General features: G+C 37.4%; 228 protein-coding genes, 18 tRNA genes, 1 rRNA gene, 3 riboswitches and 1 other annotated feature (1 of these 251 cut by a window edge). Of the genes, 167 read left to right on the plus strand and 80 right to left on the minus strand.

The annotated features are described in order from the left end of the window. The first annotated feature begins 130 nt into the window (after positions 1-130). From rrf to SFC47_RS00130, 26 genes are all read left to right on the plus strand, one after another. Positions 131-247, plus strand: a 5S ribosomal RNA gene (gene rrf, locus SFC47_RS00005). Between the two features lie 18 nt (positions 248-265). Further along, positions 266-340: transfer RNA gene (locus tag SFC47_RS00010), tRNA-Asn, on the plus strand. 8 nt (positions 341-348) lie between these two features. Continuing rightward, positions 349-440: transfer RNA gene (locus SFC47_RS00015), tRNA-Ser, on the plus strand. Between the two features lie 24 nt (positions 441-464). After that, positions 465-539: transfer RNA gene (locus SFC47_RS00020), tRNA-Glu, on the plus strand. A 40-nt stretch (positions 540-579) separates the two neighbouring features. After that, positions 580-655 (plus strand) — tRNA-Val (locus tag SFC47_RS00025). A 49-nt stretch (positions 656-704) separates the two neighbouring features. Beyond that, positions 705-778 (plus strand) — tRNA-Met (locus SFC47_RS00030). A 2-nt stretch (positions 779-780) separates the two neighbouring features. Continuing rightward, positions 781-857: transfer RNA gene (locus SFC47_RS00035), tRNA-Asp, on the plus strand. A 29-nt stretch (positions 858-886) separates the two neighbouring features. Next, positions 887-962: transfer RNA gene (locus SFC47_RS00040), tRNA-Phe, on the plus strand. A gap of 25 nt (positions 963-987) precedes the next feature. Next, a tRNA-Thr gene (locus tag SFC47_RS00045) sits at positions 988-1,063 on the plus strand. A 25-nt stretch (positions 1,064-1,088) separates the two neighbouring features. Next, positions 1,089-1,173 (plus strand) — tRNA-Tyr (locus SFC47_RS00050). A 60-nt stretch (positions 1,174-1,233) separates the two neighbouring features. Continuing rightward, a tRNA-Trp gene (locus tag SFC47_RS00055) sits at positions 1,234-1,307 on the plus strand. Between the two features lie 15 nt (positions 1,308-1,322). Further along, positions 1,323-1,398: transfer RNA gene (locus SFC47_RS00060), tRNA-His, on the plus strand. A gap of 35 nt (positions 1,399-1,433) precedes the next feature. Further along, positions 1,434-1,508: transfer RNA gene (locus SFC47_RS00065), tRNA-Gln, on the plus strand. Positions 1,509-1,512: 4 nt separating this feature from the next. Then, positions 1,513-1,587 (plus strand) — tRNA-Gly (locus tag SFC47_RS00070). A gap of 6 nt (positions 1,588-1,593) precedes the next feature. After that, a tRNA-Cys gene (locus SFC47_RS00075) sits at positions 1,594-1,664 on the plus strand. A gap of 39 nt (positions 1,665-1,703) precedes the next feature. Next, positions 1,704-1,789: transfer RNA gene (locus SFC47_RS00080), tRNA-Leu, on the plus strand. 23 nt (positions 1,790-1,812) lie between these two features. Continuing rightward, positions 1,813-1,893: transfer RNA gene (locus tag SFC47_RS00085), tRNA-Leu, on the plus strand. 203 nt (positions 1,894-2,096) lie between these two features. Continuing rightward, positions 2,097-2,280: riboswitch (Lysine riboswitch) on the plus strand. A gap of 104 nt (positions 2,281-2,384) precedes the next feature. Beyond that, positions 2,385-3,221: a transporter substrate-binding domain-containing protein gene (locus SFC47_RS00090; RefSeq protein ID WP_411252201.1), complete on the plus strand. Its 837-nt coding sequence runs from the start codon at positions 2,385-2,387 to the stop codon at positions 3,219-3,221. A 60-nt stretch (positions 3,222-3,281) separates the two neighbouring features. Beyond that, positions 3,282-4,019 carry an amino acid ABC transporter permease gene (locus SFC47_RS00095; RefSeq protein ID WP_411252202.1) on the plus strand — a complete coding sequence of 246 codons (738 nt, stop codon included), beginning with the start codon at positions 3,282-3,284 and terminating at the stop codon, positions 4,017-4,019. A 22-nt stretch (positions 4,020-4,041) separates the two neighbouring features. Continuing rightward, positions 4,042-4,785, plus strand: a complete 744-nt coding sequence (locus SFC47_RS00100) for an amino acid ABC transporter ATP-binding protein (RefSeq protein ID WP_411252203.1) — start codon at positions 4,042-4,044, stop codon at positions 4,783-4,785. 198 nt (positions 4,786-4,983) lie between these two features. Beyond that, positions 4,984-6,759, plus strand: a complete 1,776-nt coding sequence (locus tag SFC47_RS00105; protein WP_411252204.1) for a GMC family oxidoreductase — start codon at positions 4,984-4,986, stop codon at positions 6,757-6,759. A gap of 227 nt (positions 6,760-6,986) precedes the next feature. After that, a complete protein-coding gene (locus SFC47_RS00110; protein ID WP_411252205.1) occupies positions 6,987-7,418 on the plus strand; it encodes a MarR family winged helix-turn-helix transcriptional regulator in 432 nt (143 codons plus the stop codon). After that, the gene (locus SFC47_RS00115; protein WP_411253586.1) at positions 7,399-8,601 is read left to right on the plus strand and encodes an MFS transporter; all 1,203 of its coding nucleotides are present in this window, start codon (positions 7,399-7,401) and stop codon (positions 8,599-8,601) included. The genes SFC47_RS00110 and SFC47_RS00115 overlap by 20 nt, the downstream gene beginning before the upstream one ends. A 128-nt stretch (positions 8,602-8,729) precedes the next feature. Then, positions 8,730-10,793: a DUF4179 domain-containing protein gene (locus SFC47_RS00120; RefSeq protein WP_411252206.1), complete on the plus strand. Its 2,064-nt coding sequence runs from the start codon at positions 8,730-8,732 to the stop codon at positions 10,791-10,793. 91 nt (positions 10,794-10,884) lie between these two features. Next, positions 10,885-11,220: a DUF1904 family protein gene (locus SFC47_RS00125; protein WP_411252207.1), complete on the plus strand. Its 336-nt coding sequence runs from the start codon at positions 10,885-10,887 to the stop codon at positions 11,218-11,220. A 271-nt stretch (positions 11,221-11,491) separates the two neighbouring features. After that, positions 11,492-11,565 (plus strand) — tRNA-Gly (locus SFC47_RS00130). A gap of 84 nt (positions 11,566-11,649) precedes the next feature. On the opposite strand, the gene SFC47_RS00135 is transcribed toward SFC47_RS00130, so the two are convergent. Beyond that, entirely contained in the window at positions 11,650-12,321 is a 672-nt protein-coding gene (locus SFC47_RS00135) for a B3/B4 domain-containing protein (RefSeq protein ID WP_411252208.1), read from the minus strand. Positions 12,322-12,425: 104 nt separating this feature from the next. Between SFC47_RS00135 and queG the strand changes: the two genes are divergently transcribed. From queG to SFC47_RS00190, 11 genes are all read left to right on the plus strand, one after another. After that, positions 12,426-13,559 (plus strand): tRNA epoxyqueuosine(34) reductase QueG, encoded by a 1,134-nt coding sequence (gene queG / locus SFC47_RS00140; RefSeq protein ID WP_411252209.1) that lies wholly within the window; start codon positions 12,426-12,428, stop codon positions 13,557-13,559. A gap of 88 nt (positions 13,560-13,647) precedes the next feature. Beyond that, positions 13,648-14,514 (plus strand): amidase domain-containing protein, encoded by an 867-nt coding sequence (locus tag SFC47_RS00145; RefSeq protein WP_411252210.1) that lies wholly within the window; start codon positions 13,648-13,650, stop codon positions 14,512-14,514. Between the two features lie 65 nt (positions 14,515-14,579). Further along, positions 14,580-15,053, plus strand: coding sequence for a tRNA (uridine(34)/cytosine(34)/5-carboxymethylaminomethyluridine(34)-2'-O)-methyltransferase TrmL (gene trmL / locus SFC47_RS00150; protein WP_411252211.1), 474 nt, complete (start codon positions 14,580-14,582; stop codon positions 15,051-15,053). Positions 15,054-15,110: 57 nt separating this feature from the next. Beyond that, positions 15,111-15,860 carry an oxygen-insensitive NADPH nitroreductase gene (gene nfsA, locus SFC47_RS00155; protein WP_411252212.1) on the plus strand — a complete coding sequence of 250 codons (750 nt, stop codon included), beginning with the start codon at positions 15,111-15,113 and terminating at the stop codon, positions 15,858-15,860. Beyond that, positions 15,857-16,084 (plus strand): hypothetical protein, encoded by a 228-nt coding sequence (locus SFC47_RS00160; protein WP_411252213.1) that lies wholly within the window; start codon positions 15,857-15,859, stop codon positions 16,082-16,084. Before nfsA ends, SFC47_RS00160 begins: the two co-directional genes overlap by 4 nt. Positions 16,085-16,401: 317 nt before the next feature. Beyond that, complete coding sequence (locus SFC47_RS00165; protein ID WP_179598083.1) at positions 16,402-18,297, plus strand: PrkA family serine protein kinase; 1,896 nt, start codon at positions 16,402-16,404, stop codon at positions 18,295-18,297. 265 nt (positions 18,298-18,562) lie between these two features. Continuing rightward, positions 18,563-19,729, plus strand: a complete 1,167-nt coding sequence (gene yhbH, locus SFC47_RS00170; RefSeq protein ID WP_411252214.1) for a sporulation protein YhbH — start codon at positions 18,563-18,565, stop codon at positions 19,727-19,729. A 155-nt stretch (positions 19,730-19,884) separates the two neighbouring features. Continuing rightward, on the plus strand, positions 19,885-21,375 hold the full coding sequence (locus tag SFC47_RS00175) for a sigma-54 interaction domain-containing protein (RefSeq protein WP_411252215.1): 1,491 nt from the start codon (positions 19,885-19,887) through the stop codon (positions 21,373-21,375). A 211-nt stretch (positions 21,376-21,586) separates the two neighbouring features. After that, positions 21,587-22,447 carry a beta-keto acid cleavage family enzyme gene (locus SFC47_RS00180; protein ID WP_411252216.1) on the plus strand — a complete coding sequence of 287 codons (861 nt, stop codon included), beginning with the start codon at positions 21,587-21,589 and terminating at the stop codon, positions 22,445-22,447. Between the two features lie 67 nt (positions 22,448-22,514). Continuing rightward, on the plus strand, positions 22,515-23,549 hold the full coding sequence (locus tag SFC47_RS00185) for a ketopantoate reductase family protein (RefSeq protein ID WP_411252217.1): 1,035 nt from the start codon (positions 22,515-22,517) through the stop codon (positions 23,547-23,549). A gap of 182 nt (positions 23,550-23,731) precedes the next feature. Beyond that, positions 23,732-25,315: a sodium:solute symporter family protein gene (locus SFC47_RS00190; protein ID WP_411252218.1), complete on the plus strand. Its 1,584-nt coding sequence runs from the start codon at positions 23,732-23,734 to the stop codon at positions 25,313-25,315. 65 nt (positions 25,316-25,380) lie between these two features. Here SFC47_RS00190 and SFC47_RS00195 read toward each other — a convergent pair whose 3' ends face one another. Both SFC47_RS00195 and SFC47_RS00200 read right to left on the minus strand, forming a co-directional pair. Next, the gene (locus tag SFC47_RS00195; RefSeq protein WP_411252219.1) at positions 25,381-26,643 is read right to left on the minus strand and encodes an ATP-binding protein; all 1,263 of its coding nucleotides are present in this window, start codon (positions 26,641-26,643) and stop codon (positions 25,381-25,383) included. A 154-nt stretch (positions 26,644-26,797) separates the two neighbouring features. Beyond that, positions 26,798-27,949, minus strand: coding sequence for a GGDEF domain-containing protein (locus SFC47_RS00200; protein WP_411252220.1), 1,152 nt, complete (start codon positions 27,947-27,949; stop codon positions 26,798-26,800). A 145-nt stretch (positions 27,950-28,094) separates the two neighbouring features. Between SFC47_RS00200 and SFC47_RS00205 the strand changes: the two genes are divergently transcribed. Further along, positions 28,095-29,096, plus strand: coding sequence for a DoxX family membrane protein (locus SFC47_RS00205; RefSeq protein ID WP_411252221.1), 1,002 nt, complete (start codon positions 28,095-28,097; stop codon positions 29,094-29,096). A gap of 40 nt (positions 29,097-29,136) precedes the next feature. Here SFC47_RS00205 and SFC47_RS00210 read toward each other — a convergent pair whose 3' ends face one another. Together SFC47_RS00210 and SFC47_RS00215 are read right to left on the minus strand one after the other, a co-directional pair. Further along, the gene (locus tag SFC47_RS00210; RefSeq protein WP_411252222.1) at positions 29,137-29,796 is read right to left on the minus strand and encodes an FMN-dependent NADH-azoreductase; all 660 of its coding nucleotides are present in this window, start codon (positions 29,794-29,796) and stop codon (positions 29,137-29,139) included. 191 nt (positions 29,797-29,987) lie between these two features. Beyond that, entirely contained in the window at positions 29,988-31,001 is a 1,014-nt protein-coding gene (locus tag SFC47_RS00215; protein ID WP_411252223.1) for a DUF1646 family protein, read from the minus strand. 173 nt (positions 31,002-31,174) lie between these two features. Here SFC47_RS00215 and SFC47_RS00220 point away from each other — a divergent pair, with 173 nt between their 5' ends. From SFC47_RS00220 to fabF (SFC47_RS00290), 15 genes are all read left to right on the plus strand, one after another. Beyond that, entirely contained in the window at positions 31,175-32,461 is a 1,287-nt protein-coding gene (locus SFC47_RS00220) for a Gfo/Idh/MocA family protein (RefSeq protein WP_411252224.1), read from the plus strand. 49 nt (positions 32,462-32,510) lie between these two features. Next, positions 32,511-33,830 carry an ABC transporter substrate-binding protein gene (locus tag SFC47_RS00225; RefSeq protein WP_411252225.1) on the plus strand — a complete coding sequence of 440 codons (1,320 nt, stop codon included), beginning with the start codon at positions 32,511-32,513 and terminating at the stop codon, positions 33,828-33,830. 168 nt (positions 33,831-33,998) lie between these two features. Next, positions 33,999-34,940: a carbohydrate ABC transporter permease gene (locus SFC47_RS00230; protein WP_411252226.1), complete on the plus strand. Its 942-nt coding sequence runs from the start codon at positions 33,999-34,001 to the stop codon at positions 34,938-34,940. 8 nt (positions 34,941-34,948) lie between these two features. Beyond that, positions 34,949-35,785: a carbohydrate ABC transporter permease gene (locus SFC47_RS00235; protein WP_192652044.1), complete on the plus strand. Its 837-nt coding sequence runs from the start codon at positions 34,949-34,951 to the stop codon at positions 35,783-35,785. 28 nt (positions 35,786-35,813) lie between these two features. Further along, positions 35,814-37,160, plus strand: a complete 1,347-nt coding sequence (locus tag SFC47_RS00240; protein ID WP_411252227.1) for an ABC transporter substrate-binding protein — start codon at positions 35,814-35,816, stop codon at positions 37,158-37,160. A gap of 88 nt (positions 37,161-37,248) precedes the next feature. Next, the gene (locus tag SFC47_RS00245) at positions 37,249-38,355 is read left to right on the plus strand and encodes a glycoside hydrolase family 88/105 protein (protein ID WP_411252228.1); all 1,107 of its coding nucleotides are present in this window, start codon (positions 37,249-37,251) and stop codon (positions 38,353-38,355) included. 183 nt (positions 38,356-38,538) lie between these two features. Next, positions 38,539-41,367, plus strand: coding sequence for a fibronectin type III domain-containing protein (locus SFC47_RS00250; protein WP_411252229.1), 2,829 nt, complete (start codon positions 38,539-38,541; stop codon positions 41,365-41,367). Between the two features lie 83 nt (positions 41,368-41,450). After that, positions 41,451-42,572 carry a type I phosphomannose isomerase catalytic subunit gene (locus SFC47_RS00255; RefSeq protein ID WP_411252230.1) on the plus strand — a complete coding sequence of 374 codons (1,122 nt, stop codon included), beginning with the start codon at positions 41,451-41,453 and terminating at the stop codon, positions 42,570-42,572. Positions 42,573-42,716: 144 nt separating this feature from the next. Then, entirely contained in the window at positions 42,717-44,522 is a 1,806-nt protein-coding gene (locus SFC47_RS00260) for a sensor histidine kinase (RefSeq protein WP_411252231.1), read from the plus strand. Continuing rightward, the gene (locus SFC47_RS00265; RefSeq protein WP_411252232.1) at positions 44,515-46,077 is read left to right on the plus strand and encodes a response regulator; all 1,563 of its coding nucleotides are present in this window, start codon (positions 44,515-44,517) and stop codon (positions 46,075-46,077) included. Before SFC47_RS00260 ends, SFC47_RS00265 begins: the two co-directional genes overlap by 8 nt. A gap of 173 nt (positions 46,078-46,250) precedes the next feature. Next, a complete protein-coding gene (locus tag SFC47_RS00270; protein ID WP_411252233.1) occupies positions 46,251-47,093 on the plus strand; it encodes a sugar phosphate isomerase/epimerase family protein in 843 nt (280 codons plus the stop codon). Positions 47,094-47,131: 38 nt separating this feature from the next. Further along, positions 47,132-48,532, plus strand: coding sequence for a glucuronate isomerase (gene uxaC / locus SFC47_RS00275; RefSeq protein ID WP_411252234.1), 1,401 nt, complete (start codon positions 47,132-47,134; stop codon positions 48,530-48,532). Between the two features lie 27 nt (positions 48,533-48,559). Beyond that, a complete protein-coding gene (locus SFC47_RS00280) occupies positions 48,560-50,029 on the plus strand; it encodes a tagaturonate reductase (RefSeq protein ID WP_411252235.1) in 1,470 nt (489 codons plus the stop codon). Between the two features lie 14 nt (positions 50,030-50,043). Next, on the plus strand, positions 50,044-51,531 hold the full coding sequence (locus tag SFC47_RS00285) for a UxaA family hydrolase (RefSeq protein WP_411252236.1): 1,488 nt from the start codon (positions 50,044-50,046) through the stop codon (positions 51,529-51,531). 151 nt (positions 51,532-51,682) lie between these two features. After that, complete coding sequence (gene fabF / locus SFC47_RS00290) at positions 51,683-52,924, plus strand: beta-ketoacyl-ACP synthase II (RefSeq protein WP_411252237.1); 1,242 nt, start codon at positions 51,683-51,685, stop codon at positions 52,922-52,924. 360 nt (positions 52,925-53,284) lie between these two features. Here fabF (SFC47_RS00290) and SFC47_RS00295 read toward each other — a convergent pair whose 3' ends face one another. Further along, on the minus strand, positions 53,285-54,388 hold the full coding sequence (locus tag SFC47_RS00295) for a metallophosphoesterase (RefSeq protein ID WP_411252238.1): 1,104 nt from the start codon (positions 54,386-54,388) through the stop codon (positions 53,285-53,287). A gap of 222 nt (positions 54,389-54,610) precedes the next feature. Here SFC47_RS00295 and SFC47_RS00300 point away from each other — a divergent pair, with 222 nt between their 5' ends. Beyond that, positions 54,611-54,952, plus strand: coding sequence for a cupin domain-containing protein (locus SFC47_RS00300; RefSeq protein WP_411252239.1), 342 nt, complete (start codon positions 54,611-54,613; stop codon positions 54,950-54,952). Positions 54,953-54,983: 31 nt separating this feature from the next. Here the strand turns inward: SFC47_RS00300 and SFC47_RS00305 are convergent, their stop codons facing one another. Beyond that, on the minus strand, positions 54,984-57,155 hold the full coding sequence (locus SFC47_RS00305) for an MMPL family transporter (RefSeq protein WP_411252240.1): 2,172 nt from the start codon (positions 57,153-57,155) through the stop codon (positions 54,984-54,986). Between the two features lie 263 nt (positions 57,156-57,418). Here SFC47_RS00305 and deoR point away from each other — a divergent pair, with 263 nt between their 5' ends. The 9 genes from deoR to proC all read left to right on the plus strand — a co-directional run bounded on the left by deoR (position 57,419) and on the right by proC (position 66,756). Further along, on the plus strand, positions 57,419-58,360 hold the full coding sequence (gene deoR, locus SFC47_RS00310; RefSeq protein WP_411252241.1) for a DNA-binding transcriptional repressor DeoR: 942 nt from the start codon (positions 57,419-57,421) through the stop codon (positions 58,358-58,360). Positions 58,361-58,490: 130 nt separating this feature from the next. Beyond that, positions 58,491-59,165, plus strand: a complete 675-nt coding sequence (deoC, locus tag SFC47_RS00315) for a deoxyribose-phosphate aldolase (RefSeq protein ID WP_411252242.1) — start codon at positions 58,491-58,493, stop codon at positions 59,163-59,165. 23 nt (positions 59,166-59,188) lie between these two features. After that, positions 59,189-59,359 (plus strand): XapX domain-containing protein, encoded by a 171-nt coding sequence (locus SFC47_RS00320; RefSeq protein WP_411253587.1) that lies wholly within the window; start codon positions 59,189-59,191, stop codon positions 59,357-59,359. Positions 59,360-59,385: 26 nt separating this feature from the next. After that, positions 59,386-59,781 (plus strand): cytidine deaminase, encoded by a 396-nt coding sequence (locus SFC47_RS00325; protein WP_411252243.1) that lies wholly within the window; start codon positions 59,386-59,388, stop codon positions 59,779-59,781. Between the two features lie 91 nt (positions 59,782-59,872). Further along, positions 59,873-60,271 (plus strand): response regulator transcription factor, encoded by a 399-nt coding sequence (locus tag SFC47_RS00330; protein WP_411252244.1) that lies wholly within the window; start codon positions 59,873-59,875, stop codon positions 60,269-60,271. Beyond that, positions 60,272-61,321, plus strand: a complete 1,050-nt coding sequence (locus SFC47_RS00335; RefSeq protein WP_411252245.1) for a HEAT repeat domain-containing protein — start codon at positions 60,272-60,274, stop codon at positions 61,319-61,321. Further along, entirely contained in the window at positions 61,311-62,723 is a 1,413-nt protein-coding gene (locus SFC47_RS00340; protein ID WP_411252246.1) for a glycosyltransferase family 2 protein, read from the plus strand. The genes SFC47_RS00335 and SFC47_RS00340 overlap by 11 nt, the downstream gene beginning before the upstream one ends. Continuing rightward, a complete protein-coding gene (locus SFC47_RS00345; protein ID WP_411252247.1) occupies positions 62,720-65,953 on the plus strand; it encodes a hypothetical protein in 3,234 nt (1,077 codons plus the stop codon). The genes SFC47_RS00340 and SFC47_RS00345 overlap by 4 nt, the downstream gene beginning before the upstream one ends. Next, positions 65,950-66,756, plus strand: a complete 807-nt coding sequence (proC, locus tag SFC47_RS00350; RefSeq protein ID WP_411252248.1) for a pyrroline-5-carboxylate reductase — start codon at positions 65,950-65,952, stop codon at positions 66,754-66,756. Before SFC47_RS00345 ends, proC begins: the two co-directional genes overlap by 4 nt. Before the next feature lie 37 nt (positions 66,757-66,793). Here proC and SFC47_RS00355 read toward each other — a convergent pair whose 3' ends face one another. The 3 genes from SFC47_RS00355 to SFC47_RS00365 all read right to left on the minus strand — a co-directional run bounded on the left by SFC47_RS00355 (position 66,794) and on the right by SFC47_RS00365 (position 69,100). Beyond that, positions 66,794-67,348: a YitT family protein gene (locus tag SFC47_RS00355; RefSeq protein ID WP_411253588.1), complete on the minus strand. Its 555-nt coding sequence runs from the start codon at positions 67,346-67,348 to the stop codon at positions 66,794-66,796. Between the two features lie 133 nt (positions 67,349-67,481). Then, positions 67,482-68,474, minus strand: coding sequence for an inorganic phosphate transporter (locus tag SFC47_RS00360; protein ID WP_411252249.1), 993 nt, complete (start codon positions 68,472-68,474; stop codon positions 67,482-67,484). 11 nt (positions 68,475-68,485) lie between these two features. Then, positions 68,486-69,100, minus strand: coding sequence for a DUF47 domain-containing protein (locus SFC47_RS00365; protein WP_411252250.1), 615 nt, complete (start codon positions 69,098-69,100; stop codon positions 68,486-68,488). A gap of 327 nt (positions 69,101-69,427) precedes the next feature. Between SFC47_RS00365 and SFC47_RS00370 the strand changes: the two genes are divergently transcribed. Next, positions 69,428-69,682, plus strand: coding sequence for a GlsB/YeaQ/YmgE family stress response membrane protein (locus SFC47_RS00370; protein WP_411252251.1), 255 nt, complete (start codon positions 69,428-69,430; stop codon positions 69,680-69,682). 44 nt (positions 69,683-69,726) lie between these two features. Here the strand turns inward: SFC47_RS00370 and SFC47_RS00375 are convergent, their stop codons facing one another. Beyond that, positions 69,727-70,644 carry an RluA family pseudouridine synthase gene (locus SFC47_RS00375; protein WP_411252252.1) on the minus strand — a complete coding sequence of 306 codons (918 nt, stop codon included), beginning with the start codon at positions 70,642-70,644 and terminating at the stop codon, positions 69,727-69,729. 135 nt (positions 70,645-70,779) lie between these two features. On the opposite strand from SFC47_RS00375, the gene SFC47_RS00380 reads away from it, so the two are divergent. The 3 genes from SFC47_RS00380 (at position 70,780) to SFC47_RS00390 (ending at position 73,822) form a co-directional block, all read left to right on the plus strand. Then, on the plus strand, positions 70,780-71,166 hold the full coding sequence (locus SFC47_RS00380; protein ID WP_411252253.1) for a YhcU family protein: 387 nt from the start codon (positions 70,780-70,782) through the stop codon (positions 71,164-71,166). Positions 71,167-71,311: 145 nt separating this feature from the next. After that, positions 71,312-73,054, plus strand: coding sequence for a phospho-sugar mutase (locus SFC47_RS00385; protein ID WP_411253589.1), 1,743 nt, complete (start codon positions 71,312-71,314; stop codon positions 73,052-73,054). A gap of 45 nt (positions 73,055-73,099) precedes the next feature. Then, positions 73,100-73,822, plus strand: coding sequence for an SDR family oxidoreductase (locus SFC47_RS00390; RefSeq protein ID WP_411252254.1), 723 nt, complete (start codon positions 73,100-73,102; stop codon positions 73,820-73,822). 109 nt (positions 73,823-73,931) lie between these two features. Here SFC47_RS00390 and SFC47_RS00395 read toward each other — a convergent pair whose 3' ends face one another. Further along, positions 73,932-74,183 (minus strand): YhdB family protein, encoded by a 252-nt coding sequence (locus SFC47_RS00395; RefSeq protein WP_411252255.1) that lies wholly within the window; start codon positions 74,181-74,183, stop codon positions 73,932-73,934. 150 nt (positions 74,184-74,333) lie between these two features. Here SFC47_RS00395 and SFC47_RS00400 point away from each other — a divergent pair, with 150 nt between their 5' ends. Then, complete coding sequence (locus tag SFC47_RS00400; RefSeq protein WP_411252256.1) at positions 74,334-75,320, plus strand: M14 family zinc carboxypeptidase; 987 nt, start codon at positions 74,334-74,336, stop codon at positions 75,318-75,320. An 87-nt stretch (positions 75,321-75,407) separates the two neighbouring features. Beyond that, positions 75,408-76,820, plus strand: coding sequence for a SpoVR family protein (locus tag SFC47_RS00405; protein ID WP_411252257.1), 1,413 nt, complete (start codon positions 75,408-75,410; stop codon positions 76,818-76,820). A 116-nt stretch (positions 76,821-76,936) separates the two neighbouring features. Here SFC47_RS00405 and SFC47_RS00410 read toward each other — a convergent pair whose 3' ends face one another. Genes SFC47_RS00410 through SFC47_RS00420 form a run of 3 tightly spaced genes read right to left on the minus strand, consistent with a single transcriptional unit; the run spans position 76,937 to position 79,349 of the window. Further along, positions 76,937-77,107 carry a twin-arginine translocase TatA/TatE family subunit gene (locus tag SFC47_RS00410; protein ID WP_411252258.1) on the minus strand — a complete coding sequence of 57 codons (171 nt, stop codon included), beginning with the start codon at positions 77,105-77,107 and terminating at the stop codon, positions 76,937-76,939. Positions 77,108-77,147: 40 nt separating this feature from the next. After that, complete coding sequence (locus SFC47_RS00415; protein WP_411253590.1) at positions 77,148-78,317, minus strand: ZIP family metal transporter; 1,170 nt, start codon at positions 78,315-78,317, stop codon at positions 77,148-77,150. A gap of 18 nt (positions 78,318-78,335) precedes the next feature. After that, entirely contained in the window at positions 78,336-79,349 is a 1,014-nt protein-coding gene (locus SFC47_RS00420) for a multicopper oxidase domain-containing protein (RefSeq protein ID WP_411252259.1), read from the minus strand. 240 nt (positions 79,350-79,589) lie between these two features. Here SFC47_RS00420 and SFC47_RS00425 point away from each other — a divergent pair, with 240 nt between their 5' ends. Further along, the gene (locus SFC47_RS00425; RefSeq protein WP_411252260.1) at positions 79,590-81,728 is read left to right on the plus strand and encodes a heavy metal translocating P-type ATPase; all 2,139 of its coding nucleotides are present in this window, start codon (positions 79,590-79,592) and stop codon (positions 81,726-81,728) included. 81 nt (positions 81,729-81,809) lie between these two features. On the opposite strand, the gene SFC47_RS00430 is transcribed toward SFC47_RS00425, so the two are convergent. The 7 genes from SFC47_RS00430 to SFC47_RS00460 form a co-directional block, all read right to left on the minus strand. Then, positions 81,810-82,013 (minus strand): hypothetical protein, encoded by a 204-nt coding sequence (locus SFC47_RS00430; RefSeq protein WP_411252261.1) that lies wholly within the window; start codon positions 82,011-82,013, stop codon positions 81,810-81,812. A 207-nt stretch (positions 82,014-82,220) separates the two neighbouring features. Continuing rightward, the gene (locus SFC47_RS00435) at positions 82,221-83,297 is read right to left on the minus strand and encodes a putative glycoside hydrolase (RefSeq protein ID WP_411252262.1); all 1,077 of its coding nucleotides are present in this window, start codon (positions 83,295-83,297) and stop codon (positions 82,221-82,223) included. Positions 83,298-83,391: 94 nt separating this feature from the next. Beyond that, positions 83,392-84,648: a DUF445 domain-containing protein gene (locus SFC47_RS00440; RefSeq protein ID WP_411252263.1), complete on the minus strand. Its 1,257-nt coding sequence runs from the start codon at positions 84,646-84,648 to the stop codon at positions 83,392-83,394. 87 nt (positions 84,649-84,735) lie between these two features. Further along, complete coding sequence (locus tag SFC47_RS00445) at positions 84,736-85,707, minus strand: AtpZ/AtpI family protein (protein WP_411252264.1); 972 nt, start codon at positions 85,705-85,707, stop codon at positions 84,736-84,738. 4 nt (positions 85,708-85,711) lie between these two features. After that, positions 85,712-86,098, minus strand: a complete 387-nt coding sequence (locus tag SFC47_RS00450) for a F0F1 ATP synthase subunit B (RefSeq protein ID WP_411252265.1) — start codon at positions 86,096-86,098, stop codon at positions 85,712-85,714. 205 nt (positions 86,099-86,303) lie between these two features. Continuing rightward, positions 86,304-87,017, minus strand: coding sequence for a F0F1 ATP synthase subunit A (atpB, locus tag SFC47_RS00455; RefSeq protein WP_411252266.1), 714 nt, complete (start codon positions 87,015-87,017; stop codon positions 86,304-86,306). A gap of 278 nt (positions 87,018-87,295) precedes the next feature. Continuing rightward, positions 87,296-87,592, minus strand: coding sequence for a HesB/YadR/YfhF family protein (locus SFC47_RS00460; RefSeq protein WP_411252267.1), 297 nt, complete (start codon positions 87,590-87,592; stop codon positions 87,296-87,298). Between the two features lie 306 nt (positions 87,593-87,898). Here SFC47_RS00460 and SFC47_RS00465 point away from each other — a divergent pair, with 306 nt between their 5' ends. Then, positions 87,899-88,234, plus strand: coding sequence for a hypothetical protein (locus tag SFC47_RS00465; RefSeq protein ID WP_411252268.1), 336 nt, complete (start codon positions 87,899-87,901; stop codon positions 88,232-88,234). 120 nt (positions 88,235-88,354) lie between these two features. Then, positions 88,355-88,642: a hypothetical protein gene (locus SFC47_RS00470; RefSeq protein ID WP_411252269.1), complete on the plus strand. Its 288-nt coding sequence runs from the start codon at positions 88,355-88,357 to the stop codon at positions 88,640-88,642. On the opposite strand, the gene SFC47_RS00475 is transcribed toward SFC47_RS00470, so the two are convergent. From SFC47_RS00475 to SFC47_RS00485, 3 genes are all read right to left on the minus strand, one after another. Beyond that, a complete protein-coding gene (locus SFC47_RS00475; protein ID WP_411252270.1) occupies positions 88,608-89,963 on the minus strand; it encodes a hemolysin family protein in 1,356 nt (451 codons plus the stop codon). The two genes, SFC47_RS00470 and SFC47_RS00475, sit on opposite strands and share 35 nt — an antisense overlap. 61 nt (positions 89,964-90,024) lie before the next feature. Then, positions 90,025-90,426: a MerR family transcriptional regulator gene (locus SFC47_RS00480; RefSeq protein ID WP_411253591.1), complete on the minus strand. Its 402-nt coding sequence runs from the start codon at positions 90,424-90,426 to the stop codon at positions 90,025-90,027. Between the two features lie 187 nt (positions 90,427-90,613). Next, positions 90,614-91,747: a histidine kinase N-terminal domain-containing protein gene (locus SFC47_RS00485; RefSeq protein ID WP_411252271.1), complete on the minus strand. Its 1,134-nt coding sequence runs from the start codon at positions 91,745-91,747 to the stop codon at positions 90,614-90,616. Between the two features lie 198 nt (positions 91,748-91,945). Beyond that, positions 91,946-92,054, plus strand: a riboswitch (TPP riboswitch). A gap of 128 nt (positions 92,055-92,182) precedes the next feature. On the opposite strand from SFC47_RS00485, the gene thiT reads away from it, so the two are divergent. From thiT to SFC47_RS00510, 5 genes are all read left to right on the plus strand, one after another. Further along, complete coding sequence (gene thiT / locus SFC47_RS00490; protein ID WP_411252272.1) at positions 92,183-92,755, plus strand: energy-coupled thiamine transporter ThiT; 573 nt, start codon at positions 92,183-92,185, stop codon at positions 92,753-92,755. 139 nt (positions 92,756-92,894) lie between these two features. Further along, positions 92,895-93,119 carry a FeoA family protein gene (locus SFC47_RS00495; protein ID WP_411252273.1) on the plus strand — a complete coding sequence of 75 codons (225 nt, stop codon included), beginning with the start codon at positions 92,895-92,897 and terminating at the stop codon, positions 93,117-93,119. Next, entirely contained in the window at positions 93,119-95,125 is a 2,007-nt protein-coding gene (feoB, locus tag SFC47_RS00500; RefSeq protein WP_411252274.1) for a ferrous iron transport protein B, read from the plus strand. The genes SFC47_RS00495 and feoB overlap by 1 nt, the downstream gene beginning before the upstream one ends. A 19-nt stretch (positions 95,126-95,144) precedes the next feature. Next, the gene (locus SFC47_RS00505; protein ID WP_411253592.1) at positions 95,145-95,300 is read left to right on the plus strand and encodes a FeoB-associated Cys-rich membrane protein; all 156 of its coding nucleotides are present in this window, start codon (positions 95,145-95,147) and stop codon (positions 95,298-95,300) included. A gap of 102 nt (positions 95,301-95,402) precedes the next feature. Next, a complete protein-coding gene (locus tag SFC47_RS00510; RefSeq protein WP_411252275.1) occupies positions 95,403-95,858 on the plus strand; it encodes a helix-turn-helix transcriptional regulator in 456 nt (151 codons plus the stop codon). Between the two features lie 448 nt (positions 95,859-96,306). On the opposite strand, the gene SFC47_RS00515 is transcribed toward SFC47_RS00510, so the two are convergent. Beyond that, positions 96,307-97,218: a nuclease-related domain-containing protein gene (locus SFC47_RS00515; protein WP_411252276.1), complete on the minus strand. Its 912-nt coding sequence runs from the start codon at positions 97,216-97,218 to the stop codon at positions 96,307-96,309. Positions 97,219-97,399: 181 nt separating this feature from the next. Between SFC47_RS00515 and SFC47_RS00520 the strand changes: the two genes are divergently transcribed. From SFC47_RS00520 to SFC47_RS00535, 4 genes are all read left to right on the plus strand, one after another. Continuing rightward, a complete protein-coding gene (locus SFC47_RS00520; RefSeq protein ID WP_411252277.1) occupies positions 97,400-99,427 on the plus strand; it encodes a transglycosylase domain-containing protein in 2,028 nt (675 codons plus the stop codon). A gap of 427 nt (positions 99,428-99,854) precedes the next feature. Then, entirely contained in the window at positions 99,855-100,412 is a 558-nt protein-coding gene (sigY, locus tag SFC47_RS00525; RefSeq protein ID WP_411252278.1) for an RNA polymerase sigma factor SigY, read from the plus strand. Continuing rightward, the gene (locus SFC47_RS00530) at positions 100,366-100,716 is read left to right on the plus strand and encodes a YxlC family protein (RefSeq protein ID WP_411252279.1); all 351 of its coding nucleotides are present in this window, start codon (positions 100,366-100,368) and stop codon (positions 100,714-100,716) included. Before sigY ends, SFC47_RS00530 begins: the two co-directional genes overlap by 47 nt. Then, entirely contained in the window at positions 100,709-100,906 is a 198-nt protein-coding gene (locus SFC47_RS00535) for a sigma-Y antisigma factor component (protein ID WP_411252280.1), read from the plus strand. Before SFC47_RS00530 ends, SFC47_RS00535 begins: the two co-directional genes overlap by 8 nt. A 93-nt stretch (positions 100,907-100,999) precedes the next feature. Here SFC47_RS00535 and SFC47_RS00540 read toward each other — a convergent pair whose 3' ends face one another. Continuing rightward, a complete protein-coding gene (locus SFC47_RS00540; protein ID WP_411252281.1) occupies positions 101,000-101,143 on the minus strand; it encodes a hypothetical protein in 144 nt (47 codons plus the stop codon). Between the two features lie 84 nt (positions 101,144-101,227). On the opposite strand from SFC47_RS00540, the gene SFC47_RS00545 reads away from it, so the two are divergent. From SFC47_RS00545 to fumC, 3 genes are all read left to right on the plus strand, one after another. Continuing rightward, positions 101,228-102,985 carry an ABC transporter ATP-binding protein gene (locus SFC47_RS00545; protein ID WP_411252282.1) on the plus strand — a complete coding sequence of 586 codons (1,758 nt, stop codon included), beginning with the start codon at positions 101,228-101,230 and terminating at the stop codon, positions 102,983-102,985. Beyond that, the gene (locus tag SFC47_RS00550; protein WP_411252283.1) at positions 102,982-104,997 is read left to right on the plus strand and encodes an ABC transporter ATP-binding protein; all 2,016 of its coding nucleotides are present in this window, start codon (positions 102,982-102,984) and stop codon (positions 104,995-104,997) included. The genes SFC47_RS00545 and SFC47_RS00550 overlap by 4 nt, the downstream gene beginning before the upstream one ends. Positions 104,998-105,266: 269 nt before the next feature. Next, positions 105,267-106,646 carry a class II fumarate hydratase gene (gene fumC, locus SFC47_RS00555; RefSeq protein ID WP_411252284.1) on the plus strand — a complete coding sequence of 460 codons (1,380 nt, stop codon included), beginning with the start codon at positions 105,267-105,269 and terminating at the stop codon, positions 106,644-106,646. A 76-nt stretch (positions 106,647-106,722) separates the two neighbouring features. Here the strand turns inward: fumC and SFC47_RS00560 are convergent, their stop codons facing one another. The 9 genes from SFC47_RS00560 to SFC47_RS00600 form a co-directional block, all read right to left on the minus strand. Continuing rightward, positions 106,723-106,926: an alpha/beta-type small acid-soluble spore protein gene (locus SFC47_RS00560; RefSeq protein ID WP_095248511.1), complete on the minus strand. Its 204-nt coding sequence runs from the start codon at positions 106,924-106,926 to the stop codon at positions 106,723-106,725. Between the two features lie 666 nt (positions 106,927-107,592). Next, positions 107,593-108,702, minus strand: coding sequence for an ABC transporter ATP-binding protein (locus tag SFC47_RS00565; RefSeq protein ID WP_411252285.1), 1,110 nt, complete (start codon positions 108,700-108,702; stop codon positions 107,593-107,595). 117 nt (positions 108,703-108,819) lie between these two features. Beyond that, the gene (locus SFC47_RS00570; protein WP_411252286.1) at positions 108,820-109,728 is read right to left on the minus strand and encodes a PucR family transcriptional regulator; all 909 of its coding nucleotides are present in this window, start codon (positions 109,726-109,728) and stop codon (positions 108,820-108,822) included. Between the two features lie 108 nt (positions 109,729-109,836). After that, positions 109,837-110,025 (minus strand): hypothetical protein, encoded by a 189-nt coding sequence (locus tag SFC47_RS00575; RefSeq protein ID WP_411252287.1) that lies wholly within the window; start codon positions 110,023-110,025, stop codon positions 109,837-109,839. A gap of 58 nt (positions 110,026-110,083) precedes the next feature. Next, positions 110,084-110,293, minus strand: a complete 210-nt coding sequence (locus SFC47_RS00580) for a YheE family protein (protein ID WP_411252288.1) — start codon at positions 110,291-110,293, stop codon at positions 110,084-110,086. Between the two features lie 79 nt (positions 110,294-110,372). Next, positions 110,373-111,434: a YheC/YheD family endospore coat-associated protein gene (locus SFC47_RS00585; protein ID WP_411252289.1), complete on the minus strand. Its 1,062-nt coding sequence runs from the start codon at positions 111,432-111,434 to the stop codon at positions 110,373-110,375. Then, the gene (locus SFC47_RS00590) at positions 111,428-112,795 is read right to left on the minus strand and encodes a YheC/YheD family endospore coat-associated protein (protein WP_411252290.1); all 1,368 of its coding nucleotides are present in this window, start codon (positions 112,793-112,795) and stop codon (positions 111,428-111,430) included. Before SFC47_RS00590 ends, SFC47_RS00585 begins: the two co-directional genes overlap by 7 nt. Then, positions 112,773-113,876: a YheC/YheD family endospore coat-associated protein gene (locus SFC47_RS00595; protein WP_411252291.1), complete on the minus strand. Its 1,104-nt coding sequence runs from the start codon at positions 113,874-113,876 to the stop codon at positions 112,773-112,775. Before SFC47_RS00595 ends, SFC47_RS00590 begins: the two co-directional genes overlap by 23 nt. Continuing rightward, positions 113,877-115,178 carry a YheC/YheD family endospore coat-associated protein gene (locus tag SFC47_RS00600; RefSeq protein ID WP_411252292.1) on the minus strand — a complete coding sequence of 434 codons (1,302 nt, stop codon included), beginning with the start codon at positions 115,176-115,178 and terminating at the stop codon, positions 113,877-113,879. A 235-nt stretch (positions 115,179-115,413) separates the two neighbouring features. On the opposite strand from SFC47_RS00600, the gene SFC47_RS00605 reads away from it, so the two are divergent. The 5 genes from SFC47_RS00605 to SFC47_RS00625 all read left to right on the plus strand — a co-directional run bounded on the left by SFC47_RS00605 (position 115,414) and on the right by SFC47_RS00625 (position 121,103). Then, a complete protein-coding gene (locus SFC47_RS00605) occupies positions 115,414-115,764 on the plus strand; it encodes a YlbF/YmcA family competence regulator (protein WP_411252293.1) in 351 nt (116 codons plus the stop codon). A gap of 122 nt (positions 115,765-115,886) precedes the next feature. Next, positions 115,887-116,756 carry a Cof-type HAD-IIB family hydrolase gene (locus tag SFC47_RS00610; RefSeq protein WP_411252294.1) on the plus strand — a complete coding sequence of 290 codons (870 nt, stop codon included), beginning with the start codon at positions 115,887-115,889 and terminating at the stop codon, positions 116,754-116,756. 122 nt (positions 116,757-116,878) lie between these two features. Continuing rightward, positions 116,879-118,393, plus strand: a complete 1,515-nt coding sequence (locus SFC47_RS00615) for a coproporphyrinogen III oxidase (RefSeq protein ID WP_411252295.1) — start codon at positions 116,879-116,881, stop codon at positions 118,391-118,393. Between the two features lie 137 nt (positions 118,394-118,530). Continuing rightward, positions 118,531-120,147: a long-chain fatty acid--CoA ligase gene (locus tag SFC47_RS00620; RefSeq protein WP_411252296.1), complete on the plus strand. Its 1,617-nt coding sequence runs from the start codon at positions 118,531-118,533 to the stop codon at positions 120,145-120,147. 164 nt (positions 120,148-120,311) lie between these two features. Beyond that, on the plus strand, positions 120,312-121,103 hold the full coding sequence (locus SFC47_RS00625) for an enoyl-CoA hydratase (RefSeq protein ID WP_411252297.1): 792 nt from the start codon (positions 120,312-120,314) through the stop codon (positions 121,101-121,103). 47 nt (positions 121,104-121,150) lie between these two features. Here SFC47_RS00625 and SFC47_RS00630 read toward each other — a convergent pair whose 3' ends face one another. After that, entirely contained in the window at positions 121,151-121,336 is a 186-nt protein-coding gene (locus SFC47_RS00630) for a YhzD family protein (protein WP_411252298.1), read from the minus strand. A gap of 115 nt (positions 121,337-121,451) precedes the next feature. Between SFC47_RS00630 and SFC47_RS00635 the strand changes: the two genes are divergently transcribed. The 6 genes from SFC47_RS00635 (at position 121,452) to SFC47_RS00660 (ending at position 129,235) form a co-directional block, all read left to right on the plus strand. Continuing rightward, positions 121,452-122,351, plus strand: coding sequence for an ABC transporter ATP-binding protein (locus SFC47_RS00635; protein WP_411252299.1), 900 nt, complete (start codon positions 121,452-121,454; stop codon positions 122,349-122,351). After that, positions 122,344-123,597, plus strand: a complete 1,254-nt coding sequence (locus SFC47_RS00640) for an ABC transporter permease (protein ID WP_411252300.1) — start codon at positions 122,344-122,346, stop codon at positions 123,595-123,597. The genes SFC47_RS00635 and SFC47_RS00640 overlap by 8 nt, the downstream gene beginning before the upstream one ends. 117 nt (positions 123,598-123,714) lie before the next feature. Then, positions 123,715-124,932, plus strand: coding sequence for a metallophosphoesterase family protein (locus SFC47_RS00645; protein WP_411252301.1), 1,218 nt, complete (start codon positions 123,715-123,717; stop codon positions 124,930-124,932). 18 nt (positions 124,933-124,950) lie between these two features. Further along, entirely contained in the window at positions 124,951-127,953 is a 3,003-nt protein-coding gene (locus SFC47_RS00650) for an ATP-binding protein (protein WP_411252302.1), read from the plus strand. A 43-nt stretch (positions 127,954-127,996) separates the two neighbouring features. Continuing rightward, positions 127,997-128,941, plus strand: coding sequence for a 3'-5' exoribonuclease YhaM (gene yhaM, locus SFC47_RS00655; protein ID WP_411252303.1), 945 nt, complete (start codon positions 127,997-127,999; stop codon positions 128,939-128,941). Positions 128,942-129,046: 105 nt separating this feature from the next. After that, a complete protein-coding gene (locus tag SFC47_RS00660) occupies positions 129,047-129,235 on the plus strand; it encodes a sporulation YhaL family protein (protein ID WP_411252304.1) in 189 nt (62 codons plus the stop codon). Positions 129,236-129,304: 69 nt separating this feature from the next. Here the strand turns inward: SFC47_RS00660 and SFC47_RS00665 are convergent, their stop codons facing one another. Beyond that, positions 129,305-130,165 (minus strand): peptidylprolyl isomerase, encoded by an 861-nt coding sequence (locus tag SFC47_RS00665; protein ID WP_411252305.1) that lies wholly within the window; start codon positions 130,163-130,165, stop codon positions 129,305-129,307. A 330-nt stretch (positions 130,166-130,495) separates the two neighbouring features. Here SFC47_RS00665 and SFC47_RS00670 point away from each other — a divergent pair, with 330 nt between their 5' ends. Both SFC47_RS00670 and SFC47_RS00675 read left to right on the plus strand, forming a co-directional pair. Next, positions 130,496-130,585, plus strand: a complete 90-nt coding sequence (locus SFC47_RS00670) for a YjcZ family sporulation protein (RefSeq protein WP_179158254.1) — start codon at positions 130,496-130,498, stop codon at positions 130,583-130,585. A gap of 57 nt (positions 130,586-130,642) precedes the next feature. Continuing rightward, complete coding sequence (locus SFC47_RS00675) at positions 130,643-130,732, plus strand: YjcZ family sporulation protein (protein WP_411252306.1); 90 nt, start codon at positions 130,643-130,645, stop codon at positions 130,730-130,732. A 79-nt stretch (positions 130,733-130,811) separates the two neighbouring features. On the opposite strand, the gene SFC47_RS00680 is transcribed toward SFC47_RS00675, so the two are convergent. Continuing rightward, positions 130,812-130,991, minus strand: coding sequence for a hypothetical protein (locus SFC47_RS00680; RefSeq protein ID WP_411252307.1), 180 nt, complete (start codon positions 130,989-130,991; stop codon positions 130,812-130,814). Between the two features lie 212 nt (positions 130,992-131,203). On the opposite strand from SFC47_RS00680, the gene SFC47_RS00685 reads away from it, so the two are divergent. After that, positions 131,204-131,542, plus strand: a complete 339-nt coding sequence (locus tag SFC47_RS00685; RefSeq protein ID WP_411252308.1) for a DUF1878 family protein — start codon at positions 131,204-131,206, stop codon at positions 131,540-131,542. Between the two features lie 2 nt (positions 131,543-131,544). Here the strand turns inward: SFC47_RS00685 and SFC47_RS00690 are convergent, their stop codons facing one another. Further along, positions 131,545-132,120 carry an HTH-type transcriptional regulator Hpr gene (locus SFC47_RS00690; RefSeq protein ID WP_411252309.1) on the minus strand — a complete coding sequence of 192 codons (576 nt, stop codon included), beginning with the start codon at positions 132,118-132,120 and terminating at the stop codon, positions 131,545-131,547. Between the two features lie 278 nt (positions 132,121-132,398). On the opposite strand from SFC47_RS00690, the gene yhzF reads away from it, so the two are divergent. Further along, the gene (gene yhzF, locus SFC47_RS00695; protein ID WP_411252310.1) at positions 132,399-132,587 is read left to right on the plus strand and encodes a membrane protein YhzF; all 189 of its coding nucleotides are present in this window, start codon (positions 132,399-132,401) and stop codon (positions 132,585-132,587) included. Positions 132,588-132,647: 60 nt separating this feature from the next. On the opposite strand, the gene SFC47_RS00700 is transcribed toward yhzF, so the two are convergent. Both SFC47_RS00700 and SFC47_RS00705 read right to left on the minus strand, forming a co-directional pair. After that, a complete protein-coding gene (locus tag SFC47_RS00700) occupies positions 132,648-133,175 on the minus strand; it encodes a tryptophan transporter (RefSeq protein ID WP_411252311.1) in 528 nt (175 codons plus the stop codon). Positions 133,176-133,341: 166 nt separating this feature from the next. Further along, a complete protein-coding gene (locus SFC47_RS00705; protein ID WP_411252312.1) occupies positions 133,342-133,761 on the minus strand; it encodes an HIT family protein in 420 nt (139 codons plus the stop codon). Between the two features lie 591 nt (positions 133,762-134,352). Here SFC47_RS00705 and SFC47_RS00710 point away from each other — a divergent pair. From SFC47_RS00710 to SFC47_RS00720, 3 genes are read left to right on the plus strand one after another with little or no spacing between them, the layout of a single operon-like run. Next, complete coding sequence (locus SFC47_RS00710; RefSeq protein WP_411252313.1) at positions 134,353-135,093, plus strand: ABC transporter ATP-binding protein; 741 nt, start codon at positions 134,353-134,355, stop codon at positions 135,091-135,093. Beyond that, positions 135,086-136,297, plus strand: a complete 1,212-nt coding sequence (locus SFC47_RS00715) for an ABC transporter permease (RefSeq protein ID WP_411252314.1) — start codon at positions 135,086-135,088, stop codon at positions 136,295-136,297. Before SFC47_RS00710 ends, SFC47_RS00715 begins: the two co-directional genes overlap by 8 nt. 48 nt (positions 136,298-136,345) lie before the next feature. Then, positions 136,346-137,068, plus strand: coding sequence for an EcsC family protein (locus SFC47_RS00720; protein WP_411252315.1), 723 nt, complete (start codon positions 136,346-136,348; stop codon positions 137,066-137,068). Between the two features lie 20 nt (positions 137,069-137,088). Here SFC47_RS00720 and SFC47_RS00725 read toward each other — a convergent pair whose 3' ends face one another. Beyond that, positions 137,089-138,267, minus strand: coding sequence for a M20 family metallopeptidase (locus SFC47_RS00725; RefSeq protein WP_411252316.1), 1,179 nt, complete (start codon positions 138,265-138,267; stop codon positions 137,089-137,091). 131 nt (positions 138,268-138,398) lie between these two features. Here SFC47_RS00725 and SFC47_RS00730 point away from each other — a divergent pair, with 131 nt between their 5' ends. Beyond that, a complete protein-coding gene (locus tag SFC47_RS00730; protein ID WP_411252317.1) occupies positions 138,399-139,046 on the plus strand; it encodes a phosphatase PAP2 family protein in 648 nt (215 codons plus the stop codon). A 177-nt stretch (positions 139,047-139,223) separates the two neighbouring features. Here the strand turns inward: SFC47_RS00730 and SFC47_RS00735 are convergent, their stop codons facing one another. After that, entirely contained in the window at positions 139,224-140,621 is a 1,398-nt protein-coding gene (locus SFC47_RS00735) for a hypothetical protein (RefSeq protein ID WP_411252318.1), read from the minus strand. Positions 140,622-140,891: 270 nt separating this feature from the next. Between SFC47_RS00735 and hemE the strand changes: the two genes are divergently transcribed. From hemE to SFC47_RS00785, 10 genes are all read left to right on the plus strand, one after another. After that, on the plus strand, positions 140,892-141,938 hold the full coding sequence (gene hemE / locus SFC47_RS00740) for a uroporphyrinogen decarboxylase (protein WP_411252319.1): 1,047 nt from the start codon (positions 140,892-140,894) through the stop codon (positions 141,936-141,938). A gap of 166 nt (positions 141,939-142,104) precedes the next feature. Next, entirely contained in the window at positions 142,105-143,040 is a 936-nt protein-coding gene (hemH, locus tag SFC47_RS00745) for a ferrochelatase (protein ID WP_411252320.1), read from the plus strand. A gap of 31 nt (positions 143,041-143,071) precedes the next feature. Continuing rightward, positions 143,072-144,496: a protoporphyrinogen oxidase gene (gene hemY, locus SFC47_RS00750; RefSeq protein WP_411252321.1), complete on the plus strand. Its 1,425-nt coding sequence runs from the start codon at positions 143,072-143,074 to the stop codon at positions 144,494-144,496. A gap of 51 nt (positions 144,497-144,547) precedes the next feature. After that, entirely contained in the window at positions 144,548-145,282 is a 735-nt protein-coding gene (locus SFC47_RS00755; RefSeq protein WP_411252322.1) for an MBL fold metallo-hydrolase, read from the plus strand. A 15-nt stretch (positions 145,283-145,297) separates the two neighbouring features. Then, positions 145,298-146,284 carry a lipoate--protein ligase gene (gene lplA / locus SFC47_RS00760; protein WP_411252323.1) on the plus strand — a complete coding sequence of 329 codons (987 nt, stop codon included), beginning with the start codon at positions 145,298-145,300 and terminating at the stop codon, positions 146,282-146,284. Positions 146,285-146,411: 127 nt separating this feature from the next. Next, the gene (locus tag SFC47_RS00765; RefSeq protein ID WP_411252324.1) at positions 146,412-147,632 is read left to right on the plus strand and encodes an ATP-grasp domain-containing protein; all 1,221 of its coding nucleotides are present in this window, start codon (positions 146,412-146,414) and stop codon (positions 147,630-147,632) included. Positions 147,633-147,852: 220 nt separating this feature from the next. Further along, on the plus strand, positions 147,853-149,409 hold the full coding sequence (locus SFC47_RS00770) for a fatty acid--CoA ligase family protein (protein WP_411252325.1): 1,557 nt from the start codon (positions 147,853-147,855) through the stop codon (positions 149,407-149,409). Between the two features lie 113 nt (positions 149,410-149,522). Continuing rightward, positions 149,523-150,254 (plus strand): AzlC family ABC transporter permease, encoded by a 732-nt coding sequence (locus SFC47_RS00775; RefSeq protein WP_411252326.1) that lies wholly within the window; start codon positions 149,523-149,525, stop codon positions 150,252-150,254. Beyond that, positions 150,244-150,552, plus strand: a complete 309-nt coding sequence (locus tag SFC47_RS00780) for an AzlD domain-containing protein (protein WP_411252327.1) — start codon at positions 150,244-150,246, stop codon at positions 150,550-150,552. Before SFC47_RS00775 ends, SFC47_RS00780 begins: the two co-directional genes overlap by 11 nt. 92 nt (positions 150,553-150,644) lie before the next feature. Further along, positions 150,645-151,916, plus strand: coding sequence for a M48 family metallopeptidase (locus SFC47_RS00785; protein ID WP_411252328.1), 1,272 nt, complete (start codon positions 150,645-150,647; stop codon positions 151,914-151,916). Positions 151,917-151,973: 57 nt separating this feature from the next. Here the strand turns inward: SFC47_RS00785 and SFC47_RS00790 are convergent, their stop codons facing one another. Next, entirely contained in the window at positions 151,974-152,207 is a 234-nt protein-coding gene (locus SFC47_RS00790) for an IDEAL domain-containing protein (protein WP_411252329.1), read from the minus strand. A 188-nt stretch (positions 152,208-152,395) separates the two neighbouring features. Here SFC47_RS00790 and SFC47_RS00795 point away from each other — a divergent pair, with 188 nt between their 5' ends. Further along, a complete protein-coding gene (locus SFC47_RS00795) occupies positions 152,396-152,977 on the plus strand; it encodes a competence protein ComK (RefSeq protein ID WP_411252330.1) in 582 nt (193 codons plus the stop codon). Between the two features lie 4 nt (positions 152,978-152,981). Here the strand turns inward: SFC47_RS00795 and SFC47_RS00800 are convergent, their stop codons facing one another. Beyond that, positions 152,982-153,347 carry a YhjD family protein gene (locus tag SFC47_RS00800; protein WP_411252331.1) on the minus strand — a complete coding sequence of 122 codons (366 nt, stop codon included), beginning with the start codon at positions 153,345-153,347 and terminating at the stop codon, positions 152,982-152,984. A 234-nt stretch (positions 153,348-153,581) separates the two neighbouring features. Here SFC47_RS00800 and SFC47_RS00805 point away from each other — a divergent pair, with 234 nt between their 5' ends. The 5 genes from SFC47_RS00805 (at position 153,582) to addA (ending at position 163,226) form a co-directional block, all read left to right on the plus strand. After that, on the plus strand, positions 153,582-154,529 hold the full coding sequence (locus SFC47_RS00805; protein WP_411252332.1) for an LCP family protein: 948 nt from the start codon (positions 153,582-153,584) through the stop codon (positions 154,527-154,529). Between the two features lie 43 nt (positions 154,530-154,572). After that, the gene (locus tag SFC47_RS00810) at positions 154,573-155,226 is read left to right on the plus strand and encodes a TVP38/TMEM64 family protein (protein WP_411252333.1); all 654 of its coding nucleotides are present in this window, start codon (positions 154,573-154,575) and stop codon (positions 155,224-155,226) included. A gap of 5 nt (positions 155,227-155,231) precedes the next feature. Further along, positions 155,232-155,786: a signal peptidase I gene (lepB, locus tag SFC47_RS00815; RefSeq protein WP_411252334.1), complete on the plus strand. Its 555-nt coding sequence runs from the start codon at positions 155,232-155,234 to the stop codon at positions 155,784-155,786. A 167-nt stretch (positions 155,787-155,953) separates the two neighbouring features. Next, on the plus strand, positions 155,954-159,448 hold the full coding sequence (gene addB, locus SFC47_RS00820) for a helicase-exonuclease AddAB subunit AddB (protein ID WP_411252335.1): 3,495 nt from the start codon (positions 155,954-155,956) through the stop codon (positions 159,446-159,448). After that, positions 159,441-163,226 carry a helicase-exonuclease AddAB subunit AddA gene (gene addA, locus SFC47_RS00825; RefSeq protein WP_411252336.1) on the plus strand — a complete coding sequence of 1,262 codons (3,786 nt, stop codon included), beginning with the start codon at positions 159,441-159,443 and terminating at the stop codon, positions 163,224-163,226. The genes addB and addA overlap by 8 nt, the downstream gene beginning before the upstream one ends. A 40-nt stretch (positions 163,227-163,266) precedes the next feature. Here addA and SFC47_RS00830 read toward each other — a convergent pair whose 3' ends face one another. The 6 genes from SFC47_RS00830 to SFC47_RS00855 all read right to left on the minus strand — a co-directional run bounded on the left by SFC47_RS00830 (position 163,267) and on the right by SFC47_RS00855 (position 165,209). After that, complete coding sequence (locus SFC47_RS00830) at positions 163,267-163,485, minus strand: spore germination protein (protein WP_411252337.1); 219 nt, start codon at positions 163,483-163,485, stop codon at positions 163,267-163,269. A 63-nt stretch (positions 163,486-163,548) separates the two neighbouring features. Continuing rightward, the gene (locus tag SFC47_RS00835; protein WP_411252338.1) at positions 163,549-163,929 is read right to left on the minus strand and encodes a spore germination protein GerPE; all 381 of its coding nucleotides are present in this window, start codon (positions 163,927-163,929) and stop codon (positions 163,549-163,551) included. Positions 163,930-163,944: 15 nt separating this feature from the next. Continuing rightward, the gene (locus SFC47_RS00840; RefSeq protein ID WP_411252339.1) at positions 163,945-164,115 is read right to left on the minus strand and encodes a spore gernimation protein GerPD; all 171 of its coding nucleotides are present in this window, start codon (positions 164,113-164,115) and stop codon (positions 163,945-163,947) included. Further along, positions 164,105-164,725: a spore germination protein GerPC gene (gene gerPC / locus SFC47_RS00845; protein WP_411252340.1), complete on the minus strand. Its 621-nt coding sequence runs from the start codon at positions 164,723-164,725 to the stop codon at positions 164,105-164,107. Before gerPC ends, SFC47_RS00840 begins: the two co-directional genes overlap by 11 nt. 6 nt (positions 164,726-164,731) lie before the next feature. Further along, on the minus strand, positions 164,732-164,968 hold the full coding sequence (locus tag SFC47_RS00850) for a spore germination protein GerPB (protein WP_411252341.1): 237 nt from the start codon (positions 164,966-164,968) through the stop codon (positions 164,732-164,734). 16 nt (positions 164,969-164,984) lie between these two features. Next, positions 164,985-165,209: a spore germination protein gene (locus SFC47_RS00855; RefSeq protein ID WP_411252342.1), complete on the minus strand. Its 225-nt coding sequence runs from the start codon at positions 165,207-165,209 to the stop codon at positions 164,985-164,987. Between the two features lie 246 nt (positions 165,210-165,455). Further along, positions 165,456-165,543: riboswitch (cyclic di-GMP riboswitch) on the plus strand. A 197-nt stretch (positions 165,544-165,740) separates the two neighbouring features. On the opposite strand from SFC47_RS00855, the gene SFC47_RS00860 reads away from it, so the two are divergent. From SFC47_RS00860 to SFC47_RS00875, 4 genes are all read left to right on the plus strand, one after another. Next, positions 165,741-166,343, plus strand: a complete 603-nt coding sequence (locus tag SFC47_RS00860) for an ATPase, T2SS/T4P/T4SS family (protein ID WP_411252343.1) — start codon at positions 165,741-165,743, stop codon at positions 166,341-166,343. 82 nt (positions 166,344-166,425) lie between these two features. After that, positions 166,426-166,785, plus strand: coding sequence for a YisL family protein (locus tag SFC47_RS00865; RefSeq protein WP_411252344.1), 360 nt, complete (start codon positions 166,426-166,428; stop codon positions 166,783-166,785). A gap of 115 nt (positions 166,786-166,900) precedes the next feature. Beyond that, positions 166,901-167,173 (plus strand): ubiquitin-like small modifier protein 1, encoded by a 273-nt coding sequence (locus SFC47_RS00870; RefSeq protein WP_411252345.1) that lies wholly within the window; start codon positions 166,901-166,903, stop codon positions 167,171-167,173. Between the two features lies 1 nt (position 167,174). Then, on the plus strand, positions 167,175-167,447 hold the full coding sequence (locus tag SFC47_RS00875) for a MoaD-like domain-containing protein (protein WP_411252346.1): 273 nt from the start codon (positions 167,175-167,177) through the stop codon (positions 167,445-167,447). Positions 167,448-167,504: 57 nt separating this feature from the next. Here the strand turns inward: SFC47_RS00875 and SFC47_RS00880 are convergent, their stop codons facing one another. Beyond that, positions 167,505-169,334: an aldehyde ferredoxin oxidoreductase family protein gene (locus SFC47_RS00880; protein ID WP_411252347.1), complete on the minus strand. Its 1,830-nt coding sequence runs from the start codon at positions 169,332-169,334 to the stop codon at positions 167,505-167,507. A gap of 218 nt (positions 169,335-169,552) precedes the next feature. Here SFC47_RS00880 and SFC47_RS00885 point away from each other — a divergent pair, with 218 nt between their 5' ends. Beyond that, entirely contained in the window at positions 169,553-170,581 is a 1,029-nt protein-coding gene (locus SFC47_RS00885) for a ThiF family adenylyltransferase (RefSeq protein ID WP_411252348.1), read from the plus strand. Positions 170,582-170,622: 41 nt separating this feature from the next. Here the strand turns inward: SFC47_RS00885 and SFC47_RS00890 are convergent, their stop codons facing one another. Then, a complete protein-coding gene (locus SFC47_RS00890) occupies positions 170,623-171,186 on the minus strand; it encodes a DUF2777 domain-containing protein (protein WP_411252349.1) in 564 nt (187 codons plus the stop codon). Positions 171,187-171,350: 164 nt separating this feature from the next. Between SFC47_RS00890 and asnB the strand changes: the two genes are divergently transcribed. Both asnB and SFC47_RS00900 read left to right on the plus strand, forming a co-directional pair. Then, the gene (asnB, locus tag SFC47_RS00895) at positions 171,351-173,201 is read left to right on the plus strand and encodes an asparagine synthase (glutamine-hydrolyzing) (protein WP_411252350.1); all 1,851 of its coding nucleotides are present in this window, start codon (positions 171,351-171,353) and stop codon (positions 173,199-173,201) included. Positions 173,202-173,263: 62 nt separating this feature from the next. Next, positions 173,264-174,757 (plus strand): alpha-amylase family glycosyl hydrolase, encoded by a 1,494-nt coding sequence (locus tag SFC47_RS00900; RefSeq protein WP_411252351.1) that lies wholly within the window; start codon positions 173,264-173,266, stop codon positions 174,755-174,757. Positions 174,758-174,807: 50 nt separating this feature from the next. On the opposite strand, the gene SFC47_RS00905 is transcribed toward SFC47_RS00900, so the two are convergent. Then, complete coding sequence (locus SFC47_RS00905; RefSeq protein WP_411252352.1) at positions 174,808-175,680, minus strand: SDR family oxidoreductase; 873 nt, start codon at positions 175,678-175,680, stop codon at positions 174,808-174,810. Between the two features lie 110 nt (positions 175,681-175,790). Then, complete coding sequence (locus tag SFC47_RS00910) at positions 175,791-176,282, minus strand: YajQ family cyclic di-GMP-binding protein (RefSeq protein ID WP_411252353.1); 492 nt, start codon at positions 176,280-176,282, stop codon at positions 175,791-175,793. Positions 176,283-176,416: 134 nt separating this feature from the next. On the opposite strand from SFC47_RS00910, the gene SFC47_RS00915 reads away from it, so the two are divergent. After that, positions 176,417-177,280: a CvfB family protein gene (locus tag SFC47_RS00915; RefSeq protein WP_411252354.1), complete on the plus strand. Its 864-nt coding sequence runs from the start codon at positions 176,417-176,419 to the stop codon at positions 177,278-177,280. A gap of 71 nt (positions 177,281-177,351) precedes the next feature. Beyond that, complete coding sequence (locus tag SFC47_RS00920; RefSeq protein ID WP_081810752.1) at positions 177,352-177,483, plus strand: DUF3941 domain-containing protein; 132 nt, start codon at positions 177,352-177,354, stop codon at positions 177,481-177,483. 33 nt (positions 177,484-177,516) lie between these two features. Here SFC47_RS00920 and SFC47_RS00925 read toward each other — a convergent pair whose 3' ends face one another. Then, positions 177,517-178,377, minus strand: a complete 861-nt coding sequence (locus SFC47_RS00925) for a DegV family protein (protein WP_411252355.1) — start codon at positions 178,375-178,377, stop codon at positions 177,517-177,519. Between the two features lie 101 nt (positions 178,378-178,478). On the opposite strand from SFC47_RS00925, the gene SFC47_RS00930 reads away from it, so the two are divergent. Further along, positions 178,479-179,330, plus strand: coding sequence for a YitT family protein (locus SFC47_RS00930; RefSeq protein WP_411252356.1), 852 nt, complete (start codon positions 178,479-178,481; stop codon positions 179,328-179,330). Between the two features lie 33 nt (positions 179,331-179,363). Continuing rightward, complete coding sequence (locus SFC47_RS00935) at positions 179,364-179,813, plus strand: BsuPI-related putative proteinase inhibitor (RefSeq protein WP_411252357.1); 450 nt, start codon at positions 179,364-179,366, stop codon at positions 179,811-179,813. A 53-nt stretch (positions 179,814-179,866) separates the two neighbouring features. Here SFC47_RS00935 and SFC47_RS00940 read toward each other — a convergent pair whose 3' ends face one another. The 3 genes from SFC47_RS00940 to SFC47_RS00950 form a co-directional block, all read right to left on the minus strand. Then, the gene (locus tag SFC47_RS00940) at positions 179,867-180,052 is read right to left on the minus strand and encodes a DUF3813 domain-containing protein (protein WP_411252358.1); all 186 of its coding nucleotides are present in this window, start codon (positions 180,050-180,052) and stop codon (positions 179,867-179,869) included. A 2-nt stretch (positions 180,053-180,054) separates the two neighbouring features. Then, on the minus strand, positions 180,055-180,207 hold the full coding sequence (locus SFC47_RS00945) for a hypothetical protein (protein ID WP_179597737.1): 153 nt from the start codon (positions 180,205-180,207) through the stop codon (positions 180,055-180,057). Positions 180,208-180,321: 114 nt separating this feature from the next. Continuing rightward, positions 180,322-181,134 (minus strand): Cof-type HAD-IIB family hydrolase, encoded by an 813-nt coding sequence (locus SFC47_RS00950; protein WP_411252359.1) that lies wholly within the window; start codon positions 181,132-181,134, stop codon positions 180,322-180,324. Positions 181,135-181,337: 203 nt separating this feature from the next. Between SFC47_RS00950 and SFC47_RS00955 the strand changes: the two genes are divergently transcribed. The 4 genes from SFC47_RS00955 to SFC47_RS00970 all read left to right on the plus strand — a co-directional run bounded on the left by SFC47_RS00955 (position 181,338) and on the right by SFC47_RS00970 (position 184,300). Then, positions 181,338-182,111, plus strand: coding sequence for a prolyl oligopeptidase family serine peptidase (locus SFC47_RS00955; RefSeq protein ID WP_411252360.1), 774 nt, complete (start codon positions 181,338-181,340; stop codon positions 182,109-182,111). Between the two features lie 16 nt (positions 182,112-182,127). Beyond that, the gene (locus SFC47_RS00960; protein WP_045519778.1) at positions 182,128-182,436 is read left to right on the plus strand and encodes a metal-sulfur cluster assembly factor; all 309 of its coding nucleotides are present in this window, start codon (positions 182,128-182,130) and stop codon (positions 182,434-182,436) included. Between the two features lies 1 nt (position 182,437). Further along, complete coding sequence (locus SFC47_RS00965) at positions 182,438-182,776, plus strand: DsrE family protein (RefSeq protein ID WP_411252361.1); 339 nt, start codon at positions 182,438-182,440, stop codon at positions 182,774-182,776. Between the two features lie 396 nt (positions 182,777-183,172). Further along, positions 183,173-184,300 (plus strand): TIGR04053 family radical SAM/SPASM domain-containing protein, encoded by a 1,128-nt coding sequence (locus tag SFC47_RS00970; protein WP_411252362.1) that lies wholly within the window; start codon positions 183,173-183,175, stop codon positions 184,298-184,300. A 37-nt stretch (positions 184,301-184,337) separates the two neighbouring features. Here SFC47_RS00970 and SFC47_RS00975 read toward each other — a convergent pair whose 3' ends face one another. After that, complete coding sequence (locus tag SFC47_RS00975) at positions 184,338-185,036, minus strand: Crp/Fnr family transcriptional regulator (RefSeq protein ID WP_411252363.1); 699 nt, start codon at positions 185,034-185,036, stop codon at positions 184,338-184,340. A gap of 272 nt (positions 185,037-185,308) precedes the next feature. Here SFC47_RS00975 and moaA point away from each other — a divergent pair, with 272 nt between their 5' ends. Beyond that, positions 185,309-186,325 (plus strand): GTP 3',8-cyclase MoaA, encoded by a 1,017-nt coding sequence (moaA, locus tag SFC47_RS00980; RefSeq protein ID WP_411252364.1) that lies wholly within the window; start codon positions 185,309-185,311, stop codon positions 186,323-186,325. A gap of 71 nt (positions 186,326-186,396) precedes the next feature. On the opposite strand, the gene ric is transcribed toward moaA, so the two are convergent. Further along, complete coding sequence (gene ric / locus SFC47_RS00985; RefSeq protein WP_411252365.1) at positions 186,397-187,098, minus strand: iron-sulfur cluster repair di-iron protein; 702 nt, start codon at positions 187,096-187,098, stop codon at positions 186,397-186,399. Between the two features lie 222 nt (positions 187,099-187,320). On the opposite strand from ric, the gene SFC47_RS00990 reads away from it, so the two are divergent. Together SFC47_RS00990 and mobB are read left to right on the plus strand one after the other, a co-directional pair. Then, complete coding sequence (locus SFC47_RS00990) at positions 187,321-188,586, plus strand: molybdopterin molybdotransferase MoeA (protein ID WP_411252366.1); 1,266 nt, start codon at positions 187,321-187,323, stop codon at positions 188,584-188,586. Further along, a complete protein-coding gene (mobB, locus tag SFC47_RS00995) occupies positions 188,574-189,122 on the plus strand; it encodes a molybdopterin-guanine dinucleotide biosynthesis protein B (protein WP_411252367.1) in 549 nt (182 codons plus the stop codon). Before SFC47_RS00990 ends, mobB begins: the two co-directional genes overlap by 13 nt. Positions 189,123-189,181: 59 nt before the next feature. Here mobB and SFC47_RS01000 read toward each other — a convergent pair whose 3' ends face one another. After that, positions 189,182-189,874 (minus strand): Crp/Fnr family transcriptional regulator, encoded by a 693-nt coding sequence (locus SFC47_RS01000; RefSeq protein WP_411252368.1) that lies wholly within the window; start codon positions 189,872-189,874, stop codon positions 189,182-189,184. 258 nt (positions 189,875-190,132) lie between these two features. On the opposite strand from SFC47_RS01000, the gene SFC47_RS01005 reads away from it, so the two are divergent. Continuing rightward, positions 190,133-190,312, plus strand: a complete 180-nt coding sequence (locus tag SFC47_RS01005; protein ID WP_411252369.1) for a YjzC family protein — start codon at positions 190,133-190,135, stop codon at positions 190,310-190,312. Positions 190,313-190,422: 110 nt separating this feature from the next. Next, entirely contained in the window at positions 190,423-193,017 is a 2,595-nt protein-coding gene (gene clpB, locus SFC47_RS01010; protein ID WP_411252370.1) for an ATP-dependent chaperone ClpB, read from the plus strand. Positions 193,018-193,065: 48 nt separating this feature from the next. Here the strand turns inward: clpB and SFC47_RS01015 are convergent, their stop codons facing one another. After that, entirely contained in the window at positions 193,066-193,251 is a 186-nt protein-coding gene (locus SFC47_RS01015) for a YjzD family protein (RefSeq protein WP_411252371.1), read from the minus strand. Between the two features lie 207 nt (positions 193,252-193,458). Here SFC47_RS01015 and SFC47_RS01020 point away from each other — a divergent pair, with 207 nt between their 5' ends. After that, positions 193,459-194,181 (plus strand): lipase family protein, encoded by a 723-nt coding sequence (locus SFC47_RS01020; protein ID WP_411252372.1) that lies wholly within the window; start codon positions 193,459-193,461, stop codon positions 194,179-194,181. Between the two features lie 81 nt (positions 194,182-194,262). Then, entirely contained in the window at positions 194,263-195,078 is an 816-nt protein-coding gene (locus tag SFC47_RS01025) for a Rossmann-fold NAD(P)-binding domain-containing protein (RefSeq protein ID WP_411252373.1), read from the plus strand. Positions 195,079-195,108: 30 nt separating this feature from the next. On the opposite strand, the gene SFC47_RS01030 is transcribed toward SFC47_RS01025, so the two are convergent. Beyond that, the gene (locus tag SFC47_RS01030; RefSeq protein WP_411252374.1) at positions 195,109-195,336 is read right to left on the minus strand and encodes a hypothetical protein; all 228 of its coding nucleotides are present in this window, start codon (positions 195,334-195,336) and stop codon (positions 195,109-195,111) included. Positions 195,337-195,521: 185 nt separating this feature from the next. Here SFC47_RS01030 and SFC47_RS01035 point away from each other — a divergent pair, with 185 nt between their 5' ends. From SFC47_RS01035 to SFC47_RS01050, 4 genes are all read left to right on the plus strand, one after another. After that, positions 195,522-196,454 (plus strand): beta-ketoacyl-ACP synthase III, encoded by a 933-nt coding sequence (locus tag SFC47_RS01035; protein WP_411252375.1) that lies wholly within the window; start codon positions 195,522-195,524, stop codon positions 196,452-196,454. 40 nt (positions 196,455-196,494) lie between these two features. Beyond that, a complete protein-coding gene (gene fabF, locus SFC47_RS01040) occupies positions 196,495-197,736 on the plus strand; it encodes a beta-ketoacyl-ACP synthase II (protein WP_411252376.1) in 1,242 nt (413 codons plus the stop codon). A 122-nt stretch (positions 197,737-197,858) separates the two neighbouring features. Next, positions 197,859-198,668 (plus strand): DUF2268 domain-containing putative Zn-dependent protease, encoded by an 810-nt coding sequence (locus SFC47_RS01045; protein ID WP_411252377.1) that lies wholly within the window; start codon positions 197,859-197,861, stop codon positions 198,666-198,668. A gap of 93 nt (positions 198,669-198,761) precedes the next feature. After that, complete coding sequence (locus tag SFC47_RS01050) at positions 198,762-199,508, plus strand: YjbA family protein (RefSeq protein WP_411252378.1); 747 nt, start codon at positions 198,762-198,764, stop codon at positions 199,506-199,508. A gap of 34 nt (positions 199,509-199,542) precedes the next feature. Here the strand turns inward: SFC47_RS01050 and trpS are convergent, their stop codons facing one another. After that, entirely contained in the window at positions 199,543-200,532 is a 990-nt protein-coding gene (gene trpS / locus SFC47_RS01055; RefSeq protein WP_411252379.1) for a tryptophan--tRNA ligase, read from the minus strand. Positions 200,533-200,591: 59 nt separating this feature from the next. After that, positions 200,592-200,828: a binding site (T-box leader), on the minus strand. A gap of 60 nt (positions 200,829-200,888) precedes the next feature. Continuing rightward, positions 200,889-201,074 carry a hypothetical protein gene (locus tag SFC47_RS01060; protein ID WP_411252380.1) on the minus strand — a complete coding sequence of 62 codons (186 nt, stop codon included), beginning with the start codon at positions 201,072-201,074 and terminating at the stop codon, positions 200,889-200,891. A gap of 511 nt (positions 201,075-201,585) precedes the next feature. Between SFC47_RS01060 and spxA the strand changes: the two genes are divergently transcribed. The 5 genes from spxA to pepF all read left to right on the plus strand — a co-directional run bounded on the left by spxA (position 201,586) and on the right by pepF (position 207,787). Further along, the gene (gene spxA / locus SFC47_RS01065) at positions 201,586-201,981 is read left to right on the plus strand and encodes a transcriptional regulator SpxA (protein ID WP_045519743.1); all 396 of its coding nucleotides are present in this window, start codon (positions 201,586-201,588) and stop codon (positions 201,979-201,981) included. Positions 201,982-202,286: 305 nt separating this feature from the next. Continuing rightward, the gene (mecA, locus tag SFC47_RS01070; protein WP_411252381.1) at positions 202,287-202,958 is read left to right on the plus strand and encodes an adaptor protein MecA; all 672 of its coding nucleotides are present in this window, start codon (positions 202,287-202,289) and stop codon (positions 202,956-202,958) included. Positions 202,959-203,027: 69 nt separating this feature from the next. After that, positions 203,028-204,539: a cardiolipin synthase gene (gene cls / locus SFC47_RS01075; protein ID WP_411253593.1), complete on the plus strand. Its 1,512-nt coding sequence runs from the start codon at positions 203,028-203,030 to the stop codon at positions 204,537-204,539. A gap of 100 nt (positions 204,540-204,639) precedes the next feature. After that, entirely contained in the window at positions 204,640-205,836 is a 1,197-nt protein-coding gene (locus SFC47_RS01080; RefSeq protein WP_411252382.1) for a competence protein CoiA, read from the plus strand. 133 nt (positions 205,837-205,969) lie between these two features. Continuing rightward, complete coding sequence (gene pepF, locus SFC47_RS01085) at positions 205,970-207,787, plus strand: oligoendopeptidase F (RefSeq protein WP_411252383.1); 1,818 nt, start codon at positions 205,970-205,972, stop codon at positions 207,785-207,787. Positions 207,788-208,502: 715 nt separating this feature from the next. On the opposite strand, the gene SFC47_RS01090 is transcribed toward pepF, so the two are convergent. From SFC47_RS01090 to SFC47_RS01100, 3 genes are all read right to left on the minus strand, one after another. Further along, positions 208,503-209,369 (minus strand): ClpXP adapter SpxH family protein, encoded by an 867-nt coding sequence (locus SFC47_RS01090; RefSeq protein WP_411252384.1) that lies wholly within the window; start codon positions 209,367-209,369, stop codon positions 208,503-208,505. Further along, positions 209,366-209,773 carry a globin domain-containing protein gene (locus SFC47_RS01095; protein ID WP_411252385.1) on the minus strand — a complete coding sequence of 136 codons (408 nt, stop codon included), beginning with the start codon at positions 209,771-209,773 and terminating at the stop codon, positions 209,366-209,368. The genes SFC47_RS01090 and SFC47_RS01095 overlap by 4 nt, the downstream gene beginning before the upstream one ends. A 71-nt stretch (positions 209,774-209,844) precedes the next feature. Next, on the minus strand, positions 209,845-210,417 hold the full coding sequence (locus SFC47_RS01100; RefSeq protein WP_411252386.1) for a CYTH domain-containing protein: 573 nt from the start codon (positions 210,415-210,417) through the stop codon (positions 209,845-209,847). 125 nt (positions 210,418-210,542) lie between these two features. On the opposite strand from SFC47_RS01100, the gene SFC47_RS01105 reads away from it, so the two are divergent. From SFC47_RS01105 to SFC47_RS01120, 4 genes are read left to right on the plus strand one after another with little or no spacing between them, the layout of a single operon-like run. Continuing rightward, positions 210,543-210,902, plus strand: a complete 360-nt coding sequence (locus tag SFC47_RS01105; protein ID WP_411252387.1) for a UPF0738 family protein — start codon at positions 210,543-210,545, stop codon at positions 210,900-210,902. Positions 210,903-210,932: 30 nt separating this feature from the next. Continuing rightward, positions 210,933-211,571 carry a GTP diphosphokinase gene (gene yjbM, locus SFC47_RS01110; RefSeq protein WP_411253594.1) on the plus strand — a complete coding sequence of 213 codons (639 nt, stop codon included), beginning with the start codon at positions 210,933-210,935 and terminating at the stop codon, positions 211,569-211,571. Between the two features lie 38 nt (positions 211,572-211,609). Beyond that, positions 211,610-212,410, plus strand: coding sequence for an NAD kinase (locus SFC47_RS01115; RefSeq protein ID WP_411253595.1), 801 nt, complete (start codon positions 211,610-211,612; stop codon positions 212,408-212,410). A 23-nt stretch (positions 212,411-212,433) separates the two neighbouring features. Then, on the plus strand, positions 212,434-213,330 hold the full coding sequence (locus tag SFC47_RS01120) for an RluA family pseudouridine synthase (protein WP_411252388.1): 897 nt from the start codon (positions 212,434-212,436) through the stop codon (positions 213,328-213,330). Positions 213,331-213,410: 80 nt separating this feature from the next. Here the strand turns inward: SFC47_RS01120 and prpE are convergent, their stop codons facing one another. Next, the gene (prpE, locus tag SFC47_RS01125; RefSeq protein WP_411252389.1) at positions 213,411-214,151 is read right to left on the minus strand and encodes a bis(5'-nucleosyl)-tetraphosphatase PrpE; all 741 of its coding nucleotides are present in this window, start codon (positions 214,149-214,151) and stop codon (positions 213,411-213,413) included. A gap of 75 nt (positions 214,152-214,226) precedes the next feature. Here prpE and SFC47_RS01130 point away from each other — a divergent pair, with 75 nt between their 5' ends. The 3 genes from SFC47_RS01130 to SFC47_RS01140 all read left to right on the plus strand — a co-directional run bounded on the left by SFC47_RS01130 (position 214,227) and on the right by SFC47_RS01140 (position 217,549). Beyond that, complete coding sequence (locus SFC47_RS01130; RefSeq protein WP_411252390.1) at positions 214,227-216,074, plus strand: monovalent cation:proton antiporter family protein; 1,848 nt, start codon at positions 214,227-214,229, stop codon at positions 216,072-216,074. Positions 216,075-216,176: 102 nt separating this feature from the next. Continuing rightward, complete coding sequence (gene fabI, locus SFC47_RS01135) at positions 216,177-216,947, plus strand: enoyl-ACP reductase FabI (protein WP_411252391.1); 771 nt, start codon at positions 216,177-216,179, stop codon at positions 216,945-216,947. 101 nt (positions 216,948-217,048) lie between these two features. After that, on the plus strand, positions 217,049-217,549 hold the full coding sequence (locus SFC47_RS01140; RefSeq protein ID WP_411252392.1) for a CotO family spore coat protein: 501 nt from the start codon (positions 217,049-217,051) through the stop codon (positions 217,547-217,549). Positions 217,550-217,598: 49 nt separating this feature from the next. On the opposite strand, the gene SFC47_RS01145 is transcribed toward SFC47_RS01140, so the two are convergent. Next, positions 217,599-218,111, minus strand: a complete 513-nt coding sequence (locus SFC47_RS01145) for a CotY/CotZ family spore coat protein (protein ID WP_411252393.1) — start codon at positions 218,109-218,111, stop codon at positions 217,599-217,601. Between the two features lie 126 nt (positions 218,112-218,237). On the opposite strand from SFC47_RS01145, the gene SFC47_RS01150 reads away from it, so the two are divergent. From SFC47_RS01150 to spoVIF, 7 genes are all read left to right on the plus strand, one after another. Continuing rightward, positions 218,238-218,588 (plus strand): DUF1360 domain-containing protein, encoded by a 351-nt coding sequence (locus tag SFC47_RS01150; RefSeq protein WP_411252394.1) that lies wholly within the window; start codon positions 218,238-218,240, stop codon positions 218,586-218,588. Between the two features lie 343 nt (positions 218,589-218,931). Beyond that, positions 218,932-219,399 carry a sporulation protein gene (locus tag SFC47_RS01155; protein ID WP_411252395.1) on the plus strand — a complete coding sequence of 156 codons (468 nt, stop codon included), beginning with the start codon at positions 218,932-218,934 and terminating at the stop codon, positions 219,397-219,399. Positions 219,400-219,417: 18 nt separating this feature from the next. Beyond that, positions 219,418-219,894: a stage V sporulation protein AC gene (gene spoVAC, locus SFC47_RS01160; protein WP_133371685.1), complete on the plus strand. Its 477-nt coding sequence runs from the start codon at positions 219,418-219,420 to the stop codon at positions 219,892-219,894. Continuing rightward, on the plus strand, positions 219,895-220,920 hold the full coding sequence (gene spoVAD, locus SFC47_RS01165; protein ID WP_411252396.1) for a stage V sporulation protein AD: 1,026 nt from the start codon (positions 219,895-219,897) through the stop codon (positions 220,918-220,920). Between the two features lie 5 nt (positions 220,921-220,925). Then, complete coding sequence (spoVAE, locus tag SFC47_RS01170; protein WP_251631621.1) at positions 220,926-221,282, plus strand: stage V sporulation protein AE; 357 nt, start codon at positions 220,926-220,928, stop codon at positions 221,280-221,282. A 94-nt stretch (positions 221,283-221,376) separates the two neighbouring features. Beyond that, positions 221,377-221,493, plus strand: coding sequence for a YjcZ family sporulation protein (locus tag SFC47_RS01175; RefSeq protein WP_179158343.1), 117 nt, complete (start codon positions 221,377-221,379; stop codon positions 221,491-221,493). A 127-nt stretch (positions 221,494-221,620) separates the two neighbouring features. Then, positions 221,621-221,875 (plus strand): sporulation-specific transcription regulator SpoVIF, encoded by a 255-nt coding sequence (gene spoVIF / locus SFC47_RS01180; RefSeq protein WP_411252397.1) that lies wholly within the window; start codon positions 221,621-221,623, stop codon positions 221,873-221,875. 43 nt (positions 221,876-221,918) lie between these two features. On the opposite strand, the gene SFC47_RS01185 is transcribed toward spoVIF, so the two are convergent. The 5 genes from SFC47_RS01185 to SFC47_RS01205 form a co-directional block, all read right to left on the minus strand. Continuing rightward, on the minus strand, positions 221,919-224,204 hold the full coding sequence (locus tag SFC47_RS01185) for a UvrD-helicase domain-containing protein (RefSeq protein ID WP_411252398.1): 2,286 nt from the start codon (positions 224,202-224,204) through the stop codon (positions 221,919-221,921). Between the two features lie 123 nt (positions 224,205-224,327). Continuing rightward, a complete protein-coding gene (locus SFC47_RS01190) occupies positions 224,328-224,750 on the minus strand; it encodes a GNAT family N-acetyltransferase (protein ID WP_411252399.1) in 423 nt (140 codons plus the stop codon). A 7-nt stretch (positions 224,751-224,757) separates the two neighbouring features. Next, entirely contained in the window at positions 224,758-225,270 is a 513-nt protein-coding gene (locus SFC47_RS01195; RefSeq protein WP_411252400.1) for a YjcG family protein, read from the minus strand. Between the two features lie 96 nt (positions 225,271-225,366). Then, on the minus strand, positions 225,367-226,089 hold the full coding sequence (locus SFC47_RS01200; protein ID WP_411252401.1) for an alpha/beta hydrolase: 723 nt from the start codon (positions 226,087-226,089) through the stop codon (positions 225,367-225,369). Between the two features lie 97 nt (positions 226,090-226,186). Further along, a complete protein-coding gene (locus SFC47_RS01205; RefSeq protein WP_411252402.1) occupies positions 226,187-226,411 on the minus strand; it encodes a hypothetical protein in 225 nt (74 codons plus the stop codon). A gap of 214 nt (positions 226,412-226,625) precedes the next feature. On the opposite strand from SFC47_RS01205, the gene SFC47_RS01210 reads away from it, so the two are divergent. After that, a tRNA-Val gene (locus tag SFC47_RS01210) sits at positions 226,626-226,697 on the plus strand. 99 nt (positions 226,698-226,796) lie between these two features. On the opposite strand, the gene SFC47_RS01215 is transcribed toward SFC47_RS01210, so the two are convergent. The 3 genes from SFC47_RS01215 to SFC47_RS01225 all read right to left on the minus strand — a co-directional run bounded on the left by SFC47_RS01215 (position 226,797) and on the right by SFC47_RS01225 (position 228,728). Next, the gene (locus SFC47_RS01215; RefSeq protein WP_411252403.1) at positions 226,797-227,909 is read right to left on the minus strand and encodes a site-specific integrase; all 1,113 of its coding nucleotides are present in this window, start codon (positions 227,907-227,909) and stop codon (positions 226,797-226,799) included. A gap of 63 nt (positions 227,910-227,972) precedes the next feature. Further along, the gene (locus SFC47_RS01220; RefSeq protein ID WP_411252404.1) at positions 227,973-228,143 is read right to left on the minus strand and encodes an Arm DNA-binding domain-containing protein; all 171 of its coding nucleotides are present in this window, start codon (positions 228,141-228,143) and stop codon (positions 227,973-227,975) included. After that, positions 228,144-228,728: a helix-turn-helix domain-containing protein gene (locus SFC47_RS01225; RefSeq protein ID WP_411252405.1), complete on the minus strand. Its 585-nt coding sequence runs from the start codon at positions 228,726-228,728 to the stop codon at positions 228,144-228,146. It lies immediately after the preceding gene. A gap of 142 nt (positions 228,729-228,870) precedes the next feature. On the opposite strand from SFC47_RS01225, the gene SFC47_RS01230 reads away from it, so the two are divergent. Then, the gene (locus SFC47_RS01230) at positions 228,871-229,104 is read left to right on the plus strand and encodes a helix-turn-helix domain-containing protein (protein ID WP_411252406.1); all 234 of its coding nucleotides are present in this window, start codon (positions 228,871-228,873) and stop codon (positions 229,102-229,104) included. Positions 229,105-229,310: 206 nt separating this feature from the next. Continuing rightward, positions 229,311-230,686, plus strand: partial view of a DUF927 domain-containing protein gene (locus tag SFC47_RS01235; RefSeq protein ID WP_411252407.1) — the 5' portion only. 343 nt of this gene lie beyond the right edge of the window; the window shows 1,376 of its 1,719 coding nt (coding positions 1-1,376); it begins with the start codon at positions 229,311-229,313; its stop codon lies beyond the right edge, outside the window.

Genomic DNA, 230,686 nt, shown 5'->3' on the forward strand with positions numbered 1-230,686 from the left:
TTTATATGCGAAACTCGTTTTTACAACTTCTTCTGAAATTATCTAGTTTTGAGGGAATGAATTTTTTTCAAAAACCTCTTGAAAAATATCGAAAAGACAGTATAATAAAGATTGTCTTTGAGAAAAGTAGTCTGGTAATAATGGCGAGAAGGTCACACCCGTTCCCATACCGAACACGGAAGTTAAGCTTCTCAGCGCCGATGGTAGTTGGAACGAAAGTTCCTGTGAGAGTAGGACGTTGCCAGGCTGCATTAAATAATATTATTCCGCAGTAGCTCAGTGGTAGAGCTATCGGCTGTTAACCGATCGGTCGTAGGTTCGAGTCCTACCTGCGGAGCCATTCTTTATGGAGAGCTGTCCGAGTGGCCGAAGGAGCACGATTGGAAATCGTGTAGGCGGGTAACCCTGTCTCAAGGGTTCAAATCCCTTGCTCTCCGCCATAAAAACACTATCAATTCTTATAAGGCCCCTTGGTCAAGTGGTTAAGACACCTCCCTTTCACGGAGGTAACACGGGTTCGAATCCCGTAGGGGTCACCAGTCTTATGCCGCAGCATTGAAAATAACATATCTTAATTATGGAGGATTAGCTCAGCTGGGAGAGCATCTGCCTTACAAGCAGAGGGTCGGCGGTTCGATCCCGTCATCCTCCACCAAAGTTTTTTCGTGATAGCGAAAATAACTTTCCATTAATATTCTTATTGTCGCGGGGTGGAGCAGTCCGGTAGCTCGTCGGGCTCATAACCCGAAGGTCGCAGGTTCAAATCCTGTCCCCGCAATTGGTCTGGTAGTTCAGTTGGTTAGAATGCCTGCCTGTCACGCAGGAGGTCGCGGGTTCGAGTCCCGTCCAGACCGCCATTTTCTTTTTGAAATAGGCTTTATAGTGTGGCTCAGTAGCTCAGTCGGTAGAGCAAAGGACTGAAAATCCTTGTGTCGGCGGTTCGATTCCGTCCTGAGCCACCATTTTTATTCTATTGATTATATGCTTGCCGGTTTAGCTCAATTGGTAGAGCAACTGACTTGTAATCAGTAGGTTGGGGGTTCAAGTCCTCTAGCCGGCACCATTTGGTTTTTGACATCATAATATGTGGAGGGGTAGCGAAGTGGCTAAACGCGGCGGACTGTAAATCCGCTCCCTCCGGGTTCGGCGGTTCGAATCCGTCCCCCTCCACCAAGTTATTTTCGGTAGAAAATAACCAATGACTTCACTTTAACATTAGTAAATTAACTTTATAGGGGTATAGTTTAAAGGTAGAACGAAGGTCTCCAAAACCTTTGGTGTGGGTTCAATTCCTACTACCCCTGCCAATTAATTCAATTGTGGCGATTGTGGCGAAGTGGTTAACGCACCTGATTGTGGTTCAGGCATTCGTGGGTTCGATTCCCATCAGTCGCCCCATAAGACCATTTTATTAGAAAATATATTTTTATCATTGGGCTATAGCCAAGCGGTAAGGCATCGCACTTTGACTGCGACATGCGTTGGTTCAAATCCAGCTAGCCCAGCCAATTTGCGGAAGTAGTTCAGTGGTAGAACACCACCTTGCCAAGGTGGGGGTCGCGGGTTCGAATCCCGTCTTCCGCTCCATCTTATGGCGGCATAGCCAAGTGGTAAGGCAGAGGTCTGCAAAACCTTTACCACCGGTTCGAATCCGGTTGCCGCCTTAATGTATTGTATTTATTTTTAATAGCGCATTTTATTGCGCCGGGGTGGCGGAACTGGCAGACGCACAGGACTTAAAATCCTGCGGTAGGTGACTACCGTACCGGTTCGATTCCGGTCCTCGGCATTACCTTTACAAAATTAAATTATGCCGGTGTGGCGGAATTGGCAGACGCGCACGACTCAAAATCGTGTTCCTCTGGAGTGTCGGTTCGACCCCGACCACCGGTATCTAAAAACTCACAAATGATCTTTATCATTTGTGAGTTTTTTTGTTATATATGGGATGGCAGTGCAGGGAAAAAGTATAATTTTTTAGTAAAATCTACTTGTATATTGTGGTCAGAAACAACTGGAATAAAAATACAAGTTGACAGGTTTCGACAAGATACTGTAGTATATTAGTATAATTTAATAAGACCTCACTTTTTTATCAGTGAGGTAGAGGCGCGATATTTAACAGTCTTTAGTGGAGCTTGAGAAGCAATGATGCTAAGGAGAAGGAAATGTCGCCGAAGTGTGTAATGTTCTCAAGTCATTACATGCTGGGTCTGCAGTTAAGAGCTGCAGGACTGTCTCAGTAAACTCTCCGGTTTATTGAGTTGTGCTATCTCATTTGGGATAAAAAGAGGGGACTTTAGGGAACTATGCATATTGCGACCTGAGTTGATCTCAGGTCGTTTTTTGTTTTAGTTAACAAAAAATCAAGGGGGAGAGTTATCATGAAAAACAAGTTTACCATTTTTATAGTTATGTTGATTTCAGCTGTACTTTTATTAGCAGGATGTGGTACCGATGGTGGTACTGCTAAAGGATCATCAGAAGATAATACATTTAAGGTTGGTTTAGAAGCCGGATATGCTCCATTTAACTGGACGCAAAATGATGATGCCAACGGTGCTGTTAAAATTGGCGGCTCTAAAGAAAATGCAGGCGGTTATGATGTGGAAATTGCAAAAAAAGTAGCTGAAGGTTTAGGAAAAGAATTAGTGATTGTCAAAACAGAGTGGGACGGCCTTGTTCCAGCTTTAACATCTGGAAAAATTGATGCCATTATCGCTGGTATGTCACCTACATCAGAACGTAAAAAAACAATCGACTTTACAGATAACTACTACACATCTAATTTAGTGATGGTTGTGAAAAAAGGCAGCAAGTATGAAGATGCTACATCTATTCAAGATTTTAAAGGTGCTAAAGTTACAGCTCAATTAAATACCTTCCACTATTCAGTAATCGATCAAATTGAAGGTGTTGACAAGAAAACAGCGATGGACAATTTCCCAGCAATGAGAGTTGCGCTTGAATCAGGGATGATTGACGGATATGTTTCTGAACGTCCAGAGGGAGTTAGTGCATCGGCTGCAAATGAAAACTATGTAATGGTTGAATTTGAAGAAGGGTTTAAAACATCAGCCGATGATACAGCAATCGCTGTCGGCCTTGAAAAGGGCAGTGGCTTAACGGATAAAATCAATGAAATTTTATCTGGTATTTCAGAGGAAGACCGCACCAATATTATGGATAATGCTATTAAGAATCAACCAGCAGCAAACTAATCAAAGAACCGGCTGTATTGTATTATACAGTCGGTTTTATACGGTAAAGGAGGGTAAATGATGAGTCTTGAGTGGGTTATTAATATAATTGCAGAAAACTGGCCAATGTTCCTTCGTGGAGCTGGTTTAACACTATTGATTTCTCTTATTGGGACGATTATTGGGGCAATCATTGGATTAGCTGCAGGGGTAATCCGAACGATCCCAATGCCTGAACGTGGGGCTAAAAAAGTTTTGTTAAATGTGATTAACGCAATTCTATCAATCTATATTGAATTCTTCCGTGGAACACCGATGATTGTACAAGCAATGGTAATTTATTATGGTTCTGCGCTAGCATTTGGTATCGATATGAATGTCTTCGCTGCAGCGATTATTGTTGTATCGATTAATACGGGAGCCTATATGGCTGAAATTGTCCGTGGTGGGATTGTTTCGGTCGATAAAGGACAGTTCGAAGCAGCTCATGCTATTGGAATGACTCATTTCCAAACGATGTGGAATGTAGTATTGCCACAGGTTATCCGAAATATTCTACCCGCAACAGGAAATCAATTCGTTATAAATATTAAAGATACGTCCGTACTGAATGTAATTTCCGTTACAGAGTTATATTTCGTTACGAAATCAATATCAGGTAATAATTTTAGATATTTTGAATCATTTTTCGTTGCCTGTATGATTTATTTTGTGATGACCTTTATTGTTACTAGAATATTGCTATACATTGAAAAGAGATTAGAAGGCGCTGACAATTATACGATGGTCGGAAATGATTCACAAGTGAACCAGAAATAAGTAGAGAAGGAGGAGAGAGAGAATGGAAAAGATTATTGATATTCAACATTTAAACAAATCCTTTGGAACGCATGAAGTATTAAAAGATATTAATTTTTCGGTGAACAAAGGAGAAGTAGTCTCCATTATCGGATCCTCAGGATCTGGTAAATCAACTCTTCTTCGTTGTATTAACTTGCTAGAAAAACCAAGCGGCGGGCAAATTATCTATCATGGTGAAAATATTTTGGATGACAAGCATGATATAGCCGAATATCGGAAGCATTTAGGCATGGTATTCCAACAATTTAACTTATTTAATAACCACAATGTTCTTAATAACTGTGTAGTAGGACAAGTGAAAGTATTAAAACGCTCTAAGGAAGAAGCCGAAAAAGTAGCAATGAAATACTTGAAGGTTGTTGGTATGGATAAATACATTAATGCAAAGCCAAAGCAGCTATCTGGCGGCCAAAAGCAGCGCGTAGCGATTGCAAGAGCACTTTCAATGGAACCAGATGTGATGTTATTTGATGAACCAACATCGGCACTTGATCCGGAAATGGTAGGTGAAGTTCTAAAAGTAATGAAGGAACTCGCTGAATCTGGCCTTACAATGTTGATCGTAACCCACGAAATGGAATTTGCAAAAGAAGTATCTGATCGGGTTGTATTTATGGACAAGGGAGTTATTGCAGAAGAAGGAAGTCCAGAGCAGATTTTCAACAATCCAACACATGAGCGCACTAGGGAATTTCTCAAACGTACTTTAAAAGAATCATATTGAGAAGTCAGTTAATAGTATTCCATCGTACCTGGTAGTTACCAGTAAATCTAACTAAGAAAGGGCTTATTAAGCCCTTTTTTTCGTGGGAATAAATTAATTTTTGTAAACTAGGAGCTCGTCCTATACAAAAATAACTTGTCCACATATCTTGATACCTAATGAAGAAATACTTTATTAGGAAAGTAGGTTGAAAGAATAGTGGGGAAAAAAAAGAAGAAACATAAAAAGCTTGTTTTTGATTATATTGTCATTGGTGCCGGAACAGCAGGCGGGGTTATCGCTAAGAAATTAACAGATGACAGTAATTCATCCGTACTTGTACTAGAGCCAGGAATCAATAGTACAGAACAGTTAAGCAGTGCGAGTGTTTTAACTGCCATTAATTTGCACAGTGATAATAAGTTTGCCTTCAACCTTGCATCGAAATTAGAGACCTCACTGCAAAGGCAGCTAATTACTGTCAATGGAAGGGTCATTGGCGGGAGTTCAGAAGTGAATGAAATGTATGCAGTTCGTGGGAGTGAGCAATTGTATAATGAATGGGCAGCTCAAACTGGTGAACCCCAATGGAGCTATGACCAAATCCGATCCCTGTTCATCGAAAACGAAACCTATACTGGACAGCCGCATGATTCGAATGAAAGGGGAACAGAGGGCCCGATATTTGTCAGACAGCAGCAGATTCCTCCCAATGGACTTATCCAGACGCTGGCAAATGCAACAGCTGATGTATTGGACATTGACATTGTTGAAGACTATAACACAGGAGTACGAGACTGTACTTTTTATCAATCCCAATTTACCCAGAAGGAGGAAGGTAACACAATTACCCGATCCTCAACCGCAACAGGATATCTAAATGAGAGTATTGTAACTCAGGGCAATGAGTTTAATCCTGATGAATTTGGGGTTGGTAAAAGAAGGTTGGCTATTTTTGCCAAAACAACGGTAAATAAAATCCTATTTAAGAAAAACAAAGGCAGCATGATTGCCATCGGTGCTGAATTTGTCAGGGACGGTGTTTCTCAAAAAGCGTTTGCTCGGAAAGGAGTAATCGTTTCGGCAGGATTTTTCTCCTCTGTCATCCTGCAACGGTCAGGGATTGGCAAATCCAGTGATTTGATTAATGCGGGAATTACACCATTAATTGAAAATCCAAATGTGGGATATAATTTGCAAACTCATTTGTTTGCAGGTCTTGGAGTCAAGGTAGATACATCCGAGATACTTCCAGTAATAGGAGCCGACATTAATCAACCGATTATCTTAGGTGCTTTTATTGCTGAACATAAGGATAGTATAATCGAGAGCCGCCGCCTTCAAATACTAGGAGCTCCTGCACCTCTGTTTATTCCTGCTTCAGATGTAGCAAGTAATGGGTGGGAATTAGATATAGAAAATAAAGACATTAATATTATGAGTTTTGGTCTGATCGACTTAAATCCAAAAAGCAGAGGCAGCATTATGGCCACCCATAGTGATCCTGAAGCACTTCCATCATTTTTCTTCAATCCATTGCAGATAGGTACGAATGATCTCGAATACATGGTCGATCAATATATTAATATGTACAAAATTATTGAAGAGGCTAGAAACAATAACAGTGCTATACATCAAGTGGTCTACCCTCCTGAGGAAATCTTTACGAATCCGGATGAGGAAGAAAAAAGAAGAAGACTTAGGGACTTCGTCCGAGGATCTTATTCGAATTTCTTCCATTATGGCGGACAATGTAAGATGGGATGCAGCATTCAAGATGGAGTGGTCAATGGACAGCTGGATGTTTTTGGTACAATCAATCTTAAAGTAGCTGATTTATCCATTGCGCCTGTTTTACCTGATGGCAACACATCCCAAGCTGCCCAAATGATTGGATTAAACGCAGTACGTTTTATTCAAAATAATCCTAATCTTGTCATGTGTAATGAAGATGATTTTTACGAAGATGATTTTGAGGACGAATCAGAAGATTGATAGTTTGCAATTTCTAAGGGGGCACATTTTAGTATGGCCCTTTTACCTATTAATGGCCAGTATTTTCATCATCTTTTGTAGTAATCAAGAATCTTGTACAGATGAGCCAGTGCAATCACTCCAATCATAATAGAGTGGTCTCCTTGACATCTTATTGAAAAAGGCATATGGTTAACTTCAATAATAGTTATCCATGGTAACTATTTTTTGAGGAGGAGGAGAAAGATGTGGAAGGTTTTTTTCAGCGTTATTTAAGTCTCTATCGACCACTTATATCGAGGTTGAACGATCTAATGAGTACGTATGAGCTTTCATATTCTCTATGGCAGGTTATTTTCTATATAAAAAACAATGGTCCTTCGACACTTATAGAGATTGCCAACCAATATAATGTAGAAAAACCAACCATTACTAGGAGAGTTCAACGGCTAGAAGATCTCCAAATCGTGAAGCAAATTCCTAGTACGAATAAGCGGGAAAAAGTCATTCAGTTAACTGAATTAGGAGATGAGATTTACCAAGTATGCAGAATAAAAATTACGGAATTAGAAAATAGTGTGATGGAAGGTATTGCTAAAGAAGATCAGATGATTACGTTTCATACGCTTCCTAAAATACAGGAAAATATTATGAAAGGTGATGGAAGCAAAAGTGAGTAAACCAAAATTATGGACAAAGGATTTTGTCATTGTGTCCGGCGTGAATTTTTTGTTAACGTTAGTCTTTTATTTATTAATCGTGATTATCGGTGTTTATGCAGTAGATGAATATCATGCTTCTACGAGCCAGGCTGGGCTTGCTACGGGTATTTTTATTGTAGGGGCATTAATTGGACGACTGTTTATTGGCCGCAGTATAGATGTAATTGGCCGAAAAAGAACATTGTTTATTGGATTAATTCTTTTTATATTTACAACAGCTTTATATTTTATCCATCTGGGTATCACCTTCTTGCTTATTACCCGTTTTTTACATGGGATAACATTGGGCATCGCAAGCACAGCAACTGGAACGATTGTAGCTCAGATTATCCCGAAAAGACGAAAAGGAGAAGGCATTGGTTATTATAGTATGAGTTCGACATTAGCTACCGCAATCGGACCTTTCATTGGTCTATATATGATCCAGCTAACCAGCATTCAAATTATTTTTAGTCTCTGTCTTGCTTTAGGTATTACCAGCTTGATTACGGCATTCTTTGTGAATGTACCAACAGTGGAAGGTTCCTTAAAGATAACGGATAGTAAAGGCGTTAAACTCTCGCAGCTCATTGAGCCAAGGGCAGTTCCCATTGCATTTATTACTTTAATTATAGGTTTCTGTTACTCTAGTGTTCTATCCTTTATTAATTTCTATGCGATTGAAGTTGACCTAGTCAGTGCAGCAAGTTTCTTCTTTCTTGTGTATTCGATAGCTGTATTGATTTCCCGCCCATTCACTGGCCGTTTAATGGATGTGAAAGGTGCAAACTATGTGATGTACCCTGCATTTGTTTTGTTTACAGCTGGAATGCTGCTTTTAGGTTCGGCACATAGCAGCACTACGTTGTTAGCATCGGGAATCTTGATTGGACTTGGATTTGGGAATATGCAGTCATGCACGCAGGCAATTGCTGTAAAACTTACGCCTTCTCATCGCATGGGACTGGCAACCTCGACTTTCTTTATATTTCTCGACGCAGGTCTTGGATTCGGTCCCTATTTACTTGGATTTTTCCTCCCATTTACGGACTATAGTACACTTTATATGATTCTAGGAGTTTTAGTGTTGGTTACTTCTGGCTTATACTTTTTACTGCATGGAAAGAAGGATAGGGCTGGCATTAATGCAATAACTTCATGATAAATTAGAAGGGACATCTTTTATTAGAGATGTTCCTTGTTTTTTAGAGGAAATAAAAGTAAATTGTCGAATAATGTATAAGGAAATATTTATAATAATGACATTTGAGTTAAGGGGGGAGTACATTTATGATCCCAAAAATAGATTCCGTTTCAAACACTGTGATAATTGAAAAAGACGTGGAATCTATCTTCGATTGGTTCGACCAGCATAAACAAACATTCTATACACTTGGCTGGTCCTATCTTAGAAATCGGCAGCAAATGGAAGAACTTTTTTACCAGTCTATTCTAAGGGTTCACAAGGAATTATCTCGATTTAAAAGCCAAACTTCATTTGAAACATGGGTGACATCCATTTTCATACATATCTGCAGGGAGCTAGCTGAAAGTGGAAATGTACAAGCTTCAGAGGAAAGTAACCCACAGCGGGAACTATTTGACGCACTTGACCAATTGAAAGATTATGAGAAAGATGCCATGGTCCTTAACCTTATAAAAGGAATTTCTCAGGAGGAAGGTGCACAGCTGCTCAAAGTTTCACTAGAAGAGATGAAAGAGCTTTTGTTTGCCGGTATCCAATCTCTTAAAACTAAAATGGGGTACGAATCACACTTTAATGGCTGTAAGGAGTATCATAAATATTATATTGACTATTTAGAAAGAACCCTAGAGCGGCCGAAAAAGATTGATTTCGAGAAACATATATACCATTGCCCTGATTGTCAGGAAGATTTGGCTGGATTTCAAAGTGTCATGTTAATGATGTTAACGCTTGTTGATAGAATGGAAGATTTAAAAGTACCATTTGATTTTATGGATAATATCAGAGAGAGAATAACAGAAAAGGAAAAGAATAGGCAGCAGAGGAATAAGAAACGTATTAGGAATGGACTTATCTTTGCGGGTATTTTCGCAATATTATTTGGATTAGAATACTTTAGTAAGGCTTTTTCAAACCCTTACTTTACGTGGACAGAAAAAGATCAGGAATTGCGTGCCTTTCTTCAGCAGGACCTAGGGGAAATCCTCAATTTGGAAGCAGAGAGCGGCGGAGTGAAGATTAGGATCAAGAGCGTAATTGCGGATGATGTTCAGACGCTTGTTTTTTACGAAATAGAAGATACAGAAGAAAACGATCAATATGTCTTGGATGCTTATGATGGGGTTTTTGTGGAGAATGATTATGAGATCATGAACACTACAGTCTATCGAATGTACTATCCTCCTGACCTTGAAGCTGCTGTAAATAACGAAGAAAAGAACGTATATCAAGGGAAGATAAGTCTGCAGCCACTTACAAATGAGAACGCGACAATCAAACTGAATATCACAAGACTTCATAAATTGATCCGTGAACCTTCTGACCAGAATGGTTTTGTGGCTTACGGCGGCATTGAAACTGAAACAGGGGAGTGGAAGTTTGAGATTCCTGTAACAAAACAGCCTTCCGTTAGTTACGCATTGGATGGAGAAACAAATGTCGAGGGAGTCCCAATTCGATTTGATAAACTAACACTTGCTCCAACTGCGACGATTTTCCAATATGGTATTAATATGGAACAGCGAGAGAAGCGATTAGACGGTATTAATTTTAATCATCTGGAAATAAATGACAAAAAAGTGAAAGCTGATCGCTTTAGCAGTTCTTATATTGAAACTACATATGATGAAAATTGGATTCCTATGCAGACACACTTTGAGCCACTTTACGGAGAAAAGCCAAAAGAGCTCAACGTCCAATTTGAATCGGTTCATTTTACTATTGATGAACCAAAAACTATTGTATTGGATACTGCCAAGGAATATCCTCAAACCTTTGAATATGCAGGCAATATAATCTCTATCGAAAAGGTGGAATTGGGACAGCCGTCAAAAATGGTTATAAGTAATCGTGAAAATCGATCATATGAGTCACTTAATTTCCAAGTTGTAGGTGAGAATGAAAAAAGGATTATGGCAATGGAGATGGATTCACAAGGAGTGATCGTAGATAAAAATGGGGCAGTATATAATATGAATGAGCCTATTTCATATGGAGAAATTGAGCAGCCTCGTCATTTCATTACAGTTATTAGCACAGAACTACACCCTGATACACCTGGAGAAAAAGTAATTCCTAAAAGGCTGGAGATTTATGGATATAATGCAATGAACTATTTGGATGATGTTGTGAAGATTTCGTTACAATAGCGGCAGCGTCGATACCAATTTATTTTGCAATTAGATATCATTGTGTCAATATGAAATTTGATCATTACTATCATTTACTCGGAGGATTTGTATGCCACTATTAATCATTAGAGGAGTTTCTGTAGACCAGGTAAAATTAATTAGTTCTACTTTAGTACAAGAATTGGCAGATTTATGTGAATGTGGGACAGACAATTTTACCTTAGAAATTGTCCAGTCAACGTATGTGTTTGCAGGCGAGGAAGTCCAAGGATACCCATTGATTGAAGTTAAATGGTTCGAACGAGGTCAAGAGATGCAAGACCAATTTGCCGCGATAATAACCAGACATATTCATTCACTTGGAATTCCAGATGTAGAAGTCGCCTTCAGCACATTCCTTGAGTCCGCTTATTATCTAAACGGGCATAGTTTTGCCTCTATGTGACGATAAAGCATATCTAAAAGCGCCTGGCACCATCCTTTATATTAGGAGGTGATAGGCGCATTTTTTTGGATAAATATCTGAACAGGGATGGAAAAATTAAATTACGGTACTTATTCTGTAACACTGACATATAATCTAACAAAAAGGCACAATTTTTGTTGAATGATTTTTTTCGACAAAAAATGCAAAATTCGCTTGACGAGAGCGAAAAAACTTTGTATTATAATAAACGTGTTTAAGTTCTTTATTTAATGTCTATAATTACTTTTGTGCGGGTGTAGTTTAATGGTAAAACCTCAGCCTTCCAAGCTGATGTCGTGAGTTCGATTCTCATCACCCGCTCCATACATATTACCAAACGCAGTGTATCGTTACTAGAGAACGATGCATTGCGTTTTTTATATTTTGCTCCATTTAAAGGAAGCGGTGTTAATCGTGTCCTGCTATGTAGTAATTAGCATCACCGCCATGAATTTGTGTGAACATCTTCATTAATGAATCTGTCAGCCTTTCAGCACTATTCATCGCTATAGAAGGCTGTAAATAGATGATCTGCATCGCATTTTTAGTTGTTTGCGTTACCGGCGCTCTATTGGAATCTACAAAAGGACTGCCAAATGGTCCATGCTGATCACATGAAACAATCAGGTTTTCTAAAGAATTCATCCGGCCATTCAGGCCAACGTATTCATCTCCTGTCTTCGCTTTTTCAATTGTGATAGGTCCCTCTAATTTGTCAGAATCATAAATACCAATCGGCACCTGATATTGAAGAGAGAAGAAGTTATTGATATCAATGGCACTTTGGACCGTGGTCAGATAATTCTGTTTCTGGACTCTGCGATATAGAGCCTCTGCAGAATGGCGATAGCGGTTAGGATCCTTGCTAAACATCTTAAAAATAGTGCGCCATTCTTTAATACCTGGCAGCTCTATTAGATTCTTATTTTCTAAGTCAAAGTAAATTGATTCTTGAAAAAGCTGCAGTCTTCCTTTTACCATTTGTGGGGAATCTCCGACAGTAATGTCTTGATATTCAATGACTCCAAGCTTAAAATTAGGAACCTTGCTGATTATTTCTTCGGAAACCTGAATTTCCAATGATTCCACCTCCAAAATTTAATAAAAATAGTTTATCATAATGAGATGTGTATCGTTAAATTAACGGCTTACTATAGATATTCTTTAAGAAGGGAGGTATCACCATGAATGTTGATCAATTGAAGGAGGAAATCATTGCATACAGTAGAAGTATTGGCATTGATAAAATCGGATTTACCACATCTGACCCATTTACAGAGTTGAAAAATAGATTGATCCGCCAGCAGGAGCTCAAGTTTCAATCAGGCTTTGAAGAGCCTGATATTGAGAAACGGGTGACACCAGCACTATTGCTGCCAGAACCGCGGTCAATTATATCCATCGCTCTCGCCTATCCTTCAAAAATGAAAGTTCGGGTTGAAGGGAAAAAAGGCGGGCGGCGAGGGTTCTTTTCCCGTGCATCATGGGGATTAGACTATCATCATATTTTGAGAGATCGTTTAAAAAAGCTAGAGGAATTTATTCTGGCGAAGGTTCCAGATGCTCGGTTAAAATCCATGGTTGATACCGGTGAGCTTTCAGATCGTGCTGTTGCAGTAAGAGCAGGAATTGGCTGGAGCGGTAAAAACTGTGCTGTCATGACGCCAGAGTATGGCTCCTACGTCTATCTAGGCGAAATGATTACCAGCATTCCTTTTCTTCCTGATACTCCGATGGAGGATCAATGCGGCACCTGTACAGCTTGTATTGAAGCATGTCCGACCGGTGCATTGGTTCAGGGCGGACAAATTAATGCTCAGCGCTGTATTGCCTATTTAACACAGACAAAAGCTGTGATCCCTGAAGAATTTAGAGATAAGATAGGCAACCGGGTCTATGGCTGTGATTCCTGCCAAACGTCCTGCCCAGTCAATAAAGGGAAGGACTTTCACTTCCATGAGGAAATGGAGGCAGACCCCGAAATAGCCAAACCATTATTAAGACCAATGTTGAAAATGAGCAATCGTGAATTTAAGAACAAATTTGGTTCTGTAGCGGGATCATGGAGAGGCAAAAAGCCGATTCAGCGCAATGCCATTATCGCTCTGGCCCATTTCAAGGACGAAAGTGCAGTCCCTGATTTACTAGCTGTGTTAGAAAATGAAACAAGCAGTGTTCTTAAGGAAACGGCAGCCTGGGCGCTAGGGAAAATTGGCAGCCTAGAAGCAATAGGAGCACTAGAAAAGGCAGCTGCAAAAGAAGATGACTTTGAAGTGAAGCGTGAAATTGAAAAAAGTCTGCTAAAACTAAAGAACTAACTTGAGCGGGGACATTCTGTCTTTGCTCATTTTTTTTGATTAAAATTCCCTTCTGTACATATGTATGAAACAGAAGGGGGAGATGAAGTTGAATCAATCACTCCAAGAATTGTTTGAAGAACGAACCGAACAATTTGTTTCAAAAAGTAGGAGGCACTCAGGCAACTATGAAAAGGCCGAAACGAAACTAGATTCACTTGCCAAGCGTTCCGCTGAAATCGTAAAGGTAAAGGCACGGGGGAACATCCTTAAGCAATCTTCTGATGGGGATTTTCAAACTACTATTTATCAGGTTCATTATCAATACTTGATCAAACAAAAAGGAGCGCTCTATCAAGAAGAAGAAGTCGAAGAAAGAATGTGTAAGTTTTTTAAAAATGATTTAATTTTGGATAAAGAAATTAATCCTTATGCGAAGCTGGCTGAATTGGAAATCACAGCAGGAGATGAGCAGGAGGAAAGGATTAGTTATCAGTATAATCGTTTAAAAGCTGTTCAATATGCAGAGCGTTGGTGGAATAGCTACAATCCTGCCTATAAAACCTTTGAGAACAACTGTACGAATTATATCTCGCAATGTCTTCATGCTGGCGGTGCACCGATGAGAGGGTATCCGAACAGGGGAACAGGCTGGTGGCTCCGAAATAATAATTGGAGTTACAGTTGGACAGTTGCCCATTCATTACGGCTGTATTTGGCAAATTCGAAGAGCGGCCTGCGGGCAAAAGAAGTCAAGAATCCCGATCAATTGTTATTGGGCGATGTGATCTGCTACGATTTCGAGGGGGACGGAAGATATAACCATAATACGATTGTCACTGCTAAGGATGCCTATGGAATGCCTCTTGTTAATGCGAATACCTATAACAGCAGAATGAGATACTGGGCCTACGAAGATTCATCCGCTTATACACCAAATATTAAATATAAGTTTTTCACGATTTTGGATGGGTAAGAAAATTTGTTTGGCTGGCAGAAAATGATATAATGTAAAAAGAGTTTTTTTATGAGGTGAGCTTATTGGCAATACATGTCGTACTATATCAGCCGCAAATACCATCAAACACAGGAAATATCGCTAGAACTTGTGCTGGAACCGATACATCCTTACATTTGATCCGCCCATTAGGATTTTCTACAGATGATAAAATGCTGAAGAGAGCTGGATTGGATTATTGGGAGTTTGTAAACATTGTTTATTATGATTCTCTTGATGATTTTTATAAAAAGAATGAAGGCGGGGAGTTTTTCTATATCACGAAGTTTGGGGAAAAGCCCTATAGTTCTTTCGATTATAGTAATCCTGATAAAGATTATTTTTTCATTTTTGGCCGCGAAACGACGGGTCTGCCTAAAGATGTGATTGAAAATAATAAGGATGTCAGCCTGAGAATTCCCATGAATGACAATATCCGTTCCTTGAATTTATCCAATACTGCGGCGATTCTCATTTATGAAGCCTTAAGGCAGCAAGACTATCGTCAACTAAAATAAGACTAGAAGAGGCCGGCATAGGCCTCTTTTTGTTAATAACAGAAAGGAAGTATCATTATGAATGAAGCTATTACTACAATATTAAATCATCGATCAATCCGTCATTTTGAGGACAAGCAGTTAAGTAATGAGCAAATAAAAACAATAGTTGCTTGTGCACAAGCCGCGTCTACCTCAAGTTTTATTCAAGCGTATTCCATTATAGGAATTAAGGATAAGGAAAAAAAACGGAAGCTTGCAGTGTTAGCAGGAAACCAAGAATATGTTGCGGAGAATGGACATCTCTTTGTGTTTTGTGCGGATTTAAATAGACATGACTATATAGGAAATTTAGAAGGGAAGGATGTCACCACTTCAATTGAAAGCACAGAGAAATTTATGGTGGCACTAATTGATGCATCATTGGCAGCTCAAAATGCAGCTATTGCTGCGGAATCAATGGGTCTCGGCATTTGTTACATAGGGGGAATTCGGAATAACCTTGAAGGAGTAAAAGAGTTATTAAAAACACCGGAGAGGGTTATCCCGCTTTTTGGCATGACGGTCGGTTATCCAAGTAAGATAAATGATAAAAAGCCAAGACTGCCATTTGAGCATATCTATCATGAAGAAGAATATGAACAGGATAAAGAAGTCTATTTGTGTCAGTTACAAGACTACAATCAAGTAATTTCCAATTATTATGAAGAGAGGACTAACGGGAAAAGAAAGGATACCTGGACTGAGCAAATGGCAAACATGCTGGAAAAACAAACACGAATGTATATGAAGGAATTTGTTCAAAAAAATAAAATGAATTTAAGATGAGATGTATAGGTTCTTTTACAAAGAAGTGTACAGGTTCTACACAAAAGCGTACAGGTTCTACAGAGAAGCGTACAGGTTCAACAGAGAAGTGTACAGGTTCTACACAAAAGCGTACAGGTTCTACACAAAAGTGTACAGTTCCTACAAAAAACCATACAGCTTCTACAAAAGACCATATTGTTCCTACAATTAATAAAGGCTGCCCTCATGGCAGCCTATTTTAATTTAAAACATTATTTACTGGATCCTGGCTTATCATTATAACCTGCAGTAAAGATAGCAGCTAGAAATGCAACCATAACTAAAATAACTAGGAATGTTCCCATGCTTATGTAAAGCCTCCTTATTTTTAAGATATTTCTTAGCTTAGACACATATACATTTATTATAGCCTATCTTAAAAAAATGAAAAGAGCAATATTCCAATCTTTTCTTAAAACAAAAAAGATAGGAAGGAATACTTCATCGTTACGCATGTTCAAGTTATTTGGTGCATAGAGTATATTAATCGTCTCTGATAACGCTACAGGGGGAGGGCCTTATGGATATCCTAAAAAAAATTGAGATGTTCCGAGAAGAAGAGGAAAAGCTACGTTGGGAAGGGTCATTTGGAGATTACTTACAGTTGTTAAAAGAGAAGCCATGGGTAGCACAATCTGCACATTCACGAGTATATAATATGATCAAAGACGCTGGTATTGAGGAAGTCAAAGGGACTAAGAATTACAATTTCTTTGGTAATCAATTATTTGGGTTAGAAGAGTCATTGGAAAGGCTGGTTGAGGAATACTTCCATCCTGCTGCTAAAAGGCTTGATGTAAGAAAACGGATTTTGTTGCTGATGGGTCCGGTAAGCGGCGGTAAGTCTACACTAGTAACCATGCTAAAGCGTGGATTAGAGGCCTATTCCCATACGGATAGAGGCTCTGTATTTGCTATTAAAGGCTGCCCAATGCATGAAGACCCGCTTCATTTAATTCCTCATCATTTACGCCGGGATTTTTATGAAGAATATGGTATTCGTATTGAAGGAAATCTTTCACCATTAAATATGATGCGCCTTGAGCAGGAATACGGTGGAAGAATCGAAGATGTGTTAGTAGAAAGAATCTTTTTCTCAGAGGATAAACGGACTGGAATCGGAACCTTTAGCCCATCTGATCCAAAATCACAGGATATTGCAGATTTAACAGGCAGTATTGACTTTTCTACTATTGCCGAATTTGGCTCAGAATCCGATCCGCGGGCCTACCGCTTTGATGGTGAACTGAACAAGGCGAATCGCGGAATGATGGAATTCCAGGAAATGTTGAAGTGTGATGAAAAGTTCTTATGGCACCTGCTTTCTTTAACACAAGAAGGAAACTTTAAGGCAGGAAGGTTTGCTTTAATCTCTGCAGATGAGCTTATTGTTGCTCATACAAACGAAACCGAATATCGTTCATTTATCTCAAACAAGAAAAATGAAGCCTTGCATTCCAGGATTATCGTTATGCCAATTCCATATAATTTAAAAGTTTCACAAGAAGAAAGAATCTATGAAAAGATGATTAGTGAAAGTGATGTTTCGGATGTGCATATCGCACCGCATACGTTACGGGTTGCTGCGATGTTTACGATATTAACCCGCCTGAAGGAACCGAAAAAGGGTGATATTGATTTAGTAAAGAAAATGCGTCTGTACGATGGAGAAAATGTGGAGGGCTTTAATGCGGTTGATGTAAGTGAACTAAAGAAAGAATATCCAGATGAAGGTATGAGCGGTATTGATCCGCGTTATGTCATTAACCGGATATCATCAACGATCATCCGTAAAGAAGTACCATCTATTAATGCTTTAGATGTATTAAGATCATTAAAAGACGGGCTGGATCAACATCCTTCTATCACAGCAGAACTCCGTGAGCGCTATATGAATTACATTTCTGTTGCACGGAAAGAGTATGATAATATTGCCAAGAATGAAGTTCAAAAAGCATTTGTCTATTCTTATGAAGAGTCTGCTAAGACATTAATGGATAATTACCTTGATAATGTCGAGGCTTACTGCAACAAAGCTAAGCTTCGTGATCCGTTAACAGGTGAAGAAATAAACCCGGATGAAAAATTAATGCGTTCCATTGAGGAACAAATAGGTATATCGGAGAACGCCAAAAAAGCATTTAGAGAAGAAATCCTCATTAGAATCTCTGCCTTTGCTAGAAAAGGTAAACGATTTGATTACAACTCACATGATAGACTTCGTGAAGCCATTCAAAAGAAATTATTTGCAGATCTTAAAGATGTTGTTAAGATCACGACTTCTTCCAAAACACCTGATGAGCAGCAGCTAAAGAAAATTAATGATGTTGTTGCTAGATTAATTGATGAACACGGCTATAATTCAACATCCGCAAATGAACTATTGCGATATGTAGGAAGTTTGTTAAACCGGTAATGAGTTAGGAGAGACTGGCGGAAGGAATCTGCCAGTCTGTTTTTTTCAAATGGGTTATTTCTCACCAATTTGGCAAATCGAAAAAGCTCGTCCATTTTTAATGGTGTGAGCCCAATTGTCAAAATAATTTGTAAATTATTTGCTGATTCTGCATAGGATAAAGTAATCAAGATTATCTGCATTTTTACACTCGGGTTATTTTATGATTTATTCCAAAAAAATGTGACTCTAGAAAACAATAAAAATTAACAAGGAGGGGTTTACATTGTCTGACAATAACCATCAATTTGTAATTTCAAGAGAAGATTGGTCCCTCCACCGTAAAGGCCACGATGATCAGCAGCGACATCAAGAAAAAGTCCAGGAGGCAATTAGAAATAATCTTCCCGACTTAATTACAGAAGAAAGCATTATTATGTCCAATGGACGCGATGTGGTAAAAATACCAATTCGTTCATTAGACGAATATAAAATCCGCTACAATTATGATAAAAACAAACACGTGGGCCAAGGTGACGGTGAAAGCCAAGTAGGTGACGTAGTTGCTCGTGACGGGTCAAGTCAGCAAAAAGGTCCTGGAAAAGGGCAAGGCGCTGGGGATCAAGCAGGTGAGGATTACTTTGAAGCAGAAGTTTCACTAATGGAATTAGAGGAAGCTTTGTTTAAGCAGTTAGAGCTGCCAAATCTGAAAAGAAAAGAAGAGCAGGAACATTTAGTAGAAAATATTGAATTCAATGATATTCGCAAAACAGGTCTAATGGGCAACATTGATAAGAAACGTACCATGATGTCAGCATTTAAGAGAAATGCGATGACAGGGAAACCGGCATTCCATCCAATTTATAAAGAGGACCTAAAATTTAAAACTTGGAATGAAGTGATTAAACCAGACTCCAAGGCAGTTGTTATTGCTATGATGGATACAAGCGGGTCGATGGGAATATGGGAGAAGTATATGGCAAGAAGTTTCTTCTTCTGGATGACTCGTTTCTTACGTACCAAATATGAAACAGTTGAAATAGAGTTCATTGCCCATCATACAGAAGCTAAGGTAGTTTCTGAGGAGGATTTCTTCTCAAAAGGGGAAAGCGGGGGAACCATTTGTTCTTCAGCTTACCGAAAGGCATTAGAAATCATTGATGCAAAATACAACCCGCGTAAGTTCAACATTTATCCATTCCACTTTTCTGATGGTGATAATCTAACATCTGATAATGCCCGCTGTGTCAAGCTTGTTGAAGAACTCATGAAGGTTTCCAACATGTTTGGTTATGGAGAAGTAAATCAGTATAATCGTCATTCCACTCTAATGTCAGCCTACAAGAATATAAAAGATGAGCAGTTCCGCTACTATATTCTCAAACAAAAAGCGGATGTATTCCATGCAATGAAAAGCTTTTTTCAAAAAGAAGAAAATAAAATGTATGCGTAATGTAAAAAGGCAGGCTGCCAAAAGCCTGCCTTTTTATGCATTTTTTTTTGGCACTCACGTTTCTTTAATAAAATCTCCAAAGAATTATCCCAATATAAAGGAAAAAATGATAATATTATTCTAATAGCCTGAAAATACAGATTAGTGAGGGAAATATGAACAAAGAAAAGTTATATTCATCAAAGATAATACTTAAAGAATTAATAGAATCTTTGGAAACCAAGATGCCTAATTCTTCAATTAGGACAGAGATGGAATCAGATTTACAAAGAGTTTGTAATGAGCTGGATGATTTAGACGAGGCTATTGATTATAAAAAAATATGTGATGAGATATATGATGGGATTTATATTTCCGATGGGGAAGGAAAAACATTATATGTTAATCAATCTTATAGCAAAATAACTGGCTTGAAAGCGGAACTTGTTTTAAATAAATATGTTAGTGATTTAATGGAAGAAGGCTTTTTTAAAAATGCCATTACCCCTGAAATCATTAGAACCAAAAAACCAATTAATGCCATGGCAGAGATCCGCACCGGGGTGAAAGTATTAATTTCTGGAACCCCTATATTTGATGAGGACGGAAATGTTAAAAAGGTTGTTGTTATCAATCGCGATATGTCCGATTTATTGGAAATGCAAGAAAAGCTTGTTTCCTCACAAAATGAAATTGAACACCTGAGAAATCTGCATATTTCTAATAATTTAATTGGTAATAGTGAAGAAATTCAATCCCTTATTCAAATGATCCATCAAGTAGCGAGTTTGGATGTAACTGTGCTCATAACGGGAGAGACGGGGACTGGGAAAGAAGTTGTTTCTAATGAAATATACATGAATAGCAACAGAAAAGGGAAACCATTTATAAAGGTCAATTGTGCTGCCATTCCAGCAAGTCTCCTAGAAGCAGAATTGTTCGGTTATGAAGCAGGGTCATTTACAGGGGCATCGAGTAAAGGGAAAATCGGGATGTTTGAACTGGCCGATAAAGGTACTTTGCTGCTGGATGAAATTGGAGAAATGCCGCTTGAATTACAATCGAAGCTTCTAAGGATTATACAGGAAAAAGAGGTAATACGTGTTGGTGGAACCAAATCGATTAAATTTGATGTTCGAATTCTCGCCGCTACCAATTGCAATCTATATGATCTTGTAAAAAAGGGGAAATTCAGGGAGGATCTTTATTATAGGTTAAATGTATTTCCAATTAGTATCCCGCCGCTAAGAGATCGTCCGACGGACATTGAAGTACTGACGAAACATTTCTTGAACATTTATAATATAAAGTATAAAAAACAAGTAGAGCTGGATCAAGATGTTTATGAAGTATTTAAACTTTACACTTGGAAAGGTAACATTCGAGAACTGCGAAATATAGTTGAACGAATGGTTATCGTTTCTGAAACAAACAGAAATATTCAAGTTGGTCTAGCAAAGAAACTATTAAATATTCACATTGAGAGCAAAGAAAAACCAAGCATTGAACTTGGCCTTAAAGAAATTGTGGCAAAAGTAGAAAAAGAGACGATTGAAAAAGCATTGGAAGACTATGGAAGTACAAGAAAAGCTGCGGCAGTCTTAAAAATCAGCCAATCATCAGTAGTTAAAAAAGCCCAAAAATTAGGGATTCAGATTAGTGATTAAAAAAGGAATCATAAGTGATTCTTTTTTTAATCACTTGTTATTTGCGCAAATTATCGGAAAATTTGGTTATTGTGGAAAATCCGATGAATAAATTCATCAACTTAATTTTAAGCAGTAGAAAAAAAGCTTTATTTCTGTACATATTAGACTTGGCACAGAAATTGCATATATAAAATCGAAACTTAAAATTATAGAATGTGAGGGAAAATTGATGGAAAAATTGATCATTACTGTAGCACCGACAGGAGCAGCAACAACTCGGGAACATACGCCATATGTACCATTATCGCCAAAAGAGATTGCAGATTCGGTCTATGAATCATGGAAAGCTGGAGCAGCGATTGCCCATATTCATGTTAGGGATCATAAAGGGGATAACACGCTCGAACTTGATACGTATAAAGAGGTCATTGACCGCGTTCAAGACAAATGTGACATCATATTAAACTTAACAACTGCCGGTGGAATAGGGATGGATGATGAAGCTAGATTAAGAGTTTGTGAATTAAATCCTGAGATGGCCACTTTTGATGCGGGAACCATGAACTTTGGTCAAGGTGTTTTTCATAATACTCCTGTGTTTTTGGAACGGTTGGCAGCGATTACAAAGGAACGACAAATTAAGCCGGAAATTGAAATTTTCGATGTAGGAATGATCCATAACACACTAAGAATTGCGAAGAAGGGATTAATTGAAACACCATTACACTTCCAATTTGTACTTGGTATTCATGGTGGAATGCCGGCCACCCCGAAAAACTTAATGTTTTTAATAGATAGTATTCCTGAGGGTTCAACATGGTCAGCTATTGGGGCGAGTAAGGATCAATTAACTATTAATACGATGAGTATTCTATTAGGCGGTCATGTTCGAGTTGGAATGGAAGATAGTGTTTATTACCGTAAAGGGGAATTAGCCACTTCAAACGCACAGTTTGTTAAGAGAATTACAGAATTGTCCGCTGTATTAGGAAGAGAAGTTGCTACGCCTAATGAGGCAAGAAAAATTTTAGGATTAGATAAATTAAAAAGAAATAATCTGCTGACTAGTGTCTCGAATATCCAAAGGTAAACCAAACTGCACACCTTATGTTAAATAACTAGGCTTAAATTACGGAAGAAGAATAGGGGGATTTTTAATGAATATTGCCATAATGGGGGCAGGCTCTTTAGGAACAATCATTGGAGCATTAATGACAGAGGGCGGGGAAAAGGTAGATTTAATTGATATCAATGAAGAACATGTTAATAGGTTGAATCAATCCGGTGCAAAACTGACGGGCTTTATCAATAAAACGATTCCTGTTAATGCAATAACACCAATGAATATAAATAATACATATGATTTGGTTTTTCTATTAACAAAACAGGTTTACAATTATGAATCTTTAAATCAATTAATTCCACATCTTCATGAAAATAGTATTGTTTGTACACTTCAAAATGGAGTCCCTGAAGAATACGTTGCTTCAATTATTGGTGCAAAAAGGACCGTTGGCGGTGTTGTAGGATTTGGAGCCACATGGAAAGGTCCAGGAGAATCTGAACTGACCACAGAATGGGAGACAGTTAAGAAATACGCATTCGATATTGGTGAGGTCGATGGAAGTATAACACCTCGTTTATCCAAAATAAAAGCAGTATTAGAACATGTTGGCTATTGTGAAATTTCTTCTAATATTCTAGGCATTAAATGGTCGAAGGTACTAATGAATGCAACTTTTAGCGGGATGTCAGCGGCACTAGGCTGTACTTTTGAAGAAGTTCTCGATAATCAAAGTGCTATGACTAGTTTGGCTCATATTGCCGATGAAACCATTAAAGTAGCCCGTGCACATGGTATTGAATTAGCCAAGATGCAAGGAAAAGATATGGAGTTTTTGGAACTAAAAGATGGACAAACTGTTGCAGAAAAAATGGATTTTTATGAGGAAGTTTGGGGACCGCATAGAAAGCTGAAAGCAAGTATGCTTCAGGACCTAGAAAAACAGAGAAAATCAGAAATTGATTATATCAATGGTTTTGTTAGTAAAAAGGGGAAAGAAGTTGGTGTGGAAACGCCATACAACAATTTGGTTGTTCAGTTAGTAAAAGAAGCGGAAAATACTAAAAAGGTTCCGGATTTTACAACGAACCTCGTACGATTTGAATCTTTTGCACCTGTATTAAAATAGCATTTTACCAATTTAATAGGAGTGATTACTGTGATCGTAGCATTTTCTATCTGGTTGTTTACAATATTATTTTCAATTGGATTTGGGACATTCCTTTGTTATCGCATTGAAAAATCAGGCGTAAAGCGCTGGGGTGCTTCGGGAAAAATATTTAAATTATAATAGTAAGAGGGGGAAGAACAATGAATTGGTATATAGCCGTTTTTGGCTTTTATATGGTATTTTTGATCTGGACCTGTTTGCAAAGTCTGAAAAATGTTGAATCAATGTCTGACTTTACAACAGGCGGGCATCGGATGGGGCTGTGGATAGGAGTTGGAACCTCTGTTGCAACCTGGGTGAGTGTAGCTTCGGTAATGGGTGTCCCAGGATATCTTTATAGTTCAGGAGTAGCGGCGGTTATCGGCTGGGTAGCAGGTTGGTTCTTCGGAACAGCATTAATTCCGTTAGTTGCCTATAAAGTCAGAAGACCAAAAACACCTGCAAGGACCTTTCCTGAATACGTTCAAATGAGATATGAGCCTTTTAAGAAAAGCAGTCATTTAAGGACACTGGTTGCAGCATTAATGCTGATTGGTTACTTCGTTTTTACACACTTACAAGTTGTAGGTTTCGGGATTGTATTCTCAACCATAACAGGAATAGATTATAAAATTGCTATTTTTGTATTTCTACTCTTTTTACTCTTTACTAGTATTGGTGGATTCTGGTCTGTTGCGGTTACAGATACTGTAAATACAATCTTAATCGTATTAGGGGTAGTTTTGGGAGCAGGTGCTGTGTTAGCAGCAACAGGAGGATTAGAGAATATCTATCACACCCTCTCTACTACTACAAGTCCGACGATTGAGGGTGGAGAAAGTCTAAGCTCAGGTGTTCTTTTATCTCCAGTTGGTACATTTGGTTTGGGTGCACTTTTCTCTATTTTTATCTCTAATTCAATGGGAGCAGCGGTGTCGCCGCACTGGGTAACAAGGATGTTAGCACCAAAAAGTGTCAAAGTAGCAATAATGCAAATGGTGTTATCAGTAGTTGTTTTAATCGCTATTTTCCTTCCATTAATTGTAATTGGATTAGGAGCTAAAACGCTTATTCCTAGTATTCCAGCAGGACAAACTACCGATTATATCATGCCAATCGTAATAATGGAGTATGCACACCCATTAGTTGGTGCTTTAACGTTGGTAGCATTATGTGCTGCGGCTGTTTCAACTGCGAATTCTATGCTTTTGCATTGCGGTACTTCTCTCTATAATGATATTTATAAAAACATCTTTCCTGATAAGAAGATCAGCGAAAATACAGAAAGAAAACAACTTAGATTTTGTATTTTTGCTCTAGGGATTCTAGCCGTGGTAAGTGCAATTAACCCTCCAGTTTTACTAGCAATGGGATTCACTTATGTGTATGGGGGGTTTGGTGCAGCATTCTTTTTTGTCGTATATTTAGGCTTGTATTGGAAGCGTATGAATCGCTTAGGCGCTTACGCAAACATTATCCTTGGTTCTTTCGTTTATGTCATTGCAAAAGTAATGGGTGCGACAAATCCCTTCATTATTGCTTTAGCCGTAGCGTTTGTTGGCGTATTAATTGCCGTTTATGCAACCAAGAAGCCGCCATTGGAAGCCTACGAACCATATTTTGAAAAGGACATTAGTCCTTCAACCCAAAAGGTAATTGCTGCGATTCAAAATAGTGGAATGGATCAGGAGGATTACTCAAAGCCAACAGCTGTTGGGGAATATCAAAATATAACAAAGATGTAAAGTCTAACATGAAAGATATATATAAAATCGACAGGTACAATACCTGTCGATTTTTTTCATACTTATCAATTTTCATTTTTCATAAATGAGGTGATAGTTGGAAATTTTATGTGAAATGTGGTGCCGGAATCTAATTCACTTTCGACTTGAATCAAACCATTCATAGCACGGACTATACTATAAACGACCATCATTCCGAGACCTGTGCCATTCTTCCCTTTAGTTGAATAATAAGGCTCACCAAGTCTTTCAAGCTGCTCGGAGGTCATTCCAATTCCTGTATCCCTGATGCAAATAGTTATATATTCCTTGCTATACTGAGTTTCAACATAAAGATGCCCGCCATTAGGCATTGCCTCTACTGAATTCTTAAGAATATTAATAAAACATTGACGAAATCTTTGTCGATCACCTTTAATAAAACCAATCACAGAAAAGTCAGTGATAATTTCTACCGAATTTTGATTTGCCATTGGAGTTAGGATGTTAATAATTTGCCTAAGTTCATTTTTTACATTTAGTTCCTCAATTGAAACTAAAGATGGTTTAGCAAACGTTAAGTAATCTTCGATGACTCTTTCTGCAGAAATAAGTTCGTCTTTGACGATTGAAAGGTATTCTTTACGTTTATGTCTAGGGAGGTAGTCATCATTGAGTAACTGAACAAACCCGCTGGCTGCAGTTAATGGATTTCTAATTTCATGAGATATGGCTGCACCCATTTGTTCGACAGCCTTTAACTTTTCCACTTTTATTAGTTGATGTTTAAGTTCGACACTTTTTTTGATATATTCAATCGAATAGGCGATAAGACTAATTCCAAGCGGGGGTAGTACCAAGTAGGCAAACAAAACATCATACCAAGCGCTGCCTGTATAGTTTATTAGTTCCCCAGCAGTACTAATAATTCCGAGTATGATTCCTAAACAAATTGCTGTGTAAATTCTTCGTTCGGAAGATTGCTTCCAAAACCAAGGTGATAATCGAAAAAAAATAATTGCGAGTGGAATATAAAGAAAGATCGTTCCAATCAAACCTGAGTCAAGTCCATATAGGCTCCTAATAATGATTAATCCTGCGACCATTATAAGACCGATACCGAGATATAAACCGCCAATGACGATAGGGATAATACGCAAATCATATCTCGCATAGGGAACAGGGCTATAGGCAAAATGGAGACAAATCCATAGCAATAGGACAGAAATAATGGTAATAGTAGTTTTAGAAAAAGGAAGTGCCTTGCTGCGGTCAAGCCAAATTAAGCATAACAGGAGTAATATTATTAAAATAGAAAGATTTAAGAAAAGGTGTTTTGTAATTTCCATCTATTTCACCGTCCATAAGCTTATAGGAAAATTTTACATTTAACTTTGTATGAATACAACAGAATTTACTAATTATTTTGAATAAAAGACTGAAATAAGAAGGAAAATGTAGAAAAATGTATAAAACGGAAGGATACATCCCTCCGTTTTATATTTAAAGTGTTGAAATTTTATTCCTTCCGCTGGCTTTGGAGTTATATAGAGCAGTATCCGCTGCTTGAATTAAATCTTTTGGTTCGGATTCTGAATGAGGAATGATGGAGGCAATTCCTATACTAAGTGTTACAATATCCGATATTTCCGAACTCCTATGTGAAATTTGAAGTAATTGTACCTTCTTTTGCACTAATTTTGCTATTTCAAAACCCCTATCTAACTTTGTTTTGGTTAAGATCAGAGCAAATTCCTCACCGCCATATCTACAAAATGAACTATAAGGGTTGTTTGCAACCAGTTCCTTTATGGCAGTGGTAATGTTTTGGAGGCACTGGTCACCAGCAAGGTGGCCATATGTATCGTTATACTTTTTAAAATAATCAATATCAAACATGAGTAGAGTTAATGGTGATTGCGTTGCAGCTAACCTAGACCATTCCTTGTTGAGAATTTCATCAAAATATCGGCGATTGCCAATGCCTGTCAGCCCGTCCATATATGAAAGTTGATTTAAAAGTTCATTTGCTTTGTGGAGCTTTTTTTCACTTTCCTGCAATTTCATTAAACTAAGATTTAATTCTCGCACCGCTGCATTGGAATTAACAATATATACCGATAAATGATAAGCAAAAAATCCACCAATTAAGGAAATAAGATAATGAAACATTAACACATTAAATAGGGTCCTTGTATTTTCTATATAGATGGCAAAGACAATTGAAATAAAAAACAAACCAATAAGGTTCATAATAAATGCTTTTATATTTGGATGAATCTTTAATTTAGAAAACCATCCACAAACCACTCCGGTTAGAATGGCACTAATAGCTGCTACAAAGGCAGTGTCCGTGAAACCAAAGAGAGTAATCCTCCCAAAGGCAATTAATATAGAAGCAATGATTGCCGGGACAACCCCGCCAAATGCAGCTGCAATGACAATGGCAAGATGGCGTAAATCAGCAATGGTTGTCAAATTAATTTGGAAGCTAAATAACATTAATATATTTCCAAGAATACCATACCCGATTCCCCAATAAAGTTTGGTACTCTGAGTGGAGGAAGGGTGTAATGGTTTGTTTTTAAACATTTGCCCCATTACGGTAAACGAAGCAATCAGAATGGCTGCATTTGAAAAAAAGTCTTTTAACATTCATGTTCTCCTAACATGGAATAACTCACCTTATTATAGAAGAAAAAAGTCCAACTGTGAAATAACCTTGTTATATTTTCTTTTAATAGAATATTTACGTTCGTAAGCGAAAACTATAAAGATGAATACTTTTTGGGAGGACCTAATGAAAAACAAAGGTATAGTCTTCATCTTGCTAGTAGTGGTTATGATTTGTTCCCCTCTTTTTGCAGATGCTCATGTTAAATGGTTTACAGAAGTTACACCAGAAAAAGAAAAAATTGAGCACATCTTATCACCGCTCTTCATGATCCTTAGCTTATTGGTTGCTGCGCTGCTTGCTGTACTGCCACAGGTATTGCCGATCCTTGATAAGATAGCTATCACAAAAAGGATTGATACAATACTTGACAGACAACGTAAATCTTCAAGGTATATCCTAAAATATGGTACTGCGCTTGCGTTAATTATACAGATTTTGGCTGGGACGATCTTTGCACCAGAATTCGCAGTCACAAATCAAATTGTTAGAATATTAATGTGGATTACGATTATTCTGCTATTGGTACCTAATCATTTTGCAACAAAAGCAGGGGCCCTTATATTATTGGGATTATTTATGTATCAGCTGGCACACTCCGGGCTGTTCCATATGCTTGATTATGGCTTTTATTTAGCCATTATAGGAGTATTGCTTGTAGGAAAGACAAAATTAGCTGATTGGGGATTCCCTTTTCTATATTTAGGGACTGGGTTGTCCCTATGCTGGGTAGCCGTTGAAAAATGGGTCTATCCGGCAATGAGTATGGATATTATTCATCAACATGCTGTTCCTACCTTTGGCTTTCCTCCGGAAACGTTTGTGATACTTGCTGCTTTTATTGAATTTGTCGTTGGATATCTATTGATCGTTGGAATCCTAAACCGGCTATTGGCCTTTGTGTTGACACTGATTTTTATTTCAACAACCATGCTATTTGGTGTCACGGAAATTATTGGACACCTGATGATTCATATTGTTTTAATTATTTTTATTATAGAAGGTGTATCATTTTATGATCCTCCAATTAAAATACATGCGACGAAGATTTCTCAGATGGTTTTTGTATTTTTGAACTTTGTGTTTACCTTGGCCACTTTCCTCCTAATATATTACCGGTTTGCTTAGAAGAAAAGCTTCCTGTTATAGGAAGCTTTTCTTTTTATTATTATTGAAAAATAGGTGCTTGTATCATTTGCTTAGCAGCTTCAATCGCTTCTTTCTTTGCTTTTTCAACAATTTCAGTTACCTTTTGAGGATAAAGGTCTAAAGCCTCGGCGATGATGGTGTCCATAACTTCAATGCCTAGGAAGTTAAGAGCAATTCTTAAATATCGATCTCCGCATTCTAATTCCTTCATGGGTGTACCTGTGTAAAGACCGCCTCGAGTATTAATATGAATAGCTCTTTTTCCGCTTAGTAGACCTTTCGGGCCATTTGCGGTGTGAGCAAATGTTTTACCGGCAATAAATAAGTTATCTAAGTATGCCTTTAATACCGCTGGGGAGCTTAAGTTCCAAATAGGAGAAACAAAAACATAATAGTCATATGAAAGAAATTCATCAGCAAGTGCGTGCATTTTAAGTATTTTCTCACGTTCACCGTCAGTTAACTGGTCAAGTGTATAACCATAACCCGCTAGTTTTCCTCGTGCAGACACTAACTCTGCATCCATATGTGCGATATCTAATGTAAATAAATCGATAGTTTTTATTTCCATATCTGGGCTCTCTTCTATTATTGCATTAATAAATGCCTCACCGATTTTAAGCCCTTTTGACTTCTCAAGTCCTTTTGGATTTGCAGTAATATATAATAATTTGCTCACTTTGACACATCCATTCCTTTAAATAAATCACATTAGTACTATTATAAGAAAAATAACCTGCTTAATTTTTGTACAAAAGGTGAAGTTCGTGAACATTAAGTGTCGATAGTTGCCGGCAATCTAAATAAAAGGACAAATAAAAAAGAATCGTATCACCTTTGAGTTAGATGCGATTCTTTCTTTACAATAGTTTAATAAATAACAAACAAAACGATAAAATAAATGGCCATGGTAATAAGTCCAACAGGAACTCCGAAGCTTGCCCATTCTTTACTCGTAATGTTGAGTTTTCCTGCTGCAATAATATTTGGAATATTACCAGGTATTAACATTCCCCCGCTAATAATAAGTCCCATTAGAACAGCCTGGATGGTTGCTTGGTCCATCGCTGGACTAATTTCGGCTGCTGCGAGAGTAGCATTATCTAGTATGGCGGAAATCATATTAATCCAATATAGCAGCATTGGATGCAGCCCTAAAATATATTCATTAATTAAAGGCTCAAAACCATGGCCTAGGAAGGTAAGTCCCATTACAAACAAGTAGATTTTGGCAGATCGAATGAATATCTCTTTATAGCTTTCTACTTTTTGTTTAGAAGCTAAACCCACAGAGCTCTCTTGGGGTTTAACTAAAAGGATGGTCAATAAACCAAAGATTACCACCGCAGGAATAACTTCTGGACCAATTAATTTCAAAAGATAAAAAAAGTCCTCATTTAATCTGCTAATGGTTATAGTTGCTAATGGTTCACCAATAGGGGTGAGGGCTGCGCCAAGGCCAATCGAAAAACAAGCTAACACGGTAAAACGAATTTCAGATTTACGGTCCAGTGGAAGGACATTGATAATAATGACTAACACAATTGCGGCAATAATTGCTGTAATGACACTTGATGCAAGTCCTAGAAGAATAACGGTTAATCCGAAGAATATCCTTGGGGTAAGCAGCCTGCTCGTCCATAGGATTGATTTTTCCAGCTGAACCTGTCCCCATTTACAAATTAATCCTGCAATTAGGACAGCCAGGGTAATTTTAATAGGATCAACCAGAGCCTTTTTGATTAGATGAAGATCCATCATGCCGCTTATTGAAGCAGCACAAATCCCCATTACAAATAAGAATATTTCTAAATTGTGTTCGACCTTTTTTACTGAAAAAGGTAAAAATAAAACCAAGATTAATATTATTACTAAACCAATCATTTCATACCAAATCCCTTTTCTTTTATTGTTTAATACAACTATAAATCTATTATAAGCGAATTTATCTTAAATTTTTGCACAAAAGTCTAAAGATTCTCTATTAGGGAAGAAACCGTTTTCATGTAAAATGAGGGCAAGTAATATGCCAATCTTCAAAATCGGAGGACATTTGTATGAAAAAGTACGTAATCACGGGTGTTAGTAATCGCGCATTAGAAATGTTTATTAAACCAATTTTAAATGAGTTCCAAAAAGAAAATGAAATTGTGGGAATACTAGATTCTGACCCGCTTAGGTTTACTATTTGTAAAGAAAAATATCCGCAATTAGAACATGTACCAACCTTCAATCCGGACCAATTTGAGGATATGATTGATCAAACTAAACCAGATTATGTTCTAGTTACCGGGAGAGATGATACACACGCAGACTATATAGTAAGAGCATTGCAAAAACAAGTGAATGTGATAACAGAAAAGCCGATGGTAACAACAGCAGATGATGCCTACAAAGTAATGCAGGCTGAAGCAGAAAGCAAAGCGAAAGTAATTGTTACCTTTAATTATCGATACAGTACATTTCACCGAAAGATTAAAGAAATGATTCTGGAAGGGAAAGTGGGAAGAATCACAAGCATCGATCTTAACTGGTATATAGATACCTACCATGGTTCGAGCTATTTTAAAAGATGGAATCGGAATCGTGAAATTTCTGGAGGACTGTCTATTCATAAATCTACCCATCACTTTGATTTAATTAATTGGTGGTTAGACCAAAAGCCTGAAGAAGTATTTGCATATGGCTCACTAAATTACTTTGGTCAAGATGGTGAAGCGAACCCAAGGAAGGAGTCTGGCCGTTATTGCGGCACATGTGATGTAAGGAATGACTGCAGTTATTTTAGACGCTGGAACCCGCGAATTGGGAACTCAGATGTTAGAGATGATCATCTTTTAGCAGGTGTGTATGAAAAGGAGGTACCTTATTCAAATTATCGGCCGGATGCCTGTATATTTGATGAAGAAATTTCAATTGAGGATACCTATGTGGCCGCGGTAAGATATGATGGCGGTAGTATGCTAAGCTACTCCATTAATTTTTCTGCCCCATATGAAGGATACCGATTGGCTATTAATGGAACGAAGGGAAGAATTGAAACGACTGAGTACCATGAACCTTCTCGTATTCCGTTTGAATACCCTGAACAAAAGATAGACTATTACCCTCTTTTTGGCGGAAAAGAAAGTATTGAACTTGTTCAAGAACCGGGAGGACATGGCGGTGGAGACCCTATTCTATTAGCCGATTTATTTCTCGGTCCGGACCCGGCACGTAATTATGAGATTTTGGCAGGATCGGAGGCAGGGGCTTATTCCGTCGCAGTTGGTGAAGCTGTATGGCGCTCAGTTGCTGAAAAGAAACCTATAAACATTAAAGAAATTCTTATTAAAAAAGTGTAGAATGATTTTATACTTTTAGTTTGGTGCTAATCAAAGAGGAGATTAAATCATGTTTCGGAAGAATCTAACAACTTTTGTAATGATCCTGATTGTAATCATTGGATTGGTGCTTACAGCGTGCAATAGTAATGGCTCTATGACCCAAAAGTCAAACTCAAAAGAAGATGAAGTAGTTAAAATCGTTTTTTGGGATGATAATACTGGGCCGCAAAGGACACCAATTTGGGAGGACTTAATTGCCAGGTTTGAAAAAGAAAACCCAGCCATTGATGTCGAATACATCGGATTGCCTAAGGATTCAGCAAAAGCGATGTTTGATGCAGCGATTGCTTCAGGGGAAACTCCTGATGTGGCTAGTGTTTATGCTAGTTGGCTGCCAGAGTTTTCGAGGCGTGATGCCTTACTGCCGCTAGATTCTTATTTTTCAAGTTGGAGTGAAAACAGCAAAATCAATAAAGGTGCGATAGAATTTAATAAGCGTATGGTGAGTAACCAAAAGTTATACGGGATTCCCTATACACAAAACCTAGATATTCTTTGGATTCGGTCTGATTGGTTTAAAGATGCTAATTTGACCCCTCCCAATACATGGGACGAGTTCTTTACTGCTGCTGAAATATTAACAGATAAGTCAAATAATCGTTATGGTTTTACAATCCGTGGAGGAGCAGGGGGCTCTTTCCAGTTACAACGAATGATGTATGCCTATTCAGGCATTGAGACATTCTTCAAAGACGGGAAGAGTACGATAAATGATCCAAAGCATGTGGAATTCTTAAAAAGATATTTTGCCTTGTACCAGCATTATACCCCTATAAGCGATATTACAAATGATTATAAGGCGATGATTGCTGGATTTGATTCAGGGAAGATAGCGATGGTGCATCATAATATAGGATCTTTTGCTGAACATGCCAAATCCTTGGATTCTGGCCAATTTGAAGCCATCTCATTACCAAAATCACTAAATGGCCATCATGTTGCGGAAGACGGCAATACGATTGGCATTAGTATTTTTAAAGGAACGAAGCATCCAAAGGAATCATGGAAATTTATTGAGTATATTACTTCGAAAAAAGCGCAAAGCTTTTGGAATCAAAGTGTCGGCCAAATTCCTACACATATAGATGTACTAAATGAGGACTGGTTCAAGACTCAATCGCATATTCAGACAGCCCAGAAAGTTTATAATGATCCAGAAACCATCCTTTTTGAGCCGCCATTCTATCTCTCTGAATATCGTACGATCTTAAATACAATTGTCGATACAGGGACCCAATCGGTGCTAAGTGGAAAAATGACTGTAGAAGTATTCCTAGAAAGATGGGCAAAAGCGATGGAAGAGGCCAAACGACAATACGATGAATGATATCTATAACGAAGGATAACTTAGCATTCGGTGCAAAAAAGCATCGGATGCTTTTTTATTTTAGCTATTATTAGAAATATCTTAAAATTTTAATCAATCATCTTAAAATCTTTAATTATTAAAGAAACCGTTTTCATTTATTATAAAAAACAGAGAGGAGGAAACTAGATGAGTTTATCACAAGGTGTTACTGAAACTGTTATTAACAGCAAAAAGGCGGTGAATCGGAAGAAAGTCAAGAAGGATAAATGGGTTCCCTACCTTTTTATACTGCCCTCTTTCCTTATTATCTTAGGTTTTCTTTTTTATCCGATAGCGACTGTATTCTATTACAGTGTTCAACACTATGATGTGTCTGCACCCTATTATAATGGCTTTGCCGGTTTAGAGAACTTTAAAGAAATATTTACGAATGACAAAATGTTCATCCCTAGTTTAATAAATAGTTTGAAATGGGTAGTAACAGAAGTAGGTCTTCAATTAGTGTTTGGTATGATACTTGCCTTACTTTTGAACCAAACGTTTAAGTTTAGGGGTATGGTACGTGCGGTGGCCTTTATTCCTTGGGCGATTTCAGGGGTGCTTGCATCAACTATGTGGTCATTAATGTTCAATGAACATATGGGTGTACTTAATGACTTACTAATGAAAATCGGGATTATTGATGAACCACAGGCATTCTTAGCAAGTACATCGACAGCTTTTACATCAGTTATTATTGCTGAATTGTGGAGAGGTATTCCGTTCTTTGCCATCACATTATTAGCCTCATTATCAAGTATTCCAAATGAATTATATGAAGCAGCAAAAGTAGATGGTGCGAGCAGATGGAAATCGTTTATTTATGTAACATTACCACAATTAAAAAATACGATTGTGCTCACTACATTACTAAGAGTAGTTTGGGAGTTTAATAACGTTGACCTATTATTTAACTTAACGGGTGGCGGCCCTGCTCATTCAACCACAACACTTACTATGTATATTGCAGATTTAGCCGTACATGGAAGCAACTTTGGATACGGGTCAGCATTAACGGTCGTTTCATTTGGGATCTTACTAGTTTTCGCCATCCTTTATCTGAAACTATCGCGTTATGAAAAGGAGTGATTTGAAAGATGTTTACAGCAAATAAAAAAGTCGACAAACTATTAACTTTATACCTTCCTTTAGCCATGTTGTTGAGTTTTACCATCTTTCCAATCTACTGGACCATTAATACAGCTTTTAAACCTGAAGGAGATATCGTAAAACGTCCTTTGCAGTACCTGCCGGTAAGTCCCACGGTTGAAAACTTTGTCACTGCTTGGACCAACGTAGGGTTTGCTACTTTCTTTAAAAATAGTTTAATTGTTGGGGTTTCTACGGTTTTGGTTGTGCTTGTCTGTTCGACTTTATCTGGTTATGCATTAAGCAGATACCAGTTCAAAGGAAAACGCAGTTTTATGATCATGCTATTGTGTACTCAATTTATTCCAAGAGCGATGATGATTATTCCATTGTTCGTCATCTTCAAAAATCTGGGGTTAATCAGTAATCCACTTTCACTAATCATTACTTATACAGCAATCGAAATTCCGTTTACGACAATCTTGATGAGCGGCTTTATTTCGAATGTTCCAAAAGAATTAGAAGAAGCAGCGATGATTGATGGATGTTCGAAGCTTCAATCACTGCGTCACGTAGTATTCCCATTGTTATTGCCTGGGATAGTAGCAACAGGAGTATTTACTTTCATTTACACTTGGAATGAATTCTTAATCGCACTGATGCTGACCAATCAACAATCTAAGTTCACGCTCCCTGTTGGATTAAGTACGATGCTGGGAGAATTTAGTATAAACTATGGTGCTTTGGCAGCTGGAAGTGTAATCGCTTTAATTCCTGCAGTTATATTATTTGCCTATGCACAGAAACACCTAGTAAACGGCATGGGTGGAGCTGTAAAAGGCTAATTATAAAAATATTTAAGGGGGCATTACCATGATTAAGAAAAAAATGACAACCTCTGTACTTGCACTAACAATGGCAACAGGAATGTTACTTGCAGGCTGCGGCGGTAAAGAAGAAGCTGCTACTAAACCAACTAAGAAAGAAGCGGCAAAATCGGATGAACCTGTAACACTTCAATTTTGGGATGAAAACGCAGGTCCAGCACGTACCCCTGTTTGGGAAGAAGTAATTAAACGCTTTGAAGAAAAGAATCCTAATATTGATATTGAGTATGTTGGTATTCCAAATAGTTCAGCTAAGTCAAAATACGATGCAGCGATTGCAGCAGATGATACTCCGGATATTGGCTCTATGCAAACAACTTGGCTGCCAGAATTCTCAATACGAGAAGCTTTGCTGCCGCTAGATTCCTACTTCAAGAAGTCTGAGGTCAGCAAGAAAATTAACCCAAGTGCTACTGGTGTAAATAAGAAAATAACTCAAGATGGAAAGCTATATGGTATTCCATATGCACAGAATTTAGATTCATTATGGATTCGTACAGACTGGTTTGAACAAGCTGGTGTACAAGAGCCTAAAACTTGGGACGAATTCTTTACCGTTATTGAAAAAATGAGAGATGAAGCTAATAACCGTTATGGTTTTACTATCCGTGGTGGTGCAGGTGCGTCCTTCACTATTCAAAGAGCGATGTTTGCTTATAGTGGATTAGACTTTTTTGATAAGAGCGGCAAGACCAATATTAATGATCCTAAACACGTAGAATTTGTTGAAAAGTATTTCTCTTACTATGATAAATTAACGCCAAAGAGTGATATCACAAATGGCTATAAAGAAATGATTGCCGGCTTTGATACTGGTGTTGTAGCAATGGTACACCACAATCCTGGCTCTTATGGAGAGCACAAAAAAGCATTACCAGATGGTTCTTACAAGTTAATTCCACTTCCAACAACTGAAAAAGATGGTAAATATGTTGCAGAAGGTGGTAATGCAGTAAACCTTGGTATCTTCAAATCTACTGAACATGCTGACGAAGCATGGAAATTCGTAGAGTTTGTTAACTCAGAAGAAGCGCAAAGCTATTGGAACCAACAAACTGGTCAAATCCCTACCAACTCAGATGTGTTAGATGATGAATGGGTTCAAGAAGCACAGCATATCAAAACAGCTTTTGAAGTATACAATGACCCTGACACAAAATTATATGAACCGCCATTCTATCTGCCAGATTATCGTGCGATTCTAGATGGTGTCGTAGATCCAGGGGTACAAGCGGTCATGAGTGGAAAAATGTCAGCAAAAGATTTCCTAGATGAGTGGGCAAAAGCTATTGAAGACTCAAAAGAAAAGTATGACAAAACATTTAAGAAGTAATTAAATATTTATTCTGGGTGTTGATTCTATTAACACCCAGTTTCCCTATATGGGCGACTAATTAGATCAATGAGAAGGAGATAGAATAATGGGAAAAACAACAGATAAAATCAGAACTGAAACGCCGCTAATGATGGCAGAAAAGGCATGCCAGGCATTAATGAACACTTTCCGTGCTGAGGATTTGCCTCCAGTAAATTGGTTCCACTATCACCAAGGTGTTTTCCTATATGGAATGTATAGAGTTTGGCAGGAAACAGGCAAGGAAGAGTACTTCAACTATATTCAAGCATATTTTGATCACCTAATTGACGAAGAAGGAAATGTTGTTTTCGAGAGAGATCAACTAGACTCTATCATGCCGGGGATCCTATTGTTTCCTTTATATGAAAAGACAAAGAATCCTAAATATATGATTGCGGCTAAGAAATTAAGAAGCGCACTAGACACCATTAACAGAACAACTGAAAATGGATTCTGGCATAAGGAAAAATACCCTTATCAAATGTGGTTAGATGGTCTCTTTATGGGTGGACCATTCATGCTTATGTACAGCAATCATTTTCAAGAAGAAGAATTGGTTCAGCATGTACTGCTTCAAGAAAAGCTGATGAGAAAACATATGACAGATCCAAAAACTGGGCTGCTCTTCCACGCTTGGGATGAGAAAAAAGTTCAGCCATGGGCTGACCCTATAACAGGCTGTTCTCCAGACTTCTGGGGGCGTTCAGTAGGCTGGTATGGCGCGGCATTGATTGATTTGTTAGAAGTATTGGGAGATAAGAAACGTGGTCAGGGAGAATGGATTCAATCCCTTCAAAGCTTTATTCCAGCTATCGTAAAATTCCAGGATGCAGAATCTGGCCTTTGGTACAATGTCGTTGATAAAGGAGACCGTCCAGATAACTGGTTAGAATCTTCCTGCTCTGCTCTCTTTTTATATTTTATTGCAAAGGCAGTTAAGCTTGGCATCGTGGATGATTCTTACCGTGAAGTTTGTGATAAAGCCTATGCAGGATTATTAGAGCATATGGTAGAAAGTGATGAATCCTCATTTACATTAAAAGGAATTGTAATTGGTACTTCCGCTGGAACATACGACTACTATGTATCCCGTCCAACATCTGAAAATGATTTGCATGGAATGGGTGCCTTCCTTTTAGCTAGTATGGCATACTACGACCTATTAAAGTAAAACTGGTATTCTACGAAAGAATTTTATATTGGTTGAACCTTATCCTATGCATATTTTTGCATAGGATAAGGTGCTTCACAAAAGACAGATAAAAGGTGGTAATAAGAGTTGAAAATATTTAAAACAAGTCTCTCTTTATTTTTTGCAATATTGCTAGTATTCAGTAACTTAGGAGCAGCATCTTTGGCAAAAACACAAACTACTGCACCGGAGGCACCTGTAAACTTACAGATACCGACTCTTGCTTTTGATGAAGACAGCATCACCCTTGTGTGGGAGAAACCTGAGAATTATAAGGATATCGTAGATTTTAATGTTTATATGGATGGGAAAAAAATCGGAAGTGCTTTAAAGGATAACGGCGGCCCGGCAAAGGAGTATATCGATAATTTCTACAAAAATATTGATAAAGAAGATTTTCATGTCGACATTCTCATTCATAATTTCACAGTGGAGAATTTAAAATCCAACACGTCTTATGAGTTTTATGTGACTTCTGTTAATAAAGATGGAGTTGAGTCAGCACCTTCAAATAAGATTGCCGGTAAAACAACACCAGTACCAGAGGTTTTCGACATTGTTGAATTTGGTGCCACTCCAGATGATGACTCAAAGGATACAGAAGCGATTCAAGCAGCTATTAATGCAGCAACAAAAGGTGCGAAAGTAGTAATTCCAGAAGGGAAATTTATTTCCGGCGAGTTATGGCTTAAATCTGATATGACATTACAAGTGGATGGATATTTAATAGGTTCAGATGATGCGACTGATTATAGCAGGAATTTCTGGGTATACGATTACTCAACGGATGAGCGTTCCTATTCCTTAATCAATGCACATACTTACGATTATGGCAGTCTAAAAAATATTAGAATTACAGGGAAGGGAACTATCGATGGCAATGGCTGGAAGGAGGACCCTTCAAAACACCCGACCATTGACGAAATAGGTAATGAACTGCCATTTTACTTTGCCGGCAATAACTCTAAAGTGACTGGGAATGTACGAGTAGAGAATGGAGAGATGAGTCCGCTAAATCTTTCTTCTCCAAATACACTTGGTATTTTAGGTGCAGCCCAATCGTATGCCTCTCAAGAGATGGGGATGAACGTGAAATCTGCTTATTCAACGCGTTCAAGCTTGATTACTGTGCGTGGTGTAGACGGCATGTATTATGAAGGATTTACACAGTTGAATCCTGCTTTCCACGGAATTGTAAACCTTCATAGCAAAAATATTGTTGTAAACGGTACGATTTCAAAAACTTACGATGCCAATAATGCGGATGGTTATGAGTTTGGTGATTCCCAGCATATTATGGTCTTCAATAACTTTGTTGATACCGGCGATGATGCGATTAACTTTGCAGCAGGTATGGGACAGGCTGCAGCAGACAAAGAGCCGACTGGAGATGCATGGATCTTTAACAACTATATTCGAGAAGGCCATGGAGGCGTGGTAACAGGAAGTCATACAGGCAGCTGGATTCAAGACTTTGTTGTCGAAGACAATATCATGTATAAAACCGATGTTGGTTTACGCAGCAAAACCAATACACCGATGGGTGGAGGAGCAAGAAACATCCTGTTCCGGGATAATGCATTAGAAGGCATTGATGGTGATGGACCATTTGTTTTTACTTCTTCCTATGAGGATGCCAATGCTGCAATTCTATATGAACCAGCTCAGAAAATATCGCAATTTAGAGATATGCAGATTGAAAATACGACTGTACGCAACCAAGGCGGCAGCAAGAAACAAGCAATCCTCGTCCAAGGTAATAATGATGTTGGAGAAGTATATCACGAAAATATCACGTTTAAAGATGTAAAGTTTGATAATGTGTATTCCGTGAAAATGGATTATGCAAAAGACTTTAAATTTATTAATGTGGATTTTACGAACGTTAAAGATAATAATGGCAATCCATGGAGAATTACAAACTCTACAGGTCTAGATTTTCAAAATACGACAGCGGCTCCAGAAGATGCCTTACAAAAACCAAAGTGGCCTAAAGGTGCTGCATTACAAACAGTCTCATCAGAGGATGGGAAGAGTGTGACCTTAACTTGGGATGCTGCAACCGACAATGCAGGCGTAGCGGGATATACTGTTTTTAAAGATGGCGAGAAGATTGGCTCTGACTATATGACGACGAGTGAAACAAGCTTTACGGTTTCTGGTTTATCACCTGCTGAAAAATACACCTTTAAGGTAGAAGCAACAGACGCATATGGAAATCGTACTTCTGATGGCCCAATAACCAAAGTTAGAACATCAGGGGCAGCCGATGTAACAGCTCCAATGCTTCCAGGAAATACTGAGATCAAAGAACCAACAACTACAATTCCAGCCAGTGATACATTCAGCGGCAAGGCAGTTGAGGTTGTATACCCAGGCTTTACTTGGGCTTCAGTTACATGGGAAGCAGCAAGTGACGAAACAGGCATTGCCGGTTATAACGTATATGCGAACGGGAAATTATCTGGATTTGCTAAAACAAACAACTATACATTATCCAATCTCAAACCAGGTACAAAATATGATGTTACAGTGGAAGCAGTTGATTTAGCAGGAAACAAGACACCTTACAACGCTTCCCTTGAAATTGCAACAGCTGCTCCTTATGCAATTGGAGCACCAACGTTTAATGGAGCATTAAGAACAAAAGTCGAAAAAGACAAAACAAGTGTGACTCTCTCATGGAACAAGGCAAAGGCTAACAACCAAGAAGTAATTGGATACCGTGTTTATGTGAATGGACAGCCAATTATGCCAGAGGGTGCTGAGTTTACACCAATTAACGCAAGTTTGACAACGGCGAATACTACTTATACGGTAGAAGGTCTTGAATCAGGCAAAGAGTATACGTTTAAAGTAGAAGCTGTCGGAAAAGGAATCAAATATTCAAAGAGAGAAAGACTTTCCGATTGTATTCCAAATGGTCTTGTTAAGGTAGAGGGCTATCGTTGGAGTGGTTTTGGGCCAAGCAAAACGCTTAAGTTAAAATAAACACTTTTAAGTAAATAGAAAGCTTCCGATTAAATGGGAGCTTTCTGTTCTTATATACATTTATTTTTAGGAGGTTAATTCCCTTGAATGCTGCTACTATTAAGATTGATGGATCCCAGCCAATAAAGTTATCACCAACCAGATCATGGCGGACTTACATAGGTGGAAAACTCTTAGATGAACTGCATGGTATCAGTGACCCGAAGGATAGCAGGTACCCAGAAGAATGGATGATGTCAATTATTTCTACCAACAGGAATGCCGACAGGCAACATATTCAGGATGAAGGATTAAGCAAATTAGACCTTCCTGACAGGGACATTTTCTTAAAAGACTTAGTTGACAAAAATCCTGTAGAGTTCTTAGGGAAAAAACATGTAGAAAAATTCGGAAAGCAAACAGGGGTATTGGTTAAATTAATCGATACTGCCGAGCGATTGATTATGCAGGCACATCCTGACAGGAATCAGGCACAGGAGTTATTTAATTCATTGTACGGTAAAACGGAATGCTGGCACTTTGTTGGCGGCAGGGAAATTGACGGCGAACCACCTTATGTATATATGGGGTTTAAACCAGGTGTAACGAGAGAACAATGGAAAGCATTGTTTGAAGAACAAGATGTAGAAGGGATGCTTGAGTGTTTACATAAATACTATGTTCAGCCAGGAGACACTTTCTTAGTCGAAGCTGGTATTCCCCATGCTATTGGCTCAGGTTGTTTATTGGTCGAAATTCAAGAGCCTTCAGACATTACCATCCGCTTAGAAAAAACATCACCTTCAGGGCTAGAAATTGATGATTTTCTAATCCATCAGGGACTTGGATTTGAAAAGATGTTTGATATTTTCAAGTACGATACTTTTACCAGAGAAGAAACGCTGGCAAACTGGCAGGTAGCCCCAGAAATTGTTACAGAATCAGCTGGCAGTAAGGAAGTTGAACTCATAGGTTATAATCGTACACCGTATTTTAGAATGACTCAAGTTGAAGTCCAAACTGAGAGTGAAATTCAGGGTGACGGAGTGTTTTCCGGTCTTTATATTCTATCTAGCAAGGCCGATGTCCTGACAGGTGAGGATCGTTTGTCTTTAAAGAAAGGTGACCAATTATTTATTCCGGCACAAGTTTCAAATTTTACATTAGTGAATACAGGTAATGAACACGTCATAGCATTAAGATTGTTCGGTCCAGAAGTAAAATAAACGACAGCAGCTAGATTTATCGTCTAGCTGCTCTTTCTGTTATCCAATTGACCGATAAATTATTATTATGATAAAATACGAAAACGGTTACAATTAAAAAATAGGGAATAGTAAGAATTTATATACTAACAGGGAGTTCCTTCTATGACAGCTGTAAAGATTAAAAATTTCGTTCGCAAATATTTTTTCTATTCTTTCAAGTCCACCATTAATACTCTCTATCTACCTATTATTATACTTTTTATATTAATTACAGGATGGGTGTCATCACTGCTTGCCACGGCACAGATAGAAGAAAATGCCTATAAAAATGTAAATGATACCATCTTTCAAACAAAGAATTATCTTGATAATACGCTGGCAGATGTTTTTCAGCAGCTCGTTTCCTTATCCAATGATCCTAGAATCTTATCATTAGTAGATAAAGAAGTATCTGAGATAAAGCCAGAATCTTATGTAGAAATTGATAATAATTTAAAGCTAATCTATTCAAGGTACAATGTTATCCTCGAGTCTGTTCTAGTTAATCATAAGGAAAATGGTTTTTTACTTTATCATACAAGCTATAATTCAAATCCAATTATCAATTATGATGAGTATTTTTCAAAATTCCGGGGAAACAAAGAAGGGTTTTATTGGAGAAATATTCATGAAGATCAGGAATTTAATAAAAATAATAAGGTAATGTCATTATTTAGATTGATTGAAAAAAATCGATCAACCTCAAAAGGTATTGTTTTGTTTAATTTGCGGGCAGAATTTTTTGAGCAGGTCCTGAATAAATCGTTAATCGGGGACAATGGGTACTTGACTCTTATCAGTCCAGATGGAATCTATGAATCTAAAAATGTAAAAAAGGATTACAAGCTGGATCAGCCTACTCTTAACTCTCTGCAAAATCTGAAAGATGATGCTGGTAAGTTTTCCTACGAAAATAACGCTGGCGAAGATATGATAGTCATTTACGATACATTAAACTCGAATAAATGGAAAATAGCAGCTGTTATACCACAAGATGAAATATTAAATAAAGTAAATTACATCAAAGATGTCACCATTCTATTAGTTGTATTAATGATTTTAAGTGCAATTATTATTACAAACAAAGTAGGAAAATATATTTCAGATCCGTTTAAAAAAATGGCCAAACAAATGGGGATGATTAATAAACAGAACCTTGACTTTGATATAGAAATGTCTGGTCCTGAAGAAATGAAAATCCTGCATACGGGTTTTAAAGAATTAATAATCCGAATTAATACACTGATGGACCAAATCCGATTAGAACAAGAAGAGAAACGACAATTAGAATTTGCCATCATGCATGCCCAAATTAATCCTCACTTTCTTTATAATACTATGTATTCGATTAAAGGATTGTGTGATATGGGTCTGAATAAAGATGCTAGTCAAATGATTAGTGCTCTTGCAAGTTTTTTCCGGATTGGTATTAGTAAAGGAAGAGAAATTATTCCCATTCATGAAGAAATGGAACATATTCAACATTATTTGTTTATACAGGAAATGCGCTATGGCGATGATTTTTCTTATGAAATTGAAATGGACAAAGAGATTCTTTCTTATAATATTATTAAACTTTCATTGCAGCCTCTTGTAGAAAATGCCATCTACCATGGGGTAAAGCAAAAACGAGGGCAAGGAAAAATAACGATTCGCGGATATCAAGTTGGGGATACCATCCATTTAGAGGTTAGAGATAATGGGAATGGAATACAACCGGAAAAATTAAAAGATATTTTGCTGGAAATAGAAGCATCATATCAGGAGAAAAAGAAGTATCTTGGTATCGGTCTGCAAAGTGTAAACGAACGAATAAAAATACACTTTGGAAACGAATACGGCTTAACCCTTGCAAGTGAACCTGGTTATGGGACAGTTGTGAGCATTACGATTCCCAAAACAAAAGGGGAGATTGATAAATATGCATAAAGTAATTGTTGTAGAAGATGATAGAATTATTCGAAAAGGCATATGCCAGGCAATCCCATGGGGAGAGCATGGTTTTGTTATAGCAGGAGAAGCAGGAGACGGTGAGTTGGCATTAGAGTTAATCGAAAAGGAACAGCCGCAAGTGGTTGTCTCTGATATTAATATGCCTTTTATGAGTGGGTTAGAAATGGCAAAACAGATTAAGAAAAAAAGCCCCGAGACAAGAATTATTTTTTTGACTGGGTATGAAGATTTTAAATATGCACAGGAAGCTGTTAAACTGAAAGCATTTGACTATCTGTTAAAGCCAGTTGATTCGGAATATTTGCTAAGTAAAGCCAAAGAAGCAGCAGCTGACTGGGAAAAAGAATCAGTGAAAGAAAAGAGAATAATAGAGTCCTTGCCATTACTGCAGCAGAAATTATTCCAAAAGTTGAGTAGAGAAGGCGATTACCGCATTGATGTCGAGACCGAGCTGCTAGGACTTGATGTTCAAATGGAGGGTCCTTATTATGCGGTTATTCTTGTTAAGAATACGATTGAGCGTGAACTTGAAGGACACTCTATAAAAGAAAAGATTACAAGTTTTACTTCTGCCTATTTTAATGAATTAAATTGTACAGTGATGAATGCGGATATCGGCGAGCATGTAATCCTTTTATCGCTTGAAAATGATCAAGATTCAAGAAAAGGTGAGCTGGCTCAAGCTTTATTCAATTATTTGTGTAAAGAAATAGATGATAGCATTACCATTACACATGGACGAGCTTATCCAAACCTGTTTGAAGTCGGCAAATCATTTTTAGAAGCTCGAGTAGCCTTGGATATGAGACATATAATGGGGACTGGCAGGGTAATTTCGTTGGATGAAACAGTTTCTAGGTGTGATCAAAAAGAAGATCTGGTCCTTGAATTAGAAATGAAATTAGAAAATCATATTAAGTCTGGTCTGCCTGAAAAGGCAAATGAAACACTCATAGAATTAGAGAAAGCCATTGTGGATAGAAAAAGTGTTGCTCTATCAGATCTAAAAGTCCTGGCATTAAAATTTAGTACCATGGTCTTTTTTGAAATTGAAAAATGGAAAAAGGAAGATACAACAAATAGCTTTAATTCATCTGAAGTATATAAAGACATTATGGAAATTCGAACCCTTAAGGAAATGATCGAAATCATGAACAATCTGATTGAAGAATGGTCCTCGGTTATGTATAAAAAGAAGGAAAATAATTATTATAGCCATGTTGACCAAGCAATCAAATATATCCAGGGGAATTTCCATGACAGCAGTTTAACCCTTCAAAAGGTGGCCGAGTTAATCCACGTTAGTACTCCCTATTTGAGTAATCTATTTAAAATGGAGAAAGGGTTTAACTTTGGAGATTACTTGTTAGAACTGCGAATGAAAAGGGCGATGGAACTTCTTAGTGAAGGCAATATAAAAACGTATGAAGTTTGTGAACAGGTCGGGTATAGTAATCCTCAATATTTTGGTATATGTTTTAAGAAATATACTGGATTTACACCAGCAGAATTTAAGAAAAAATTTAAATGAATAGACAAAAAAGTAATCCGATTGGAAATTTCAATCGGATTTTTAATATTATGAAATTTTTAAGAAGATTGTTTAAGATTTTAAGGGATTTGCAGGGTTTAATTGTAACCCCTTTCATTCATTAATATAATCTATCTGTAAGGAAATGAACGGAAGAATACTGGAGGATGGATATGGCAGCAAATATAGGAATCCGGGCACATGATATCAAAGACCCCTCAATTGAAAATGTAGTTAATATAATAGCCAAAAAAGGGCTCAGCTCTGTTCAGTTAGCATTAGGCAAATCCTTAAAGGATATCAATTCTGGGTTAGGAAGTTTAAGTCCTGGTTTTGCTCAAAAGATAAAACGTATTTTTGACAAGCAGGATATCCAAATAGCTGTTTTAGGGTGTTATTTTAACATGATTCATCCTAACCACGATGATAGAAGAAAAGGGATGGAGAGATTCAAGGAGCATCTTCGGTTTGCAAGAGATTTTGGCTGCAGTATTGTCGGAACGGAGACAGGAAATGTTCAGGCGGATATTGTCTATACAGAAGAGAATTTTGGAGAACAGCCTTTTCTGGAAGTAGTCGAGAGTGTCAGGGAGCTTGTGGAAGAAGCAGAAAGATTTGGCGTGATTGTAGGGATTGAGGGTGGAATCAACCATCCGATTCATACACCAAAGCGGATGAAGAGACTGCTTGATCTTGTTCCATCAAACAATCTTCAGGTGATTTATGACCCTGCAAATTTCATCTCCAAGGATAATTATCTAAATCAAGAAAGAGTTATACAAGAAGCCTTTGATCTGTTTTTTGACCGAATGGTAATTGTCCATGCAAAGGATTTTGTTATTGAGGATGAACAGGTAAAAATGGTTCCAGTAGGTCAAGGACTGTTAAATTATCATTTTCTATTTAACTTATTAAAACAGAAAAAGCCATATATAAATATTTTAATAGAAAGCACACAGGAACCATATATAGATGGAAGCATTGAATACTTACAGGATAAATTCGGAAATGCATAGATAGAGTTAAACTATTAAAAGAAAGATAGGTGCACAAAATGCGAAGCTTCATGGATGATAATTTCTTACTAAACAATGAAACAGCGGTAACGTTGTATCACGAATATGCAAAGGATATGCCAATCATTGACTATCATTGCCATTTAAGTCCAAAGGAAATATACGAAAATAAGAAGTTTAAAAATATTACTGATATCTGGTTAGCAGGAGACCACTACAAATGGCGGTTAATGCGCAGTAATGGGATACATGAAGAATTCATTACTGGCAGTGCGAGTGATTATGATAAATTCATGGCTTGGGCAAGGACGGTTCCAATGACAATTGGAAATCCATTGTTTAATTGGACTCATTTAGAGTTACAACGATATTTTGGGATTAATGAGCTGCTGAATGAAGAAAGTGCTCCGGCGATTTGGGAGAAGGTAAATGCCTTACTCAATAGTGAAGGTTTTGGAGCGCGGGATTTTATTAAAAAATCGAATGTACAAGTGGTTTGTACGACTGATGATCCTGTGGATAGTCTTGAATATCATCAACTTTTAAAAGAAGAGTCAGAATTTGATGTAAAAGTACTGCCTAGCTTTCGACCAGATAAAGGACTTGAAATTAATCGCGATGGTTATCTCGACTGGGTGAATAAGCTAAAAGAGGTTTCTGGTATCGCTTTTGATACGTATGATGGTTTTTTACAGGCACTTGAATCAAGAGTTCGTTTTTTTCACTCTATTGGAGGAAGAGTTTCGGACCATGCGATTGATGTGATGATGTACGCCGATACAACAAAAGAAGAAGCAGCACAGATTTTTGAAGAGGCACTGAAAGGTCAAAAGGTTTCAATTGAGGATGAAAAGAAATATAAAAGCTATACATTAACATTCCTTGGCAAACTCTATTCCGAATTAGACTGGGCGATGCAGCTCCATATTAATGCATTAAGAAATAATAATACGAGAATGTTCAACAAATTGGGACCTGATACTGGCTATGATTCTATTAATGATGAGGAAATTGCAAAGCCTTTGGCCAAATTATTAAATGCAATGGAAGGGGACAACGCCCTTCCTAAAACGATTATTTATTCTTTAAATCCTAATGATAATACCGTTATTGCAGCGATGATTGGTAATTTTCAAGGTGGAGGAATTCCAGGGAAAATCCAGTTTGGAACAGCATGGTGGTTTAATGATAATAAAACAGGAATGCTTGATCAAATGCAGGCATTAGCGAATGTTGGTCTATTCACTCGTTTTATCGGAATGCTGACGGATTCTAGGAGCTTCTTATCCTACACTAGGCATGAATATTTTAGAAGATTATTCTGCTATCTCATTGGTCAATGGGTGGAAAATGGTGAAGTCCCTAATGATACGGAATTTTTAGGGAAAATCGTGCAAGGGATTTCGTATGATAATGCAAAAGAGTATTTTAAATTTTAAATGCCCCAATGATGAGGAGGAGCATTCATGGAAGTTTTAACGAATAGCGTAGTAAAGGACCGCCCGAAATATCCTGAGAAAGTTCTGCAATTTGGCGAGGGGAACTTTTTAAGAGGATTTGTTGATTGGCAAATAGATGTAATGAATAAACAGGGAATTTTTAACGGCAGTGTTGTAGTTGTCCAGCCTCGCGGGCAAGAAAAGATTGCGAAGTTAAATGCACAGGATGGACTGTTTACACTCTACTTACAGGGGATGAAGGAAGGAAAAGCTGTTCAAGAGCATTCCATTATTACCAGTATTTCTAGAGGCATAAACCTCTTCAATGAATATGATCAATATCTTGAACTTGCTGGCAATCCAGACCTGAGGTTTATCTTTTCAAATACTACAGAAGCGGGAATTGTCTTTGATGAAAATGATTCTTTAGAGGATCGCCCGCAAAGAAGTTTTCCTGGAAAATTAACGGCTTTTTTATATGAGCGCTACAATGCATTTCAAGGTAATCACGAAAAGGGTTTTATTATTATTCCTTGTGAACTGATTGAGCGTAATGGTGAACATTTAAAGGAAATCGTCTTAAAATACGCAGAACTTTGGAATTTAGGGGAAGGTTTTACTGCTTGGATTCACGAGGCGAATACATTCTGTAATAGTCTTGTTGACCGAATTGTACCAGGCTATCCAAGGGAAAGTGTGGAAGAAATAACAGACGAACTTGGATATCAAGATCATCTGCTTGTCGTAGGTGAACAATACCATCAATGGATAATCGAAGGTCCACAATCGATTACTGAAGAATTTCCGGCACATTTGGCAGGATTAAATACATTGGTGGTTGATGACTTAACTCCTTATCGGACAATTAAGGTACGTATTTTAAATGGTACCCATACGGCGATGACACCTGTATCTTATTTATACGGAATCAATACAGTATCGCAAGCGGTTGAAGATAAAGTAACTGGGCAATTTGTTAAAGAGCTTATTAATGAAGAAATCATTCCAACTCTCGATTTGCCGATTGAAGAATTATGTTCATTTGCAGAGGCTGTGTTAGATCGATTTAGGAATCCGTTTATGCAGCATTTCCTATTAAGCATCTCACTCAACTCATTGTCTAAGTTTAAGACAAGAGATTTGCCTACTCTAATGGAATATTATGGCCGAAAGCATGAATTACCAAGGAAACTTGTCTTCTCTTTTGCTGCGCTTATCGCATTTTATAAAGGAAAAAGAGGTGACGAAGAGATTCAGTTAGCAGATGACCAGGACGTATTGGATTTATTTAGCGTTCAATGGAGTCAATACAATGGGACAATCGACAGTATTCAAGAGATCGTTTCTAATGTATTGGGATACGAGAAGCTTTGGGAAATGGATTTAAACCAAGTCCCGGGGTTAGCCGCTGCTATTACGAATGATCTTTTCAATATTGAGACAAAGGGAATGAAAGTGGCCATTCAATCACTTTTAGGACAAAAAGCAGCCAACTAGAGGGGGGAAATCTAATGTTGGATATTATCCAGATCCATAATCAAGACAATGTTGTGGTTGCCTTAAAAGATTTAAAAGCAGGTCAATCCTTTACTGTCGATGGAATCACAATCACGCTTATGGAAGATGTACCAAGAGGACATAAGGTTGCCATTACAAATATATCGCTAAATGAACATGTCGTTAAATATGGCTATCCAATTGGGCATGCGATAAAAGAGATTTCCGTCGGGGAACATATACACACTCATAATACGAAAACGAACTTAGACGGTATTCAGGAATATCAATATACTCAAAAATTAAATACCACTCAATATGAAAAAGAAAACCTGACATTTAATGGATTCAAAAGAAAAAATGGTAATGTAGGAATAAGGAATGAGCTGTGGATTGTTCCAACCGTAGGCTGTGTTAATGGTGTTGCCGAAAGAATGATTAAACTTTTTGAAAAAGAAGTCGGTGAAAATAATCCTTTCGAAAATGTCCTTGTTTTAAAGCATAATTACGGGTGCTCACAATTAGGTGATGACCATGAAAATACAAAGAAGATTCTAAAGGATGCTGTGCTGCATCCAAATGCCGGCGGAGTGTTAGTTTTAGGTCTTGGCTGCGAAAACAACAATTTATATGAATTCAAAGAAAGCTTGGGAGAGTATGACGAAGATCGAGTGAAATTTTTAGTCTCTCAAGAAGTTACAGATGAAATCGAAGCTGGTGTTGCCTTACTAAAGGAACTCTATGAAATTGCCAAAAATGATAAGCGGGAAGCTGTTCCGTTATCGGAACTTAAGGTAGGGTTGAAGTGCGGCGGTTCGGATGGATTTTCAGGGATTACGGCTAATCCTCTCTTGGGAAGATTCTCTGATTTCTTAGTTTCCCAAGGTGGAACGACAGTGTTAACTGAGGTACCTGAAATGTTTGGCGCGGAAACAATTTTGATGGAACGGGCGGCAGATGGTGAAGTATTTGAAAAAACTGTTGAATTGATTAATGAATTCAAGGAATATTTCATTCAAAATAATCAGCCAGTCTATGAAAATCCCTCACCAGGAAATAAAGCTGGCGGTATTACGACCCTCGAGGATAAATCACTAGGCTGTACACAAAAAGCAGGAACTTCTGTTGTATGTGATGTTCTTAAATATGGAGAAATGATTAAACAAAAAGGTCTAAACTTGCTAAGTGCACCTGGAAATGATCTCGTTGCCTCTTCTGCGTTAGCCGCAGCAGGCTGTCAATTAGTGTTATTTACGACCGGACGCGGAACACCTTTTGGAGCCTTTGTTCCAACTATGAAAATATCAACCAATACACCGATCTACGAGGCGAAACCGCATTGGATAGATTTTAATGCAGGTGTACTTTTGGAAAAGGAATCAGATATAGTCCTGCGGGAATTTATTCAGTACATTATTCAAGTTGCAAGTGGTGAACTTGTAAACAACGAAAAGAATGATTTTAGGGAGATTGCTATTTTTAAAACAGGAGTTACTTTATAACATCAGAGAAAACGATAGGGTGCCCTATCGTTTTTTTTCATTGCGCATGATCGTTGCGGAGTGAATTAATTTGCCCGGGCCGCTGTGAATTCGTTACACTATAGAAAGAGTAGAATATACATCCAAAAATATATTTGGGAGTGAGCATTTTATGAATAGAAGAGTAGTGATTACAGGTATCGGAGCAGTCACTCCTTTGGGAAATGATGCTCATACAACATGGAAACAAATTATTAATGGTGTTTCCGGTATTGGCCACGCAACCCTTTTTGATGTAGAAACAGTGGACGTCAAGATTGCAGCGGAAGTGAAAGGCTTTCGTCCAGAAGAGTTTATGGATAAAAAAGAGGCTAGAAGGATGGGGCGTTATAGCCAGTTTGCTATTGCAGCAAGCCAAATGGCGGTTAAGGATGCAGGAATTGAAATTGGTGAGGGAATTCAACCTGAACGGGTCGGTGTTTGGATTGGGTCAGGGATTGGCGGCTTGGCAGAATTCGAGGAACAACATCGAAAGTTTATTGAAAAAGGTCAAAGAAGGGTTAATCCATTTACAATACCGATGTTTATTCCTGATATGGCGGCTGGCCAAGTATCTATCTCACTTGGTGCCAAGGGAATCAATAATTGTTCCGTTACAGCATGTGCATCTGGTGCCAATTCCATAGGTGATGCATTCCGTGTGATTCAAAAAGGGGATGTGGATATGATGATTGCCGGCGGAACCGAAGCAACCATCACCGGTATGACAGTTGCAGGATTTTCAAATATGACCGCACTTTCAAAAAATCCAGACCCCGCTGCAGCAAGCAGGCCGTTTGATAAGAATCGTGATGGATTTGTTATAGGTGAAGGCGCTGGTATTGTGGTCTTAGAAGAATTAGAGCACGCATTAGCCCGCGGTGCTGCCATTTATGGAGAATTAGCGGGCTACGGTGCTACAGGTGATGCCCATCATATTACGACACCTGCGCCTGAAGGGGAAGGGGCAGCTAGAGCCATGAAACTAGCATTAGCGGATGCTGGAATTGCACCTGAACAAGTTGACTATATCAATGCTCATGGCACGTCCACCTATTATAATGATTTGTATGAAACGTTAGCGATCAAGGAAGTTTTCAAAGAACATGCCTATCATTTATCTGTTAGTTCCACGAAATCAATGACTGGCCACTTGTTGGGAGCAACAGGAGCACTAGAGGCGATTTTTTCACTATTAGCAATGAAGGATGGAATTCTTCCGCCAACGATTAATTATCATACACCTGATGAACAGCTGGATTTGGACTATGTTCCAAATGTGGCGAAGAAGAAGGATGTTGAAGTAGTATTATCCAACTCTTTAGGATTTGGCGGCCATAATGCTACTTTGATTTTTAGAAGATTTACTGAATAAAATTAGCAAAGTTATTTCCTATTAAAGCTCTGCTTATAAAATAGGTGGTTCGGTCAATTATAAGTACTCCATAGTTACCGAAATCCTAAACAAGAAGGGGTTAGGGTCACTATAAGGGCTCTATAGTGACCGAAAACCTTAACAAGAAGGGGCGAGGGTAACTATAAGAGCTCTATAGTGCCCGGAAACCTAAACAAGAAGGGGTTAGGGTAACTATAATAGCTCTATAGTGCCCGAACTCCCCCAAAAAGAAGGGGCGAGGGTAACTATAAGGGCTCTATAGTGCCCGAAATCCCAAAAAAGAAGGGGGTACGGTCGCTATAAAGCGGATTCAGGCTAATTTTTCAACGATTAAGATTGCTATAATCCAAGCTTTTTCAAGAAATCAACGGTTTCCTGATGTTCTTTCTTGATTAGTTTTAATAACTTTTTATCTGTCTTAACTAGAGAGTTTCCATTTTCATCAGCAATAGGTCTTGTAGTTGATGTGCTTTGTACTACTCTCCATTTTCCACCCTGAACCTCAAGCTTTAGATCAATAATTCCGAGTCTGCTGCCAAATGCGCCTGCCATGACTACTGGTTTACCTTTGACTTTTCCTTCGTCAATATTTGTATTAGGCAAATCCTTGTAGGCCCGTCCCGGAAATATGCCATGTGAATGTCCAGCTAGAATAGCATCAATCTCTTTAATATCACTGAGGTAATAGACTGCATTTTCCGTTTCAGCGTGGTAAGGTTCACTATCAATACCTGTATGGGCCAGTGCGATAATAACATCTGCTCCTTCAGCCTTCATTTTCGGCACGAATTCCTTTGCCGCTTCCACTATCGGACGGGCAATTACTTTCCCCTCTAAATTTGCTTTATCCCACCGCATAATTTGCGGCGGCATAAATCCTATGACGCCTATGTTTAATTCATGACTTTGTCCCTGATTGTCGATAACATTCCTTTTTAAAAGGACATAAGGGTTAAAGTAAGGTTTATTGTTTTTTGCTTTATATACAGTTGCATTCACAACAGGCATTTTTGGACCCTTTAGTGCATTTTTAAGAAATTTGAGCCCGTAGTTTAGCTCATGATTTCCAATAGCAATGGCATCATACTTCAGATAATTAAAGGCACTGTAAACAGGATGAATTTTCCTTTTTTGAATTCCTTTGATTCTAACCAGGTATTCACCAAGAGGGTTTCCTTTTAAATGGTCGCCGTTATCGAACAAAAGAGAATTCACGGCCTCACTTCTCGCTTGATGAATAAGACTTGAGGTTTTTACGAGCCCGATAGTATTGTCTGTTTTCGTTTGGTAATAATCATAATTCACTAAAGCAGCATGTAAATCCGTTGTCTCGAGGATTCGTAAATCGACAGTTCCATTATTTTCTGCATTCATGTAAGAAGGAAAAGAAGCTTGAGAAACGATAAACATGAAGAGCAAAAGGAATAACACTTTATTGTTCAAATATTTTCAGCCCCCTCTTAATGGTAATTATGTGTTATTATTTGGCAGTTTGTTTCTGTTCATACATAAGGAATAAACCGTTACAAGGCCGGGCAACCGATATCGCTGCTGATCTCGGTATGCCGGATTCTGTTAAGAAATAATAAATAGTGATTAGCTTCACTTAGTTGAAAATGATTATCAGTTAAGATAGATGTAAGATATCACTAGGAGGGAAATAGGATGGAGAAAAGTTCAGTTAAAGCATACCAAGAGTTCAACGAAGAAAGATTTACAAAACGGATTATTTATAAAAAAGGTGAGACAACAGCCTTTGTATTAAATTTCATGCCTGGACAGCAGCTTCCTGTTCATAAGCATCCTGGCACAGAAGTATATCTTTATGTCGTAACAGGGACTGGCACTTTCATCATCGATGGCCAGGAAACCATCGTATCAGAAGCAGATTTAGTTCATGTCGGCGGCGATGAAGAGCTTGCCTTCAACAATACTGGCAGTGAAAATGTAAGTTTATATGTAGTATTAAGTAAAGTTCCAAGCGAACAATATGCGAAAAACATTTAGCATACAAAAACAGAAAGGCCAGTCTTGGTAATTAGGCTGGCCTCTTGCTTTTTTGCGCTGGTACTTTATTGAGTCCAAAGAACCACCAGTTCAAATCCCCGAACAGCTTCATCAAAGCTGGAACCAGGACCATGCGTACAATGGTGGCATCAATGAAAATCGCGATTGCGATACCGACACCCAGCTGCTTAATCGGCATGACACCTGTAAAAGCAAAAGCACCTGTCACTACAATCATAATTGCTGCGGCAGAGGTAATAATTTTACTCGTGTAGGTTAACCCCGAAATGGTAGCCTCCGTATTATCTCCAGTCTTTAAATAAAACTCCTGAATCCTCGAAATTAAAAACACTTCGTAATCCATTGATAGTCCAAAAACGAGAGTAAAAACAAAGACAGGTAAGATCAGTGCTATATCTACGGGCTCGATCCCAAAATGCCCCTTCTGAAAAATCCAAACAACAATGCCAAACGTACAGCTAAGGCTCAAGATATTCATCAAGATAGCTTTCAGAGGAATGAGGATAGACCGAAAGGCGGCCATAAGGATAAAGAACGTCGAAACCACAATTAATAACAACCCATACGGTGCTTTCTCATATATCTCATCAAAGATTTCTTGTTCAAATTTGATTGAGCCTCCAAAATGAGCTGATAACTCACTGTCCTTATTTGACCACTCCCGAATCCACTCTCTGGCTTCTTGTGAATGATCCTGAGTTTTTAAATAAACCTCAATCAGCATTTTATTGTTTCTGACAAAGTAATCCAGAATGGGGCCAGTTTGTTCTCTTGGCCCAAAAGCCAGCATTTGAGACAAAGCCTTCTCATCCTTAATACCGGTCACTGAAAATGGAGATTCTACGGTATCAACTAGTTTTTCCTCTTCAAGATTCTTTATATATTCATTTACCTTCTGAAGGTTATCACTTTCTAAAATAGATCCTTTTGTTTCCAAAACAATGGTTACTTTGTTCTCGGTCCGTTTGTCTTTAGAAATAAAATGCTTTTCAAAGGTTTCAAAGGCAACTCTGGAAGGGTATTTCTCCGGAAGTGATTCCGTACCGGGTATAGACATCGTCATTTGTGCAACTGGGATGAGTCCAGCTAACAGAATGGCCAGGGATAATCCTGCCATTAAAACAGGATGCCTCATCACAAACTTAGCGAATACATGCCATAAACTTGTCTTTGAATCCTTTACCCGAAAAATTCCGAATTTGTTAATACTAGTTCCAATACACGCGAGCAGGGCGGGAAGAAAAGTCAAAGCACAAATGGCAGAAATAAAGACAACGACCATCCCGCCAATGGCAACATTTTGAAAGATATCTATTTGGATAAACCATAAAGCCGATAAGCCAATAAAGACACAAAGTCCTGAGAATATAATCGAGCGCCCGGCTGTAGCAACGCTAATTTCAACCGCTTCTCGAATGGATTTGGTCTGTAATTCTTCTTTGTAACGGTTTATTAGTAATAAGGCGAAGTCAATACTTAAAGCGAGTCCGATCATCGGGACAATATTTAAGATAAAAATGGTCAAATCGGTGCCATAACTAAAAAAGAATACAGTACCCATGGTGGTTACGATTGATACAACTCCGATTACAATCGGAATGGATGCAGCAATTAACCCTCCAAAAGCAAGGACTAAAACGAGTAAGGCAATCGGTAACCCAATCATTTCAGCTTTGGCTAAATCCTCTTGGCTTGCTATATTTAGGTCTTGTACAATAATAGGCTCACCTGTCATCGTAACCGTTAATCCTTGTTTATTTTTAAGAAGCTTCTTCAGTTGTTCAATCTCATCACCGAGATTTTCTGCTTTTTTTTCAAAAGCCAACAAACCATAGGCAACTTCTTCCTTTATCATTCCATCTCTATCAAAAGGGCTTGTTATGCTTTTGGCACCATCGAAGTTTTTTAAGCCTTCGAAGGTTCCCCTGATATATTGATGCCAGTCTGTATCGTTAATGGAACGCTCTCTTTCGAAGACAAGGATAATGGATGACTTGGCTTGTCCAAACTCCTCTTCAAGAAGTGTTCTTGTTTCATTATATTCACCTTTGTATTCAAAGCCATTACCGCTTAAGACAGAAGGTAATTTTAAGGCAAAAACCACTGACGTCGTAATGATAAAAAACCATAGTATGAGTACTTTTTTCCTGTGGCGGTATATGAGTCCTCCAAGTTTCCCCATTTCCTAATGACCTCCTTTTAATGGGGAATTCACCCCTGAACTCTAGAGTATAGCAGAATAAGCCAAACGCATTGGTTGACTTTTCTTCAACATAAATCGACATAGTAAATATGGTAAGAATCATTCCCACTTTTCAGTCTGAAAATGCAGCTTCGCAGATTAAAAAATGTTCAACGGTCGTTTTACAAATGTAAAATATAAGTGGATTTATCCCCGCTTCTTGCTATAATAGTGAAAAAAAACAGGATGGAAGGTGATGAACAGTGGACCTAGAGAAGTTAAGTAAAGTGATTGAAGCAGCAAAACTATATTATTTATTGGATTATAATCAAAGCGAAATTGCCAAGAAACTAGGTATTTCACGCCCCACAGTGTCGCGTTTATTACAACAGGCAAAAAGCGAGGGTATGGTCCAAATCAAGATTATGGACCCCACAGAAGATGTTGAAAGTTTAGCACTTCAATTAGAAAAAAAGTTCAATTTGAAGAAAGTAATCATTGCGTCTATCCCACAATTTGAAAATCATATCATAAAAAATTATCTTGGTGAAAAAGCAGCCTTATATCTGCATGAAATTGTAAAAGACCATGATATTATTGGGGTAACTTGGGGAACTACGTTATACCATATTGCTGTTGAGCTAAAAAGGAAATTTGTTAAAGACGTTAAGGTTGTTCAACTTAAAGGCGGTGTAAGCCATGCTGAAACGAATACTTATGCATCTGAAATTTTATACCTCTTTGGAAAAGCTTATAACACCACACCTCTTAATCTACCGCTGCCAGCGATTGTAGACCATGTTGTCGTAAAGCAGGCTATGGAGGCAGACCGTCATATTCATAAAATCCTAGAACTGGGCAAAGAGGCCAACATTGCAGTATTTACCCTGGGTTCGATTAAAAAAGACTCTTTATTATTTCAAATGGGGTATTTTACAGAAGATGACCAAAACGCACTAAATGAAAAAGCTGTTGGGGATATATGTTCACGATTCTTTGATAAAAATGGGGAAGTGTGCAATGAAAGTCTGAACGAGAGAACACTGGGTGTTAAATTAGAGGATTTACGGAACAAGGAATACTCGATATTGGTTGCCGGCGGTCCGAATAAAATTGAGGGAATTTACGGTGCTCTAAAGGGGAATTATGCCAATGTATTAATAACGGACCAATTCTCAGCAAAGTTTCTTCTCGATAAAGAATAAAATTATGTCTAAATAATTACATTTTACATTTGTTCATAATGATATTTACAAATGTTCAGTTGTTTTGTTATAGTTAGTTTGAGTAAAGTAATGAGAAACAATAGCTTTCAATCTTAGGAGGAACCACCTTATGACTCAAAATGTGACCAAAATGATTGACCATACATTACTAAAGGCTGATGCTGTAAAGGAAGATATCATAAAGTTAGTTGAAGAAGCTAAGAAATATTCCTTCGCTTCCGTATGTGTAAATCCAACTTGGGTAAAAATATCAGCAGATATGCTTAAAGATACACCAGAAGTAAAAGTATGTACGGTAATTGGATTTCCTTTAGGAGCATCTACACCAGAAACCAAAGCATTCGAAACTAAAAATGCCATTGATAATGGGGCTAATGAGATTGATATGGTAATCAATATCGGCGCACTTAAAGATAAACATGATGATTTGGTAGAAAAAGATATCAAGGCAGTTGTTGAAGCTGCAAAAGGTAAAGCAATAGTAAAAGTAATCATTGAAACATGTCTTTTAACGAAGGAAGAAAAAGTTAGAGCATGTGAAATCTCAGTTAAGGCTGGAGCAGATTTTGTAAAAACCTCTACTGGATTTTCAACCGGCGGAGCAACCGTTGAAGATATTCGATTAATGCGTGAAACCGTTGGACCTGAAATAGGTGTAAAAGCTTCTGGAGGTGTCAGAAGCCGCGAGGATGCACTTGCAATGATCGAAGCCGGGGCTACTCGTATTGGTGCAAGTTCAGGAGTGTCTATTAGTAAAGGTGAAATTTCTCAAAGCAATTATTAATATTTAGATTTGAGGGATAAATGATGAAGGAAACAATATTAGCATTAATTGCTGGATTAATTGTAGGAGTCGTATTTAAGTTTATGAAGCTGCCATTACCTGCACCCCCAGTGTTTTCGGCGGTAGTCGGCGTTTTCGGTGTTTATTTTGGCGGAGTACTTGCCAGTTGGGTAGTTAAATTTTTCCAAGGGTAAAATGAGGACGTTGGAGAGTGAACGCGATGGATGAAAAACAACTGTTGGAAGAAGCAGCCAAAGCAAGAGAATTTGCGTATGTCCCGTATTCAAACTTCCAGGTTGGTGCTGCTCTTGCAGCAAAAAATGGAAAAGTCTTTCACGGATGTAATATAGAAAATGCCTCATATGGAATGACGAACTGTGCGGAAAGAACAGCTTTATTTAATGCATATTCTGAGGGTGTAACTCAGTTTGATACTCTAGTAGTAGTGGCAGATACTGAAGGGCCAGTTTCACCTTGTGGTGCTTGCAGGCAGGTAATTTCAGAGCTTTGTGATTCTGAGATGGAAGTTGTCCTTACAAATCTAAAAGGAGATATCCAAAGGATTCTTGTGAAAGACCTTCTCCCGGGTGCCTTTTCACCAGAAGATTTAAAGTAAAAAAGTTGAGACAGGATGAATCCTGTCTCTTTTTTCATGCTTTTTTTATAAAAGGGCATAATAACGAAAATGTTTATGAGTGAGGAAAGTAATGAAAAAAAATTTGCTTGTTTCGATCATTGATAACGACACAATGATTCAATCATTGCTGGTGAAAGTTCTCAAATTGATGAATTTAGAAGAATTTCAATTAGATATTAAGACTTTCGAGGATGGTATGTCATTTTTTGAAGCTAATCGGTTAAATGAATCCGGAGAACATCTACTAATTCTTGATGGGATTATGCCGATTATGGATGGCATCGAAATCCTGAAAAAAGTTAAATCTGACAGCAGTAAACATGTGTATGTATTAATGCTGTCAGGAAGAAAGAGTCAGTCTGATATTGAAAAGGCTCTAACATTAGGGGCAGATGACTATGTTACAAAACCTTTTAGTATTAAGGAATTTCAAGTTAGAGTACAAAAAATTATTCAAAGGATACAATAGATGGTCAATGACGAGATTTTATTTCTTGCTAGAATAGCTGTAGCTCTTATAAGTTTACTGTTTTTGCTGTTGGTATACTTAATGATCCGGAAGATGTGGGAAATTAAAAAAAGAAAAGAGATTGATTCGTATAAAGATAAGATTAACCCTTTCTTTTTCTCGATTATTGTTGAAGGGGAATTTTCCCGGGCATTGGGATTCGGAACATCAATAAAACTAAAAGCAATTGAGGAGCTTTTAAGCAGGTATGTAAAAATTTTAGAAGGTGAGGAGGAAAGAAAAAGGTTATCAGATTTGGCATCACTATATTTGCAGGATTATTATCGAAAACTTCTTAAGAATAGGCGTTGGAGCCGCCGTATGAACGCACTTTATCATATAGAAGATTTTCATATGACTGTTCTCAAAGAAGATGTTATTCAGTTAATAACTAAGAAGACCCTTTCAAAACGAGAGAATGTTCAAGTTTTAAGAATTCTGGCTTCTTTCCAAACTAATGGTTTTCCCGACTTACTTAAAAACCATGAACATTATTTAAATGAGTATGATTATCGAAGTATATTAATGCGCTTAAATCAGGGGTTATTTGAACAATTTGTTTTACAATTTCATAAAAGCTCCAATTCACTGCAATTAGCTATTTTAGATGTTATCTCATTAAAAAAGGCAAACATCTATCGTGCTTTTACTGAAAGTGTTTTTACAGCCTATAAGGGTGAAGTGAGAATAAGAGCATTAAAGGCATTGGCGGAAATTGGTGATATGCAAGATGTAGAGCCATGTCTAGAAATGATGTACTCACCCGAATGGCAGGAAAGAATGGTGGCAGCCAAACTCATAGGGTCTATTAAGGAAGAAAGAGGGATACCGCGATTAATTGAACTATTGCATGATCACTCATGGTGGGTCCGTTCTCAGGCGGGACAATCCATTAGTCAGTTCCCCAATGGGAAGTCCATTTTACAATCGGTCTTAGCCAGATCCAAGGATGCTTTCGCAAGAGATATGGCTTGGGACTGGCTGCATAAGGGGGATAATTATGCTAAGTGAGTATTGGGTAGATATTGTAGCTGTTTTCGCATGGTTTATTGCTGTTTACATGATGATTGTTATTGTTTTTTATTCTGCTATTTTTTTTACCTCAATCATTCAACTGCGAAAGGAATACCAATTAGATCGAATTCAGGCTTACGAGGACTACATGGATGAATTTTATACAAGACCTGTATCAATTATTGTCCCAGCCTATAATGAGGAAGCAGGAATAATACAAAGTGTCCGGTCACTGTTGAGCGTAAATTATCCTACATATGAAATTATTGTCGTGAATGATGGATCTACCGATGCTACCCTAGAGAAGATGATTGAGCATTATGATATGAAAGAAATCAAGAGAGTAGTACGTAAACAAGTAAATACAAAGCCAATTAAGACCATGTATCAATCTTCCGTCCTATCAAATTTATTTTTAGTGGATAAAGAGAATGGAGGTAAAGCTGATGCTTTAAATGTGGGGCTTAACTTTTCAAGCTATCCCTATTTTTGTTCGTTAGATGGGGATTCCGTTTTAGAGCCAGATGCATTCTTAAAGGTAATGAAGCCAATAATTGATTCGAATGAAGAGGTCATTGCTTCGGGAGGCAGTGTGAGAATTGCTAATGGGTGTGAAATAAAAAATGGTCATATTTTAAAAATAGGTCTTTCGAAAAACCCCATAGTCATCATGCAAATCATTGAATATTTACGTGCCTTCCTTATGGGCAGAATTGGTTTAAGCAGACATAATCTTCTTTTAATCATATCAGGTGCGTTTGGGGTTTTTTCAAAACACTGGGCAATTGAAGCGGGGGGATATAAAACTGATACCGTTGGGGAGGATATGGAATTAGTAGTGCGAATCCATCGGTTGTTGAAAGAAAAGCGGATAAACAAAAAGATAGTTTATGTCCCCGATCCAGTTTGCTGGACAGAAGTGCCAGAAGATGTCACGATCCTAAGAAGGCAAAGACGGCGCTGGCATAGAGGGCTCTTTGAAAGCTTATGGACGCACCGCTCCCTTACCTGTAACCCTAAATATGGTTCTATTGGATTAATATCCTTTCCCTATTTTTGGATTGTTGAGTTTTTTGGACCTATTGTTGAATTTCTAGGTTATATATTTATGGTACTTTGTTTGTTTCTTGGCGGAGTATATATTGAATTTGCTATTCTATTATTTCTTCTATCCTGTTTATATGGATCGCTTTTTTCTATGAGTGCAGTCTTGTTAGAAGAATGGAGTCTAACGAAATATCCCAAAGTATCAGATATCGTAAAGCTCTTTTTATACTCGCTAACGGAAACAATATGGTATCGTCCGTTGACTGTTTTATGGAGATGTGAAGGGATTCTTCAGATGCTTTCAGGAGATACGAGCTGGGGAGAAATGAAAAGAAAAGGTGTTTCGAAATGACAAAACAAGCCTCTTTAATTGTTTATGCCATTCTTTTTCTAATTATTATCTTAAGTCCTTTTTGGACCTGGTTGATAAAGCCTGCTAAAGAATTAAATGTATTAATTTTAGATAAAACTGTTCCGAACCAAACTTATAGAGAACACAAGGGATTGGTTTGGGTTTTGAATCATGAAAAGTATACAAAAGAAAACCATCAGCCATATAACCTAAGTGAAGATTATAAAGGATTTATGCCGAAAAAGGGTGAAGTCCGAGCATTACCTAATGATTTAAAAAAGTATGATGTCTATTACCTAACCGATCAATATGGTGTTTACGAAGAAGAATTTAAAGGGGAGAATATTGCTGGTGAGAAGTCCTCCATCATATATGGAGGCTTAGAATCTTCGGATGTAAATAAAATAGCACGCGAATTATTATCTTCAAAAGGTAAAACATTAATTGCAGAATTTAATACATTTGCTAGTCCCACCCCAGATGATGTTAGGGAACAATTAGCCAATCTGCTAAACCTAGATTGGACCGGGTGGATTGGCAGGTATTTTCCCAAGCTAAATAATAATGAAGTGCCTAAATGGGTGAAAGAAAGATATGAGGAAGATAACAAAAAGTGGGGTTTTAAAGGAGAAGGATTTGTTTTTGTTAATCAGCAAAATGATGTTGTCGTTGTAGGGCAAAAAGATATTCAGAATAATGGTGTCCTGTTTCAGTTAACGAAAAAGGGGGAGAACTTTTTCGATGGGGATTTGCAAGGAAAATATCAATATTGGTTTGATATCAATAATGCCAGAAGTCAGGATGAAATTCTCGCTGAGTATGAGCTGCCTCTATCAGCCAAGAAGAAAAAAGAGCTTAATGGACTAGGGATACCTTCTAAGTTTCCGGCTATCATTCATCATCAAAATGCTAAATACAATTCTTATTATTTTGCAGGGGATTATGCAGATGAACTTGAAGTTCCAGCTCTCTATCAGACAAGGGGCTTAAGCCTTTGGAAGAAACACTTTGGGTCAAGAGGATCCTTTTTTTGGACCGTTTATGTTCCTATGATGAAAGAGTTATTAGACAGCGGGCTTAAACATACTGTTCAACAGGAATTAGTTGAAGTGATTGAAAATAATGAAATCAAAACGAATAGCACAACCGGTGATACATATATCCAAGTTCAAAAGAATGGAAAGTGGAGAGATCTACTAATAAAAGGAGTTAATATGGGGATTGCTAAGCCCGGCTATTTTCCAGGTGAAACGGCAATTTCGAAGGAAGAATATTTTCGCTGGTTTAAAGCCATCGGGGCAATGAACGCCAATGCCGTTAGGATCTACACACTCCATCCGCCACAGTTTTATGAAGCCTTTTATGAATATAATCAGATTTCAAAAAAGCCGTTATTCCTTTTTCATGGTTCTTGGATTAATGAGGAAAAGCTGCAAAAAAACCAGGATGCATTTTCACCTGAAAATACAGAGGATGCAAAGACTGAAATAAAAAACATGATTGATATCATTCATGGAAATGCTAAACTGCCTGAAAGGCCAGGACATGCCTCAGGAGTTTATACTTATGATATTTCGAAATATGTACTTGGAATTATCATTGGAACAGAGTGGGATCCTTATTTAGTTGCCGAAACGAATCTAAAGCATAAAGACATTGGGGAGTTTGAAGGGAAATATTTTAGAACAAAAGAAGCAAGTGCTTTTGAAAATTGGCTGGCAAAATTAATGGAGTATGCAGCAGACTATGAAACAACCCAATATAAATGGCAGCATTCCACGAGTTTTACTAATTGGGTAACTACTGACCTTCTCGAGCATCCTGCAGAGCCATCGGAAAATGAGGATATGGCGGTGATAAATCCAAATCATATCTTTGCAGCTGAACATTTTCAAGCAGGCCTATTTGCTTCCTATCATATCTATCCATACTATCCTGATTTTCTTAACTTTGAAAAAAAATATCTAGAGTATATCGATCATGAAGGTAAAAAAAATAATTATGCAGGGTATCTAAATGAATTAAAACAGGCTCATAATATGCCCGTGCTAGTGGCTGAGTTTGGAGTTCCATCTTCTAGGGGATTAACACATACTAATCCCTATGGAATGAATCAGGGATTTCATTCTGAGGAAGAGCAGGGCTTAATTGACCAGCATTTATTTAAGTCGATCGTTACGGAAGGGTATGCAGGAGGTTTAATATTTACCTGGCAGGACGAATGGTTTAAACGTACATGGAATACCATGGATTTGGATAATCCTGATAGAAGACCATATTGGAATAATCAGCAGACGAATGAGCAGCACTTTGGTTTGCTTTCCTTTGAACCTGGAAGTAAACATTCTTCCATTTTGACAGATGGGAAGAAAGCAGATTGGAAAGAGTCTAATAGTAAATTCATCTACCGGTCAATAGATAAAAGTGATGTATTTAATGAAGTCAAAATCTCCTCTGATAGCGGATATTTATATTTTCTGTTAACCTTTAAACAGCCTGTTGATTTTTCTAACCAAGAGGTGTTTGTCCTTCTTGATACAATTGAAGGACAAGGTCAAAACAATATCAAATTGTCAGAGAATGCTGCAGTAAAAACAGATCTTGGCGTAGACTTTTTAATTAATCTTTCTGGACCTAAGAATTCCAGCATTAAGGTAGACAGTTATTATGATACTTTCTATTACCAATATGCCCATTTACTAAATATGATAAAAATGGAGCCTTACGTCAATCAGAAAAATAATGGAGTGTTCCATCCTATTCGCCTAGCGTTAAATAAAGAGTTAAGGATACCTTCAACAAATGCTACAGTGCCTTTTGAGGGTTATGAAACAGGGGCATTAATGTTCGGCAACGCTGACCCAGAAGATAAGAAATTTAATTCTTTAACAGATGTTAGTATTGGCAGCAGCGGGAAAATACTCGAAGTAAGGATACCTTGGCTGCTAATAAACGTAAAAGACCCTAGCTTAAAAGAAGTAATGGGGGACATATGGAAAAGCGGTTTAACTGGAAGTGAAAGAATTGAGGGAATACGAGTGGCAGTATTGACAACACTTCAAGGAGAAATCAACCAGACGATACCCAAAAGTATGAATTATGACATAAAGCAAAAGGATGTTTATTTATATACTTGGGAGGAGTGGGAACAGCCAGCTTATTATGAACGATTAAAAAAGTCATATACAATCATTAAACAGGTTTATCGAGAGGTGAGTGTGAGTAAGTGATCAAGAGGATTGGGTTCATTGGTGCAGGGAAAATGGCACAGGCAATGATCGAAGGGATCTTAAAAACAAACTTAATAATAAAAGATAATATAATGGCTAGTGCAATGTCAGTTGAAACAATTGAAAAAATTCAAACCACATACCAAATCGCATGTACTCAAGATAATAAGGCGGTGGCTAGGTTTTCAGATATCCTTTTTCTAGCTATTAAACCTGACATCCATTCAAGAATAATCGAAGAAATAAAGAATGATATCAAAAAAGATGTGATCATAATAACAATAGCTGCAGGTGTTACCTTGACAGATCTTGAAAGGGATTTTGGTTTTAAAATTAAGTGTGTCCGGACAATGCCAAATACCCCTTCGTTGGTAGGGGAAGGCATGAGTGCGATTTGTCCGAATGAAAGCATGTGTGAAACTGAAATTTTGGAAGTAGAGAGGCTTTTTCATACCTTTAGTAAAACGGAAAGAATGGATGAAAAATTAATGGATGCCATACCGGCAATAAGTGGATCATCTCCTGCATATGTATATATGTTCATTGAAGCACTGGCGGATGGTGGTGTTCTTCAAGGGATACCCAGGGATAAAGCATATCGTTTGGCAGCCCAAGCTGTCCTTGGTGCCGCAAAAATGGTATTAGAAACAGGCATCCATCCTGGGGAACTTAAGGATAATGTTTGTACGCCTGGCGGAGCAACAATTGAAGCAGTGGCAGAACTTGAGAGGAATCAGTTTCGTGGGTCTGTACTAGCAGCAATGGAGAGCTGTACCATTAAGGTTAAATCTTTAGGTTCATAGCCCAAAAATGAAAGAGCCTGCACGTATGCAGGTTCTTTCACGTTGGTTCTGGTTTTCTAATGACTGTTAAAGATGTCATCAAACCAACAAAAATAATCGTTAATAAAGAGTAGAAGAATTTTTCTAAACCAACTACTTTAATTCCACTCGTGATGATGATTCCGTCGATTAGGAAAATGATAATACCAATATTAACAGAAGTAAATTTAGTAAGAATTTGTGCAAGTAAATCAGTACCACCTGTACTGGTTTCATAGCGCAGCATTAATCCAATTCCAACGCCCACAAGAATTCCGCCAATAATGGTACTAGGGAAGATGCCAAGTGTTATTTTGCCGGAGATAAAGGATAGCAGGTCAATACAAAAGGATGAGATAATTAATCCATGCAAACTATAGTAAAAATAACGTCTTTCAAAGAACCATGCCAGAATATAAAGGGGGAGACTTAAAACAATCATACTAAGGCCAGTCGGCCATCCATAAAAATAGTGAATAATTAACCCTAAACCAATTACGCCTCCATCAAGCAGATGATAAGGTACGAGAAAACCATTAACACCTAGGCTTAATAATAAGCTGCCAATCAGCATCGCAATAATTTTATGTTTCAATAAAATCACTCCAAACTTGTCCCTACATAAAAAGTATGAAAATGATTTCAATTTAGAAGTACATGCCAATAAAAAAAGAGGATGGAAAATCATCCTCTTTGCTGGTGTTTTATTAGAAGAAAAGATTTAAAATGAAATAAGAAATGGCCGCGATACCTGCTGAAATTGGCAGGGTAATTACCCAGGTGATGAGCATTCTTTGTGCTGTATCCCATTTTACCCCTTTTAATCGGTGAGAGGCACCAACCCCTAAAATACCGGAAGAAATAACGTGAGTTGTACTAACGGGAACATGTAAGAAAGTAGCACCAAATATTACAGCAGCACCAGTCAAATCTGCTGCCACCCCGTTTATTGGTCTAATTTTCATGATTTTACCGCCAACGGTTTTAATAATTTTCCATCCTCCAACAGATGTACCTAATCCCATTGCAAGTGCACAGGAGAACTGTACCCAAAATGGAACTTCAGCGTTACTTCCAAGGTATCCATTTGCAATTAAAGCCATCGTGATAATCCCCATTGCCTTTTGGGCGTCATTCGTTCCATGTGAATAGGACTGCAGGGCTGCAGTGGCTATTTGCATATAACGAAAATTCCGATTGGTCTTAGCTAAATTTGCATTTTTAAATACCACTTTAAAAATACTGTAAACAATATAACCGACAACAAAGGCTAAGATTGGCGAAAGGATGAGAGCTTGAATGATTTTTAAGAATCCACTATAGTTAAGTGCCCCAAAACCTGCTGATGCAAGTGCCGCTCCGGCAATGGACCCAATGATTGCATGGGAAGAACTGCTCGGAATTCCATAATACCAAGTCAATAAATTCCAAAAGATGGCTGCTATTAGTGCGGCTAAAATAACCACTGATCCATTTTCAAGCGTAAAAGGATCGACAATATCCTTGGAAATGGACTTAGCTACACCCGTAAATGTCATGGCGCCCACAAAATTCATGATTGCGGCTAACAGAATAGCCTGCCGTGGTCTTAAAGCCTTTGTTGAAACAGAGGTTGCAATCGAGTTAGCCGTATCATGGAACCCATTAATAAAGTCAAATGCAAGGGCGCCAATAACAACTAAAATAATTAATATTTCCATTTGTTTGCTCCTTATGCATTTTTCATAATAATGGTTTCAAGTGTATTGGCAACGGATTGACAGCTGTCAGCAATATCCTCGAGATTTTCATAAATTTCTTTGTATTGGATAATACGAATCGGATCTTTTTCTACTGTAAACAAATGCTTAATGGACTGACGAAGGATATTATCACATTTTGATTCATAATCTTTAGTTTTTATGGCATGCTCTCTCATTTGTGGGAGCTTTTTATTGGATAAAAGGACAATTGCTTTATCGATTTCGTGGACACTCGCTTTAATGGCGTCAACAAACTGAAGCATGAAATCATCTGCCTGTGTGATAGAATACATCTCAAATAAAGCAGCTGTCGCTTCAAGACCGTCTAGTACATCATCCATACTGTTTGCTAAATGGAGAATATCTTCACGTTCAATAGGAGTGATAAAGGCATCATTTAATTGTTTAATGACTTCATGGACAAAGGAATCACCCTTCGTTTCAATCTCCTTCATCTTTTCTGAGAAAATCTTCAAATCACTTACATTCTTTAATTTATAATCAGCAAAGTAATTTGCACCTTCCTTTAAGTTTGAAGAAATATTACTTAATAAAGCAGAAAATTTATCAACTTTTTTTGCCATTTTTTAATCCCCCTAAAAATTATGTAAAAAGTTATTACACTAACGGACAACATTTTACAGAAAATAAACTAAAAAAACATAAAAAATTGACCTAATTTACAAAAACTTAACAAAAGAAAATTCTGAAAATGATTTCATTAACTTAGCATGATTCATTTTTTTAATATTACCTGTACCACTATAATTATGTATTTTACGAATCAAGTGAAATTCCTTAGTATGGATTGTAATAAAATGGGTACTTTAATGGTACAAGACAGTATTTTAAAAGTTGAATACTGCTTGTTAAATTGATTTAAAAGAATGATTAAAAAAGGAGTGTTCTAAATGAGTTTCATTTGGGCATTGATCGTTGGTGGAGTGATCGGCTGGTTAGCAGGTCTTATTGTTGGAAGAGATGTTCCAGGCGGTATTATAGGTAATATCATTGCAGGATTTGTTGGCGCATGGCTCGGTACTTTATTATTGGGAGATTGGGGACCTAATGTTGCCGATTTTGCGATAATTCCTGCCATTATTGGTTCTGTTGCTCTTGTCTTCCTGTTATCACTCGTAATGAGGGCTTTTAGAAAAGCTGACTAATAATCGAAAGAAGAGGCCGCCAAATTAGGCGGCCTCTTTTTGCATCATATTCTATTTACGTCTATCCCTTTAAAGATAGGAGGCTGATCCAAGAAGGGAGCATAACAAACAACTTCTTCTCTCGTAATAGGGTGAGTAAATTCTAATTTAGCACCATGTAATGCCTGGCGATTAAATTTCGGTTGTCCTCCATACAATGTATCGCCAAGCAATGGGTGCCCAAGGTAGCTGAAATGGACACGTATTTGATGTGTTCTCCCGGTCTCAAGCCAACATTTTACATAAGAAAAGTCTTTTTCCTCTTTGATTAGTTGGTAGTGTGTAATAGCCTTTTGGCCGGTTTTTGAAACTCTTCTCCTTGTTGCATGATGACGATCACGTCCAATGGGCTCTTGTATAGTTCCATTTTTCTTTTTCAAACGGCCTTGAATGATTGCAAGATAGGTTCTTTTCATTTCATGGTTTTCAAGCATTCTGTCTAAAATTGCTCCTGCTAAAGCATGTTTAGCAAAGAGTATAGCGCCTGTAGTATCCTTGTCTAAACGATGTACATGCCGAACGTTACATTTTTCACCTTTTGAATGCAGATAAAATTGTGCAGCATATAAAAGTGTATGTGTATCATTCTCGTCATTAGGATGTGTGTTCATACAGGCTGGTTTATTAAATACGATAACATGGTCATCCTCAAATAATACCTGTATATCATAGAAGAAAGCAGGGATGAAAGGTAATTCACCTTCTTCAAATATTTTAATTAACACCTTATCACCGTACTTAAGCGGGGTCAGCCAAGCAGCTTTGCTGCCATTAATTAAAACCTTGTGTTCCATTCGGAATGCATGTGTAAGTTTCTTTGGGACATCCCATTCTTTTCGAAAAATTTCTTCTATGGTTTTCCCTTCCCAGCTCTTAGGTGTATTTATTTCCATCCAGTTCCCTTTTTTTGTCGTTTTTAGCATACTAACTCCTTATATCATGAGATTTATCTAAAGTAATAACGTGGTTATAATTACCACCGAAATTCACTCTCATTTATGCTATCCTTATGTATATATATTACGATAGAATATCGTTATCGCAAAGGTGGGTTACAAGTGAAAATTGTTTTTGCCTCGACACCTGGTCAGGAAGAAGAAATTTGTGGACTTGTAAGGTACATCTATTCATCTGTTTTTCCACTCTATTTTACGGATAAAGAAATAAGCGAGTTTGAACAATTAAAAGTATTGCATACTCCAGAAGACTTTAATACATTAAAGGATGCCTTCCAAGTAATGGCTAGTATGCAAACAGTAATCTCTATCCTTGAGTCGCCGGCTCTTGATGAGCAATATGCCGTTTTATTTAATAAGAATGTTACGACCCTGCAAGAATTTGGTCTTTTCTTTCCGTTTGAGTTTGAACAATTCGTAGAAGCAAAGAATATGAAAAACAGTATGTTTAGTGTTTACATTAAAGCCGCAAACGAACTACTTGTATAAGTTCTAGAGAAAATGTCTGCAAATGCAGACATTTTTTTTTATTATCCTTGAACTTATAGAGATAAAATATAAAATAAATAGAAGGTGTAAGTTTATTGGAAAATCAAACAATATGAAATAGGGCTAAAAAAGGGAGGATAACATGATGGATTGGAAAGAAAATGCAAAAAGGTGGATGGAGTTTTCAAACTTAAATGCGGAACTAAAGCAGCAGCTTGAGGAAATAAAGGAAGATGATAGACAACTTGAAGAAGCTTTCTATAAGAATCTAGAGTTTGGCACCGGCGGAATGCGGGGCGAAATTGGTGTAGGAACAAATCGTATGAATTTATATACGGTTCGTAAAGCATCGGCTGGCTTAGCAGCATACATAGACGCACAAGGTAATGAAGCAAAACAACGCGGAGTGGTAATTGCCTACGATTCACGACATAAATCTCCTGAATTTTGTATGGAAGCGGCTAGAACACTTGCCACTAAAGGGATAAAAACCTACGTATTTAACGAATTAAGACCTACACCTGAGCTATCTTTTGCTTTAAGACATCTAAACGCTTTCTCAGGAATTGTTATTACAGCAAGCCATAATCCGCCTGAATACAATGGGTATAAAGTTTATGGTTCAGATGGCGGTCAGCTTCCACCCGCAGCAGCGGACGTAGTAATAAAGAAGGTTGATGAAATCGAAAATGAATTGTTAATTGAAGTAGATACCGAGGAGAACCTGCGGTCACTTGGTTTAATTAACACAATTGGTGAAGAAATTGACCAAGCTTATATTGAAAAACTGAAAACTATTTCTGAAAATCCATCCATTTCAAAAGAAACAGATATAAAAATTGTATTTACACCTTTGCATGGGACGGCTAATAAACCAGTTCGTCAGGCATTGAATGCTCTGGGCTATACAGATGTAACAGTCGTCAAAGAACAGGAACTGCCTGATCCTGAATTTTCAACGGTTAAAAGTCCAAACCCTGAAGAACATGCAGCATTTGAACTTGCCATTAGGGATGGTAAAAAAGTGGGTGCAGATCTTTTAATTGCAACAGATCCAGATGCAGACCGTTTAGGAATTGCTGTTCGTAACCATGAAGGTGAGTATGTTGTCTTAACAGGGAACCAAACTGGCGCCCTGCTATTGGATTACATTCTCTCACAAAAGCAAAGCAAAGGAACGCTTCCTTCAAATGGAATAGTGCTAAAAACAATTGTAACATCTGAAATCGGCAGGAAAATCGCCCAGGGTTATCAATTACCAACAATTGATGTGCTGACTGGATTTAAATTTATTGCTGAAAAGATAAAGGAATACGATGAAACCGGAGAATTTACTTTCCTATTTGGGTATGAAGAAAGCTATGGCTATTTAATTGGAGATTTTGCCCGGGATAAAGACGCTGTCCAAGCCGCCATATTGGCTGTAGAAGTTTGTGCATACTACAAAAAACAGGGAATGTCACTTTATGAAGGCTTATTACAGGTTTTTGAAAAGTATGGCTTCTATCAAGAAGGTTTAAGGTCATTAACGTTAAAAGGTAAAGAGGGCGCAGAACAAATACAGCAAATCCTGGCTTCATTCCGGTCTGAGCCAATTAAGCAGCTTGGTGATTTAACGATAGCATCATCAGAAGACTACTTAACGGGTCTTAAGCAGACTTCTAATGGAGAAGAGAAAATTGAATTACCGAAATCCAATGTATTAAAATATACATTCACAGATGGTTCTTGGGTTTGCTTGAGACCATCAGGCACCGAACCAAAAGTGAAATTCTATTTTGGTGTGAATAGTAAAAGTTTAGAGGAAAGCAGAAATAAATTAACCGAAATCGAGAAGAATTTTATGAATCTTGTTGATGAAAAAGTCAAAATGGTAACAGGGAACTAATTTCCCCGTATTCATCCAAGTATCTCATCATGAAAGGAAAAAAACATGTTAAAAAATCAAATCGCAATTGTGACAGGTGCATCTAGAGGGATTGGTAAGGAAATTGCTGTTCAACTTGCAAAGCAAGGAGTGAAATTAACGATAATCGGAAGTTCAGCGCAAATTTCTGAAACAGCTGATGAATTAAAGAACCTGGGTTTCCCGCATGTTCTTCCTATCCAAGCAGATGTTTCTAAAGAAGAAGACTTACAGCAAGTGGTCAAGAAGACCATTCAGGAATATGGACATGTTGATATATTGGTGAATAATGCTGGTGTGGGATTCTTTAAATTAACAGAGGAAGTAACGGTTGAAGAATGGAAAAAGGTTTTTGAAGTAAATGTCCAAGGTGTGTTTTTGGCCACGAAGGCAGTCCTTCCACATATGAAGGAACGCAAATCAGGGACTATTATTACCATTTCTTCTGATGTTGCCAGATATACCATAGCTAACGGTTCAGCTTACACAGCTTCAAAATATGCGGTTCAAGGGTTTTCAGGTTCTGTAGCACAAGAAGTACGTGAATATGGAATTAGAGTAGGTACGATTAATCCAGGAATGGTAGATACTTATTTTGCAGATTCTACACAAGGTGTTCCAGAAAAAAAAGATTGGCTCAAGGTTGAAGATATAGCAAACGCTGTTGTTTATATGGCTTCAGCTCCAAAATATATGCTTATAGATGAAATTGTTCTACATCCACTTGTTCATCAGTATCCGATTGCATAACGATAAGAAAACGGCTTCCCTTTCTAGGAAGCCGTTTTTTTATGTTTGGTGGAATTCTTTAATCCGGTTGGTAAAAATTTCTCAACAAAAATGGTATCCACTTGTTTTTTCAGGAAAGACTATACATCGGTAACTCATGATCAGGTTCAATGGTTTCGTTAGCATGGTCGATATAACGAAGTAAAGAATATAATTTGTTTTCGATTACTGAGTAATCACGTTCAAAGTGATAGGCATGCAGGAATTGCTCTATCCTCTTTGATAAAAACTGGTCCTTTGTCCGCACCATAAGTATCAGCAGGTTATCCCATTCAGATCGATGCGTATAATACAAAGCTCGATCATAATCCATTTTATTCATTTGTTTTCTCTCCTCCTTACTAGGAGTTGAAATTATTTTATGATATTTCGGCAATAACTTTCACAGAAAATGTTGGACAATCCGGTCTTATGCTGTTTTCAACTTTTACCTGTATAACCTTAAGAAGAATGGTTACCAAAGGAGCTAGTAATGGAGAAGGTTTTATGTATTTTATTGATTTTATTACTCACGGTTGATAACGTTTCCTTTGCAAAAACAGTCAATACAAACCAACCATATACCTATGAGAACATGACGAATGACCTTGAAAGAATCAATCAAGAGTATGGGGGGCTAAAAGTAAAAAAGATTGGGGAAACTCATTTTGGAAAAGATATTTATGCCATTAGACTTGGAAAAGGTAAGAAAAATATCGTCCTAATCGGGGCCCATCATGGACGTGAATGGATTACAAGTATGCTCTTAATGAAAAAACTTGAGGTATATGCTGCAATGTATAAAAGGGAAAAGAAATTGGGTCCCTTTTCAACAGACATTTTAGATGATGTTTCCATCTGGTTTATTCCGATGCTCAATCCAGACGGTGTGGCCATTCAACAAAATAAACTTGAACTTTTCCCTAAGAAACATCTCAAAAAAGTAATATCCATGAATGATGGGCTGGATAACTTTGAACGGTGGAAAGCAAATGGGGTCGGTATTGATTTAAATAGACAATACCCAGCAGGATGGAGGGAGCTAAGTGATGGACCTAAGAATCCCTCTTACCAATTTTATAAAGGAAATAAGCCATTGGAAGCAAAAGAGGTTAGAGCATTAACAAAATTCATTCGTACCATTAACCCTGAAATTGCAGTAGCGTATCACTCAGCTGGCAGAGAAATCTTTTGGAATTATAAAAATGGCAAGCACCTTAAACGTGACAAACGAATTGCCAAAAAGATTTCATTACTGACTCATTACCGATTAGCAAAACCACCTAAACATGCAACAGGCGGAGGGTTTACGGATTGGTTTATCACAACATATCACCGTCCGGCAATGACAATTGAGGTCAGTCCGCTCGTCGGGGAAACGTCCCCCCCATTATCTGTCTTTGAGACAGAATGGGAGAGAAATAAATATGTAGGTCTTTCCCTTGCCAGAGAAGCTAAGCTTTTGTTAAAGCAAAAATAAGCTGTGGACTTGTTGTTTTTTATATCTTGTTTCATCATTCCCGGTTTTACTTCATACATTGTGGTAAGAGGAAAAGGGGGAATGGCGATGAATGGGGACGATCGCAAAGCACTAGAATACGCAATCAGTGAAATCACTGAAATCGCTCGGGGCTTTGGCTTGGATTTTTATCCAATGCGATATGAAATTTGTCCGGCAGAAATCATTTACACGTTTGGTGCCTATGGTATGCCTACCAGGTTTTCACACTGGAGCTTTGGGAAACAATTTCATAAAATGAAGCTCCATTATGATTTAGGACTAAGTAAAATTTACGAACTTGTTATTAATTCAAATCCTTGTTATGCCTTCTTACTAGACTCCAATTCACTCATCCAGAATAAATTAATCGTTGCACACGTATTAGCTCATTGTGATTTCTTTAAGAATAATGTTCGATTCCAAAATACAAAGAGGGATATGGTCGAAAGCATGGCAGCTACTGCTGAAAGAATTCGGCGATATGAAATACAATTTGGAAAAAAGGAAGTAGAGACCTTCCTTGATGCCGTGCTCGCAATAGATGAACATATTGACCCTTCATTAATGAGACCAAAGCTTGCATGGTCTTTAGAGGACGAGGAAGAGGAGGAGTCGCCGCAGATGACTGCGACCCCTTACGATGATTTATGGAAATTAGATGAAAGTACTAAAAAGCAGCCAAGTCAACCAAGGAAAAAGCAATTTCCGCCACGGCCGGAAAAAGATTTATTATTATTTATCGAAACTTATAGCAGGGAACTAACGGATTGGCAGCGGGATATTTTAACAATGATGCGGGAGGAAATGCTTTATTTCTGGCCGCAGTTAGAAACGAAAATTATGAATGAAGGCTGGGCATCCTATTGGCATCAGCGAATCATTAGGGAGATGGATTTAACCAGCGGGGAAGCGATTGAATTTGCAAAATTAAACGCAGGGGTTGTTCAGCCGTCAAAGACGGGGATAAATCCTTATTACCTAGGGATTAAAATATTCGAGGATATCGAAGAACGTTATAATAATCCAACCGATGATATGATTAGAAGAGGAGTTACGCCAGGCTCAGGGCGCGAAAAAATGTTTGAGGTTCGTGAAGTAGAATCAGATATATCCTTTTTACGGAATTACTTAAATAAAGATTTAGTCATGCGGGAAGATATGTATCTTTTCCAGAAGCAGGGAAGGGACTATAAAATCGTCGATAAAGAATGGGAGCATGTTCGCGATCAATTGGTGAATATGCGTGTAAATGGAGGGTTCCCATATATTACTGTAAATGATGGTGACTATCTAAAGAATGGCGAATTATATTTAAAGCATTGGTATGAGGGTGTGGAATTAGATGTCAAATACCTTGAAAAGGTATTGCCATATATCCAGCAGCTATGGGGCAGACCTGTCCATATTGAAACCATGATTGAAGACCGCAGGATGCTATTTTCATATGATGGAAAAGGGGTTCATCGGAAGTATATGTAAACGAAAGAAAGAATGTGCTAAATGGAGCTCATGCAAAAACGCTGAAATTTTTCAGCGTTTTTTTATGTCTGATATTGTGTAAGTCAAAATGTACCACTTTTATAGGAGAATGGTATTTATTTTTCCTTTTCGTGATGATCATCAATTAACCCTTTTGTTGATTGTTTAAATTCTCTTAGTGTTGAGCCGAATGCTCTTCCAATTTCAGGTAACTTGGATGGACCAAAAATAATCAGGGCGAGCATTACAATTAGTATTAAACCTGGGATTCCGATATTTTGAAGCATAGTCTCATTCCTTCTTTTATTTTTTGAGATTGGTTAGAAGTTAAAATTTAACAAAGAATGCTGTAAAGTACATAATCAATATTCCAATTGTAAATCCCGCAAAATTCATCCACGACACGAAAGGTTCATTATTCTTTTTATGATCTTCTATAAGCATGTTTGAGATAACGACTATGACCTGTAAAATTGCACCTGCACCAATACCAAGAAATACTGCACCCAAAATCGGTGAAAAGATAAACCCGCCGAACCAAGTTCCAAATATGGCAGGTGCACCAGCAATAGTGCCTAATAATATAAATTGGCTTACCTTTGGCTTGATTTTTAGTAATGGAGCAGCAATCCCAATCCCTTCGGTAACATTATGCAGGGTAAAACCAATGATTAAAAACGTACCCAATGCAGCCTCACCTAGTGCAAATGAGGAACCAATCGCCAAACCTTCACCAAAATTATGAAGTCCAATCCCTGTTGCCATTAATATTGCAATCCTAAGTGGCGGGTACCCATTTCCTTTTTGTCTATGTTGTTGATATTGATCAAATCCAATTAATAAAAGAAAAGAAAGGAAGGTGCTAATAATTACTGCCATGTTTCCTTGGAAGACTGATGGTGCTTCAGCTCCAATTTCAAATCCATCAAATAAAGTCCCAAAAAATAAGAATAGGAGGAGACCAACTGTAAGTGCAAGAATAGCATTTATCCAGGTTTTCTTCATACGTTTCATAAATGGATACCACAATAGTCCTAAAGTAATCGGAACAATGCCAACATAAAAACCAATTAATCCGTAATTGATTACATTTCCCCAAGAAAATTCAGGAGTTAAAATTGCTGCCTCTATCACTGCCTCTGTAATAATTCCATTTTCAGAAATTAAAAGAATGGTATGGGGGTCACCTTCAACCCAGGGATAATGTATGGTTACCTTAGCATCATCAAAACGATTAAGTGTAGTATCTGGTGTCATTGAAAAATTCCATACTGAATCATCAACAATTACTTGAGATATGGTTAATGTCTCAGGTCCAGTATTACTTACATCCAGCTCAAATCCTGAAGGCAGAATCTTAATCTGTTCTACATTCAGAACTTCAATGGGAGCAGCAGGGTCTCGTTCTACACCAGCTCCATTTTTATACATCCATCCCAATACCAGAAGTAAAAGAATTAGTGGAATTAGTAAGGTAATCAGCCATTTTGATTTCATCATTAGTTACACTCCTTTCTATTCAACCTCAAAGAATCCCATCCAGCCAAGCTCAGCAAATTCACTAACATGAGCATGAAACATATATTTTCCCTTGTATGGAAAACGGACTTCAAGTATCCCGCGTTCACCCTGACACTGCATGATGGTGTCTGTAAATTGAGATGGATTTTCATTTCTGCCTGTTGGGATATAGGTAAAATAGTTGGCGTGTAAATGGAAAGAGTTTAATAAATCAAATTCCGTTAAATTGCTTAAATAGATTCGTACAAGCTCATCCTTCTTGATCCTAATCGGATGATTCATAAACGCAAATGCGTAGCCATTTACCGTATAAAACTCATTTGCACCGTCCAAATCCAAATCATATGCATTCATAACCATATTTAATTCTAAAGCTGGCTCCCTTGGAGTTTTTGGATCAATAATAAAGTTTCCGTATAACCCTTTGTGAATATGTCGGGCTAAAGGCAGGACATGGCAATGGTATATTTGCAGCCCATAGGGTTTTGCTTCAAATTCATAGGTAAATGATTGACCTGGAGCGATGGGTGCTAAACCGTCCATTTCAGGGAGGTGTATCCCATGAAAATGAATAGAGTGGGGGTGACTTCCTTGATTGACAAAGTGAAATTTTAAAAGATCCCCTTCAGTACACCGAAATGTTGGTCCTGGAATTGTTCCATTATAGGTCCACCCAGGAAACTTAATTCCATTTGCAATTTCAATTTCCTTATCAACTGCTGCTACTTGATATTCCCGTAATGTTCGACCATCAGAAAGTTTTGTTACTTTTCCATAGTCAAATTGAGTTAGAAGACGTTCAGCCATCTTATAGCCTTCTGTTTTTGTCGTATCAAGCATATTTGTGTGATTTCCAGAATGATTTTGGTGATTTGACTGATGATTCTCGGCATGCGCCACATTAGAAAACGGTACCATTTTATTGAGATAAATGCTTCCTGCTATACCCAGTGCACCAGTAGTTCCGATTTTTAAAATATCTCGCCGAGAAATTTTTTTATCTGCCATTCTTTTACCCCCTCTTAAAAAGTTTCCCTAGACCAAAACTATTTGTATTTTCCAATACTTTATGACATAGACAATCTTTTTGTCAATAAACAAATTTAAAAAATTTATTAAAACATTCAAATAATTGTTTGACCATTGGAATTGTTATTATATATACTAATAATCAAATGAACATTTGAATAAGGAGTAATTCTTTGATACATCAAATTGCCTTTACTCACCAATTGGAGGGGAAAGTTAATGAGTAATGCTGGTTTAGAAAAAGGAAATGAAAAAACCGCCTACCGAGTACAGGGTTTCACCTGAGCTTCCTGTGCTGCAAAGTTCGAAAAGAACGTAAAACACCTGGATGGTGTCTCTGATGCAAGTGTGAATTTTGGTGCTGCCAAATTAACGGTATATGGGGAAACAACAATTGAGGAACTAGAAAAAGCAGGAGCTTTTGAAAACATAAAGGTCTACCCTGAAAAACAAAAAATTACAGAAAAAAAGGAGCCATTCCTACAAAGGAACTCAACAGTCATAGCCTCGCTCGTCTTCTTATTAATTGGATTGATTTCTGCTGAAATGTATGGCAAAGATAGTATTTCTTCGATTTTAGCGTACGCTTCGTCTATATTAGTTGGTGGTTACAGACTATTTAAATCAGGATTAAAGAATATATTTCGATTAGAATTCGATATGAAGACACTGATGACGATTGCTGTCATTGGTGCTGCCATTATCGGGGAATGGGGAGAAGGTGCAACAGTTGTCATCCTATTCGCAATAAGTGAAGCATTAGAAACATACTCAATGGATAAAGCACGGCAATCGATTCGATCTTTGATGGACATTACTCCTAAGAAAGCCTTGATTCGAAGGGGTAATAAAGAATTCACTGTTGAAGTGGACGATATTCAAATTGGCGACATAATGATTGTCAAACCTGGGCAAAAAATTGCGATGGACGGAATTGTAGTTAAAGGGATATCATCCGTAAATCAAGCTGCGATCACAGGTGAATCTGTCCCCGCAAAAAAAGCTGTTGATGACGAGGTGTTTGCGGGTACTTTAAATGAAGAAGGATTACTTGAAGTTAAAGTAACTAAACATGTGGATGATACAACAATTGCAAGAATTATTCATTTAGTAGAGGAAGCACAAGCAGAACGTGCACCTTCACAGGCATTCGTAGATCGTTTTGCAAAATATTACACACCGGTAATAATGCTTATAGCACTTGGAGTTGCAATAGTTCCTCCTAGTTTCTATGGTGCAGATTGGAACGTTTGGATTTATCAAGGGTTAGCTGTTTTAGTGGTAGGTTGTCCTTGTGCATTGGTTATTTCAACCCCAGTCGCTATTGTAACAGCTATTGGTAACGCAGCAAGAAATGGTGTCCTTATAAAAGGTGGAATTCATTTAGAGGAAATGGGTGCAGTCAAAGCGATAGCTTTCGATAAAACAGGCACATTGACTAAAGGGACTCCTGTTGTTACGGATTACCTTCCGCAGCAACATGCTAATTCAAATAAACTTCTTACCATTATTGCAGCTTTAGAAAATGGCTCTCAACATCCATTAGCTTCATCCATTTTGAAAAAAGCGGAACAAGAAAATTTACCTTATCATAGTGTTACAATTGAAGATACTTCCTCAATAACTGGGAAAGGTATTCAAGGAATCATTAAGGGTAATACGTATTATGTAGGAAGTCCGAATCTGTTTGAAGAAATCTTAACAAACGGAATACCTAGTGATTTAAATATGAAAATAAATGAACTGCAAAACCAAGGGAAAACTGTCATGGTTGCAGGTTCTTCAAATGAAGTAATGGCGGTACTTGGTGTTGCTGATGAATTAAGAGAAAACAGTAAGGATGTCATTCAAAAACTTCACTCATTAGGTATTCACAAAACCATCATGTTAACTGGCGATAACTCTGTTACAGCAAATGCAATCGGCAAACAGGCAGGAGTATATGATATACAAGCAGAACTCTTACCACAAGATAAATTATCCTTCATTAAGGAATTAAGAAGTAAATATAATCGTGTGGCAATGGTCGGTGATGGAGTGAATGATGCACCAGCTTTAGCTGCATCTACGGTGGGCGTGGCTATGGGAGTAGCTGGAACAGATACTGCTCTTGAAACGGCAGATATTGCATTGATGGCAGATGACCTAGCCAAACTTCCATTTATGGTTAAACTAAGTAGAAAAGCATTGAATATTATCAAACAAAACATTACATTTTCATTAGGGATAAAACTTGTTGCATTATTACTAGTGATTCCTGGCTGGCTTACTTTATGGATAGCAATTTTCGCAGATATGGGAGCAACACTTATCGTGACTTTAAATGCTCTTAGACTTCTCAGAGTAAAAGATAAATAATTTAGGGCTCCAGTGTATTTATAGAAACTGCAAAAAAACACCAAATCAACTGGTGTTTTTTTTGTATTCATACTCATCTAATTATTTATTTAGAAAGATAGCACCAATGGCAATGAGAAAAATTCCAATAATGGAATAGACTGAGATAGACTGACGTAAAACGATGATAGATAAAATGGTAACAAGGATTGCATTTACCCCCGTCTGAATACCGCCCAGCATTACGGTATTACCAAATATTTTACTCCCCTGAATGAACCCCCAAGCTAGTACTATGTTTCCCAAGAAAGAAAGAGGAAGAAAATATATATTAAATCGGATGCTATCCTTAAGAGTCGGCTGGAAGAAATAAGCAGATAAAATTGGCAATAAGGAAAATATAGCTGCCCCAATTATTATTGCCCCAATTATAAGAACCTTCAGGCAGGACACCTCATTTCATGGAATTACTATCCTGAATAGTTTTGCTTATTCTTTAGTTTATATTCATGCTTAATACGGGGTGTAATCTACGTTTGGTGTATATTTATTCGAGGCATTCCATAATAAGTATTCATTAATTCCCTCTGCATGTAAGGCGCGGATTTGATCCTCGACTTCCTTCTTCCCATAAACCTTATAGTTGCCAACTCCAAGCCACGATGCGGTAAAGTCTTGTATCCATGGCCTGGATATCGGCCGGTTGTGAATTTGTTTCAGCCTGCTATTTTCTACTTTAGCGTAACCTTCAACAAGGTCATAGGGATGCAAATCAGGCTTCCGGATCCCAAAGATTTCGGTCCAATGACTTGGATAAATCATTGCTGAAATGACATCAACATTTTGGGCGATAGTTGTGAAGTTTTGCCCAATTCCAGCTGCTTCTGGAATAACGGCAGCATTCCCAAAGACATCGACTGAAACCTTAACATGGAAGGGCTTAAGTTTTTCTTTAGCATATTTAACAAATTCACTTACAGCTGTAACTCTATTCCCTTGAAATGTCGACTTATCGTAGATAAGCTGTTTTTCCACTTTTTCAAACTTTTCAGGAAATCGTACATAATCAAATTGAATCTCTTTAAATCCTAATTTTACTGCTTCTATCGCCAAGCCTATATTATAATCCCAAACTTCCTTAAGAAAGGGGTTAGTAAAGGAATCACCACGGGCATTTTTCCATAATCCATCCGGAGTTTTATAAGATAAATTTGGTTTCTTATTAGCAAGAACATTATCCTTAAAGACAACAACTCTGGCGATTGGGTAGATGTTATTTGATTTTAATGTTTTCATGAGTAAAGAAGGATTCGGAATGTATGGACGTCCTATTGAATAATAAGGTGATTTTTTTGAAGGAATAAAGGTCAGGTTACCATTATCATCTTTAATATCAATGACCATTGCGTTTAAATCGGATGTGTTAACGAGTGAAAGCAGCTGGTTAAACAAGGGTTTATTTGTATTGGGAGCATTTACATAGATACCTCTGATGGGCTCTGAAACTTGTTTAGAAGCTAAAACAATTTCATTAATTATAAAACTGGAGGCAAGTAAAATTACAAAAAGGGCTAGCGAATATTTTCTCATAACATTGCTCCTTTGTAAGTTATTACCTATTAGATTGTGCATGATAGGCAATTTTTATTAAAATAGGCTATCTTGAGAACAAGATAGCCCGTTTCTAAAAAAACAATTTCACTCCAACTAAAATTAGTCCAATCAGGAAACCACAGACTGCTCCGTTTACGCGAATCCATTGAAGGTCCTTTCCAACATTGTTTTCAATCATATCAATGAGTGTTTTATTATCAAGTTTTTCGAGGTTTTCTTCTACGAGTTTTCCAATTTTGGAGTGATTATGATCCACGAAAATGGAAATCTGATCTTGAATCCAAGACTCCATACTCTTGACCTTTGTATCATCTGCCTGCAAACTTTCAATTGCATTTGATAAAAGAGGGAGGAGGTAACTTTCGTAAAAGTTTGGTTCCTGAATATGAAAACTAGCTTTTTGTTTAAGCTGATCGATAAACTCAGTAATTCTTTCCTCTAGCTGCCACTCTGAAACCATTTGTTCCTTAATTGTGTTAAGTTCCAAAGCGAGATTTTCATCGGATTTAACAGCTTGTAGTTTTGTATTTATATGGTAAAGTAAGGTTTGCCTGTTTGGGTTAAAAGGATCACTAAAGCTCTTTACACCTTTTTGTATAAGACCTTGAATAATATTTCCTAATTTTTCTTCGTTGACAATGTTTGTAAATGATTTAAGGGCAAATTGCATAAAGCCATCTGCTTTGATATTTTCAAGTGCGTCAACTGCCATCTTACCAAGTCGTTCTTTTGTACTCTCTTTTTTTGCCCAATCATCTACTTCATTTAGGATAAAATCTAAGGCTTTTTCATCGTACTTCCTATTTAGCAGTTGATCAATTGCCAGGGGAAGGTATTTACTTACGTCTATGTCTTGAAGCTTTACCTTCAATTCCCCCTCAATGACAGGTGCAAACTTTTTACTGTCAATTGATTGAAGTAAATGTTGAATTAAATTAATAACAGCATTCTTCAAATGACTCCCTTTTAGCAAATTCTTTGCCAAATTAAATAACTTCTCGGTAAATGGAATGCTTGATATTTTTTTTCTAATACTTTCTTTCGTGAGCCAATCATTTTCAAGCATTGAAATAATCGCTGCAATAATTCTTTTTCGGTTTTTCGGTAAGAGTGCTGTATGTGGTATAGGTAAACCTAAAGGATGACGAAATAAGGCAGTAACCGCAAACCAATCGGCAAGCCCCCCGACCAAACCTGCTTCAAATCCTCCTTGAAGAATTATTCCCCAAAGGGAATCCTGAAAAGGGAATGTGGCAACAAAACCAACTCCCATGACAGCTAGAGAAATCGCCGCTAAGTGCTTCGATTTATTCTTTTTCCTTGACATCTTTGAATCCCTCATTTTTTTACAAAGTTATGTTTATGTAATGCTATTATCTCAATATCGCAAAAAAAAGCAAAAAAAAACCCCTGTCTAATGAGAGGAGTTTTCCATTTTTCTCTTATTAGGTTTAATATGTGTGATTAGACCATCCAATTCTGTAATATAAAACTGTGTTTCAGGGGCATATTTCAAATAATTTTCTTGAAGTAATTGGTAATAGTTAACTCTCCGATTTGGATCAAAGCGCAGCATCGGGTATTCCTTCCGCTCCTTAACATACAAGTCTACTGCTTTTTGCACCATGTCCATCTCAGCAGCAATATTCTTATCTTTTTCCTCAAATAAATCATAGGTTTCTTTAGACATATAATAGTTTTTGGTAGGAATCCCGCCTAGAATATTAGCCAGCTGTTTAAAATCAATGCTATTATCATCCTGAACAATAATCGTACGGTATACACCTTTAGGAAGATTATCTGAAAATTGTCTCACAGCCTTGCGTACCTGATCGATTGTGACATCAATAATTGGGTACTCAGTACTTTCATTCTGTTTTCTCTGTATTTCATAATCATTTCCAGAAGTTTCTTTTGAGGGTTTTTTAAAGTATTTTTGTACCATTACGTAGCCTGTAAGTCCGCCAATTCCAATGCCAACAAAGGTAGAGATAACAGTCAGCCACGGATAAAAGCCGTAATTGGCATCCAAAAAGGAACCAAGTTTATAGAACCCAAAGACCGTTAAGGCGATTGTTAATCCAAATACCATATTTAATGATAAGGTCTTCATTAAAAAATTGGTGAACTCGTTCCAATGTTGATTGTTAAAATTGTCTTCATTGTCAAGAAATTTTCTAACCTCTTTTTTCATATCATCAGACACCTTGTTTTCTTCAAAGAAAGATTCTAAGTACTCACTTTTAGTTTTCTCATTATTTCTTATTATACATGCTGTTTTTTCTATTTTTCCTTTTGTGTAATGAATGTAAATAAATTTTTCTTCAAAACCTAATTCAAGATTTTCTGTAAATCTGCCTAAGTCCTTAGTGAATTGATGTCTCATAAATTTACGCCCCCTTACTATCTTTATGCACAAATGATTGGGAACGGAATGACCTCTCCTTCACTTCCTTTAGTATTTCTTTTGCCTGTGCTTTTGCGTCCAAAATTATTAATTGGGCTTCACGTTCACTATGCCTCAATATTTCCCTCGCATCTTTTCTTGCTTGATTTAGAACCTCTGCACTATGTTCCAGGTTTTTTTCTGCTTCCTTTTTATATTGTTCTGTTAATTGTAACTGATTCTCAATATGTTGTTTCCTGTTATCCAAGACACCCACTAACTTTTTGAAAACAAGTTTCTTTAAAATAAAAACTAAAACAGTAAAAATAAGAGCTTGATATATCATGGTTCCTAAAGAGATGGGGAGTCCAAACAGTGTAATATCACCCAAAATAATTCAACTCCTTTCCATATTATTGTTTTGTTGTCTAGATTCACACCCCTGTTCAAGGCGCTTCCGCTTTTCTTTATTGTCCAGCTCCAGCGCCTAGGGGCTCGGGGTCAATAGCCGATCCGTCAAGAAGGTTAAAAAGCAACCTTCATGCCGGCTCGACTATTGCCTGTCGCCCCTGTTCAAGGCGCTTCCGCTTTTCTTATTATGTTAAGCGGTGAGCAATATAAACCATTGTAAGTGTTACAAATATGTATGCCTGAATAGCACCGATAAAGACACAGAATGCCTGCCAAATGAGGAGAGGAATAGCAGCGAGTGCAGCAACTGCAAATCCATGGGTTATTGCACCTGCAAGGAGGGCAAGCATTACCTCCCCAGCATATATATTACCAAATAATCTAAGCCCTAAGGTTAAGGTTGTAGCAAATTGTTCCAATATATTAATGGCAAACAGGGCTTTAAATGGTTTGAAAAAGCTGAGAAAATAATGTTTAAAACCGTGCAGGCGAATGTCGATGAAATGTGTGTAGGCGATAATCATAATGGCCAGGGTCATAGTCACATGAGCATCAGCAGTAGGAGACCGCCACCATGAGACGGGGAGTTCTTCATTAGTAATGATTGAAAATGGGACACCTAGTAGATTGGCAATAAACAAATACATAAGAAGAGAAACCCCAGTTGACAGAATAAATAGATTGTTGTTAGGACCCATTGAATTGTTCATTATGTCCCTAACAAAATCCATAATCCATTCCATAAGGTTTTGCCATTTTTGTGGACTACCTTCTGAAAGGTTTCTTGTAGACAAATAGGCAATTAGAAAGACTAGGAAGGCTGCGATGGTAGTGGTCAAGATGATGGATAAATCGAAGGTCAGATTGAATAGTGCAACTTGTGGCCTAGAATGTTCCATGATGTCTAACCCCTTTCTTATAGTAGGTTAAGTAAGCATTAATGCTAAAATCATAGGAAATATTTACTAGGTGGCGCTTTCATTATAAGGCCAATTTAATATTATTGCAACATAGTTCACAATTAATTCTAAATTTTCGGAATAATGAAGTTGTCACTGTTGCAAACAATTTTAATATATAATTGTTTATACATTTTTTATTGATTGGAATAATAATAACAATGGAAAAAGGCAGCCATTAGATGGTTGCCCTTTGCTGCTGTTTTTTTGGAGGAGAACTAGTTTATTGCCAATGTATCCTTAAATGTTATTTGAATTTCATTTACTTCTTCGTTAAAAGACAAACATGTTTCAGTATCCTCGAAGAACCATACATCATTTCCTTCTACATAGAAGTTTATCCCGTTAATTTCTGTTGTAAAGCCGGCATTTGAAGGTGCTTCCCCAGAGAAGGCAAGGCTGAAGCCTTTGTTCTTTTCACCAAAACCATCATATTGAGGATACATTCTAACTGTATTGATATCGAATTCATTCGTAAACCACTTTGCAGCTTTTTCATCAATTGAAATTAACATATTATATGCACCAACCTTTTCAAAATGGTAATACCCTTAACTACGACTTTAAAACCTGAAAAATAAAAGAAATTTACGTTTCTTATGTTATTAGATTAAGACTTTTTGCTTGAATTGCATGTGACATTGTTCACAAGAAAACCTATTATATGCTTGATTTAATAAATCGTTCAAATTTCTGCAATAATCATTTGAAAAGGTGGATAATAAGAATAAAAATTCGTTCAGTATTGTTTTGGAATTTGTAACATATATAAAGTGTTAAAGATGATAAAATATACTTACTACGTAAAGGGAGTTATTACAATGGAGCATAAACTAGATAAGTTGACTGAGAACATATCTGATATTAAAACGTTAATTCATACCTTCAATAAAACCTTAGAAAATATTGAGCACAGACTTTCACGATTGGAACAAATGGACAGTATCGAGCATCGGGTGGAGGTTAACCAGATTGACTTATCAGATATAAAAGAATCACTGCAGCGAATTGAAGATGTTCAGAGTACTGTTGTCAAAGAAATAAAGAATTATTCTGGAAATGGTGAGGATATTAAATATATCAATCGCCGCCTTGATTCCCATCTCATAAAATTAGCTAAAGCTGAAGAAGAAATCATTATCTTAAAAAACAAATAATGGCAGAGAAAAAGATCAGATGATTAATCTGATCTTTCTAATGCGGCGGGATGTAACCGTTTACAATCTTATTTAAATAGTGATTTAACTCCTTTATATAGTAGTGCTAAAGAAAAAATAATGATTGCTAAAGCTCCTACAATATCAAAAACTGGACCTAAGAAACTTAAAAATGATACCGGTTCAAAGCTCATTAAGGCAAACCCGGAAAGTATTGATGCTAAAAATAAGAAAATTAATTCCATCTTAATTTCTCCCCCCTTTAGTGTAGAATATGTAACACGAGGGGGAGGTGATTGGATTCTTGGATTGAATATTACAGTTTTATTACAAAAAAAAGACCAAAATATTTTTGGCCTGATTTTTAAAGAGTCTATTGGGATAGTACTTCAGTTTGTGAAAGGCTAATTTTACTTTCGCTGGTTTCTTCATCGTTGACTTTCTTTGTTACTTCAATATATTTTATGTGATGCTCCTCCATATCGAGGATTTTAAAGCTATAGGAATCGTGATGGATAGAGTCTCCTTCTTTTGCTTCATAATTTTCAGTTAATATCCAGCCGCCGATGGTATCTATATCTTCATCTTCAATGTCGACTCCCAGTAAGTCATTCACTTCGGTCACTAGGACCTTAGAATCAATAATATAGTGATTTTCCTTTATTTTACGAATCATTGGAATTTCATCGGAGTCAAATTCATCGCGAATTTCCCCAACAATCTCCTCTAAGATATCTTCAACTGTAACAAGACCTGATGTTCCACCATATTCATCCATCAATATCGCCATATGCATCCGATCTTTCTGCATTTTGACGAGTAAATCATGGATAGGAATTGTTTCTATCACTCGAATTATCGGGCGGGTATAATGCTCAAGCGTTTTTGTTGAAAGGGTTTCTTTACTAATTAAATCTGTCACCATTTCTTTAATATTGACTAAACCAATGATATGGTCTTTATCGCCATCAATAATTGGGTATCTCGTATATTTTTCCTCACGGATTATTTGGAGAAAAGTATCCAGTGTATCATCTTTGGACAATGAGACGATTTCCGTCCGGGGAACCATAATTTCTTTGGCAATCCGGTTATCAAATTCAAAAATTTTATTTACATACTTAAACTCAGATTGGTTAATTTCGCCGCTTTTATAGCTTTCTGAAAGAATAATTCGAAGCTCTTCCTCTGTATGTGCCATTTCGCTTTCAGAGACTGGCTTAAGACCAAAAATGCTCGTTACGATACGTGCTGATCCATTTAATAACCAAATAAAGGGATACATCACTTTATAGAAGAGAATTAAAGGCCGTGACATAACTAGAGTAATCATCTCAGCTTTCTGTATAGCCAGTGTTTTAGGTGCCAGTTCTCCTACGACAACATGTAAAAAAGTAATGGTCGCGAAGGCAATCCCAATCGATAAAATGTGGGAAACACCTTCAGGGATATCCAGCCCATTTAAAAGGGGAGCGAGTAAATGCTCAATCGTTGATTCCCCGATCCAGCCTAAAGCAAGGGCAGTAATAGTAATTCCTAACTGACAGGCTGAAAGATACTCATCCAGGTTTGAAATTACTTTTTTTGCTGAAATCGCACTCGAATTACCTTCCTCAATTAACTGATCAATTCTTGAACTCCGAATCTTAACAATAGCAAACTCTGAAGTTACAAAAAAAGCAGTTAATCCAATTAAAATGGCTATCAAAACCAAGTTAAATATGTCCAAATAATTTCCCTTAGCTCGTTAAGTACGAGTTAAGGAGTCACCTCCTAGTAATTTAAAAAAATTAACTCGTTATATTCAAAAGGGTTTTTCTCACGACTGATTTTAGCATCATTAGATTACTTGTGAATTTCTCTTTCTGCAGGTCATCTAATTTTTCAACAACTGGGATTAGATCTATTAAATCATTTTGCAGCTGGTGCATTTGCTGTGTCACCGCATTTAGATGTTTCTCCACTTCTGAATCACGAATTTTTTTCTCCTTCTTCATATCTAGTTTTCTTTTAATCTCGTCTAGCGGGAAGTGTAAATTTTTACACTCCTCAATAAATTTTAAATCCATTAAGGATTCCTCAGAATACATTCGGTAATTAGATTTGGAACGTTCTGCGCTTAATAAACCAATTGATGTATAATAATCAATTGTTCGTTTAGAGACCATTGCGATTTCTGCTAATTCACCGATACGATAGACAGCCCCATCATATCACCTCGATTACTGAATTTAAAAATAATTATAGTAAATTAAAACTGTACAGTCAAACGTTCTGGTTTGTATATTGGTTGGTACCAACATTTTATGAAAAAAGTCATCAGTATATGAATCAGAAAATTATAAATTTTCAAAAATAATAATAGAAAATAAACGTCCCCTACAAAGGAGACGCTGCAATCGGCAACTTAATTGTAAAGATTGTGATATCTGGTGTAGAAAGGCATGTTAATTCACCTTTGTGTTTTTCAATAATTTCATTACATACGAATAGTCCAAGACCTGTGCCCAGTTTTTTTGTTGTAAAAAAGGGCTCAAATATGGTTTTACTCAACTCTGCAGGGATCATTGGACCATTATTGGAAATGGATAGAATGACATGTTTTTGATTCTCAATACAGCTTTTAATTTCAATAATTGGATTAGGGATTCTGTGATGATTTAGCACATCTATCGCATTAAATATAATATTAATGAGAACTTGGCGCATTTCATCAGCATACCCATAAAGGGTGATTTCATCGACTATTTCTTTCTTAATCTTTACTTTCCCATCAAGAATACTGGGATATAAGAAATTTAAAACTTCATCAATTAATTTATTTAGTTGAAACTGCTCTTTTTCTTTTCCAATCAGTTCTTTTTTAGATAAAAGCAAAAATTGTGAAATCCGAAAATTGAGCTGTTCTAATTCACTTGAAATAATCTCTAAATATTTCATATTAGGATGGTCAGCCTTTAGAAGTTGGATGAAACCCTGTATGGATGTTAACGGGTTTCTAAATTCATGAATAAAACTTGATGTCATTTGTCCGAGAAGTGTTAATCGATCCTGATGAGTTGAATCAATAAACATTGTTTTTTCTTCAATGATTTTGTTCTTTGCTTCTGTATAGTGTGTTACCGCATAATATAGGAATTTATCAAAACAAAAGTTTATCTTATTAATCGATTCCTGCAGGTCTGCCCACTGAAGACCAGCTCTGCTTAGATAACTGTACATCACTGTCCGCCCAAGGTTAACATTATAAACGAAGTCCCCTATATTAATATTAGCCAATGCTCTTTCCTCGGAAATCTCATGAGCAGATTTTTGTATTATCGCTAATAATTCTTCTTCACTCATTTTATGCATAGTAAGGATAATATTAAATAAAGCTATTCCATTTTCACGTATTTTCTCTTTATAGGGATCCCCATTAGAAATGATGATTGTGCTTTCCCACTCTCGTATCAAATCATCTCTTTTCTTATCAAATAAGTCTAAAAGCTCCATTTGTACTTCAGATAACATCACTGTTTCCTCCTAAAGACATTCCGAACTAACTAAAAGATAATTCGTGAAAACAACTGAAAATCCTTTAAATATAAATTGGTAAATAATATCAAATTTTCTGTTATTCATGAAAAGTCACTATAATTATACCATGAAAAAAGTTTAACCTTGTAAAAATCCTATAAGAATAGTATATTTGTGTAGAAATTAATTAAATATTTCCACAGGGGGAGCTGCTTATCAAGCGGCTGAGAGTGAACGTTCGAGTTCTGACCCTATGAACCTGTTAGTTAACGCTAGCGTAGGGATGTGGTTTGCCAACTTTTAAAGCTGACAATGCAGACAATCCTATCCGGCCTGCATTGTTTTTTTATTTTTAAGGCGCCATATTAATTCTTAGGAGTAATACCTGTCGAACGTTCTCCAATATACAAACAAATAGGGGGAACTTGTATGGAAAAGAAACGCAGTAATACTTTATTTTTAGTGGAAGTGGCCGTATTCTCAGCACTTGCATTTTTATTGGATTTTGTATCGGGGCTGTTATCCTTTAAGATTTGGCCGCAGGGTGGTTCCGTATCAATTGCAATGATCCCGATTTTTCTAATGGCATTTCGCTGGGGGGTAAAAGGGGGAATTTTGTCTGGATTCCTATTAGGTTTACTTCAATTTATCCTTGGATTTTCTCAAATCTATACATTGCTGCAAGGAATTATCGATTATGGAATTGCTTTTTCAGTGGTTGGTTTAGCGGGTATATTTGCATCAAAAGTGAAAAAATCTCTTAATCATAATCACAAAAGCTGGATTACTTATGTTGTTCTAGGGACATTACTGGGAAGCGCACTTAGATATCTTGCCCATGTCTATTCGGGAATCGTATTCTTTGGGGAATATGCACCTGCCGGTCAGCCTGTAGCTGTTTATTCCTTTGTGTACAATGGAACATACATGCTTCCAAGTTTTATTGTAAGTGCAATTATCGTAATCCTTGTCATTAGCGCAGCTCCAAAAAAAATGATATAAGTTGAAAAATAGAAAAGTCTGTGACTTTTCTATTTTTTTTTCGAACTTTTGTCACAGAATAAGCTATTTTTCAATGGTAAAATGAGGTTATAAATATAAAGATAATCATTCTCAATTAAATTACGATAGGGTGATATGGATGTTCAGTTCCTTCAAAATAGGTGAAAAGGGGAAAATAATAAATATTTCTAAAGTCGGACGTCTCGTACAAAGAAGGTTATTGGACTTGGGGATAACAGAGGGATCTGAAGTTTGTGTCAAATGTGTCATGCCTTTTGGCGGACCAGTTATGATTGAGTCATGTGGACAATGTGTTGGACTTCGTCGCAAAGAAGCAAGATTAATAGAAGTGGAGAGAGTTTGATGGAAATCGCCCTTATAGGCAATCCCAATACAGGAAAAACATCATTGTTTAATAATCTTACAGGATCTTATGAGTATGTGGGCAACTGGAGTGGTGTGACAGTTGAAAAGAAAGTTGGGGCTTTCAAGAATAATATTGGTAAATTAATTGATTTGCCTGGAATATATTCCTTGAATCCATTATCAAAGGATGAAGGTGTTGTTACCACTTACTTTTTAGAAGAGTCTGTAGATAGCCTGTTAAATATATTGGATGCTTCTCAATTGGAACGAAATTTACATTTGACCCTGCAGCTGCTCGAATATGAGAAACCTGCATTGATTGGTTTAAATATGGTTGATGTCGCGAATAATCGCGGCATTGAAATTGATGTAGGTATATTATCGCAAATTTTAGGTGTGCCTGTGGTTCCTGTGGTGGCTAGAAGTGGTAAAGGCTGCGATCATTTAATAGAGGTAATATCAGCAAGTTCAAATAAACCAATGGTAAAAAAACATGTTTACTATGGAAAAGCAATTGAGGAAGCTATAACTAAATTAAGTATGGAACTTATTGGAAAAACAGACCATTCACCAAGATGGCTTGCCATACAATTATTTGAGGGAAATGAGTATGTTAATCGATACCTTTCGGATCTTTTGGAACCTAGTAAACTTGTTTCACTGGTTTCAAAATTAGAGTCAGACGTAAAACAAGAGTATAGTCAGGTAAAGTCACTAGCAAGCTGCATCTATATGAAAAGAAAAGAAGTAATTGAAAAAATACTAGAGGCATCTGTTCAAAAGGTAGGTACAATTGTACCGTTGTCTGAAAGAATTGACGCTATCGTAACCAACCGCTATTTAGGAATGCCAATTTTTTTAATATGTATGTATTTAATGTTTATGCTCACCTTTGATTGGCTGGGGACTCCATTATCTGATGTATTGGATGGAATATTAACAGGACCTATGACAGCAGGTTTTGAAAAACTTCTGGATGCGATTAATGCTTCAGAGTTTATTCATGCATTGATTATTGAAGGACTAATTGCCGGTGTTGGCGGAGTACTGGTATTTGTTCCGCAGATATTTATTCTCTTCTTTTTTATTTCCCTTTTAGAGGATTCTGGTTATATGGCCAGAGTTGCTCTCGTAATGGACCGGATCATGGAGTCCGTTGGGCTAAATGGAAAGGCATTTATTCCAATGATGATTGGATTTGGCTGTAATGTCCCTGGGATAATGGCTGTAAGAACGATTGAAACACCAAGAGAGAGACTCATGACCATTCTGTTGACCCCGCTCATGTCATGTTCTGCACGCCTTCCCGTGTACGCATTATTTGTGGGAGCATTTTTTGCCGCTCATAAAGCTCTAGTGGTATTGAGTCTATATGTACTAGGTATTGTTGTCGCGTTAATACTAGCCAAAATATTTACGAAAACATTATTAAATTCAGAAACTTCATTATTCGTGATTGAATTACCGCCATATCGTCTCCCGCAGATTCAATCCCTTTGGCGAAGCACCTGGGATAAGGGGAAGGGGTTTGTTAGAAAAGCAGGTACCTTCATCTTTGCTGGCTCCGTTTTCATTTGGCTTTTATCCTATGCTGGACCAAATGGTTTAAAAGTGGAAATGGATGATAGCTTCTTAGCGGCGATAGGGAATATCTTTGCACATGTTTTAGAACCAATTGGATTTGGAACCTGGCAGGCTGCTGCCTCGCTAATCACAGGTTTCTTAGCTAAAGAAGCTATCATATCAACTATGAATATTATTTACTTTGTCCCAGAAAATGCGAGTCTGCAAGGTTTATTGAGTGATTTTTACACACCGCTGGCTGCCTATAGCTTTATGGTTTTTATACTATTATATATTCCATGTTTAGCAACTGCGGCAACCATTTATAAAGAAACAGGCTCAAAGAAATGGACTGCATTTTCTATTGCGTACGCATTATTTATTGCATATGTTTTATGTTTGGTCATTTACCAGGGCGGTAAATTGTTTGGCTTAGTTTAAAATGAGGAAGGTGGACCGTATGATAGCAAATATCATCATTGGCACTGCAATATTTGGTTATGCAGCTTGGGCTTTAGTGAAGTTCATCAATAAATCAAAAAAGGGAAAATGTGCGGCGTGTGATCTCGAAAAGTCTTGCTCGAGTCAAAGTCAATGTGGGATTCCTCCTAAATAAACGCTAAAACTGCTATCATTAAAACGATAGCAGTTTTTTCTTTTCAATATAAGGCAACTTGTGTAAAATTACACTAGTAGGTTTTTGAAAGAAGGTCTTAGCATGAATAGAGAAGAAATCATTATGCTAGTTTCAGATAAATTGCGTTTGATACGTACAGAAGCAGGCTATACCCAAGATAAAATGGCAGAAATCATTGGTGTCTCTAAGAAAACACTGGTCCAGATTGAAAAAGGAAGGGTCCTTGCAGGCTGGTCTACTGTCGTAACGGTATGTGCATTATTTAGAGAAACAGAAACGGTCCAATTTCTATTTGGGAGCGAACCGCTTGAAGTCTTAGAGACCGTTGCCCGCGAAGGAATTGACTATCGAAAAATGAAAACATTTGGAGGAAGAATCTGGTGGCGTGAGGTTTCACGGAAAAATGGATTTATCCTGCAACAGAATATCCTTAGCAAGCATTTTCGAATATTAGATGACAAACATTATCGGGTTTACAGCAGCTTTGATGAAAAACAATCAAAAATCCGCTTTAAAGAAATAACAAAGAACGAATAAAAAAAGCATTCGAATTTTTTTCGAGTGCTTTTTCTTTGTTCGTGTAGATGAGAGCCCGTGGACCGCAAAAAGGAGCGGTGGAGGTCGCTCATAAGGGAGATGAGAGCCCGTGAACCGCAAAAAGAAGCGGTGGCGGTCGCTCATAAGATGGATGAGAGCCCGTGGACCGCAAAAAGGAGCGGTGGAGGTCGCTCATAAGATGGATGAGAGCCCGTGAACCGCAAAAAGAAGCGGTGGCGGTCGCTCATAAGATGGATGAGAGCCCGTGGACCGCAAAAAGAAGCGGTGGAGGTCGCTCATAAGATGGATGAGAGCCCGTGGACCGCAAAAAGAAGCGGTGGAGGTCGCTCATAAGATGGATGAGAGCCCGTGGACCGCAAAAAGGAGCGGTGGAGGTCGCTCATAAGGGAGATGAGAGCCCGTGTACCGCTAAAAAAAGCAGAAGCAGTCACTCATAATAAGTCCATTGCTTACATCCAACAGTTTTATAATGTTTCTGAAGGATTCTCCGAATCGTTTTCTTAGAAGCTATCATTTTACACCAATCATAAACAATATTAGTCGTAACTTTGAGTGTTGGAAAAAGTAGCTTGAACTCTTCTACACTACGTATAATTGCTGATTGTACCTCCTCCTCATAACCGCAAGTCTTACATATAAGTATTCGCTCGTTCCATGTATTAATAAATGAATTGCATTTAGCACAAGTAATTCCTTTTTGTAGTGAATGATATTCGTAGGGAGGTAATTTTGGATAGGGAGATTCAACTTTGTGATCTGATATTAATTTGTCAGCAAGTTTCTGCTGCTTCCCATTTAAGTTAGATATTTTTGAATTAAGTTTATCCATAAAACTGCTATGCTGTGGAGGAAAAATAATCGATTCATTTTGGGGAGCTTGATATAAGAAGAACTTAGGATTGACAAAAACTAGAAAGGGAACAATTCGAAAATGAAACCCATTCTTTTTGAGATATTGTTGAAGCAAAGTTTCAGATCTTTTTACCTGATGCAAAGGGTTAGTTATAGGTTTTTCGGTACCATATAGATAAAATTCACCGTCCCCGTATAAATAATTGCCTTCATAATTCTTAACTTCACAGGGGAAAATCGTATCTTGAATGATTAAGGTGGAGTCAATTTGAAATTTTGAATGGTTAATTTCGAGCATTAAATCGTTTACAATTACTATTTCATTATTGAGGTTTGCGGCTGTCAAATTGTCAAAAGCCACTTCTCCTTCATATCCTTTCTTCCAATATAAATACTGCTTCAGGTCTTCTTCCGTCAAACCCATTCGTGTGTTTAGATATCCCATTAATGTTATTAAATCAGATTGTGTTCTTGGTTTTAAGGACATACTCCATCTCCTTTAATTGAGGGTATAACCTTATAATATAAAAAAATTTTCAATGATAATGTGACAAAATATCTACAAATGTAGATTTTTTACACTTTTATCCACAAAATTGGTTAATTTTTACCTTTTTTGGGAAAAAGAAAATGATGTCCTTCATTTCTTTTATTTACAAGGAGGCAATATGAAAAAGGTAGTGAATAATTGGAAACGCTGGCATATGAATCAAGTCATGGTGCTATCGTTTTCCCTTTTAGTATTGGGGTTTTTAGGTATCGTATATGGCTATTCAATGGATGCAGATATTTCTTCACTTAAGAATGAGCTCCCCCAGGCAACCGTATTTTATGATTTGAATGGAGAGGTTGCTAGTAAAGTATCAGCGAATAAAAATGAAGGTGTCCCAATCAATCAGGTACCTGACTCTATGAAAAATGCCGTTATTGCAATAGAGGACCGCAGGTTTTATGAGCATCATGGCGTCGACTATATCGGTATCTCAAGAGCACTGATAAGGGATATAAAAGCTGGTGGAATGGTAGAAGGGGGCAGTACCATTACCCAGCAATTGACCAAAAACACACTGCTTACCACTCAAAAAACATTAAAGAGAAAAGTAGATGAAGTATTTCTAGCCATGCAAATTGAACGGCAATACAGCAAACAGGAAATTCTTCAAATGTATTTAAACCAAATATATTTTGGTGATGGTGCTTGGGGGATAAAGCACGCAGCACATAATTACTTTGGAAAAGATGTCAAAGATCTATCGATTAGCGAATCGGCATTGCTCGCAGGTCTGATTAAAGCACCTTCTGCTTTAAATCCCTATCATCACTTAGAGAAAGCAACACAACGGAGAAATCTTGTCTTAGCCCAAATGAAGAAACAGGGTTATATAACGAATCAGCAATTTGATCAAGCATTGAATGAAAAGGTAATTTTAAATGATAAAGGTGGAGACCCGTTCAGAGGGAAGTACCCTCACTATGTTGACCAAGTTTTTGAAGAGGCGATTAATGTATATCATTTATCCCAAGATGAGTTATTAACTGGAGGATATCAGATTTATACAGAGCTTGATTCCACTATGCAGAATGCTATGGAGAAAACTTATCAAAAAGACGATTTATTCCCAAAGGATACTGATCAAATGGTCCAAAGCGGCGGGATATTACTTGATCCCAAAACCGGAGGAATCAGAGCGATTGTTGGTGGTCGCGGAGAGCACACATTTAGAGGATATAATCGGGCAACTCAATTAAAGGCGCAGCCTGGTTCATCTATTAAACCGCTTGTGGTATTTACTCCTGCCCTTGAAAATGGCTGGAAAATTACCGATATGTTAAAGGATGAACCAATGAGCTTTGGTGAGTATGAGCCAAGCAATTATAACCATGAATATGCAGGGGAAGTCCCTATGTATGAAGCAGTGAAGGATTCAAAAAATGTCTCAGCTGTCTGGTTATTGAACGAAATTGGAATTGAAAAGGGGGTAGATTCGGCCAAACGTTTTGGGATACCACTTGAAAAGGGTGATCGCAATCTATCCCTTGGACTCGGAGGCGTAGAAAAAGGAGTATCTCCGTTAATTATGGCTGAGGCTTATTCTGTATTTCCAAATAATGGGGTCCGAATGAATGCCCATGTTATTAAAAAGATTGTGGATGCAGAAGGAAATATCGTTGCAGAATGGAAGGAAAAAAAGGAAAGAGTTACTACCAAAGCTGTAACCAATAAAATAAACACAATGCTGCTCGGGGTTGTTGAACACGGTTCTGGAAAAAACGCGCAAATTCCAGGAAGAGAAATTGCTGGGAAAACAGGCTCAACACAGGTTCCGATTGAAGGAATTAAAGGTGTCAAGGATCAATGGTTTGTAGGTTATACTCCACAATTAGTTGGCGCGGTTTGGGTTGGTTACGATAAAACCGACGAAAAACATTATTTGACAAGTACTAGCAGCGCTGGTGCAGCTATTGTATTTCGTGAAGTCATGAAGGAGATTTTAAAAGATATGCCTTCAACCAGCTTCAATGTCCCGCACATAGATGGATTGATGCAAAAGAGGCAAGAAGAAATAAAAATGAACCGAGAAACACTGGAGGACCATTTTAATAAAGGTACGAAAAGATGGGAAGAAAAATGGAGAAAACAAAAAGAAAAGTGGGAAAAGCGCTGGAAAAGAATAGGTCCTAAAATGAATCATTAATGGTAAGGCACGAACTTATTCGTGCCTCCTTTTTGTTGTACAACACTGGACCTTAAAAAGTAAAAATTAATCATATGAGTGCCCGTTAATATATTTTAAATTAAATTACGGGTTCTCATCGGCCTTATGAGTGCCCGCTACTATACTTTATAAAAGGAAACGGGTTCTCATCACCCAAATGAGAGCCCGCTGCTGCACTTTATAAAAGGAAACGGGTTCTCATCACCCAAATGAGAGCCCGCTGCTGCACTTTATAAAAGGAAACGGGTTCTCATCACCCAAATGAGAGCCCGCCCTTGTACATATTTGTGTTAAAATTTTAATATTTATCAAAAATATTATAAAATATGAACGAAATTATTACTTTCACGTCTTATACATATACAACAAAAAGAGGGATTGATGGGGGAAAGAGAGGACAAGTGTGATGGATCCGTTAATAAAAAGCGCAAAAGAAGGGGATCATCTTGCATTTGCTTTAGTTTTTAAAGAAAATTATCCGTTTCTTGTAAAGTATTTAATGAAAATTACAATGAATCCAGATATGGCAGAGGAACTTGCACAAGAAACAATGGCAAAATGTATTCAAAAAATTCATCTTTATAATGGTCAAAGTAAATTTTCCACTTGGCTGATTTCCATTGCTACCAATGCTTACATCGACCAATGTAGAAAACAAAAGAGAGAAAACAAGTGGAAAGGACAGGAAGAAGTTTATCGAAAGTTGAGATGGCATTTTGAAAGTCGAAATGAGGAATGGAACGACGCGTTAGAAGCACTAGGTAAATTACCAGTAGACGTTCGAGTTCCCATTGTGCTGAAGCATTATTATGGGTACTCATATGATGAAATTGGTGCATGGATGAAAATTTCTTCAGGGACAGTGAAATCAAGAGTTCATAATGGAATTTTGGCAGTTAGAAGGGAGCTGAAACTAGGTGAAGAAACAGAAGGTCGTCATACTCGACAACGAACAACAAAATAAACATGACTTGGATGCTATTCACAAGCTTCAAGATGGGTTAAGCAAGGTTGATCAATTCCCTGTCTATACTCCGGATCTGCAGTGGTTTGAAACAATGGTAATAAACGAAAAGGAAAATAGTAAAAGAAAATTAATGAAAGAACTTTCCTTATTTCTAACGATTGCCTTAGTTATCTTAAGTGGAATCATTGTTTCTTTTTATCAAATGCCAGTTGTTTTTCTCTTTATTCAAACCATTACTTCGGTTTTTATAGTTTTCTACACAATTACTGGGTTTCGTAAGAAGGTGAAAGTCAATGAGTAATGAATTATCACCCGCTGTAATAGTTATCGTTGCATCTATCCTTTTACTGCAAAGTATCTTTTTATTTTTAGATGCCAGGAAACGCAACCACAACTACTGGTTATGGGGGATTGTCGGTCTCATTCAAGCTCCCATGCCGACATTATTTTATTTATTATTTATTCGTAAGATATTTCGAAAAAAAGGCTGAATAAGCAGATAAGAAAATTCTGAAAAATGGGAATTGACATTTAAATGAACTGGTGATACTCTAACAAAGGATGAAAAAAAAGGAAATGGAGGGTTACGAAATGATTGTATTAAACAGTACTTTATCAGTAATTGAATACTTGAATGTAACCTGCCCATCATGAACTTTTTTTAATGAATCCGTTTGTTCATAGGTGATAAACAAAACACAGGTTGCGTTCTTTTCCGTACGTAACATGTGTTTTTTTGTCTCTTTTTTAGTTTTGAGGCATGCTGCACGATTGCGGCATGCCTTTTTCTTTTTGTACAGGGGGGAAACAGGATGTTTTCAGTTTTAAAGAAATTAAGTTGGTTTTTTAAAGAATATTGGAAGCGCTATGTCATTGCCATTTCCTTATTAATCCTAGTTGGGATATTGGATGTGGTGCCGCCTAAATTAATAGGAATGGCCATTGATGATATTCAAGTTGGGGAAATAAGTAATGAAAAAATAGTAAAGTATGTTGCTTATCTAATAATCATAATGGTTTTCTCCTATGGAATCACCTACGTTTGGATGTATAAATTATTCGGCGGTGCCTTCCTTGTTGAGAGGAAGTTAAGATCGAGTTTTATACAGCATTTGTTGAAAATGTCACCTGCTTTCTATGAGAAAAATCGAACCGGTGATTTAATGGCGAGAGCAACAAATGATCTAAAAGCAATATCTATCACTGCTGGGTTTGGAATATTGACGCTGGTTGATTCAAGTGTCTGGATGCTTACACTTATTATTACCATGGGGATATTAGTAAGTTGGAAGTTAACCATTGCGGCAATCCTTCCACTGCCAATTATGGCATATATCATGCAAATTTACGGAAATAGAATCCATAAGCGATTTATGGAAGCGCAGGACGCGTTCGGGGAATTAAATGATCGAGTTTTAGAATCGGTTGCAGGTGTTAGAGTGATCCGTGCCTATGTTCAGGAAGAAGCAGATGGCAGGAGATTCCATCAATTAACAGAAGATGTCTTTCAAAAGAATATTAAGGTTGCAAGGATAGATTCGTTATTTGATCCAACAGTTAAAATACTAGTCGGCCTAAGCTATATGATTGGTCTGGGCTATGGAGCTTATTTAGTTTTTAATCAGGCTATAACATTAGGGGACCTAGTGGCCTTTAATGTTTATTTAGGAATGTTAATCTGGCCGATGTTCGCGATAGGTGAACTAATTAATATTATGCAGCGAGGCAATGCATCCTTAGATAGGGTAAATGAAACTCTCTCCTTTCAGGAAATTGTGGAGAATCCCTCAAAGCCTATAATCGTTGAAACTCCAGAGCGAATAGATTTTGAAAAGGTTACATTTCGATATCCTTCATCTAAGGAGGATAATTTAACGAATATTTCAGTAGAGCTTCAAAAAGGGCAGACGTTAGGGATTGTTGGAAAAACCGGCAGTGGGAAAACAACACTTATTAAACAGCTATTAAGACAATATCCGCTTGGTACGGGTGACCTATCCATTTCGGGTGTACCACTTAAAGAACAGACACTGAGTCAAGTTCGAGAGTGGATTGGTTATGTACCTCAGGACCATGTCCTCTTTTCAAAAAGTGTAAAAGAAAATATTCTTTTTGGGAACAGTGAAGCAACTGAAGAAGAGCTGGAGAAAGCCATCGACTTATCTGCATTAAGAAAGGATTTAGAAATGCTTCCTGAAGGGTTAGAAACACTTGTGGGCGAAAAGGGAGTTGCACTTTCAGGCGGCCAGAAGCAAAGGATTTCAATAGCACGTGCACTAATAAGAAATCCGGAAATTCTTATTCTAGATGATTCCTTGTCTGCTGTTGATGCAAAAACAGAAAAGCGAATTATTGACAATATTCGTGAGATCCGGAAAGACAAAACAACGATTATTACGACACACCGTATGTCAGCTGTTCAGCATGCAAACCAAATTGTTGTTCTTGAAGCTGGTCGAATTATTGAAAAAGGAACTCACGAACAGCTGCTGTCTGAAGATGGCTGGTACAAAGAACAATATTTGAGGCAGCAAGTAGAAAATAATTTTGAAGAGGAGGTGACGGCATGAGTACAGGCCGGCGATTAACACAGTATGCCTTAAATTATAAGAAAATTATTATTGCGGCATTATTCATGCTGAGCATTTCCGTAGTTACTGACTTAGCAGGTCCTTTCATTGCAAAAAATATTATCGATGAACACATTTTAGGAATCGAGTCACTTTGGTATGAAACTACAGAGGGAAAAAACACTGCAGAATATAACGAGAATTTTTATAAAAAAGAAAAAAACTTCTCCAGCAATGAAGAAAAGGGGAAAGAAATTAGAATTCTGCAGGTTGGAGCAAAGTTTGTCATTGTGGAAGGACAGCTCAAATTCGATGGGAAAAGAACATTTTCCAATGGGATATTAGGCATCCAAAAAGGAACAGAGCAGGCTGAATATAAAGCAAAGGAACTAACCAATAAAGAGCTAATGGCGTTCTATCAACTCGAGATCCCAGGGATTATCAAACTGCTGATTATGAATTTCTGTCTTTTAGTGATTTCAGCGCTTTTTCAATACGGTCAGAGGTTTATGCTGCAAAAGTCAGCGAATCGAATCATTCAAAAAATGCGGGAGGATGTATACGGACAAATCCAACGGCTTCCAATCAAATACTTTGATAACCTCCCAGCTGGGAAAGTGGTTGCCAGGATTACGAATGATACGGAAGCGATACGCGAATTATATGTAACGGTATTAGCCCAATTCTTTACCAGTGCTATATATATCACAGGAATATATGGTGCTCTATTTATTCTAGATGTGAAACTGGCAGCAATTTGTTTGTTGCTCCTGCCAATCCTTTATGGATGGATCATATTTTATCGAAAATTTGCTTCAAAATACAATCATGTAATCCGTTCGCGAATCAGCGATATTAATGCGACTATAAATGAATCAATTGGCGGCATGAGTATTATTCAAGCCTTTAGAAGAGAAAAAGAGACACAAAAGGAATTTGAAAAGCTTAATACTGAACACTTTACGTATCAAAACAAATTATTAAGCCTGAATGCTTTAACTTCTCATAATTTAGTAGGTGTTCTTAGAAATCTCGTATTCGTTGCCTTCATTTGGTATTTTGGGGGCCAGTCATTAGACCCGGCTTCTGTGATATCTCTCGGTGTGCTATATGCTTTTGTTGACTACATTAATCGTCTTTTTCAGCCCGTACAGGGAATTGTTAATCAATTAGCCAATTTGGAAACGGCCTTGGTTGCAGGTGAAAGAGTATTCAAGCTTATGGATGAACCAGGAGAGAATGTAAGTGAAGAACGAATTGAAAGATTTCGCGGAAATGTACAATTTGATCATGTGTCGTTTGGATATAAAGAGGGAGAGTATGTCTTAAAAGACATTCACTTTGATGCTAAACAAGGGCAGACCGTTGCACTTGTTGGACATACCGGTTCAGGAAAAAGTTCGATTATGAATCTGTTATTCCGTTTCTATGACTGTCAAAAAGGCAAGATCCTCATTGATGGTAAGGATATTGCCAGTATTCCACGACAAACGATTCGAAATCATATGGGGATTGTCCTGCAGGATCCATATTTATTTACGGGTACGATTGCTTCTAACGTAAGTCTCAGTGACCCCTCGATTACGCGGGAGATGGTGGAAACGGCCTTAAAGGATGTTGGGGCAGATAAAGTCTTTAGAAACTTGGAGAATGGATATGATGAACCTGTCATTGAAAAGGGAAGCACCCTTTCTAGCGGACAGCGCCAGTTAATATCCTTTGCCAGAGCGCTTGCGTTTAATCCGGCAATATTAATACTTGATGAGGCAACTTCTAGTATTGATACGGAAACAGAGGCGATTATCCAAGAGGCTATGGATGTCTTGAAGAAAGGCAGGACCACCTTTATTATTGCACACAGATTATCCACCATTCGAAACGCTGACCAAATCCTTGTTTTAGACCGCGGGAAAATCGTAGAGCGCGGCACTCATGATGAATTGATGTTAGTAAATGGCAAGTATTATCAAATGTATGAACTTCAAAAAGGTAAAGCTGCGGAGGCTGGCTGATAATTCACAAAAATGTCACAAACTCACTGTTAACCTGTTATTTTTATCACATATAAAATCTTTTTATTATGATACTTTTAATTTGTTTAAGCTTTTTCATAATAAAGGGGTGGATGAGATGGCAGATTATTCAATTGTGAATGTTATTGGCAGTATCTTAATACTTTCGTACTTTATCGGATATATCGTGATTAAACATTAAACTGCAGACAAATGTCTGTAGTTTTTTTCTATTTATTGGGTATATATGATAGTGAGGTGAGTTATTGATGGAAAACTATAGAACAGAAAGAGATACACTAGGTGAGATAAAGGTTCCAAATGATAAATTTTGGGGGGCACAAACACAGCGCAGTCTTCACAACTTTGATATTGGTACTGAAAAAATGCCGATTGAAGTCGTGTATGCACTTACTTTGATTAAGAAAGCTGCTGCAATGGTCAATCAACAATTGGGAAAATTAGATGAGAATAAGATGAAAGCAATCATTACAGTTTGTGACCAAATTCTTTCTGGAAAATATAACGGACATTTTCCACTGGCTGTCTGGCAAACAGGAAGCGGTACTCAAACCAATATGAATGTGAATGAGGTTATTGCTAATCGGGCTAACGACATATTAACAAGTCAAGGAAGTAAAGAACGAGTTCATCCGAATGATGACGTCAATATGTCGCAGAGTTCAAATGATACATTTCCTACAGCCATGCATATTGCCGCCTACATAAAGTTAACACAGAATTTACTTCCTGCTATTGGTGAATTAAAAGCCACCTTTTTAAAAAAGGAAAAGGCATTTCAGCATGTGGTGAAGATAGGAAGAACTCATTTGCAGGATGCGACACCGCTGACTTTTGGTCAAGAAATAAGCGGCTGGAGAGTTATGCTTGAAAAGGCAGAAAAAATGACTGTAGACGGAAGCAGTTATTTACTGGACCTTGCGATTGGCGGTACTGCAGTTGGGACGGGAATAAATGCTCATCCTGAATTTGGGGATAAAATGGCGGAACAGCTATCAACATTGTCGGGTTACACCTTTAGGGCATCTGCAAATAAATTTCATGCGTTAACAAGTCATGATGAAATTGTCTTTGTTCACGGTGCCTTAAAGGCACTGGCAGCAGACTTAATGAAAATTGCCAATGATGTCAGATGGCTGGCAAGCGGACCAAGAAGCGGGATAGGGGAGGTTACGATACCGGCTAATGAACCGGGCAGTTCCATTATGCCTGGAAAGGTAAATCCCACCCAAAGTGAAGCATTAACGATGGTTGCCTGCCAGGTTTTTGGAAATGATGCAGCCATCGGCTTTGCGGCAAGCCAGGGCAATTTTGAATTAAATGTTTTCAAGCCGGTGATTATTTACAATCTGATTCAATCAATCACTCTCTTAACAGACAGCATTCGTTCCTTTAATGAAAAATGTGCGATGGGGATCGATGTGAATGAAGAAGCAGTAAAAAAGCATGTTGAGCGATCTTTAATGCTTGTGACTGCATTAAATCCATATATCGGTTATGAAAAAGCCGCCGAAATTGCCAAGTTAGCCTACAAAGAAAATAGTACTTTAAGGGAAGCTGCTGTAAAAACTGGATATGTTTCTCCTAAGCAATTTGATGAATGGGTTAAACCTGAGAAGATGGTCTAATCCATTTGAAAGCCCCCTCCAAGAGTGGAGGGGGCTTTAGCCATATTATTTATTTTTTACTGTGTTTACTTAAAGATTAGCGTTGGAATCCGCCAAGTTGTTGCTCTGCCATTGCTACAAGACGCTTAGTGATTTCTCCACCAACAGAACCGTTAGCACGAGAAGTTGTGTCTGCACCTAGATTTACTCCAAATTCTGTAGCAATTTCATACTTCATTTGTTGAAGTGCTTGCTCCACTCCAGGTACTAAAAGTTGATTAGAGTTGTTGTTACTAGCCATAGTTGAATAACACTCCTCTTAATAATTTTGGGGTCAGTATGGAATTGAACCATTATGGTTAAGATAACCATTGCCACCTTGGCCTAACCCATTTTAAAAATAAGATATTGGAGCTGCTTTTCACTTTCCTTTGTGAGGCTGGGTTAGCCGGACTTGCACCGGCTTAAAGACCCTTAAGTTGTGAAATGATATTTCATTTTCACTTGGTAACCCATCGATTTAATGTTGTTGCTTGCTTTGTAATATTATTATGATTAAAAATGGACAACTTATTCGGTTGATTTTAATGGTAATTTATTCCACTACATACTGCTGTAATAGTAACGCAAACTAAAGATATACCATAAATTAGAGGGTGAATGGGAATGCCGATATGCCCAATATGCAACGGATTACGTGATATATCACAAGTATGCACACATTGCGGGGAACTAATGTTAGAAAGCGGAAGGTTAATGGACTACTATGATGATTATAGTCCCTATATGGAAATTGATTTAATGAAGATGGAAGATGGTTATCCGGACACGAACTCAGGTGGGAAATGCCCACATTTATATCAATGTCCCTCCTGTCAAAAGGATGAGGTAATCTTTATAAAAGAATAAATTTATACACGAAAAACGGTCCCAGTGTAAGTACTGGGACCGTTTTCTTTTTTTTATTCTATTCGTTAGCCACGCGAATGCGGGACTCAGTTTCAGCGTCAAAGAAATGGCCTTTATTTAAATCAAACGCTAGTTCTAGTGAATCACCTGGGTGAATATCTGCTCTAGAATCAAGACGGGCAACAAAGTCTTGACCATCTAAACTTGAGTAAACCATTAATTCTGCCCCAGTTAACTCAGCAACATCTACATTAACGGTAACCTTTGTTCCAGTAGATGCCTCGATAAATACAGGCTCATCATGAATGTCCTCAGGGCGAACACCAAGGATAATTTCTTTTCCAACATATCCTTGTTCACGAAGAACCTTCATTTTACCTTCAGGAACCGCGATGGAAATCTTCCCAATTACAAACTTGCCATCTTCAAGTTTTCCATTGAAGAAGTTCATAGCAGGAGAACCGATAAAACCGCCGACAAATACGTTCTCAGGCTTTTCATATACTTCTTTAGGTGTTCCCACTTGTTGAATAATTCCATCTTTCATAACAACAAGTCTTGAAGCCATTGTCATCGCTTCAGTTTGGTCATGTGTTACGTAGATAGTCGTTGTGTTTAAACGACGGTGAAGCTTTGCAATTTCAGCACGCATCGCTACACGAAGTTTTGCATCAAGGTTTGAAAGAGGTTCGTCCATTAAGAAAACCTTAGCATCACGGACAATCGCACGTCCTAATGCAACACGCTGACGCTGACCGCCTGATAAAGCTTTTGGCTTTCTCTTTAGGTAAGCTTCTAAGCCTAGAATTTTTGCAGCTTCATTTACACGACGATCGATCTCATCCTTCGGAAACTTACGAAGTTTTAGGCCGAAAGCCATATTATCATAAACTGTCATATGCGGATAAAGGGCATAGTTTTGGAATACCATCGCAATATCACGGTCTTTAGGAGCTACATCATTCACTCTTTTTCCGTCAATATAAAAGTCACCTTTTGAAATTTCTTCAAGACCAGCAACCATACGTAAAGTTGTTGATTTACCGCAGCCAGAAGGACCTACAAATACGATAAACTCCTTATCTTGAATATGTAGATTAAAGTCTGTAACTGCTGTAACTTTATTATCGTAAATTTTATATATATGATCTAATTTTAATTCTGCCATTGTGAAAACCCTCCCTGTTTTGATTAACCTAAGTGTACATGAAAAGGTTTACAAAAAGTATGGACACAATGCACAAAGTTCCCAAATTGAAATTTGTGCATTGTGTCCTATCAAAATCTATTTCTTTTGTTCAAAAACCATACAAGCTAAAAAGACGGTGAAAGCTGCGTAAAAGTCTTTTAATTGCACCCCGGTTTTATCAATGAATTTATCAATTCGGTACTGAAGTGTATTTCGATGGATATATAATTTTTTAGCCGTCAGACTTGCATTCAGATTATTTTCTAGGAAAACTTTTATGGTTATAAATAACTCTTCATCCTCTGCAAACACAGTTAAGAGCTCCTTGTCTATCTTCTCTTTAATGTGTTCAGGCAGATTGAATGCAGCAAAAGCCGGGAATATTTTTTCAAAGGTAATAATATTTGTGCTTTTAAAATGGTTCTTAGCAAAATCGAAATACTCCTTTTCTTGTTGAAATTGGTGACGCAATTGACTGGAAAAGGGATATAATTTGCCAATATAGAACGATATTTTTACATAAAAGTCACTTTCAATTGTATCTGCAATGGAAGATAACTCACTCTCTGTAAGGGATATTTGTTTTCTTTCTTCAATTACAATACCATTTTGAACATCCTCCCAAATAATTTGGATTTCATCAGAAAAAAAGCCTTTTATTGCTGACTCGATTTCCGATTGGTCAACCCCATTACCTTTAATATTGAATTGAATGAATCGATAGTGACTTTCAGGACCTAAAGATGGAATAGAACCATCTAATAGTAAAAAATCATGCCATTTTCTAGAAAGAACAGGCATTGGTAAAGAAGGAATGGTCATCTGTTCATACAGAGCTTGAAGAAGGTGTAACTCTTTTTCTGTTAGATTAGTTTTTGGAATTGAAAGCCAATTGCGTTCAGAATCGTCGTAAAATATGTAAAATTGATCTGATGTATGGTTTGGCTGTTCAGAATATAGTATAGAATCTTCATATAAGGCCTTTATTTTTTTTAACAATGTCAACTTCTCCGTTTAGAAAATTTATATCATTATGTCCCCATTATAACATTATTTATTGTAATAAAATAAAAAAGGCTGAGACGTAATTTCAACGTGTCAGCCTTCCGATGCTTATTTATTGGTTTGATACGGGGGTTCTTCTTCAGTAAGATTACGTGCTTCTTCAATATTTGTGGTATCTTGACGAGAGTGGACAGAGCCTCCTGATAATCCTTCATTAATAATTCTGTCAATATCTAGATAAACTTTGTCTTTTCCTTCATACTGTAAGTCTTTTTTTCCTTCATCCAAAGCAATCATTTCCTTTCCTAGTTTTTCTTTAGTTTACGGAAAGGGTAATATTTCATTCACTCAATCATTATTCATAAACATGGAAGAGCATTAATTCGTGGATTTGACTGGTGAGCGCGTCAATGTCATTCTGTTCGGGAGTATTGGCTGTCCATTCAATTTTTCCAGTTTGATGATAAATACCTGAATACCTTTGTTTCTTATAGTAAAAGGAAAAATTCCATCCAGGAATATTCTTATTTTCAAATAAAGGTTTAAACTGAAAATGTGTTAACATCTTTAAACATCTCCCTTATAAACTAGTGATTACTTCTAGCTTAAGGGAAATAATCCATACATTCCAGTAAATTTTTTTGTTATTTGTTGTGAATACTTCGCTGAAGGAACAATTTGCATAGGTGGTCAATTCTTTTAGCTTCTATGTCACTTTCATCAAAACTCATTGGTTTGGAATTAACTTCGTAAATATAATAATGACCACTCTCACTGATACCAGCATCTATGGAAAACTCACCGAAAAAGCCAAGATTCTGTGAAAGTGCAAACCCGATTTGTTTAGCTATACTTTCAATAAATAAATCTTGCTCCTTCGTTTGGAATAGAGTATAGGGTAAAAGATTCCCCCCTGATGGAATATGAGTGGTTATATCCTGCTTTTGGGATTGTCTTATCCCAACTCCAGTAACGATATAAGTGTCATTATTGGCATGAGCGATAATTCGTAAATCGAACTTCTTGCCATCATACTTTTTAGACTTTATTTCCTTTTGTGCGAGATAATTCTTCTCCCTAAGAATGTCTTCCCATTCGTCCCAAAAATGATCAAAAGCAGCGTATTCATAGCTCTGTCTAATCCCATTTAAAATGGCCTTTTTCTCTGTATCTAATTCTAATTTAAAAATACCGCTTCCCCTTGCAGATTGAGCAGGTTTTAAGTAAATGGATTGAAATTGGGTTAGGAAGGACCATAGTGTTTGTTTTTCAAATGCTGGGATTGTAGGAGGAAGATAAGAATGTAGGATAGGGTGATCCTTAAGGAGCAGATATAGTTCATATTTATCAATAAATCCTGGATTAAAAAAAGGGATATTTTTTTCTTTTAATTCATTAATAAAATCACTGTTTTTTATTTCCTCTTCTGCACTTCGAAAGGGTATACGGTTATAAACGAGATCCGGGTATGGTGCACTTATTCTTTCCCATTCATTTTTTTCTGGAATATAAGTGAATCCATCTATTGAATCCTTTTGAACTCCGTCTAGAGTAAAGATAAAGCTTATTCCATTAAGAGAAATAAGCTTCTTTTGCAGTTCGATAAATAGAGAACCATTCCCAGCAATGGTTCCATCCTTTTTCTTTGCAGTCAAGATACCAATGAGAGGCCGCATTCTTTTGTCCCAGTGATTGATGATTACCATTTGATAACATCCTCTGGATGCAAAATAGTTTGTTCCGTTAAAAAGACCGCAAAAGCCAATGATAGTTTACAGGTAAGTTTATCGAAATCCTTTAGTTCAGGGTGACTGAAAATAGATCTTCCAGGTTTGGAATTTGCTTCAAACAACCAGACGTCACCATGTTTATCTATTCCTAAATCAAATCCAATTTCGGCAATAATGCCTTCCATGTTATTTGAAAGGCTGTTACTTAATAATAGAGCTGCATGAACTAGCTTTTTTGTATAAAGTTGTTCTTCATCCTGCTGAAAAAGCTCTGTCAGTGTTTTCACTTCGCCTCCGCTCCTGGCATGGGTAGTTACACTGCCTCTGCCTGCTAATTTTGCAGCCAATGCTGTAACATGCCATTCACCTTCATCATCTTTATTCGTGTGGATACGGAAATCAATGGGACGCTGATCTTGCCTTAGGAGGTTAATTCCTTGCTGAACAAGCATTTTTTCTAAATTACGATTTGCAAAAACAGTTTGAAACAAGCCTTCTAAGGAAGAAAACTTCCGAAGTCGATTCACACCTTTTTGATCTTGATAGCGGCAATAATATTCATCTTGCATTTTATCATAGAGGATTTGGTGGACACCTAAGCCAAGGCTTCCATTTATTGGTTTTAGATAGATGTGACCATATTTAGAAAGCATTTCTTCCATCATTGAAAAAGAAGTAAAAGGATGAGTTTCTGGAAGATAAACAGCTGCTGATTTGTCCTGCTGTAATCTTTCATAAATATCCAGCTTACTAAAAAATCCAGGGTTATACCAAGGAATTAGATAGTCCTTTTGAAGCGTTTCCTTGACCTTGATTAACTTGGGATTTCTTTCACTTTTCCTGTTAGGAAGCCGATCATAAATGACATGAGGGAATGGTACCTCAACTCTCTGCCATTGGTTATCATGATAAAAATATCCGTTAACTGTACCCGTATCCCAACCAATGTGCTGCTCGCCAAAAACAAATGGTACGGCTCCAACATTGGTTTTTACAGATAACAATTTGGAGAAAAAGTTCGTTCTATCTCCAATTGGCCGGTGAGGAAATGGTGTAAAGCCAGCTGTAAAAATTCCAACAAGCGGTCCGATAGTTAAAACCTGATGTTCGACAAAAACATGAAGCTTAATAGAGAAGTCGGGAAAGTGTAAGAGATCTTGGATCCCTTTACTTATCACGATACTATTATTTTCCTTAGGATGAATCCTAAAGTCAGCTTCAATTGCTTTAGATCCAAAGGCAATTTTATTTATTCCATGAGTCTTTAAGAGCTCTTGAGGACAGTAAACAACCAATTGGCTGTTTGGAACAATTTCAATGGTATAACGTTTTCTCATAGTAGCTCTTCCTTTCTTTACGATCAGATTGAGTTATATGTTTTCCATAAAGAAGGGGGGCAAGGAATAAGGTTTCTTTTAATTCTGGATGTGTCTGTAGAAGTACCTTTCTTCCAGGCTTTGAATTTACATCGAGAATCCAAAGAGCGCCATCCTTCGCCAAGCCAATATCAATTCCAATTTCAAATAATGGAAGGATTTCTTCTTCAAGTATTAGAGGGAGGTTTTTTGTAATGAAATCAAGTTCAGCTAAAATATAGTCTTTGTTAGCCAAAGAAAGAGAAGCGGACCATACATCAAAGTCCACTGCTAGGCCACCAGCACTTAAGTTTGAAAGAATTCCTCCTGAATTCCCCTGCCGAATAGCCTTTCCACGCAAAGCCCAGAGACCTTGTTCATCTTTTTGCAGTAAAATTCTAATATCAAAGGGCTGAGAAGCAGCATTGGATAATTCAAGATAAGGCTGAAGAAAGTATGGCCGAAAGTTTAGTAAAGGCTGGAGCCATTTAAATAGTTTTTTCTCATTTGGGAAGATTCTCGAGATGATTTTCTTGTTTTTCTCGGTTTTGACATGTATGGTTTTGTCGTTTTTCTTAAGATAATAAATCCCATATCCTTGAGAACCATTTATGGGTTTAATCATGATTTTTTTCTGTTTACGTAAGGCATCTGCTACCTGTTCACAATTATTAATGGGCTCGGAGTGAGGTAAATAGGGGGCTAATTGAGAATGAGTTAATGTTTCATATAATTCTAGTTTGTTTGGCAGTCCGAATCCTAAAAAGGTAAATTCCTCTTTGCTTTTTAACCAGGAAACGATGGGAATACACATCTTAGAATGTTCATCGTCCCCGTAAAAGCAGCGGTCATAGATAAGGGATGGAATCGGAAACTCATCTTCTACCCAGCATTGTTCAAGAAAGTCAAACCTTCTTCCCAAAACTTGTGAGGTGCGGGGATTTATTTGAGATGGGAGAAAGTGATAACAGACAATACCACATGCATGACTTCGGGCAGCGATTTCATTTATATAGGAAGCTTCACTTTCTAGGTTTAATGTCATAATTCCAAAGGTAATCATCTATGATTCCTCCATTTCAAAAGTGGTGTCCCATGCTAACTTGGTACAAAACTGAATAATGGCTTTGGCAGATGGTCTGATTTTCTTTTGCCCATCCTCAAAGTTTTTTGATGGCTTGGAATTAACTTCAATTAACCATGGCTTATACTCCTGGTCAATTCCAATATCGATACCAAGTTCTCCGGTAATTCCAGAGGACTTTCTTTCAATGATCATTGCGGTTTCAATCGCTAATTCTTTCACTTCTTTAATTAGCGCCTTTGCCTCACCTATACTCAAGCTATTCTTTAAAACATTTAGGGGATTCATGATTTCTCCGCCTCTAGCAAGATTGGATACAAACTCACCCTCTGCTGATATTCGGGAAACTAAAGAAGTAGCAGTCCATCTGCCTTGGTGATTTTTATGACATAATACTCTAAAGTCCATTCCTCTATTTTGATAGGTATGGAGGGGAATTCCTTGCTGGATAATGTAGATTCTATTGTTAACAAAGGGTTTAATGTACGAATACACATCTTCTAATGGCAAAATAACTTGCTTATGTTCAGTGTGTGATTTGACAGAAGCCTCCAATATCATGCTACTATTCTCTTTTTTTAGTTTGAAAATGTTTCTCCCTTGACTTCCATGAACAGGTTTAATAAAAACAGTGTCATATTTATCAACAAATGCAGCTAACAGATCCTTAGTGAACAAATTTGTTTCAGGTATAAAAGGTTGAAGATGATTTTCATGAATTAGGTGCTCATGTACCTCCCATTTTGAAAGGAAACGATCATTAAAAATTGGGATACCTAACTCCGTAAGTTTTTGGCGAAATAAATTGTATTCCCTGCCAAATTCAATTCTGCGCGAATGAATACGATTATAAATTACGTCAGGAATAGGGAGTTGAGCAGACTTCCATTTACCTTCTTCGAAATAATAACCTTTGGCGGGGAATTCTGGGTAAGAAAATACAAACAAGAAACCGCCATACTCCTTGAGACCATGATGCAATTCTTCACAAAAGCTATGAATAGAACGAAAATAAGGATCATCATTTTCTTTATTTGTAAAGTCTGTTACTAGACCCACGATTGGCCCCAGCATCAGGGATTCTATTTCTTCTTTATAAATAGCATGAAAATTATAACGTTGTATCGGTAAACAAAACAGGTCAAATAGATTTTCAGGGAAATGAATCTCATTAGGATTCATCTCAACCGTTCTTATTTTTGCTTTTACCGTTTTCATTCCAACAGAGAGCTTGATTTCTGTCATTTCAAGCTGTAATTGTATAAAAAGTTGTGAGGACATATTTATAAAAATGTCCGTCCTATTAACTGATTTCATAGGAACAATGGTGATTAGGGGCATATTCACTCCTCATTTATCGGTGGATATATGTTAAAATAGGCATTCTTTGATATGGTATCGTATGTTACCGCCCAATAGTTGGTGATACTTAATTGCAGGTAGTTGAACATCCTCGCATTTACAAACATAGTTTGTTATAGTTATTAAGATTATTTTCTTAAGAGGAGTGGAATGAATGTCCGTTAACTTATACGATGCAGCATATGCATTAGAAAAAGCGATACGCCAAAGTGACGAATATAAACACCTGCAGCAAATGTATAATGAAGTAAATGCTGATCCAGCAGCAAAAAGTATGTTTGATAATTTCCGCCAAATTCAAATGAACCTACAACAAAAGCAAATGATGGGCCAGGAAATATCTGAGCAGGAGATCCAACAAGCGCAAGCAACAGTAGCCGTTGTTCAACAAAATGAAAAAATCTCTCGTCTGATGCAAGCTGAACAGCGAATGAGCATGATCATTGGAGAGTTAAACCAAGTTATTATGAAGCCTCTTGAGGAACTTTACGGAAATTTAGAATAGTATTAAAAGCTTCCGATATTTTCGGAAGTTTTTTCTTTTCTATTCTGCCCTTGTTCTATCTTTGGGTGAAAAATCATAAAAGTGTTATAAGGGTAACTTCACCAAGAACAGGGGGCAGCATAATGATTTATCGTTTGCTTGCATTAAATATTGATGGAACGCTACTCCAGAGTAATGGGAAAATTCATAAGTCTACGAAGGAAGCCATTGAGTATGTTCAGCAAAAAGGAATTTATGTAACGCTTATGACATCTAGAAGTTTTCCCTCAGCTAAGAAAGTGGCGAGGGCATTAAAAATAAAGAACCCGCTGATTACACATCAAGGAGCATATATTGCAAACATTCAAGATAAACAAAATCTTGTCCAAAGAATAAATGAAAATATCACCTATGATACCGTCCGTTTTTTAGAGGGAATGCCCTGTCAAATTAGGCTGGTACATGAACAATATTCATTAGCAAACAGGCTGAAGTTAAACAATAATTTGCTGGCAAAAACTGTGTTTACATCAGGGGACCCAGTATTCTATTCCCAGCAGTTTGTATCATCTCTTAGCGAATACTTACATGATCAACCGGTTACTCCACCGAAGATAGAAGTTTATTTTGAAGATGAGAGCGATCTATTGGATGCGCAAAAGGCAATTGAAAAAATGTTTACAGAAATAGAAACTATACAACTTGATGCTTTGCGGTTAGACATTGTGCCTCAAGGTGTCTCAAAGTTAAAGGGTCTTAGTTTTTTAGGAAGCCACCTTGGAATTCAATTAAAAGAAATGGTTGTAATTGGAGATGGATTAGACGATATTCCAGCAATTGAAGCTGCGGGATTAGGTGTGGCCATGTGGAATGCCGAATTTGAGGTAAAAAGAGCAGCTGACTGGGTAACGAGGTCGAAAAATGAGCACGGCGTGGCATATATGGTTAAAGAACATTTTAGAAAGCAGCAGCCAATCGAGTTTTTAAGAAAAATGAATATTATTAAAAAGTAATGTAGCGGACATCATCGTTTTTACGGTGATGTCTTTTGTATTTGTGAATGATTTCCACTGTATTGACCTTATTTTGGGGATTATGTACACTAAAAGAAGTTTACTTTGAAAGAGTGATTCTAATGAGAATATCGATAATTGGATTAGAGGATGAAAGGTTTAATCGTCAATTAACACTGATCGCAAATTTATTTTTTGAAGAAACAGAGATTGTGAAGGTATTAGACGATGAGGCTGATTTAACCATAAAATTTATTATAAATGAAGATAACCTTATTGATGTATCTGCTGAATTAATTGAGCTAGAAGGGAAATCCTTTACAGCCGATTTTCAAAAAGAAGTACAGCCGTTTAATACTGAAAAGGAGTACTTTAAGCAGATTAAAAATGCAGTCGCCCATGTGTATGTGACACTGTTGCAAAATTGGACAGGTATTACTCAAAAGTGGGGTATATTAACAGGGATTAGACCAACAAAGCTTCTGCATCGTAAAGTTCAACAAGGAATTTACAAAGAAATTGCTCATCAGCAATTAAAAGAGGATTACCTGATTACGGATGAAAAAATTCAGCTGATGCAGCAAATTGTCGACAGGCAGCTGGCGGTTGTTCCAGACCTATATTCACTTCAAAAAGAGGTTAGCATTTACATCGGTATTCCCTTTTGCCCAACAAAATGTGCATACTGTACATTCCCAGCCTATGCTATAAACGGCAGGCAGGGGTCGGTGGATTCATTCTTAGGCGGCCTGCATTATGAAATGAAGAAAATTGGAGAATGGCTGAAGGCTAAGGGTGTACGAATTACTACCGTTTACTATGGAGGAGGGACACCTACTAGTATTACGGCGGAAGAAATGGATATGCTCTATGAGGAAATGTATACTTCTTTTCCAGACGTTGAGAATATCCGTGAGATTACAGTTGAAGCTGGACGTCCGGATACGATTACCCCTGAAAAATTAGAGGTTCTAAAGAAATGGAAAATAGACAGGATTAGTATAAATCCTCAATCTTATACACAGGAAACACTAAAAGCAATTGGGCGTCATCACAGTGTTGAGGAAACAATTGATAAATATCATTTGGCTAGAGAAATGGGCATGAACAATATTAATATGGATCTCATTATTGGACTTCCCGGTGAGGGGATGGCTGAATTTACACATTCCCTTGCGGAAACAAAAAAGCTGATGCCAGAGTCCCTAACCGTCCATACGTTATCCTTTAAACGCGCATCAGAGATGACGAAAAATAAGGAAAGGTATAAAGTGGCAGATCGTTCTGAAGTAGAACAAATGATGAATCTAGCAACTGAGTGGACAGACAGGCATGGTTATGTTCCTTATTATCTCTATCGGCAAAAGAATATTCTTGGCAATCTTGAGAATGTCGGCTATGCGTTCCCAAATCAAGAGAGTATTTATAATATCATGATTATGGAGGAGCAGCAGACCATTATTGGGCTGGGATGCGGAGCAGCCAGCAAATTCATTGATCACGTAACAGGGAAAATCACCCAATTTGCTAATCCAAAAGACCCGAAAACCTATAATGAAAGCTTTGAAACTTATACAGAACAAAAAATAAAAATATTAAATGAACTCTTCTCAGAAAAGGGATCTCCTGCTTCATAAATAGGCAGGAGATTTTTTTTTCAAAATTGACCGTTCTTAATAGAGGAAATGTCATAATTATGTAGAATATTTTATAGGATATCAGTCATAGAATACTATGATTTGAAAACGCTTTCAGTTATGGAGGGGATTTAGCAATGATGCAAACGCCTTTAACAATGACACAGATGATTGAAAGAGCAGAAAAATATTTTCCGAAAAAAGAGGTAGTTTCTAGAACAGCTGGCGGAATTCATCGATTTACCTACAAACAAATCGGTGAAAGAACGAGAAGACTGGCAGACAGTCTTAAAAGACTTGGAGTAGAAAAAGGTGATAGGGTAGGAACACTTGCATGGAACCATCATCGCCACCTAGAGGCATATTTTGCAATTCCATGTATTGGTTCCGTACTTCATACGATTAACATTCGTCTTTCTCCGCAGCATATTTCCTATATTATCAATCATGCCGAAGACCGTGTCCTCTTAGTAGACCCAGACTTAGTTCCGTTACTTGAAAAATGTGCGTCAGAGCTGAAAAGTGTTAAGGCTTATGTAATTATGACAGATGACAAGGTGCTGCCTGAAACAACCCTATCTCCGGTTTATCATTACGAAGATTTGTTAGCTGAAGCTGATCCAAATTTTAATTATCCAGAAGACATCGAAGAAAATGATCCAGCAGGAATGTGTTATACATCTGCTACGACAGGGAATCCAAAAGGAGTTGTTTACTCTCATAGAGGAATATTTCTTCATAGTATGGCCTTAGGTCTCGCTGATAGTGCAGCAATGAGCGAAAAAGATATTGCATTACCAGTTGTACCGATGTTCCATGCCAATGCGTGGGGAATGCCATTTGCCGCTGTATGGTTTGGGACGTCCTTAGTATTGCCAGGACCATACTTTACACCAAAACTATTAGCAGAACTGATAGAAGGAGAGAAAGTTACCATTACTGCGGGTGTCCCAACTATTTGGCTTGGACTGCTTAAAGAACTAGATGAGAACTCATATGACCTTAGTAGTTTAAGAGGAGTTCTCTGTGGCGGTTCAGCAGCTCCAAAAGGGATGATTAAGGCATACGAACAACGCCATAAGGTACCATTTATGCATGCATATGGGATGACTGAAACCAGTCCGCTCGTGGTTATTTCAACATTGAAAAGCTATCAAGAAAGCTTAGATTATGAAGAAAGGCTGGAAATTAGAGCAAAGCAAGGAGTTCTTGTTCCTGGCTTAAGTATAAAAGTCATCGGTAAGGATGGAGAAGTGGCTTGGGATGGCAAAGAAATGGGAGAACTATGCATAAAGGGTCCATGGATTGCTTCTAGTTATTATAAGGATGATAGAACTCTAGATGCCTTCCGTGACGGATGGCTGCACACGGGTGATGTGGTAACCATTGACGAAGAAGGCTTTGTGAAAATTGTCGACCGTACAAAGGATCTCATAAAGAGCGGCGGAGAATGGATTTCTTCCGTAGATTTGGAAAATGCTTTAATGGCCCATGAATCAGTGTTTGAGGCGGCGGTCGTTGCCATCCCGCATGAACAATGGCAGGAAAGGCCAGTTGCATGCGTGGTCTTAAAAGATGCATATAAAGGAAAAGTAACAAAGGAAGATTTACTTGAATTTCTAACTCCACAGTTCGCAAAGTGGTGGTTACCTGATGAAATCTTGTTCTTAGAGGAAATTCCGAAGACCTCCGTAGGGAAGTTTTTAAAGATGACACTACGGGAGCAGGTACAAAAAGAAGTACTTAGGAAGTAGGTTTGTAAAAGGACAAAGAGGCTGCTCTTTGTCCTTTTTACCGTAAAAGAAGTTTTTGTAGAATTCTGGCAGTGAAAATTCCATATATTATGAAAATTTATTTTTTATCATACCAATTCAAGCTATAATGGATATGAATAAAAGTTGATAGGAGGAGTTTTTAGGTGACGATTAATTTTGTAACTGACAAAGTAAAAGTGAGGGTTAACGGACGGGTTGCAACTGTTGAGATGAATAGACCGGAAGCATTAAATGCACTCGATGTGGACATGATAAAGGGGTTAGTCTCTAAATTAAAAGAAATATCTGAATCAGATGATATTGATGTTGTCGTATTAACAGGCAGCGGCAGAGCTTTCTCGGCAGGCGGCGATATTAAAACGATGCTTTCTGATTTAAATGAAAGCGAATTCCTCCCGGTAATGGACTGTATTAGTGAATTAATAATTACTCTTTATAGCATTCCAAAATTAACCATCAGCGCTGTAAATGGTGCGGCAGCTGGGCTTGGATTCAGTCTAGCATTGGCTACTGATCATATCATAGCAGATAATAAAAGCAGATTGGCAATGAATTTTATTGGAATCGGGTTAATACCTGATGGTGGTTCCCACTTCTTTTTAGAAAAAAGATTAGGCGAAATAAAAGCAAAGCAAGTCATCTGGGATGGAAAAATGATGAACGCACAGGAAGCACTTGAACTAGGTTTGATTCAGGAAATTGCCGAGGGAAATCTTGAAGAAACATTAGAAGCAAGAATATCGGATTGGCTGAGTCGTCCAGTTCAGGCAATGATCAAAACGAAAAAAATATTAGCAGACAGCAACCGGCCGCAATTACTTAAAATATTAGAATTAGAAAAACATGGGCAATTAAATATGCGTCGAACTTTTGATCATCAAGAAGGAATCAGGGCATTTATTGAAAAAAGGCCAGCAAAATTTATCGGAAAATAGAAATGAAAAAAAAGAAGCAATTGCTGCTTCTTTTTTCTATCTAATTCCTATGAATGGAATAATAATAGCTTGCCGCTTGGTGATGTGCAACGATGTGTTTTATCTAGTAAATTCTTTTCAAGCAATAGTTTTTCAGCTAATTCCTTTGCTGCCTCATCATGCTCAGCCTGAAACGCTTCATCAACTATTTTTTCTCCATTTGCTTCAAAGGCAGTTAACTTGTAAGTCTTCATCCAAAATCCTCCCTGAAAGATATTAATATTATAATATTTACACAATTCTTGATATTTTGCAAAAGTGAAACTTTTCTTTAGGCATTTCGTAGTAATTTTTTGAGGGGGAATTCGTATGGTTTTAAAACTAGAACATGTAAAAAAAAGATTTGGCGACTTTACGGCTGTTAAGGACCTTTCCATAGCTATTCCTGAAAAAGAAATGTTTGGTTTTTTAGGAGCTAACGGTGCAGGAAAGACGACAACATTTCGAATGATTTTAGGGCTCTTGGATCCAAGTGAGGGAAGGATTACCTGGGACGGGAAGCCGATCAATTATTCTACGAGTCATTTAGTGGGGTACCTTCCTGAAGAAAGAGGGTTATATCCAAAATTAAAAGTTAGCGATCAAATTATTTACCTTGCAAGATTAAGAGGGATGCAAAAAAGCGAAGCAGTTTCTGAATTAAGATATTGGCTTGAAAAATTTAAGGTGCCAGAATATGAAAATAAAAAAGTAGAAGAGTTGTCAAAAGGAAATCAGCAGAAGATTCAATTCATTGCGGCAGTCATACATAAACCAAAATTATTGATTCTTGATGAACCATTCAGCGGTTTGGACCCTGTAAACGTTGAAATGCTTAAAGAGGCCGTTCTCTCACTAAAGGAAAAGGGAACAACCATTGTATTTTCAAGCCATCAAATGCACCATGTAGAGGAGATGTGTGAGCATCTTTGTATTATGCACAAAGGAGCCCCGGTTGTGCACGGTTCATTAAAAGAAATTAAACGTGCCTTTGGTAAAAAGAACCTGGTTATTCATGCTGATTTTCCATTGGACTACCTAAAAGAATATCCAGGAGTAGTTAAAGCTAAATTGACAACAGAGGGAATTCATCTGCAAATCGAGGGTGAATACATCGCAGAAAGAATCCTTAAAGAGATTGTAAACAAAGGATTCATCAGAAAGTTTGACCTTGAAGAGCCTTCTTTAAATGATATTTTTATTGAGAAAGTAGGTGATTCCTATGAATAAGTTTTGGATTATTTTATTCCATACCTATTTACATAAATTAAAGACAAAATCATTTATCATTACAACATTATTGACAGTGGTTCTCACTTTAGGGTTAACCAATATGAGTAACATCATTGAGGTTTTTGATAAAGGGGGAGATAAAGAAAAGGTTGCTGTTATAGATGAAACTGGCCAACTTTATACACCGCTGAAGGAGCAAATGAGTGCTTTAAATAAAAACCTGCAGCTGACAGAGTATGACGGGTCCGATAAAGAGGCTGAAAAGGCAGTGGAAGAAGGTGAATATACAGGATTTGTTCAGCTGCGGTACGACGAAGAGCAGCTGCCTGAAGCTGTATATAAAGCTATGAGTGTGGCTGATTCAGGAACATTCACTGATCTTCAGGCGGGACTGCAGCAAATAAAAACCATGCTTGCGGCTTCGAAGATTAATCTATCACAAGAGCAGCTTCAGCAGCTTTATGAGCCGGTCTCGTTTGAGAAAATTGCTCTTGAAGAAAACGCTAAAACCGAAGAAGAATTGAATCAAGCTAGAGGACTTGTTTATGTCCTGCTGTTTGTCATTTATTTTGCTGTTATTATGTATGCAAGTATGATTGCAATGGAAGTTGCTACCGAAAAGTCTTCAAGAGTAATGGAAATCTTAATCTCAAGCGTGTCACCAATTAAGCAGATGTTTGCAAAAATATTGGGTATTGGGCTGTTAAGCTTAACTCAACTTGCGGTACTTTTATCAGTTGGATATTTCTCAATTAAACGAAATATGTCCTCATTAGAGGGTGGTTTCTTTGATGCATTTGGCTTTGGCAATATCTCATTATCAACCATTCTCTATGCAGTTATCTTCTTTATCCTGGGTTATTTTCTATATGCAACTCTTGCTGCTTTTCTAGGTTCGCTGGTGAGCAGGATTGAAGATGTTCAACAAATGATTACACCAATGACATTGCTAGTTGTAGCTGGATTTATGATTGCGATGTTTGGTCTTGGAAAACCTGACTCTCCATTCATTGTCATTACATCTTTTATTCCATTTTTCACCCCGATGATAATGTTTTTACGTGTAGGGATGTTGAATATTCCAATTTGGGAAGCTGCATTAGGTATATCTATCCTCTTAGGGACGATAGCTTTCTTAGCTGTATTTGGTGCCCGGGTTTACCGAGGGGGAGTTCTTATGTATGGGAAATCAAATTCCTTCAAAGATATTAAAAAGGCTTTGCAATTAACGAAAAAAGAATAGTATGTTGAGGGCTTTGTCTTAAAAAGGACAAAGCCCTTTTAATAATTTGTCTCAGAACGTGCATTCGTATTTTCGAGATGTTACAATGAAAGAAAACTCACTGAAAGGAGTTTATATATGAAACAAATATCGTTTATACACGCTGCTGACCTGCATTTGGACAGTCCTATGGTGGGCTTAAAGCATTTGCCTGCAAATATCCTTTCAAGAGTGAGAGAAAGTACGTTTGCAGCTTTAGAAAGGCTTACTGCAGCTGCTATTGACCATAATGTTGATTTTGTTGTTCTTAGCGGAGACTTATATGATGGTGAGGACAGAAGCTTACGTGCACAATCGCGCTTCCGCAATGAGATGCAAAAGCTTTTGCAAAAGGATATTCCTGTTTATGTTATTCATGGCAACCATGATCATTTAGACGGCTCTTGGGTACATCTTGATATGCCCGCAAATGTGCATTTTTTTGGCAGTGAAGTCGAAATGAAAACTTTTCATACAAAGCGCGGTGAGAGTGTCCATCTGTATGGCTTTAGTTATCAGCATCGGCATATTCTTGATAAAAGAGTAGATGACTATCAAAAAGTCGAACCTGCCGACTTTCATATTGGTCTCCTTCATGGGAATGAAGGGGGAAAAACTGACCATGATAATTATGCTCCATTTTCTATCAAGGATCTTTATGAGAAACAATTTGATTATTGGGCTTTAGGTCATATTCATAAACGGACCATATTATCTGAAAATCCGCCAATCATATATCCAGGGAATCTGCAAGGGCGTAATAAAAAGGAAACAGGGATAAAAGGATGTTATTATGTAACCTTAACTGAATTCGGGGCAGAAAAGGAGTTTATCGAAACCTCAGACGTAGTATGGGATGAGATTTCTATCGACGCTTCTTCTCTTCACACTTTTCAGGAAATCCTGCATTTATGTCAATTGACCATAGAACGGCTGCGGAAATCAGGTATTGGAACACTGCTTACTATAAATCTAAAAAATATTAATATAAATGACTCCAAAGAAAAACAAGTTCTGAATACAGACCTGTATGAATTACTGCTGGATAATGAAAATGATGAAGAATCATTTGTATGGACGGTTCAATTAAATCTCGAGGACCAGTTGAGGTTCGATAGAAAGAATTTAATAAATGAGGCGGATTTTTATACTGAGCTTTTTGCAACAATTGATGAATATCAGATTTTTGATGATGCTTTAGCACCTTTATTTGAACATCAACTTGCCAGAAAATATTTAACAAGACTAACGGAAACTGAACAGAAAGAATTAATAGAAAAAGCTGAGAAGTTATTAATTGGGTTATTGTATCAATAGTGAAGGGAGATGATTATCATGAAAATCCAAGAAATACATATATACGGCTTTGGTCAATTAAACAATGTGGTCATAAAAGAGCTATCTGATTTTCAAGTGTTTTATGGTGAAAATGAAGCTGGGAAATCAACAATTATGGCATTTATTCATGGGATACTATTTGGGTTCCCAACGAAGCAATCCTCTGAACTTCGCTACGTGCCTAAAAACGGATCGAATTATGGCGGGAAGCTAAGAATTTTATTTGATGAGATTGGAATCGCGACTATAGAGCGGGTTAGAGGCAAAGCATCCGGGGAAGTTACAGTAACTCTCCCGGACGGAACGACTGGAGATGAGACTCTTCTAAAGCAATTACTCGGTAATATGGATAAAGGTTTATTTCAGGCCATTTTTTCATTCAATATTCATGGGCTGCAGAATATTCACCAAATGAAAGGGGAGGAATTAGGAAAGTTTTTATTTTCCACAGGTACACTTGGGACAGAGAGGCTTAACGCGACAGAGGCAGAGCTTCAAAAGGTATTAGAAAGCCAATTTAAGCCGAGCGGCAAAAAGCCTGAAATTAATGAACAGCTTAGGGCTATTCAGGAGCTTAGCGGTGAATTGAAGAAAGCGGCATCCAAAAATCAAGGCTATGAGGTATTAATAAAAGAGAAGGAAGCAATCAATCAAGAAATTGGGGAAACCAATCAGTCACTGCAGATAGTAAAAAGAGAAGCAGATAAATTAATCGAATGGCAGAAAATTCATTCCCTTGTTAAAGAGGAAAGATGGGTAAGTGCAAGAATAAGGGAATTGGAGGATTTTTCATTTCCGGTCAGGGGAATTGAGAGATTGGAAAAACTAAATGGGTTAATCCTTCCCTGCGAAGCTCAGATTTCCAGCTTGAATGAGAGAATCAAACAATTAAAACTAGAACTAAATTCGATTCAGCACCAAACACAATTCCTTGATGAGGAGTCTCAGATTCTAGCTGCCTTAGAACAGATTCCTTTCTATGACCAGCTGACGCTTGAGAAACAGCAATATGAGCTGAAATTAATTGATTTAGATGAAAAGATTTCCTCGATAAATGAAAAATTGCACCTGCCACTAAACGAAGAAGAAGTTCTCAATATCAATACGAATATTTATATGAAAAGTCAAGTGGAACAAGTATCCCGAAAACAGCAAAGACTTATAGAAGTGCATCAGGAATTGGAAGAGAAATTCCAAGAGGAAAAAAATACTCTTGAAGAATTAGAGGCAAAGGTTCTTTCTGCACAAAGGCAAATTTTACCTGATCAAGAAAGAGAAAAACTCGCATCGGCAGTCAATGAAAATGATAAAAAGAGTACCATTGAATTAGAACTAAAGGCAATTCAAGATAAAATAGAATATTATCAACATTCCAGCGAACAGGACAAGGAGAAAATTGTTCAAATCAACAAGCAAAAACAAATACATTTTTTGACCATTGGATTGTTATTACTAGTTTTATCCCTGTACGGTGTTATATCGAGTCAGTGGGTACTCCTTTTGATAGGTGTGATTGGGATACTGTTAATTGGAGTGTTCCTAAGCAAAAACCTCAAGCCTAAAAATGATTTTACTGTAAACGGGCCCCCGAGCCAGCTGATGGATAAAGAAAAGGAGCTGAAGCAAAAATTAAAGGCCTTTAACCAAAGTGATATCCTAGTAATTCAGGAAAAATTAAGACGGGATCATACATTCAGAGAACAGCTGCAGCTATTAACAATTAAGCTTGAACAGCAACAGACACAATACGATAAAGTAATAAGGAAATTCGAAGATTGGGAAAAGGAAGCGGCAGAAAATAAAGACCTATTACTAAAATTATCTGGTGAACTAAACATTCCAGAATATATTGCCAACACCTTCCTTCTTGAAGCTTTTCAGTTGATTGAACAATATAAACTAGCTGGTAGAGAAAAAAGGAATTTGCATGCCAGATTGAAAGATATTAAACTTGAACAGTCAGCCATAAAAGATAGATTGTCTTATTTTTCAAAGAAATACTTGGCAAATCCTGAAGATGAAATGTCCAAAATTGCTTTTCTATTACGAGATAAACTGAAGGTAGAACATGGAAAGGTAATCAAAAGTGAAGAGAAACTAGGAAAATTAAATGACCTTGAGTCAGATTTAATCCAGTTGAAGCAGGAGCAAACCCATTTGATTATGGAAAGGACAAAACTTTTAAACGAAGCTGATGTCGAACTTGAAGAGGCTTTCTATGCACTTGGTAATAAAGCGGAAGAAAGGGATAGACTAATTGAACGGAAGGCTGATATTAATAAACAGTTACGCTATACATCCCTAGAGGAACATGACATAGATAAATTGCTGCAAATTCATAACACTGAGGAAATGTTGACCAAATATCATAAAGAAATGGATTTATACTCAGCTAGATTAAGTGAACTGCAAGAGAATCTGGCGGCTGCAAGCTACAAGATTCAGATACTCGAAGAGGGTGGAATTTACTCAGAACTCCTTCACCGCTTTAAACAGAAGAAGTTCGAGTTAAGAGAGGCTGCAAAAGAATGGGCTGTTTATAGTTTGGCACAGAACATCTTATCACAAACAGTCGAGAAGTATAAAAACGGCCATTTGCCTAGAATACTGGCAAAGGCAGAAGAATATTTATTTTTCCTGACAGACAAACATTATCATCGTATTCACCTGCAAAAGTCAGGAACTGGTTTTCTCATTGAACGATGTGACCACACCTTATTTGAGGCAAATGAGTTAAGTCAAGCTACTGCAGAACAGGTATACGTTTCTTTAAGACTGAGCTTGGCGGTCACACTTTATGAAAAATATCAATTTCCAATTATTGTCGATGATAGCTTTGTAAACTTTGATGGCAATCGTACCAAAAAGGTAATGGAGCTGCTGACATCACTCAATACTAATCAGATTTTATTTTTTACCTGTCATGCTCATTTACTGCCATATTTTCATGAAGAAAATATCCATTATCTTCATAAAGGCAGTGTCGAAGCTATTTCATAGTAATTAAATGTTATACTTGTACAATGAGAGGAGAGAGGAAGAGATGAATAAAGGAATTCTAGATTATGATTTTGGGGTACAAGTGAATTTGTATCTACTGATCAAAAGTGTTACAAAAGGGATTGCGAGTAATGGGAAGCCATTCCTAACCCTTATTCTCCAAGATCAAAGTGGCGAGATTGAAGCGAAACTTTGGGATGCTAATGAAGAAGATGAAAAAAATTACACACCACAAAAAATTGTTAAAATTATTGGGGATACTCATAATTATCGAGGTAAAAGCCAGCTGAAAATACGACAGATTCGAACAACCGGACCAAGTGATTCAGTGAAATTAGAAGATTTTCTAGAGACAGCCCCCTTAAGCCAAGAGGAAATGTCTAGTAAACTGACACAATATATTTTTGATATGAAAAATCCAAATATCCAAAGAATTACCCGTCATTTATTGAAAAAGCACCAGCACGCTTTTTTAGAATATCCTGCAGCTACAAAGAATCATCATGAGTTTGTATCTGGGCTGATTTATCATGTTGTCAGCATGCTCGACCTTGCAAAATCAATTGCCACTCTTTACCCAAGCCTTGATAAAGATTTACTTTATGCAGGCGTAATTTTGCACGACATGGGGAAGGTGGTAGAATTGTCAGGTCCAATATCTACTGTCTATACGGTTGAAGGGAATTTACTCGGTCACATAACGATAATGGTAAATGAAATAGGCAAGGCTGCCGAAGAGCTGGGGATAGCTGGTGAGGAAGTATTAATTCTTCAACATCTTGTCTTAAGCCATCATGGAAAAGCAGAGTGGGGAAGTCCAAAGCCGCCGCTCATTAAAGAAGCAGAAATTCTTCATTATATTGATAATCTTGATGCAAAAATGAACATGCTCGATCGTGCCTTAGAGAGAGTTAAACCTGGTGAATTTACTGAAAGAGTATATGCCTTAGAAAACCGCTCATTTTATAAGCCAATTTTTCATAAATAAAATAACCCAATCGGGTTATTTTTTTTGAGCTCGAAGAATATTTATCTAATACTTGAATATGTTGTATAAAAAGTGGACAACCGCTAACGAAGGGAGCAAGAGTAAATGACTATTCCTATTTGGGTATATGCAGTCGTGGCTGGTATTGTTATAAGTGCGTTGATGGCAATTAAAACAGGCAGAGAGGAACGCATGTTAGAAATGGAAAATATCGAAAAAGAGGGCGAAATTTACTTAACCCGCTTAGAACAAGAAAAAGAACGCCGTGAAGGTGAAAGAGTAACAGCAGAATAAAAAACAGAAGGGCCTCGGATGAGTCCCTTCTGTTTTGATATTGTCCAGTACGGCGCTATCGAGCTTTTCTTATTGTGCTGCAGTTGCTGCTGGCTCAAGTGCCTTTTCTAAGTCTTTGTCACTTATTTTTACTTTTGCTGCCTTGATTTCTTTTTGCATGATTTCATTAATCTTTTCAGTAGTTAATTTTGAAGATTTTAATTCTTTCTCCATTTGTTCCTTCATTTCTTCATAGGACTTCTTCTCTTTCTTGTCCGTTAATTGAATAATATGATAACCAAATGATGTTTTAACAGGTGCACTGATTTCATCCTTTTTAAGTGCATATGCTGCTGTTTCAAAATCAGGATCCATTGCCCCTGGACCAAACCATCCTAGGTCACCGCCAGCCGCTTTAGCCGCTTCGTCGGTAGAGTAAGTATTGCTGACGTCTTCAAACTTTTCTCCAGCATCAAGTTTTTGTTTTACTTCTAATGCTGTCTTTTCATCCGCAACAAGAATATGACGAGCCTTAATTTCAGGCTTATAGTTATCGTAGTATTCCTTTACTTCTTTATCTGTTACTTTAATTGACTTCATAGCAGCTTTTTCTTGCATCATGCCAAGTTTCATTGTTTCTTTAAAGTCTTCTACATCTGCATAGCCATATTGTGCTAATGCAGCTTCAAAGTTATCACCAAGCTGTTCTTTTAATTCATCAACCTTGGCATCTAATTCTTTGTCACTTACTTCGTATTTCTCGGAAAGGACTTTTTCATAGACAAGCTGTTGTAATGCTTGTGCCCCTACCTTTTCCTTCATTGCTTCATAAAGTTCTTCCTGTGTAACGTCTCCAGCACTGCTTTCTGCTACAGTTGAACCGTTTTGATTACATGCACTTAAGGCAATAACCCCGCCTGCTAATGTAAGGGCTAACATCCATTTTTTCATGAGGAACCTCTCCTAAACAGTAATTTCTTGTGGGTTTTTGTCCACAAACTATACTATAACATAAATGGTAACCACTGCAAAAATATTTCCTGTGTTGTTTACAGAATTTTGGGCATATACCTATCGCGATTTCTGAATTTGTACATACGATACAATGTAAGAAAAAAAGAATACTGTTCAACTGCCTAGCGGCTGCAAAGGGATTACCCGGTGGATTTTTACCTAAAATGAAAAAGGTGGACTTTTTCATAAGAAAATAAGGTAAGAGCCTAGTCGAAATGAATACAGCTTGAATAGTATATCCTAGAAAATCATAAAGGAGGTATTACGATGAGTGGTGGACACGGATACGGAGCAGGATTTGCATTGATTGTAGTCCTATTCATTCTATTGATTATTGTTGGAGCATCTTGGTTTTAATAAAGGGTAACACCTGATGCAGACAACAGCTAACCATTTAAGAAAGGGGAGAATTGTGTGTCTGGAGCTGGATTCCACGGTGGAGGATTTGCGTTAATCGTAGTTCTTTTCATCCTGTTAATAATTATTGGGGCTTCTTGGCTATAACTAGAAATCAAATAAAAAGCGATGAGAAATTTCTCATCGCTTCTATTTTTTTTACAATATAAAACTTAGTTCAAGATACCTATGTATATAGTAATTCTACATAGGATGAAATAAGTAATATCGTGACAAGTACATTAATTGTTCGAAATACTTTGTGCTGACGTTCCTCAGGTATATCCTTTTGTATACAAAGGGAATTGGTCATTTTGTTAACATAGTATAAGATAAAAATGGCCAAGACAATAAAAATGGAGATCATCAACGATTCCCTCCCTGATGTTAATTTATGTTAATACATTATCAAAAATTTACAAAAAAAGATAGTTAAAAGGATTGGTAGAAAAGTAGGAAAAAATTTGAAATAAGATTTTTCATGGAACAAAAACGACACAAGAAAAAGGTTTACCTCTGACTCGATAAGGTGAATAATGAACATTAGAAATGTATTAGAATATTTGGAGGTCGAAGTTTATGGATAAATATGGTGAATTACAATCCAGAGTAAATTTACTTGAATACCATCAAAGGCTGCTTTTAAAAATGATATCTGACCCTAATCTTGAATTATTTAGATTGGTCATAGAAAATGGAATATCAGAACAGGAAGTACAAACATTCCAAAAACTTTGTGAGGATATGAACAAAAAAATGGAAGAACAAAAAGCGGAGGGGTTTATTAATTTTCATCCGCTTTTCAATGAATTTCTATATTCGCTGCCAGCAAAATTTGACGCAAAGGATGTAATTGAAGCCTGCTTGCATCAACGATTGTATGAACCTCTTTTTAAAGAGTTCCATAAGTGTCTGTAAACTTAATAAAGCTCTTTTTCTGTTTTCTCTGACTTCCTAAGTTTACCTTCATCTTCGTTAAATTCTGTTTCGATGTTATGGAATGAACGCTCGAAGATTTCCATGAAATCATCTCCATAAATATTACGAACAATGGCCATCATTTCAATAATATCGGGAAACTTGCCATAAAGATCTCTTAACGGTAAAGCTCCAGCAAATGCAGCGTTGCCGTTTGGCTGGTAAGATTCCATTATTCGAAGAAAGATATCTTCCCCTTCAGGAGTGAGCTGAATATAGGTATTCCTCTTATCATTCTCTTTCTTTGAAAATTGAAGCAATCCTCTTTCTTCTAACTTTTTTGAAAAGTTAAACGCTGTTGAGACATGCATAACCCCAAATTTCGCCACATCTGAAATGGAAGCCCCATTTAGATGGTATGCAATCCAAAGGATATGATGTTCATTAATATTTAAATCAAAAGGCTTTATCCATTGCTGCCAATCTTTCTCAATTGATTTCCATAAGGCTTTACTTAACTGTGCAATACGTTGGCTAAATAGCATCGCTTCTTTCATTGAATACTGTTTCTCCGACATCCCCAATTTCACCTACTTTTTTATTTCTCTATTAACATTATGCCAATAAAATAAAAATTAATAAAGATGTAAATTCACAAAATTTTTAGAAATTACGTATTTTTCTACTTGTATTTTATTTTTTTATTCTCATACTACAAAATTATAAAAATATTCTTTCTTTATTTTACGTTTTTTCTCTTAATAATTCCAACCTTTTGAATATTCTACATAGGGAAGGACTGTAGAACATATGAATGATAGTATCAACTTATGGGTCTCAAATAGGGGGGTATATATTGAATAGCATCATTTCGCTTCTTTTTTTACTTAGTATATTGCTTCTTGCTGTTGCAATTTGGAATGCTTTAGCACTAAAAAGACCTGGATTTTATCCGCCTAAAAAAGTTTTGAAAAAACGTGCTTCAGCCTTAGCGGGCACGGGAGGGATCATGTTGATCGTGACTATCATATTATCTAGCTTTTAGACGTGGTAATTAAATATTTATAGAAAGAAAAGAACCTCTCTTTAGGTTCTTTTCTTCGTGCTATTTGTTAACGACAACAGATGATTGTAACTTTGTTCTTTTGACCACTGAGAGTGCAACGGGATACAAAATAACCATAATAATTGTATTTAATGCAATTGCAGGCAAGACTCCTGCAGCAAAAAGTACAGTGAAAGAACTTGGCAGGCCTACAATAAAATGTGCTGACCCTAAAAAGACAGTGCCTGAAACCAATGTCCCGATTGCAGTTAAGACTGCAACACTAATGATAGAATTACGGTAATGCTTTAATGCCAAAAATAAACCAAAAAAGACTAAAGCAGTTATGGGCTTATCAATGATATTTGGAAGCTGTCCGCCAGGAAAACCGGTTGTAAGTGCGGATAATCCTCCAGTTACAATGGACAACAGCATAACACTTTTAATATCAGGTATAAGGATAATACCTAAAAACATCATGGCAAGCATCATATCTGGTTTAATGGTAAGAAAGGCTGGCATCACAGTGTGCAAAACTACCCCAATTCCCGCCAAAAGTGATAAAACTACTAGATTCTTTGTATTCATTTCTCATCTCTCCTCTGCTGGACTCGAAGGTGAAAATCTTATTCCCTTCACCCTGGCTAATTGTTCCTCCTGTAGTGCGCTAATGCCTACAGCGAAAAACTTGTTATCATTATAGCACAGGTATATAAAAATAATAAAGATATAATTTTCAGATAATTTAACTTAATTATAAATGCTTACTAATATTATCTGCCATCTCTTTCAATGTTTGCTGAGAATAATCACTGGTATTTGATTTCCAAACTGCACCAAAGCCATCACCTTGTCCATAGCGTGGGATTAAATGCATATGGAAATGAAATACGGTTTGACCCGCTTGTTCACCATTATTATTAACTAAGTTTAAGCCAAGTGGCTTATATTCACTTTTTAATGCTTTTGCAATCTGTGGAACAGTTTCAAAAAGGTTTCTAGCGATATCAGGTGTAAGCTCAAATAAATTTTCCTTATGTACCTTTGGAATGACCAATATATGTCCTTTTGTCACTTGACTGATATCTAGAAAAGCCAAAACATGTTCATTTTCAAATACTTTTGCTGCTGGAATTTCACCATTCACTATTTTACAAAAGATACAATCACTCATTACATAACCAGCCTCCTTAATGTTGTTGATACCCGTATTTTACCATATGTATGACATGTAAAAAAAGAAAGAGACAGGATCCGCATGGAATCCTGCCCTCTCGAAGGGGAATTGCTTCATATTATACGTTCATTCAGGAATTACGTTTGATAAACACCTCATTTGGCAATTTAGTGTTTTTTATAAACAGTAATCATTGTTCAAGCTGACCATCCCCTATGTTGTTTTTATAGTTTTACCAACTTATAAAAACGGATGATAATCTGCTGTAAACACCTCATTTATTTTTTTGATAAATAACTGGTGTTATTTGAACTCTAAATGGTTACCAGGCAACTTGTGCAAAACAACCATCCCCTTATTTGAAACGTTTAGAAGCTGCTTGTTTGAAAAGTTTAATGTCTTTGACAGACACCTCATTTCAAATTTTTGATGAATCACTTCATCGAGTAGGTGTTTCCCCTTCGAATATTATGATAACCATTTTGATTTCAAATATACAAAAAAGGTATCAAAAATTTGAAAACTATTTTTATCAACTCCGATTTGGTAAAATGTAAGGAAATCATGATATATGGAAGGACGGAAATCATGTCTTTATTATCAATCGATGGCCTCACAGGCGGATATACAAGAAACCCAGTTCTAAAAGATGTATCATTTGAAGTTAACGAAAGAGAATTGGTTGGACTAATTGGATTAAATGGGGCAGGGAAAAGCACCACAATTAAACATATTATTGGTTTAATGGAACCACATCGTGGAGAAGTGAAAATTAATGGACGTACTATAACCGAAGATAAAGAAGCTTATCGTAAAATGTTTACATTTGTTCCAGAAACTCCAGTTTTATATGAGGAACTTACTCTTAGTGAACATTTAAGATTAACAGCAATGGCATACGGATTAGATGAAAATACTTATAAATCACGAATTAATCCATTATTAGCTGAATTTCGAATGGAAAAAAGACTGAAATGGTTTCCAGCCCATTTTTCAAAGGGGATGAAACAAAAGGTAATGATTATGTGCGCCTTTTTGGTGCAGCCTTCTCTTTACATTGTAGATGAACCTTTTGTTGGTCTTGACCCGCTTGGGATTCAATCATTGCTTGATTTGATGAAAAAAATGAAAGAAAACGGTGCAGGCATACTAATGTCAACCCATATCCTAACCACTGCTGAAAAGTACTGTGACTCATTTGTAATATTACATGAAGGAAAGGTTCGTGCAAAAGGGACGCTTGATGAACTCAGAGAACAATTTTCAATGCCGCAAGCTTCATTAGATGATTTATATATCCAATTAACGAAGGAAGAAAAATATGTTTGATGAAAAAAAGCTATGGAAAGATAGATCAGTCCACCGTCTAAAAGAATTTGGAATTTATCTTAAGTATATCTTAAATGGTCATCTAGTCGTTGTCCTGCTATTTCTAATTGGTACAGCCGCATTTTATTATCAAGAATGGATAAGCTCATTATCGCAAGACTTTCCAGCTGAATTTATTATTGCTTTTATTTTGGGTATCTTTTTAACCCACAGCCCCGTCTATACTTTTTTGCTTGAGGCTGACCAGGTATTTTTGATTCCGCTTGAAACACGGTTAAGAGGGTATTTCTTACGTTCCGGATTAATAAGTTTAATTTTTCAAGGATATATTTTATTAATGGTGTTGGCCGTATTGATGCCGATGTATGCACATGTTAGTGCAGATGGTTTTCAATCGTTTTTTACTTTTTTACTGGTGTTATTAGTCATAAAAGCATGGAATCTTGCCGTTAACTGGAGGATTCACTATTATGTTCAGCCTTCAGTTTATATTTGGGACATGTTCGTCCGATATTTCATTAATATAATCTTTTGCTTTTTATTATTTAACAACGCAAATATACTTTTTCTCCTAGTATGTGCCTTCATACTGGCATTTTACTATTACACCTTTTATGTCAGAACAAACAAAATGGGGTTAAAATGGGATTTATTAATTGCTCAAGAAGAGAAGCGAATGGCATCTTTTTATCGGTTAGCTAATTTATTCACCGATGTACCAAAATTAAAGGATACAGTTAAAAGAAGAAAATGGATGGATATCTTCATCAAGGCCATATCTTTTTCACAGGATAATACATATCAGTTCTTATTCGCACGAACATTTCTGAGGGCATCTGATTATCTTGGTCTTTTTATTCGTTTAACAGTAATTGGTGCTTTAGCAATATACTTTATTTCCTTTGGATGGGGGCAGGTGGTTCTGTCACTCTTGTTTATTTATTTAACCGGTTTTCAACTTCTGCCCTTATGGAATCATCACCAAAATAAACTTTGGATTGACTTATATCCAGTATCTCAAACCCATAAAACAGCAGCATTCGAGTCCATTCTAAAAAGAATTTTATTCATTCAAACCTTCGTATTTTCTTTGATTGTTATGATTAAAGGAGAATGGATGTTTTCGGGCGGAGCTCTTCTTTCAGGTCTAGTATTTAGTTTTTTATTTGTAAATGTTTATAGTAAGAAAAGAATAAAAGCATGAATGGATTTGGGCAGTACCTAATATTCTTTTGCTGAGGGGAGTGAGAGCATGAATGAATATGAGTTAAAGGTATATGGTGAAGTGGTTGAATGGAAGAGAAAATTAACCAGACGTTCTGGGATGATGAATCGAATATCAAAAAAGGCCCAAGGAAAAATCAATGATATGATCCCCGAAAAAGTCCATGAAGTAATGACAGAAAGCATCAAGGGGATGGTCAAAACCACCTTATTTGGGTCCCAGCTTACGACTAACAGAAATCAAGCAGCAGGTATGAGTTTAGAAGAGCGTGATGAGCTGATGAGGAAAAAGACGGCTGTATTTCAAAAAACAGCTCTCGTGGAGGGGGCAGGGACAGGTGCCGGAGGAATTCTGCTGGGTCTTGCTGATTTTCCATTGCTCCTGTCAATAAAAATGAAATTTCTTTTTGAAGCAGCAGCCATTTATGGATTTAACACGAAGGAATTTGAAGAAAGATTGTTTTTACTCCATATCTTCCAGCTGGCCTTTTCAAGTGATGATATCCGCCGAGAAACATTAGCACATATCGAAAACTGGGAAGAGAGAAGAGAGACGCTTGTGGAAATGGATTGGCGCAAATTTCAGCAAGAATATAGAGATTATATTGACCTGGTAAAAATGTTTCAATTAGTCCCGGGAATAGGTGCTTTTGTGGGAGCATATGCCAATAACAACTTGTTGAAACAATTGGGTGAGACTGCAATGAATGCCTATCGATTAAGAATTCTAAAAAAGGCCCCTGAACTGTAATAGACTCAGGGGCTTTTGCTTTATACTTCTTGGTGTATGGTAATCGCTGCGGTTCCAAGTGTCTTCGCTGCGATTAACATCGCCTTCTCATCAATATCAAATTTTGGGTGGTGGTGGGGATATCCAGGGTCAGCACCGGGTGGTTTTGCACCTGTGAAGAAGAAAGTGCCTGGTATTTCTTTCAAGTAATAAGCAAAATCTTCTCCACCCATTTGGGGTTCAGATTCTTCAATCATAAGAACTTCAGGAACTTCCTTCGCAGCGTTAACGAGAAATTCAGTTTCTTTAGCATGGTTGACTACTGCTGGATAACCTCGCTCATATAAAAAATTATAGGTGCTGTCAGATAAGTAACAAGTTCCTTTAATAATTCTATCCATCTCTTCTTCAATGTATTGCCGAACATCATCATTAAAGGTCCGAACGGTCCCAATTAGCTTTGCTTTATCTGCTATTACGTTAAATGCATTTTCAGACATAAATGTGCCAACTGTAACGACTGCTGATTCGACAGGATTTACTTTCCTGCTGATGATTTGCTGAAGATTTAAAACGAGCTGAGAAGCTGTAACAATGGCATCCTTTGTTTTATGAGGCTGTGCACCATGTCCGCCTTTGCCCTGAATATCAATTTCAAAACGATCAGCGGCTGCCATAATCGGACCGGTTCGATATTGGATAGTACCAGTTGGCTCACTGGCCCATAAATGAGTTCCAAATATAACATCCACACCTTTTAAACAGCCATCTTCAATCATTGTGATAGCTCCGCCTGGTGCAAATTCCTCAGCATGCTGATGGATAAAGACATAATTTCCTTCCAGTTCATCTTTCAATTCATTAATAACTTTTGCCAGTACGAGCAAAGTTGCTGTATGTCCATCATGTCCACAGGCATGCATGACTCCGGGAACTAATGATTTATAAGCTACATCTTTTTCGTCCTGGATAGGGAGTGCATCAAAATCCGCTCTCAATGCAACGGTTTTTCCGGGCTTTTTGCCGAACACTTTTGCAACAACGCCGTTACCCCCAACATTCCCCTTTACTTCTATACCAAGGTTTTCATAAAATGATTTAATAAATTGTGCAGTATTATACTCTTGAAAGGATAATTCTGGATGCTGGTGCATAAACCTGCGAATCGAAACCATCTCTTCATAGTACTCTTCTAATTTAGAAAATAATTGTTTTCTCATTAAATATTCCCCCCAACACCATCGTAGTATTTTCAAACTATTTTAACACTTTTACACTATTATGTAGATTTTTAAGTTTGTTTTCATTATAATTTTATAGAGTTTTGACTAGTGAAAGGAAAATGTAAACAATGAAAAAAGGAAATCGTTATACATACGTCATTCTAGGCTTTGCTATTCTAATAGCAATCTATACCTCTATTAAAGTAGCAAAAGAACAGACTTTTTGGTTAGATGATAAACTGGCGGACTTATTTGCTTATGTACCTGACGCGTTAAACCCATTTTTTCTATTGCTGACTGAATTGGGAGATAAAAAGGGAATTGGTATAGTCGCATTGATCGTATTAGTATGGTTATTATTAGTAAAACGGCACTTCTTGGGGGCAGCGGCTATTGCATTAGCTACAGCTCTCGGAAATGAGGTGAATAAGGTATTAAAGGATTGGATTGCCCGTCCAAGGCCAGAACTTGAACATTTGGCTCATGTTGATAGTTTAAGTTTTCCTAGTGGACATGCAATGGTTGGATTGACATTTTATTTTTTTATAGCTTATCTCTTGATGGAAGGGATGAAGTCAACTGCAGCTAAGAGAATTGTCATAAGTGTAACAGCATTGCTGCTCTTGCTAATTGGAGCAAGCCGTATTATTCTTCAAGTCCATTACCCTACTGATGTCATTGGCGGATTTGCATTCGGCTATATTTGGGTGATTCTGTCTATATTTATTTACAACTACTTTAGAAACATATTAATAAATACCAAAAAAAGAGGCTGATGCCTCTTTTTTTATTCAATGAATTGGTCACCGCACTCCAAAAAAGTAGGAGTAAGAGTCATGATATCATTATGAGTGACTGCTTCATCACTTTATTTAAGGTTATGGGCACTCATCACCCAAATGAGAGCCCGCACCATCACTTTATCATAGGTTACAGTCTCTCATTGCTCTTTTTTATATGAGGAACATTGCCACGATTGTTGTAACGAAAAGACCAATAACGACTGGAAGCAGGTTCCGCCTTGCTAACTCAAATGGGTCAACATTACAAATAGCTGCGGCAGGGATTAATGCCCACGGGACTAACGTTCCGCCACCTACCCAAATGGCTGCTATTTGGCCAAGTGCGGTAAGTGTGGCAACTCCTTTGCCGATTGCCACTGCAAACAAACCTGCGACAGACCCTGCGAGGGAGATACCAGAAAACCCTGATCCATCTAATCCTGTAATCGCTCCTACAGTGGTTAGCGTCATGGCTCCAACAACCTTACTTAGCGGCACAATATTTGCTAACGCAATACCAAGGTCATTTACAATGCCTTGTGACCCATCTGGTAAAAAGTCACCAATAATTTTTCCAAAACCAGCATCACCTAAGTAAAAGAAGGCAGCAATTGGAATGACCGGACCAAAAACCTTAAACCCAAAGGTAAAACCTTCAATTAAATAGCTTGTTGTTTTTTCAAGTCCCTTGTTTTTATGGCTGACCATGGTGATCAAGAGAAGGATAAATATAGATGTTCCACCGACTAATGCCGTTGCGTCTCCGCCAGTCAGGTCAAGAATAAACATCCCCGCTACGTCGATGGCGAATAAAATTGGAACAAGAATGGCAAAGAACCGCTTTTGACCAATAGTAAGGAGACTTTTCTCGAATTCTGCCTCTTCATTTTTTTCCAAAGGTACAAATGGAGTCGGCTTTAGTACACCGTTCTTCATATCTCTCTTTAGGAAATAGAATGCAGCGATAGTGGTCACAATCCCCATTGTAAATACTAATGGGATACTTGCACTTATGACATCACCAATTGGAATGCCGGCTGCATCTGATGTTAATTTTGGTGCAGCTTGGATGACAAAGTCACCAGATAAAGCTATACCATGCCCAAACAAGTTCATTGCCATTGCAACGCCCAATGCCGGAAGTCCTGCCCGTAAGGCAACAGGAAGCAAAACTGCACCAAGGAGGGCAACAGCCGGAGACGGCCAGAAGAACCAAGAAATGACCATCATTAATATACCAATGGTCCAATATGCGAGAGCGGGGTTACGTATTAACTTTGTAAAAGGCGAAATCATTACATCATTTATTCCGGTTGAAGTTAACGTCTTGCTCATTGCCACAATGATGGAAATGACTAAGATGGTGGATAACAACTCCGTAATGGCATAAATAAAACTGTTAAAGATACTGCTAACCGAACTGCTTAAGGATCCCGTTGCAGTAATTGCAATAAGGAAGATCCCGAGAATACAGATAAGAGTGGTATCTCTCCGTTTAACCATAAATCCGATAATAAGAGCAATAAAGACTACATATATCCAATGGAGAGCTGAAAGCTCGATAAGCATTTAATGACCCCCTTTCAACTTCATCCGGAGGACGAATATAGGTATTCGCCCTCCGGATGTAATACAGAATATGAATCTGTATGAAAGTGGTGAAAAGGTTTTGAACATAAAAACGACTTTTTTTTGACACTTTTCATCGTAAGCTATACACAAATAGGAATAACCGATATAGTGAGAACTGTGTTATGTACTCTCTCTAAGTTTTTAATTTTATGCTACATATATTAGAATATAATCAGACAGGTCTTTTTGAAAGGTGGATTTATTTACATGACGAAGCAAATCAACGAAACATTTTTAAAAGCAGCAAGAGGAGAAAAGACAGATCACGTTCCAGTTTGGTACATGCGCCAAGCAGGACGTTCACAACCGGAGTATAGGGAGATTAAAGAAAAATACTCATTGTTTGAAATTACTCACCAGCCCGAACTATGTGCGTATGTAACCCGCCTTCCAGTGGAGCAGTACAATGTAGATGCGGCGATTTTATATAAAGATATCATGACTCCGCTTCCGGCATTAGGAGTGCAGGTTGAAATTAAATCGGGGATTGGTCCTGTGATTGACAATCCAATCAAATCCTTAGCAGATGTTGAGAAACTAGGGGAAATTCATCCTGAAGAAGATGTTCCGTACGTATTAGATACAATTAAATTATTAACTCAAGAGCAATTGTCTGTTCCGTTAATTGGCTTTTCTGGGGCTCCATTTACACTTGCAAGTTATATGATTGAAGGCGGACCTTCTAAAAACTATAATAAGACAAAAGCTTTTATGTACTCTGAGCCAAAAGCATGGTTCGCATTAATGGAAAAACTGGCTGATATGATTATTACATACGTGAAATCACAAATTAAGGCTGGAGCGAAAGCGATTCAAATATTTGATTCTTGGGTTGGCGCATTAAATGTTCAGGACTATCGCTACTTTATTAAGCCAGTCATGAATAGAATTTTCACAGAACTGAAGGAAGAAAATGTTCCACTTATTATGTTTGGAGTAGGAGCGAGTCATCTCGCATTAGAGTGGAATGACCTGCCGCTTGATGTTGTTGGATTGGACTGGCGTTTGCCTATCCAACAAGCGAGAGAAATAGGAATTCATAAAACTGTACAAGGGAATCTAGACCCAGCAATCCTCTTAGCACCATGGGAAGTGATTGAAGATAGAGCGAAAGCAATACTAGATCAAGGGATGGCAGAGGGAGGATATATCTTTAACCTCGGTCATGGAGTATTCCCGTCCGTTAAACCTGAAACATTAAAAAGATTAACCTCATTTGTACATGAATATTCACAAGCAAAAGGCAGCAGATAAACGGAATTCGAGTGTTAATATTGGTAAGATATCCGTTTTTTTGGCACAATATAATATGCATGAAAAAGAGGGCCCTAAATCATTAGAGGCCCTCTCAATCCTGAAATGAGACCCTATTGGACAAGGTATTGGCAGAAGCAACAAGACTAATAACGAGGTGAAAAAGATGACTAAAAAGAAAATGGGATTACTCGTAATGGCATACGGAACCCCATATCATTTAGATGATTTAGAACGGTACTATACACATATTCGGCATGGAAGAAAACCTACACCAGAAATGATCGAAGAATTGCGGGGCCGCTATGAAGCAATTGGCGGTATTTCTCCTCTGGCAAAGATCACAATTGAGCAGGCAAAAAAATTAGAAGAACATATTAACGAGGTCCAAAATGAAATAGAGTTTAAAATGTACCTTGGATTAAAGCATATAGAACCTTTTATCGAAGATGCTGTTAAGGAAATGCATGCTGATGGGATTAAAGAAGCTGTTAGTATCGTCTTGGCGCCGCATTTTTCAACGTTTAGTATTAAATCTTATAATAACAGAGCAAAGGAAGAAGCAGAAAAACTAGGAGGCATTACCATCACATCTATTGATAGCTGGTATGCTGAGCCTAAGTTTATTAGCTACTGGGTTGAAAAGATAGAAGCAATCTATGAACAAATGCCTCAAGAGGAAAAGGATAACGCTATGATGATTTTCTCAGCTCATAGTCTTCCTGAGAAAATTTTGCAATTTAATGATCCATACCCAAGTCAGCTTCAGGAAACAGCTGATTTAATTGCCAAGCAAGCCGGAATCACTAATTATAAAATTGGCTGGCAAAGTGCGGGGAATACACCAGACCCTTGGCTCGGACCAGATGTACAGGATCTAACACGTGACTTGGCGAAAGAACACTCATATAAAGCATTTGTTTATGCACCTGTCGGCTTTGTTTGTGAACACTTAGAAGTCCTCTATGACAACGATTATGAATGCAGAATCGCTGCAGAAGAAGTTGGAGCGAGTTATTATCGTCCCCCAATGCCAAACGCGCATGCTGATTTAATTGATGCGATGACAACGGCTATTTTAAAGGTATTGGACGGCAAATAAGAATTTGAATTGGAAAGAAGGGTGAACATCCGTGGCGGAAGAAAAAAAGAAGGTAGCGATCATTGGGGGAGGAATTGCAGGGCTTACAGCGGCATATTACCTTCAAAAAATTATGAAAGAAAAACAGCTGCCTTTCGAGATCATACTTATTGAAGCCTCTCACCGTCTCGGAGGTAAAATGCAAACCGTTATTAGAGACGGTTTTACCATTGAAAGAGGTCCTGATTCCTTCCTTGCCCGAAAAGTGAGCATGATTAGGCTTGCAAAGGAGGTAGGAATGGAGGAACAATTAGTTTCTAATTCAACAGGAAAGTCTTATGTCCTTGTGGATAACAAGCTTCATCCTATGCCTGGGGGTTCAATTATGGGGATTCCAACTGAATTAGGACCGTTTGTTACAACAGGTTTATTCTCCATACCAGGGAAAGTCAGGGCGGCAGCGGATTTTATTTTACCAAGATCACCAGGAAATAGTGACCAGTCTTTAGGAGAATTTTTTCGGAGAAGGTTAGGCGATGAGGTAGTTGAGAATCTAATTGAACCGTTATTATCGGGAATTTATGCAGGTGATATCGATCAAATGAGCCTTATGTCGACTTTTCCGCAATTTTATGAAGTAGAACAAAAACACCGAAGCCTTATTTTAGGAATGAAAAAAACTACACCAGCAAAACCAAAAACACAAGAACCTGCGGAAAAGAAAAAAAAGGGAGTATTTTTAACCTTTAAGTCAGGTCTTCAATCTTTCGCAGAAGGGATTGAAGCAAAACTTGCCCCCGATTCCATTTTAAAAGGCCATAGGGTTAATAAAATAACAAGGACAAATAAGCAGTATGAACTATTATTAAATAATGGCGAAACACTGACTGCAGATTGTGTTATTGCAGCAACACCGCATAAAATAACACAATCGATGTTCTCTGACTACCATTTTTTTGATCCATTAAAGTCAGTTCCATCAACATCTGTAGCTACAGTGGCACTTGCCTTTCCTGAAGAAGCCATAAAAAAGGACATAGATGGAACAGGGTTTGTTGTTTCTAGAAATGGTGATTATTCTATCACAGCCTGTACTTGGACACATAAAAAGTGGGAACACTCTGCACCTAAAGGGAAAGTCCTGCTGCGTTGTTATGTGGGAAGAGCCGGGGACGAAACAATCGTAGAACTTTCTGATGACAGGATTATAAAAATTGTACTTGATGATTTAAGCAGGACCATGGATATTGGGATGAAGCCTGACTTTGCCATCGTTTCGCGCTGGAAGGATTCAATGCCGCAATATACAGTAGGGCATAAACAGCGGCTTGAAACGATTAGAAAGCATATTAAATCTGAACTGCCTGGAGTCTTTTTAGCCAGCGCATCCTACGGCGGTGTCGGACTTCCCGACTGTATAGATCAAGGTGAAGAAGCAGTAAAAAGTGTATTAGAGTATTTAAACGTTAAACAATGAACCAGAAGCTGTTTTATAAATAGCTTCTTTTTTTACTAAGGGGGCACTTAGATGAAGTTGAAAGTTATTGGTTTTTGGGGCGGGTACCCCAAACAAAATGGTGCAAGTTCAGGATATTTACTCGAACATGAAGGCTTTAATCTATTAATTGACTGCGGCAGCGGTGTCTTAGCTAAAATGCAAAATATTATCGAGCCGGAAGCACTTGATGCTGTCCTAGTCTCTCACTATCATCCAGACCATATCGCAGACATAGGTGTATTACAGCATGCCCGATTAATTCAGGGCTTTTTAGGTAAGAGTTTTCCAACACTGCCTATCTATGGCCACTCCTATGACCAAGCAGAATTTGCTAAATTAACGTATAAAGAAATAACAAAAGGAATTGCCTATGAACCGAATGAAGTTCTTGCAGTAGGTCCGTTCCAGGTTACCTTCTTAAAAACAAACCATCCAGTACCTTGTTATGCAATGAGAGTCGAAGTAAATGGAAAATCACTAGTTTACACAGCCGATAGCTCTTTTAAAGAAGAATTTATTGAATTTAGTAAAGATGCAGATTTGTTATTATGCGAGTGTAATTTCTATCAGCATCAAAATGGAAAGTCTGCAGGACATATGAATAGCATTGATGCAGGTAAATTTGCTAATAGAGCAGGTGTCAAACAATTAATTCTAACCCACCTGCCCCATTACGGAGAGTTATCTGAGCTTATCAGTGAGGCAAGTGTTGAGTATACTGGTATAATAAAACTTGCAGATGAATTTCAATCTATATCATTATAAGAAAGGGTGGATACTTTGTTATTTATTGATAATAAAGGCATTACCGATCCACGTATTAATTTAGCTATTGAAGAGTATGCCTTGAAAAATCTTGATATTAATGAAACATACTTATTATTTTACATAAATGAACCATCGATTATCATTGGAAAAAATCAAAATTCAATAGAAGAAATTAACACAGAGTATGTAGAGAGTAATGGTATACATGTAGTACGCCGATTATCTGGCGGTGGGGCAGTATATCATGATCTTGGCAATCTGAATTATAGCTTTATTACGAAAGATGACGGTGACAGCTTTCACAATTTCCGCAAATTTACCGAGCCGGTAATTGCTGCGCTTAAACAGATGGGTGTAAATGCAGAATTAAGCGGCAGGAATGATATTTTAGCTGAAGGCAGGAAAATATCCGGAAATGCCCAATTCTCAACTAGGGGCCGAATGTTTACCCACGGAACCCTTTTGTTTAATTCAGAAATGGATCATATTGTCTCCGCATTAAGGGTAAAGAAGGATAAAATTGAATCCAAGGGAATTAAGTCCGTCCGAAGCAGAGTAGCTAATATCTCCGAATTTTTAACAGAGAAATGGACAATTGAAGAGTTTCGTTCTTCACTGCTGAAGTTTATCTTTCAAGGGGAAGAAGTAACGGAATATGTGCTTACGAAAGAGGATTGGGAGAAAATTAACCAACTTTCTAGGGAGCGCTATCAAAATTGGGATTGGAACTACGGGAAATCACCAAAGTTTAATCTCCAGCATTCTCATCGTTTCCCTGTCGGTCAAATCGATGTCCGCTTAGATGTGAATAAAGGAGTTATTGAAAACTGCAAAATATATGGTGACTTTTTTGGTGTTGGTGAAGTAAGTGAAATTGAGAATAAACTTAAAGCTGTCCGCTACGATAAGAGTGAATTAGAAGCAGCACTTAAAGATATTGATACAACCTATTATTTTGGGAATGTTTCTAAGGAAGAATTTCTCAACTTAATCTATTAAAACGATGATGAAAATCATCGTTTTTTTATTTACTGGCAGGTTTCTTATAAGAGTCTATACAAAAAAATAACTTCTTCATATCATATAGGGCATTCATCTATGTCTTTGTAGAATGGGAGTGAGGCGAATGAAAACCATTATTTTTATTGGATTAAATAAATCAGGTTCAAGCAGAGAGGCTGTAAAAGCGGCAAATAATTTAGGATATTATACCGTTGTCTTTACTGACCAAGAAAAACAAATACAGCAGAGAAAAGAATATATTGATGTTCACCTGCTCACTTTACTGGACCTAAGCAATATCGAAGAAATAAAACAACAAATTGATTTACTGCAACAACTGGGATACGAAATAGTTATCGTTACCAGCTTTGTAGCAAATTACGTTCACACAGCTTCCTTGTTAGCTGACCATTACTGTGGGAACAATTTATCTACGGAAGCTCTTGCTATTATGGAAAATAAGGAAAAGACGAGAACTTTTTTCGCAAGAGAATCATTTACCCCCAAATTTGAAATTATATCAAAAGATATACAACCTCCTTTTAATGTCACCTGTGAGAATTTAAACTTTCCAGTTGTAGTAAAATGTGCATCTTCTACTGGCTCAAAGGATGTCCTATATGCAGAAAATATGGGACAGTTAAGTGGAAATGCAGAAAACCTGCGAATAAAAAAACCAAATGAAACAATTATTATCGAAGAATATGTGCATGGAGATCAATATCTAGTGGAGGTTCTTGTCTCCAATTGGGAGGTTCAAATTGGTGCTGTCATTAAGCAAGAGATTACTAAAGGGAAACGTTTTATTGTTACCGGATACGGGGTTTTAGCACAAGTTCCATTCCATATAGAGGAAAGTGTACGGGAATTAATTGGAACCATCGTGTGCAGGCTGAACTTTAAAAATGGCGCCTTTCATTTGGAGCTAAGATTAACAGAAAGCGGATGGAAACTTATTGAGATAAATCCAAGAATATCCGGCGGAGCGATGAACAAGATGATTAAAGCCGCTTTTGGTTATAGTTTAGTAGAGGAAACACTTAAGATGTTACGAGGAGAAAATCCCTCATTAGAAAAAATAACAAATCATTATGTCTTTACTCAATATGTTATTCTTGGAAGGAAGGGTGTTTTAAAAAAGGTTACAGGCAAGAAAAGGGCAATGGCGACACCGGGTGTGGTGGAAGTATATGTTAAGCCGAAGAGTGGAACCTACTTAACGCCGCCATTATCAATGGGGCACAGGTATGCTTATGTTATTGCCAAAGGTGAAACATATGATGAGGCCCAAACCATTGCAAAGCAAGCTGCAAATCAATTAACCTTCCATTTGAACAAGGAGTGAAAAACCCCTTATTAGGTAAAAGGGGATTTTTTTGTTTATGAAGGTCCTGGCAATGCAAGTGGAAACGACTCTTTTCTAGGATGAATTAAGGATACAGGAGTAGAAATTTGTATCTTTTTGGAACATTATGCTTGAATACTTAAATTTCTTTAAATATAATATATTTAGAAAATTGTTGCTATTTAATGAATGAGTATTCATTCATAGGGGGAGGAAAATTATGAATTTATCATCCAAGCTTCAAGAAACTGCCATAAATTCAGCCAGTAAAACTGCCTTCTATTTCATGGGACAGGGCACTACATATGCTGAATTGGATGGAGCGATTACAAAGTTCGCTTCTGGATTAGAAAAGTTAGGAGTAAACAAAGGGGACCATATTGCTTTATTACTTGGAAATTCACCGCATTTTATTATTGGTTTATACGGTGCATTACGGTTAGGAGCTACAGTGATTCCAGTTAATCCTATTTATACAGCAGATGAGATTGGATATATCTTAAATAACGGCGATGTAAAACTTGTTGTGGCACTAGATATGGCCATACCATTAGCTGAAAAAGTACATGCTTTCTTGCCTAAGGTAGAAAAATTTGTATTCTGTGAAACCAGTGAAAATGGTATAGCTAAGCATAATATTGAATCACTTACCCTTTACCCTAAAATGAAATCGTTTTCAGATGTAGTTGCTTCAGGTGATCTCTCCTTTAAGGGACCTGACCTTTGTGATGATGACACCGCGATTATTCTTTATACCTCCGGCACTACGGGGAAACCAAAAGGCGCAATGCTGACTCACAAAAATTTATACAGCAATGCTAGTGATGTCGGCGATTATTTAAAAATGAATAATCAAGACCGCGTCATCACGACCCTTCCTATGTTTCATGTATTCTGCTTAACGGTAGCCTTAAATGCACCATTGTTGAGTGGAGCAACTATATTGATAGCTCCTAGATTCAGTCCTAAGGAAATTTTTGATTTAGCAAGAGAGTATGAAGCAACTGTCTTTGCTGGAGTACCGACTATGTATAATTTCCTTTATCAATATCCAGAAGGCAATCCTGATGATTTCAAGTCATTAAGGTTGTGTATCTCTGGCGGTGCCTCCTTACCTGTTGCGCTCCTTAATAATTTTGAAAAGAAATTTAATGTTCGTGTTTCCGAGGGTTATGGTTTATCTGAGGCTTCGCCAGTTACCTGCTTCAACCCGCTGGACCGCCAGCGTAAGGCCGGATCGATAGGAACGTCGATTCTTCATGTGGAAAACAAAATAGTCAATGAACTAGGAGAGGAACTTCCTGTTGGAGAAGTTGGTGAATTAATTGTTTCTGGTCCGAATGTTATGAAAGGGTATTATAACATGCCGGAAGAAACTGCCGCAGCTATACGTGATGGCTGGCTGTATACAGGGGACTTGGCAAAAATGGATGAAGAGGGCTATTTCTATATCGTTGATAGAAAAAAAGATTTGATTATAGTTGGCGGCTATAATGTCTATCCTCGTGAGGTTGAAGAAGTCCTCTATAACCATCAAGATGTAGTAGAAGCTGCTGTACTAGGTGTACCAGATTCAGAACTCGGTGAATCAGTGAAATGCTATGTTGTGAGTAAAAATCCGAATAGTACTGAAGAACAATTACTAGAATATTGCAGAGAACATCTTGCAAAGTATAAGGTTCCTTCTTCCATAGAGTTTTTAGAAGAGCTGCCTAAAAACACAACAGGTAAAATCTTACGAAGAGCTTTAAAGACACAAATTTCTCAGACGGTTTAAAACATTGGATATTGGGAAAAAAACATGGCTGATTCCCGCCATGTTTTTTTATTTCATTCTATCTGAAAATTTGATAAAATTTAATTTTGAACATATGGAGAGAAGGGATCATCTTGTCAGATTTTGCATTGGGGAAGGAATCATCTGAATTTAAAAAGGGACTGCAGGCTGGTACCAGCATCGGGATTGGATATTTTCCGATTGCTTTGACTTTTGGTCTCCTTGCCAAAACAACGGGACTATCTATATATGAATCTGTATTAATGAGTATGATTGTGTTTGCAGGCGCCTCGCAATATATATCATTAAGTCTGATTGCCTATGGGACAGGGATATTTGAAATTGTGTTAACCACTTTTATTGTAAATATTCGCCATTTTTTAATGTCGACAACCTTAAATGAGAAATGTGAGGATGACAATCTTAGAAATAAAATACTTTATTCATTTGGAATTACCGATGAGACATTTTCAGTCGCAGCAACAAAAGAAGGGACAACTGCCACTGGATTTATGTTTGGTGTGAATTTGCTGGCTTATTCGAGTTGGGTTATATTTACTGGGGTTGGTCATTTGATAGGGGCGAGTCTCCCTCAAACATTACAAGAAAGTATGGGAATTGCCCTCTATGCGATGTTTGTGGGTCTCTTAGTGCCATCCCTGAAAAAAAGCAGTAAGGTGATATTTCTAGCTGCACTTGCTGCAATCTTTAATTCTATATTTACGCTAGGCGGCGTGATGGCACAAGGGTGGTCAATTGTGACATCAACAATTCTTTCTGCTGTTATAATTGAACTGATTGAACTTGTAAAGGTAAAGCATTGGGGTGTAGACGATGAAAAGTGAGATACTTTGGATGATTATTGGAATGGGTATAGTTACATTTATACCAAGGATGCTTCCGTTTGTATTATTTAAAGGTAAAGAGCTTCCCCCTTTTATCCAGGGAGTGTTGAAAAATGTCCCATATGCAACATTGGGAGCATTAATTTTCCCAGCAATCCTATTGCTTCAAAAGGATGATATCTGGTATGGAGCAGCAGGTGCTGCCGCAGCATTTGCTGCAGCTTTCTTAGGGGCAAATGTTATTATTGTTGTTTTAGGGTCTATCACAGTCCTTGCTCTCTATTCTTATTTTTTTTAAGTCGGTAAATCCGGCTTTTTTTGTTCTAAATATAAGCTTTATAACTAAACTATTTATAGAGAGGTTGTACAAGAAGGGGGACAACAGATTACATGGCTAGGAAAATGGGATTCTACGGAGTTTTGGCCTATGTATTATATGGGTTATTTTTTTACTGGTATTTATTTCACTTTGCAGATACAACCCTTCCCTTTGAATATCAGGGAACAAAAGCAGACCCAGCGACTTTTTTAAATGGCAGGGAGTTAATGTTAAGTGAAGAGTATTCGAAAATAAGAAATTTGTTATTTTTTCTATCCACACCATTTGAATGGCTTTTTTATTTTTTTATTTTACTTTTTGGCTTATCTAAGGCGTTTAAAAGATGGGCAGAGAATTCGTCTAAGTACAAGCTGCTGCAAACTGCTATCTATCTTATTTGGCTTTCCTTTTTTGCTTTTGTGGCGACACTGCCATTAAGCTATATTAGTTATTCCTTGTCAAAGACGTATAACATCTCAACACAAACCTTTGCGTCATGGATGAAGGAAGAATTAATTGATTTCTGGATTAATTATGGAACGTTAATGATTATTGTGCCGGTGTTATATTGGCTGATGAAAAAAAGCGTCAAACGTTGGTGGCTTTATGCTTGGGCTTTATCAATACCTTTTACACTGTTCATGATGTTTTTACAGCCAGTTGTGATTGACCCGTTATATAATGATTTTTATCCTTTGAAAAATAAAGAACTAGAAACAAAGATATTAGAATTAGCAGACAAGGCTCAAATACCGGCAGAACATGTCTTTGAGGTAAATATGTCAGCCGAGACTAATTCGTTAAATGCCTATGTAACGGGTATTGGGGCAAATGCAAGAATTGTTCTATGGGACACAACCCTAAATAAATTATCAGATGACCAAATTTTATTTATCATGGCACACGAAATCTGTCATTATGTTGAAAAGCATATTTATATTGGAATAGCCTTATACTTACTGTTGTCACTGTTAGGTTTATATTTGACATATCGAATAATGAACTGGGTAATTGCAAGGTTTGGAAAAGAACTAAAAATCCCAAATGCAAGTGACATCAGATCCTTACCACTCTTTTTCATGATTATTTCGATGTTACTTTTTGCTGCAAGTCCTTTTTCAAATTTAATTTCCCGTTATGAGGAGACACGGGCTGATCGATACGCAATCAATATGACCGAAAACCCTGAAGCTGCGATTACTTCTTTCCAAGAGTTAACCCGCTCAGGCTTAAGTCAGGTTAATCCACCCTTTTTAGTGAAGATTTTCCGCTACAGTCATCCTACTATGCTGGAACGAATTTCGATGCTGGAAGAATATGAAGTGAAAATGAAGAATAAATAAGCAAAAAAGGAATGGGAAGGAGAGTGTTCTCCATTCCCATTCCTTTTTCATGAGTCTTTACGTTCCAAATCGTTTCGTTATCTCTATAAGCTGTTTGGATAAATGGTAAAAGTTTTTTTTATCCCTATGGTCAATGGCGGAATCAATACGTTTTAACAGTTTTTCCTTTTCAACTGTTAATTGAATTTCTAATAAAAGCATATCAATGTACAAATCCTGGACAAAATTCTCTTTTCGTTGACGTTTCATGGCACCAATTTTCATTAATTCTGTGTATGATTTCTCATTCATCAAAATCACCTCTGATGCTTTTTAATATTATATGGACTTTTTTCGATAATATCAATAAATTTTTACAATTTTCTGACATATATTTTTGTAATAACTTTGTGAATAAATTCGCAACAATTCAGAAAAATAAATAAACCATAAATCAATCGTGGTATGATGGGTAAAATTGCTAAATGGAGTTGAAGAGATTGAAGCTGAAGCAAATTGAAGAATACGAGGTAAATCCGTTTACGATGTTCATAAAGCCTATCGTGTATGGCAGTAAAATTTATTCAGAGATTATTGAAGTAGAAGATGAATTTTTATCCCCTTTTAAACCGCTTGATATCATCAGAAATAGTTGTGAATATTATGGATGTGATTATGAAGGACGCAGGAATGGTACAAAACAGTTAGTCGGATATGCACATAAAATCCCGATTGCGATAGATCCCACAAACCGCATTTTTTTCTTCCCTACCACATCACCAAATCGTCATGAGTGTATTTGGATTTCTCATGAACATGTAAAAAAGCTGGTCAGAATAAATCCTCAAGAAACATTAATCCTTTTTAATAATCATCAGTCATTTGAATTACCTGTTTCGTGCAGCTCCATTACTTCTCAATTGGAGAGAACATCGTATTTAAGGACAAAGTTAATGCAAAGAATTGAACATAATGAAAGAAAGTCATTTTATTTATTGCAGCGTCCAAAGTCCTTGGAAGCATCGGAGGAATCATTTAATTATGGTAATAAGAAGGTTAAGGATAAACAGGATAAACGTTAACCATTTATTGAGACGAGTTCTGTTTTAGATAATAAAATTCCATTAATTCTTGAACTTTATTGCGGATTCTTGGATTAAAGTAATTATGAGCTTCTTCATAGCCTTTATACAAAAACGTATACATGGTAAATGCATCGTCACGTTTTGTTTCAATTACTTTGAGGCTATTATTCTTCATATATTGTTTCACTTCTCGTAATTCTCTTTGAATGGTTTTCATTGTTTCTTCAATTAGTGCTATATATGGTCTTTTTAACTTGAATGGACTTTTTTCCACAACAGTCAAATCCCGATTTAAGATAATTAATACCATTGGTAAATAGATGGCTTTTTCCATTATATTGCGATCATCCTCTGGAATCCTGGTCATCTCATCTTCGGCTCCTTTCTTGATTTTTTAGAACAAATGTTCTCTTTTATCATACAAAAATCTTGTTGAAAACGCAATGCTTAAAAAGCTTGCGTTTTTTATTTGCAAAATTTGGTACTTGTATGAGAAAGTTTTTGATAGAAGGATATTAACTCGGGGAAAATGAATTATATATGTACACATGAATGTAAAGTCCGCTAGGGATAAAAATATTACATGATGGGTGAGTCGAAGATGAGATACGAAAAACATAAAAGGAAAAAAAGAAAATCGACATCTATAGTATTAGTTCTGCTGGTCCTATTTGGTGCAACGGCGGGCTATATATATTATCAGTATAAACAAGGAGTTAATCAATCTTTAGAGAAAATTAATAATGAGGATGTAAATAACAATGTAAATGACGAAGTATTCACATTTGAAGGGAAAAAGGATCAATATGGTGCCACCAATATCCTTATATTAGGAAGTGATGCTCGGGGAGATGAAAAATCACGAGCCGATACGATTATGATTGCTCATTATAATGAAGACAAAGGGACTTATAAATTAACCTCGATTATGAGAGATATTTATGTAAGTATTCCGGGCTATGGTAAGCATAAAATCAACTCTGCATTTTTTAGCGGCGGCCCTGAACTCATGAGGAAAACAATTAAAGAAAACTTCGATATTGATTTACAATATTATACGATTATTGATTTTGAAGGATTTGTGCAGTTGATTGATGAAGCTTTTCCAAATGGTGTAGAAATCAACGTTGAAAAGAGAATGGAAGAAAACGTTGATGTACCGCTAGAACCGGGTCTTCAAAAATTAAATGGAGATCAAATGCTTAGCTTTGTACGATTTCGGCATGATGCTATAGGGGATTTTGGCCGGGTGCAACGTCAGCAGCAGGCACTTCAGGCGATTGGAGATCAGCTTTCAGGTATTCAAACGATACCGAAGCTGCCAAAATTAGTAGGGGTTGTTAAACCCTATATTAATACAAATATGAATACAGGAGATATATTATTTATGGCAAAGGATTTCTTTGGGAAAGACAGAGGAACGATTGAGACCTTTAGAATTCCGATTGAGAATGGATACAGAGATGCCAATATAAGAGGGGAAGGTGCTGTTTTGGAATTGGATTTAGAGGAGAATAGAGAGGCTTTTCACCAGTTCTTAACTAAATAAGCAAAACAAACAGCAGCAAAGCATTAAATTAAGGAGCAATCATATGGACTTTGAAGCAATCAAGGCATGGTTCACACTAGAAAATATAATGGACTTAATTAAAGAGTACCGATCCTTTGGGCCTTTACCAGGGGTCATGCTGCCCATGCTTGAAGCATTTTTGCCGTTTCTGCCGTTGGTATTATTTGTAATGGCGAATGCAAGTGCATTTGGGCTCTGGCTGGGTTTTTTATATTCTTGGCTGGGGTCCTGTTTAGGGGCATTAATTCTCTTTTTACTAATAAGAAAATATGGACAAAAAAGAGTGTTTTCATTTCTCTCTAAACATCCAAAAGTTAGAAAGTTGATGGATTGGGTTGATCGTCATGGTTTTGGTCCGCTCTTCTTGCTGCTGTGTTTCCCGTTCACACCCTCAGTTGTTGTTAATATTGTAGCCGCTCTTTCAAAAATCAGTATATACCAATATATGCTTGCCGTGGCAATTGGCAAAATGGTAATGATTTTCACTATGAGTTTCGTTGGCTATGATCTTCATTCTTTGATTACGCAGCCTTATCGGACAGCAGTTGTTTTTCTAGTTATTTTTATTCTTTGGTATGTTGGAAAAAGAATTGAAGTAAGATTGAATAAGAGCATGGAAAATGACCATAATGAGGAGATAAATAGAGGAAAAGAATTGGAGAAAAGGAGGAGCTGATAAGGATGAACACGGAATGGAAAAAAGAGGGGATTGAATGGATTAAAGCTTTTGCAATTGGAATTATTATTTTTGCTTTTATACGTACATTTTTCTTTTCTAACTATGTAGTGGAGGGCGAATCAATGATGCCTACTCTCCAAGATGGCAACAAATTAGTTGTCAATAAGCTAGGCTACCAAATTAGTGATTTAAGTCGTTTTGATGTCATCGTATTCCATGCAAATGAGAAAGAGGATTTTGTGAAACGGGTAATCGGGCTGCCAGGGGATAAAATAGAATTTAAGGATGATCAATTATATATTAACGGACAAAGATACAAGGAGCCGTTTTTATCTGTTTATAAGCAGGAAATACCTGGTATAAAACTTACCGGTGATTTTAGCTTGAAGGAGATTACAGGAGAAAGTACTGTACCGGAAGGAAAGTTATTTGTACTTGGGGATAATCGCTTAGGCAGCTGGGACAGCAGGCACTTTGGTTTTATCTCCGTCAGCCAAGTTGTCGGGAAAGTTGACCTCCGTTACTGGCCGCTTAACGAAATGGATGTACAATTCTAATTAGAATCAGAATTGCTTTAGAGTACGATGATATCGTCTCTTTTTTTTGTTTAAAAATTACCATAACTGGTTTAAATCTGTGCGAAGTGTTCCAAACGTTTGTGCTCTTTTTATGATAAAATGAGTGTACTAATGATAGAAGGGTAATCGGAAAGCGGGGTAGAAACATGTCTTTAAGAATGATAACTGGAAGATCAGGAAGCGGTAAAACTCAAATGTGTATGAATGAAATACAAGATCGGCTCCTAGAAAATCCAGAGGGAGCACCGATTATTTATATTGTTCCAGAGCAAATGACGTTTCAGGCAGAATATCGATTGGCAACGAATCCAGTGCTAGGTGGAATGATTCGTGCACAAGTGTATAGTTTCTCCCGATTAGCTTGGAGAATACTGCAGGAGACAGGCGGGATAAGCCGGTACCATCTTAGCAGTGTTGGTATAAGCATGCTTATTCGGAGAATTATTGAAGATAAAAAAGACCAATTAAATTTGTTTCAGCGTGCAGCTGATAAAAACGGTTTTGTTCAGCAGGTTGAACAGATGATTACTGAATTTAAACGGTATTGTATTACACCGGAAGAACTGTCGCTAGAGATTGAGAAGAACAATTTAAATGGAGGAACAGCAACAAGAGCGCTGCAGGATAAACTGAATGATTTAGAGATTATCTATAAACAATTTGAAGATGAGGTTTTTGGAAAATACATCGATTCTGAAGACTACTTTCGTTTGCTTTCAGAGAAGATCTCCATGTCAAATTATTTGAAGGACGCTGAGATCTATATAGATGGTTTTAATAGCTTTACTCCGCAGGAATACCTAGTCTTGAAGGAATTAATGAGGCATTGTCAGAGAGTAACCATAACTATGACAAGTGATCGAAATTCCTTTGAAACTCTGCCAGATGAGTTGGATTTATTTAGATTATCAAATGAGGCTTGCTGTAGAGTATTGGAGTTGGCAAAAGTTGAACAAATAGAAATGGAGAAGCCAATCTTTCTATCCTATCAACAAAAATGGAAGAATCCATCTCTTAGTCATTTAGAGGAGAATTTTGATACTAGACCAGCTGCCCCTTATTATGGAAAAGCAGACATCTATATTGGTCAAGCTGTTAATCGAAGAGCCGAAATAGAAGGGATTGCACGCAAAATTCTTCAATTGGTTCGCACAAAGAATTTTCGTTACAGAGACATCGCGCTATTGGTTAGAAATGGCAGTGATTATCATGAGATCATAGAACCAGTGTTCTCCGATTATCAGATTCCCTACTTTATTGATCAAAAGAGAACGATGCTGAATCATCCGCTGATTGAATTAATTCGTTCGACCCTGGAAGTGATTCAATCATTTTGGCGGTATGAACCTGTTTTTAGAGTAATTAAAACAGAATTGATTTATCCAATTCAGGAAAATCCAGATAAAATGCGGGAGAAAATGGATAGGTTAGAAAACTATGTACTCGCATACGGAATAAAAGGGAGTAAGTGGACGAAAAAAGACCGTTGGACATATCGCCGCTTCAGAGGATTAGAATTGGAAGCTAATGTCCAAACTGATGCTGAAAAAGAAATTGAACAGCAATTAAATGAATTAAAGCTAATGGTGTCAGCCCCGATTCTCCGCTTGTCTAGAAGGCTGAAGAAGGCGGATTCCGGGAGAAAGCTTTGTGAAGCAATCTATTTATATTTAGAAGAGTTGGATATTCCTTCAAAACTAGAAAATTTAAAAATAGAAGCTGAACAAAAAGGAAATCTAGTTAAAATGCGTGAGCATGAACAGGTTTGGAATGCATGTATTGATCTCCTGGATCAGTATGTTGAAATATTAGGGGATGAAAATGTTTCGTTAAAATCATTCTTCGCTATATTAGAAGCAGGATTTGAATCACTGTATTTCTCACTTATACCGCCTGCACTAGATCAGGTAATAATCGGAGATTTGGAAAAATCTAGATTAACAGACATTAAGTCCGCCTTTGTGATAGGTGCAAACGAAGGTGTATTACCGGCTAAAATTGCGGATGAAGGAATATTATCTGATGGAGATCGGGAATGGTTAATCGCTGCAAATCTAACAGTGGCACCAAGCAGCAGGACGCGCTTATTAGATGAGAATTTTATTGCATACAAAGCACTAACCACACCTTCAGAGTCACTTTTTGTCAGCTACCCGCTCGCGAATGATGAAGGAAAAGCATTAATTCCTTCTTCGTATATTAAGAGATTGAAGGATATGTTTCCAGAATTAGAAGAGCATTTTTATGGTACAGATCCCGCTGATTTAACTGAAGAGGAGCAGTTAAACTTTGTTACCAGCTATAAAACGACACTGTCCTTCTTGACCTCACAGCTTCAGCTGAAAAAGCGTAATTATCCAATTTCGGATCTTTGGTGGGATGTATATAATTTTTATATGGAAAATGAGTGGAAGACAAGGGCAGAGAAAGTATTCTCTTCTCTCTTTTACACCAATCAGACCGTCCAGTTATCAAAGGAAACAGCGGATGAATTGTATGGTGATACTATACAGGCAAGTGTCTCAAGGATGGAACTATATAATGGCTGTGCCTTTTCTCATTTTGCACAGCATGGGCTAAAGCTTCGTGAACGGCAAGTATTTCGGTTAGAAGCCCCTGATATAGGTGAGCTGTTTCACGCAGCCTTAAAGTATATATCTGATTTTGTCAATGAACAAAAACTCAGCTGGGATTCTCTTTCAAAGAAGCAATGTGAAGCATTGGCTAAGGAAGCAGTGAATGCTTTAGCGCCTAAGCTCCAAAATGAAATACTGCTAAGCTCTGAGCGGCATCATTATATAAAGCGAAAATTAGAACAAATTATTACTAGGGCATCTCAAGTATTAAGTGATCATGCAAAAGTTAGTGGATTCTCTCCAGTCGGATTAGAGCTGAGCTTTGGGCGTAATGGTCAGCTCCCGCCATTAACATTTTCACTAAAAAATGGCAAACGAATGGAACTAGCCGGCCGAATTGATAGGGTAGATCAAGCAAAAGGTGAAAATAACCATACTTACTTACGCGTAATAGATTATAAATCGAGTGAGAAGGATGTTAATTTAAACGAGGTATACTATGGACTTGCCCTCCAAATGTTAACCTACTTAGATATCGTCATTACACATTCTGACGAGCTGGTTGAAATGAAAGCGAGTCCTGCTGGGGTCCTTTATTTCCATGTTCACAATCCATTAATAAGCACAACCAAATTGCTTACAGTAGATGAAATAGAAAGAGAAATTATGAAAAAGTTTAAGATGAATGGGTTAATGGTTGGTGACCAAAATGTTCTTAAATTGATGGACCAAACACTTGAATCAGGTGACTCACAAATTATTTCGGCGGGTATTAAAAAGGATGGTAATCTGACGAAGAAGTCTAAAGTTGCGAGCCTGAATGAATTTGATGACCTTAGGAAATATGTCCGAAAGCTCTATCAAACTACAGGGGAAGCTATAGTGGACGGCCAAGTTGAAATTGCTCCTTTTAAACTAAAAGATAAAACACCTTGTACATTTTGTTCCTACAAATCTGTTTGCCAATTTGATGAGTCTATCGAAAACCATTACCGGATATTAACACCTCAGCAAAAGGAAACAATCTTTGAACTAATCAAAAAGGAGGCAGGTGTAAATGAGTAGTTTTGCAATACCTCCAAAGCCAGCTGGGGCAACCTGGACAGAAGACCAATGGAAAGCCATTATGGAGAGAAATAAAGATATCCTGGTGGCAGCAGCTGCAGGCTCAGGTAAAACGGCTGTTTTGGTTGAACGGATTATCCAAAAAATTCTTTCAGAAGAAGCCCCGATTGATGTTGACGAATTACTAGTCGTAACATTTACAAATGCATCTGCCGCTGAAATGCGTCATCGAATTGGAGAAGCATTAGAGAAGGCAATAAATAATGACCCAAGTTCAAGGCATTTACGAAAACAACTCAGCTTATTAAATAAAGCATCCATTTCCACCCTCCATTCCTTTTGTATGGAGGTTATCCGTAAATACTATTATCTAATTGATGTTGATCCCGGCTTTCGAATTGCCGACGAAACAGAGGCACAATTAATCCGCGATGAAGTGATGGATGAACTGTTTGAAGAGGAGTATGGAAAGAAGGATAATGAGCCATTTTTTCAGTTGGTAGATTCCTTTACAAGTGACCGGAGCGATAGTGCCTTAATGGATATCGTCCGGGATATCTATGACTTTGCAGAGGCGAACCCGCTCCCTAAAAGGTATTTACAGTCAATGATTGATATGTATGATACTTCTAAGGTAAAGAATCTTGAAGAATTACCTTTTATTCAATCACTGCTATTTGATATCGAGCTTCAATTAGAAGGCGCTAAGGAAATGATTCAGCGTGGATTGGAAGTGACAAAGCTTCCAGATGGTCCGGCACCAAGAGCGGAAAACTTTCTAGATGATTTAAATGTTATTGATACTCTTATACAGGCAAATCGCGATTCATGGACAGCACTTTACAATGCGATGCAAACATGGTCTTTCACAAGAGCAAAATCAGTAAAAGGGGACCATTTTGACAAAGAGTTGACCGAAAAAGCTCAAAAACTACGTGACAAAGCAAAAAAGAAGATACAGGATATCAAAGAGGAGCTTTTTTTAAGAAAGCCAGAAGGCTTCTTGCAGGATATGGAACAAATGCGTCCCTTAATTGAAACACTTGCTCATTTGGTTACTGCTTTTTCTGAACGCTTTCAGAAGGCAAAACGCGAAAAGGGCTTGGTTGATTATGCAGATTTGGAGCACTATTGTCTGGCTATCCTAACAGGAGAAATCAGCCCAGATGGAGTATTTTTCCCTTCAGAAGCTGCATTATCCTATAGGAACCACTTTAATGAAGTCTTTGTTGATGAGTATCAAGATGTCAATATGGTTCAGGAAACAATCTTAAAGCTCGTTGCAAAAGAAGACGAAAGCAATGGCAACCGGTTTATGGTTGGCGACGTGAAGCAGTCTATTTATCGGTTTCGTTTAGCAGAACCGAATCTATTTTTAGGAAAATATAATCGTTTCAGGCAGGACGGTAAAGGGACTGGATTACGAATTGACCTTGCACGTAATTTTAGAAGCCGAAAAGAGGTTCTTGAAGGAACAAACTATTTATTTAAACAAATCATGGGTGTAAGAGTTGGAGAAATAGAGTACGATGAAAGTGCTGAACTCCGGCCCGCGGCACCATACCCAGAAGATGAACCATTTCCAATAGAACTATTATTGATTAATCAAAACAATGATGGTAAAGAATTGCCATTAGACGGTGCTGAAACCGAAACAGAGGGTGTAATTACTGAATTCGATGAGGTGGATTTAGAAAAGTCACAGCTGGAAGCTAGAGTGATGGCTTCAAAAATTAAAGAAATAATTGCAAAAGAAACAAAGGTTTACAATTCAAAAACGGCATCATATCGTCCAGTTATGTATCGGGATATAGTGATTCTCCTAAGGTCCATGACGTGGGCACCACAGATAATGGAAGAGTTTAAACAGCAAGGAATCCCGATATACGCAAACCTTTCCACTGGTTATTTTGAAGCGACTGAAGTGGCAATTATGATGTCGTTATTAAAGGTAATTGATAATCCGTTCCAAGATATTCCATTGGCTTCTGTTTTGCGCTCACCTATTGTTGGGCTTAACGAGGAGGAACTGGCACAAATACGACTGCACTCAAAGGGAACTTTTTGGGAATCACTTAAGAAGTTCTGTCAAAGTACACCTGCAGAAAAAACAGAACACGTATATGAAAAGGTCCGCCGTTTTTATGATAATTTGGATGAGTGGCGTTCCATGGCGCGTCAAGGATCACTATCAGAACTAATCTGGCAGCTGTACCGGGATACACAGTTTTATGACTTTGCAGGAGGACTGCCGGGCGGGAAACAGCGTCAGGCAAACCTTCGTGCCTTGTACGACCGTGCTAGGCAATATGAACAGACTTCGTTTCGAGGACTATTCCGCTTTTTACGGTTTGTTGAGAGAATGATTGAAAGAGGAGATGACCTGGGAGCTGCAAGAGCACTTGGCGAACAGGAAGATGTTGTTCGGATTATGACCATCCACAGCAGTAAAGGGCTTGAATTTCCAGTTGTATTTATTGCAGGGTTATCGCGTAACTTCAATATGTCTGATATCCGTAAACCATATATGCTCGATAAAGAGTACGGTATTGCAGCAAAATATGTAAATATAGAAAAAAGAATTTCTTATCCATCGTTACCTCAGATAGCATTTAAGCGCCGTAAGAAAATGGAAATGCTCTCTGAAGAGATGAGGGTACTTTACGTAGCCTTGACAAGGGCCAAGGAAAAGCTATATTTAATAGGCACTTTGAAGGATGCAGATAAAAAAATAGAACAGTGGAATGATGTAAGTTCTAATACAGAATGGCTGCTTAAGGATTATGAAAGAGCTGCGGCAGGCTGTTATATGGATTGGGTTGGACCAGCGCTAATACGGCATCAGGATAATCAAGAATATAGAAAATCTAATCATCCACTTGTTCCTTCAGACATTACCAAACACCCTTCGGCATGGAAAATGACAGTGATGAGTGCGGAAGAATTAAAAGGTCAAGAAATCAGTAAGACAAATGAAGCAGACTCGTTCCTAGAGCGGGTTGAAAAGCAGAAGAGCATTCCGATATCCTCTCCTTACGGGGAAGAAATTAAATCTCGCTTAACATGGGAATATTCCTTTCTTAATGCATCGTCACATCGCTCAAAGCAGTCTGTATCTGAGATGAAGCGGCAGCGGGAGATATTCGATGAACATAGCGACACTAAATTCATCAGCAGGTTTAAAAAATCAATTACGAAACGGCCTAAGTTTATGCAGGAAAAATCCTTAAGCCCTGCTGAGCGAGGAACAGCGCTCCATATGGTCATGCAGCATGTTGATTTAACAAGACCTGTTTTATTAGAGAATGTTGAGAATCAAGTTGAGAAGATGGTTAGCGAGGAACTGTTAACGGTTGAACAGGCCGAGGTCATTAATGCACAGCTGATTGTGGATTTTTTTAGAACAGATTTAGGCAAAAGAATTATGAATGCAAAAGTGGTAAATCGTGAAATTCCCTTTACACTTTCATTGCCTGCATCGGAAGTTTATCCAGAATGGAGAGATACAGATGAATTTGTTTTTGTCCAAGGAATAATCGACTGTGTTTTCGAGGATGAGAATGGACTTGTTCTTATCGACTTTAAATCAGATGGCATTTCTGATCGTTACAAAGGCGGTTTTATCCAGGCTAAACCAATACTTGAAGATCGATACCGGTTACAAATCAATTTATATACCAAAGCTTTGGAACAAATTTGGAAGCGAAAAGTAAATGAAAGATATTTATTCTTCTTTGACGGAGCTCATATATTAAAGCTGGAAAAAGAATCTCAATAAAAAATAAAAGACATAAACCGGCTGTGGGTTATGTCTTTTATTAATTATTCCCGCTAATTGGCTGATCAAGCAAATTGGCATCAAGTACATTGGTACCGCTTATTCCATTGGCTGTAAATATAATCCCTCCGGTATTAAAGCCCCCAGAACCTGAATTGGTCTTTGAGGCACTTTTTGGAGAGATATAGACGGTATCTCCGAATTGAACAACTCCGCCGCTTACATTCACAATCTGAACTGGACCTAAGATCGCTGGCATTTTAATACATCCTTTTCTCTAAAAGCTCTTTTAAACCTGTGATATCGTATTCAAAAGAATTTGTCATTGTTCATCCTGTCTATGGAATAGCTGCCGAATATGTTTAACTCTTGCTTCCATTGAGACATTTTCGCTGTTTCCAACATGCAGAATGGCTGAGGAAGACATAGCAAGAATAGAGATATTATTGACTTTAATGACAGGAAGGATATGATGAGACGATATTGACAATGTTTCAGATATTGGCACGAGAGGAATGGGTTCGGTGAACACAGAATATTTTGAAAAATTACCTTCTTTGGCATTAAACACATCAGCTTCCCTTTGGACAGCCAGGGCACGTGAGAATCCATTAATGATACGAGAATCTCCAAGCTGGACAAGAGACGCAAAGGAAGCTGAGTTTACTTTAACGGAGTTTACTATAGAAGATCGCTGAAGCATTATTCTTAAACCTGCCTAAAATAATGGAACAAATGGTCCGATTATGAGTGATTCAGCAGGGGTATCGAAAGTTGATGCTAGTTGAATCGTTTGTGTGTCGCCAACCAACACAAGCGAAGAGCTGGCTACACCAAGAATTCTAATGTTATCAACATGGAGGTCTCGATTATATACCTCAAAGTTCATTTTTTATATTCATTCCTTTCACATTCTCAGGTAAATGATTAATAAATATTAAGATTCCTTTACTGATTTCTTGCTTTAATAATTCAATAATAGTTTCCTCAGGATTATGCGCGCCTTCGCGTTCTAAAGAAGTGGTATTTTGTAAATGATAATCAATCCTAGCAGGAAGCTGTTTCAATATATCCTGCTTGATAAATTCTAAATAAGAATCATCTAAACTTACATTTAATTGACTTTGGGTTTCTTTAAATAATCCAGGCAGATCCGTTTCCAAATACTGATAAATCGTTTCTTCTATTTTCATAGATCTCTGCATTTGTTTTTTAGGATCGATAGGTGTATTCACGGATTGATTTTGTACAGCAAAATCTTCAATATTTTGCAAATCTGATGGATTTAGACCAATATTTAATGTTCCCTCAAGAGTTTCAACCTTTAATTGGTCAAATTTATACTCAATCTTATCTACTCGGATACTAGGCTTTTCCTTTAAATTTCTAATTTCATCCTGTAATTTTTGAATGGAGTGTTCTAGATTGGCAATTCTATTTTCTTGAGCTTCGATCGTTAGTTGAACCCATTGAAGAAAATGTGAATAATCCTGGTACATACACCATCACCTCACTCGTGTATCATCTCTAGTGCCTGATAAAGGCACTGCAACACTAGATTGTCCGTTTGATGTTTGAGTACCTCCTGCCGTTGGAGCAGGCTCTGTAAACCCTCCTGTATTATACAAATGAGAAGCAGGTTTGATTATTCCTGCACTGCCGATTTGTAGAACAGAAGAATTGGTAATACTGCTAATTTTTATAAAATTTATTTGTATGGATTGCTGGATATAAAAATTCATTGAAAACAACCTTTCCTTAAGCATTAAGGAAGAATCCTTGATCAATACCATCTGAATCATTTGTGTTCGTATTACTTAAATTATTATTATGAACCATTAAACTTTCACCAGTATTAAAGGAACCAGCCCCGGAGAAAGTCTTCGCTGATGAAAATGGCATGATTTTATAGACATCTCCAATATGAAAAACTGAACTGCTTCCAAGTGAAATGACTTGTGCAACTCCTACAATTGCCGGCATAAACAACACCCTTCACCTTTTATCTCTTACTATCGTATGTATGTGTTGATGTAATGTGATACATTCGCCCAATAAAAGTAAATGTGTTTATTTAGTAATATCTTACAGTTGTAATGTTGGGAAAATAATAGAATTAGGTATAATTACCTATATTAATATTAAAAATGGTATTTTGGTAGGATATTAGATAAAAGAAAAGTGACTTATGATGGGTATATGAGGACAGTCGGAAAATAAAACACTGATTCTCGATAAAGGCAAAACTGGTGAAAATCAGTGACGCAAAGCTAAAGGGGCTAAGGTGCATTTTGCACTACGCCAGCCAGTTACCGAAAGAACAGGGAGTTTTACGTAGATAACAATAATTTATACATAGGAATTTCTATGTGTATTGTTGTACTACATGGTTAACCCCCCTTTCGGTAAAGGCGGGGTTATTTATATTTACCAACCCTGCCAAACCGATCATTTCTTCTTTAAGTTTTGTGATCAAAGCGGACTAAAAAAACAAGAATAAGGCGGGTGGCATGAATGGGATTATTAAAACCAATTCAACAAAATAATCAGGGACAAGATGTTGACCAAAAATTGCAAAAGGTAAAAAGGCTGGCTATTAGAAGGGATTCATGGAAAGCTCCAGAGCTGCAGGAGCTAATTCGTAATGGAACTATGTCAAAAGAAATGGCCCTTTTCCTCTGTACATGTGTGAAGGCTAGATTAAATATCCTCGTTAGTGGAGGGACAGGGGCAGGTAAGAGAACACTTGTAAATGCTCTTTCCACTTTCATTCCAAAAGAGGAAAGAAATATTATTGGAGATATACGTAATAGGGATGGTCGTGAAGTATTCCGGAATAACAGTAAAGGACTTGATGGCTTTCTTGCAACAGGAAACTCCAGCAGTCCTAGTAATATGATTGATCGGTTAGAAATCATTTCTTATCTTGAAGGGATTAAACCGATTAAAGCAATAAGGGAGCAAATTGCTGGTACTTTTGATATCATCGTCCACCTATCACGGTTAAGTGATGGAACAAGAAGAGTTACTAAGATAACTGAGGTTCAGGGAATTGATGGGGAGCACATTGTGCTTAGAGATATTTTTAATGTTACTCCTCTTGAAGGTTCTTATTAGCATTTAGCTTTTTTTTAGGATTTTGTAAAGGCCTATGGTATGATAGTGTTGCAAAGTAATGCATACATAGGAGGAAGATTAAATGATTCACGGTCATGTTACAGCTTGGGTTTTAGCCCTAATATTATTTATTGTCGCTATATTTTTACTAAAAGGCGGAAAAGAAAAGGGCGCGAAAATCGTCAGAATGATTCTGCGTGTACTCTATCTGTTAATCATTGCAACAGGTGTTGGTATGATATTCATGCTTTCCAATATAGACATGTTGTATATTCTAAAAGCGGTGGTAGGAATATGGCTGATTGGGCTATTTGAAGTGATTCTTAGTAAGGTTGCACAAAATAGGAAAACATCTATTTTATGGATCCAGTTTGCTATCGCGTTCTTGCTAGTATTATATTTAGGCTTTGATAAATTACCTATGTCAATTTTTCATGTATAAGAGTGTTTATTAAAAATGCTGTCGGACTCCCGTCAGCATTTTTTTAGTGCAAAAAAGGATGACAAGTATTGCAAATCGTTTTACTATTTAATAAAGGGGAGAGGAGTGTTTTGGAATGTTAGTTAGGGTGTTTGCTAATCTCCGGCAAATTTGTGGCGGAGTTGGGGTAGAGGTTAATCCAGATGGTGAACGGGTTATTGATGTACTAGATAAAATGGTTGAAATGTTTCCTGATTTAAAGAACGAAATATTTACTCCCGAAAAAGAACTGCTGCCATTTGTACATGTTTTTATAAACGGAAGAAACATTATTCACTTGGACGGCCTAGAGACCGCGGTAAAGGAAACTGATCAATTTGCGCTGTTTCCACCTGTAGCAGGTGGTTGATATGCTTCAGCAGGAATTAGAGTTTCGCGGAATAAATCGAAAGCATCTTGGAATGTATTTTGAGGAATTAGGCGGCAAACCCATTACAGATGAATTTCCTTTCATCTATAAATCTAAGAATTGGGCTGCAGAAATACTAAGGGAAGAGGAACTTTCCATTACCTCTACATTTAAAGTCAATACTGTACATATCCGTTTTTCTGCCAAAGACGATCTGACGCTAAAAGAGCTCATCAAAAATTATCGGGTGAAAACAAGAAGAATTGGCGGCTAGTTATGATTGCTAAACAAAAGGCTTCTGCAAAATATGCAGAAGTCTTTGATTCTAGCATTATACTAATTGATTTTCTGGGTCAATAATTTCCAGTTCACGAAGCTTTTCTTCCGTTACTTTTCCGTCACTCCAACCGCGGACTTGGTAGTATTCTTTAAGCATGATATCCATACGGCTGACTTCACCTGCACTATTACCAGAGGCAGGCTCTTCTGTAAAGCGTTTTGGAAGGTAGTCATCTTCTTCTTTATCAAACCCGGCAAGATTATTATAGTAACGCTCTAGGTTATATATTCTTTCTCCAGCCTTCATCACATCATCTGCAGTCATTGGAACACCAGTCATCGCACTATATTGCTCTGCATAATGCTCAGCGTTTTCAGAGAAAGATGAAAACTTACAAATATTCATGGAATCAGAGAATGCAAGCATATCTTGGAATATTTTTAATAACTCGCCTTTACCTTCTGGCTTCAGGCGGTCTGTTGGTTCAGGAATACCAGCAATTTCACTTGCAACCGTATAGCCGCGCAGATGACATGCCCCGCGGTTACTTGTTGCATATCCCAGGCCAATACCTTGAATTCCACGCGGATCATAGGCAGGAATTGACTGTCCTTTTACAGACATAGAAAGTTCAGGTGTACCCCATGCAGCTGTTGCTTTTGCAGGACCTTCAGCAAGAATTCCGCCAAAGCCTTCACGGAATGCAATTTTCTTTGTTAAATCGATCATAGAATCGGCATCACCCCAGATTAGTTCTTCTGTGATGATTCCTTTTTCATAGGCCTCCATTGTGACGGAGAAGCAATGTCCAAGTTCAATAGTATCAAGACCGTATTCATTACAGCGGTCAATTAAATACGAAATAGCATTTGCATCACTTAGTAAGCAGTTAGAGCCAAGTGACCAAGCAGATTCAAACTCAATACTTTCTACTCTAGTTTTATATTTTCCATCCTTCACTTCAACTTCAATCTTGCAGCCTACAGGACAAGCATGGCAGGTATTGTTTTTAACGAGTAGATGCTCGTTTACATATTCACCACTATGCTTTTCTGCTTCATCCCAATGTGTCAACTGAGAGTTCTTGGTTGGAAGTGCGCCAACTTCATTGATAATGTTGGTTAAAACGTTCGTGCCATATACAGAAAGGCCGCCCTTATTAGGTGCTGTTAATCCTCCATCAAGGATTGCCTTGACTGCTTTTTTGTTAGCTTCTTTATATTCGGTTTCTAATTTAGGCTTGGGCATATTCCCTTTTTGTGATGCCTTAATTACAACCGCTTTCAATTTCTTATAGCCTGCAACAGCAGCAGTTCCCCCGCGGCCGGCTGCTCGGTCATGCTCGTTTATAAAAGAGGCAAACTTAACCGTGTTTTCGCCTGCCTGCCCAATCGTCATTACACTAAGATCTTGTTCGCCATATCTAGCCTGCATGGTTTTAACTGTTTCTCTTGTTCCTTTGCCCCAAAGTTCTGAAGCATCACGCAGCTCAGCTTTTCCATCTTCAATATAAAGATAAACTGGTTTGTCACTTTTACCGGTAAGGATGATATTATCGATGCCTGCCCATTTTAAGCGCGCAGCAGTCCATCCACCCATATGAGAGTCTGTAACTGTACCGGTTAACGGGGACTTAGTCACGACACAAAGCCGTCCACTCATGGAAGAACGTGAACCGGTTACAGGGCCAGTCATGATGCAAAGCATGTTTTCAGCTGATAGCGGCTCTACTTCAGGACCATTATCAAGGACATATTTAACTCCGAGACCTCGGCCGCCAATGTACTTTTTCGCATCTTCTTCATTAATAGGTCTGTAATTAATAGTACCTGCTGTTAAATCAACCACTACTTCTTTGTTTAAAAAACCACCTAAATTCAAAGTTTCTCCCTCTCTTTCATTAATAAATTGAAGCTAATATCCTATTTATATTAAAATATTAATAGGATAAAAACCCAAAATTAATAAATAAACCCAATTCCTATTATACAATTATTTTTATACATTTAATATTTAAACTTTTCTAATAATCAATTAAAATTAACGTAGATTACGTGAAACGTGAGAATGTACTGCTAATCTAGAAAAGAGGACCCGTGATGGACAATGTAGAACGTTATTCAAGACAAATTCTCTTTTCAGGAATAGGGGAAGAGGGACAGTTGAAATTGCTGAAAAGCAGGGTGGCAATTGTCGGTGTAGGAGCACTCGGAACAATATGTGCCAATCATTTGGTCAGGTCAGGTATAGGGTACATAAGGTTAATTGATCGAGATGTAGTGGACCTTTCTAATCTGCAGCGGCAATCACTTTTTAACGAAGAGGATGTTCGTTTAAATCTGCCAAAGGCTGTTGCTGCGAAAAAGAGACTGAACAATATTAACTCTACGGTTACAGTTGATGCTGTCATTACAGATTTAAATCTTGATAATGCAGAGGAATTGTTAGCAGGGGTTGATGTCATTGTAGATGGTACTGATAATTTTATGACCCGCTACTTAATCAATGATGTTTCTATTAAGTATGGAATTCCTTGGGTGCATGGGGCAGCAGTTAGTTCAAGAGGGATGTTTGCGGTTATTAATCCAGGAGTAACTCCATGCTACCGCTGTCTATTTCCACAGGTCCCAGCGGGCAGGGGCGAAACCTGTGATACGATTGGTGTACTATCGCCAATAACAGATATTGTCGGTTCCTTTCAAGCGGTTGAAACGATAAAGCTGCTTATTGGTGCCGCAGCGAATTCGAACCTTGAGCAAATTGATGTATGGGATACTTCCTTATTTTCAATGGATATCAGTGATGGGAAAAATCCACAATGTCCGACATGTGTACATCATCAGTTTGACTTTCTAGACCGACTGTCGGGCATCCAGGAATCTTATAGTTCTCTATGCGGTAGAGATACCGTGCAAATCTATTTTAGAGAAAACCGTGAAAGAGACTTAAAGTTGCTTGGTGAGCGACTAAAACAGAATGGAAAAGTTACCGGAAATCAATTTTTACTGCGTTTTTCTCCCGACAAAGATACATCTATCGTCGTTTTCAAAGATGGCCGTGTCCTTATACATGGAACAAATGATATCGTAAAAGCAAAATCCCTATATTCAAAATACATAGGGAACTAAAAAAGGTGTGTTTTTCTTTAATTGAAAAACACACCTTTCTTTTATGAAATCAACTTTTCTATAACCAGTCGTTTTCCGGTATTTAGGGTAAATTCAAAGCGGTCATTGACTTTTTCAAAATAAGAAAAATGATGCTGCACATTACAAATTTGTTCCTGATTATCGAAAACTATGAAGTTTACCCCATCCCTCCGATTCTCATCAGATAAGAAAGACAGGTGGTTGTAACAATAAATACAATCATATATAGAAAAATCTAAAGAGTTTAATGTTGTTACAAATTGAAAAAAGGCGTCATCATTCATTCCCTCTAACAGTCTTTCCAACGAGTAGATTAAATGCTTTCTTATTCTAATCGAATCATGGTCACGAAGCATGATAACCTCATTTCCACTGCGAATCTTTCCAGATTCAATTAAAATACCTTTCTTCCACCGATTTAAGCGAAATATTTCAATCTCCTGTTGAAGAAAGTCATCAAGCATTGCTGCTTCTTCGGTTTCTTCATCAAAAAATATCCATTGATCACTTATCTGTTCAACTGCTCCTTCATTATAGGCCCTCAGTTGAAAATCCAAAAGTTTTATTCTCTGTTGTCGACTCATGTTTAACCTCCGTGCCTAATACTTCATTTTCTTTGTAGACATCTTTGTCTGTTTTTATAACTTGTTTATCTTTAATTTGGACAATTTACCAAATAAACTGGGCTGAATACTATAAAACATGTAACGTTTATCCAGTTTCTAAACTGGAGAGAGGAGAGTTTTTTATGTGCGGAGTAACAGGGTGGGTTGATTTTACGATTAATTTAAAGAATGAAAAAGATACAATGGAAAAAATGGTAAATACACTTGCAAAAAGGGGGCCAGATGAGACTAACCTTTGGCTGGAAACTCATGTTGGCTTTGGTCATAAGCGGCTGATCGTAGTGGACCCTGAAGGGGGAAGACAGCCGATGACTAAACAAAAAGATGGTATACAATATACAATTTGTTACAATGGGGAGTTGTACAATACTGAAGATATCCGCAAAAATCTCCTTACTAAAGGATATTCTTTCAAAGGTCATTCTGATACAGAAGTTCTGTTAACTGCCTATATAGAATGGGCTGAAGAATGCGTAAACCATTTAAATGGAATATATGCTTTTGCCATTTGGGACGAAAAGAAAGAGCAGCTTTTTATTGGACGGGATCGATTAGGGGTTAAACCGTTGTTTTTTACAGAATTAAATAAAGGAATTGTATTTGCCTCTGAATTAAAGGCAATTCTAGCGAACCCTGGAATGAAAACAGAGCTTGAATATGAGGGGCTCGCTGAAATTTTCGGTTTAGGGCCATCGAGGACTCCTGGGTCTGGAATTTTTAAAGGGATAAAGGAGTTACGGCCGGCCCACGCTATGACTTTTTCAAAAAACGGCTTAAAGATTTGGCGCTATTGGAATGTAAAAAGTGATGTACATCATGATAATGTGGAAGAAACCGCTGAAAAGGTACGTGATTTGGTAACAGACGCGGTCACAAGGCAGCTGGTTTCTGATGTTCCACTATCTGCCTTTTTATCTGGCGGTCTTGATTCAAGTATTATTACTGCTATTGCTGCTAAAGGATTTAAAGATCAGGGGAAGGGCCAGCTTCATACGTATTCAATCGACTATGAAGGAAACGATGTTTTCTTCAAAGCAAACGAATTTCAGCCAAATGCGGATGAGAAGTGGATTAAAATAATAACAAGTGAGTTTGACACAATGCACCATTTTAAAACAATTTCTCAAGAACAATTAGTGAAAGACTTAACAGAAGCGGTCCATGTCCGTGATTGTCCTGGAATGGCAGACATTGATTCCTCCTTACTTTGGTTTTGCAAGGAAATAAAAAAGGACTTTGTTGTCAGTCTTTCAGGTGAATGTGCGGATGAGATTTTTGGAGGGTACCCTTGGTTTCACCGCAAAGAAGATTTGGAAAGAACTGGTTTTCCTTGGATGCGTTCGGTTAATGAAAGAAATCATTTATTAAGAGCCGATTGGCAGCAAAAACTGAAATTAAAGGATTATGTGATAGAAAAGTATAAGGAAGCTGTTTCGGAAACACCTAAATTGGATGGAGAAAGCTTAGAGGAATCAAAACGCCGGGAGCTTTTTTATATTAATATGACCCATTTTATGACAACGCTGCTTGATCGTAAAGATAGAATGAGTATGGGAGCTAGTCTTGAAGTCAGGGTACCTTTTGCGGACCATCGTCTTGTAGAATACGTCTGGAACATCCCGTGGGCAATTAAAATGGTACATGGCAGAGAAAAGGGGATCTTAAGAAAAGCATTTGAAGGAATACTTCCTGATGAAGTGTTGTACAGGAAGAAAAGTCCGTATCCAAAAACCCATAATCCACAATACACACTTGCAGTTCAGCAGCAATTGAAGGAGATATTAAAGGATAAGTCCTCAGTATTATTTGAACTATTCAATCGAGATTTACTAAATAACCTGGTAGAATCTGGAGGGAATTCCTTTAAAGAGCCATGGTTTGGCCAGTTAATGTCAGGACCGCAGCTGCTGGCATATTTTATCCAATTAGATATTTGGTTCAAAGATTATAATATCAATATAGTAAATGCATAGACGTTTATAGTTGGATTCACAACTTTATTAGATTAAAATGAGTGTATGGAAGGGGATTGAAGATGAAAAAGATCTTGATTACACTCATTTTATTTTGTATTTTTATTTTTTCAACAGTGCCAGTTTACGGGGCGTCAGAACGGGAGAACCGAAAATGGCAGGATGAAACGGTTTATTCTATAATGGTGGATCGTTTTTTTAATGCTAATACAAAGAATGACTACGATGTTAATACACTGGACCCATTGGCCTATAATGGCGGGGATTTCCAGGGGGTCATTGATAAATTAGATTATCTTAAGGATATGGGTTTTACAGCCATCCGGTTAACATCCATATTCGATAATGCTGATGGTGGTTATCATGGTTATTGGATAAATGACTTTTATAAGACTGAAGAACATTTTGGCTCGCTAAAGACATTTAAGAAACTTGTATCCCAAGCCCACCAGCGGGATATGAAGGTGATGATTGATTTTGTAACGAATAATGTTTCTACAGAACACCCATGGGTAAACGATACAACAAAGCAGGAATGGTTCAATGAAAAGGGTCAGAAAGAAATAGAAAAGGAATGGATAAATGGCTTACCTGACCTTAATCAGGACAACCCTGAAGTCAAAAAATATTTATTAGATGCTGCGAAGTGGTGGATACAAGAGACAGATATTGATGCTTTTAGTCTGCCAGAGGTAAATCATGTTCCAGCGGACTTTTGGAGTGATTTTTCAAAAGAAATAAAAAATGAAAAGGATAACTTCTTTTTATTAGGGATTACCTCTCTTAATCAGTCAGTGGATGCTAATAAATATGTGATGGCTGGCATTGATAGTGTTACAGACTTTCAACAAAGTCAAAATCTAAGAAATGTCTTCGCGAACACAAATGTATCATTTAGCGAACTGGTTGGTGATAAAGTTCAAAAGCCTGAAACAAAGCCTCAATTTTTTGATAATGAAATAACCACGAGGTTCACAAGTGATATCGTAGAGAATAAACATTTTCCTGGAGCCCGCTGGAAGACGGCATTAACATATATTTATTCTACACCTGGAATTCCAGTTGTCTTTTATGGCAGTGAAATTGCTTTAAATGGTGGTGAGGTTCCGGATAATCACCAGCCAATGAATTTTCGGACTGAAAAGGAGCTTATCGATTTTATTACGAAGCTCGGTGAATTAAGAAATCAGCTTCCTTCCTTGACAAGAGGGAATATGGAACTGCTATACGAAAAAGACGGTATGGCTGTTTATAAACGTGTCTACCAAGATGAAACAGCGGTTATTGCAATCAATAATACAAGTCAATCTCAAAATGTAACATTAAGCCAGGAGCAGGTCGAAGGTGATAAAGAACTGCGCGGTATGCTTAATGGAGACCTAGTCAGAAGTAATGATAATAACGAGTATGATCTTATTATTGACCGTGATGAAGCTGAAATTTATGTGTTAGCAAATAAGAGCGGAATTAATCTAACACTAATAGGTTCACTAGTGGTTGTATATATCCTATTCACTATATTCATAATAAAAGTTAGGAAAAGAAGAAGAGGGTAAAAGAATGCGATGCTTCGAAAAGAAAGCATCGCATTTTTTTAGCTTAAAACCTAACCATTAACGATTTTTCCTCCATTTACATGGATAATTTGCCCGCTTACATAGGAAGAATCATCACACGCAAGGTAAACATAACTAGGAGCTAGTTCATAGGGCTGCCCTGCTCTGCCCATTGGAGTATCGGTTCCAAAGCTTTCAACTTGGTCTTCCTTGAATGTTGAGGGAATAAGCGGCGTCCAAATTGGGCCAGGTGCAACTCCATTTACTCTGATACCTTGAGGTGCAAGGGATTTTGCAAGGGAACGTGTAAAAGTAACGATGGCACCCTTGGAAGCTGAGTAATCTAATAATTGTTCGTGGCCGGCATAAGCCGTTATAGATGCAGTATTAATGATTGCAGCACCTTGCTTTAAGTGGGGCAGAACCATTTTAGACATATAAAAATAGGAGAAAATATTCGTCCGAAACGTCTTTTCCAGCTGTGTGGACGTAATATCTAACAGACTTTGCTGAGGGTGCTGTTCTGCTGCATTGTTTACCAATATATCAATTTTCCCGAATTGGCTGAGAATCTTGCTAACAGTATCCTTACAAAATTCCTCATTACCAAGGTCACCGGAAAACAGCAGACATCGACATCCTTCTGCCTCAACAAGTCCTTTTGTTTCTTCTGCATCCTGATGCTCATCTAAATAGATGATTGCGACATCAGCACCTTCTTTCGCAAAATAAATGGCAACGGATTTACCAATTCCGCTGTCTCCTCCCGTGATAATAGCTGTTTTACCAGCTAATTTTCCTGAGCCTTTATAATTTTGGTCAACTGAAACAGGACGAGGAGTCATCTCACTTTCAATTCCTGGCTGGCGATTTTGATGCTGTGGGGGGAAAGCCTTCTTTTGCTGTTGGTTGTTGTTGGTCATTTATTCCTACCTCCTGAGTTATTTACCATGTTAGTTTAAGGAATATGAACGAAAATATTAGCAAATAAAAAAGGAGAAAAGGAATTTTCCTTTCTCCTGACAGTTAGTGATTATCGATAGTTAATAAATTGAACATCGACAGTAAGATCTGCTTCACGTACTAAAGCGATAATCTTTTGAAGGTCATCACGGTTTTTACCGCTAACGCGGACTTGGTCATCTTGAATTTGGCTTTTTACCTTAAGGCCGCTATTCTTAATAATGGTGTTAATTTTTTTCGCATTTTCTTTATCAATGCCTTGCACCAGTTTTGCTCTTTGACGCACAGTCCCTCCAGATGCCTTTTCCATTTTGCCATAATCCAGATTCTTAATAGGGACACCCCTTTTAATTAGCCTGCCAAGCAAGACGTCTTTCAGCTGGTCCATTTTATATTCATCATCTGAAACTAATACAAGTTCTTCTTTATCAAGAGTCACTTCGCTTTTGCTGCCTTTAAAATCATAACGAGTTTTAATTTCCTTCATCGTTGCAGTAATCGCATTTGTGACTTCAGGAAAATCGACTTTGGATACAATATCAAAAGATTCATCTTTGGCCATAGTAATAATACCTCCCAAATTTTAATAACGGTATGTAGTCCTGCTAAAGTTTCCCTTTATGGCTACATTATAGTAAAATATAGCAAGTCAAACAACCCTATGGATAACTATAGGAGAGAAAAGGTGATTTATTAATGTCTCTACAAGAACTTATTGGTCAAACCGTTACCTTAACGGTAGCACGAAAAGCCGAGTTCGGCTATTTTTTAACAGATGGAAACGAAGATGTTTTGCTGCATATAAACGAGGCTGACCGGGAATATGATGAGGATGAATCCGTAGAGGTTTTTCTTTATGTTGACTCAGAAGGCAGGACCTCTGCTTCAACAACCATACCTGAAGTAGCGATTGGCAAATATGCCTGGCTCAAAGTAGTAGATTCTAACCCTAATGTTGGGGTGTTTTTAGATATCGGCATTAAAAAGGATTTATTGTTAGGGATTGATGACCTTCCGGTCCATAAATCAGTTTGGCCAAAGGAAGGAGATTTGGTTTATGTTACTTTAAGGGTAAATAACAATTTCCTTTTGTATGCGAAGCTTGCAACAGACCCTGTTATAGAATCGATATCAACTAAAGCCACGAGAAAAGACTTTAACAAAAATATTCAAGGACATATCTACAGGACCGCTAAGGTTGGAAGCTGGATTTATACGATTGAGGGCTTTAAAGGATTCATTCATGAGTCCCAAAGACAAAAAGAGCCGCGGTTAGGAGAAATGGTAGAAGGCCGAATTATTGATGTCAAGGAAGATGGAACCGTAAACGTTTCGTTACTTGCGAGGAAACAGGATGCTCAGGACCTTGAAGCAGAACGGATTTTTGAGTATTTAATGAGTAGAAATGGTGCTATGCCTTATAATGATAAAAGCATGCCTGAGGAGATACAGGAACGTTTTCAGTTAAGTAAAGGTGCATTTAAACGTGCATTAGGAAAACTGATGAAAGAAGGCAAAGTGTATCAGGAAGGCAGCTGGACTTACCTGAAAAAAGATTAGTAATAGTATACATACTCTTATTCAAAATGACGGACACTAACCAATGAAGGAATTTTGAAAGGGGTATTTATATGCCGCATACATCTGATAATGATAAAAAAGCGCAAGATAATAATGCATTACGACATGAGAAGAATATGATGAGAGAAAAAAATCGACAAGCAGGCAAAAATCAATATTCGAAAAAGACGGACCACAAATAATAAAAAAGCGGGGAGCTTCCCGCTTTTTTTGTATTATGATGGCTGTTTATTTAGAAAGAAAATGGCAATTGCACCTGGTCCTGTGTGGGCTCCAACAGCTGAGCCAATGGAGGAAACATAAATATCCTTTGGATGTAATTCATCTTTAATTAGTGTTTTCACTTCTTCTAAAGTTTCTTCGGTATCTGCATGGCTGATACCAATTATTTGTTCACTAAAGTTGTCACCACGTTCCTTCATCAGTTCAACAATACGGCGGTAAACCTTCTTTTTCCCCCGAATTTTCTCAATTGGAACGAGTTTCCCGTCCTCAACATTCAGAATAGGCTTAATATTTAATAAGCCTCCTAAGAACGCTGATGCTTTTGAAACACGGCCGCCTTTGGCTAAATAATCTAAGTCCTCTACTGTAAACAGCTGCTCCATATGCTGGCTTCTAAATATCACATCTGCCAAAATTTCTTCCTTTGAAACGTTTTCTGCAGCAAGCCTTGCTGCTTCTTTGACGACAAGTCCAAATCCAAGCGAAGCACACTTCGTATCAACAATCGTTAAATTAAAGTTTGGATATTTTTCCTTCACTTGGTCAAGAATCATAAAAGATGTCTGATATGTACCAGATAATGCGGAAGAGAAAGCGATATATATGCCATCTTCATTATTTTCAGCCATTTTTGTAAAGACTTCCTCAAATAATAATGGAGAAGCTTGAGACGTTTTGGGAATATCACCCGCGCGTATGGCGTCATAAACAGATTTAGGATCAATAGTTTTAACATCCTCATACTCTTGTCCATTAACTTGCACCTTTAGTGGAAATAATGTGACGTTATTCTCAGAGTAAAAATTTTTCGGTAAATCGCATGCGCTGTCAGCTAGTATTTTTACCGGCATGAAGCTCACCTGCTTTCAAGCTAATATAGTTAGTTTCAGTTTATCGGTTTCATCGCAAAATTACAATTATCTACATCAGAGTTACATCAAAAATAAAGGAGATGTTGCTTTTGTTTTGGCAGTTAACTAAAAAAACAATAATCGTCATTATTGGTGCATTCTTAAATGCGCTTGCAATTAATTTATTTTTAATCCCAGCAAATGTTTATTCTAGTGGATTTACTGGAATAGCACAATTATTATCAAAAGTGTTAAGTGAACAAACTCCTTTAAATGTTTCAATGGGATTCTTATTGCTGCTGCTAAATATACCTGTCGCCATTTTAGGATGGTTGAAGGTCGGTAAATCCTTTACTATTTATAGTTTTTTAAGCGTTGCGTTATCATCACTTTTTTTAGAATTGATTCCGATAATACAGGTATCAAAAGATATACTTCTTAATGCTGTTTTTGGCGGGGTAATATTGGCAGTTGGTGTTGGAATTACCTTGAAATGGGGGGCTTCAACTGGAGGCTTGGATATTATTGCAATGGTCTTATCCAGGATGAAGGATAAACCGATTGGCAGTTATATGTTTATATTAAATGCATTTATTATTATAACGGCTGGATTTTTATATGGATGGGAGAAAGCCCTTTATACGATTGTTTCCTTGTACGCATCAACGAGAGTAGTGGATGCAATCCATACGAGACATGCTAAGCTTACGGCCATGATTATTACAAAAAAAGCGGACGAATTAAAGGAGGCTATTCATTCACAGTTAGTTAGAGGTATAACACTGATACCAGCAAAAGGAGCTTTTTCAAACGAACCTAGAGACATGCTGATGATTGTGATTACCAGATATGAGCTATATGATTTGGAACGTATTCTTGCGGAGGTTGATCCAAATGCCTTTACCAATATCATTCAAACAACAGGGATCTATGGATTCTTTAGACGGGAATAAGGAGGCTGAAAAATTGTGAGGGGGGCTTTATGTGTGGTGTTATTTCTATTTCCTTTTAGTTTAATAGGGGAAGCAAATTATGATGAATACAATCGTCCATTTCAATTTTCAGTAAATCCAATTGCTGGACATGAGAAAATGGAATTCGAAATCGTAGTCAATAATGTAAGCAGCAACCCATTAAGTTTTGAGTTTCCTACTTCTCAATATATGGAAATTTCTGTAACAGACTCATCGGGACGTGAGGTTTATCGATACTCGAAGGGAAGATTTTTTTTACAGGCACTGCAAACCATTAAGATTGACCCGCACCAAACCTTCAGGAAAGTGGAGAGATGGAATTACCAAGTGAATGGACAAAGAATACCTGAAGGACAATATACAGTTACGGCCACTCTCCTGCCAACAAAACTAAATGATCACCCAATAAAAAATAAACAAGGATTAGTCAGCAAGATAAAAATAAATATTCCAGCACAATAATAAGAATGAGAATAGAAAAGCTGACACGCTTCTATGCGTGCCAGCTTTTCTAATTATTTTAACTGCTCAAGCTCATTTTGCATTTCTTGGAGCTGACTTTGTTCTGCGACTGTGGAATTAGCGTATGCAGAACTTAATGCATTTTTCGCTTTCGCCATCACAGAACTACGTTCAGCAGGGTCGGCAGACTTCGCCATCTCAACAAATCTTCGTGCTTCCTGGAACAACTGATTTCCCATCGTTATATTCCTCCAAGCGAGGATTCACGCACATTGGACATTTTCTGGGCTTCCGCTTCAGCGTAGGTCATGTGGTAAGGAATACGTTCATCGTGCTTACTGACAGTATCCACTCCTTGCTGGACAAAGCGTTTTGATTTGTTTCGTTTACCCATTGCAATCCCTCCAATTTGGTGAGCTTGGTATGAAACAGTGATTAACTGCCTCACAAAAATAGTATGCTCAATTCCGAGTTTTTCATTTAGGTAAACAATGGTGAACCACAATAATTATTTAAGGTTTAACAAATCTGACAAATATACTCCGATACCGTCATCCTCATTCGAGAGGGTCACTTCATTTGCAATATTTTTGACTTTTTCAATTGCATTTCCCATTGCGATACCACGGCCGGCATATTCAAGCATTTCTAAATCATTATCTTCATCGCCAAAAGCAATAATTCTTTCAGGAGGAATGTTGAAGTATTCTGAAGCCTTTTTTAATCCAACGGCCTTACTTAAGCCTATTTTTATTATTTCAATTACATGCCACGGTGCTGCCCAGCTTCGATGATCAATCACCTCAGCATGGACGTCTGACAAATGCTTTCGGATTTGTTTTAATTCATCTTCTTCAGTATGAATTAGCAAGCTTGTTGGAGAATCTTTTAAGTAATTGCGCAAATCCCCAGTTGTTACTTTCGGATTTCCCATGCCAAAAATATCAAGCAGTTTCTCGTCGTGATAGTGGAAATAAACATCATCAATCACTTCTGCAATAATATTGTGGAAATGAAAAGAACGGCAAGCTTCCACAATATCCTTTGCTACTTTTACATCCAGTGGATCATGAAAAAACCCCCAGCTTGAATCGAGTGGGTGATGCATGAAAGCTCCATTAAAGTTAACAATAGGCGTGTCTAACTTTAGTTCGTGATAATATGGTTCACTTGAGCGAAAGGGTCTTCCTGTTGCGATCATGACCACGTGTCCTTCTTCCCGAGCTTTATTTAAAACATTTTTTGTTTTCTCGGAAATTGTTTTATCATCTTTCAATAAGGTCCCATCTAAGTCCAATGCAATTAAATGTTTTTCTGCCATATTGACTCCTCTTTAATGTTTTTTAATTCCATAAGTCTAAGCTTTAGATTATTAACATTCGAAATGTTACACTACAACTATGAATTTTCTTATATGGTTGTATAACATCTATGTTAACAATTTTATACCTTACCTGTAAAAAAATTCACTTCATCGGAATGAGATACTCGATATAATTATGTTGTCCAGGAGGTTCATCCTAAGTGATTATCGTAGAAAAAAGTTTGCTGAAAAATAATCCTCATCTACATATAGTAAAAAAAAGTGAGCAGCAAGGTAAACTTCCGTTTATTATTTTTAATCATGGGTTTACCAGTGCAAAGGAACACAATCTTCATTACGCGTATTTATTAGCGGAAAAGGGATTTAGGGTCATTTTACCAGAGGCAATCTACCATGGTGAAAGACAGCAGGGTGTAACCGAAGGAAATTTATACAGACATTTTTGGGAAATTGTCATTGCGACTATCCATGAATTAAACGATTATAAGGAATACTATGTTAATGAGGGATTAGCAAATCAGGAGCAAATTGGAATCGCAGGAACTTCAATGGGCGGTATTGTGACCTTGGGGGCATTAACAAAATATAAATGGGTTAAAGCTGCTGTCAGTTTAATGGGAATGCCAGTTTATGAAGAATATTTAAAATGGCAATTAGAACAAATGAAAAGCCTTGGGATTACTCTTTCGTTTACGGATGAGCAGATAGAAGAGCAATTATCGATGCTCAGGCAGTATGACTTGGGGCATCAGCCAGAAAAACTAGAAAATCGCCCGCTATTATTTTGGCATGGTAAAAAAGATCCCATCGTGCCCTATCACTTAACATACCAATTTTATCAAACCATCAAGGAAGACTATGAGAAAACACCAAGTAATATTCACTTCATTAGTGACGAACAAGCAGACCACAAAGTCTCTAGAGAAGGATTAAAAGCAACCGTTGAGTGGTTTGAGAAACATTTAAAAAATTAAAAAGGAGTGTTTATAAATGAATGAAGAATTGAAAGAAAATATCATGGGTGCATTAGAATTGGTCATAGATCCAGAACTGGGAGTCGATATCGTAAACTTAGGTTTAGTATATGATGCTGAGATGGATGATGAAGGAAACGTAACCATTACCATGACATTAACCTCTATGGGCTGCCCGCTTGCAGGAACAATTGTAGACCAAGTAAAAAGAGCATTGGCGGATATCCCTGAAATAAAAGAGGTAGAAGTTAATATTGTCTTTAACCCGCCGTGGAACAAAGAAATGATGTCACGATATGCAAAAATTGCATTAGGGATTCGTTAAGATGAAAAATAAGATTATTTTAGTTAGTTCTAATCAACTGGGCCGCGGTGATCAACAACTGGGTGAAAACATTCTTGAAACCTATTTCACCTTAATGAAGCAGCGAGAAGAACTCCCTCTAGCGGTATTCTGTATGAATAGCGGTGTGCTTACCATGACAGAGGATTCCTTTGTTTCTGTTCATTTGAAAGAAATGGAAGAAAATGGTGTGGAGATTTTGGCTTGTAAGACCTGTGTGGATTATTACAACGTCGAAGAGAAAATCAACGTTGGGAAAATTAGCGGCATGGGTGACTTTATTGAATTATCAGCTAAATATGAAGTAATCACCATATCATAAAGAGGCAGAATTTTCTGTTGAGAGCCCGGAACCTCATAAAAAGAGAGGAAGCGGTCCCTCATAAGAGCGATGAGAGCCTGGAACCAGGTAAAAAGAGAGGAAACGGTCACTCATAAGAACGATGAGAGCCCGGAACCTCATAAAAAGAGAGGAAGCGGTCCCGCATAAGAGCGATGAGAGCCCGAAACCAGATAAAAAGTAATGAAGCACTCACTCATAAGTGCCGCTCATATAAAACAGCAGATAATCTGCTGTTTTTATTTTTATCTTCACAAAGTGGACAAATAATTTTGTTTGGATTGTGAGGTAGTTCACTTATCCATAGTGGAATCCCCTATATAATACAGGTAATAAGGCTGTTTGGTTTTGAAATGGCCGTTTTAGGAGGCGTTTCATATGGCTTTTGGCCGAGATTTTAATAAAGATCCATTTATCGTAATTTGGGAACTTACGCGTGCATGTCAACTTGCCTGTTTACATTGTCGTGCAGAAGCTCAATTAAGAAGGGATCCACGTGAACTAACATTTGAAGAAGGTAAAAATCTAATTGACCAAATATACGAAATGAATAATCCGATGCTGGTATTTACCGGCGGGGACCCGCTAATGAGACAAGATGTTTTTGATATAGCTAAATATGCGGTAGAAAAAGGTGTCAGGGTATCCATGACCCCAAGTGCTACACCAAATGTTACAAAAGAAGCAATTGAAAAGGCAAAGGAAGTTGGCCTTTCGCGCTGGGCATTTAGTATTGACGGCCCTACTGCTGAAGTTCATGATCATTTCCGTGGAACAGCGGGATCCTTTGATCTTACAATGGAAAGAATTCAATACCTGCATGAACTCGAGATACCAATACAAATCAATACGGTAATATCAAGATATAATATCGAGTATCTTGATGATATGGCAAAAATGGTTGAAGATCTAGGCTGTGTTCTTTGGAGTGTCTTTTTCCTTGTCCCAACAGGCAGAGGTCAAGAATCAGATATGATTTCACCTGTTGAACATGAAAAAGTGTTCAGATGGCTGTATGACCTAAGTAAACGGGTTTCCTTTGACATTAAGACAACTGCCGCTCAGCATTACCGTCGTGTAGTAATTCAACAAAAGATGCGTGAAGCAAAAGATCAGACAGACGAGATAAATTATTTAAGTGCGTTAACAGAACAGGGATTAACAGGATCGATTGACGGGCTGGGACGAGCACCTAAAGGGGTTAATGATGGTAATGGATTTGTCTTCATTTCACATATTGGAGATGTATATCCAAGCGGCTTATTGCCTGTCAAAGCAGGAAATGTCCGTGAAACGCCTTTGGCGGAGATATATCGCGAGTCACCAATTTTTAAATCCCTTAGGAATCCTGATTTATATAAGGGTAAATGCGGAGTATGTGAGTTCCGTCATGTATGCGGCGGATCTAGATCAAGAGCATATGCAATGACTGGAGATTACTTAGAAAGCGAACCATTCTGTGTTTATATACCAAAAGCGATGAGAGAAAAACAAGTACAATCATAAAAAAATGGAAGCAATCATTGGTGATTGCTTCCACTTTTTATTCAATGCTGCAATAAACAGCAGGACAATTTTCGCAGCCAATTTCATCTTTTAAATATTGTAGGTCTAAAATAGAAATCTTACCTTTTTTAATACTAATAATTTTATCTTTTTTCAATTCACTTAGGATACGGTTTGTACTTTCTCTTGAAGTTCCGCAAAAGTTTGCCAGCTCCTGGTTGGTTAAAGGTAAATCAATTAATATTTCCTTTTCTTTATGAATACCATAGCTATTAGACATCCGAATCAACGTTGAAAATAGTGCACCACGTTTTCCATTTAATACAAGGTCTCGAAACTTTGTTTGTGTTTTACGGAAATGGTCACTCATCCATTTCATAAATTCAAAAGCAAGCTTGCTATTTTGGAATATTTCACTTTCGATTACATCTTTTTTGATGGCAACTATTTCACCCTCTTCAAGAACTCTCGCACTTAATAAATACCTTGGGTTGTCAGTAAACAGAGTTAATTCTCCGCAAATATCATTTTCACCACATATTCTTAGTGAAAGTTCTCGTCCATCTGAAGTTATTTTACTGATTTGAACTTTACCAGAAACAATAATATACAGTTCTTCTGCAAGCATACCTTCTTGAAATAAATAAGTTCCTCTTTCACTTTTTATCTTCCGATCAGCAAATCTAAGCAATTCTTTAATTTCTATGGATTGAGTTGGTTTGATTTTCGTCAACATATATTCTCACCTCAGAGGTATTGTTTATCATTATTTTTCATCTCTATTCGTTAGTATTATTTTAACGTAGGTTTTGAAGTTTCAACGGAGTAAACAATGACAATATAGTGAAAACTCTCTGATTTCACGTTCAACTTTTTATAAATGTTCAATGAATGCATTAATAATTAGTAAAAGAAATGTTATGATAGTGAATAAAGTAACAGTGTTTTTTATCAATAGTTGGTACACTTGCATTATATTATTGTTTTAAAACAATGGAGTTGATATAAATGGAAAAGACCATTATTAAAGATAAATTAGATCGGCCATTACGTGATTTAAGAATTTCAGTTATTGACCGGTGTAACTTCCGTTGTCAATATTGCATGCCTGCGGATCAATTTGGTGATGATTTTGAGTTTCTGCCAAAAAGTGCGCTCTTGACTTATGAGGAAATTGAGCGGATTGCAAAGAGCTTTATCAGTCTTGGTGTTGAAAAAATACGCCTGACTGGCGGTGAACCTCTGCTTCGAAGAGATCTTCCGATATTGGTAGAAAAGCTTTCAAAGATTGAAGGTTTAAAAGATATTGCGTTAACGACAAATGGAGTACTTCTTCCAAAACTTGCTGAAAAATTAAAAAAGGCTGGCCTGAAAAGAGTCAATATTAGCCTAGATACCTTAAATGATGAGTTATTTGGTGAAATTAATGGACGTGGTGTCGGTACCCAGCCTGTTATAGATGGTATTGAAGCGGCTAAAAAGGCTGGACTCAAAATAAAGATTAATATGGTTGTTAAAAAAGGTCTCAATGATTCTGAAATCATTCCAATGGCTGACTTTTGTTTGAAGAATGGCTTAGAGCTCCGCTTTATTGAGTATATGGATGTGGGTTCATCAAATGGCTGGAAAATGGATGATGTTATCACCAAAAAGCAAATTTATGAAATTCTAAAAGAGCATTATCAATTAGAGTCTCTTGACCCCGCCTATTTTGGCGAAGTAGCTAAATTATATAATTATCAGAACACAGATGTTAATGTTGGATTTATCACTTCTGTATCAGAATCCTTCTGCGGCAGCTGTACACGGTCTCGACTTTCTGCAAATGGACAAATTTTCACTTGTTTATTTAATGGAAATGGACATGATATTAGAAATTTTATTAGAAACGGTGCAACAGATGAACAATTGCGCAATAGGATTACGACGATCTGGAATGGTCGTAATGACAGATATTCAGACGAACGTACAGAAGAAACCGCAAAGAACCGTAAAAAAATTGAAATGTCTTATATAGGCGGCTAACCTCTCTTTCTTGGAAAGAGAGGTTTTTTTACAAAGAAAAAGAGGCAAGCCTTGCTCGCCTCATTAGGTAGCTAAATAATATATCTAGGGAACAATATATTATTTTCTAAATGTACATGCATAAAGGTCAGTCCTTCAAGTTCTTCTAAGCGCTTGTAAACTAATGTGTATGTTCCGCAAGCATCGACTGGAAGCGCATAGTCTGATGTAATGGCACGAATCTGTCTTAGAATTTCGCCTGCATGGTCATGCTCCCTTTCAAGTTCCACAATCATATTAATAGCTTCTTCACGATTTTCAACCGTACCATCCGCCAGTTGTTTGATTAACGGAAATACAATTGCTTCCTCTTTAGCCATATGTTCCATTAATTCCTTTTTGAATTCATAAAATAATTCATTCACCTTTATCAGCTCTGGGTGACTGTCGCCATGTACACGAGAAACCTTGGTCACATAAGGGCTTAGCAGTGCTAATTCTTCTTCGGATGTACGGTGGTAATGATTGATAACATGGTCAATAATTGTATTGGAGTCTGAATTAGTCCAAACATCTAGGTTAGTTTCAAGAGAGCTATATTTTTCAAAGACTGCTTTTAATTCATTTAATAATTCTTCTTCATTTAATCCATTTGCGGCAATTGCTTGTGATAATGGGATATTGCCTCCGCAGCAAAAGTCGATGCGAAATTTCTTGAAAACATCGCTCGTTTTTGGCAGTTCATTTACGATATCTTTAACTAATGTATTTGTAGAAAAAGGGAATGTAATCATATTTTCCTCCTAATAATTTGTTTGTTGGTTTTTATTTCTAATCTAAGGATAAGGCATTCCTTTAGAAAAATAGGTGACCTGAATCACACATTCAATCGTATTTAATAATTTTTTGTAATTTAGTGTGATGTTTGCTATATAAGTAACTTTTCGATAGGCTTATAATGAATAGGATAAAGAATTTACTTTTATTTTGATTTGTTTCCTGCAGGAGTGATGGAGTTGTTAGAAAGAAGAAAACCAATCCCCATTGGGGATGCTGTTGAAAAAATAATGGAATATCAATTAAAAGGTACGACTGAATATGTATCAATCAATGAAAGCTATGGACGTTTTTTATCGGAAGACTTAATCGCAACAAGTGATGTTCCTCATTTTGATCGTGCACCTTATGATGGTTTTGCAGTCAGATCGATAGATACTAAAGAAGCTTCAATCAATCATCCAATCGAATTTAAAGTTGTCGACCATCTTGGTGCAGGTATGACGTCTTCTAAGATCATTAAAGAATACGAAGCAGTTAGAATTATGACTGGGGCGATGATGCCAGAAGGCACTGATGCAGTTGTCATGTTTGAAGTTGCAAAGGATTATGACAAAAACGGAACACCATATATGTCTATAAAACGAAGTTTTAATAAAGGGGATAATGTATCCTTCCGAGGAGAAGATGCTAAAGAAGGGGAAGTGCTCGTAAAAAAGGGCACATTCATAAACCCGGGTATCCAAGCAATGCTTGCGACCTTTGGCTACAACCAAGTTCCGGCTGCAAAAAAACCAATTATTGGGTTGTTTGCAACGGGAACGGAATTGTTAGAAGTTGACGAGGAATTGGTACCAGGGAAAATTCGAAATAGTAATTCACATATGATCGCTGCGCAAATTCAAAGAACCGGAGCAATTGTCCACTATTATGGTAAGCTTCCTGATGTTTTTGATACTTGTTATATTGCGGTAAAAGATGCACTAGAAAAAGTTGATATACTTATTACAACAGGCGGCGTGTCGGTTGGCGATTTTGACTATCTCCCTGCAATTTATGAAAAGCTAGGTGCAGAGGTATTATTTAATAAAGTGGCAATGAGGCCTGGAAGTGTAACAACAGTAGCTCAATTAGAAGGGAAACTGCTGTTTGGTTTATCAGGAAATCCTTCTGCCTGTTACGTTGGTTTTGAGTTGTTTGCTCGACCAATTATCCGCACCATGCTGTTTTCTACTAGACCACATCTTAGAAAAGAAAAAGCAGTTCTAGAGGTTGATTTTCCAAAAGCTAACCCTTTTACTCGATTTGTCCGCAGTGCATTTTCTATAAATCATGGCAGATTAAGTGCAACACCGAGCGGATTAGATAAGTCTAATATTATTATGAGCCTTTCAGGAGCCAATTCGCTGATGATTCTTCCAGGAGGAACTAGAAGCTTTAAAGCTGGGGATGAGGTAGACATCCTGCTGCTTGAAGACCAAGATGGCAGTGAATGGCCTTGGTGAAACCTATTATCTTTCAAGTGGCGGGTTATCAGAATAGCGGTAAAACCACTTTTATATTGAAACTCATCGAGGCATTAAAAAATGAGGGTCTAAAAACGGTTACAATTAAGCATCATGGACATGGCGGAAGGCCGGATGTTATTCCTCAAAAGGACTCATCCCGGCATCTAGAAGCAGGGGCATTAGCTGCTCTAGTTGAAGGGGATGGGAGACTAGTCCTCCAAGCTGATGAATCCTTTTTAACATTTGATGAACAAATTAGACTCATGAATTTTTTTCAACCGGATATTATATTAATTGAAGGACACAAACAGAAACCCTATCCCAAATTACTCATTCTCAGAAATGAACATGACCTTACACTCCTTTCCCATATAACAAACATTAAGGCAGTTATTGTCTGGAATATGGCTTTAATGGATATGGTTCGGGCACACGCAGTGGTTCCAATCTTTCATATTCATGAAGAAATGGCAGTTACTCAGATTTCAAAAGAACTAACCATGCTTGTTCATCAGTTGGATGAAAAAAGCTAAATATGGTTATAATTCTGATGCTAAAAATAAAAAAATCGGTCATATGACCGATTTTTATTTTAGTCTATTTTACAAATTTCTGGAGAACAGTCCTCACAATCAATTTCATTCTTAAGATAATTCAAATCATGAATGGTAATAGAACCTTTATCAATCGAAATGATACCTGATTTTCTTAAATCACTCAACAGCCGATTGACCACTTCCCGTGATGTACCACAGAAATTAGCCAATTCTTGATTGGTTAAAGGCAGGTCTATCAAGATTCCTTGATTTGTTTTTATGCCGTAACTATTAGTAATCCGAATAAGCGTTGAATACAATGCACCTTTTTTACCATGCAGGACAAGGTCTCTAAATCTTGTTTGTGTTTTCCGATATTGCTGACTCATCCATTTCATAAATTCAAGTGAGAGATCGTTGTTTTTTGCAAGCTTCTCCTCCAGCACATCCTTCAAAATAACGGCTACTTCACCGCTTTCAGCAACACGTGCACTTAATAAATACTTCGGTGCTGGAGAAAATAAATCGAGTTCACCAATAAAATCTCCTCTTGAACACATTCTAAGTGTTAGTTCGCGTCCATCTGGGATAATTTTACTGATTTGAATAATCCCGCTTTGGACAATATATAATTCACTTGCAGCAGAACCTTCCTGGAACAGAAAAGTGCCTTTTTCAATTTTTTTCAGATGGTGAACCGTATTAAACAGCTGTGTTAACTTTACAGGTATTTCTTTAATTGACTGCATAAGAATAACCACCTTTAAAGGGGCGAACTAAAGTCGCTAATTTGCTTTCCTAAATAAATGACAGTCAAGTTTTCATTTACTAGATAATACTATAATTATATTGTTAACAAAGCTTATATATCAATAATTGTGGGATAAGTTCATACAATCGTCAAAATTATTCATGAGTATGAGTGTTGCTGTATTACATAATAATTCCTTAAATGACCCTTAGATTAATGGAAATAATAAAAATGTACATGAAAAGGAGGGACAACAATGGGTCAAAATCGTCAGTTTAAATCAGGCCAAAGAGCACCAAATAATGGTGTCTATATAGAAGTTGGGGATACAGGTTCAAATGTCAATAATCCTAAGAAAATAAAACTTAAAGCAGGAGACAGATTTCCTGAAACGTCAAATGATGAACGCATTTGGACATACCAGCGAAAGCCTTAAAATTATTTGAAAAAAGTCATCCCCAGCGGATGGCTTTTATTTTATATTTGATTACATATTCGTATATAATAAATTTATAAAGGTCAGAAATGGTCAAAGGAGTGAATTTGATGGATTTAAATCGTATGACAGATAGGCTGCAAAAGGGAATTCTCGATGCCCAGTCCTTAGCTATAAAAAACAGCCATCAAGAGGTAGATGAACTTCATTTATTCTTAACACTTCTTCAGCAAGAGGATAGTTTATTAAAAGCCATTCTAGAAAAAGCAGATATCCAAATAGAAAGAGTAGAAAAAGCATTACAAAATGCACTTAATAAAAAACCCCAGGTTACTGGAAGTGGCGTAGAGCATGGAAAGCTTTACATTACTTCCAAACTGCAGCGACTTTTTGTGAGTGCAGAGGAATTCGCCTCTAAGTTTTCTGATGACTTTATTTCTATTGAACATATTCTATTGGCAGCATGCTGCGATAAGAATTCCGAAATGGAGAAAATTATTAAATCAAATGGAAAAACGGCGGAATACATCCTTTCCGCAATCAAGGAAATTAGGGGGAACCAAAGAGTGACATCACAAAATCCTGAAGCTGTTTACGATGCGCTTAATAAATATGGAAGAGACCTTGTCGCTGAAGTAAAGGCAGGCAAACTTGACCCAGTGATTGGCAGAGACACAGAAATACGTCATGTGATTCGAATATTATCAAGAAAAACAAAGAATAATCCTGTTTTGATTGGAGAGCCGGGAGTAGGAAAAACTGCGATTGTTGAGGGGCTCGCACAGCGAATTGTCAGAAAAGACGTTCCAGAGGGATTAAAGGATAAGACCATTTTTTCATTAGATATGAGTGCACTTATTGCAGGAGCAAAATTTAGAGGTGAGTTTGAGGAAAGACTAAAAGCCGTTTTAAATGAGGTAAAGAAAAGCGAAGGACAAATTTTGTTATTTATCGATGAACTTCACACCATCGTCGGTGCAGGGAAAACGGATGGTGCTATGGATGCCGGCAACATGTTAAAACCGATGCTCGCGCGTGGTGAGCTTCATTGTATTGGGGCAACCACCCTTGATGAACATCGAAAATATATAGAAAAAGATCCTGCATTAGAACGCAGATTTCAACAGGTACTTGTTCAAGAGCCGAATGTAGAGGACACCATTTCCATTTTAAGAGGTTTAAAAGAAAGATTCGAGGTTCACCATGGTGTCAAAATCCACGATCATGCTCTCGTGGCAGCTGCTTCACTATCAGATAGATATATAACCGACCGTTTTCTTCCGGATAAGGCGATTGATCTAGTGGATGAGGCATGTGCATTAATCAGGACTGAAATAGATTCGATGCCAACAGAATTAGATGAAGTGACGAGAAGAGTTATGCAGTTGGAAATTGAAGAAGCAGCCTTAAGGAAAGAGCAGGATGACGCTAGCAAAAAAAGGCTTGAGTCACTTTTAAAGGAGCTCGCTGAATTAAAAGACCAAGCAAACAGTATGAAGGCCAGGTGGCTTCAGGAGAAACAAGGTATACAAAAATTACAGGAGAAAAGGGAACAACTTGAAAAACTAAGAAGAGAACTACAGCAGGCTGAAGACAAATATGATTTAAACACTGCTGCTGAACTTCGTCACGGCCGGATTCCTTTAGCAGAAAGAGAATTGTTAGAACTTGAAAGAGAAACATCAAAAAATGAACGGCTGCTTCGCGAGGAAGTTACCGGAGAAGAGATATCGAATATCGTATCAAGATGGACAGGAATCCCGCTTTCGAAATTGGTCGAAGGTGAGAGAGAAAAACTACTTCGTTTAGAATCCTTATTGCATGAAAGAGTAGTTGGACAAAATGAAGCGGTACAGTTGGTTTCGGATGCCGTTTTACGGGCACGTGCCGGTATAAAGGACCCAAACAGGCCGATAGGGTCATTTCTTTTCTTAGGTCCAACAGGTGTTGGAAAGACAGAACTTGCTAAAGCACTGGCTGAAGCTCTGTTTGATAGCGAAGAGCAGATAATTCGTATAGATATGTCTGAGTACATGGAAAAACATGCTGTCTCAAGGCTTATCGGAGCACCTCCTGGCTATGTGGGCTATGAAGAGGGTGGGCAGTTAACTGAAGCGGTGAGAAGGAGACCTTATTCCGTTATCCTCATGGATGAAATTGAAAAGGCTCACCCGGAGGTATTTAACATTCTCCTGCAGGCATTGGATGACGGAAGAATTACTGATTCTCAAGGAAGAACAGTGGATTTTAAAAATACCGTTATTATCATGACATCCAATATTGGATCTCATTTTCTACTGGAACGAAATGAAAATGAAGTTGAAATTTCAGAAACAACGAGGGAAAAGGTTCTTGCCCAATTAAAAAGTCACTTTCGGCCAGAATTTTTAAATAGGGTGGATGAAACCATTCTATTTAAACCATTATCGTTAACGGAAATAAAAGAAATTGTTGTTAAAATGTTGAAGGGGCTAGAGACCAGGTTAAAAGAACAAGATATTGAGATAATGATTTCTGACAGTGCCAAAGAGTTCATTGCTGTGAATGGCTTTGATCCGATATATGGAGCAAGACCATTAAAGCGTTTTATACAAAGGAATATCGAAACAAAACTGGCAAGAGCTATTATTGCCGGGAAGGTTCTAGATCATTCGGTGGTAAGTGTCACGATTGAGAATGGGGAAGTTACGATATCTATTGATTAAGATAATAAAAAAGGTCATCCGAAAATATGGATGACCTTTTTAAACGAATTAATGTTTTTCCACAGGATCGTTTGGAAGTACAGCTGTTGCAATAACGATTAAAATGAAAACACCAATAGAAATAATGGCTCCTGACTTGAAATCAAAGACTCCACCTTCTGTCATTGAACTAACTACATATGAAAGCATTTGCACTAAAACAAACGCCCAGAAAAAAGTCCAAAAATATCGCACTATCTTTCACCTCTACCCTATTTATCATCTTTAATAATATTACCATATGATTTTCAAATAATAAACGCAAAAATTGACATTGACCCATTAGCGTGAAATTTTAGATAAAAATTCAGAGTGTATCCGTTCAGCTAGGCTATATTCCCTTTCAACTTATGTGAAATCACATACAATATTTTGAGGAAATATGTAAAAGGAGATTTAGCGATGGAGAACCGGAATTTTCAGATGGATACCCAGTGGAATGTCATCCATTATCCTGAAAAGCCCACAGGTTTTGGAGTTCTAATCATTGGAGATGAAAGACATTTTGTTGACGAAAGTAAATGCTTTTGGACTCAAAATGAAGGAAAGCTGGCCATTATCAACCAATTGAGAGAATCAGGATATACTATTTTTTCCTCAAATTTGTATGGGCGTAACTGGGGAAGTGATCAAGCAGTAGACCTAGCACAAAGGCTGTATCAACAAGTTATTCGAAGTGAAATCCTTAATAATAAAGTCCATCTAATAGCAGAGGGGATGGGCGCACTTGTTGCAGTGAGATTAATGGAAAAGATGAAGGGGCAATTAAGATCAGTAGTTTTATTAAATCCGATCCTTTCCTTGAAAAAACATATTGAACTTGAAAAGGAACATAAGTTTTTTTATAAAAAATTAATTCGGGAATTAACTGCTGCCTATAAGAAGGATCCTTTGTTGCTTGTGAAGGAAATAGAAAGCATGGATGATGAAGTGAATTTAGAATCTGATGTGCCGATAAAGATTATTCATGTGATGGCGAGTGGGAAATCATATAATCAATCAAAACAGTTACAACAATTACTTGCTAATACAGATATTAGCCCAACTTATATAGTCCCTGAAAAAAAGCAGCAGCTTGGCACTATGATGAAAAAGTTTTTCAATCAGTATGAGAAAGTGCTGTGATACTTCCTCCCCTAATAAGAAATATTTCTGAATGAAGCCGCATAGGATTCATTAATGAAGTTCGGGGAGGCAGGAATAGGAATGGACAAGGTCGTAATGGCTGGGGTATTTGACTTTGTGAATTTTCACGTATGCAAAGCATTACTGGATAAAGGAATAGAAGTCACGGGAGTACAAATTGATAACGAAGAAGATCATGAAATTCTGGTTGAGAAAAGATTAGAAATTGGACGAAATGCTAACTTTACTGAGGTTTCATTAGAGGAAATACTAAATAATTCATTAGAACATGACACAATTATACTCTCGGCTTATGATTTATTTATGAGATATAAGGAAGATTACTTACTAGAAAATGGAAAGATTAACAACTTAATGAGTTTGAATAATTGGGGGGGTCAATTGGTTATTTTGGCCCCAAGTCAAATGTTAACACATGATTTTGATACAAAGGCTGAAATCGTAATCGATGATTTTATTGTAAGAACTACAGCTCAAAAAAAGGATTTCCATGTACTCTTTTTGCCAACTATATATGGAATATGGCAGCCAGAAACCTTTATATTTCAAAACTCTATTTTGACTGAAATGAATCGGGGGAAACCTTTTAGAGGATTGCGGGAAGAAACAAGTGACGCTATCTATGTTGAGGATGCAGTACATTCTATATTAGAGATTGTTGAAAAAAGGCCGCCTGGGCGATACTTACTAGAAAGTGAAAAAAGGAATCAATGGAAACTTTGTGCTTCGTTCCTGCATATCAATGAAACCAGTTCGAATGAAAGAAAAACGGAAAAGATTGAAGATGATATTACCATATATACAGTTAAAAACACCACTTCTATTGCAGATGGCTTGACTAAACAAATTGTTCATGCAAAGCGTATAAATAGTTGAAAAACAAAAAGCTGCCATTATTATGGCAGCCTATTTTTTTTTCAAAAAACCTTGGACAAATGGATATACCATTTGGAATAAGGGTTTTAAATTTTCGGAGGATTCCTTTATCTTACTAATATTATCAATGATTGATTCAATATCTAGTGAAGATGGATTCGATTCAGGAACACTATGGCGGGTGCCTCTGTAATTATCTCTTTTACCACCAAACATCATTCTTGAAAAGCGGTCTTCCCGTTGACTTTCTTTTCCCATATATATAAGCCCTCCTTGTTATAATCACTCTCTTTTTAGATTATGAAGATGATTGCCAATATGTATGGTCATATGCGGGGGCTGTGGATTTAATGGTTGCTTAAATACACTTTTATTTGATAAAATTAGTACCAAGTCATAATAATTGATAATAATTAAAGATGAATATATAAGGAGATGATTCCTTGAACGCTGGAATTGTTGGAATTGGCAGGTATTTACCAGAAAAAATAGTAACTAATGCAGATTTAGAAAAAATTATGGATACATCAGATGAATGGATTCGAACTCGAACAGGCATTGAAGAACGTCGTATTGCGGACGATTCTATCAATACTTCTGATATGGGGTTTGCAGCTGCTCAAAAAGCAATTGAGGATGCAGGAATTACTCCTCTGGATATTGATTTAATTTTGGTGGCTACTGTTACACCAGATCAACCATTCCCTTCCGTAGCCTGTATGCTTCAAGAACGCTTAGGTGCAAAAAAAGCGGCTGCGATGGACGTTAGTGCAGCTTGTGCAGGTTTTATGTACGGTATCGTTACCGGAAAGCAATTTGTTGAAGCTGGAGTATATAAGCATGTTTTGGTGGTGGGAGTTGAAAAACTTTCTAAAATTACTGACTGGAATGATCGAAATACTGCAGTCTTATTTGGAGACGGCGCCGGGGCTGTGATAGTTGGTGAAGTTTCTGAAGGCAGAGGAATTCTTTCCTTTGAATTAGGTGCGGATGGTACGGGTGCAAAGCATTTATACCAAGATGAGTATATTATCATGAATGGGCGGGAAGTCTTTAAGTTTGCAGTCCGCCAGATGGGTGAAAGCTGCATTAATGTGCTAGAAAAGGCTGGACTCACAAAAGAGGATGTAGATTTTCTTATTCCTCATCAAGCCAATATCCGAATAATGGAGGCTTCTAGGCAGAGGCTTGAGCTTCCAGTTGAGAAAATGTCTAAAACGGTTCATAAATATGGGAATACCTCAGCTGCGTCAATACCAATTTCTATTGTTGAGGAAATTGAGGCTGGAAAAATTAAGGAAGATGATCTTATTGTTATGGTTGGTTTTGGCGGTGGTTTAACTTGGGGTGCCATAGCGATTAGATGGGGAAAATAAAGGGAAATATACAAAGTAGTGTAGTAAAGGAGATGTCTCAATGGAAAAGCGCAGGGTTGTAGTTACAGGTTTAGGAGCGGTTACTCCGCTTGGAAACGATGTTGAAACAACATGGAAAGGGATTATTGAAGGGAAATCTGGCATTGGACCATTAACAAGAGTGAATGCTGATGAGTATCCTGCTAAGGTTGCTGCCCAGATTAATGACTTTAATCCAGAAACCTTTATGGATAGAAAAGACGCTAGAAAAATGGATCGTTTTACTCAATATGCGGTTGCATCAGCAATGATGGCTGTTGAAGATGCAAAACTAACGATCAATGAGGAAAATGCCCATCGAGTCGGAGTTTGGATTGGTTCGGGTATTGGGGGCATGGAAACGTTTGAAGACCAATATGAAATTTTCCAAAAAAGAGGTTACCGCAGAGTAAGTCCATTCTTTGTACCAATGCTGATTCCTGATATGGCAACTGGACAAGTTTCCATTACACTTGGTGCAAAAGGATTCAATTCATGTACAGTAACAGCATGTGCCACCGGTACAAACTCAATTGGTGATGCCTTTAAAGTAATTCAGCGTGGTGATGCGGATGCCATGATTACAGGTGGAGCAGAAGCGCCGATTACTAAAATGTCTGTAGCTGGCTTCTGTGCAAATACAGCACTTTCCACAAATCCGGACCCGATAACTGCAAGCAGACCATTTGATAAAAATCGTGATGGATTTGTCATTGGTGAAGGAGCTGGTATCGTGGTTCTTGAAGAGTTAGAACATGCATTAGCACGCGGTGCAAATATTTATGCTGAAATTGTTGGCTATGGTGCAACAGGTGACGCTTATCATATTACAGCACCAGCACCAGGTGGTGAAGGCGGAGCACGTGCGATGAAAATGGCCATTAACGACGGTGGACTTAAACCAGAGGATATCGACTATGTAAATGCGCATGGAACTAGTACAGAGTATAATGATAAATTCGAAACACTTGCAGTGAAAGAAGTATTTGGTGAGCATGCGTATAAGTTAGCCATGAGCTCAACCAAATCAATGACTGGACATCTACTTGGTGCAGCAGGTGGTATTGAAGCTATCTTTAGCGTCCTTGCAATAAGAGATAGTATACTTCCGCCAACCATTAACTATGAAACACCAGACCCAGAATGTGATTTGGATTATGTTCCAAATAAAGCAAGACAAAAAGAAATTAAAGCCGCTATGAGTAATTCATTAGGATTTGGCGGCCACAATGCAACTATAGTTTTCAAAAAATACGAGGTATAAAATAGCTTGACCAGGAAAAATCCTGGTCAGCTTTTTTATTTTACTAAGGTATGACCAACACCTGAACCTCTCTTCATATCATTCATAATATGTAAAATAATGAAACAGTATGGAGTGAGGAAATGGGCATCATTCGAACAGATAAGTGGCTGGAGGAGGAGTTTGATCGTCCAACAAAAATATGTGAAAAGCTGCTCCCTGCTTTCAATGGCTTAAATGCTTCAAAAATTTATCATCAGTTAATTGACTTTGGAATGTATCGGCCATCTAGAATGACCAAAGAAATTTTCACTTCGCTAAAAGAAAATAACTTTTGGGAAGAATTGGAAAATATTTTCCTGGATTATAAACAAAAATGGGGCGGGCCGGATATTCCCATCTACCTGTTTCCTATTGGTCAGGATAGAAGCCTTTTTTCCAGGCAAACAGAAAAAGTTAAAGGTGGGGTATCCTATCCAGATAAAATGTTTTTATTTCTATCAAACCGTATTTCTTCTAGAGAGCTAGAGGCTCTTTTTGTACATGAATACCATCATATTTGCAGATTAAATAAACAATCTAAAAAATTCGAAGAGTATACCTTGCTGGATTCCATTATTATTGAAGGACTTGCAGAGTACTCGGTTTTAGTTCATTGTGGGAGAAATTATTTAGCTGATTGGTGTACACTGTATACAGACATCGAGCTAGAAAAATGGTGGGAAACTTATTTGCAGGGCAACTTGGATTTAAAGAAAAGTTCACGTAAACATGATGATTTATTATTTGGAGAAGGCAGATTCCCTAAATTACTAGGGTATGCAGCTGGTTTTAAAATTGTTGAAGATTATTATAAAGTTAATCCATACTCTACAAAAATGTCCTTTACTCTGCCAGCAAAGAAATATATTAACGCTAAAGAGGGCCAGCCAAAAAAAAGCCGAAAAAAATAGGCTTTTTTTTTATACATTCCATATAAGGAATAAATTAACTTATGTCTGCCCATACTGATTGACAAACAGTTTCTTGAAGTGAGGGGTTGTACAATGTTGTATCTTCATGATGTTTGGGTAAATTGGTTTGAAGGTGAAGAAAACGGATATAATGTGTGCCACTTTCATGAATGGCGCAAAGATGACGGTGTTGAGCTGTTAGACCAAGCTCCTTTGTTAAAAGTTGAACCGATTCTCTTTAATTATATTGAGAACGATCTCTCAGAGTTACCTCAACAGCTTCTAGATGATATTTTTCAAAAGGCTTACTTAAGAAAAAACCATGAAAGGGTTCAACTTGAATACTGCTTTGTGGTAACAGATGGTGTGGGGATATTAGCCGTTGATACAATTGGCTATTCAATACCAATTAGAAAGAGCAGATTAATTCCAAGGCAGGAGCAGTTAGTATATGAAATGATTGCGTCCCACGAAGCAAAACAATACCATTTTCAAAGGGGTGCTGTGGATAAGGATTTTCATATATTATCACCTGAGCCTGAATTGATGACAGGACTTACAAGAAAAGAGCGTCAGCTCAAGCAGCTATTATTTATGGCACTAGATCAATTACATACATCAAAGAATGAAGCAGAAGTTCGTTATTGGTTTACTGAATGGTGTCCTGAACGATATTCAAAGATTCAGGAATTGAATTTTGAAAGTGCTTGGCAGCAGTTATTTGAGGAAACAAAATACGGCTGGTCAAAACGTCATGAGACATTTTGTGAAAATCTAATAAAAGGTCAGCCATTTTTTGAAAAGCTTTGGGAAATGGAACATGGACCAAAAGTAAATTAAAAACACGGCCGCGAAAGTCGCGGCCGTGCATTTTTTATCTTCTTTTTCTTCCTAGACCCATTGCATTTTCCATTTTCTTCAGTGTTTTAGCGGCAACCTGGTTTGCCTTTTGGGCACCTTCGTCTAAAATCCGATCGAGTTCGCTTGATTCCATTAAGTGGTTATATCTGTCTTGAATGGGTTTAAATACATTTACGACTACATCAGCTAAATCACCTTTGAAATCTCCATAGCCTTTGCCTTGATACATTTCTTCAAGCTCTGGGATACTCTTATTGCCAAGTATCGAATATATAGAAAGTAAATTAGATATACCGGGCTTATTTTCTTTATCAAATTTAACAATACCCTCTGAGTCTGTTACAGCACTTTTTATCTTCTTTTCAATTTGTTTAGGTTCATCTAAAGGTGTGATAAAAGCTTTTTTATTTGGATCCGATTTGCTCATTTTTCTGGTTGGCTCTTGCAATGACATAATCCTTGCACCAACTTCAGGAAGACGTATATCTGGAATGGTTAATATCTCTCCGTATTTTTTATTGAATCTTTCAGCAAGGTCGCGCGTTAATTCCATGTGCTGCTTTTGGTCATCTCCAACAGGTACTAGGTCTGTATTGTATAAGAGAATATCAGCCGCCATTAATGGAGGGTAGGTTAGTAAACTTGCTGAAACCGCATCCTTACCAGCAGATTTATCTTTGAATTGAGTCATTCTCTCCAATTCGCCGATATATGAAATACATTGCATCATCCAGCCTGCCTGCGCATGTGCTGGAACCTCTGACTGAATAAATAAGGTTGCTTTCTCCGGATCAATTCCAACAGCGAGGTAGAGTGCTGCCAGACTGCGGATATTTTTTCTGAGCTCCAAACGATCCTGTGGCACAGTGATCGCATGTTGGTCAACAATGCAAAAATAGCAGTTATAATCATTTTGCAATTCCACAAATTGCATCATAGCTCCAATATAATTTCCAATTGTAATCGTACCACTTGGCTGAATTCCTGAAAAAATTGTTTTCATGACCGATATTCCTCCTAAAAAATATATATATAAATAAAAAAAACCATTCGTCCCACAACGATAGGGACGAATGGTTCGCGGTACCACCCTAAATTACTCCGAAGAGTCACTCAATTCCAGACCAATCCTAATTGATTGTCTAGTACCCTTTTAACGCAAGGAAAACGTCTTATCCTACTATTGGTTCGGAAAAGAAGCTCAAAAGTCCATTCGGTATTTTTCCGTGTTTGTTTCCACCACCCACAAACTCTCTGAATCGGTTAAAAATACGTACTACTCTTTATCATCGCTAAAACACATAATTTATTTATATCTATTATAAATAAATCTATATTGGTAATCAAGTCGGTTAAGAGTTACTTCTTATTCCCGCCGACGCTTTTCCAGCGTGTTTGGAATCTCGCACTTTGTTCAACGAATTCAGAGCGTTTCTTTCCGCCAAAGACCTTTTCGCCGAAACCATTTGTCAATACACCCATTAGGGCAGTAATACCAATAATAAGAATTGCAACCATTGATAAATCAGCTATGTATCCAGCCATCCAAATTACCTCCATTTTTACAAATCATCAATGAATCATTAACAGTTGTATTGTAAAACCCCTCATATTCATTTTAAAAGAACTTGAGTATTATTAAAAGAGGTAAAAGAATAAAAAACAATATCGTTTCTAAATGAATGAATGCGTTTTCAATCTGCGGAATTTAATTGAGAAAATAATGATTGTTACTTGATTTACTTTGCTATGAGTAAACCTACAAAAAATATAGATTTCAAACGAATAATATATAAGGTTTATTCATCAATAAAGTCATTAAGAAAACCTTATGTAATAATGAAACCTTTTCACGATATATTCGTCTAATATATTGGAAGTAACAATAAACGGTTCGTATTGGACATTCAATAAATTTTAAAAAAAGAATACCTTTTTTAGAGACAGTGGTGTATAATTAATGATATAAATTACTTATTTATAATAATTTTAATTTAAGGACCAGATGGATTTACAATAGATTTGGATTGTAATAAAAAGAGGAGTGTGGAGACGAATGGTAACATTATACACTTCACCAAGTTGTACATCATGCCGGAAAGCAAAATCATGGTTAGAAGAACATGAAATTCCATATACTGAACGAAATATTTTTTCTGAGCCATTGTCAATTGAAGAAATTAAAGAAATTCTTCGCATGACAGAAGACGGTACAGATGAAATTATTTCTACACGATCTAAGACTTTTCAAAAATTAGATGTAAACCTAGATACAATGCCATTGCAAGATTTATTTGAATTAATTAAAGCTAACCCTGGACTTTTACGTCGCCCTATTATTATTGATGAAAAGCGTTTGCAGGTTGGCTATAATGAAGATGAAATAAGACGGTTCCTGCCGAGGAGAGTTCGTACTTTCCAATTAAGGGAAGCCCAGCGTATGGTTAATTAAAAATAAATGCAGAAGCCTTCATTACGAAGGCTTTTTTTCTACCTTTATGCCATTTAGTTTGAGATTTATATGTCATTTTGTTACAATATAAGGAATATCTAATTAATAGGCAAATGAATGGTTTTTGCAATTAAGGGTAATTTTATTTCCCAAAATAAAACTTTTGTCATAAAATGAAAGTACAAGGATTACAGACTTTTTTTACAACACAATAATAAATCCTTTTACTTGGGAAATTGCTAAAAAGCATTGTCTGCTGGGGGTATTTTGTCCCTTCAATATGGAAACGGAAGGGAGAGGTAAAGATGGAAATCGAACGAATTAATGAGAATACAGTAAAGTTTTACATCTCTTATGGTGATATAGAGGAACGAGGCTTTGATCGCGAAGAAATTTGGTACAATCGGGAGCGCAGTGAAGAACTCTTTTGGGAAATGATGGACGAAGTTCATCAAGAGGAAGAGTTTGTAGTGGAAGGACCTCTTTGGATTCAAGTGCAAGCGTTAGAAAAAGGGCTTGAAATTCTTGTAACGAAGGCACAGGTATCTAAGGATGGACAAAAGTTTGAGCTTCCAATTCCAAATGAAAAATTAAAGGATTTGCCTGGGGATGGAAATATTGAAGATATCTTAGACCAGCATTTCAATTCCGGACAACGCGATGATGATGACATTTTACTTGAGGAAGAGTCTTTAGAGTTTTTAATTGCTTTCAAAGATTTTGAAGACGTTATTATGTTGTCAAATCGAGGCGGATTGGATGATTTAATCACTGTATTGTACAACTTTGATAATAAGTATTATTTATATACTGAGTTTCCTGAAGATTTGTTTGAAGAGGACGAAATAGATGATATCCTAAGTATCCTGTTAGAATACGGTTATGAAACACAGTTAACCATCCATCGTATTCAGGAATATGGTAAAGAGATTATAGCTAACAATGTATTCGCTGAAATTAGAAAACATTTTAAATAAACGTACCGATTTCTACTATTGAAATCGGTATTTTTTACATTGGATTTAGTATTATTGGCGGTGATGAAACTGAAAAACACAGTAAGGGTCGTTCTGTTTATACTTGGTTTATCCGTACTTTTGTTTTTCTTTAAACAATATTTAGATGGGGGAATATTTGGTTTTCTCAGCCTCCTAATTTCGTTGTCAGTTATTTTTATCGCATTTGTGATTTTCTTAGAAAATCGGCATCCAACTCAAACCATTACTTGGCTGGTTGTATTAGGAAGCTTTCCTTTAGTTGGTTTTTTCTTTTATTTATTATTCGGGAGGAATTATCGAAAAGAAAGAATGTACCGGAAGAAATATTTTCTCGATAAACAGACTTTCTTAAATGTGGAGGGTGAAAATGACCCTCGAAGTGAAGAAAAACTAAGTTTAATGGGAGAGCACCAAGCAAGGCTATTTTCACTGGCACAAAAGTTAGGGAATAGCCCTATCTCTTTTGATACTTCCACAAAGGTATTAACCAATGGGGAGGAGACATTCCGGCATATACTTGAACAATTGAATAGAGCTAGACATCATATTCATATGGAGTATTATATTGTCCGTGATGATGGTATTGGGCAAGAGATTAAAGATATCTTAATTGAGAAAGCAGCCCAAGGGGTAAAGGTTCGATTCCTCTATGACGCAGTTGGGTCTTGGAAATTATCCAAGAAATATATAAGTGAATTAAAAAGTGCAGGGATAGAAACAATTTGTTTCGGTCCTGTTAAACTGCCTTTTTTAAACAATAAATTTAACTTCAGAAATCATCGGAAAATAATTGTCATTGATGGAATGATTGGATTTGTGGGCGGGCTGAATATCGGTGATGAATACCTTGGCAGGAATCAGACCTATGGCTTTTGGCGTGACACTCATTTAATGTTAAGAGGGGAAGCCGTTCGATCGCTGCAGTTAATCTTTTTACAAGATTGGTATTACATGACCAACCATAGTTTTTTAACAGCAGAGTATTTGTCTCCGCAAATTGATGAGAAAAACCATGGAGGAGTGCAATTAATTGCAGGCGGCCCGGATAACGAATGGAGTGTTATTAAAAATATATTTTTCTCCATGATAACCTCAGCAAAAGAATCTGTTTGGATTGCTTCTCCATACTTTATTCCGGATGAAGATATTTTTTCTGCTATAAAAGTAGCTGCACTTAGTGGAATCGATGTAAGATTACTTGTACCAAATCGGCCGGACAAACGTATTGTCTTTCATGCTTCTCGTTCTTATTTTCCAGAGCTTTTGGAAGCAGGTGTCAAGGTATACGAATATCAACGCGGGTTTATGCATAGTAAAATCGTCATAGTTGATCATGAACTTGCATCGATAGGTACATCTAATATGGATATGCGCAGTTTTCATTTAAATTTTGAGGTTAATGCGTTTTTATTTCGGACGAAAAGTACCCAAAAGCTCGTAGCAGAATACATCAATGATTTAGAATATGCAAAGGAGCTGGAATTAACCTCATTTAACAAAAGGCATATCGGCCTGAGGTTAATAGAATCAACAGCAAGGTTATTATCACCGCTTCTTTAAGTTCACAAGCTCGTCAAAACTGACGAGTTTCTTTTTTATTTTAAAAGGATTTATTGAGAACTAACACGAATGTAAGAAGCAAAAGGAGGTTGAAAACAATTTGTTGACGGCTAAAACGAGATTAGGAAAAATAATCAGCTTAGGTAATAATTATAAGAAAGAAAATCTTTTGGTACTTCGGGACACGGAGAAGTTTTCTTGTCCTGTTTGCGGCGAAGCAGTTTCTCTTAAACTAGGCAATCAACGTATTTACCATTTTGCTCACCGGAGTGGTACAATTTGCAAAGATTTCTACGAAAGTGAAACGATTTATCATATGGAAGGAAAGCTGCAGCTCTTCCATTGGCTAAAAAGACAGCAGATTCAGGCAGAATTAGAATATTATGATCCTATTATTGGGCAGCGTCCGGATGTCATGTTCTACTATGAGGGGAACAAGTATGCATTGGAATATCAATGTTCACCAATAACAGAAGAGATATTTATCAAACGTACGAATGCCTATTGCCAACATAATTATATTCCACTCTGGATTATTGGAGGGAAGCATATTAAAGCAAAAAGGAGTAATATTTTTTCACTGTCAAACTTCCAATACTTCTTTATAAGAGAAACTAAAGACAGACAATTAATACTTCCCTCTTATTGTCCCGAAGAAAAACAGTTTCATATCCTCAGTTCGATCATTCCTTATTCAGTTAAAAATACACTGGCAAATCACTTTCAATCCTTTATCCAAGATACCCGAGTAGATGAAGTATTAACACCAAATTGGAAAGTGCATTCAAACTTTTCAAAATGGACAAATGAAAATGAGCGAAACACTATGAATTGGTCGCTTCATCCTACCACAGACCAGAGTCGTTTTCTTCGCGAAATATATCAACATAACCTCAACTTATATTTGCTTCCCCCAGAAATTGGCTTACCTGTCTATCATTCTCTTCTAATCCAAACACCTGGAATAATCTGGCAAACCTATTTGTATTTAGATTCTTTGGAGGATAAATGGCCAAATGATTTTATTGATCTGAAAGACGTTGAAAGAAATTTTAACTATAGAATTAAAACTAATGAGATTACGATAAGGGCACTGCCTCAACTCACAGGAGTGTCATCTTTTTTTGCGGTAAAAGAATATTTTCTTGAGCTAGAGAAACTTGGATTGGTCACTAAAAGGAGTGAAACAATGTATCAACTGCAAAATAGGATATACATCCCTAAATCAAATCGGGAAAAAGAAGAAAGAAGAAAAGAGTTTTTACAAAAATATAAGTCCATCCTCGCAAAAATATAAATGAAATAACACTTTGGGGCATAATATAATGGGTAAATCTTATTAATATAAAGGAAATAGCATGGAAAAAGGAGAATAATAACAGGGGTTTATTTTTTTTCGGAAACCGAAAAACTTGAATGGAGGAAGAAATATGGTAAATGAAGCTGCAGTAAAAGCATTGCCGCAAAGAAGTGAAATACCGGTTGAGGATACATGGAGACTAGAAGATATATTTCCAAATGACCAAGAATGGGAAAAAGAGTTTCAAGAAGTAAAGAACCAGATTTCTGGAATTAAAGAATTTGAAGGGAAGCTAGGTGAGAGTGCTGACACTTTGTATAATGCTCTTCAATTTCAAGATAAGCTTCTAGAGAGAATTGGCAAGCTCTATACATACGCCCATATGCGCTATGACCAGGATACAACAAATTCCTTTTATCAGGGATTAGATGACAGGATGAAAAACCTCTACTCTCAAGCAGGGAGTCAATTAGCATTTATTGTCCCTGAGATCCTTTCTCTTCCTGAAAGCAAGGTGAACGGATTTTTAGGTGAGAAAGCTGAATTAAAGCTTTATGAGCATGCCATTGAGGAAATTAATCTTCAAAGACCTCACGTTTTGTCAGCAGAGCAAGAAGCACTGTTAGCAGAAGCCAGTGAAGTAATGGACGCATCAAGTAATACCTTCGGGATGTTAAATAACGCCGATTTAAAATTCCCATCAGTCAAAGATGAGAATGGTGAAGAGGTTGAGATTACTCATGGACGTTACATCCGATTCCTTGAAAGTGCAGATCAAAGGGTTCGCCGAGACGCTTTTAAGGCCGTTTACGAGACCTATGGGAAGTTCCGTAATACTTTTGCCAGCACGATTAGCGGGAATGTGAAAAAAGATAATTTTAACGCAAGGATCAGAAAATATAACTCTGCACGACATGCGGCGCTTTCAGCCAATAACATTCCAGAAAGTGTCTATGATAATTTGGTTAACACCATAAACGAAAATCTACATTTGCTGCATCGTTACGTTAAATTGCGGAAAAAAGTATTGGGTGTAAATGAATTGCATATGTACGATCTATATACACCGCTTGTTAAAGATGTGAAAATGGAAATCCCCTACAAAGAGGCAGAAGAGCTTGTTGTAAAAGGTCTTGCTCCGCTAGGGGAGGAGTATTCACAAATCTTAAAAGAAGGTTTTGATAACCGCTGGGTTGATGTTCATGAGAATAAAGGAAAGCGCAGCGGAGCTTATTCTTCTGGAGCATATGGCACCAATCCTTATATTCTGATGAATTGGCAGGATAATGTGAATAACTTATTTACATTGGCGCATGAATTTGGGCACTCTGTCCACAGCTATTATACGAGGAAGAACCAGCCATACCCGTATGGAAATTATTCAATTTTTGTTGCTGAGGTAGCTTCAACCTGTAATGAAGCACTATTAAATGATTATTTGTTGAAAACAATTGATGACGAACAAAAAAGAATCTATCTATTAAATCATTACTTAGAAGGATTCAGAGGGACGGTCTTCCGTCAAACCATGTTTGCAGAATATGAACATTTAATCCATCAAAAAGCTCAAAATAATGAGGCGCTGACAGCTGATTTATTGACGAGTGAATATTATGCATTAAATAAGAAGTATTTTGGTGATGAGGATATTGTGATTGACGAAGAAATCGGTTTGGAATGGGCTAGAATTCCTCATTTCTATTACAATTATTATGTGTATCAATATGCTACTGGATTTAGTGCTGCCACTGCACTAAGCAAGCAAATTTTAGAAGAAGGGGAGCCTGCTGTTAAACGCTATATTGATTTCTTAAGTTCTGGAAGCTCTGACTACCCAATCGAGGTTCTTAAGAAAGCTGGCGTGGATATGACGAGTGCTGACCCGATTAAGGATGCTTGTAAAGTATTTGAAGAAAAATTAAATGAATTAGAGCAGTTATTGTCATAAAAGGAAAGGGATGGTACAGTGTACCATCCCTTTAAAAACCTCTAAATCTCTTTCTGTCATTCAAATAAAAAAGAAAAGTTAAAATCCCGGTGAAAAATAGTGGAATGCTAATAATTAATGGGAAGATCTTCATTAATGCTAGAATATGAAGGGAAAATCCAAAAATAATAAAAATGACCATGAGGATCACGGGTAAACCTTTCAACAATTATTCCTCCTTTTTAAGGATAATCTTTCAAATTTGAGAATTGTCTAGCTGCAGCGCCTAGGGGCTCGGGTCATAAGCGTGTCTAGTTACGGCTCCTTGGGACTCGAGTCATAAGCCGCCCACTGAAAGAAGGCAAAGAGCGCCTTCTTGCAGTGGGCGGCTTATGCCTTCGTCCCAGGGCAGTCGCCTCCACATTTCATACAATCCGTCAAGAAGGTTAAAGAACAACCTTCTCGCCGGCTCGTCTTATGCCTGTCGCCCCTGGGCAAGGCGCTTCCGCTTTTCTTATATAGTCTATTGTCCATATGAGGTGATTATGATTTTGACAATTATGTGAAATAAAATACAATCACATTGTCAATGGGTTCTATCACATGGTATATTTTATATGTGAAGTTAATCACAACAAACATATACCCCTTTGTTTGACCGTGAAAAATTTCTCCCATCCCCTTTGTTCGTATAATAGAAAAAGACCTTGCAGTTTGCCTGCAAGGTCTTTTCACTTTAATCTTTAATATACCTCCAAAAAGTCCCATACTTCGCTGGGAGCTGTTCAACCTTTTGAAGTAATAGTAATTGTTTCATTTCCCGCTCAACTTGAGAGATAGACATATTATAGACGACTGCGATCTCTTTAGAAGCTACGAGTTTAAAATATTCAAGAAATTTTTCTAAAGGGGGCGGCTGATTTTTTTCAGGTTCTTCTGAAAGCATTTCTTCAAGTATTTGAACATAGACTTCATATGGGTATGACCCAGTTATTTTAATGCCTTCATCCTCTATATTCTCGTTAAAAAATACTAGCGTAGGTATCTCTTGGACTTCCATCTCAGCAGTGATTTTTAAGTCACACTGGAATGCCTTGGCCGCGCTGTCAGAGTGAAAATCAGAGATAAACTCCTCTACATCTAAACCTGCATTTTCCGCGCAGGATGTTAATACTTCAATATGGGATATGTTTTGTTTACCGATAAAAAGTTTTTCTTGCAGCTTACGCAGGAACCGTATTCCAGCTCTTCTGCCTTGCAGCTCAGCTGCTTTAATGGCAACAGAGGCTATGTAAGGGGAAGCTACTGGATCTTCTAACCATAGGCTGCCGTCACAGGACATCCCGGATCTGCTTGCTGTCTTTTCCCATAATTCCGCAATCACTTCATAATTCTTCTTTTTGCTGACATTTAAATTTGCGATACGACCACTTAACACATGTTTTATAGAAAAATATCTTCCATATTCAATGTGCAACTTTTTTAAGATAGGTTCAAGTGCCCAGCACTCTGGGCATAAGGGGTCGATAAACATATATATTTCAAGCGGCTTCTTGTCAAAACTATAGGAGTTTGGCTTTGTATTGAACCCAGGGATACTCACGGATTTCCACCCGGTATCTCACTGTCATCAGGCTTATTAACCATATGCTGTGCAGTAAGATAGAGCCTAGAATAAAATTCATCCCTAAGAGGACCCTCTAAACCAGTCTTGTCCATCGCTTTTGTCATGCATGAAAGCCATGCTTTTGCGCGGGCAGGAGTAATGGGAAAAGGCAAATGTCGTGCACGCATCATCGGATGACCATGCTCCTCAGTATACAAAGGTGGTCCTCCCAAATATTGTGTTAAAAATTGCTTTTGTTTCCGGGCAATTTCTGAAAAATCATTAGGGAAGATTGGAGCAAGGTCAGGATGTTGTGCAACTAGACCATAAAAAGTATCCACGAGGCGATGCAGTGTATCTTCGCCTAGGGCTTCATATGGAGTAGGCTTTTTCTCATTCATGTTGACAACTCCTTTAAGTATGTTTGTATCTATATTTTATCAATGCCAAATTTATATCTCAAATAAACCGCTTATGATTTTTGATGGTAAAACCGAGCAATCTTATTTTGAGTTTTTCGTAAAGGTATATTGTATTGCTTCAGCAGTTCCTGAAAAACAAGTTGTCCAGCTTGAAAATCTTCCACCTCATACTCAATCTCATAGTCTTCTGTATTTAGATATAAGCTATGATCTAATACGAGTATTCCCTCTTTGTAGCGAAATTCAGCTCTTTTTGTAGTAAGAGACCCAAAACAGTTAAATTGGTTCAAAGCTATACTTAATTGTTCAATTCGATCATGAACAATTCCTTTAGGGAATATATGGTGTTGAATAGCTGTCTGGAATTCATTTGCTGATATTTGTTGTGTCGTTTCTAAAAGTCCGAGTGCGGCGGGTTGTTTTAACGTCAATTCATAATGATTATACTTTTCTCTGATTCTAAGGGCAGATCCTGACTTTTTCAATGCAAACTCTGGAGTGTCAAAATAATGATTTTTTTGGGTGACTATATCTTCTTCTTTTACATTAAATGTTGTAAGAAGATGATCATATTCCATCTTCGTAAGTAAATTCTTAAATTCAATTTCAATAGTTTCTGACATTAGGTCCATTCCATTCCTTTCCTAATCTATACTTATTGTATCCAGCTTGATGATAAACCGCAATTCTTGGGAGAAATGGATAGATTATGCTAAAATAAAGGAGTGAATAGTGGAGGTAAAAAAGGATGAAAAAAAAGATAGCAATTACTACAGCAAATTTATCAGATGGTAAAATATTTTTACAAGCAAGTGAGTCGATTAGCGGGTTAAGCCCCGCAGAACAGATTCTAGTTGATTCTAAAGAAATTTCTTTTGTTTACTTAATGGAAAATCATGAGGGATATACATATATCGAAATGAAAGAATCTGTTTGGCCAGAGTTAAAAAAGGTATTAGAACAGCAAATCCCAGTTTGGATTCTTTTTGAGGATGAAGAGCAGGAATTAACTAATTTCTATGAGGAACTAAATGATCTCATACACAATATAAGAGGCAATAGTAATTATGGTGAAGAAATGGTCACGAAGGTAGAAGAGGTTTTTTAAATATATTAAAGTTGTCATTGGGGTGGAATGATGAAGCATTGGGACCAGTTTTTAGCTCCGTATAAACAAGCAGTGTCAGAGCTGAAAATAAAATTAAAAGGGATGAGAGGTCAATTTGAGCTAGATTCCAGCCATTCACCAATTGAGTTTGTGACGGGGAGAGTTAAGCCAATTGCAAGTATCCTTGATAAGGCTAATCAAAAAGGTATTCCGCTAGATAAGTTGGAAGAGGAAATGCAAGATATTGCCGGAATGCGAATCATGTGTCAGTTTGTTGACGATATTCATCGAGTTGTAAGTTTATTAAGGAATCGAAATGATTTTAAAATTATTGAGGAAAGAGATTATATCTCACATAAAAAGACTAGCGGATATCGTTCCTACCATGTAGTGATTATGTACCCTGTCCAAACGATTCATGGAGAAAAAAAGATTCTAGCTGAAATACAAATAAGAACATTGGCCATGAACTTTTGGGCAACTATAGAACATACTTTAAGCTATAAGTATAAAGGGATTTTCCCAACTGATATTCAAATGAGGCTGCAGCGGGCTAGTGAAGCAGCATTTCGTTTAGATGAGGAAATGTCATTAATTCGCGGTGAAATTCAAGATGCCCAAGCATTCTTTACAAGAAATAAAGAGTTTAAACAAGAAGAAAAAAACTGATAAAGCTTTCGTAATTTCAGTACAAGGAGTATACGATGATGAAATTTGCCATTACATCCAAAGGAGATCAAAAGTCAAATATATTAATGCACAAGATGAGGACGTATTTACTTGATTTTGATCTCGTTTACGACGAGGACCAGCCAGATATAGTTGTCTCAATTGGGGGCGATGGGACACTATTATATGCTTTTCATCGATATAGCAGCCGTTTGGATAAGACTGCCTTTGTTGGTATTCATACGGGACATCTTGGTTTTTATGCTGACTGGACACCTGATGAAATTGAAAAGCTTGTAATTGCAATCGCCAAAACACCCTATCAGGTAGTTGAATACCCGTTGATTGAAGTTATCATTCGTTACCAGCATGCTGGTAAAGAGTCCAGGTACCTTGCACTAAACGAATCAACTGTCAAAAGTGTTGAAGGGACATTGGTTATGGATGTAGAAATACGCGGACAGCACTTTGAACGGTTTCGAGGCGATGGCTTATGTGTCTCCACGCCATCTGGCAGTACGGCGTATAACAAGGCACTAGGAGGGGCTATTATTCATCCATCGATCTCAGCCTTGCAGGTTGCTGAGATGGCTTCAATAAATAATCGCGTATTTCGAACAGTAGGGTCACCTCTAATTCTGCCATCCCATCATACTTGTATGCTGAAACCGGTTAATCGGGTGGATTTCCAAGTAACAGTTGACCATCTTACCTTACTTCATAAAGATGTAAAATCAATACAATTTAGGGTGCCAGATGAAAAAATTCGATTCGCTCGTTTCCGTCCATTCCCATTTTGGAGGAGAGTCCATGATTCATTTATTTCAGACTCAGACTAATTCGATATGCCGGAGGAAAAATCATGTTATCAGGATTTCAACTTCAGTGGACAGTAAATAAGCAGCAATCAGGCAGAGTCATTAGGGAATTCCTAAAGGAAGAGGAAATATCCCGTATTGCCCTAACGGATATTAAATTTAACGGCGGCAAAATCCTAGTAAATGACACGGAAGTAAATGTTCGATATTTGTTATCAGAGGGTGATGTTCTTACTGTAATTTTTCCTCGAGAACTTCCAAGTGAAGGGGTATCGGGTGAAAAGATTCCATTGGATATTCTTTTTGAAGATCAATATTTACTAATTGTCAACAAACCGGCAGGCATGAGTACCATTCCATCAAGAGAACATCCAAGAGGGAGCTTAGCCAATGCCTTGATTGGTTACTATGAAGAGATTGGTATAAGTGCAACCGCTCATATTGTCACACGTTTAGACCGGGATACGTCTGGAGTTGTTTTAATCGCAAAGCACCGGCATGTTCACCATCTGCTAAGCAAACAACAGAAAAATGGTCATGTAAAGAGAACCTATGAGGCACTTGCTGAAGGAAATCTTAAATTCGATAAAGGTTCAATTGAGGAGCCAATCGGTAGAAAGCTGGAAAGTATTATTGAAAGAGAGGTACGGAGTGACGGGCAATATGCTTGCACTTATTACAAAGTACTTAAAAGGTATAAAGAGTTTAGCCATGTTGAATTAAAGTTAAAGACTGGTCGTACCCATCAAATACGGGTTCATATGTCTTTTATTGGTCATCCCTTATTGGGCGATGATTTATATGGGGGCAGTCAATCCCTCATAAACCGTCAAGCATTGCATTGTAAAAATATTCAATTTCCTCATCCTTTTACAGGAAAGAATATGATTCTTTCAGCTAATCTTCCATTAGATATTTATGAGTTAATTAAAGAAGGCTGACTCCTTATGTCAGCCTTTTTGCGTAATATGATGATTTCCTAGGAAATTTGTCGATAGTAATAGTATTATTTACCCTAATTTCAGGTAAAGGCTTTAAATTTTTCTGCAATATATGGCATAGTAGAATCTACAGAAACTATTTCCATCTCAGGATACCTTAGTGCAGTTAACTTACCGCCAAAAACAGCCCCAGTATCAATATTGTATGTATTATTGATTATTCTTGGTTCTTTCACAGGTGTATGGCCGTATACAATTAGAGCTTTACCCTCATACTTTTGTGCCCAATCTCTTCTTACAGGAGAACCATCAGGGTGCTTTTCGCCAGTAATATCTCCGTAAAGGACAAATGTTTTCACTTTAGAACTTGTTTTGCCGATGAATTCTTCTTTTATTCCTGCATGTGCAATAACTAGCTTATTTTCATCTAATACTAAGTGAAGCGGTGATTTTTCATATAGTTCAATGAATTTTCTTTTAATGGACTGTTGTTCCTTGCGGGGCAGGGCTTTAAATTCCGCTGTGGTGGTTTCCAACCCATGAGTTTCCTGAACCCTATTTCCTAGAAAGTAACGATATAGTTTATTGCAGTGGTTGCCAGGTGTGTAAAAAGCCTTTTTCTGTTCAATTACCAGGCGCCATACTATTTCGGCCACCTTAAGAGAAGCTGGTCCGCGGTCCGTTAAATCGCCGACAAAACCTAGGAATCGGTTTTCAGGGTGAGTCGGAATTCCGTCCACCCATTCGTAACCGCATTTTATTGTTAAAGCTTCAAATTCGGGCAAACAGCCATGTATATCTCCGATGATATCAATCTTCATTGGAATATTCCCCCCTTAATTATATATATTTTGCTTTAACTTTTGTTTTTTATAAAAAGAATAAAGGAGGTCTTTATGGAACAGCATGCATCCGTCATATCTTTATTAATAGTAGTTTCAGTTGCGTTTGTTACCCCAATTTTACTACATAGATTAAAATTAAATTATATCCCGGTTGTTGTAGCAGAAATTATAATGGGACTTGTGATTGGAAAAAGCGGCTTTAATGTAGTTCATGAAGATATGTGGTTATCAACGCTCTCGACCCTTGGTTTTATATTCCTCATGTTTCTGAGTGGATTAGAAATTGATTTTTCTGCCTTCACAGGAGGAAAGAAACAAAATAAACTCCCAAATGGTAAAAAGGAACCGAACACTTTCTTAGTTTCATCTATCATCTTTATCGGCATATTTATCTTTTCACTAATTTTATCCTATTTGTTTGTTTTAGCAGGTTTTATAGACAATGCCTTTTTAATGACACTTATTATTTCAACCATATCTTTAGGTGTGGTTGTACCTACATTAAAAGAAGCACATTTAATGAAAACAAACATAGGACAAATCATTTTGTTGGTTGCTGTTGTAGCTGATTTAGTGACAATGATCCTTTTGGCTATATTTGTTTCGGTCTATGATCCCGGACAGGGCAATACATGGCTCTTACTCATATTGTTTGCAGCAGGGATTGTTTTGTATTTTATCGGTAAAAGGTTTAAAAATCGTCCAATCCTGGAATCAATGTCAAAAGGGACAGTACAAATCGGCACCCGTGCAGTATTTATGCTGATTATCGTTTTGGTCGGGCTTTCCGAAACTGTAGGCGCAGAGAATATCCTAGGGGCTTTCCTTGCAGGCGTATTAGTTTCTCTCTTATCTCCAAATCAGGAATTAATTCATAAACTAGATTCCTTCGGATATGGCTTCTTAATTCCAATCTTTTTTGTAATGGTTGGCGTGGAGCTAGATGTTTGGTCCTTATTTGCGGATAGGAAGTTATTGTTATTAATTCCATTGTTATTACTTGGGCTTCTCCTTTCAAAGATTATCCCAATATATATATTGAAAATCTGGTATGATACTAAAACTGTGCTTGCTTCAGGTTTCCTGCTTACATCAACCCTATCGTTAGTAATTGCAGCGGCAACAATCGGAGAGCGCATGGAGGTCATTACACCAGAGATGAGCGGAACCCTGATACTTGTTGCGGTCATCACATCCATATTTACGCCAATAGCGTTTAAGAAATTGTTCCCTAAGGAAGCAGCAGTGGATACAACAGTAAGAATTGCCTTTTTAGGTGCGAATCAAGTTACACTTCCTGTTTCAAGAGAATTAAAATCAGGTTTATATGAACCAATTCTATATCATACGAAAATGGAAAAATCCGAAAAACTCATATCGAATTCATTATTTGATATAGTTGAAATTACTGATTACTCTTTAGAAACCATCGAGAAGAATAAAATTCTTCAAACAGATATTATTGTTATCTCAACTGGCGAAGATAAGACAAATGCAAAATTAGCTTTAAAGGCAAAAGAAGCAGGGGTTTCCAGGGTCATTGCTCGTATAGAAAGTCCAGAGTTCGAGCAAAGTTTGAGGGAAAATGAAATTGAGGTTTTCTCCTCCTTCACGTCAACGAAAACATTACTAAGAGCCTTAATTGAAACACCTAGTGTCATGAATATTTTAACCAATCAAGAAACATCCCTTTACGAAATAAGAATGCAAAATGAACAGTACGACGGGATGACTCTACGAAGGTTCCCATTTACTGGAGATGTTATATTTGTCCGTATATTTCGAGGGAAAGATTCGATTGTACCTCATGGTGATACTGAACTTCTATTAAATGATCGTTTAATTGTTACTGGAACGAAAGAATATGTGGATGAATTGAAAAGAGAACTCGAGTTCTAATGCTTTAATGCCTGCAGCTTTTCATTTTTAATAAAATAGTGTAATATTAGTACCAAGTACTAATAACTAATAATAATGTTCGAGTAGGGGGACTATTTCTATATGAATCTTTCTTTAGCTGGAAAAACATATGTTGTAATGGGAGTTGCCAACAAACGTAGTATTGCATGGGGAATTGCCCGGTCACTACACAATGCCGGTGCACGTTTGATCTTTACTTACGCTGGGGAAAGGCTTGAAAGCAGTGTCCGTGAATTAGCTGAATCGTTAGAAGCAGAAGGGACACTTGTGCTTCCTTGTGATGTAACTAAGGATGAAGAAGTTGCTAAGTGCTTTGGTGCAATTAAGGAAGCAGCAGGTACCATTCATGGTGTTGCCCACTGTATTGCATTTGCAAATAAAGAAGAATTAAGCGGTGAATATTTAAACACAACAAGAGAGGGCTTCTTGCTGGCTCATAACATTAGTTCATATTCTTTAACAGCTGTAGCAAAAGAAGCTAGAGGATTAATGACAGAAGGCGGCAGTATCGTCACATTAACTTATCTTGGCGGCGAACGAGTAGTTCAGAACTATAATGTAATGGGTGTTGCAAAGGCATCTTTAGATGCAAGTGTTCGTTATTTGGCCGAAGATTTAGGTAAGGAAGGGATTCGTGTAAATTCCATCTCTGCTGGACCAATCAGGACTTTATCAGCAAAAGGTATCAGTGATTTTAACTCTATAACAAAGGTTATTGAAGAAAAAGCGCCTTTACGCAGAACCACAACTCCGGAAGAAGTTGGTGATACGGCACTATTCCTATTTAGTGATCTTTCTCGAGGAATTACCGGAGAAAACATTCATGTGGATTCTGGATTTCACATTTTATAAAACCATGCCCGCTAACAAATTAGCGGGCATTTTTTTATGAACGAGTATAGGCAATTTGCATACATATAGATTGTAGGGCTAGGTAAATGGAGGTGAATTGGATGGAGAAAAGGACAAAGCGTGGACCGTTACTTTACGTCTCACAGACGTTTTTAAATACACCTATGAAAAACATGCAGGAAGTTTTTACAAACCGGCAGGAGGTTCAACTGCCTATCGAAGAACCAGTGATAGAGGAGGAAAGCAACAAGAAGAAGTCCTTTGAAGTTTCACTCGCAAAGACAGATTTACCTAAAGAAACTAAAGATAAAGATCTGAAAAAGGACCAGAGTATTCAATCGAAACAAGAAAAACCCCGTACATTCAACAAAGTAAAAGGTTTTAGAGAAATGAATCTTAAAGAGCGGTTAGAATATCTGGAAAATTTCCCAAAAGCATTGCCGCCTGTACCGTGCGTCTTTTATACAGAAGAAAAGAATCTGCAAGGATATTTAGTTGAATACAATGAACAGGAAGTAACCATTCGCTTTCCAAATCAAACAACTGAGACGATACCGTTTAAAGAACTTAAAGATGTTATGATGATAGGAATAAAGAGGTAAAAAAAAAAGCCAGCCGGGTTTATCGACTGGCTCATTTTATTACTAAAAATTAGTCACATAGACCAAGGTCTACATCAGCAATACATTGTATTGCACAGAAACAATTTAAATCTACTGTTATACAATCATTGCTGGCACGGAAGCGTTCAACCTGACAGACTCTCTCAAGGTTAATACAGCATCTGTCTCCGCCGGCAACAAGGTTAATTGGAATAAAGTTTCCGCCTTCTCTGCGCCCTGGAATAAGGACGCGAAGTGTTGCACAGCAATTATCAAATACATCTTCCACGCGGAAGAAAATTGATACGCATGCATTGCCTTCGCCGCTAAAGAACGCGTGGAATGGTGAACCATCAGCATTTTTTAATACAAACACACGAGTATCAGCACGGTCTCTTCTTGCTGGTGACACTAATGAACCAAGCGGTTCTAAGAAACAACTAGGACAATCTACACATTCATCATCAAGAACAGCATTATCCTGAATGTCCTTTATTGCACGAACTACATCGCATACACAGCTATTGCTGCTGCGTGCGTCGCTATTTCTGCCACAACCCATTAATTACTCCTCCTATCCGTGATATATATCTTACATTACTAACATATTTAAACAGGACCAATTGGGTAACGGACAAACGCCTTTTTGACTAAAATTAGGCTGATTAAGTGGAAGGGACAGAAACAAATGAACATCGATGTTTTAACTTTAACCTTACTAGGTTTAGCCTGCTTTCGATTAACAAGGCTTATTGTTTTTGATAAAATAACTGAATTCTTGAGGGAACCTTTCTTTGATGAAATAAATGAAGAAAATGAAGATGGCACGGTAGAGGTCTATTATTTACCGAAGAGTACACCCTTTAAAAAATTTATTGGCGAGCTCCTGAGCTGTTATTGGTGTACGGGCGTGTGGATCTCAGCTGGAATTGTAACGGGGTATCTTTTGATACCAACAATCTTCGTCCCAATTATCCTCATATTTGCTGTTAGTGGCCTGGCAGCTATTTTGGAATCAATAGTTCAGTTGTGGATATAAGGGAGAATAAGCCAAAATAGTTGTCTGCCCGAGACAAGTTATCTACTTCTGACATATGTTATTAGTAGCATAACGATAGGGGAGTGGCATTAGGATGAATATTGAAAATAAGAATACGCAGCCAATAAAAACTACTCAAACGAAGAAAACCAAAAAGAAAAAAGGGTGCGGCTGCGGAAAAAAAACGCAAAAATAATGTAAACTGCCAGAAATATTGGCAGTTTTTTTTTGCCCGATTATGTGTAAATCAAAAGTTATTACATTCAAGTCATAATTTTAGCTAATCTCGAAAAAACTACATTGTAGTGGTATTTCTATAATTCGGATAAGGGAAGGAAAATAAATGGTCTACATAATTCGTCTAATGTTAATTGTATCTATATTATTAATGGGTTCTTGTAGTCAGGGGCAAAAGGAGAAGGATAGCCAGCTGGCTCTGATGAAAATGACCAATCCTAACCCGACTGTTACGAAGAAAAATGACGGACAGGATAAAGTAGAGAAAATTGAAAGGGAAGTAAGCAATTTTGATGAGCTTTATGATGTGGCGGTTATCAAAGGAGAAAAGGCAACACTAGTTGTTTATAAAGTGAAGCATATGCAGCGATTTAGAATGAAAAAAATTGAACAGAATTTAAATAAGACGTTAGAAAAAAAGTATCCTAAGGAAAATTTCACCGTGTCCAGTGACTATAAGATATTCTTAGAAGCTGTGCGACTGGTTGAAAAGAAGGAGAATGGAACTTTATCTGATAAACAGGCAGAAAAAAGGCTAAGCGAGATTGTAAAAATGACCTCAGATATGAAGTAAGAAGGGATGAATTTTGAAATGGCGAGCAAGCAGAAAAATATGACGCCTCAGCAGCAAAAGTATCAACAACTTCAGCAAAAACATGAACTAAAACGACCTGTCTTAAAGAACTGTATTAAGGCGTTTTGGGTCGGAGGATTAATATGTGCTGTGGGCCAGGCAATAAGTTACTTCTACATCTACTTTTTCCATTTCACAGAACAGAATGTCGGTAATCCAACAGTAGCGACAATGGTATTTCTATCGATGCTGCTAACTGGTTTTGGTGTATATGACCGCCTTGGACAATTTGCTGGAGCAGGGAGTGCGGTGCCTGTCACTGGATTTGGGAATGCAGTTATTTCTGCGGCAATTGAACACCGGACAGAGGGCTTTGTATTGGGTGTAGGCGGGAATATGTTCAAGCTTGCTGGCTCAGTAATCCTTTTCGGCGTGTTCTCAGCTTTTGTTGTTGCGCTAATTAAAACGCTGCTTGGAATGTGGGGGGTTTTGTAATTGTTAAAAGGGCATCAATCTTGGGTTTTTACTAACCGGCCGATGATAGCTGCAACAGGTGTTTCTGGAGGTCCTTTTGAGGCAAATGGCAACCTTGCCAATGACTTTGATATCCTCCATGAGGATTTATGGATGGGGATGGATTCATATGAAAAGGCCCAAAGAGTTCTATTGGAAGAAGCAGTAAGAACCACATTAGCGAAAGCAAAAATGGAGAAAGAACAAGTTGAATTTTTATTTGCCGGTGATCTAATTAACCAAATAACCCCAACTAGTTTTGCTGCACGGACGATGCAAATCCCTTATTTCGGACTATTTGGGGCATGTTCGACCTCTATGGAAGGATTGGCATTAGCTTCATTTGTTGTCAATTACCAGGGAGCAAGAAATGTGTTAACAGGTGCCTCAAGTCATAATGCTGCAACTGAGAAACAATTTCGTTATCCAACTGAGTATGGAGGCCAGAAGCCTCCCACTGCCCAATGGACAGTTACTGGAGCAGGTGTGGGATTGATTTCACAAAATGTCCCGGGTGAACAACATCCGGTTACCACCTCCGCTACGATAGGAAGAGTGGTGGATATGGGATTGTCTGATCCATTTAATATGGGCGGTGCGATGGCACCTGCTGCAGCCGATACCATAATAGCACATTTTAGGGATTTGGAATTAGATCCTTCCCACTATGATTTAATTTTGACAGGTGATTTGGGAAGAATCGGGCATGACACTACTTTCGAATTACTCGGCAAGAGCGGAATTAAATTAGAAAGGAAGCAATTTCAGGATTGCGGTCTATTACTTTATAAGGATGATCAGCCAGTGCAGGCTGGAGGAAGCGGCGCAGGATGCTCAGCGACTGTTTTTTATGGCCATATATTAAACCAGTTGAGAAAAGGCATGTATAAGCGGATATTAGTGGTAGCTACTGGAGCGCTTTTATCACCGCTAAGTTTTCAGCAAAAAGAATCAATTCCATGTATCGCCCATGCGGTGGCCATTGAAATGAATGAAGAGGGAAGGTAATAGGGATGTTAGCAATGTTTTTTTGGGCATTTGTGGTTGGAGGATTAATTTGTGTGATTGGCCAGTTGTTATTTGATGTTGCTAAACTAACACCAGGGCATACCTTAAGCCTGCTTGTTGTTGCAGGAGCCATTTTAGATGGGTTCGGCCTATATGAACCTCTCGTTGATTTTGCTGGTGCAGGCGCAACTATTCCAATTACCAGTTTCGGTAACTCATTAGTGCATGGTGCCATGCAGGACGCAGAGAAACATGGTCTGATTGGAGTCTTAACAGGTATGTTTCAAGTAACCAGTTCAGGTATTTCTGCTGCAATTATTTTTGGATTTATCGGTGCATTAATCTTTAAACCAAAAGGTTAAAAAATTCAGAGGTTGTCTGTAGAGTGTCGCCCAGTACACTTTGAATCCATATCTCATATGTTATTAATGAGACTACAAAGTGAGGTGACATTCTATGTTCTATGGATATGGCGGCTGTGGCTACGGTGGTGGATATGGCGGCGGTTCAACTTTTGTTTTAATCGTCGTATTATTCATTCTTTTAATCATTGTCGGTGCAAGCTTTTATTAAGAAACAACTTAAGCAAAGCATCGAAAGAAAAGGTTGGCCATATCTGTTGGCCAGCCTTTTTCTTTTTCACGTTTTTAGTCTTCCTTCATACAATAACAGTAGCCTATGAAGGAGCGTGATTTTTACCATGGATAATGGTTTCTTTAAAAATGTTGAAAAGAAAACAGGCGTTAATATGAAAGATATATTTGACTTAGCGAATTCCTTACAAAATGCCAATTTTAAAGATGAAAATACAGTTCGCAATGTAATCCGCCGAGTCTCACAAATTGCAAACAAACCAGTTAATAAGGAAACAGAAGATAAAATTGTGCAATCAATCGTTAATGACGGAAAACAACTTGATTTTAATACTATATCAAAAATGATAAATAAGAAATAAACAAAAAAGACCTCTTTCCTTGATAAGGAAACAGGTCTTTTCGCTATTTTTTCTTTTTTTTCACTAAAGGTGTTAAGAAACGGGAAATGTTTGCTTTTTTGCCTCTTCGATTCTGGGGAACAGAGATAAGAAGCTGCTCTTTTGCCCGTGTCATACCCACATAGAAAAGCCTTCTCTCTTCTTCAAGGGGAGTAAAATCACCATTTCTTAAGCTGTCTAATGCGTAGTCATGAGGAAGGCTGCCATCGACTGCTCCGATGATATAGACGTGTTTGTATTCTAACCCCTTTGCCCTGTGGATAGTACTTAGGCTAATAGCATCGGGAAAATGTTTACTTAAATTTTTGATTTCCTTATTCATCGCAGACATATGTTCTGCATGTGATAGAAAGGCTTGAATACTAGTGAAGCTTTTTGCTGCGACTTTTAAATCCTTTAAATCATCTGAGCCTTTATCCTCTGTGTTTGATTCATTTCCTCGCTTCTTCAAAAAATCAAGAAACCCCAGGTCCTTTTCAATGGTTTCGATAGATTTCAGCGGTGAAGAAAATTTTAGCGTATGGATCAGCTGTACGGCCTTTTTCAATTTCTTCTCTTGAAAAGCATGTTTTGTTTTTATGTGGGAAAGTGCCTCTAAATAGGAACAATCTTTAAGTATGCTTTCAGCCTTAATGTCTTTAAGTACTGTTTGACTTAAAAAAAGACAAGGCAAAATGTCAGCTAATGCCTGATGATCATCTTCATCAAAGCTTAATTTTAAAAATGACAGTACGCTTTTTACAACCCGGCGTTCATAAAATGCCTCTAGATCCATATCAATTCTAAAAGGAAGATTCGAGCTGGCCAAACGTTCAAAGACAGCACGGGACCCGGCATTTGTCCGATATAAAATTGCAAAATCGGAGGGTTTTGCCCCCTGTATTATTTTCTCATGAATGTCGGTTACAATCATGGTTGCTTCCTCTTCTTCATTAAAGGGATAAAAGAGGATAGGCGGGGAACCTGATTCGAATTGCGCCTTCATTTTTTTATATCTTCTAACCTTGTTCTTCATAATCATCTCATTGGCGGCAGAGACAATTTCATGGGAGGAACGGTAGTTTTCTTCAAGTGAAAGTGTTTTTGCGTATGGGAAGTCTTTCTCAAACTCTAACAAATAACTTGGGTCACTGCCTCGGAATGAATAGATGGCTTGGTCATCGTCTCCTACAGCACAAACATTTTTATGCTTTCCGGAAAGCAGCTTTATCAGTTCATATTGAACCTTATTGATATCTTGAAATTCATCAATGAGAAAATAATGAAAGCGATTCTGGTATAGTTCCAGTAGCGATGCGTTGTTACTAAGCAGTTGATAGCATCCAATCAGCATATCATCAAAGTCAAAGAAACCGTTTTGTACTTTAAATTCCTCATATCTTTTATAAAGGAAAGCAGCCTTTTCTTCCCAATCTGTCATCGGCTTTATTTCAGAAGGAAAAAGAAGTGAGTTCTTCCAGTAGCCAATCTGTTGTAGGGCTAAATCATAAGAAAATTCCTTTTCAGATAAATCGAGTTCCTTTCCGGCTTCTTTCAAAATTTTAACTCGCTGCCATTCCTTCTTTAATAAGTTCTCACCTCGCCAATTACTTCCTTCATGGAACATTAGAATACGATAAAAAATACTATGAAAGGTGCCTGTCACCAAGGTACTGACATGTTCCTTTTTAATACCAGGATAGGTGGACAAACGATTTTTCATTTCACCAGCAGCTTTTGAGGTAAAGGTGACCAGCATGATTGTCCGCGGGTCTATTTTTTTTACATTTAGCATATAAGCTGTACGCGCTGTAAGCACTCGTGTTTTGCCGCTGCCAGCACCAGCAAGGACTAATAGTGAGCCATCCGTTTCGACAACAGCCGCTGCTTGATTTCTATCTAGTATGACTCCTTTTGCAGCCAATTCACCTAGGTAAGGGTCTTGTTCAAGGTGGTTTACACCTTCCGTTCGTGTAAAAGGAATGGTGCATTCAATCGATTTTGCTGGGCTGAATAAGCTGGTGCTTTTTGTTGTTTCCAAAATCGTTCTTCCTTGGGGGATACGAAATCCATTCCGCTCCACAATAATCGGTTGTATTTGTTCTAGTAATGGTTCCGGACATGAACGTTCCGGAGATTTTATATGATAAAAATAGGGTTGTTTTAGGATGCCAAGAAATAACCTGACCTTTTCATTACATACAGGGCAGGATAATTCGCCATTTTTTCCTTGCAAATATAGTAATTGATATTGTTCTCTTGCTACTTGGTCAAGAACAATCCTTTGATTTTGATGCATAGCAGTTTTCATTTTTTAGCCTCTTTTTTCAAAAATACGACAAACTCTATCATAACAAAACCTAGTAATATCGAAAAGTGCCCATCTAATCAGGAAAAGAAAAAAGCGCTTGCCGCTGAAGGCAAGCACTTAAATTTAAATTTTTTTCATCATGGTTTTATGAGGGATTCCAGCGTCTAAAAATTCTTCTGAAACAACTTCATAGCCCAACCCTAAATAAAAGGGGATCGCATGAGTTTGAGCATTCAATTTTAATTTATTTAGTCCGTTTTTGACTGCATATGCTTCAATTTCTCTCATAATGGCTTTGCCTGCCCCAGTATTTCTAGCTTCTTTTAATACACAAATTCGTTCAACCTTTCCAGAACCATCTAAAACACGAAAGCGGCCAGCTGCAATCGGTAAGCCTTCCTGGTAGGACACGAAATGTGCAGAATCTTTCTCAAATTGATCTATTTCTTCTTCTTCAGGGACGTTTTGTTCGTCGATAAAAACGGTTCTTCTGACGGAAAAAGCGTCTTGTAATTCTTTTTCATTTTCACAAACTTTTACATTCACAGGTGATTTATTCCTTTCCTAGGCGAAATGTTTCATAAACCGTCCAAGAACCATTTTCTAATTGATATAGTAAATGGAAACGGTCAACTGTTTCTTCATGGTCGAATCTTTTCATTCTTAATGACCCATAAACATCGGAATGCTCATCATTTGAAAGCTCCTGACCAATTGTAATATGTGGAACAAAGGCATATTCTAAATTTTGTTCACTAAATTCTTGATTAATTTCATGGTGTAATAAGTTTAATTCTTCGGTGGGCTCTACTTTAAAGTAGATAACGTTATTCACGGGCTGAAATGAGCTGATTTTTTTTGTTTTTAATGAAAAAGCGTTGGTATTTCCAGCAATTTGCCGCAGCTTATCGGCAAAAGCCACGATATCGTGCTCAGATGCTTCAAATGCATTTTTTAACGTTAAATGAGGAGTTATAAGTGAATAATGCGGGTCATAACGTTTACGGTAAGAATTAGCTAAATCTTGTAGCTTTTTTGATGGAAAAATAACAACCCCAAATTTCATATGTATAACCTCCATGTATCAAGAATTTTACTTTAATCAGTGCAATTATGGGCCTTCTTGACATTATAGCAAATATTCAAAAAATATGAAACGACCTTAAAACATCATCTTTAATGCTCTTTTTAAATCAGGCTGCCAATAAGTCCATGTGTGGTCACCGTTGAATTCTTCATAAAAATAGGTACTGGACTTACTTGTAAGGAGAGAAGAGAGCTCACGATTTGGCTCAAGAAAGTTGCTTGTTTTACCGTTAGTGGTTTTAACTTCGGTTTCTTCCAGACCAACAATGTGATAGATTTCTAAAAGGTCAGCTTCACTGAAGCTTTTGACTGACTCAATAACCTGTCCATCTACAAATGGTGATTGTAAAAGCACTTTTCCAAATGTATGCGGATATTGTAGAGCAGTCATTAATGATACCGTTGCTCCTAGTGAATCACCAATAAGTGCTCGGGTGGAGCCCATCTGGTAGGTTGGAAACTCCTGATCAAGGTACGGAACTAATTCGTGTGCTAAAAAGCGGATGTACGCTTGATTTTGTTCTCCCGAAGGGTGATATTTCCTGCGGCGATCTTCTACATCCTTATAAGGTATCCCAACGATGATTATATTTTCAATTTCACGCTTATAGAGATACTCATCTGCTAATCGGCCAATTCTGCCAAGTTGAAAATAATCTCTGCCATCCTGGGCGATTAACAATGAGTATTTATATAAAGGTGAGAAATTAGCAGGCAGATAAATGAGAAGAGGTATTTCTTCTCCCAGCTCACTGCTATTTATCGTATGTTCTTTTATTGTGCCTTTTGGTATCTCCATGCAACCAATTCCCCCAATGTTCGATCAATACAACTGCATTTTACCATAACATTGTTAGAATTGCTCAAAGTGAAGTGAGTTTATTTGGGGAGGATTATTAGTGAAGATATCGTTCATTGGAATGAGGCTGTGGCATGATAGATAAAATATTTTCCTTACGAAAGGTGCGAATCTGTTTCCGTAACAGACAATAAGCGCGAATATAATCATCATTCACTTCTTTCACAAGTAATCTGCGTTGTGAAATCTGCTGGTCACAAGAAAGGTAAATCATCTCTAATGGAATATTCTCTTCTATAGACCGTAACAAAATCCCATCCATGTTTTGTCACCCTTTCAATTTTCGTATATTCTTATTATAACCGAACATTAGTTCTTTATTCAATGAATTTCAGAACATGTGTTCTTTTGAAAAAATGTTGACTTTTTATGAATATTTACTATAATTATAGTTGTAGCTTAATAAGAGATCTGTTAGCTCAGCTGGGAGAGCGCAACCTTGACAGGGATGGGGTCATGAAAGATTTTATAAATACGATTTGGTAGCTCAGGGGGAGAGCACTTGCTTGACAGGCAAGGGGTCGTGGGTTCAATCCCCACCCAGATCATCGAAAAATCACCTTCAAATGAAGGTGATTTTTTTTGTGAAAGTCACACAATGGTCACGTTTGATTTTGAAAATAAAAAAGGTCACATTTCTGTGACCCTTAATTAATAAGATGATCAAGTTTTTCAATTACTTCTTTTTGCATTGATTCACCAACATGTGAATAAGTGTTTAGAGTGATTTTAATATCACTGTGCCCTAACCTTTCGCTTATTACTTTTATATTAACGCCTTTTGAAAGTAAATATGTTGCATGTGAATGGCGGAGATCATGGAATCGAATTTTTGGTACATTTGCTTCTTTAATTAATCTATTATATACTCGTCGTAAATTTGATCGGTGGATGGGAGTGCCAACCTCTGAGCAAAAAACTAAATTCTCTTGGTTATAAGCTATTCCAATCTCATTTTTTTCTTTTTCCTGGAGCCTTTTTTGTTCTTTTAAAGCATTTATTGAAAATTCATTGAGCGGAATTGTTCTTATACTTGTTTTAGATTTTGCCCCTTTCATAATTTCTTTAGCATCACCCTTTAATGTTTGGGTGACTTTCAAAGTTCGTCCATCTAAATCAACATCTTTCCAACTAAGACCAAGGAGCTCACCTTGCCGCATTCCCGTGAAAATAGCCAAAACGAAAATGTTGTAGGTTCTTTCATGTTTTGCCACTCCTAAAAAAGCCTTAAGTTGATCTTCATTCCATACGGTTATTTCTGTACTACTTTTCTTTTTAGGTAATACAATTTTTTTAGCCGGATTAATGGGTATCAGCTTAAGATCCTCACTTGCGTATTCCAAAGTGTTTCTAATGACAGCATGTATTTTTCTAACAGAATCACTGGCATACCCTTTTTCAACAAGATCATTGACTAAATTTTGGATATGAATAGTTTTTATATTTTGTAGTGAAAGTCCTCCAAGGAAGGGGATTATATGAGTATTAACAATAATTTGATAAATTTCAAACGTTTGTGGACCGATGTTAATCTTTTTGGTTTTTAACCATTCCCCAATAAATTCCTTGTAAGTCACTTTAGAGGGTTCAATATATGTCCCCTTATTAAGCATATCCTGTGTCTCGGCAAATGCCGCCTCTGCCTCTTTTTTCGTTTTAAAGCCTCGTTTTCTTTTTTGCTTCCTATTTCCGTTGGCATCCTTCCCTAATTCTAAAACAAAGTACCAAGTTCCAGTATTTTTGTCTTTTTTGACTGCCATCTATTATTCACCCCTATGTTTCATTTCTTAAATTTAAAAAGAAGTTTTGTATGATTATTTTCTTTAATTTATTTCTTTATTTAACAAAGCCTTTTCTTCCAACAATGCTGTCACAACCTCTTTTTTTGTTTTAAAGCCTTGTTTTCTTTTCTGCTTCCTTTTTCCACTTTCATCCTTCCCTAATTCTAAAACGAAGTACCAAGTTCCATTTTTGTTATTTCTTCCAATCGCCATCTATTTATTCACTCCTACCTTATATATTTCATTTACCTCATGAAGTATTTGTTCTTTAAATTGATTCGGCAATTTTGAATAGTCATTTTGATGTATTGCACAGTAAAATTCAAAATGTTCTTTATCCTTAGTTACCAATGAATGAATATTTTTTACGACCACTTTTGCTTTTGAATGGTCTTTTATAATGAATGTCGAAATGATGTTATGAATTTCCTCGTACATTCGAATAACTTCCATATCATAAAAATAAGTGTGTGGTTTCCCATTTTCCATAGAAATGATCCCATTGTATACCTTATAAAAGGGGTCAATTTTTTCCTTAAAGACCTTTTGGTCAATAAATATCTTTTCATCAGCAATTTTTAAATCGGTAAGGATTTTTTCAATTTGCTCCTTATGACAACCAACTGCTTCAAGTAATTCATACGCAGTATGTGCATCAGGGTGCTTAATTAAATTTCTTTCAATTTGAGACACATACGCATCAGCTTTGCCAACTAATTGTGATAATCGCCTGGAGCTAATTCCATTATTTTGGCGAAACCGTTTTAGGACTTGTCCAAATGTAACTTGATCTGTCATTTTATATCCCTCCTATTTGTAGTTTTCCCTACATGTAGCAATTTTATGTGTCATGAATAACACGATAACATATAAAACATAATAACACATGTAAATGACATAAACAACACAAAATATTGTCATTTCAGGAGGGTCATTTTATATGTCAAAAGATAAAGAACAACCAAAAGATAAAAAACAACTCCTACCGCCAATTTTGGACGTGGCTGATGTAAAGGAATACTTGGGTATTGGGTTACGGCAGACTTATGAACTTGTTAACTCCGGTGCATTTAAAATAGTAAGAATAAATAGGCGTATAAAAATACCAAGAAATTCCTTTTTCGAATGGGTTCATGGAGAGATTCAATCACCGGATGGTGAGGAGTTAGATTAAGAATTCAAACCGGGGGATTTCAGATCGTGATACATGGGGGAACAACATGGAATTCTTCCGTTTCTTTTAAAGGATTTATCGTTAAATGACTGAATAGAATACGCAAGAGAATGAAAAAGCCAGCGTTTCCTGACGCTGGCTCCTAAAAAAGCGATGAATAATATTGTTACTATGCTTATTCTAAACAATAGATAAAAATCCTTTAAGTGAAAGGAAGAATTTTAGGGCATTCTCCACCAATACCCGAAAAGGGAAAAAAAGAGGGGGAGAATTCAACTATGAAAAAAATCAAAGTTGAAAAAGAAAATTTAATTACTATTTTTAGACCGAATTCAAAAATTGTTGGTGTTTTCCATTCTGTCAATGATGAATTGAAAATGGAACTAAAAAATGAGATGGTCACTATCTGTCGCCAAGTTCCGGTTATTGCACGACGCTTTGATAACGTAGAGACAGGAAAACTTTTCTACGAGCTTCATTGGAAAGAAGATTCGACAGAGAAAACTATTGTGGTTCCCGCAATTGCAATCGCTAAAAAAAGCGATTTAATCAATCTTGCAGAAGATGGTCTTGCAGTCAATGAAAACAACTGCAAAGCACTTATCAAATTTTTTGATCGGTATATTGCTGAAATCAAGCCAAAAAGCTACAAAATGTCTACACGAATTGGACATGTCAAGGGAGTTTTTATTCACCCGAATTTAACAAGCGATATATCGATTGTTCCGGACAACGAGGGCACAAGGCAGATACTGGATTCCTTTCGAGAAAAAGGGACAGTTGAGTCATGGAGAGATGAAATATTGGAAAAAGTAAGACCTTTCCCGGTGATACTTTTCATGATACTGAGTTCTTTTGCTTCAGTTCTTGTTTACAGGTTTGGTACCGACCCGTTCATTGTAGATCTTAGTGGTCCCACTTCGAAGGGAAAAACAACCGCTTTGTACATCGCATCAACTGTTTGGGGAAATAAGGACGCCATAGGGCAATGGAATGATACACCGGTAAATATTGAAAGAAAAGCGGAATTTTTAAATAGCTTTCCGTTGATCCTGGATGATACAAAAAAGGCAGTCACAGCTAACCCAAAAATGTTTGAACAAATGATTTATTTCTTTAGTGGAGGGCAAACGAAAGGACGCGGGAAACTTCATGGGTTTCAGGCGAACCGTACTTGGAAAAACATACTACTAAGTACGGGTGAAAGTAGTATTTTATCATATTCAGAAGGTGGCGGGGCAGCAGGGCGTGTGGTTACTATTGAAGAGAGCCCATTTATGGACAACCCTGACACAGAATTGTTAACCGAATTGTACAAGTCCATTGATAAACATCATGGAGTGGTTGGTAAGGAGTTCATCCATCGGCTTACTGAAATGGACGAAGCGGAGCAAGAACACTTGGAAAGGATGTACAATGATAAGCGTTTGGAGTATAACAAACTCAATACCGAAGGAAATGAAGTCATTACTCGCATAACCGCTTATTTCTCACTTATCTTTATTGCCGGGGGGCTAGTTAATAAATTCTTCAATTTTAATCTTGAACTTGATTTCATTGACGGATTCTTCAAGAAAAATTT

The organism is Neobacillus niacini (genome assembly GCF_046591715.1).
Taxonomy (GTDB): Bacteria; Bacillota; Bacilli; order Bacillales; family Cytobacillaceae; genus Neobacillus; species Neobacillus niacini_L.

Coding starts and splice junctions, on each gene's coding strand:
- SFC47_RS00090 (WP_411252201.1), top strand. CDS start 2,385: ATGAAAAACAAGTTTACCATTTTTATAGTTATGTTGATTTCAGCTGTA.
- SFC47_RS00095 (WP_411252202.1), top strand. CDS start 3,282: ATGAGTCTTGAGTGGGTTATTAATATAATTGCAGAAAACTGGCCAATG.
- SFC47_RS00100 (WP_411252203.1), top strand. CDS start 4,042: ATGGAAAAGATTATTGATATTCAACATTTAAACAAATCCTTTGGAACG.
- SFC47_RS00115 (WP_411253586.1), top strand. CDS start 7,399: ATGGAAGCAAAAGTGAGTAAACCAAAATTATGGACAAAGGATTTTGTC.
- SFC47_RS00120 (WP_411252206.1), top strand. CDS start 8,730: ATGATCCCAAAAATAGATTCCGTTTCAAACACTGTGATAATTGAAAAA.
- SFC47_RS00125 (WP_411252207.1), top strand. CDS start 10,885: ATGCCACTATTAATCATTAGAGGAGTTTCTGTAGACCAGGTAAAATTA.
- queG (WP_411252209.1), top strand. CDS start 12,426: ATGAATGTTGATCAATTGAAGGAGGAAATCATTGCATACAGTAGAAGT.
- nfsA (WP_411252212.1), top strand. CDS start 15,111: ATGAATGAAGCTATTACTACAATATTAAATCATCGATCAATCCGTCAT.
- SFC47_RS00160 (WP_411252213.1), top strand. CDS start 15,857: ATGAGATGTATAGGTTCTTTTACAAAGAAGTGTACAGGTTCTACACAA.
- SFC47_RS00165 (WP_179598083.1), top strand. CDS start 16,402: ATGGATATCCTAAAAAAAATTGAGATGTTCCGAGAAGAAGAGGAAAAG.
- SFC47_RS00175 (WP_411252215.1), top strand. CDS start 19,885: ATGAACAAAGAAAAGTTATATTCATCAAAGATAATACTTAAAGAATTA.
- SFC47_RS00180 (WP_411252216.1), top strand. CDS start 21,587: ATGGAAAAATTGATCATTACTGTAGCACCGACAGGAGCAGCAACAACT.
- SFC47_RS00185 (WP_411252217.1), top strand. CDS start 22,515: ATGAATATTGCCATAATGGGGGCAGGCTCTTTAGGAACAATCATTGGA.
- SFC47_RS00190 (WP_411252218.1), top strand. CDS start 23,732: ATGAATTGGTATATAGCCGTTTTTGGCTTTTATATGGTATTTTTGATC.
- SFC47_RS00195 (WP_411252219.1), bottom strand. CDS start 26,643: ATGGAAATTACAAAACACCTTTTCTTAAATCTTTCTATTTTAATAATA.
- SFC47_RS00200 (WP_411252220.1), bottom strand. CDS start 27,949: ATGTTAAAAGACTTTTTTTCAAATGCAGCCATTCTGATTGCTTCGTTT.
- SFC47_RS00205 (WP_411252221.1), top strand. CDS start 28,095: ATGAAAAACAAAGGTATAGTCTTCATCTTGCTAGTAGTGGTTATGATT.
- SFC47_RS00215 (WP_411252223.1), bottom strand. CDS start 31,001: ATGATTGGTTTAGTAATAATATTAATCTTGGTTTTATTTTTACCTTTT.
- SFC47_RS00220 (WP_411252224.1), top strand. CDS start 31,175: ATGAAAAAGTACGTAATCACGGGTGTTAGTAATCGCGCATTAGAAATG.
- SFC47_RS00225 (WP_411252225.1), top strand. CDS start 32,511: ATGTTTCGGAAGAATCTAACAACTTTTGTAATGATCCTGATTGTAATC.
- SFC47_RS00230 (WP_411252226.1), top strand. CDS start 33,999: ATGAGTTTATCACAAGGTGTTACTGAAACTGTTATTAACAGCAAAAAG.
- SFC47_RS00235 (WP_192652044.1), top strand. CDS start 34,949: ATGTTTACAGCAAATAAAAAAGTCGACAAACTATTAACTTTATACCTT.
- SFC47_RS00240 (WP_411252227.1), top strand. CDS start 35,814: ATGATTAAGAAAAAAATGACAACCTCTGTACTTGCACTAACAATGGCA.
- SFC47_RS00245 (WP_411252228.1), top strand. CDS start 37,249: ATGGGAAAAACAACAGATAAAATCAGAACTGAAACGCCGCTAATGATG.
- SFC47_RS00260 (WP_411252231.1), top strand. CDS start 42,717: ATGACAGCTGTAAAGATTAAAAATTTCGTTCGCAAATATTTTTTCTAT.
- SFC47_RS00265 (WP_411252232.1), top strand. CDS start 44,515: ATGCATAAAGTAATTGTTGTAGAAGATGATAGAATTATTCGAAAAGGC.
- SFC47_RS00270 (WP_411252233.1), top strand. CDS start 46,251: ATGGCAGCAAATATAGGAATCCGGGCACATGATATCAAAGACCCCTCA.
- uxaC (WP_411252234.1), top strand. CDS start 47,132: ATGCGAAGCTTCATGGATGATAATTTCTTACTAAACAATGAAACAGCG.
- SFC47_RS00280 (WP_411252235.1), top strand. CDS start 48,560: ATGGAAGTTTTAACGAATAGCGTAGTAAAGGACCGCCCGAAATATCCT.
- SFC47_RS00285 (WP_411252236.1), top strand. CDS start 50,044: ATGTTGGATATTATCCAGATCCATAATCAAGACAATGTTGTGGTTGCC.
- fabF (WP_411252237.1), top strand. CDS start 51,683: ATGAATAGAAGAGTAGTGATTACAGGTATCGGAGCAGTCACTCCTTTG.
- SFC47_RS00300 (WP_411252239.1), top strand. CDS start 54,611: ATGGAGAAAAGTTCAGTTAAAGCATACCAAGAGTTCAACGAAGAAAGA.
- SFC47_RS00305 (WP_411252240.1), bottom strand. CDS start 57,155: ATGGGGAAACTTGGAGGACTCATATACCGCCACAGGAAAAAAGTACTC.
- deoC (WP_411252242.1), top strand. CDS start 58,491: ATGACTCAAAATGTGACCAAAATGATTGACCATACATTACTAAAGGCT.
- SFC47_RS00320 (WP_411253587.1), top strand. CDS start 59,189: ATGAAGGAAACAATATTAGCATTAATTGCTGGATTAATTGTAGGAGTC.
- SFC47_RS00325 (WP_411252243.1), top strand. CDS start 59,386: ATGGATGAAAAACAACTGTTGGAAGAAGCAGCCAAAGCAAGAGAATTT.
- SFC47_RS00330 (WP_411252244.1), top strand. CDS start 59,873: ATGAAAAAAAATTTGCTTGTTTCGATCATTGATAACGACACAATGATT.
- SFC47_RS00335 (WP_411252245.1), top strand. CDS start 60,272: ATGGTCAATGACGAGATTTTATTTCTTGCTAGAATAGCTGTAGCTCTT.
- SFC47_RS00340 (WP_411252246.1), top strand. CDS start 61,311: ATGCTAAGTGAGTATTGGGTAGATATTGTAGCTGTTTTCGCATGGTTT.
- SFC47_RS00345 (WP_411252247.1), top strand. CDS start 62,720: ATGACAAAACAAGCCTCTTTAATTGTTTATGCCATTCTTTTTCTAATT.
- SFC47_RS00355 (WP_411253588.1), bottom strand. CDS start 67,348: ATGCTGATTGGCAGCTTATTATTAAGCCTAGGTGTTAATGGTTTTCTC.
- SFC47_RS00360 (WP_411252249.1), bottom strand. CDS start 68,474: ATGGAAATATTAATTATTTTAGTTGTTATTGGCGCCCTTGCATTTGAC.
- SFC47_RS00365 (WP_411252250.1), bottom strand. CDS start 69,100: ATGGCAAAAAAAGTTGATAAATTTTCTGCTTTATTAAGTAATATTTCT.
- SFC47_RS00370 (WP_411252251.1), top strand. CDS start 69,428: ATGAGTTTCATTTGGGCATTGATCGTTGGTGGAGTGATCGGCTGGTTA.
- SFC47_RS00375 (WP_411252252.1), bottom strand. CDS start 70,644: ATGCTAAAAACGACAAAAAAAGGGAACTGGATGGAAATAAATACACCT.
- SFC47_RS00385 (WP_411253589.1), top strand. CDS start 71,312: ATGGATTGGAAAGAAAATGCAAAAAGGTGGATGGAGTTTTCAAACTTA.
- SFC47_RS00390 (WP_411252254.1), top strand. CDS start 73,100: ATGTTAAAAAATCAAATCGCAATTGTGACAGGTGCATCTAGAGGGATT.
- SFC47_RS00395 (WP_411252255.1), bottom strand. CDS start 74,183: ATGAATAAAATGGATTATGATCGAGCTTTGTATTATACGCATCGATCT.
- SFC47_RS00400 (WP_411252256.1), top strand. CDS start 74,334: ATGGAGAAGGTTTTATGTATTTTATTGATTTTATTACTCACGGTTGAT.
- SFC47_RS00405 (WP_411252257.1), top strand. CDS start 75,408: ATGAATGGGGACGATCGCAAAGCACTAGAATACGCAATCAGTGAAATC.
- SFC47_RS00410 (WP_411252258.1), bottom strand. CDS start 77,107: ATGCTTCAAAATATCGGAATCCCAGGTTTAATACTAATTGTAATGCTC.
- SFC47_RS00415 (WP_411253590.1), bottom strand. CDS start 78,317: ATGAAATCAAAATGGCTGATTACCTTACTAATTCCACTAATTCTTTTA.
- SFC47_RS00420 (WP_411252259.1), bottom strand. CDS start 79,349: ATGGCAGATAAAAAAATTTCTCGGCGAGATATTTTAAAAATCGGAACT.
- SFC47_RS00435 (WP_411252262.1), bottom strand. CDS start 83,297: ATGAGAAAATATTCGCTAGCCCTTTTTGTAATTTTACTTGCCTCCAGT.
- SFC47_RS00440 (WP_411252263.1), bottom strand. CDS start 84,648: ATGTCAAGGAAAAAGAATAAATCGAAGCACTTAGCGGCGATTTCTCTA.
- SFC47_RS00445 (WP_411252264.1), bottom strand. CDS start 85,707: ATGAGACATCAATTCACTAAGGACTTAGGCAGATTTACAGAAAATCTT.
- atpB (WP_411252266.1), bottom strand. CDS start 87,017: ATGGAACATTCTAGGCCACAAGTTGCACTATTCAATCTGACCTTCGAT.
- SFC47_RS00460 (WP_411252267.1), bottom strand. CDS start 87,592: ATGTTAATTTCAATTGATGAAAAAGCTGCAAAGTGGTTTACGAATGAA.
- SFC47_RS00465 (WP_411252268.1), top strand. CDS start 87,899: ATGGAGCATAAACTAGATAAGTTGACTGAGAACATATCTGATATTAAA.
- SFC47_RS00470 (WP_411252269.1), top strand. CDS start 88,355: ATGATTGCTAAAGCTCCTACAATATCAAAAACTGGACCTAAGAAACTT.
- SFC47_RS00485 (WP_411252271.1), bottom strand. CDS start 91,747: ATGTTATCTGAAGTACAAATGGAGCTTTTAGACTTATTTGATAAGAAA.
- thiT (WP_411252272.1), top strand. CDS start 92,183: ATGGAAAAGAAACGCAGTAATACTTTATTTTTAGTGGAAGTGGCCGTA.
- SFC47_RS00495 (WP_411252273.1), top strand. CDS start 92,895: ATGTTCAGTTCCTTCAAAATAGGTGAAAAGGGGAAAATAATAAATATT.
- feoB (WP_411252274.1), top strand. CDS start 93,119: ATGGAAATCGCCCTTATAGGCAATCCCAATACAGGAAAAACATCATTG.
- SFC47_RS00505 (WP_411253592.1), top strand. CDS start 95,145: ATGATAGCAAATATCATCATTGGCACTGCAATATTTGGTTATGCAGCT.
- SFC47_RS00510 (WP_411252275.1), top strand. CDS start 95,403: ATGAATAGAGAAGAAATCATTATGCTAGTTTCAGATAAATTGCGTTTG.
- SFC47_RS00515 (WP_411252276.1), bottom strand. CDS start 97,218: ATGTCCTTAAAACCAAGAACACAATCTGATTTAATAACATTAATGGGA.
- SFC47_RS00520 (WP_411252277.1), top strand. CDS start 97,400: ATGAAAAAGGTAGTGAATAATTGGAAACGCTGGCATATGAATCAAGTC.
- sigY (WP_411252278.1), top strand. CDS start 99,855: ATGGATCCGTTAATAAAAAGCGCAAAAGAAGGGGATCATCTTGCATTT.
- SFC47_RS00535 (WP_411252280.1), top strand. CDS start 100,709: ATGAGTAATGAATTATCACCCGCTGTAATAGTTATCGTTGCATCTATC.
- SFC47_RS00540 (WP_411252281.1), bottom strand. CDS start 101,143: ATGTTACGTACGGAAAAGAACGCAACCTGTGTTTTGTTTATCACCTAT.
- SFC47_RS00545 (WP_411252282.1), top strand. CDS start 101,228: ATGTTTTCAGTTTTAAAGAAATTAAGTTGGTTTTTTAAAGAATATTGG.
- SFC47_RS00550 (WP_411252283.1), top strand. CDS start 102,982: ATGAGTACAGGCCGGCGATTAACACAGTATGCCTTAAATTATAAGAAA.
- fumC (WP_411252284.1), top strand. CDS start 105,267: ATGGAAAACTATAGAACAGAAAGAGATACACTAGGTGAGATAAAGGTT.
- SFC47_RS00560 (WP_095248511.1), bottom strand. CDS start 106,926: ATGGCTAGTAACAACAACTCTAATCAACTTTTAGTACCTGGAGTGGAG.
- SFC47_RS00565 (WP_411252285.1), bottom strand. CDS start 108,702: ATGGCAGAATTAAAATTAGATCATATATATAAAATTTACGATAATAAA.
- SFC47_RS00575 (WP_411252287.1), bottom strand. CDS start 110,025: ATGATTGCTTTGGATGAAGGAAAAAAAGACTTACAGTATGAAGGAAAA.
- SFC47_RS00580 (WP_411252288.1), bottom strand. CDS start 110,293: ATGTTAACACATTTTCAGTTTAAACCTTTATTTGAAAATAAGAATATT.
- SFC47_RS00585 (WP_411252289.1), bottom strand. CDS start 111,434: ATGGTAATCATCAATCACTGGGACAAAAGAATGCGGCCTCTCATTGGT.
- SFC47_RS00590 (WP_411252290.1), bottom strand. CDS start 112,795: ATGAGAAAACGTTATACCATTGAAATTGTTCCAAACAGCCAATTGGTT.
- SFC47_RS00595 (WP_411252291.1), bottom strand. CDS start 113,876: ATGATTACCTTTGGAATTATGACATTAAACCTAGAAAGTGAAGCTTCC.
- SFC47_RS00600 (WP_411252292.1), bottom strand. CDS start 115,178: ATGTCCTCACAACTTTTTATACAATTACAGCTTGAAATGACAGAAATC.
- SFC47_RS00605 (WP_411252293.1), top strand. CDS start 115,414: ATGTCCGTTAACTTATACGATGCAGCATATGCATTAGAAAAAGCGATA.
- SFC47_RS00610 (WP_411252294.1), top strand. CDS start 115,887: ATGATTTATCGTTTGCTTGCATTAAATATTGATGGAACGCTACTCCAG.
- SFC47_RS00615 (WP_411252295.1), top strand. CDS start 116,879: ATGAGAATATCGATAATTGGATTAGAGGATGAAAGGTTTAATCGTCAA.
- SFC47_RS00620 (WP_411252296.1), top strand. CDS start 118,531: ATGATGCAAACGCCTTTAACAATGACACAGATGATTGAAAGAGCAGAA.
- SFC47_RS00630 (WP_411252298.1), bottom strand. CDS start 121,336: ATGAAGACTTACAAGTTAACTGCCTTTGAAGCAAATGGAGAAAAAATA.
- SFC47_RS00635 (WP_411252299.1), top strand. CDS start 121,452: ATGGTTTTAAAACTAGAACATGTAAAAAAAAGATTTGGCGACTTTACG.
- SFC47_RS00640 (WP_411252300.1), top strand. CDS start 122,344: ATGAATAAGTTTTGGATTATTTTATTCCATACCTATTTACATAAATTA.
- SFC47_RS00645 (WP_411252301.1), top strand. CDS start 123,715: ATGAAACAAATATCGTTTATACACGCTGCTGACCTGCATTTGGACAGT.
- SFC47_RS00650 (WP_411252302.1), top strand. CDS start 124,951: ATGAAAATCCAAGAAATACATATATACGGCTTTGGTCAATTAAACAAT.
- yhaM (WP_411252303.1), top strand. CDS start 127,997: ATGAATAAAGGAATTCTAGATTATGATTTTGGGGTACAAGTGAATTTG.
- SFC47_RS00660 (WP_411252304.1), top strand. CDS start 129,047: ATGACTATTCCTATTTGGGTATATGCAGTCGTGGCTGGTATTGTTATA.
- SFC47_RS00665 (WP_411252305.1), bottom strand. CDS start 130,165: ATGAAAAAATGGATGTTAGCCCTTACATTAGCAGGCGGGGTTATTGCC.
- SFC47_RS00670 (WP_179158254.1), top strand. CDS start 130,496: ATGAGTGGTGGACACGGATACGGAGCAGGATTTGCATTGATTGTAGTC.
- SFC47_RS00680 (WP_411252307.1), bottom strand. CDS start 130,991: ATGATCTCCATTTTTATTGTCTTGGCCATTTTTATCTTATACTATGTT.
- SFC47_RS00685 (WP_411252308.1), top strand. CDS start 131,204: ATGGATAAATATGGTGAATTACAATCCAGAGTAAATTTACTTGAATAC.
- SFC47_RS00690 (WP_411252309.1), bottom strand. CDS start 132,120: ATGTCGGAGAAACAGTATTCAATGAAAGAAGCGATGCTATTTAGCCAA.
- SFC47_RS00700 (WP_411252311.1), bottom strand. CDS start 133,175: ATGAATACAAAGAATCTAGTAGTTTTATCACTTTTGGCGGGAATTGGG.
- SFC47_RS00705 (WP_411252312.1), bottom strand. CDS start 133,761: ATGAGTGATTGTATCTTTTGTAAAATAGTGAATGGTGAAATTCCAGCA.
- SFC47_RS00710 (WP_411252313.1), top strand. CDS start 134,353: ATGTCTTTATTATCAATCGATGGCCTCACAGGCGGATATACAAGAAAC.
- SFC47_RS00715 (WP_411252314.1), top strand. CDS start 135,086: ATGTTTGATGAAAAAAAGCTATGGAAAGATAGATCAGTCCACCGTCTA.
- SFC47_RS00720 (WP_411252315.1), top strand. CDS start 136,346: ATGAATGAATATGAGTTAAAGGTATATGGTGAAGTGGTTGAATGGAAG.
- SFC47_RS00725 (WP_411252316.1), bottom strand. CDS start 138,267: ATGAGAAAACAATTATTTTCTAAATTAGAAGAGTACTATGAAGAGATG.
- SFC47_RS00730 (WP_411252317.1), top strand. CDS start 138,399: ATGAAAAAAGGAAATCGTTATACATACGTCATTCTAGGCTTTGCTATT.
- SFC47_RS00735 (WP_411252318.1), bottom strand. CDS start 140,621: ATGCTTATCGAGCTTTCAGCTCTCCATTGGATATATGTAGTCTTTATT.
- hemE (WP_411252319.1), top strand. CDS start 140,892: ATGACGAAGCAAATCAACGAAACATTTTTAAAAGCAGCAAGAGGAGAA.
- hemH (WP_411252320.1), top strand. CDS start 142,105: ATGACTAAAAAGAAAATGGGATTACTCGTAATGGCATACGGAACCCCA.
- SFC47_RS00755 (WP_411252322.1), top strand. CDS start 144,548: ATGAAGTTGAAAGTTATTGGTTTTTGGGGCGGGTACCCCAAACAAAAT.
- SFC47_RS00765 (WP_411252324.1), top strand. CDS start 146,412: ATGAAAACCATTATTTTTATTGGATTAAATAAATCAGGTTCAAGCAGA.
- SFC47_RS00770 (WP_411252325.1), top strand. CDS start 147,853: ATGAATTTATCATCCAAGCTTCAAGAAACTGCCATAAATTCAGCCAGT.
- SFC47_RS00780 (WP_411252327.1), top strand. CDS start 150,244: ATGAAAAGTGAGATACTTTGGATGATTATTGGAATGGGTATAGTTACA.
- SFC47_RS00785 (WP_411252328.1), top strand. CDS start 150,645: ATGGCTAGGAAAATGGGATTCTACGGAGTTTTGGCCTATGTATTATAT.
- SFC47_RS00790 (WP_411252329.1), bottom strand. CDS start 152,207: ATGAATGAGAAATCATACACAGAATTAATGAAAATTGGTGCCATGAAA.
- SFC47_RS00800 (WP_411252331.1), bottom strand. CDS start 153,347: ATGACCAGGATTCCAGAGGATGATCGCAATATAATGGAAAAAGCCATC.
- SFC47_RS00805 (WP_411252332.1), top strand. CDS start 153,582: ATGAGATACGAAAAACATAAAAGGAAAAAAAGAAAATCGACATCTATA.
- SFC47_RS00810 (WP_411252333.1), top strand. CDS start 154,573: ATGGACTTTGAAGCAATCAAGGCATGGTTCACACTAGAAAATATAATG.
- lepB (WP_411252334.1), top strand. CDS start 155,232: ATGAACACGGAATGGAAAAAAGAGGGGATTGAATGGATTAAAGCTTTT.
- addB (WP_411252335.1), top strand. CDS start 155,954: ATGTCTTTAAGAATGATAACTGGAAGATCAGGAAGCGGTAAAACTCAA.
- addA (WP_411252336.1), top strand. CDS start 159,441: ATGAGTAGTTTTGCAATACCTCCAAAGCCAGCTGGGGCAACCTGGACA.
- SFC47_RS00830 (WP_411252337.1), bottom strand. CDS start 163,485: ATGCCAGCGATCTTAGGTCCAGTTCAGATTGTGAATGTAAGCGGCGGA.
- SFC47_RS00835 (WP_411252338.1), bottom strand. CDS start 163,929: ATGCTTCAGCGATCTTCTATAGTAAACTCCGTTAAAGTAAACTCAGCT.
- SFC47_RS00840 (WP_411252339.1), bottom strand. CDS start 164,115: ATGAACTTTGAGGTATATAATCGAGACCTCCATGTTGATAACATTAGA.
- gerPC (WP_411252340.1), bottom strand. CDS start 164,725: ATGTACCAGGATTATTCACATTTTCTTCAATGGGTTCAACTAACGATC.
- SFC47_RS00850 (WP_411252341.1), bottom strand. CDS start 164,968: ATGAATTTTTATATCCAGCAATCCATACAAATAAATTTTATAAAAATT.
- SFC47_RS00855 (WP_411252342.1), bottom strand. CDS start 165,209: ATGCCGGCAATTGTAGGAGTTGCACAAGTCATTTCACTTGGAAGCAGT.
- SFC47_RS00860 (WP_411252343.1), top strand. CDS start 165,741: ATGGGATTATTAAAACCAATTCAACAAAATAATCAGGGACAAGATGTT.
- SFC47_RS00865 (WP_411252344.1), top strand. CDS start 166,426: ATGATTCACGGTCATGTTACAGCTTGGGTTTTAGCCCTAATATTATTT.
- SFC47_RS00870 (WP_411252345.1), top strand. CDS start 166,901: ATGTTAGTTAGGGTGTTTGCTAATCTCCGGCAAATTTGTGGCGGAGTT.
- SFC47_RS00875 (WP_411252346.1), top strand. CDS start 167,175: ATGCTTCAGCAGGAATTAGAGTTTCGCGGAATAAATCGAAAGCATCTT.
- SFC47_RS00885 (WP_411252348.1), top strand. CDS start 169,553: ATGGACAATGTAGAACGTTATTCAAGACAAATTCTCTTTTCAGGAATA.
- SFC47_RS00890 (WP_411252349.1), bottom strand. CDS start 171,186: ATGAGTCGACAACAGAGAATAAAACTTTTGGATTTTCAACTGAGGGCC.
- asnB (WP_411252350.1), top strand. CDS start 171,351: ATGTGCGGAGTAACAGGGTGGGTTGATTTTACGATTAATTTAAAGAAT.
- SFC47_RS00900 (WP_411252351.1), top strand. CDS start 173,264: ATGAAAAAGATCTTGATTACACTCATTTTATTTTGTATTTTTATTTTT.
- SFC47_RS00905 (WP_411252352.1), bottom strand. CDS start 175,680: ATGACCAACAACAACCAACAGCAAAAGAAGGCTTTCCCCCCACAGCAT.
- SFC47_RS00910 (WP_411252353.1), bottom strand. CDS start 176,282: ATGGCCAAAGATGAATCTTTTGATATTGTATCCAAAGTCGATTTTCCT.
- SFC47_RS00915 (WP_411252354.1), top strand. CDS start 176,417: ATGTCTCTACAAGAACTTATTGGTCAAACCGTTACCTTAACGGTAGCA.
- SFC47_RS00920 (WP_081810752.1), top strand. CDS start 177,352: ATGCCGCATACATCTGATAATGATAAAAAAGCGCAAGATAATAATGCA.
- SFC47_RS00925 (WP_411252355.1), bottom strand. CDS start 178,377: ATGCCGGTAAAAATACTAGCTGACAGCGCATGCGATTTACCGAAAAAT.
- SFC47_RS00930 (WP_411252356.1), top strand. CDS start 178,479: ATGTTGCTTTTGTTTTGGCAGTTAACTAAAAAAACAATAATCGTCATT.
- SFC47_RS00940 (WP_411252358.1), bottom strand. CDS start 180,052: ATGGGAAATCAGTTGTTCCAGGAAGCACGAAGATTTGTTGAGATGGCG.
- SFC47_RS00945 (WP_179597737.1), bottom strand. CDS start 180,207: ATGGGTAAACGAAACAAATCAAAACGCTTTGTCCAGCAAGGAGTGGAT.
- SFC47_RS00950 (WP_411252359.1), bottom strand. CDS start 181,134: ATGGCAGAAAAACATTTAATTGCATTGGACTTAGATGGGACCTTATTG.
- SFC47_RS00960 (WP_045519778.1), top strand. CDS start 182,128: ATGAATGAAGAATTGAAAGAAAATATCATGGGTGCATTAGAATTGGTC.
- SFC47_RS00965 (WP_411252361.1), top strand. CDS start 182,438: ATGAAAAATAAGATTATTTTAGTTAGTTCTAATCAACTGGGCCGCGGT.
- SFC47_RS00970 (WP_411252362.1), top strand. CDS start 183,173: ATGGCTTTTGGCCGAGATTTTAATAAAGATCCATTTATCGTAATTTGG.
- SFC47_RS00975 (WP_411252363.1), bottom strand. CDS start 185,036: ATGTTGACGAAAATCAAACCAACTCAATCCATAGAAATTAAAGAATTG.
- moaA (WP_411252364.1), top strand. CDS start 185,309: ATGGAAAAGACCATTATTAAAGATAAATTAGATCGGCCATTACGTGAT.
- ric (WP_411252365.1), bottom strand. CDS start 187,098: ATGATTACATTCCCTTTTTCTACAAATACATTAGTTAAAGATATCGTA.
- mobB (WP_411252367.1), top strand. CDS start 188,574: ATGGCCTTGGTGAAACCTATTATCTTTCAAGTGGCGGGTTATCAGAAT.
- SFC47_RS01000 (WP_411252368.1), bottom strand. CDS start 189,874: ATGCAGTCAATTAAAGAAATACCTGTAAAGTTAACACAGCTGTTTAAT.
- SFC47_RS01005 (WP_411252369.1), top strand. CDS start 190,133: ATGGGTCAAAATCGTCAGTTTAAATCAGGCCAAAGAGCACCAAATAAT.
- clpB (WP_411252370.1), top strand. CDS start 190,423: ATGGATTTAAATCGTATGACAGATAGGCTGCAAAAGGGAATTCTCGAT.
- SFC47_RS01020 (WP_411252372.1), top strand. CDS start 193,459: ATGGAGAACCGGAATTTTCAGATGGATACCCAGTGGAATGTCATCCAT.
- SFC47_RS01025 (WP_411252373.1), top strand. CDS start 194,263: ATGGACAAGGTCGTAATGGCTGGGGTATTTGACTTTGTGAATTTTCAC.
- SFC47_RS01030 (WP_411252374.1), bottom strand. CDS start 195,336: ATGGGAAAAGAAAGTCAACGGGAAGACCGCTTTTCAAGAATGATGTTT.
- fabF (WP_411252376.1), top strand. CDS start 196,495: ATGGAAAAGCGCAGGGTTGTAGTTACAGGTTTAGGAGCGGTTACTCCG.
- SFC47_RS01045 (WP_411252377.1), top strand. CDS start 197,859: ATGGGCATCATTCGAACAGATAAGTGGCTGGAGGAGGAGTTTGATCGT.
- SFC47_RS01050 (WP_411252378.1), top strand. CDS start 198,762: ATGTTGTATCTTCATGATGTTTGGGTAAATTGGTTTGAAGGTGAAGAA.
- trpS (WP_411252379.1), bottom strand. CDS start 200,532: ATGAAAACAATTTTTTCAGGAATTCAGCCAAGTGGTACGATTACAATT.
- SFC47_RS01060 (WP_411252380.1), bottom strand. CDS start 201,074: ATGGCTGGATACATAGCTGATTTATCAATGGTTGCAATTCTTATTATT.
- spxA (WP_045519743.1), top strand. CDS start 201,586: ATGGTAACATTATACACTTCACCAAGTTGTACATCATGCCGGAAAGCA.
- mecA (WP_411252381.1), top strand. CDS start 202,287: ATGGAAATCGAACGAATTAATGAGAATACAGTAAAGTTTTACATCTCT.
- pepF (WP_411252383.1), top strand. CDS start 205,970: ATGGTAAATGAAGCTGCAGTAAAAGCATTGCCGCAAAGAAGTGAAATA.
- SFC47_RS01095 (WP_411252385.1), bottom strand. CDS start 209,773: ATGAATGAGAAAAAGCCTACTCCATATGAAGCCCTAGGCGAAGATACA.
- SFC47_RS01100 (WP_411252386.1), bottom strand. CDS start 210,417: ATGTCAGAAACTATTGAAATTGAATTTAAGAATTTACTTACGAAGATG.
- SFC47_RS01105 (WP_411252387.1), top strand. CDS start 210,543: ATGAAAAAAAAGATAGCAATTACTACAGCAAATTTATCAGATGGTAAA.
- yjbM (WP_411253594.1), top strand. CDS start 210,933: ATGAAGCATTGGGACCAGTTTTTAGCTCCGTATAAACAAGCAGTGTCA.
- SFC47_RS01115 (WP_411253595.1), top strand. CDS start 211,610: ATGAAATTTGCCATTACATCCAAAGGAGATCAAAAGTCAAATATATTA.
- SFC47_RS01120 (WP_411252388.1), top strand. CDS start 212,434: ATGTTATCAGGATTTCAACTTCAGTGGACAGTAAATAAGCAGCAATCA.
- prpE (WP_411252389.1), bottom strand. CDS start 214,151: ATGAAGATTGATATCATCGGAGATATACATGGCTGTTTGCCCGAATTT.
- SFC47_RS01130 (WP_411252390.1), top strand. CDS start 214,227: ATGGAACAGCATGCATCCGTCATATCTTTATTAATAGTAGTTTCAGTT.
- fabI (WP_411252391.1), top strand. CDS start 216,177: ATGAATCTTTCTTTAGCTGGAAAAACATATGTTGTAATGGGAGTTGCC.
- SFC47_RS01140 (WP_411252392.1), top strand. CDS start 217,049: ATGGAGAAAAGGACAAAGCGTGGACCGTTACTTTACGTCTCACAGACG.
- SFC47_RS01145 (WP_411252393.1), bottom strand. CDS start 218,111: ATGGGTTGTGGCAGAAATAGCGACGCACGCAGCAGCAATAGCTGTGTA.
- SFC47_RS01150 (WP_411252394.1), top strand. CDS start 218,238: ATGAACATCGATGTTTTAACTTTAACCTTACTAGGTTTAGCCTGCTTT.
- SFC47_RS01155 (WP_411252395.1), top strand. CDS start 218,932: ATGGTCTACATAATTCGTCTAATGTTAATTGTATCTATATTATTAATG.
- spoVAC (WP_133371685.1), top strand. CDS start 219,418: ATGGCGAGCAAGCAGAAAAATATGACGCCTCAGCAGCAAAAGTATCAA.
- spoVAE (WP_251631621.1), top strand. CDS start 220,926: ATGTTAGCAATGTTTTTTTGGGCATTTGTGGTTGGAGGATTAATTTGT.
- SFC47_RS01175 (WP_179158343.1), top strand. CDS start 221,377: ATGTTCTATGGATATGGCGGCTGTGGCTACGGTGGTGGATATGGCGGC.
- spoVIF (WP_411252397.1), top strand. CDS start 221,621: ATGGATAATGGTTTCTTTAAAAATGTTGAAAAGAAAACAGGCGTTAAT.
- SFC47_RS01185 (WP_411252398.1), bottom strand. CDS start 224,204: ATGAAAACTGCTATGCATCAAAATCAAAGGATTGTTCTTGACCAAGTA.
- SFC47_RS01195 (WP_411252400.1), bottom strand. CDS start 225,270: ATGAAATTTGGGGTTGTTATTTTTCCATCAAAAAAGCTACAAGATTTA.
- SFC47_RS01200 (WP_411252401.1), bottom strand. CDS start 226,089: ATGGAGATACCAAAAGGCACAATAAAAGAACATACGATAAATAGCAGT.
- SFC47_RS01205 (WP_411252402.1), bottom strand. CDS start 226,411: ATGGATGGGATTTTGTTACGGTCTATAGAAGAGAATATTCCATTAGAG.
- SFC47_RS01215 (WP_411252403.1), bottom strand. CDS start 227,909: ATGGCAGTCAAAAAAGACAAAAATACTGGAACTTGGTACTTTGTTTTA.
- SFC47_RS01220 (WP_411252404.1), bottom strand. CDS start 228,143: ATGGCGATTGGAAGAAATAACAAAAATGGAACTTGGTACTTCGTTTTA.
- SFC47_RS01225 (WP_411252405.1), bottom strand. CDS start 228,728: ATGACAGATCAAGTTACATTTGGACAAGTCCTAAAACGGTTTCGCCAA.
- SFC47_RS01230 (WP_411252406.1), top strand. CDS start 228,871: ATGTCAAAAGATAAAGAACAACCAAAAGATAAAAAACAACTCCTACCG.